We start from the raw sequence: 177,250 nt of genomic DNA on the forward strand, positions 1-177,250 counted from the left end.
TTGGGCTTGACCCACTTGGATGCTGGCACGTTCTTCAATACTGAGTTCGAGGTAAGACATGGGACAACACCTTAGCGAAATGCTCAGGTGTTGCACTCAGTTTCTGCGGCCAAGGTGGATAATGTGCAAGCACTTGCTGCTAGCCACCAAAGTGGAGGATTTAAAGAGGCATATAAAGATTTCATGCAAAATGTATCAGCGCATATCACAGTCTTTTCTCCATTTATTTCTGGTCTATCCGGCCTACTATAATGCTAACAAAGCCATGAAATTCGCTCCCTACGGTCGCCGGACGCTCGTTCCTCGCGCCGTTTATGGTGGGCGTTAAATCAGTAGTGATATCGCAGCTGGGCAATAAGCAAAGCGTCATCCGTGACTTTGTAAACCATTCGGTGTTCTTCGTTGATTCGCCGAGACCAGTAACCCGCGAGGCTATGTTTAAGGGGTTCTGGCTTGCCGACTCCTTCAAATGGCTCTCGCTTGATTTCTTTGATTAGCTTGTTGATTCGGTTAAGAACCTTCTTATCGGTTTTCTGCCAGTACAAATAGTCCTCCCAGGCGTTCTCGGAAAAGATGAGCTTCATTCAAGAAGCTCCTTTTCCTGACCACCTCCTTGCTCCAACTCGGCAACGGATTCCAGTAAACGGCGGGCGTTTTTGGGCGCGCGTAGGAGGTATGCTGTCTCTTGCAGTGCTTCATAGTCTTCGAGAGAGATCATGACCACGGATTGCGCCTTATTGCGGGTGATGATCATAGGAGCGTGGTCTTCACAGACCTGCTCCATGGTTTTTGCTAAATTGGTTCTAGCGGCGGTGTAGCTGATGGCATCCATGAAAGGCACTCCTGTACGCGATGTTGTTAATGTACAGAATAACGTACAGAGTTGGGTTTGCCAATTGGCTTCGCAGTGTTCGGTTTTCGCCGCTCAAAAATAGCGGTTGAGCAGGTGATGCCCACGAATCGTATCCCACGCTAAGCCGTTGATAGGCGCTTGCTCACACCATCTTCAAACTCTGCTTACGCGTTGGCGGCGCGTAGGCGGCATCAATCTCTGTCAAATCCTCGTCATCGAGCCTAACCTTATCCACATTAGCGTTCTGTTTCAGGTGGTCCAGGTTCACAGCTTTAGGAATCGCGATTACGCCGGGGTGACGTAGTGCCCAAGCAAGCGCGACTTGCGCGGGGGTGGCGCGGTGTTTGTCGGCGATGCGTTGCAGAGTAGCGTCACGAAGTAGCGCGCCGCCTTGTCCGATAGGGCAGTAGGCCATGAGCGGCATGTGGTGTTGTGCTTGCCAGGGCAGCAGGTCGTATTCAATGCCACGTGCTTCGGGGTTGTAGAGCACTTGGTTAGTGGCGCAAGCGGGCGCGTTTAGCTCTTCTAGGTCGTCAACATCGAAGTTCGACACGCCCCAGCGCAGGATCTTGCCCTGTTCGCGTAGCCGCTCAAACGCTTCCACGGTTTCGCTCAGCGGGTACTGGCCGCGCCAATGCAGCAGGTAGAGATCAATCGTATCGGTGCCCAATCGGCGCAGGCTGCGCTCGCAGGCAGCTTGAACGCCCTGGGTGCTGGCGTTGTGGGGGTAAACCTTGCTAACGAGATACACCTCATCGCGCCGCCCGCGAATGGCTTCGCCAACAATCTCTTCAGCGCCTCCCTCGGCATACATCTCGGCGGTATCGATCAGCGTCATGCCCAGGTCTATACCTTCACGCAGCGCCCTGATTTCAGCCTGCCGCTGCCCGGCATCCTCGCCCATGTGCCAGGTGCCCTGGCCGATACGGGGTACGCTAACGCCGCCTAGCTCAATCGTCTGCATATCTCACTCTCCTAGTGTCATTTCCTGCTGCGATGTGGTTCTGACTGCCCAAGGCCATCGCCGTTCATGCTCCCATCTTAGACGGTCCGTGCCTCGACATTTTTCTATTTTGTCTCTTCAAGGATACGCTGCTATAGTCTATTGAAATAACAGGCGTTAGAGATGCCATGCCGGAAATTGATGCGTTGCTAGGCCTTTCTTTTTGCTTATATTTTTTTGATAACAAGCAACATAAGCTACCCCACCTTCATGTGAAGTATGGTAGCTACGAGCTAATCATTGCGATTGAAACGGGAGAATGTCTAGAGGGCTATCTGCCTAGCAAGCAGCGTAAGAGAGCAGAGAGCCATATTTTCGAGCACCGTGAACAGTTGATGGTGATGTGGCACAAAGCAGTGAATGGCGAAAACCCAGGTAAGCTAGGTGACGTATGCTAAAAATCGTGGATGTTGATGTCATTTCAGATCATGCCCTGGCGCTAACGTTCAGCGATGGTTACCAGGGCCGCGCTGATCTGGCAGCTTACTTCAGTAAGCCTCCTTTTTCTGAGATCAAAGACTTCAAGCGTTTTTCCTTAACTCCGGAAGGCTCCCTCAATTGGAGCGGCAATGAGCTTTCTGCGGCAACACTGCGTGCCATTACCAAAGGTGAGCAAAAGCCTGCAGACGTTTTTTTTAACGTTCAAGAAATGGAAGCCGTGATTAAGCAGGCTTCCTGGGAGTCAATGAAAGAGGGTCGCCCTGATATTTTGCAAGCCGCTATTCGCTCTTATGTGGAGCAATTTGGTCATAGCCAAGTGATCGCGAAAGCAGGTATCAAAAGTCGCACCAGCGCTTACCGTTCATTAAAACCTGAAACCAAGCCTAATTTTGGCACGCTGGTGCAGCTGGGGCATGCCGTCATTGAGCTAGCGAAAGACCGTGCCGCAAGTATCAACGAGCCTTACATTTAAGCTGGGTTCTGCGCTTACGCATTGACGTTACTCTACCTAGCTATTTAACCAGAGGAACCCAAATGGCCGAGTATACCGCTTCCATTCAGTGGGCCAGTGGGCTGATGAAGCCTTTCTAGATCAGCGCTATAGCCGTGGGCACGAGTGGGTGTTTGATGGCGGCGTTCGCGTGCCTGCTTCGTCATCGCCTCATGTGGTGCCGTTGCCTTATTCGGTCGAGGCCAACGTCGACCCGGAAGAGGCGTTTGTGGCCTCGCTCTCCAGTTGCCATATGCTGTTCTTCCTCGCCATTGCCGCGCAGCAGGGTTTTGTCGTGGAAAGCTATGTGGATAACGCGGTGGGTGTAATGGAGAAGGGCAGCGATGGGAAGATCGCCATGACCCAAGTAACGCTGCGACCAAAGGCGGTGTTTGCAGGGGAGCCACCCTCAATGGAGGCGCTTGAGCAGATTCATCACGCCGCCCATGAAAAGTGCTTTATCGCTAGCTCTGTTAAGACCGATGTGGTAACCGAGATTCAGTTTTAATTTCGCACCTTATCTTACTGAGCTTGCCTGCTAAACTCAGCACGGACGCTTTCCCCTAACTGCTTAGGAATATCTACAATGATCTACCGCCACCCACGCTGGATGCGTGCTGCGCTGTCGGCTTGCCTGTTGTTTGCCTCGTCTTCTGTCATGGCGCAGGAGGATCGCATTACCGCCGAGCTTGAGCGCATCGAGCAAACCTTGGATGCGCGTATTGGCTTTGCCGCCCACAATTTAGCCACGAGCCAGCGCTGGGAAGTGAATGCGGATGAGCGCTTTGCCATGTCCAGCACCTTTAAAACTCTGGCCTGTGGCGCGCTGCTGGAGCAGGTGGATGAGGGGCAACTGGCGCTGGAAACCGAGGTCAGTTTTGAAGAGTCCGATTTGGTCACCTACTCGCCGGTCACCGAGCAGTACGCGGGCCATCGGCCGATGACGCTGTTCGAGCTGTGCGATGCCACCATGACCACTAGCGATAACACCGCCGCTAATCTCGTGCTGCAAGCGCTAGGCGGGCCAGAAGTCATCACGGCGTTCGCGCGTAGTATGGATGACCCCATGACCCGGCTGGACCGCTATGAGACCGAGCTAAACGAAGCCACGCCAGGAGATGAGCGAGACACCACCACGCCCAACGCCATGCTGGCTACGTTAGAAAAGCTGGTGCTTGGGGATGTGTTATCAGATGAGTCTCGCCAGCAGTTAGAAGCGTGGATGAAGGGCAATGCGGTGGCGGATGGCCTGTTCCGTGCCGCCATGCCGTTTGATTGGATAATTGCGGACAGAACCGGCGCAGGCGGTTACGGTTCACGCTCGATTACCGCGATTATTTGGCCACCGGAGCAAGCGCCGACGGTCGTGGTGTTTTATATCACCGAAACCGACGCATCGTTTAAGGAGCGTAATGCGGCCATTGCGTCTTTAGGCGAAGTAGTTCAAGACGTCTTAGCGGATAATTAATAAAAAACGGGTGGCGAATAGGCCACCCGTTTTTTATATCTGTTTTTCTTTAGAACAATCTAACGTGGTGGCGCTGTTAAACTCTATCTTAAACACAGCTGCTCACACTTATTGCTGCGTTATTACAATACGCCCGTATGCTCCACGACCACCATGACACCAATCCCAATCAGCACCACGCCGCCTATCAGTTCCGCCCAGTGGCCTACGTATTTACCAAACTTATGACCAAGCAGTGTACCCAGCGATGCCATCACGGTGGTGGCAAGGCCAATAGCAAGGCTGGTGGTGATGATGTTCACATCAATAAATGCCAAGCTGGCGCCCACGGCCATGGCGTCCAGGCTGGTGGCGGTGGCCGTCAGTACCAGCAGCCACAGGGTTTGTTTGCGGTGCTCTACCTTTTCTTCTTTCTTCAGCCCTTCATACATCATATGCAGGCCGATAATGGTCAGTAGAACAAATGCAACCCAATGATCCCAGGCTTCTACGTACTGCTGAGAAGCCTTGCCTGCTACCCAGCCGAGTACAGGCGTCATCGCTTCAATAATGCCGAATACCAAGCCAATACCGACCGCATGGCGGAAGCGGGGTTTGGTGAGTTCCGCGCCTTTACTGATGGAAGCTGCAAAGGCATCCGCCGACATGGAAACCGCTAAAAATAGTAGGGCAACAGGTGTCATGACACATGTACTCTTTGGTAATACATTTGCGCACAGCGACTGCGTCAGCATGCGTTACACCGCATACCTGAGCGCAAAAGTAGGGGATTCAATAGCGGTGAATCTTATCAGCTTTTAATCATTGAACAAGGCAAGGAGTGAAAAATAAAGTTTGTAATAGCGAACTAATATAGCCTTGGCTAACAATGTGTCTGTTAGCTGATTTTGTTGGCCTTTTCATCTTTTTTGTTTTTTTAAGGTAAGTGGGTGAGATATAGGGTTATTAAATATAAGAGGCGGAAATTAGCAGGTGTTTAACAGTTAAAAGAGTGCTTTTTAACGGTAGATTAAAAGTTATAAATATAGGGCAAAGCGCCTATTTATTTGTTTTTGGGAGGCTGTGCTTTTTGTAATAACGCGATCACTTCGTCATCGTTGGTTTGGGTGAAGTCCTGATAATACGCGCCAACGGCATTAAAATAGTCGGGGGTCATCAGGCAGAGGTAGTCATCTACTTCGGCGGCCAGCTCGGTTAATGCAGTTTCCGGGGCGACGGGCACCGCTAGGGTAATACTGGTGGCGCCCGCTTGGCGTAATGCTCTGGCGGCTGCCTTGGCCGTTCCACCAGTGGCAATACCGTCATCTATCAGTAACACTCGGCGGCCGCTAACGTTAACCGGTGGGCGCTGGCCGATATACGCGTGGCGGCGACGGGTGATCTCATCCAGCTGCCGCTGAATTTCCGCTTCAAGGTAGCGTTCGGTAGGTTGGAAGATGTCTACCATTTGCGGCGTTAGCACTACCTGCGGCGGGTCGCCATCAACAACCGCGCCAAGCCCAAACTCAGGCTGCCCAGGGGCACCAATTTTGCGCACAATAACCACATCAAGCGGGAGCTTTAGCCGGGTGGCTACCTCGTAGGCCACAGGCACTCCACCGCGGGGAAGTGCCAGTACGACATCGTAGTGCGTACTGGTGAGTGCCTGGGCAAGCCGACGACCCGCATCGCGTCGATCTTTAAACAGTGCTCTATAGGCGACCATGAGTTGCTCCTAAACGCCAAACGGATAGGTATCCGGTACGCCATGGGGCCTTTCACTGGGCAGCGGCGTGATGGGGGTGGTCTCGTCAAACCACACGTAGGCATCAAACTGCTCTGCTAGCGAGGCCTTGAAGTAGTGGCTGTAGTACTCGCTTTCAGGACGATAGATAACACCGATAGCGCGTTCTAAGCGCGTTGGGGTTAAGCGGTCGCGAGCATCTGTGTGGTGAGAATGCCGTAGATCAATTAAGGCGCGTGGCAGCCGCGTTTCATGGAAGATGCGTTCAAAGGAGTCGGTACGTGATGGCACCACCTGTTTGATCTGCATGGGTGAATCCCAGTTATCGGCGGCGGCGACGTACCCGGTATGCGTCCCAAAACCGATGAGCACTGCTTGATCCCCATAAGCGGTGCGACATAGCTCGCCGATATTGAATTGCCCCTGCCAACCCATCTCCGTAGCAGAGGCATTACCAATATGGGAGTTGTGCGCCCAAACTACTACCTTGGCATCAGGGCCTTTGGCCTGGATAAGCTGTTGCAGCGTATTGAACATATGCCGGTCACGCAGGTTCCAGGATTGGGTGGAGCCACGGTACATCAGCCGGTAGTACTGTTCCGCCGCTCTCACCACGCGGGCGTTCTGGGTCGCATTGAAATAGGCCTCGCCGTTCTCTTTGGCCATGTACTCAAGCCGGTGGTCCAGTAGCGTTTGAAGTTGCGCCACCACCGCCTCTTCGCAAGCGTCTTGTTCGCCACGTAAGACGGCATGACCGTACAGGGCGGGTTCACTATGCCAAGGCGTTAAGCAGCCATAACGTTGGCGGGCAAGATTGGCGGCATCGGGGTCGATTCGGTCCAGATAATCCAGCACGGCAACCATGGAGGCACGCAGCGAGTAAATATCCAGGCCGCGAAAGCTGGTGCGCTGTTGAAAGGGCAGGCTGGCATTATGTTGGCGCAGCCACTCGGTAAAGGTCTCGACTTCGGTGTTGTGCCACATCCAGGCGGGGAATCGAGTGAACGCCTGCCGCTCTTCGCCTACTACCGGGCGGTGCCTAACGTGGCGGTCAATATGCGCAGCATCGGGCCAGTCCGCTTCAACGGCCACCATACTAAAGCCGTGATGTTTGATAAGCCGTTGGGTAATTGCCGCCCGCGCTCGATAGAATTCGGAGGTTCCGTGGGACGCCTCGCCCAGCAATACCATCTTGGCCTCGCCGAAACGGTCAAATTGAGCGTCGAAGGCTTCTGCCTCTTCCAGCGTGGGAAGAGGCTCGCAAGCGTTGGCAATCGCCTGTGCGGTTTGCCGAGCAGAAGGGAGGGGAGCTACTGTCGAGTGATCCATGAGAATCTCCCGGAGCGCGGGGCGTGTGAAATTTACTATAGTAAGGAAAAATCACCTTATCCAAGCTTATCTGGGAGGGTTGGCTAGGCAGCATGGCACCCTAAACACATGCGCTGGATTAGCGCGGTACCTAGGGATGGTTTGCTTTACGGTGCAGCCACCACACGTCCACGCCGAATGAGTAGGCAAGGCTCACCAGGGCGCTCAACGCCAGCAAACCGGCGAAAAAAGGCGAGGTCAGTGGTGTTAATGCTAATAGTAGCGCGACTACCTGCCATACGCAGACGGCTTTGCGGCGAAAGCTCTCATTCAGCGGTTCATTCAGCCAGGGGAAGGGCAGGCTAGCGGCAACAAACAGGTAGCGCATACCGCCAATCAGCAGTACCCAGAGCCCGAGTGATTCTTCCACAATCAGCCCAATACAGAGTAGCGTGATCAGCAGGGCGTCCAGCTCCATATCAAACCGGGCGCCAAACGGGGAGTGGCTGCGGGTTCGCCGGGCTATCCAGCCATCGACCCCATCCAGCAGTAGCGCGATAACCGCCACGCCCAGCCATAGCCAGATCGCCTGAATAAACGCTTCGCCAACCAGCGCTCCTGCCACTAGCGAAATTAGCACTGAGCGGCCAAGGGTGACTCGGTTGGCCCAGCCCAGCGGCCCGTGGGGCCAAAACGCCAGTACCAGCAGGCTAATCAGCGCATAGAAAGCACCCGCCACCCACCAGTTCGCTGCGCTGGCCATGAGCGGGGTAAGCAGCGTACCAAGCCCAATCAGTAGCAGTGCGCCTAGCAGAAGCTCAACGCCACTGTAGAGGCGTTTAGGGAACGAATAGCTAGAGGAATTAGACGCATGGGGCATGGTGGCTCACGAAGCGGGGTAACCACCCGCAGTTGAAATTAATGATGCAATTATTTAGCTATGTACCATTCTTGTATAGGTGTGTAAGGTTGTCTATGCAACGAGCGTCTCTTTTTAATTCATGTTGAAGGCTGGCAAGTGTTAATAGACCAATGCCTTTTCTACGCTAAGCTATAGGTGTGCCATTGAAAAGTCGCCAAATCTTAGCAACGCTAAGATCTACGGATGGAAACAGCGCTTCAACGATAAGGAAATGTCATGTCGGCGCCTGATATGGCTATGGCTTTTTGGGTAACGCGCCCAGGCCATGGCGAATTGCGGCACGAAACGCTGCCTGCCTTGGGTGAAAGTGATGTTCGTGTTCGCGCCCTTTATAGCGGCGTTAGTCGTGGTACCGAGTCGCTGGTGTTTAATGCCCGCGTGCCGGAAAGCGAAACGCAGCGTATGCGTGCGCCTTTTCAGGCGGGCGATTTTCCTACCCCGGTGAAGTACGGCTACTGCAGTGTGGGACGTGTAACCCACGGCCCTCGCGAGCTTGTCGATAAAACTGTTTTTTGCCTTTACCCGCACCAAGATCACTACATCGTACCTGCCGCTATGGTGGTGCCGATCCCAGAGAGCGTGCCTGCCCATCGTGCGGTATTGGCGGCCAATATGGAAACCGCCCTGAACGGCGTATGGGATGCCAACCCCATGCTGGGCGAGCGGGTATGTGTGATGGGCGCTGGTGTTGTTGGCGCGCTGGTCGCTTATTTATGCGCGCGAATCCCTGGGGTAGAGGTGCAGCTGATTGATGTTAACCCCGAGCGCGAAGCGCTTGCCCGCGCCTTGGGCATTCCTTTTGCTCTGCCTGAGCAGGCACCTACGGATCAAGACTGTGTGATTCACGCCAGCGGCCACCCGGATGGCCTACGCCATGCCATGAGTTTAGTGGGCAACGAGGGCCGCGTGATTGAAATGAGCTGGTTTGGTCAGGGCGAAGTCTCTCTGCCGTTAGGCGGTGCGTTTCACTCCCAGCGCTTAACCCTGCGTGCCAGCCAGGTGGGTCAGCTACCCGCCAAACTGCAGCCCCGCTGGAACTACCGCCGCCGCCTGGAAGTAGCGCTGCGCCTACTCGCCGACCCAGCGTTAGAGGCACTCATTAGTAGCGAAAGCGACTTTGCTGATTTCCCCGCGCTGGCGCCAGCGCTGTTTGGTAAACATAGCACTGCACTTTGTCACCGAATTTGTTATCCCTAACGTAGTAAGTACTTACATTTCGATAGGAGTTGCCATGTACCGTTTATGCGTTCGCGACCACTTTATGATTGCCCATAGCTTTAAAGGCGAGATTTTCGGCCCGGCCCAGCGCACCCACGGCGCGACTTACGTGGTGGATGTGGTATTTCAGCGCCCAGAGTTGGACCAAGACGGGCTGGTAATTGATATCGGCCTGGCCAGCGAAACTGTCAAAGAGGTGCTGGCGGATTACAACTACCGCAACCTGGATGAGGTAAGCGAGTTTACCGGCCAGAACACCACCACCGAATTTATGGCGAAGGTGATCTTCGATCAGCTAGCCGCGGCCATCAAGGCGGGCAGAATGGGCGAGACCGCGAAAGGCCTTACCCAAATGGAAATCAAGCTGCATGAATCCCATGTGGCCTGGGCAAGCTATGAAGGAGCGTTATGAGCCAACGCTATACCTTATTGGTCGCCGGTGACCCGAACCAGCGCACCGGCGGCTATATCTACGATGCTCAGATCGTCACCGCGTTGCGCGAGCAGGGGCTTGAGGTAGACGTGAGAGGGTTAGATGGCCGCTTTCCCGATGCCGATGACACCGCCAGCCAAGCGCTGAATAAGGCGCTGGATGCGCTGGCCGATGGCGAGCGGGTGATTATCGATGGCCTTGCCATGGGCGCGTTACCGGAAGTCGTGGCCCGCCATGCGGACCGGCTGGATGTCACGTCCCTGCTGCACCACCCGCTGGGGGACGAGCAGGGGCTTTCCAGTGAAGAGCAGCAGCATTTGCACCGCTGCGAGCTAACCGGGTTAGCCTCAGTGGCTCGGGTTATCGTCACCAGCCGCTTCACCGCCCGCCGTTTAAGCGAACTGGCGAACGACTACTCGCTGCCGGTTACTGCGCCCATTACCGTCGTCGAGCCCGGTGTTGCCCAGGCACCGATGAGCCCGGCGCCTAACGAGGGCGAGCCTATCCGCCTGCTGTGCGTGGCAACGCTAACCCCGCGCAAAGGCCAGGATGTGCTGGTCAAGGCGTTAGCGCAGGTAGAGGGTGACCAGTGGCAGTGCGACTGCTATGGCGGTGCCCGTGATGCGGCGTTCAGCGCCAAGGTGCAGCAACTGATTGATGAGCATCAGCTCGCCGAGCGCGTCACCCTGCATGGCGAATGCGATGCCCCTACCCTTGAAGCTGCTTACCAGAACGCTCATGCGCTGGTGTTGCCCTCTTGGTATGAAGGGTACGGCATGGTGGTCACCGAAGCCTTGGCCCACGGCCTGCCGGTGATTACCACGACCGGTGGCGCGCTGCGCGATACCCTGCCGGAAGGGGCGGGTATTAGCGTTGCCCCAGGCGATGTTGAGGCGTTAAGTGCCGCGATTGCCAATTTCTGTACCAACGAGGCGCTGCGCACGGAGCTGCGTGCCGGTGTGGCGGTGGCCCGTGGTGAACTAAACGACTGGCAAGCGGCCGGCGTCGAGTTTGCCAAAGCATTGAACGACGAAAGCTCGACCGAACTCTCGGCGGGCAGCCAGTTTGCCGCCAGCTGGCTTTCACTACGTGAAGCGGTGGATAGCCACGCCCGTAGTGAAGGGCTGGTTAGCCGCCTAAACGATTGGCTAGCGGCCCGTTCTGCGCCTGCCGCATTGGCCGATCTAGGCTGCGGGCGGGGCAGCAATATGCAGTTTTTAGCGCCACGGCTCTCTAGCGCTCAACGCTGGGCGCTGTTTGATCACGATGCCGCCTTGTTGCAAGAGGCGCGAGCACGGGCGCGACCACTGCACGATGCCGCGGAGCAGCCGCTGAAAGTGAAAACCCACTGCGCCTCGTTGTCCAATCTCGACCATCCGGCGTTAAAAGACGTGGATGTCGTGAGCGCCTCGGCGCTGATGGATCTGGTATCCCAACAGTGGATAGAGGCGCTAGCCGCGCAGTGTGCAAAGCGTCAGCAGGCGCTGATGGTGAGCTTAAGCGTCACCGGCGAGTGGTACTTTGTAGACGCCGAGCAGCAGCCCATCGACGACCCGGAAGACCGCTTTGTGCTGGGCCTGTTTAACGCCCACCAGCAGCGGGATAAAGGCTTGGGCGAGGCGCTTGGTGGCGCTGCCCACGGGGTGTTGGTGAACGCGTTGCAGCAGCACGGTTACATGGTAGAGGAGGCGCCTTCACCTTGGCAGCTTGTGGCGGGCAGCCATGAGCAGCAGCCATTGGTTAGCTCGCTGATAAACGGTTGGGCAGAGGCGGCTACCGAGCAGGCCCCTGAAGCTGCCACCCGTATTGCAGAGTGGCGCACTGCACGCCTGGATGCCGTGGAGCGCGGGCAAGCGGGTGTTTGGGTAGGCCATTACGATCTGCTGGCGTTACCAGCGGCGAAGGGCTAGCCCATGCCTGCGTGGCGTTTTCTGCGGCAGCCGTGGGTGCAGCGCGGCTTAATCAGCCTTGCGCTGCTGGCGGCGGTGGCCTTATGGGTAAAACCAGCGGCCATTCTGGCGGAGGTGAAGCGACTAGCCCCGTTATGGGTGCTAGCAGCGCTTGCCATCAGCGTGCTGCAGGTAGCGCTCAGCGCTTGGCGCTGGAAGCTCACCGCTGGTTTGGTGGATGTCCCGCTACGCTTTAGCTATGCCCTGCGCGAATACTACCTAGCGCTGCTGGTCAACCAGCTACTGCCGGGGGGCGTATTGGGAGATGCAGGGCGCGCCCACCGTCACGCTCGTCAGGCAGCTTCCAAAGGCAGCGCTTGGCGTGCGGTGGTGATTGAGCGAGCGTCCGGGCAAATGGCGGTAGCGCTACTCACGCTAGCGGCGCTGTTTACGTCGCCCCTCTGGCACGTTGCGCTAGGCGTGCCCCTGCTACTCACGCTGGCTGCCAGCTTTGTGGCTGTGCTGTTGGCGCTGGTGGCGCTAGGTGAGTGGTTGCGTCGTGGGCATGGAGTCACGCTACCCGCCTGGTGCAATGCGCTGGGCCGAGATATTCGCCGGGGGCTGTTGCAGCGGGGCGTATGGCCGCTGCAGTTAGCCTCCTCGCTGACGATTGTGCTCAGCTATGGCCTAGTGATGGTGTGCGCCGCCCGGGCCATTGGCAGCGAGATGCCTGCCCTTGAGGTGCTGGCGCTAGCACCAGTGCTGCTGTTAGCCATGCTGGTGCCGCTCTCGATTGCGGGGTGGGGGCTGCGCGAAGGCGCCGCTGCCGGTATTTGGGTGCTAGTGGGGTTACCCGCCGCCCAGGGGGTCGCCATCTCGCTGGCGTATGGCGTGCTGGTACTGCTCTCTAGCTTACCGGGCATTTGGGTGGCGCTAGGTAAACGTGCCCGCGCCACGCCTGGGCGCGGCCCCGCTTTTTCTGGGCCACCATCGTCGGGTGGTTTAGAAAGCCCGCAGCTCCACATCGAACAGCGTGTCGTCGCCGCACCGGAACGAGCGCATCGTAGGGCGCAGCGCGCTCTCCAGAGTCTCGATGGGTGTCATTTGCAGGCCCGGCCTGCCGGAGCCAATCAACAGCGGTGCCACCATCAGGTGCAGGCGGTCTACGCTGTTAGCCTCAATAAATTGGGAAATAGTGATACCGCCGCCTTCCACCAGTACACGCTTCAGCCCGCGCGCTGCCAGCAGGGCAATCACATCGGCGGGGCTGAACTGCCCGCTAGCGTTCAGGGGCAGTACGCAGTGCTCAGCGCTGCTGGCCAAAGGCGCGACCTCTGGCCCGGTAAGGTGCAGCGTTTTCACGTCGCCGTTGGTGAACAGCGCGATATCGCTGGGCACGCGACCACGCGGGTCGAGCACCACGCGGGTCGGGTGGCAGCCGCTCACGTGGCGCACGGTGAGCTGGGGGTTATCGGCGGCGGCGGTGCCTGCACCCACTACCACCGCGTCGGCCAAGGCACGCAGCCGATGCAGGTGTACCAAGCTTTCCGCGCCGTTGATGTAGTGGGAATGGCCACTTTCCGTGGCGATTCGCCCATCAAGGCTCTGCCCCAGCTGGGCGACGACCCAGGTGGGGCGGGTCGCCAGCGGCGTCAGGCAATCCAACAGCGCCTGAGCTTGAGGCGTTACCGCCTGCGGCGAGTGCCACTGGCCATCGCTAGCAACGGATATGCCGGCAGCACTGGACGCGCCTGCACACTGGGCTGTCAGCCACGCCCACGCCGTATCACTATCGATGGGAGAGGATTGCTGGGGGCTACGGGAGTCGGGCATGACGCCTCCACACTGAAAATAACCACAGATCATGCGGGGCTGTGCGGCCCAACGCAAGCGACCTTTGCCCACATCACTAGGCAACCTGGAGGCCTACATGTATCACATTGAACGCGCTATTTTCGATATTCGCCGTGGTTTGCCGGTGGTTATTAACAGCGGTGAGCAGCGCCTTCTGGTGCAAGCGTTGGAAGGCAGCCGCTCGGTAGATGCCCTGGCACGCCTCTCCGGTGCGCGCCCCACGCTGGTACTCACGCGCCACCGCCTGGAGGCCATGGGCATGTCGCTCACCGCCGAGGCCGCCTGCCTGCCACTACCAGAGCATGTGAGTGAACACGAGCTAAACCAGCTAGCGGTAGCAAATGCAGCCACTAAGCCTAGCGCGCTACTCAGCGGCTTGAAGCCCGCCGGGGCGGCAGAGCGTAGTGCGGTAGCGCTAATGCGACGGGCGCTACTGATTCCGGCAGCGCTGACTGCGGTGGTCAGCGAACGGGCACAGGAGGAGGTGGCCGAGCAAATTGCCCAAGGGCGGCTGTTGGAAGTGAAGGCTGAAGAGGCGCTGGCGTGTTTGGCTGGCGCGCCGGGCATGCTGAAACGGGTGAGCGAGGCTAATATTCCGCTTGAGGATGCCCCCAATAGCCGCTTTGTGCTGTTCCGTGAACTGGATGGCCTACGCGAGCACGTTGCCGTGGTGATCGGTGAACTCGATAGCCTGGAAGGCCCCGTGCCGCTGCGTATGCACTCCGCCTGCTTAACCGGCGACCTGTTTGGCAGCCTGCGCTGCGACTGCGGCGAACAGCTGCGTAATGCCGTGGCCGATATCCAGGCGATGGGGGGCGGTGTGCTGCTCTACCTTGCCCAAGAGGGGCGGGGAATTGGCTTAGCCAATAAGCTGCGTGCCTATACGCTGCAGGATAGCGGCCTGGATACGGTGGATGCCGACCAGGTACTGGGCTTTGGCGACGACGAACGCCAGTACGCGGTGGCGGTGGACATGCTGAACGCTCTGAGTATTGATCAGGTACAGCTACTCACCAACAACCCGCTGAAAATGGCCGCGTTGCGCGAAGGCGGTATTGAGGTGGTATCCCGCCAGGCGCTGTATGGCAGCGTGACCGACCATAACCATCGCTACCTGAGCGCCAAAGCCAACCGGGCGGGCCACTTTTTGGATGAAGTGCTAGAAAGCCGCAGTCGCTAACGTTTACCTGCGGCCGCTGATGGCTCCAGCGGCGGCAGCTGGGCCGTTTCTGCTACCACCTGGGCAAGTTGTGCAGCATAGTGGTGAACAAGCCGTTTACCGAGGGCGGCGTTGGCTTGGCTAGCATCCCCCGCTACGCCGTGGTGGCTTAAATCTTCCCCTAGCCAAGCGAAAGCAGCGCTGCCTTCCGGGCTTACCAAAGCGCCCTCCGATGGTGTGGCGGGGGCGGCGGGGGTATAGCCTTCAAACGTCACCAGTTGCGGCGCTAAGTGCTGCATCATGGAAGTTTCCAGCAGCCCGCCGTGCAGCCCGTAGCGCAGCTCATCGGCGTTCATCGCGCCTTCCAAGGGGGGCAGCCGCGTGTAGGTCGCTTTGACCACGCGCATGTGGCAGCGCCGCCGAAGCGTGAGCGCAGCTAAATCCATCACCGCTTTATTCCCCCCGTGGCTATTAATCAGCACGAGCTTGTGAATCCCTGCACGGGCAATGCTCTCGCCGTAGGCTTCCAATGTAGCGATCGCCAGCGGCGCGGGCAGGCTCAGCGTGCCGGCAAAACTGGCATGCTCATCGCTGGCACCCACCGCGATGGCGGGTAGGCACACAACGTCCAGGCTAGCGTCCTGCTTCTCTAACTGTTTGAGCATCGCCGCCTGCAAGCCCTCGCCGATGATGAGGTCGGTGCCTAGCGGCAGATGAGTGCCGTGCTGCTCAATGGCCCCTAGGGTAATCACCGCCACCGGGTCGCGCTGGGCAAGGGTGCGTAGTTGGGGGGCGGTCAGGTGCTGCCAGTGATAAACCATGACAATCTCGCTAGCTGAGTGGGTTGTTCAGTAAGTGGCTAGTGGTTGGCGAGTGGCGCCGCCAGCAGCGGGTGGTCGCTGCGGCAGGCGTAGATATCGCCTGACGCGAGATTCCCTGCGCCTTCAGCAAGCCATGCTGCCATGGCATTCGGCGTTTGCCACGTAGCAAACCGGAACTGGCGCTGCTCTCCGGCAATGGCGTTAAAGCGGTAGTCGCCTAGCCGGTTTATCTGTGCTAGGCAGGCGTGGCTGACCTCCAGCATTCCGGCGACAAATTCCACCGAGAGCGCGGCCACCGGATGGCTAAGCCCCTGCAGCACCTCGGCTTCAAACCCTTCTACGTCGATTTTGATAAAGCGTGGTTCGCCAAAGCGCTCAATCAAGGCATCCAGGGTGGTCATCTCCACCCGCAGGGTTTGCTCCCAGCGCACCCGTTGAAAACCGGGGTTTCGCTCGCCCACTAGGCTACGCCACTCGGTTGCTAGGGTGGAGAGGGTCGGGTTGCCCACGCTAATGGCGATATCCGCATAGCCCGGCTCGGGGCCAACGGCCATCGGCAGCAGTGAGATATGTGGGCTTTTTAAAAGCCGCTGGAACCATTTGGCGAGCGCTGGTTGAGGCTCTAAGGCTATTACCTGGGCGCCCAGCGCTTGAAAGGCCGCGCTGCGGTCGCCTAGGTGAGCACCAATATCAAATGCAATATCGCCCTTTGCTAAAAAGGGCTGGTAGAGCCGCTGTAAACTTCGCTGACGCCCAGGCCGCCAGTAAATAAACAGCGAGCGGGCTAGCCCGCTGGCGCTGCGCAGCTGCTGTAGCGTCGAAGAGGGCATTAGTGAGGCTCCTTAGCGCGGGGGGCAGGCGGCTCATGGGGGGCTTTGGCGGGCTTAAGCAGTTGGCAAGGCATCTCTCCCAGCAGTTCCGCTGGTGGCATGACCAGCATAGCTGAGGGCGTCTGCGTTAATATTTGAGGGCTACGCGCCATTAGATTCGCAAAATCCTGTAAAAGCACCGGTTTCAAACTAATGCTGGGGGTATGTAACAGGCCAAAACGGTGGCTGATGACGCCGCCCCAGGTGCCACTGCTGGAGTATTTAACCAGCGGCGTGGCGGCCACTAGCCCGAGCCAGGCGGGCGTTAGCCAGCCAAACGCGGAGGGTGAAAAAAGCACCATGGTTCCTGCCCATAGCACACCGCATAGGGTCATCCACCCCGTATGCCGCCAGGTTTCTCGCCAGCTTAACGAGCGTTCGCCCCGGTGTTGGGTTTGCCAGTCGATGGCGCGGCCAATCAACACGTTAATAATAAATAGGCTATGCCACGCCATCATCAACGGGGCAATTAAGGCGGCAAACACCATTTCCAATAGTGTGCTGACCACCAGTTTAAAGCGTCCGCCAAAGGCGTGGGGATATTGGCAGAAGATTAACAGTAAGCCCAGCAGCTTAGGCGCAATCAGCATCCCCAAGGTGGTACTTAGTAGCCACAGGGAGAGCGCCTGGGGCAGCAGTGGTTCGGCTGCGTTGTCAATGGCGTGGTAGCCCACCATCAAGCTGGTACACAGTAAAAGTCCAAGCCATAACACTGATGAAAGATAGGCAAAGGCGCCAAAAAAGAAGTGCAGGCGGCTGATCGGGTGGAAGCCCACGCCAGTTAGCAGGCGTAAGTGCTGTAAGTTGCCTTGCAGCCAGCGGCGGTCGCGCTTGGCAAAGTCGAGCAGGTTGCTGGGCATGGCTTCAAAACTGTTACGCGAGGCGCTGGCATGAGGGTTGCGCCGCCACATGGCCGCCGTGGCGGAGGTGTCTAGCAGTACCTGCCAGCCGCCGCGTTTAAGTAGCGCGGCTTCCACAAAATCGTGGCTCAGCAGTTCACCTCCCAGCGGTGGTTTGCCCGACAGCGTCGGTAGCCCCGCGTGGGCCATAAAGGCTCGGGTGCGAATAATCGCATTGTGCCCCCAGTAGTTGGCGGCGTCGCCCTGCCAAAAGCTTTGGCCTGCTGCGAGCATAGGGCTATACAGCGCTGAAGCGAGCTGAGTAAAGCGGCCAAACAGCGTGCGCTGACCAACGGGAATCGGCACGGTTTGAATGAGCCCTACGGTGGGGTAGCGCTGCATTTGATGCACCATGTGCAGCAGCGTGTCGCCGCTCATCAGGCTGTCAGCATCCAGCACTACCATATAGTCGTAGCGGCGTCCCCAGCGCCGACAAAAATCGGCAATATTGCCCGCTTTACGCCCGTGGTTATTGGGGCGGCGGCGGTAGTGGATCGCTAGCTGGCCTGCCATGCGCTGCTGCAGCGCGGCCACGTGGGCAGCTTCTTCTTCAGCGTGGGCAGCATCCTGAGTATCGCTGAGGATAAAAACTTCAAAATGCTGACGAATAACGTTGGCGGTGTCGTCACCTTGAGGAGTGGGCTGCTGTAGTAGCGAGCGGCAAGTGGCCTCTAGGCCAGCAATGGTAGGAATGGGCGGCTCGGCGTAAATAGGCATGACCAGCGCCGTACGGCTGACCAAGCGGCTGGTAGTGGGGCGCTCGGCGGTTAAGCGTTTAAGGCTTAACGGATCTAGGCGCAGCGCGCAGATCACAAAGCCGCAAATGGCTCCCCAAAACGCCAGCGCAATCCAGCTAAACGTCAGCCCGAACAGCGTAAGCATGGTGATTTGCCAGCCTAGCGCTAAGTTGCTGACGACTTGAGCCATCGCTAGACAGCCGGCGATGCTGGAGCCAATGACCAGCGTGGCGAGCAGGGCCCGGCGGGCGTTGAGCCAGGGAATAGACGGCGTGAACGTGGGTGCATTACGCATCGGGATACCACACATAGTTCCAGGTTTCTGTGACCGGCTCACCGTCATGCATCAGACGCAGGCGGATATCGTTGGGCTGACTGCTGGGCGGTAGTCTGAACGTGGCCCGTCTTCCGTTATCGGGCAGCACTTTTACCTGGGGCAGCAGCGCTTCGCCATTGAGCACGCTGATATCTAGCGCTAATTCGGCCTCTGGGGCGAGGTTATCTAATTCGCCTCCGGCAAAATCGACCACAAACTGGCGCTGGTTCGCTGAGGAGGAATTCGTTTCACCCGGCACGGCGGCGGTGCCTTGACGGGTGCGAATCACCTGCCCAAGGGTGTGCTCTTCGGGCTGTTCGTTAAGGGTGTAGGTGTGGTAGTGCAGGCGCTGGGATTCACCGGCACTTAGCGTGTCGTCGGATACCCAGTAGGCCACGATGTTGTCGTGGGTTTCATCTGGCGTGGGAATTTCCACCAGCTCCACGTGGCCTTTGCCCCACGCCTCCAGCGGCTCAACCCATTGGCTGGGGCGGCGGTGGTAGTTGGCTTCCAGGTCAAGGTAGCGGTCAAAGTCACGCTCTCGCTGCATCAGGCCAAACCCCTGGGGCGCATCGTCGGCAAAGCTTGAGACCCTCACCGCTGTGGGGTTGCTCAGCGGCCGCCAAATCCATTCGCCGCTACCGGTATGCATTAACAGGCCGTCCGAGTCATGCACCTGGGGGCGGAAGTCGTCTGGCCGCTGGGCCGAGGCTTCGCCATAGGTGAACATGCTGGTGAGCGGCGCAATGCCTACTTTCTCCACATCGCTGCGGGCAAAAATTTCGGCTTCCACCTCGGCTTCGGTTTGTTCGCCGGGGGTGAGGGTAAAGCGGTAGGCACCGCTGAGCGACGGGCTATCCATCAGTGCCATCAGCGTGACACTCTCGGTGTCGTTGTCAGGTGTGACCAGCCAAAATTCACGAAAGGCAGGAAACTCTTCGCCTTGGGAGGAGGCCGTGTTGATCGCCAGCCCACGGGTGGATAACCCGTAGGCCTGATGCTGACCAACCAAACGAAAGTAGCTGGCGCCTAAAAACACCGCGAACTCATCGGCGTAGTCGGAGGTGTTAATTGGGTAGTGGAGCCTAAACCCGGCGTGGCCGCTGCCGCTTAAATCATGCTCAAGCAGAGTGCTTGCCTCGCCGTCGTAACGAAAGTCATCGGCGGTGAAGTCGAGCGGTGTTACCTCGCCTGCTTCTACCAAGTTCAGCGTCACCGGTGTTTGGAATAGAAACCCGCTATGAAATAGCTGCAGGCTAAAAGGGCTTTCATCGCGCCAGTAGGCGCGCTCTGGGTTAAAGCGTATTTGCCGGTAACCGTCGTAATTTAACGCCTGCAGGGCTTCAGGCAGATTTGCCTCGGGCGCTTGATAGGGGGAAGCAGCTAACTGTTTGGCACGTTCTAGTACCTGTTGAAATACAGCATCTTCGCTGGCTGAAGCAGGAAGGGCGAGTAACCAACCTAATGACAACATCCATTTTGCAGCAGTACGACAACCCATGGGCGAGTTCCTTTCGTTACCAATAAGAGAGTTAACAACACGTCATTGTGTGAAATATTTGAACAAAAACTATACGCTTAACAAGTTAGGTTAAAAAATGGCAATTTAAACGCAGCGAGGCGCGTGTGCCGCTTGCCGGTTATGCCGCTGATATTCTGTTCACCACTAGTGGTCCATGAGGTCTCAATGCTCCGTATTCTATTAACGGCCAGCGCGCTTAACCTGCTGCTTATCCTTCCCTTATGGTGGCGTTCTGGCACGCTGGGCTCGCCACTGATCGCTTGGGAAGCATGGGTTATAGCCCCAGCCATACTGCTGTTACCTCCGGGTTTTTGGCGGCGTGTGGTAGGGGTGGGCGTGGTAAGCATCATGGCACTGGCAACGGCAGCAAATCTCGGTGAAGCTGCGACTTACACTGCATTTGGAAGGCCGCTTAACCTCTACCTGGATGTACCGCTGGTGCGCTCTATTTACCACTTACTTGTAGGTAATGTAGGCCAACTCGCAGCGGTTTGCCTGATGCTGATTGGCGGCGTGCTGCTGCTTATGCTGCTTTGGGGACTGTTGCGATTGCTGCTGCCCGCCACTCACTTGAGGCTCGGCCGCTGGTCGGGGAAATTGGCGCTTGCAGTACTAGGGCTGGCGATGTGTTTATCCTTGTTAGAGTTCCACGGTAGCCGCTTGGTTCCCAATACAACGCTTCCGATGGTGAATACCGCACGTTCTCAGTGGGAGCAGGTGGTGGAAACCCATCGCGCTCGGCAAGCCTTTACTGAACAGCTGGAAGAAAATCCGCTGGCGGTTCAGGCGCTGCCTGGGTTGGCGGGGCGTAACGTGCTGCTGACGTTTATTGAATCTTATGGTGTCTCTGCGCTCAACGACCCGCGCTATAACCGAACGCTGCTGCTGACTTTGGAAGATATTAATCGCCGATTAGCAGAAAACGACCTGCACGTGGTGTCGGGGCTGGTGGAATCACCGATACAAGGCGGGCAGTCGTGGCTGGCCCATGCCACCACGCTTAGCGGCCGCTGGATCGACAATCAGCTGTGGTATCGGCTGATGCTGGAGAGTGATCATTCGACGATGATTGATGATTTTCGCGCCACCGGCCAGCGCACGCTGAGCGTGATGCCTGCGATTACTCTGGCATGGCCCGAAGGCCGCGCTTATGGCTTTGACGAGATCGCAGCTGCCAAGGATATTCCCTACGCGGGGCCGCCGCTTAACTGGGTGACCATGCCGGATCAATTTACGCTGGACTACACCCAGCGAGAGCTACTGGGTAATTCACCGCTGTTTGCGCAGCTAGCGCTGATCTCCAGCCATGCGCCCTGGACGCCGGTGTTACCAGTATTGGAGAACTGGTCGCTGGTAGGCGACGGCAGTATCTATGCGCCCTGGGAGAACGCAGGCGACCCACCCGAGGTGATCTGGCGAGATTTGGAGCGCATCCGTGACCATTACGCGTGGTCGGTGGACTACTCTGTTAGCGTGACAGGGCGCTGGGCTGAGCGCGTGGCCGATGAGCAGACGCTGTTGATTGTGCTGGGTGACCACCAGCCCGCACCGCTGATTACCGGCGAGGATGCCAGCGCCGCCGTGCCGGTGCACATTATCAGCGGCGACCCGGCGCTACTGGCAAAGTTTAAACAGCGCGGCTTTGTGGATGGCATGTTGCCCCCTCTGGCTCGCCCGCAGGATGCGCCGCATATGAGCCAGCTGCGCCACTGGCTGCAGCAGGACTTTGGCCCTTCAGCACCATCACCAAGGACGACACCATGATTCAACCGGTTATTCTGAGCGGCGGCAGCGGTACCCGGCTTTGGCCGCTCTCCCGCGAGCAGATGCCTAAACAGTTTTTGCGCTTAACCGGCGAGCAGAGCCTGCTTCAGCAAACGCTCACCCGCCTTGAGGGCTTAACGACGCTACCGCCGATGCTGATGGGCCACCACTCCCACCGTTTTTTGATGGCTGAACAGCTGCGTGAAGGCCAACAGGAGGGCCAGATCGTGCTAGAGCCAGCAGGGCGCAATACCGCCCCAGCGATTGCTTGCGCGGCACTGTTGGCGCGGCAATTGGGCGAAGACCCGCTGCTGCTGGTGTTACCTGCTGACCACGTTATCGGCGATGCAACTGCGTTTATCGATAGCGTGCAGCGTGCTGAACCGCTCGCGGAGCAGGGCTATTTGGTCACCTTTGGCGTGGTGCCGACGCACCCAGAAACCGGCTACGGCTACATTGCCTGTGGCAATGCGCTGGGGGCAGGGCACCATCTGGAGGCGTTCATCGAAAAACCCGCGCTAGAGCGCGCCAAAGCATTGCTGGCGCAGGGAGATACGCTCTGGAATAGCGGTATGTTCTTGCTGCGCGCCTCCCGCTATTTGGCGGAACTTGAACGGCTTCAGCCAGACATGCTGGCCGCCTGTCAAGAAGCCGTAGCCCGCGCCCACCGTGACCTGGATTTTCTGCGCTTGGACGAGCAGGCGTTCCAGCGCTGCCCCAGCGAATCGATCGATTACGCGGTCATGGAGCACTGCTCCCAAGCGGCCGTGGTGCCTTTGGATGCCCAATGGAGCGATATAGGCAGCTTCGATGCGCTGATGGCGACCCATACGCCTGATGCAGCGGGCAATGTGGTCACCGGGGATGGGGTGTTGAGCGATACTCAGCGCTCGTTAGTGGTAGCGAACCACCGATTGGTGGCCACACTTGGCGTGGAAGACCTTATCGTGGTGGAAACGTCGGACAGTGTACTGGTGGCCCATCGCGACAAGGTGCAGGGCGTTAAGCAGCTTGTCGCGGCGCTGACCCAGGCTGGGCGCAGCGAGCCGCATACCTCGCCGCAGGTCCATCGCCCTTGGGGCAGCTTTCAAGCCATGGACAGCGGCGAGCGCTACCAAGTGAAGCATATTACCGTGCGCCCTGGGGCGCGGCTGTCGCTACAGCGCCACCACCACCGCGCTGAGCACTGGGTGGTGGTCAGCGGCACGGCTAAGGTGACGGTGGATGAACGCACGTTTTTGGTCAGCGAGAACCAGTCCACTTACATCCCCATTGGCGCGCTGCACCGTTTGGAGAACCCGGGCAAAATCCCGCTGGAGCTGATCGAAGTGCAGTCTGGTAGCTACCTGGGCGAGGATGATATCGAGCGGTTGGATGACGTGTACGCTCGCCACAGCGACGAGTAATTGAGCGCACTTACCAGAGCCAGCTACCGGGCCGTGCCGGTGGCTGGCCTTTACGCACCGCCACCCAACCGATAATGCAGCGCACGCCTAGCCATACCACCAGCAGCGGCCAGAGCAGCGTACCGATAAAGATCAGGCTCAGGGTAAACGTGACGATAAAGTAGAGGCTGCCGATCCAGAACGTGCGGATGAGGTAGCGGTAGTGGGCCTGTAGCCAAGGCGCTGCTTCTTTGCGATAGACATAGGCGATAATCACACCGATCAATAGCGTGACATTAGCCGTGACTAGCCCTGCTAAATAGAGGGCATAAATAATTTGCGTGGGACGCGTATCCTGTTTGGGGAGGTATTGCTCAGTCATGCCCATCCTCACTTAATAGAGACGGAAATCGTTGGCGTTAGGCAGCCCTTGCTGCTCTTCCACCACTTTGCGGTAGCGTTTGTACTCCCACTGATACTGCGCTGGGTCCAGGGCAATGGAGGCTTCAACGCTGGCATTCACGCCGGTGGCGGACGTTGCATCCTCCTCGCTATACACCTGCTCGTCGGCATCGAGAAAGTGAATCTCGAAGCCTTTGCCAGGAATGCGCAGGGCCACACCGGTGACTACCCGGGCTTGGGTGCGCGCCACCAGCTTGGGTAACAGCGTGGCGGTATAGGCATCGCGGCCATAGAACGGCGCAAACACGCCGCTGCCCCAATCCGGCTCTTGGTCCGGCAAAATACCAATGGCCTCGCTACGTTTCAGCGCTTTGAGCAGCGCCGCCACGCCCCGTGGGTTAGTGGGCACGAGCTTTGCCCCCATGCGCTCGCGGCCATGGCGGATAATCGGCTCCAGCTCTGCGATTTTGGGCGGCTCGTACATAGCGGTAAACGGAAAGTGGCTGGAAAGCCAAAAGTTCAGCACTTCCCAGTTTCCAAAGTGAGGAGCAAGCACGATCACGCCGCGCCCCTCGGCCCGGGCGCTATCCAGCTTGTCGCGGCCATGTACCGCTAGAATGCTGGCTTCTACCTTCTCGGGCGGGGCCATCCAGGCGTGGCCGAGTTCCAGCATCGTCGCGGTGGAGTGCTGTAGGCTCTGTTTGGCCAGGGATTGCCGTTGACTGGCAGGCGCGTCGGGGTAGACCACCTTCAGATTGATCTCGGTTACCTTGCGCTCGCGTTTGCTAAAGCGATACACCTGCGGGCCGACCAGAGCCGCAATGCGCCAGAGCCAGCGCACCGGCCAGCGGGAGAGCGTGCGCCATAGCGTTGCAATGGCACGGGCTTGAAAGCGCGATGCTGGGGGAGTTGCCTGTTCGGTCATGGGTTACAGTAGCCAGCTATCGACATTGGAGGGCGCGCGCTTCTCCTGCAGCCCTTTAAAGCCCTTTATGCAGCGCACGATAAACCACACGACCAGCGCCAACAGCATGGGGAAGCCAACAAGAATCAGGGTAAGCAGCGTAGCGATACTGCCGTAGAGCAGACCAATCCAGAAGGTGCGGATCTGATAGCGGTAGTGCTCATCTAGCCATACTGGACCTTTGCCGCGGTAGACATAAGCAATAATCACGCCGATCAGTGACGTAAAGCCCAACACAAAGCTTGCTAGGTAGAGAGCGTAAATCACCATGGCCATGGTGGTGTCTGGGGCGGGGGAGGTCTCTTCCGACGAAGCGTGGTGGTTGACCACTTCGCCTTCCAATGGGGCGTCATCGCGCATGGGCGTACCTTCTCTATTCAGTTCAATTCGAGCATCCAGCGGACACCTTTTCTGCGCGCTATGATAGCGTGGGCGGTGTGACTTATCACCCGCAGGCCACCCACGCCTAGGGTTGAGCGCTTAACGCGCTGCCGGGCGGCAGATTTCCAGTAGGTTGCCATCGGGGTCGCGCAGGTAAAGCGACTCAATCGGGCCGCTGGCACCCTGGCGGGCCACGGGGCCAAGCTCTACCTCAATGGCTAAGGCATCCAGGTGCTGCTTGAATTCATCCAACGGCAGCTGGCAGCGCAAGCATAAGTCCAGGCTGCCCGGTGTCGGCGTGGCTGAGATCGGCGCGATATCGGTGTCGGTTTGGTGCAAGCGCAGGGCCGTGTCACCCAGCATCAAGTCAACGCGCTGTGCGTCCCGATAACGCACATCCAGGCCCAGTACGCGAGAGTAAAAATCCACTGCGCGACCCATATCGGTCACGGTAACCACAAGATGATCCAGACCTGAGAGCATGCCTCTTTCCTTAATACAAACGTAAAAACCAGAGAATACGATGATGCGACGCTGTCCGCTATGCCACGCGCAGGAGCCTGCGCTGTACCACCAAGACCGTCGCCGTGATTACTACCAGTGTGCCACGTGTGCGCTAGTGTTTGTGCCTAGCGAGCAGCATTTAACCGCTGCCGCTGAAAAAGCCGAGTACGACCAGCACCAAAACTCGCCGCAGGATACGGGATATCGGCGCTTTTTGGGGCGTTTATTTAATCCGTTAGCAGCAAAGCTAGCTCCTGGCGCAAGAGGGCTGGATTTTGGCTGCGGCCCTGGGCCAACGCTCTCGGTGATGTTTGAGGAAGCGGGCTTTGATATAGATGTGTATGACATCTTTTACGCGCCCCATGATGCGCACCTGAACCGCCAGTATGATTTCATTACCGCCACCGAAGTAGTGGAGCACTTGGCGGCACCGGGCGAGGTGCTGAACCAGCGGGTCGCGCAACTGCTACCCGGAGGCTATCTTGGGCTGATGACCAAGCGGGTCACTAGCCAAGAAGCCTTTGTCCGTTGGCACTACATTAACGACCCAACCCATGTCAGTTTTTTTAGCGAAGCGACCTTCCGTTGGTGGGCGGCTGAACAGGGTTTAACAGTCGAATTTACTGACAACGACGTAGTAATTTTTAGAAAACACTAATCTGCTTGCTATAAGGGCGAAAAAGCATTGACTTTGCGCCTATGGAAGCAATAATTGCGCGCCCGTTTTCTTGCCTGTTTGATGTGATGGCGTGTTAACGGCAACGATTCATCCATTGAGCAAGGTGAGGTACGCATGTCGCGGCAACTGCTGGCCATGGCGCTAGCGCCCCTACTAGGGCTGTTTATTCTTGGGATTGGCAATGGCTTTCTCGCCACGCTGATTACCGTGCGCTTAGACGCAGCAGGTGAGTCGGCGACGGTGATCGGGATTGTCTCGTCAGCCTATTTCATCGGCCTAGCCCTGGGTGCCATGGTCAATGACCGCTTGCTGCTGCGCATTGGTCATATTCGCGCTTACGGCAGCTTTGCCTCGCTGGTCGCGGTGACGGTGCTGCTGCAAGGCCTTTTCTTCGAACCCTGGGCGTGGTTTGCGCTGCGTTTGATTGGCGGCTGGGCCACGGTGGGTGTTTATCTGGTCATTGAAAGCTGGCTGCTCACGGCGGGCGACCAGAAAGTGCGCGGCCGTCTGCTGGCGCTTTATATGATCTCTCTTTATGCCGCCGGTGTGTTGGGGCAGCTCATGCTTGGCGTGACCAGTGCCATGGGCGACACCGCACCCTTTATGGTAATTGGCCTGTTGGCGTCGCTCTCGGTACTGCCCATGGCGATGATCCCGCGCGTGTCGCCGCTCATCGAACATGCTGAACCGCTACCCCCTCTTCGTTTGATTACCATGACGCCCACTGGCGTGATGGGCAGTCTAGGTTCTGGCATGGTGGTAGCCGCGGCCTATACGCTGCTGCCGCTCTACCTGCAGCGCATCGGCATGAGCGTTAATCAGGTCGGTCAGATGATGGCCGTGCTCGTCCTTGGCGCGATGTTGCTGCAGTACCCCATTGGCCGCTGGTCGGATCGCCATGATCGTCAAATGGTGCTGATTGGTATCAGCGCCTTCTGTGTAGTGATTTCTGCGGCCATGCTGTGGCTACCGCTCTCCACACCGCTGCTCGCTGTGCTGCTCTTTTTATTGGGAGGAGGCGTGTTCGCGCTTTACCCGGTGGCCGTGAGCCATGCTGCCGACCGCGCGCCTGCTGGTGCCTTGGTGCGCATGAGCCAAGGCCTTTTGTTGATTAACTCGATTGGTGCCACCATCAGCCCGCTGATGATCTCGCCGGTGATGACCGCCATGGGCGATGCTGGCTTGTTCTGGGCGTTTGGCTCACTGAGTCTATTCTTCGTGCTGTTCTTCGGCTGGCGTCGTAGCGTTCGCCCGGCACCGGTGCCGGTAGCACCGTTTACGGCCACTACGCCGATGACCGCCGCAGGTGCTGAGCTGGTGGTGACCGAGGAGCTGGTACAAGGGGCGCTTGAGCACGAGCACCTGGAAGACCTGTCTGACGTCGTGCCTGAGGTCGACGTGGCCGAACCCGTAGTAGGGCCGCCTCAGGAAGACGAGAGCCATATTACCTATTACGACGATGTAGAAACCGAGGTGCGTCGGTAGGTGAACTGCAATATCGGGTAAGGTGAGACCTTGGGCTAATGGTGTGGCGAAAGTAGGGAAACTACTATCGGCGATAGTGTTTTTACTATTTCACCGCATTTGCCTGGGGTTTTGCCATGAATTATTACGCCGCGCCGGTCCGCGATCTGCGCTTTGTGCTCGAAGAGATGTTAGCGCACCGCTCCTTGGCGTTGCCGGGGTTTGATGAGGCGACGCCTGACCTCGTCGAAGCTGTGCTGGAAGAGGCCGCTAAGCTGGCGGGCGACGTTTGGGGTCCGCTCAACAGCGTTGGCGACCGCCAGGGCGCAAAGCGTCATACGGATGGCAGTGTGACTACCCCAGAAGGCTTTGCCGCCGCCTATCACGCCTATGTTGAAGGCGGCTGGAACGGTATTGGCGTTTCTGAAGAGCTGGGCGGGCAGAACCTACCCGAAGTGGTTGCCAGCGCGGTACAGGAGATGCTTCACGGCGCGAACATGGCCCTGGGGCTATGCCCGATGCTTACCGCCGGTGCCATCGAGGCGCTGGCCCACCACGGCAGCGATGCCTTAAAAGCGACCTACCTGCCCAAGCTGGTCGAAGGCTCCTGGACTGGCACCATGAACCTCACCGAACCTCAAGCGGGGTCGGACCTCTCCAAAGTGCGTACCAAAGCCGCTCCTGAAGGCGAGCACTACCGCATTAGCGGCCAAAAGATCTACATCACCTGGGGCGAACACGACGCCGCCGAGAACATCATTCACCTCGTCCTCGCCCGCAAGCCCGATGCCCCGGAAGGCAATAAGGGTATTTCGCTGTTCCTGGTTCCCAAATTTCTGGTGAACGACGACGGCACGCTCGGCGAGCGAAATGACGTCACCTGTGCCTCCATCGAGCACAAACTTGGCATTCACGGCTCGCCCACCTGTACGCTGAGCTTTGGGGAAAACGGCGGTGCCGTAGGCTACCTCGTAGGCGAGGAAGGCCGCGGCCTGAACCACATGTTTACCATGATGAATGAGGCGCGCCATAAAGTCGGGATTCAAGGCATTGGCGTGGCCGAACGCGCCTGCCAGCACGCCTTTGCCTACGCCCACGACCGTACCCAGGGCCGCTCGCCCAAACAGCGGGGCGGCAGCGAATGCACGATCAGCGACCACTTTGACGTGCGCCGGATGCTGCTCTCCATGCGTGCCCGTACCGATGCGTTGCGTGCGTTAGCGCTCTATTGTGCCGGGCAGTTGGATATCGCCCGCCGTGCAGAGAGCGACGCCGAACGCCAAGCCGCTCAGGCCTGCGCCGATGTTCTGATCCCGATTGTGAAGAGCTTTTCAACCGATCAGGCGGTGGATATCGCCTCCATGGGCGTGCAGGTACACGGCGGCATGGGCTATGTGGAAGAGACCGGCGCGGCCCAGCTATTGCGGGATGCGCGCATTGCGCCTATCTATGAAGGCACTAACGGCATTCAAGCGCTGGACTTGGCTGGCCGCAAACTGCAGCGAGACGGCGGTGCGGCGCTCTCTGCGCTGATCGATGACGTGCATAAAACGGCCGAAGCGTTGCGGGGTGAAGCGTCGCTGGCCAGCATGGGCAGTGCACTCGCGGCGGGCGCTGACGACCTGCGCGCCGCCATGGCCTTGGTGCTGGAGCAGGGCAGCGACCCTGAACACGGCCCCGATGCCGTACAGGCATACGCCACGCCGCTGTTGAACCTGGCCGGGCACGTGCTGTGCGCTTGGCAAATGGGCATCGCGGCGCTGTATGCCCAACAGGCTATAGAAGGCGGTAGCGATGAGCCGTTTTACCGCACCAAGCTGTGCAGCGCCGAGTTTGCCATTCACCAATGGCTGCCGGTTGGCCGCGCCCAGCGTGCCGTGGTCGAGGCCGGCTGGCAGTGTTTTAGCCAGTTCGATAGCGCGGCTCACTAACGCCACCGCCGCCTTATGGGCGGCGGTATTCGTTATGAATGTCCAATAATAAAACGTCCTATAACAACAGCGAGAGTGCAGGAACCGATCATGACCTCCATCTTTGAACAAGACTTACCGCCGACCGCTGCCAACCATGTGGCGCTCTCACCGCTCACGTTTATTGAGCGCTCGGCGGCTATTTATCCGGATTACCCCGCGGTCGTGCATGGCGCAACGCGCCGCACCTGGGCCGAGACCTGGACGCGCTGCCGTCAGCTAGCCTCGGCGCTGGAAAAGCGCGGCATTCAACCTGGGCAAACAGTGGCCGCCATGCTGCCCAATATTCCGGCGATGTTCGAGGCTCACTGCGGCGTGCCGCTGGCGGGCTGCGTACTGAATACGCTCAATATTCGCCTCGATGCCGACGCCATTAGCTATATGCTGGCCCATGGCGAAGCCAAGGTGGTTCTAGTAGACCCTGAGTTTGCCGAGGTGATTCAAGCGGCGGTTGCCAAGTTGGAAAGCAAACCGCTGATCATTGATGTAGCCGACCCAGAGTTTTTGGGTGATACCCAAGGCATTGGCGAGCTGGAGTACGAGGCGCTGCTGGCCGAGGGCGACCCGGATTACGCCTATCGGCTGCCCAACGACGAATGGCAGGCGATTTCGCTGAACTACACCTCCGGCACTACCGGCAAGCCCAAGGGCGTGGTGTATCACCATCGCGGTGCTTACCTGAACGCGGTGAGTAATATCCTCGAGTGGGCCATGCCCCACCACCCGGTGTATCTGTGGACGCTGCCGATGTTCCACTGCAACGGCTGGTGTTTCCCGTGGACCATTGCCGCCAATGCGGGCGTTAGCGTGTGCCTGCGCAAAGTCGATCCCAAACGCATCACCGACCTGATCGCCGAAGAGGGCGTCACCCACTTCAGCGGCGCGCCGATTGTGCTCAATGGGTTGGTGAACCTACCGGCCGACCAAAAGCGGGTGTTTGATCATCCGGTTAAGGTGACCACCGCAGGAGCCGCGCCGCCCGCCTCGGTGATTGCCGGGGTAGAAAAGCTGGGTATCGAAGTCACTCACGTATACGGGCTTACCGAAGTGTACGGCCCGGTGACCGTATGCGCTTGGCGCGATGCGTGGAACGAGCTGCCCTTGGAGTCCCGTGCCAAAATCAAGGCCCGACAAGGCGTGCGCTACCACATGCTGGAAGCGCTCTGCGTGGCCGACCCGGTGACGTTAGAACCCGTCGCTAAAGATGGCCGAACCATGGGCGAGATCTTGATGCGTGGCAACAACGTGATGAAGGGGTATCTCAAAAACGCCGAGGCGACGGAAAAAGCGCTAGAGGGCGGCTGGTACCACACTGGTGATTTAGCGGTATGGCATGCCGATGGCTATATCGAGATTAAAGATCGCTCAAAAGATATCATCATCTCCGGCGGTGAAAATATCTCCACCATCGAAGTGGAAGATGCCATTTACAGCCATCCGGCGGTTGAAGAGGCGGCGGTCGTCGCGAAGCCGGACGAAAAGTGGGGCGAAACGCCCTGTGCGTTTGTTAAGTTAAAAATTGGCTACGGCGAGGTCACCGAGGCGGATATCATCGCCCACTGCCGTGAACATTTAGCGAGCTTTAAGGTGCCCAAAACGGTGATTTTTAGCGATCTGCCGAAAACATCGACGGGCAAAATTCAAAAATTCGTGCTGCGCGAAGAAGCCAAACAGCACCAGTCAGGGGAACAGCAATGAGCGAACAACGGATTGGCGTGGTAGGCGCAGGCACCATGGGGCAGGGCATTGCCCAGGTGGTCGCCGCCAGTGGCTTTAACGTTCGGCTGTACGATGTCGCCGACGAGCAGCTCACCCGCGCCAAAGGAGCCATCGATAAAGGGCTCGAGAAGCTTGTTGCCAAAGAGAAGATGACCGCAGAGGGCAAGCAAGAAGCACTCGCTCGACTCTCTACCACCACGGCGTTAGATGCGCTCAGCGACTGCAGCGTGATTATCGAAGCCGCCCCCGAGCAGCCTGCGCTGAAAGAGAAACTGTTTCGCGATCTCAGCCATCTGAGCAGCGATGCCATCCTGGCCTCTAACACGTCCTCGTTGTCTCTCACCCGCTTGGCCGCTGTATGCGAGCGTCCTGAGCGAGTAGTGGGTATGCACTTCTTCAACCCAGTGCCGGTACTCAAGTTGGTGGAAGTGATCCGTGCTGAGCAAACCTCGGATGCCACCGTCGAGCGCATTGAAGCGCTGGCCAAAGCGCTGGGCAAAACCGCCGTGCCGGTAGGCGACGCGCCGGGCTTTGCCGTGAATCGTTTGCTAGTGCCGATGATTAACGAAGCTGCGTTTATCGTGCAGGAAGGCACCGCGACGCCGGAAGCCATCGATGAGGCCATGAAGCTGGGTGCTGCCCACCCGATGGGGCCGCTGGCGCTGGCGGATTTGATCGGCCTGGATGTATGTCTCGCGATTATGGACGTGCTGCAGGAAGGCTTTGGCGACCCCAAATATCGCCCCTGCCCACTGCTCAAGCGTATGGTGGCCGCAGGCTACCTGGGCCGTAAGAGCGGCCGTGGGTTCTATATCTACGAGTAGCCAACTACCGGATTGAAGCGCGACAAAAGAAGTGATTGCCACCCAACCAAGCGTTCGCTAGGGTTGAGTGGTCATCACTTACAAGCGCAATAACAATCAAGGAGCCATCATGAGCGACGTAGTGATCGAGAAGGTTGATAACGACGGTGTAGTGCGCCTGACCATTAATCGCCCCAAAGCCCTGAACGCGCTGAATAGCGAAGTGCTCAGCGCTTTGGAAGCGCATTTAGTCGAGCTTGAAGCGCACCCCAACCTGCGGGCGGTATTGATTACCGGCGCTGGGGAAAAATCCTTTGTGGCCGGGGCAGACATCACTGAAATGCGTGCTAAAACCCCCGAAGAGGCCCGCGCATTTGCCAGCCAGGCACTGCGTACCATCAAGCGACTTGAAACACTGCCCGTGCCGGTGGTCGCGCTGGTGAACGGGTTTTGCCTTGGCGGCGGCTGCGAACTGGCGCTGGCCTGCGACTGGGCCGTCGCCAGCGACAACGCTGTCTTCGGCCAGCCGGAAGTCCTGTTAGGCGTTATTCCTGGCTTTGGCGGTACCCAGCGTTTGCCGCGCCGAGTCGGCCCTGCCATGGCGATTGATTTGGTCACTACCGGGCGCAAAATTGATGCCCACGAAGCGCTGCGCATTGGCCTGGTTAATCGCGTGATGCCCCAGGCAGAGCTTGAAAGCTATGTTGAAGAGCTTGCCAAACAGCTGAAGGGCAACGGGCCGCAGTCGGTCCGCGGAGCCAAACAAGCCGTCCACGACGGCATGGACCAAGACCTAGACAGCGCCCTGGCGCTGGAAACCAGCCTGTTTGCCTTCTGCTTTGCAGGCCAAGAGCAGAAAGAGGGCATGAGCGCTTTTGTCGAGAAGCGTAAACCCAACTTCTAAGCTCTCTTTTTTCTAAGCTCTCTTTTTTCGAGTTTTACTTATTTAAGGGGTGGCGCATGCGTCATCCCTTATTTTATTCTCAGGCTTACTATTTCTTAATATGCCGGAGTGACCGCGATGCAGTGGGCCGCCTTTCTTCTCGCCGCGCTGGGTTTTGCCTACCTACCCGGGCCTGCGATGTTATACACCGCCGCACAAACGCTGGGGCGTGGTCGGCGAGCAGGGTGGCTGGCGGTGGCTGGGGTGCATCTTGATTGCTACGTGCATGTTATCGCCGCAGCACTGGGGTTAGCACTACTGTTTGCGGCCATTCCACCTGCCTATCTGGCGATGAAAATCATCGGCGGACTCTATTTGCTTTGGATGGGCGTGCGCTTATGGCAACAAGGCATTCGTACGAGCAGCGACGAACTCCCTCTCACCTCTACCAAGCGGGTACTGCGCGATAGCTTTCTGGTGGAAGTGCTTAACCCTAAAACGGCGCTTTTCTTCGTGGCGTTTCTGCCGCAATTTGTGCAGCCCGATATTGCCATGCCGGTCGCGTGGCAACTGCTTTGGTTAGGCATTGCTACCAACGTGCTGTTCTCGTCAGCGGATGTGGTGGTGGTGCTATTGGCCAGCCCGCTACGCGCATGGCTGCAAACGTCTCATGGCTCTTCCAGGTCGATTCAACGAATTGGCGGAGGGGTATTAATGGGGCTCGGAAGTAATACGTTGGTCCAGGCAGCACGGTAGGGCCAGTCACTGTGATGTTCACCGTAAGGAGTGCGGCATGTTCGATCTGTATATCGCTAACAAGAATTACTCTTCCTGGTCGCTGCGCCCTTGGGTGCTGCTCAAAGCGCTGGAGATCCCCTTTAACGAGCATTTAATGCCTTTTGAGGGTGGCTTTGGGGAGAGCCACACCACGTTTAAGCGCTTTTCACCGTCGGGCTTAGTGCCGTGTTTGGTCGATAGCGAACACGACGTGGCCGTGTGGGATTCCTTGGCAATTGTCGAGTATGCGGCGGAAAAACACCCGAATGTGTGGCCTGAAGAGCGCGCGGCGCGGGCCTGGGCGCGTTCCGCCAGTGCCGAGATGCATAGCGGCTTTGGTGCGTTGCGGGATGAGTGTTCCATGAACTGTGGCGTGCGCGTGGCGATGGACGAGCTCTCCCCAGGGCTGAAAAGCAATCTGGCACGGTTAGATGCGCTGTGGCAGGAGGGGCTTGCGCGTTTTGGCGGCCCGTTTCTGGCAGGTGAGCGTTTTACTGCGGTGGACGCGTTTTACGCCCCCGTGGCGTTTCGGATACAAACCTTCAACCTGCCGCTAAGTGAAGCCTCCCTTGCTTATGTGCAACGCCTGTTAGCCCTGCCCGCCATGCAAGATTGGTATGCCGCTGCGCTGAAAGAGACATGGCGTGAGCCGATGCATGAAGCAGAAACAGTGAAGCATGCCACCCTGCTGAGCGACGAACGCGCGATAGGCTAGTGCGCAGCGTATGGATGGCTGCGCGGTGATCACGCAAATCCGCTACACTGGCGCGCATATCATTAGAGAATGTTGAGATTCATGTTATGGCGCTAAGTGCGACCCCTTATAAAGTCGACGTTAACCTGACCGACCTGGACCGCAACGTCTATGAGACGTTGCGTTTCACGGTGGCTCGCCACCCTTCTGAAACGGAAGAGCGTCTGTGCTCGCGGCTAATTGCTTATATCCTCTGGTACAGCGAATCGCTGGCATTTGGGCGTGGGCTATCAGACGTAGACGAGCCTGCGCTTTGGGAAAAAAGCCTGGATGGCCGAGTGCTGCACTGGATAGAAGTCGGCCTGCCCGATGCCGAGCGTTTAACCTGGTGTTCGCGCCGCGCTGAGCGGGTCTCGCTGCTGGCGTATGGCCGCGTGGATATCTGGGAAAGCAAGGTGCTGCCCGCCGTCGCTTCCTTGAAAAATGTTCACGTGGCAGGGCTGCCCCAAGAGGCACTGGCCACCGTGGCAGCAAACCTACCGCGGGCGATTAACTGGGCGGTCATGATTAGCGATGGTTCGCTGTTTATCACCGATGAAAACGGCCAGCACGAGATCACTCCGCAGTGGTTATTGCGGGAGCGATAGGCATTCATGTGCTAGTTTTTAAATGACGAACTGGCCGCCAGTTCGTCATCACAGGGAAGTGTTTCCAGGTTGGACAGTGCATTACATAAAGTAGCTTGCTATCTATTTGCATGATTACATACAATCAGCAATGTTTGTTGCCCCCCTGCTAATAAGCTGCCTACCTGCCCAGCTCTCAACTCAAGGAATGAGCCATGACGCCGTCTGCCTCTCATCGCAGAGATGAATCTCCTAAAGCCATCTTATGCAAAGCCGTGCTGCCGTTTGTATTACCGTTCAGCCTGCTGCCCGCTATTGCGTCCGCCGACGATAGTGCGCTTTCCATTAAGCATGAAAACGATGGACTCGCCAGCAGTGATGACGGCCACTTTACCAGTGGCTTCGAACTGAACTGGATGTTTACCCCCGAACCGCAAAGCTGGACACAGCGTTTAGCGGCTGCGTTGCCTGACAGCATTATCAGCCAGGCAGATCGCGCCTCTTACCGCTTAGTGCACCAAATTTATACCCCCAATGTGATTGAGCGCCGCGAGCTGATTGAAGATGATCGCCCCTACGCGGGTTTAGTATATGGCGGTGTGTCGCTTTATGAAGATAAGCCGATGGGCCGTTGGCAGCAGGCCACCGACCTGCATTTGGATGTTGGCTTGGTAGGTCCTTCCTCGCAGGCGGATAGCATTCAGCGAGAAGTGCACCGCGTGACGGAAAGCGACCGACCGCGTGGCTGGAGAAACCAGCTAGGCGATGAAGCTATCCTTAACCTGACCATGCGCCGCCAGTGGTGGCACGATACTCCCTTGGCAGGTAAACAGTTCTCCCACGGCCCCAGCGTAGGTGCCGCACTGGGTAATCTGCATACCTATGCCAGTGCGGGTTATAGCGTTCGCTGGGGGGATGATGCCCAAGGTATTCCCATGCTGACGCCGAACCCTGGCAGCCGCCATCACATTAACGGCACCAGTGGCTGGCAGTGGTACCTGTTCGCGAATGTGGAAGGGTACTACATGGCGCAAAACCTGACGCTAGATGGCAATACCTTCCGCGATAGTCACTCGGTGGATCGCAACGAATGGATTGCTGAAGCCTCTGCTGGGTTAGCGCTGGCCTGGGAAGATTGGCAGGTGACCTACGCGGTGGTTCAGCGTACCCGCGAATTTGAGGGTCAGGATGAGCAGGATAAATTTGGCGCATTAACGTTGACCAAACGCTTCTAAGTCATTAATCAACATTAAATATACACAGCGGCTAGCGGCTGAGTAAGGTGAAACGAGATGGCGAATAAGTATCCTCATACACCGGATGGCCGCTACTTTGTTGCTAAAGATCGGCTATGGCGCTGCACTGACCCGCGCCTGACGGACGAAGAAAAACGCTGCCATGTTAAAGCGCTGATGAAAGCCCGTCGGGCAGTGCGGACAGCCCAACAGCAGGATGATGAAGAGGCACTGCGCCAAGCGCGTGAGGCCGTGCAGGAAGCCAAAGAGGCGCTAGGTGAGCGTGGCCCGGTTTGGTGGCAAGACGGCGCGCCGGATGAGGGTGGCCTTGCCCCGGACAATAGCTCGTATGCCCAGTGGTGGGCGTCGCACTCCTAACCTATGGTTGCTACCCTGAGTGATGGAAGAGACGTCTCTTTCATCACTCAGGAGTGAGCACATATGGACATGATCTTTTTTAGCAGTTGGGATAGTTTGGCCCGCACCCTGGTGGTGGGGGTGCTTGCCTATGCAGTGCTGGTTTTGTTTTTGCGCATTTCCGGTAACCGCACGCTATCCAAAATGAACGCTTTTGATCTGATTGTCACCGTAGCCTTGGGCTCTACGCTTGCCACCGTACTGCTATCGAAAGACGTGGCGTTGGCAGAGGGAGCACTGGCACTAGGGCTGTTGATTTCCCTGCAGTTCATCATTACGTGGCTGAGCGTGCGTGTCAGCTGGGTAAAGCGGCTTGTTACGGGAGAACCGATACTGTTGCTGTATGACGGGGAGTTATTGCAAGCGTCGCTAAGGAAAGCGAGGGTGACTCAAAATGAAGTGCGTTCTGCCGTACGCAGCAGCGGGCTTTTACGTTTAGAGGCTGCCCAGGCGGTGGTGCTGGAAACCGACGGTTCGCTGAGCGTGGTGAAGCGCGGGGCAGGGAAAGGTGAATCCAGCTTGGCAGGGGTGGGCGGCCCTTAAAGCGCAGGCTTCACCTGCTGGCCGTTCACGGGCAGCGAGCACAGTGGTAATCTGCGCCCCTTTCTTAACGCGTAAGGGCGACCTGTGAACATTAAAGCTGACCTCTCGATTCTAGATATTATTGGCCACCTGCTTATCTGGGTGTTGCTCACCATTATTACCTTTGGCATTGCGCTATTTTTCTTTCCTTACTCCTTCGCTCGCTTCGTGATCAACCGCACCAGCGTGGTGGATAACGCTACCGGTGTGGAGCGGAAAATGGTTTGCGATATCAATATCTTTAGCAATGTGGGCCATATTATTCTGTGGATGGTGATCTCATTTCTTACCCTGGGGCTTGGCTATATTTTCTACTTTTACCGGGTGTGGAACTACGCCCTGAATAACTCCCGCCTGCAGTAATTTCCCCACTCGAATCATCAATAGCGCGACCTGGTGCCGTCTGTCTATCACCGACAGGCGGCACGCTAATGAATAAGCGTTTGCACTTAACGTACCTGCCTTTCGGGTTCAACTAGCCTTTCGCCTTCGTTGACATTCTCGATGTAGATCCTTATATTTCCGCGAATAAAAATTACTATCATTAATATTAATATTCGCTCTGGGATTTTACACGATGAAACCTGTACCTACCTTTCGACTGCGCACGCTGAGCGTCGCGGTTGCCTTAGCCTCCGTTGCTGCTGTGCCGGTAGTCTATGCACAAGAGAGCAGCGTCAATCTGGATACGGTTGAAGTCACCGCTGAATCGGCGGGTCTTTACGGATACAGCGATGCTGAGCGTGAGCCGTCTGTAGGCAAGCTGGATGTGCCGCTGGCTGAGCAGCCCTACTCCATGTCAGTGATTGACCAAGAATTTATTCAGGATAGCGGTGCCAAAAACATTCAAGATGCGCTGCTGTATACCCCCGGCGTGTATGCGGGCAACTTCGGATTCGACACCCGTGGCGACAGCGCTAAAGTGCGCGGGCTTGATGCAGGCCGCTATTTGGATGGTTTGCGCCAAGTGTACGGCTCCTACAACACTGTGCGCACCAACGTCTACGCGCTGGAAAGTGTGGAGGTGCTACGCGGGCCATCTTCCATGCTGTACGGCCAAGCGGATTTGGGCGGTATTGTCAACGGTGTCTCTAAACTACCCCAAGAGGAGCGCAGCGGTGAGGTGTGGGCGCAGTACGGCTCCTACGACCGCAAGCAGCTGGCGTTGGACGTGACCGGGGCGGCCGATGAAGAGGGCGATTTTCTTTATCGCCTCGTGGCGTTAACCCGCGACAGCGACACTCAGGTGGATCATGTGGAAGATGATGGCTACCTGTTTGCACCGTCGTTTACGTGGCGCCCCAGCGACGCCACCAACATTACGCTGCTGCTTAACCGCCAGGAAAACAAAGGCCAGGTATCGGCACAGTTTCTTCCCCAGGCGGGCACGTTAGAGTCGGGTTCACTGGGCTTTATTGGCTCGGAGCGCTTTGTTGGCGAGCCGGGCTGGGACCGCTACGACCGGGAAAAGACCGAAACGACGCTGTTTGTTGATCACCAGCTCAACGACAGCTGGGCGTTTGCTGCCACCGCCCGCTATACCGATTCCAGCACGGAAACCCGCGAGCACTGGGTAGATATCCCCAGCGTGCCCGATGCTGAAGGTAATGTTAATCGCACCATCTTTATGGCCGATGCCCAGACGCGCATTCTCAATATGGATGCGCGCCTGGAAGGCGAGTTTGCGCTTGGCAATACCCAACATACGCTGGTGGCGGGTTTCGATCGTCAGGACGCTCGCTGGTCTCAGGATAACTACAGTTCAGTGGCCAGTGGAGGCGGGCAGTTCAACGTCTATAACCCTCAGTATGGCAATCTTCAGCTGGGCTCGCTGAACCCCACTGACCGCCCGGATAATGAGATTGAACAAGTCGGCGTGTATCTGGCGGATCATATCGAAGTAGGGCCAGTGGTCGTCTCAGCGGGCCTGCGCCGTGATTGGGCAGAGAATCGCACGCTGGCGCTGTCTGGCCCAGATACGGTCAGTGATGAAGGTGAAACCACCGGCCGGCTGGGGCTGATGTACCGCTTCGATAACGGCTTTTCACCCTATGTCAGCTACTCCGAAGCGTTCGCCATGAACCTGGGCACCGACGGTACGGCCAACCCAAGCCCCTTGAAGCCCACCACCGGCGACCAGGAGGAGATTGGCTTTAAGTACGTATCTCCAGATCAATCCCTGGTCGTGAGCGCGGCGTACTTTGATATTACTCAGCAAAACCGCATTAGCGATGGCGTTACTCCGGGCGGCGTCGAGCAAGTGGGTGCCGTGGTCGATGGCTGGGAGCTACAGGTAAATAAGCGCTGGCAGCAGTTTGAAACCCAAGTCGCGTATACCAACTTGAACGCCACTAACGACGGTACAGGTATACGCCTACCGTATGTGGCTGAAGAGCAGGCTTCCTGGTGGAACCGCCTATATGTTGGTAGTAACTGGCGTATTGGGGCGGGCGTTCGTTATGTCGGCGACAACGTTGGCTCTGGCGGTGCGCCGGTGGTGCCTTCCAGCACGCTGTATGATGCGATGGTGGGTTATACCCTGGGTGAGTGGGACTTCTCCGTAGACTTGAAAAATGCCACTGATGAAGAGTACATCTCTTGGTGCCGCTATGACGGTGGCGACTGTGGCTACGGCGACCGTCGCAGCGTTACGGCCAACGTGCGCTATCAGTTTTAAGCGCTGACGGCGATGCCAAGAGTCATGCCATAACAACGGGGCCTGCTATGCAGGCCCCGATTGGGTTGTGATATGGCGACTATCTTGGGCTAGTGAGGCTTTTTGATCAGCAGCCTCACCAAGCGCCGCACGATGGGTGAGACCAAGTTAATTACCGGGAGAGCGACGGCAAAGGCAAAGAGCCAAGCCTTGAGCCAAATCATCACAATCCCATCGACGACACCCACGTTATAAAGCGTAATCACCAGCGACATAATGCATGACATAAACAGTGCCATCAGGCATGAAAATATCAGCTGGGCGTATTTCGGATCGAACATCGTACGTTTTCCTAATACGCGAATTAACGCTTATCTTCGGTTTTCTCGGTGAAGTCGCTGGCGTCGTGGCGCTCGTGAAGCTGCTCGCTGGGTTCGCCCCAGGTGCGGTTTACCATGCGGCCACGCTGTACCGCTGGGCGGGCATCAATCTCCTCTGTCCAGCGCAACACGTTGGTGTAGGTGTGCGCCTCCAGGAACTCAGCGGCCTCATACACGCGGTTTTTCACCAGCGCGCCGTACCAGGGGTGAATCGCCATATCGGCAATGGTGTACTCGTCGCCCGCCATAAAACGGTTGTCGGCCAAGTGGCGATCCAGCACGTCTAGCTGGCGTTTTACTTCCATGGTGTAGCGGTCAATCGGGTACTGATACTTCTCTGGCGCGTAGGCGTAGAAGTGGCCAAAACCGCCGCCCAGCATGGGAGCGCTGCCCATTTGCCAGAACAGCCAAGAGAGGCACTCGGTGCGCTTGGCTGGGTCTGTAGGCAGAAATTCACCGAACTTCTCGGCGAGATAGAGCAAGATAGCCCCTGACTCAAACACCCGCTGGGGCGGGTTCACGCTGTGATCCATCAGCGCCGGGATCTTAGAGTTAGGGTTAGCCTCAACGAAACCGCTGCCAAACTGATCGCCCTCGCCGATTTGAATCAGGTGCGCATCGTACTCGGCTGCTTCAATGCCTTTTTCCAGCAGCTCTTCCAGCATCACCGTCACTTTCACGCCGTTGGGCGTGGCTAAGGAGTAAAGCTGTAAGGGATGTTTGCCCACCGGCAGCGCTTTTTCATGGGTCGCACCTGCGACAGGGCGGTTGATATTGGCAAACTTGCCGCCGTTACCCGGCTCCCACTTCCATACGCGTGGTGGCGTGTAGGTCGTATCGCTCATTGTAACCTCGCTGATTGAGTTATCTAATCTTTATGGGGTCGTAAAACGTAGGTACAAGGGTAGTTCGTTAGCCCGTTAAATAAAAAGCAGAGATGGGCAACTAAGAGAAGGGGGCTGCTATGTGGCGATAAACTCACCACCACCTTGCAAGTTGGCAAAGCGGTGGCGGGGGCTGTGTGTATTAAACCAGTGTTAGTGTGACATCAATGTTGTCACGGGTAGCGTTGGAGTATGGGCAAACGATATGCGCTTTATCCACCAACGCTTGAGCCACGTTTTTCTCCAGGCCTGGCAGGCTGATTTTTAGCTCTACTTCAATGCCAAAACCGGTGGGAATAGCACCAATACCTACACTGCCATCGATTTGGGTATCAGCGGGAAGTTTGACTTTCTCTTGACTAGCCACGTGCTTCAGCGCGCCTAGGAAGCAGGCAGAGTAGCCCGCAGCAAACAGCTGCTCTGGGTTGGTGCCATCGCCGCCTGCGCCACCGAGTTCTTTTGGCGTGCTCAGTTTGACATCCAGTGCGCCATCTGAGGATTTAGCGTGGCCTTCACGGCCGCCAGTGGCGTGGGCGTGGGCACGGTAAGCAATCGTTTCAATAGACATTGATTATCTCCTGTAGCGGTTTGTTGTGTGCAGCAAGCAGTGCATGCGCCATCAATTTAGTGCGGCTTTATTTTGCGCGCAAGTAAAATAAGTGGGGAAAACACTCCCAAACAATTACTCATAGATTACTTAGCTTTTTGCAGACTATCACGCAGTTGTACAAGGTCTTCTTTTAATTGAGTTAACGCTTCTACAGATTTCTCACTGGCGTTGACCACGCAGCTTGGAATATGACGCGCCTGCTCTCTTAAAGAGCGCCCTTTGTCGGTAAGGAAGAGCTCAACCACGCGTTCATCCTGAAAGCTGCGCTGGCGACGCAGTAGCTGATCGGCTTCAAGGCGTTTTAAAAGCGGTGTGAGTGAGCCAGGATCAGTCAGTAATCGCTTACTCATAGTGCCAACCGTAATGCCATCTTCTTGCCAAAGCACTAGCATCGCCAGGTACTGCGGGTAGGTAAGCCCTAACTCTTTCAAAAGCGGTTTATAGATTTTTGTCATCATCAACGATGTTGAATAGAGGGCGAAGCAGAGCTGATGGTCTAGCTCCAATTCGCTACAAGGGTCTAACGCAGGCATGTGGACTCCAGGACGGGATGCATAGCAGTTAATGTAGCGCGCCACGCCTTGAGTGGCTATCCCTAGACGTTGGTCGTAAGTTGGTAGTTTTGTTTTGACACCACGCTAGGCGGTCGCTAGCCTTCGCTTAATGAATGTTACCGGTAACAAGGCGGTGAGTTAGAAAAGACAGCCACACTGTATCGATAACTTTCAACCGCAGGGAAAGCATTACTACCTGCAACCGGCAGCAGCTCAAGCAATTAACCACCTAGCAATCAACAACAACGAATGTTTGGAGATAACGTCATGACAGCGATTTGGCGCAACACGCTTACTCTGGTTGGTGCAACCACGCTCACTTTCGGCATGGCGCATGCCCAAAGCCCCGAGCTTTCCGACCCGCCCGCCATTGAAGGGGATATCGTGGCCGACCACGGTAGCCACACTCTGCGGATGGGCATTGGCCTTTCCGAAACTTCGCCACAGTTTCTCTCCAGCCAGTACTTTGGCGAGATTCTTGAACAGCGCACCGAAGGCCGCATTACGGTCAACGTGTTCCCCAACAGCCAGTTGGGTGACGACGTTCAGATGATGGAAATGCTGCAGACCGGCACACTGGATATGACCTATCCCTCCAGTTCTGCCACCACCGGCTATGTTGAGGCGCTGTCCGCGTTTGACCTGCCTTTCCTGCTGCCCAGCCGCGAAGCCGCGATGGCAGTGATGCAGAGCGACGTTGCTCAAGAAATGCTGGATGGTTTTGAAGGTACTGGGCTAAAAGCGTTGGCCTTCTCCGAAAACGGCTACCGTCAGCTGTCTAACAGCGCGCGCCCCGTTGCGTCGCCGGAAGACGTCGCGGGCCTGGATGTGCGCGGTCTGAGCGTACGTACTATGCAGAACCCGGTTCACCTGGCCATTTGGGAAGCACTGGGTGCTAACCCCACGCCGATGGCGTTTGGCGAGCTGTTCTCTGCCCTGGAGCAGGGCGTCGTGGATGGCCAGGAAAACCCCTGGAGCACCATCCTGACCTCTAACTTCAACGAAGTGCAGGACTACGGCACTGAAACCCGCCACGTCTACACGCCGTTCATCATGATGCTTTCCGAGCGCACCTGGGAGCGTATGGCGCCTGAGTACCAAGAGCTGGTACTGGAAGCCGCTCGTCAATCCGCTGAGTACGAAATCCAGCTCTCTGCTGAGTATGACGACTGGTCACGCGAGCAGTTGGAAGCCCGCGGTATGCAAATCACCCGCTTGAGCGATGAGCAGCTGGCCGCGTTCCAAGAAGCCGTGCAGCCTGTTTATGAAGAGTGGGCGCCGCGCATTGGCGAAGACCTGATCGCTGAAATTCAGCAGATTGTTGAAGAAAGCAGCAACTAATACGCACCGTTTAGCGCGCCATCGGGCAGGCCATTGTGCCTGCCCGACTTGTCAGTGCCCCCTGGAGTTCTTATGACACCCTCCTCAACACCTCCCAACGCTGAATCCTCTTTGAGAGCGCCTACGATTGAAGATCCGTCGGTCTATTTAGACGACCCCAATCGCAAGCTGCTGGAAATTGATACTGAAACGCGTCAAGGCCCCGCGCTGTTTCGCTGGTTAACGCTTGGCATGGAGTATTTGATCGGCGCCATTTTAGTGGCGCTGATTGTGGCGGTGTCCAGCAATGTGGTGGGCCGTTCGCTGTTTAACCACTCGCTGCCTTGGGTCGATGAGCTGGCGCGCATGCTGTTTATTTGGCTGGTGTTTATTGGCGCGGCCGCTGCGTTTGCCCGCTACGAGCACATTGCCGTGGATGCCTTGGTGCGGCGTTTGCCACTGCGCTTTGCGCATATGCTCTACTGCCTGCAGCATTTGATTATTGCTGGCCTAATGCTGGTCATGGTGTTTGGCGGCTATCAGGTATTGGCCCGCTCAAGCGGACGCTCCGCCATTATGGGCGTGCCCCTCAGTCTGGTCAGTCTTTCCCTCGTTCTGTGCGTTATCTTTATCGCTGCGGTATCGCTGTGGCGGGTATGGATGAGCGTGCGCGTTATTGTTCAACCACACGGCCAGTCGGCTGAATCGCAAGGGGAGTGATCACCATGCTGTGGATTTTCCTAGCTATTTTATTAGTATCGATTGTGATCGGCTTGCCCATCGCGTTTGGTTTGGGGGTGGCTGCGCTGGTCATGGCGGTACTCTCTGATATTCCGCTCTCTATTATGATCGAGCAGTCCATCCGTGGGGTGAACAGTTTTCCGCTGCTGGCCATTCCGTTCTTTATTCTGGTCGGTGAAGTAATGAGTAACGGCGGTATTGCACGCCGCTTGATGGAGCTTGCCGGTGCGCTGGTCGGCTTTATGCGTGGCGGCCTTGGCCAAGTAGCGATTACTGGCTCCATGTTCTTTGGCGGCATTAGTGGCTCGGCGGTGGCCGATACGGCGGCCACTGGCTCCATGATGATTCCCTCGATGAAGCAGCAGGGCTATACCGCGGCCAACGCCACGGCGATTAACACTGTCTCATCGGTGATCGGGATCATTATTCCGCCTTCTATTCCGCTAATTCTTTACGGCATCGTCACCGAAACCTCCATCAGCCGCCTGTTCATTTCCGGCATTGTGCCTGGGCTACTGATTGGAGCTGCCCTGATGGTCACCACCTATATTCTGGCCAATAAGCAGGGCGGCGGCGTGCGCCAGTTCCGCTGGGACGTGCTGTGGAAAGCCTTTAAAGACGCCTGGCTGGCCCTGGTGTTACCGGTGATTGTCATTGGCGGTATTATTGGCGGCGTGTTCACCGCCACAGAAGCGGCGGTCGCGGCACTGCTTTACTCGCTGGCGATTTCACTGCTGGTTTACCGCGAGTTCAAGCTCAGCGAACTCATGGGCATGCTGATTCGTACCGCCAGGCTGACCGGGATGGTAATGATGCTGTTGGCCTTTGCCACCGTCATTGCGTGGTTCTTGACCATCAATATGGTTCCGCAAACGTTGGTACGTCAGGTACAGGCGATTACCCAGGAGCCGTTCCTTCTGCTGCTGATTGTGGCGGCACTGTTGCTGCTGGTGGGCTTTGTAATGGACCTCACGCCGGCCATGGTCATCATGGCACCCATGCTGGCACCTATCGTCACATCGGTCGGCGTGGATGCCGCTTACTTTGGCGTGCTGATGGCCTTCATTCTGGGGATTGGGCTGCTAACACCGCCGGTGGGCACCTGCCTTTATGTAGGCTGTGGCGTGGGCAAAGTCTCCATGGAATCACTAGTAAAAGCCATGCTGCCCTACTACGCCGCGCTGCTGGTTGTGCTGGTGCTGCTCATTGCCTTCCCAAGCATTGTGACTTGGTTACCTGACCTCACCGCTGTACGCGGTAACTGATAGGAGTCGCGAGTGACTACTTACTCAGCTCATAACGGCTCACATCGTATTCTCGTCATGGGGGTGTCAGGTTCGGGGAAGTCGCACATTGGTCAGCAGCTAGCGGCCAGTATGGGAGCCACCTTTATTGATGGCGATGACCACCACTCGCCAGCCAACGTAGCCAAGATGGCCAGCGGTACACCGCTGAACGACGATGACCGTCGCGACTGGCTAGCAACCCTGGCCGGGCTATTTGCCGAGTATAAGGCGCGGGATGAGTCGGTGGTGATTGCCTGCTCTGGCCTGAAACGGCGCTACCGTGACCGCCTGAGAGAGGGGGATAGCGCGCTGCGTATTCTTTACCTAGAAGGCACGCATGGGCTGCTGCGCGAGCGCTTAGAAACTCGTGCCGGGCACTTCTTTAAGGGCGACAGTATGTTAGCCAGCCAGCTAGCCGACCTAGAACCACCGGCAGCAGATGAGGCGGTGACGTTCTCCATCAGCCTAACACCGGCGGTGATCGTCGAGCGTTTTAGCGCCACGCTGGTACCCGAACAGCGCCGCTCATTAGGCTAAAGTAAGGGATAGGCGACGGGCTCTACTATTCGTTATGGTAGGGCCCGAGTGCCACCCATCGTACAAGGCAGCAACGCCATTGAAGAAAAAACGCCCTACATTACAAGATATTGCTGATCGCGTTGGTGCTACCAAAATGACCGTCAGCCGCTGTTTGCGCGACCCGGAAACGGTGTCTGAAGGGCTTCGTGAGCGTATCTTTAGTATCGCCGAGCAGATTGGCTACATTCCTAACCGCGCCCCCGACTTGCTATCCCGTGCCACCAGCCACTCCATTGGTGTGTTGGTGCCCTCGCTGACCAACCAAGTATTTGCTGATGTCATAGTTGGTATCGAAGCCTATACCGAGCCAGCAGGCTACCACCTAATGCTTTCCCACTACGGCTACAGCCAGGAGCTGGAGGAGCGCAGCCTTGCCTCGCTGCTGTCGTATAACGTTGACGGCGTGATTTTGTCGGACCGTGACCATACCCCGCGCAGCCTGCGGATGTTGGAAACGGCGGGTATTCCCATTGTGGAAATTATGGATACTCACCGCCCACCGCTGCAGCAGGCGGTGGGCTACGATAACGTCCGTGCCGCTTACGATATGGTCAGCGAGATGATTCGCCGAGGACGTCGTCAGGTGATCTATCTTGCCGTGCGGCTCGATGAGCGTACCCGTCAGCGCGAACAGGGGTATCGTCAAGCCATGGAAGAGCAGGGGCTAACGCCGGTGACGCTGCAGAGCAGTCAGCGCTCCTCCTATACCGTAGGCGCCGCACTGATGCAGGAAATTCAGCGTAACTACCCCGAAGCAGACGGCATTTTCTGCACCAATGATGACGTTGCCGTGGGCGCTTACTTTGAGTGCCAGCGCCAGGGCATTAATGTGCCAGAACAGATGGCGATTGCCGGGTTCCACGGCCACGATGTTGGTCAGGCAATGACGCCCCGCCTTGCCAGCGTTGTCACGCCCCGTAAGGCAATTGGCGAAGCCGCCGCAAAGGCCCTGCTGGCGCGGATCCGTGGCGAAGCGCTGGAGCAGAAAGTGGTGGATTTGGGGTATCGTATCGAAGCGGGTAAAACGCTATAGCGGCCATCCTAAAAACTGTTTGGCTGCTTACGATAACCTCGTTAGGCTAGCGTTTTATCCTGCTATGCCCGAGAACGTGTGAGGCCGCTGTGAAAATTACTCAATTAACGGTTTATCCGGTGAAATCCCTCCAGGGGATTGATGTGACCCAAAGTGAAATTCATGCCCATGGCCTCGCCTGGGACCGCCGTTGGATGCTGGTGGATTCCCACCAGCGCTTTGTCACCCAGCGCCAATTGCCCGCCCTAGCCACCGTGTCGGTTACACTAACCCCTGATTCCCTCGTGCTTTCTCATCCCGCCGTTGAGCCTATTTCTATCTCGTTAGAAGAGCCCCAGGGCAACTTACGGCTGGTCTCGGTATGGGGCGATCACTGTAAAGCGCTGCCGGAGAGCGAAGTGGTGTCCGAGTGGCTGGAAGCCGCCTTGGGCGAGCAGGCCAAGGGCATCAGCCTAGTGCGCTTTGCCACCACGTTCACCCGTGCGGTGGAAGAGGACTTTCTGGCAGGTGGCGAAGCCCACACTTATTTTGCCGATGGCTACCCCTTTTTGATCACCACCACCGGTTCGCTAGATGCCTTAAATCAAGCGCTGGTAGAGACTGGGCATACGCCGGTACCCATGAACCGTTTTCGTCCTAACATCGTGGTGGAGTGTGATGACGCTTGGGAAGAGGATCGCTGGGCAACGCTGGCTGCAGAGGGATACCAGCTAACTCTGCGGAAACCTTGCCAGCGTTGCAAAATCACCACTGTGGATCAGCAAACCGGCACAATTCCTACTCAGGCTGAACCACTGAAAACGCTCTTGGCGTTGAATACTCAGCCCCATTTAAAAGGCGCGCATTTCGGCCAAAACGCCACGTTAACGGCAGGAGAGGGCAGTGTTATTCGTGTGGGGGATGCTGTGTTTGTAACGCCCCGCGAGGCTTAAAGCGCAGTAGCTTGGTGGCAATCGCGGTGCCCAATAGGGTAATCACCATGCCCGTGACGACCTGAAGGCTTAGGGTTTCATCCAGTAGTAGGTAGCCCCACAGCAGAGCACTAACGGGGACTAAAAAGGTTACCGTTGAAGTCGCAGTGGCACCTGCGCTTGCCAACAGCCCAAAGTAGAGCAGAAACGCCAGCGTGGTACTGAGCATGGCCAGTGCCAACGCGTTGCCCCAAGCCAGCGTGCTAACTGGCTCGCTTGGCCAAAGCAGTACACCGGGCACCAGTAATACCAATGCCGACATGGCGCTACTACCAGCTGCCAGCACCCGCGTTGGCAAATGACTTAGGCGCGTTTTAGAGTAGTTACCTGCAATGCCATAGCAAAAGGTTGCGCCTAGCACGGCGATAATAAACCAGCCGTCGCCGCCCAAACCAAAGTCCAGCCGGTTTGCCGAGAGCACATACACCCCCAGCAGTGCTAGCGCTAACCCTATGTATTGTTGACGCTGCACCGGCGTGGCAAAAAAGGCGGCCCCTAACAGTGCGGTGAAAATCGGCGTAGTGGCGTTAATCAGTGACGTAAAACCCGCCTCTAGGCGTGTGGTTGCCAGCGCTAGGAGCGAGAAGGGCAGCACATGGTTAACGATACCCAGCAGCAACAGTGGCCCCTTGTGCTGCCAGATCAGACGCAAGTAGTGCAGGCTCAGTAGCAGCGGCACCAGCAGCAAGGCACCAATGCCCATACGCACTAACACCAGTGGCACTGCGCCAAACTCAGGTGCTGCCACGCGCATGAATATAAACGACAGTCCCCATAAAGATGAAAGCAATAAAAGACGCAGCGCATCGGCTGATGACATGGTCTGTCCTTACGTAGATAACCGTAGTGTTAAGTGGTCGTCAGCTTAGCGATAAAGTGACAAAAAGCGAAGTGGGCACACGAAGTGGAGGCGAGTTTGTCAATATTTGTGATAGCACTAATTTAACATTGACGCCTATGGTAGGAGTCTCTACTGTCCCTGACATTCGTAAAATTGCATTTGATGACCCGTTAAGGAAATGCCGTGGATCTCGCAACGCTGATTGGCTTGGTAGGAGCTGCCGTACTGGTAGGTGCCTCTGTCATTATGGGAACCTCGCCCGAAGTATTTATGAATGCTACCGGGCTACTGCTGGTTGTTGGCGGAAGCCTTTTTGTCGTTTTGGCTAAGTTCAGCATCACGCAGTTTAAGTTTGCGTTTAAAGCGGCGGCGCGGGCGTTTAAATTTCAGTTACCCAGTATTCAAGAGAGTATTGAAGAGCTGGTGGAGCTCTCCAAGATTGCCCGCCGGGAAGGCATGATTGCCTTAGAGAGCCGGGAAGTGAACTCTCCGTTTTTGAAAAAAGGTCTGCAAATGTTGGCTGATGGATTTAGTGCTGACATGATTAAAGAGATGATGGAGAAGGAACGGCTATTAACGCTGGAACGTAACGAGGCGGGTGGCCAAGTCTTCTCTGCACTTGGCGAAGTTTCTCCTGCTATGGGCATGATTGGTACGCTGGTGGGGCTTGTACAGATGCTCTCCAATATGGGCGACCCTTCTCTCATTGGTCCTGCTATGGCGGTCGCGCTACTGACCACACTATATGGCGCGATGATTGCCACCATGATTGCCACTCCACTAGCAGACAAGCTTTGGGTGCGAATGAGGCAGGAAGCCAAGATGCAGGAGCTGTGGATTGATGCGCTCTTGGCCATCAAAGGCGATAAGAACCCTCGGGTGCTTGAGCAAATGCTAACGATTTATCTTCCCCCCGAACACCGTAGCGAAGAGGGCAGTGAAGAGCGCACCGCAGCAGGCAAACAGGGATAAACCATGGCGCAGAAACAGACCAATATTCCCGCCTGGATGGTGACCTACGCCGATCTAATGTCGCTTTTGTTATGCTTTTTTGTCCTGCTGCTCTCATTTGCTGAAATCGATGCCCAGAAGTTTCGCCGCGTGGCGGATGAGCTTTCAAAAGCCTTCGGGGTGCAGCGGGATATCGAAGCCATGCAGGTGCCGATGGGCACCAGCGCGACGCTGCAACACTTCTCTCCCGCAACGCCGGACCGCACCTTGATTGAAGAAGTACGCCAGCGCACGATGCAACAGCAGCCACAGCTTGAGTCGATGCGGAACATGCTGGAAACCCAGCAGCGACAGCGCAGCCTGCAGGTTGCCAGCAGCGTAGAGGCACTTTTGGAGTCTTCTCTGCCCGACGGCGTGGCAGAGATTGAGATTGATGAGTTTCGTGTGGTAGTACGGATTGCTGAAAACGGCACCTTTGGATCTGGGACCGCCACGGTCACCCCCGCTTTTTCTAGCCTGTTACATGAGCTTGCCGTACTGCTGGGTGATTTAACCGGCACAGTGTCTATTGATGGGCACACCGATAACGTACCTATTCGCACTGCTCAGTTTCGCAGCAATTGGGACTTATCTGCGATGCGTGCCGCTTCCGTGGCGAACGTGCTGGTAGAGTCGGGCGAAATGTCACCAGAACGGCTATTGATTCAAGGGTTTGCCGAAACCCGGCCGCTTGCTTCTAACGATACCCCTGAAGGACGCGCGGCGAACCGTCGAGTGGAACTCACGATTGACGCCAGCGCCCCCTTTGAAGAGCGCGGAGAGCGCTCCCTTGATGCGTTGCAGGTCTCATCTGCTGAGCCTTCCCTACCGGTTATTGCGACAACGTCGCCATGATTTAGTAGCGTCAATAGAATCAGTGCACAGAATCAGCTACGCTGAGTGGGCACGGAACGCATATCTGCGTTTCCCCTGTGATAAGCCAACTAGCCTAGGAAAGGAGAACAGAATGGATAGTAAAGCAAGCGCACACTGGGAAGGTGGTCTTAAAGATGGGCAAGGTAAGGTTGCTACAGAGAGTGGTGTTCTGGATGCAGACTACTCTTTCAAGCAGCGTTTTGAAGGCGCGCCGGGTACCAATCCCGAAGAGCTCATCGGTGCGGCTCACGCCAGCTGTTTCTCCATGGCCCTTTCGATGATTCTGGGTGAGAAAGGCTACACTGCCGATTCTATTGATACCCAGGCGCGAGTAACGCTGTCGCAAAGCGACGCAGGTTTTGATATTTCCAGCATCCATTTGGATGTGGAAGCAAGCGTCAGTGGTGCCGACGAAGCTGCTTTCCAAGAAGCCGCTGAAACCGCTAAGGACAACTGCCCGGTATCTAAAGTGCTCAACGCTGACATTACCATGTCAGCCAAGCTTAAAGGTTAATACGTCAGGCGCTGTTACATGGCAGCGCCTTGCAGTTTTAATAAGCTATATCAAAAGGGCCTTGCCGATTGGCAAGGCCCTTGTTCTGTGAGCAAAAACTACGTAGTTTTTACTGTGTGGATTTTTGCTGATTAGTGCAACTTACTCCGGCTTGTCGTTAACGTTCTCTTCGCTGTTATTAAGCTCAGTATCGCGCTCTGTAGTAAGGTCATCGCCGCGCTTGTACTCTTGAGCTTCCTGCAGGGCTTCTTCAGAGGCGTTAACGGAAATTACATAGTCTTCACCGTTTTCATCTTTAGTGAGTTCAAGTGACTCCCATTCGATGGCGACATTTTTTTCGCCCATCCCCAGGAAGCCACCAACACCCACGACCACGGCATTAATTTTGCCGTCTTCATCGATAATCAGGTCATTGATGGTGCCAATATCTTCATCGTTTTCAACGCTACTGCGAACCTGGTTGCCCGTCAGTGAATCAGAGTGAAAAGTGTTTTCCGGCGCATGGGTAAGGTAAGACGCTTCCATACCCGTGCTGTTCTCATTGGCCTGGGCGATACCTGCGGTGGCCATCATAGCCGGAATAATCAGCGTGCTGAGAAAAGTCGGTTTCATCGTTATTGCTCCTTGCGTGTTGATGAAGAGGGCTAGCCGTGCTCCTGTTAATCCCTAAATAACCTAATAGCGATAATGTAACGGCAGGCTGATGTTACGCACGACGACTCCTTTGTACTCCGAGTTGGCCCTGCACTTCGCTGTGCAAGGACACTTCTCAAGGTAGGGGTTGAAGCGTGTTTTGCAACGTACATAGCGAATTCTTAACTAAAATCAACGATGTGAGAAAGCTGCTTTTTAGCTTACTGCGACAGTCTGGCGAGTTGATCCGTAGCCTGCTGCTGGGCATATTCGTACCAACATGGCTCACCAATCGTAGCGTGAGCCGCATAAAAAGGAGAACGCATGACCCTGATTGCACACGTAATGCCGTTTCAGCAGTTTAAACAGCACTTAGCAAGCGGTGTGGTGGCGCTAAGCACTTGGCTAATGGCAACGGGCGCGCTAGCTAGCGAAGCCGAGCTGCCGAAAGGACACTTTTTACTGCCTGACGCGGGCAATATGGTGGGCGAGGTCTATACCGTCACCGCCAGCGAAGAGGATACGCTGCTGGACATTGCCCGGGAGCACAACGTGGGCTACGAAGAAATTCGCATGGCCAATCCTGATACCAGTATCTGGGTGCCGGGCGAAGGCACTGAAGTGACGATTCCCAGCCAATTTATTCTGCCCGATGAACCCCGCACCGGCATTGTGATTAACGTTGCCGAGCTGCGTATGTACTACTACCCCGAGGTAGAGGATGGCGAAGCACCCCGAGTAGAAACCTATCCTATCGGCATTGGGCGCGACGCTTACAATACGCCGCTGGGTATTACCGAAACCACCATGCGCCTTGAAAATCCGGCCTGGTATCCACCTGAGTCTATTCGCCGAGAGGCAGCCGAGCGCGGCGACGCGCCTCCAGCCGTGGTCCCGCCTGGCCCTGATAACCCGTTGGGGCAATACGCTATTTTGCTGGATATCCCCGGCTATTTGATTCACGGAACGAACCAACCAGACGGTATCGGCATGCGCGCCAGCCGTGGCTGTATTCGTATGCACCCTGAGGATATCGAGTCGGTGTTCTGGCGCGTGCCGGTGGGCACACAAGTGAACATCATTGATGCGCCGATCAAGCTGGGTTGGGGAGCCGACGACGACGCCTATATTCAGGCCTTCACAGCGACCGATGAGCAGGCGTTTGGTATGGAAACGCTGCTGAGTGTAGTGGACCTGATTGAAGAGCATAAAGGCGAGGGGCGCGCGAACTATGAGCAAGTCAGTCGCGTACTGGAGGAAGCCAACGGCCAGGTAGTGCCGTTAAGTTAGTCAGCGCTGACTAGCTTGGTCTTTAAGAGGAAATAGGCAGTAGCGTAGGCACCAATGACAGCGCTACTGCCTGACGCACCAGCTCAGCCACATTAGCTGCCCCCATCGCTTTCATCGCGCGCAGCCGATACACCTCAACCGTTTTGGCGCTAATACCCATATGCTCTGCAATTTCACGGTTTGTCATGCCCTCTGCCACATGAATCACAATGCATTGCTCTTTAGGACGCAGGGCAGCAAAGCACGCCTGCAACTGTACCAACCCCTGTTGTTGCTGGTGCTGCTGCTTGGAACTGCTTAGCGCTCGTTGCACGACTTCGATCAACTGCTGATGATTAAACGGCTTCTCGATAAACTCAAAAGCACCGTTTTTCAGCGCTGTCACCGCCATGGGCACGTCACCATGCCCCGTCATCATGATAATCGGCAGGTTGGCATGCCGATCGACTAGCTGTTGCTGTACCTGCAGCCCGCTCATCCCCGGCATGCGAACATCCAACAGTAGCGCGCCAAATACTTCAGGAGTGGCGGATAAAAAGGCATCACCGCTGGCAAAGGCGTGAGTGGTTAACCCCACCGATTCCAACAGCCACACCAGCGATTCCCGAAGGGCGTCATCGTCGTCGACCACCGCAATGACGCTGGGAGGTGGTGAAGTGTGAGTAGGCGAGAGCATTAGGCGTCGGTCTCCGTTCGCAGTGATACGTCAAAACAGGCGCCTTTAGCGCTGTCGGTGCGCAGGGAGAGGGCGCCTCCCATACTTTCCACCAGCGTACGGCTAATGGCTAGCCCCATGCCGAGCCCTTCATCGCGGGTGGTAAAGAAGGCGTCAAAAATTATTTGCTGGTGCGCTTGTTCCACCCCCGGCCCCTCGTCCTCAACGCTTAGCGTGATCTGGCGCTGGCCGCTTCGCCGGGCGCTAATGCAGACCACCTTGGCGTCGTTCACCCGGCGACTAGCGGTCAGCGCGTTCAGCAGTAAGTTCACGATGACCTGCTCCAGGGCAATTGGGTCGGCGTAGACGCGCGGCAGCGGATCGGGCAGGTGTACTACGAGCTCGATCGATGCTTGCTGATACTGCCACTCACAGAGGCGACAGGCAGCCGCGACCACCTCGGCCAGCGTCAGTGGGCGCACTTGGTGGCTGCGCTTACGTACAAAGCTGCGTAGGTGGCGCAGACGCTGGGCGAGGCGCTGTACCTGCTCGTCAATGCGCTCCAGAGGAAGCTGTAGCTCGCTGGCGAGCAGTGTGGGCTGCTGGCACTTTAACAGCGCGCCGCTGGTGTAGTTGGCAATAGCGCCTAAGGGTTGATTCAGCTCGTGGGCGATATTGGAGGCAAGCTCCCCCGCAGCGGCTAGCCGGTTAGCATGGGCAATCTGCTCTTGGTGGCGACGCGCCTGGGCCTCGGCGGCTTTACGGGCGCTAATATCGCGATTCACCAAGGCAAAGTGGCCAGGCTCTGCCCCCCGGCTGCGGTGGGCCAGTACCACGCTGAGCACCGGCACGCTTCCGCTTGCGGTGCGCATTTCCAGCTCGCCACTCCATGAGCCGTAACGCTCCACGGCGGGAAATACCACCTCATCTAATAAGCGCAGCGACTCGGCTTGGTATAGCTCACTGAGCGTAGTGGACGCTTCGTTTGGCAAGGCAAAGCAGCGGCGAGCGGCTTCGTTAGCACTGAATACCCGCTGGTTTGGCCCTAAAAACAGCACGTAGTCGGTGGTGGATTCGACCACCTGCGCCAAACGCTCGCGAGTGGCTTCGGCCTCAATGCGACGTCCAACGTCTCGGGAGACGCACAGGATATCGATCAATTCGCCGGTCTCTGTATCCCGCCGGGTGCGGCTGGTGGTTTCAAACCATACGTAATGGCCCGCTTTGGCGCGGAAACGGTAGGTTTGCTGATAGAAACCGTCGTGGTAGTAAACCCGCGGCGACTTGTTGAGCAGGTCGTTCAAATCCGCTGGGTGAAAAAGCTGATACGCGGAGACGCCGATGAGCTCGTCGGGCTCATAGCCCAGCAGCTCTCGCGCGGCCTGGGAGGCATACATAAACGTGCCGTCCCGGGCGTGGCGGGAGATCAGATCCGTGGTGCTCTCGGCCAGCCACTGATAGTGGCGCTTTTCCTCCTCGAGTGCGGCGTTGCGCGCTTCTAAGGTGGCCACTTTTGCTGCGAGGGCTGCCTCTCTCTTATTGCTCATAGATTAGCGAGCAGGATCTAATACACCGCCCATTGATGCATTGCGGCGGAACCAGCCCGCAATGCTAGCGCGAGGCTGGCGGGTGGGCAGCACTTCGTGGGGAATGGTTTCCGATAAAAAGCAGGCAAACGTACCGGCTTCGGGCACCACGCGGGCCACTTCCAGGGCTGGGTCATCTGGATGGTAAATCACCATTTCACCGCCGCCGTCGCTCGGCCAGTCGGGGTTTAAGTAGCCAACGGTGGAAATCACGCGGTTGGCCCGCCCGCGAAAGCTGTCCAAGTGGCGCTGGTAGAAGGCTCCGGCAGGGTAGTGAGCAAAGTGGGCTTCGTACTCAAACAGGCCAAGAAATAGCGCTTGGTTGAGAGACTGCTGTAGCTCTGCCATAGCATCCAGGTAGCGGCGCTGAGCGTCGCTCTCTCGGTCTAGCCAATGGATAGCATCACCCCGGATATCTTTACGTAAGTGGTGCTGCTGGCCTCGGCCGATGCCGGCCTCATCCAGCGCGTCGTGTTCGGCGAGGTGGTGGATCTCGCGGTGCAGCGCTTGACACAGAGCCGAGTCGATCACCCCTTTCCCCACATACCAACCTTGTTCCACCAGCGCGTCGACCAGCTCCAAATGGGCTTGCGGCTCAAGGGCGGGAGAGTCCAGTTCAGATAAAGCGATCATTTCGTGATTCTCGTAACGGGCGCGCGTTCGGCTGTGGCCGAGCGACTGCTTGTGGGGGTGCGTCGTTCGGGGTAGTGGCGTAAAGCACCGGGTGGGCGCTGATAAAGGTCAATGTTCATACCAAACCCTTCCGCCAACAGCTCGACTAGCATCATCGCAGACAGCCCCCAAATAATGTGGCCATCTACCTGATAGCTGGGCACATAGTGGGCAACGCCATCGACGGTAATCACGTCGGTATGGGTGCGCTGGTCATCTAAAAAGTGGCTGAGCGGGACTTCAAAAATAGCGTCCAGCTCCGCTGGGTCTGCCACCAGCGGTAGATCCGGTGGAATAATACCCACCCAGGGCGTCACACGGATGCCGTGCAGAGAAATCACGTCCGACAGCCGCCCTAGGGGCTTCACCAGCCCAGGGGCTAACGCAATCTCTTCTTCTGCTTCCCGCAACGCCGTGGCGTATAGATCAGCGTCACCCGGTTCACGTTTACCGCCAGGAAAAGCGACTTGGCCACGGTGGGTATTCAAGTGGCTGGCCCGGCGAGTAAACAGTAGGGTGGGGGCAGGGCGCTCAACAATCGGCATGAGCACGGCAGCTTCCGGCAGTGCTACATGGTCTAGCCGTTGAGGGGTATGCTGTTGCAGCCGTTTGCGCAGTTTCTCTAACATAGGAGTCTCTTTACTTTGCTCTCTTTTACCCAGCCACGGTGATCATCGTCAAGCACGTTGATGCCTCGACCCACCAGCCGTAGAGAAAACGCGATGAACTTTTGTAGTCAGTGTGGTGAGAAAGTCCGGTTTGCCGTTCCCGAGGGAGACGACCGCCCCCGCTACCTGTGCGACGGCTGCGGCACGATCCACTACCAAAACCCCCGTATCGTGGCGGGTACGCTGCCGGTGAGCGGCTCCAAAGTCCTGCTCTGCAAGCGCGCGATCTCCCCTCGAAAAGGGTACTGGACGCTACCGGCGGGGTACATGGAAAACGCTGAGACCACCCAGCAGGCCGCCACGCGGGAAACCTGGGAAGAGGCGTTTGCCGAGGTCACTTTAGGCGGTCTATACACGCTGATTGATCTACCGCATATCAACCAAGTGTATATGATTTTTCTTGCCGACTTGATAGGTGGCTTTGGCCCCGGGCCAGAGAGCTTGGAAGTGGCGCTGTTTGAGGAGCACGAGATCCCTTGGGATGCGCTGGCTTTTCCTACCATTGAGCGCACGCTGCGCCACTACTTTGCCGACCGTGAAAACGCTGCGTATCCGCTGCATATCAGCAAAATCACGCCTGAAGATCGCGAGCGCTATGTGGGTAGCGCCTAGCTTGTTCTATAGGTCGGCAAGCTGCCATACGTCGTAGGCGACTTCTTCATAAGGGTGCGCCAGCTTAAGGGCGGCAATGGCAGCTTGAATATGTTCGTCGGCGCAGACCAGCTCGACTTTGAACTCCTCAACGGTTTCCAGCTTACCGATCTGACCAATATGTGGCTCTGCACCATCGAGAGGACGAAACTGGCCGGTACCACGTGTTTGAAAGCAGGTGTGTTCGTAATCGCCAATCCGCCCCGCGCCGGTTTCAAATACGGCGTTTTTAACGCTTTCAGCACTTTCAATGGGAACAAAAAACGCGAGCTTATACATAATCAGGGGCCTCCCTTGGGTAATAACGTAACGCTGTACTGCCAATGTTAGCGGATAGCACACTACTGGTCTTGGCGCAGGCTTTGTATGATGACGTTTTTCAATATAAGCGGCGAACCAACCCATGGATAAGTTTGAAGTAAAGCTTGATCAAGCCGCGAGGGCTGCCTGGATGTCCTATGTGGGTGGGATGACACAAGATGAAATTGCCACCCAGCTTGGCGTTTCCAGGCCCGGCGTGCAGCGTTTGCTGGCGCTGGCGCGGCAAGAGGGGCTGGTAAAAGTGCATATCGACCACCCCATCTCAACCTGTATGGCGCTGGGCAGCGCGTTGCGCGAGCGCTTCCAACTGACTTACTGCGATGTGGTGCCTGCGGACACCCAGGCCCCCGAAAGCGGCGCGTACTATCTGGCCGTGGCAGGAGCTGAACGCATTGCGCGGCTGGTGGAGCGCAGCGAACCGCTGACACTCTCGCTGGGTACCGGGCGCTCGGTGCGCGCAGCGGTGGAAGCGCTAAGCCGTGTGGAGCGGCCGCAGCATCGCTTTGTCTCGCTGGTGGGCAACGTGGCAAGGGATGGCTCCGCTAACCGTTATGATGCGGTAATGGTGCTGGCGGATAAAACCGGTGGAGAACGCTTTTTGTTGCCTGCCCCCGTGGTGGCGGAGTCGCTGGCGGAAAAAGAGGCCATGCTCTCACAGCGCTTGTTCAAAGCGATTGCCGATGTGGCGAGAGAGTCAGAGGCGGCGTTTATCGGCATTGGTCGTATTGACCGCCAAGCCACGCTTTTTCAAGACCACTTCATTAGCGAAAGCGAGCTGGATGAACTGCTGGGCCGCGAAGCGGTGGGGGAACTGCTGGGTTGGCCGCTGAATCGGCGTGGGGAGGTGATTGATTGCTCGATTACCCGGCGTGTTACCAGCCTGCCGCTAGAGCGTTTTGGTAAGCACCTCATGGTGGGGATTGCCGGGGGACGGGATAAAGCGCCTGCCATTTTAGCCGCACTGCGCGGTGGCTGGCTGAAGGGCTTGATCACCGATGAAATTGCGGCCAGACATATCGTTGCAGCCATTGAATGAACGCTGGCTTCGCAGCTGCAATATGCAAGCAATTGAATGAATTAGCGTAAAGTCTAACGCTCCAGGCTTTGCTTTTTTTTGGCTTGCGTACGATCATTTGTTCGGTTGGTGATCAATAAGATCAAGGCTACAACAATGCCAATATTTGCCAAGAGGAGTGCTGTATGCGTCTCGTGCGTCATTTGCCCGTCACGACCCTAGCGGCCGCCATTGCGGTGGCTGGCCAAGCCCAGGCTCAAACCGAGATCACCGTCGCCACGGTGAACAATAACGATATGGTCATCATGCAGAGCCTGACCGATGCCTTTGAGCAAGCGCACCCGGATATCACGCTGGACTGGGTGGTACTTGAGGAGAACGTGCTGCGTCAGCGTATGACCACGGATATTGCCACCGGCGGTGGGCAGTTCGACGTGATGACCATCGGCACTTATGAAGTGCCCATTTGGGCGGAACGCGGCTGGCTTGAGCCGCTGGACAGCCTGCCCGATGACTATAACGAAGACGATCTGCTGGCATCGGTACGCGACGGCTTAAGCCTGGACGGCACGCTGCACGCCCTGCCGTTCTATGCGGAAAGCTCGATGATGTATTACCGCACCGATCTGTTTGAGCAGGCAGGCATTGAGATGCCCGAGCAGCCCACCTGGACGCAGGTGCGCGACTGGGCCGAACAGCTCCACGGTAGCGAAGAGGGCCTTGCGGGGATCTGTTTGCGCGGCAAGCCGGGCTGGGGCGAGAACATGGCCTTTGTCTCGACGCTGGTGAACACCTTCGGCGGCCGCTGGTTTGATGAGCAGTGGAATCCGGAGCTGAACTCTGAGGCGTGGAATAACGCGATTTCGTTCTACGTAGACCTGCTTAGCAACTACGGCCCGCCAGGCGCCAGCTCCAACGGCTTTAACGAGAACTTAGCGCTCTTCTCACGCGGTAACTGCGCCATGTGGGTCGATGCTACCTCGGCGGCAGGCAAGCTCTACGATGAGAGCGAATCCGACGTAGCCGGGACGCTTGGCTTTGCACCCGCGCCCATCGCGGAAACTCCCAAAGGTTCCCACTGGCTGTGGTCTTGGGCACTGGCTATCCCAGCCTCCTCTGAGCATAAAGAGGCAGCTCAAGAGTTCATTACCTGGGCCACTTCTGAAGAGTATATCGAGCTTGTCGGTGAGACTAACGGCTGGACCAGCGTACCGCCGGGCACTCGTGAATCCACCTACGCTAACGAGCAGTACACCTCAGCCGCGCCGTTTGCTGGCTTCGTACTTAACGCCATTAAAGAGGCCGACCCCACCGACTCTAGCCTAGAGCCGAACCCCTATGTGGGCGTGCAGTTTGTGGGTATTCCTGAGTTCCAATCGATTGGCACTCAGGTAGGCCAAACCATTGCGGCGGCGCTGACCGGCGATACGTCGGTTGAGCAGGCGCTAGATAGCGCCCAGCGTGCTACTGAGCGCACGATGCAGCGGGCGGGCTACATCGAACGTTAATGCACTCCTGCGCCTGCCCGGCCACGGGCAGGCGTTTTCGGTGGTTCTCGCAGGTCTGTTTTCTTGCAGGTATTTCCATGAATAGAACACGTGCTTCTGGCCGTACGGTCGGCGGGCTGAGAACGCTTTCGCTTCAAGCGCCCGCCGTAACGCTGCTCCTGCTCTGGATGATTGTGCCCCTAGGCATGACCATCTGGTTCTCTTTCCAGCGTTACAACTTACTGATGCCCGAGATGACCGGCTTCGCCGGGCTGGAAAACTATGAGTACCTGCTGACCGACCCCGCGCTATGGTCGGCCATGGGCACCACGCTGCTGCTGGTGGGTTGGGTGCTGGTGATTACCGTGGTGGGCGGTACGCTCTTAGCGGTTCTGTTTCAACAGGATTTTGCCGGGCGCGGCATTGCCCGCGTATTGGCGATCTCTCCCTTCTTTGTCATGCCAACGGTGAGCGCGCTGGTATGGAAAAACATGATGATGCACCCCTCTAACGGGGTGTTGGCGTGGTTAGCACAGTCGCTGGGGCTTCCTGCGCTGGACTGGTTCTCATCGCTACCGCTGACCTCCATCATCATCATCGTCTCGTGGCAGTGGCTGCCGTTTGCGCTACTGATCCTGCTGACGGCGATGCAATCGCTGGATGAAGACCAAGTGGAAGCCGCACGGATGGATGGCGCGGGGCCGCTGGCGATTTTCTTCTTTATCACGCTACCGCACATAAAGCGGGCGATTAGCGTGGTGATCATGATTGAAATGATCTTCCTGCTGACGATTTTTGCCGAGATCTTTGTCACTACCTCCGGAGGGCCTGGGCTCGCCACCACCAACTTGGCTTATTTGATCTACATCCAAGCGCTGTTGGATTTCGATGTGGGCATGGCCTCGGCGGGTGGGGTGATCGCCATCATTCTGGCCAATATCGTCGCGATTTTCCTTGTCCGTATGGTCGCTAAGAACTTAGAAGACTGACCCCGGCACCAGGGCGTCTTGGGAGCATTTCAATGACAACTCATCGTAATAGCGCACCAGCACACACTCGCTCGTTGCCCATCCGGCAACTGGTATTGACCCTGTTGGGCTGGTTGATCGCGCTGATTATCTTTTTCCCTATCCTGTGGATGGTGCTGACCGGTTTTAAAACCGAGACGGCGGCGATCGCCGACCCCAGCTTTATCTTTTCGCCCACACTGGAAAGCTATCAGGAGGTGCAGGCACGCTCGGGCTATGCCCGTTTCGCGCTGAACAGCATCGCGGTGGCGTTTGGCTCTACGTTTTTAGCGCTGCTCATCGCTATTCCTTCGGCCTATGCCATGGCTTTTTTGCCCACTAAGCGCACCAAGGGCACGCTACTGTGGATGCTCTCCACCAAAATGCTGCCGCCGGTGGGTGTTCTGGTGCCTATCTACCTGATTTTCCGCGATGTCGGGCTGCTGGACACCCGTACCGGGCTGATCATTATTTATACCTTGATGAACCTGCCCATCGTGGTGTGGATGCTCTACACCTTCTTTAAAGATATGCCCAAAGACATTCTCGAAGCGGGCCGGATGGATGGTGCCTCCACTCTGCAGGAAGTGTTCTTCCTGCTACTGCCGCTGACCCTGCCAGGGATTGCGTCGACTGGGCTGCTCTCGGTGATTTTGAGCTGGAACGAAGCGTTCTGGAGTCTCAACCTCACCTCGTCGAAAGCCGCGCCGTTGACCGCCTACATTGCCTCGTTCTCAAGCCCCGAAGGGCTGTTCTGGGCCAAGCTGTCGGCGGCTTCTACCATGGCCATCGCCCCCATCCTAATCCTCGGCTGGATGACCCAAAAACAAATGGTGCGCGGCCTGACCTTTGGCGCCGTCAAGTAAAGGAGTTCCCCATGGCAACCTTACAACTCAAGAACATTACTAAGCAGTTTGGCGACACCAAGGTCATCAAGGGCATTGATCTCGACGTTAACGATCGTGAGTTCGTGGTGTTCGTTGGCCCCTCGGGCTGCGGTAAATCCACGCTGATGCGCATGATCGCGGGCCTGGAGAGCGCCAGCGACGGCGATATTCTCATCGATGGCAAGCGCATGAACGAGGTGGGCCCCGCCGACCGCGGTTTGGCGATGGTGTTTCAAAGCTATGCGCTGTACCCGCACATGACCGTTGAGGGCAACATGGGCTTCAGCATGCGCTTGGCCGGGGTGCCCAAAGAGGAGCGCCGCGCCAAGGTGCTGGAAGCTGCCAAGATCCTTCAGCTTGAGCCGCTGCTGGATCGCAAGCCCAAAGCGCTGTCCGGCGGGCAGCGCCAGCGGGTGGCGATTGGCCGAGCGATTGTGCGCAACCCCAGCATCTTCCTGTTCGACGAGCCGCTCTCCAACCTAGATGCGGCGTTGCGGGTGCAGATGCGTATCGAGCTGGCTCGGCTGCATGAAGAGCTGGATGCCACGATGATTTACGTGACCCACGACCAGATAGAAGCCATGACCATGGCCGATAAAATCGTCGTACTACACGATGGTGTGGTGGAGCAGGTGGGTTCGCCCATGGCGCTCTACCACCACCCGCGTAACCGCTTTGTGGCAGGCTTTATCGGCTCGCCCAAGATGAATTTCTTCAGCGTCGAGCAGCAGTCCGTTGGCAATGATGGCGTCACCGTGCGCCTGCCCGGCGGGCGGCCCTGCACTATCCCTGTGGCGGGCGAGCAGCTCGCCAGCGATGAAGCGCTGGAGCTGGGTATTCGTCCTGAGCACCTACAGCTGGATGAAAACGGCCCGCTGAGTGGGCAGATTAAAGTGTTGGAGCGCTTAGGCGGGCAGACCTCGCTGTACGTGCAGATGGGCGAGCTACTGATCACCATTATGGCCGATGGCGACGTGGCCTATCGGGTGAACGATACCGTGCAGTTTGGCTTTGCCGCCGAGCGTGCCCACCTGTTCGACGCCCAAGGCTTGGCGCTAGAGAGCCTGTCACAGCACCCGCTGGCCAGCCTGACCCGCCAGGATAACCGTGCGGCTACCGAGCCTGCTGCGCCAGGGGCGCAGGTATGAAAGCGCTGATTTTTGATTGTGACGGCGTCCTGGTGGATAGCGAAGCCCTGGCTGAAGAGACCCTGGAAACTCACCTTGGGCAGTGGCTGCCGGATCTGGATATTCCAACGCTGCTCAGCCAAGCCCTGGGCATGACGACCGCCGACATCCTTAAGCACTTGGCGCAGTTAAGCCGCCATCAGCTGCCGCTCGATGCCTCCGAGCGGGTTGATAGCGCCATAGAAGCGCGTCTGGCACGAGAACTTACCGCGATTGCAGGGGTTCACGACGCCGTTAGTAGTCTCGATTTACCTAAGGCCGTGGTCTCCAACAGCCGCCGCTGCCGCGTATTAGCATCGCTTGCAACAACGCAGTTGAAAGAGGCGTTGGGCGATGTGCCGATTTTCACGGCCGAGCAGGTCGATAACCCTAAGCCGGACCCGGCGATTTACCGCTTGGCGGCGCATGAGCTTGGCTGCCCGCCCAGCCGCTGCCTAGTGGTTGAGGATAGCGTGGCAGGCGTTACCGCTGCCCATGCCGCCGGCATGCGGGTGATTGGTTTTGTGGGCGCCAGCCATATCGACGACGAGCAGCCTAACCGCCTGCTCGCGGCGGGTGCTTGGCGAATTTTGCCCCATATGCGCGGGCTTCGCGCCTTAGTGGACGAGTGGCAATTACATCTGCAAGGACAAGATAACAATGAAACTGCTCAATAAACGTGCCGTGATTACTGGCGGTGCCCGTGGCATCGGACTCGCCATTGCCCAGCGCTATTTGGCCGAAGGGGCCAGTGTCGTGGTGGCCGATATCGATGCCAAGGCCATCGAAGACGCACTCACCACGCTGCAGCAGGATGCCAGCGCCGAGCGGGTCATGGGCGTAGTGCTGAACGTGTGCGACCAAGGCTCTATCGATGCCATGGTGGAGAGCGTCACCGAGCGCTTTGGTGGCATTGATATTTTGGTCAATAACGCGGCGGTGTTCGATATGGCGCCGGTGCTGGAAGTGACCCAGGCCAGCTTCGACAAACAGTTTGCGGTGAACACCAAAGGCATGTTTTTCACCCTGCAGGCCGTGGCCCGCGCCATGGTGGCTCAAGGTCAGGTAGGCAAAATTATCAATATGGCCTCCCAGGCGGGCCGACGTGGCGAACCGCTAGTGAGTGTTTACTGCGCCAGCAAAGCCGCCGTGATTAGCCTGACCCAGTCCTGCGGGCTCGATTTGATCAAACACAGCATTAACGTCAATGGCATTGCCCCCGGCGTGGTGGATACCCCGATGTGGGAAGAGGTCGATGCACTGTTTGCCCGCTACGAGAACCGCCCATTGGGCGAGAAAAAGCGATTGGTGGGCGAGGCGGTGCCCTATGGCCGTATGGGGCTGCCGGAAGATCACACCGGCGCCGCCGTGTTTCTCGCCAGCCAGGATAGCGATTACGTCGTCGCCCAGACGCTCAACGTCGATGGCGGCAACTGGATGAGCTAAGACGCCCATGAGCCCTGATCTTGTTTCGTTAAGCCACCAACTGCTGGATGCCGCCGAAGGCAAGGCGCGCTTTATGGTTGCCCTGGCGGGGCCGCCGGGGGCCGGAAAATCCTACCGCAGCGCGCTGCTCTGCGAGGCGATCAACCAGCTGCGCCCAGGGCAGGCGGCAGTGGTGCCGATGGATGGCTACCACTTCGATAACGCCGTACTGGGCGATGAACAGCTGCCTGTGAAAGGTGCGCCCCACACCTTCGATGTGGAGGGCTTGCATCACGATTTAATGCGCATCCGTCGGGCGGATAAGCCGGTGGCCGTGCCGGTCTTTGATCGGCCGCTGGACCTTGCCCGTGCCGGTGGGCGGTTAATTACCCCCGCGCATCGCATTGTGATTGTGGAAGGCAATTATCTGCTATTGAACCAAGATCCGTGGCGTTCACTGCACGTGCTGTTCGACTGGACGCTAATGATCGACGTCGACGACGCAGTGCTCGTAGAGCGGTTGGTGAACCGCTGGCTCTGTATGGGCCAAGACCATAGCGGCGCGCTTGAGCGCACCCACCAAAAAGACATGCTGAACGCCGCGCTGGTAAAAACCAGCAGCGTGCCACCTGACCAGCGCTGGCGCTAGGACGCGCTTGCCCAGCCAATAACCCGGAGAGTGATGATGACCCAGCTTAATAACCACAATGTGGGTTCCCTCAGCGCGGCGGTTGAGACGCCGATCTATGATCGTCAGGCCGTGACGCCTGGCATCGTCCATATTGGCGTCGGTGGTTTTCATCGTGCCCATCAGGCGATGTACGTGGATGCGCTGATGAACCAGGGCGAAGCGCTGGATTGGGGCATTGTAGGCGTGGGGGTCATGCCTGACGACAAACGCATGCAGCAGGCCCTCGCCGCACAAGACTACCTTTACACCCTGGTGGTCAAGCACCCTGACGGTGAATATCAGCCTCGGGTGATTGGCAGCATGGTGAACTACCTGTTTGCTCCGGAAGACCCCGAGGCGGTCATCGAAACCATGGCCGACCCCGCCATCAAAATTGTCTCGCTCACCGTTACGGAGGGCGGCTACAACTTTCATCCGGTGTCCGGAGAATTCAACCTGGACGCCCCCCAGGTGCGCGACGATCTCGCCCACCCTGAGCGCCCCTCCACCAGCTTTGGCTTGGTGGTGGAAGCCCTGGTACGCCGCCGGGCACGGGGTATTGCGCCGTTTACGGTGATGTCCTGCGATAACATTCAAGGCAACGGCGATGTCGCCAAGCGCATGTTCAGCGCCTATGCCCGCGCCCGCAGTGCGGAGCTGGGCGACTGGCTAGCCGCTGAGGTAGCGTTCCCCAACGCCATGGTGGACCGCATCACGCCAGTGACCGCGCCCACGGATATCGAAGAGCTCTCCCAGCGCTTTGGCGTTGAAGATGCCTGGCCCGTGGTGTGTGAGCCCTTTACCCAGTGGGTGTTGGAAGATCACTTCCCCTTGGGCCGCCCGGCGTTCGAGAAGGTCGGCGTGCAGGTTGTCGAGGATGTCGAGCCGTACGAACTCATGAAGCTGCGCCTGCTCAATGCCAGCCATCAGGCGCTGACCTACTTTGGCTATCTGGCGGGCTACCGTTACGCCCATGAGGTGTGCCAAGACCCGCTGTTTGTCGAGTTCTTGCTCGGCTACATGCGCGAAGAGGGCACACCGACGCTGGCCCCCGTACCGGGGGTGGATTTAGAAACCTACCGGCTGACGCTGATCGAGCGCTTTGCGAACCCGCAAATCAGAGACACCTTGGCGCGGCTGTGCGCCGAAAGCTCGGATCGCATTCCTAAATGGTTAGTGCCGGTGATTCGCCAGCAGCTTGCCCAGGGTGGTGAGATTGAGCGCAGCGCCGCCGTGGTGGCCAGCTGGGCACGCTACGCCGAAGGCGTCGATGAGCAGGGTCAGTCCATTGAGATCGTGGACCGCTTGCGCGAGCCGTTAATGGCCATTGCCGCCAATAACCGCACCCATCCAGCGGCCTTCGTGGAAAACCGGGAGCTGTTTGGCGACTTGGCGGACCAGCCTCGCTTCCTTAACGCCTACCTGGAGGCGCTGAAGTCGCTGCATGAACGGGGCGCACGGGCTACTCTTGAGGCTCTGGTCGCGTCCAAAGGAACGTTGTGATGTATATCGGGGTGGATTGCGGTACGCAAAGTACCAAAGTCGTGGTGGTTGATGTGGAGCGGGGCGTCATTCTGGGCGAGGGCAGCCGCCCGCATCGCCTGGATGAAGGGGAGCATGGCCGCCGGGAGCAGGCACCGGCGGAGTGGCTGGCAGCGCTCAAAGGCGCATTCTTTCAAGCGATAGAGCGCGCTGGTATCGATGCTAAGCAGGTGCGCGGTATAGGCGTGTCTGGCCAACAGCACGGCATGGTAGCACTCGATGCCGATGGCGTGCCGGTGTATCCCGCCAAGCTGTGGTGCGATACCGAAACCAGCGCCCAAAACAGCGCGCTGGTGGAAACGCTAGGGGGCGAGGCGGGCTGCCTGGAGAAGCTGGGCCTGGTGCTGCAAACCGGCTATACCGCTTCCAAAGTGGCTTGGCTACGCGAGCATCAACCGGATGCCTACCAGCGTATTGCTACGCTCTTGCTGCCCCATGACTACCTGAATTTCTGGCTGACTGGCGAACGGGTTACCGAGGCAGGCGACGCCTCGGGCACCGGTTACTTTGATACCCGCGCCCAGTGCTGGCAGAAAGAGGTGTTTGCTGCCATTGCGCCGGAGCTCGACCCTGACCGGGTACTGCCTCGGATCATTGACGCCCATGAACCCGCTGGCCGCGTGCGCCCGTTAGTGGCTCAGGAGCTGGGGCTAGGCGATAACGTGGTGGTCTCCTCCGGCGGTGGCGACAACATGATGGGGGCGATTGGCACCGGCAATATTACCCAGGGGCTGGTCACGCTCAGTTTGGGCACTTCCGGCACGGTATGTGCTTACTCACCTAATTCGGTGGTGTGTGACAGCGCCATGGTGGCGAATTTTTGCGCCAGCCACGGGGGGTGGCTGCCGCTGATCTGCACCATGAACGTGACCTCGGCAACGACTCGCGTGCGTGAGCTGTTTGGGTTGGACTTGGATACCTTTGGCGAACAGGTCGCCAGCGCCCCGATTGGTGCCGAGGGCGTCACCGTGCTGCCGTTTTTTAACGGCGAACGGGTGCCCATGCTGCCCGATGCCACCGGCGATTTTCTCGGGTTGACCAGCCTGAATATGACCCAGGCCAACCTCTGCCGAGGCGTGATGGAAGGCGCGACCTTTGGCCTACGCTATGGGCTGGAGCTGCTAGGCGAGCTGGCGGCGGGCACTAGCCAGATTCGATTGATTGGCGGCGGGGCGAAAAGCCCGGTGTGGCGGCAAATGGTCGCTGATATTACCAACACCCAGGTGATTTGCCCCGAGATTACCGATGCCGCCGCGCTAGGGGCAGCCATTCAAGCGGCCTGGTGCGATTTACAGTCCGAAGGCGTTAGCCTGGCATCGCTCTGTGAGCGCCTGGTGCATCTGGATGCGGCCTCGCTGGCGGAGCCTGATGCCGAGCGTGTGGCCGCCTATGAAGGAGCCTATCAGCGCTATTTGGCCGTGCTAGGGCAGCGCCATACGCTGTAACCACCCATTGCCTCCATGGCCGATTGCCTTGTACCGTGATCCACTCAACCACGGTAACGCAGCGGAGAATGCCATGGAGGCCAGCTTACGCCATCTGCTCACTACTCACGATATAGCGCCCACCGGCGAGTTAGAGCCGCTAAGCGGGGGCGACAGTGCGGCGGTGTATACGTTAGCCACGCGCCAGGGGCGGGTGATCGTTAAGCATGACGATCCCGAGCGTCTCAGGGGCGAGGCAGAAGGGCTGGACGCTCTGGCCGGGACCAATACCTCGCTCATCATTCCCGAAGTGCTCGGCCAGGCGGAAGGCTGGCTAGTGATGGAAGCCCTGGAAACTCAGCCCGCCAACAAGCAGGATGCGACCGCGCTGGGAGAGGGCCTTCGCCAGCTGCACGGCGTGATAGGCACCTCCCACGGTTGGCATGAAGACAACGCCTGCGGATTGACCCCGCAGCCCAATGCGCCACTGGCTGACGGGCGGCAGTTTCAGCGCAAGCGCCGCCTGCTCCCCCTTTGCGAGGCCTGTTTTCAGCGTGGTTTGCTTGATAGCGCGCTACGTCGCCGTATCGAGCTGCAGGCCGAACAGCTGGAAAGCTGGTTGCCGGATGCTCCTGGAAGTTTGGTTCACGGCGACCTGTGGTCGGGCAATGTACTGACCACGCCCCGCGGGCCAGCGCTGATCGACCCGGCGATTTATCGCCACTACCCCGAGACCGACCTTGCCATGCTGACGCTGTTCGGCTCCCCCGGTGACGCATTTTTCGAGGCCTACTGGAACGGCAACGCCCCGGCCGACTGGCCGAGGCGTGAAGCGCTGTTTCAACTCTACCCACTGCTTAACCATCTGCTGCTGTTTGGTGCCAGTTACCGCAGTGGGGTCGAGCGCAGCGTAACGCTGCTGGAACGCGATTAAGCGTGCGTTATTAACGTTACCAGGACTTATAAGGCAGGAATTTGCCGTTCAGGGGCAGCAGTACTCGGTCGCCTTTCGGGTCTTCGATTTTGTCCACTTCCATGGTGAAGTCGATGGCGCTCATGATGCCGTCGCCGAACTTCTCTTGCACCACGTCTTTCAGCGTTTCGCCGTACACGCCGACCACTTCGTAGAGGCGGTAGACGAATGGGTCTTGGGGGATGGCTTCATCCCACGCTTTTGTAGGGAAGGCCGTGAGCACGGTGGCGACGTCGCCATCCACTTCGAGTACGTCGCAGAGCTTATGGGCGATATCGGCGTTGGCGCTGTTCATGCCGTAGCAGGCAGAGGCGACCCACACCGGCGACATGCCGACGGCGCTGGCAATGTCATCCCAACTCATTTTTTTACGGGCTTTGGCAGCCAGCAGGGTATGGCGCATTTCGAGCTTATCCATGACGGACCTCCTTGGGAGTGAACTTCACTAGGTTTTCTTGTGGTTCGGTGGCAGGGGATGCCGGGGTTGAATCTGTAGTGGTTTCTGAAGCCGCTAGCTGTACCGGGTTCACCGGCGTCGGGTAGCGCAGGCCTTGGCCGTCGAACTCCTGGGTGCGCAGCTCGCTGGAGCGGTTCACCAGAAAATCGACCAGGTAGTTACGAATCGTGTAGAAGTGCGGATGTTTGACGATCTCCGCCCGCTGGCGGGGCCTTGGCAGGTCAATCTCCACCGCTTCGGCGATACGCGCTTGGGGGCCGTTGGTCATTAAGAAGATGCGGTCGGCCAGTAAGATCGCTTCGTCCACATCGTGAGTGATCATGAACACGGTTTGCTGATCCTGGCTCCAGATTTTGATCAGCTCGTCTTGAATGACGCCCCGGGTCAGCGCATCCAGCGCGCCGAGCAGCAGCTGCGCGATGCGTTGGAGGAGGTGGAGTCGCTCAAACGCCGGTTGGAACTTGAGAACCAGTACCGGGGGATAACCGCACTCGCGAAGTGGATGTACGGGTGATTGCGGCGACCAACCGTGAGTTAAAGGAGATGATTGATGCCGGGCAGTTTCGCGAAGATCTCTACTTCCGTTTGAACGTCTTTCCCATCGACTCCGTCCCGTTGCGCAAGCGCATTGAGGATGTGCCGCTGCTGGCGCGCCACTTTTTGCACCGTGCCTGCCTGAAGTTCAATAAGCCGGGCGTACGAATACCACCTGCCCAGTTAGAAGTTCTGACCCGTTACCCGTGGCCGGGCAATATCCGTGAGCTTGAGAACGTGATTGAGCGGCAGGTAATTGTCACCCAAGATCAGCGTCTCTGCTTTGATGATCTTTTGTTGACAGAACCCTTGCAGCGTAACACTTCCTTAAACCTTGAAGCGCACGAAAGCGCCACAGTGCCCAACTACCCGATGACCGAGCAAGCGTTCTGCCAGCGCCAGCGAAGCAATGCCCTAAAGGCACTAGAGGCAGCGAATGGCAAGGTGTCTGGCGTGGGTGGTGCTGCCGAGCTATTGGGAATTAAACCCACCACGCTGGCGTCCAGGCTACACAAGTGGGGCATTGATCCACGGCAATGTCGTAAGCGTCGTAGCAAAAAAGTCCCAACCAACGATACCTTGAACTAAGGTAAGGAAGGTTAAGCTTGACATCAGTGTTGTACACACAAATCCGACAAGTTCAAGTCTAGCATACATACATGAATGTAACTATAATGCCACTCTTTCATAATGGCGCTCTGCCGCGCCGCCTTACGTTGACACCTAGAGGCCATCCCATGCGACTAGCACACTGGGCAGTCAATGCCCCCTTTCGCCCCCTGTTGTTAGCAGTGCTCACGTCTTCTTTTATCCTGCCAGCTCAAGCGGCGGATCTTGTGACCATCACCCGTGATGCGCTGAATAACAACGCGTCCCTAGCATCAGCTCGGTCTGAGTTTTCCAGCGTAGAGGCGGCGCGAGACGTAGCACGTGGCGGACTGTTGCCGCAGGTGAATGCCTCCGGTAGCGCCACGCATAACGAGCAGTTTGAGAGCCAGGGGTCTGCCCGTAATACAGGCACGGGTACTGGCGCAGGTGCCAACGCGGGCGTCGGTGGTGGTGATGACAGCTACAACACCGTTTCATTAACGCTGGAAGCCACGCAAGCGCTGTTCAATGCCGTGACGCGCCAGGAAGTAACTCAGGCAGAGCGCCAGATTGATCAACAGGTTTATTTGCTGGCTGCCACCGAACAGCAGCTGCTGATTGATGTGGCCAGCGCCTACTTCGATATCTTGCGTGCCTATGAAGTGTTGGAAGCACGGCTAGCCCAAGAGCGTGCCATTGGCCGCCAGCTGGAGCAGGCCCGTGAGCAGTTTGAAGTCGGTTTGATTGCGATTACCGAGGTGGAAGAAGCGCGGGCGAGCTTCGACCAATCCCGTGCGGATCGCATTGCCGCCGAGAGCAACCTGCAAGTGGCGTTTGAAGTGCTGGAGCAGCTTACCGGCCAACGCTATGCCAGCATTGAGGCACTCGGTGACAGCATGCCCATCGCGGTGCCTTCTCCCACCGATCGTAACTACTGGGTTGAGCAAGCCATTGAGCGTAACCCGCAGGTGCTCGCCCAGCAGGCGGGTATTGAAGTGTCCCGCGTAGGTGTGGAGCTTGCGCGCGCTGGCCGCCTGCCCACCGTGCAGGCGTTTGCCAACTATCAATATGCCGATAGCGACAGCGACGTGGTCAGCGGTTACGACACCTCCGCTCAGGTCGGTGTGTCTGCAAACGTGCCGATCTATACCGGCGGCAGCACCAGTGCCAGCATTCGCCAGGGCACTTTCCAACTAGAGAGCAGCCAGTACGATTTTGAGTCTCAGCGCCGCACCACCATCCAGCAGGTACGTTCGCTGTATACCCAGGTTAGCAACAACGTCGAAACGGTCGAAGCGCGCCAACAGGCCATCGTTTCCAACCGTAGTGCCCTGGAAGCGACCCGCGCTGGTTATGAGGTGGGAACCCGTAACATCGTGGACGTACTGAACGCTGAGCAAAACCTCTACAACGCCATCGCTAACTACGCTGAGGCGCGTTACGACTATGTCGTTAACTTGCTGTCGCTGCGCCAGCAGGCGGGGCTGCTCGACGTTGAAGCGATTGAAGAAGTGAACGCATGGCTGACCGGCGATGACGTCAACTTCACCCTACCGGAAAGCAACGAGCCCGACGCGTACCAGCGCGCAATGGACATTGGTGCACCGCCTACCCCGGGCGCCTAATCTCCGTTGTGCATGCCCCCGTGGCGATCGGTCAATGTTTAGAAAAATGAATGGGAAATCGACGCATGAAAAGAGTGATTCACTCAGGTAGAGCGAGTCTAGTGACGCTGATCGCCGCGTTAGCGCTCACGGCATGTGGTCAGGAGCAGCCACAGGAGCAGCAAAGCCAGCAGCAGGAGGCACCGCCCCACCCGGTGGAAGTCACTGAAATAGCGCGTCAGGATATACCGCTGGATAAATCCTACCCCTCGCTGTTGCGTAGCGACAGTGAAGTGACGCTGGTGGCGCGGGTGAACGGCTTTCTAGAGGAGCGTCACTTCGAGCCAGGCCAAATGGTGGAGCAGGGCGACCAGCTTTATACCATTGAGCCAGACCTCTATCAGGCGACCGTTAACCAGCGTGAAGCAGACCTGCAAAGTGCTCGTGCTGAGCTTGCCCGTGCCCAGCGCGATGCCCAACGCTTTGAGCAGCTGCTGAGCCAGAATTCGGTCAGTCGCCAACAGTACGACCAAGCGCTTGCCGACCAGCGCGTGGCTCAAGCCAATGTTGCCCAGGCGGAAGCGGCGCTGACCAGCGCTAATCTGGATTTAGGTTACTCCAACGTGACCGCGCCGGTATCGGGCATGATTAGCTTAAGCCAGATTAACGTTGGCAACTTGGTCAATTCCGGCACCGAGCTGGCCACAATTACGCCGTTGGATCCGCTGGAAGTGCGCTTCCAACTGCCCCAGCGCGATGCTTTTGAGCTGCGCCGCCAGCTTGGCAATGATGGCGATGCTTCCCAGATTACCGCCCGCTTGCGGGTGCCTGGCGTAGACGGTAGCGAAGGTAGCGAGCTTGAAGGCCGCCTGGACTTCCTTGGCTCGCGCGTGGACACCGGCACCAGCACCGTTCAAGCGTCTGCTACTTTTGCCAATCCCGATGGTGAGGTGCTGCCGGGGCAGTTTGTTCGTGTTCGTATTGAAGGGCTGAAGCGTTTTGATGTGCTAGCCGTTCCAGAAATTGCTGTCACCCAAGGCCTTATGGGGCCGCAGGTGTATGTGCTGGATGATGAGAACAAGGCCCGCGAGCGCACTGTTCAGCTGGGTGAAGTCGCAGGCCCGTGGCAAATCATCCGTGGTGGCTTGGAGCCAGGAGACCGCGTTGTGGTGGGCGATCCCGCTGGCCTAGAGGCGGGCGTGCTGATTGATCCCCAGCCGTTTGAAGGTAACGCCTCTGACGTGGTGGAAGAGGCTGAGCAGGAGCAAGCCCAGGAAGAAGCGCAGGCGGCAGAGGCGATGCAAGAAGCCGGTGGCGCACAACCCGCTGAAGGGGAAGAGGGCGCGCAATAATGAATTTCTCTAACTTCTTTATCGGCCGTCCGATTTTTGCCACGGTACTGGCAATTATCGTCACGCTGGTCGGTGTGATGGCCATGCGGGTGCTGCCGATTGAGCAGTACCCCAGCGTGGTGCCGCCGACGGTGTCGGTGCAAGCCCAGTTCCCCGGGGCGGATGCTGAAACCGTGGCACAAACGGTGGCCGCACCGCTAGCGGAGGCGATTAACGGCGTTGAGGACATGCTCTACATGACCTCCAACAGCGCCGATAATGGCACCATGAGCTTGAGTGTAGCGTTTAATATCGGCACCGATGGCGATATCAATACGATTAACGTCAATAACCGTGTTCAGGGGGCGCTTTCACAGCTGCCGGAGGCAGTGCAGTCTCAAGGTGTTACTGTCGAGCTGCGTTCAGACTCCATCCTGATGCTTGTTGCCTTGACCTCGCCCAGCGGGGATTACAGCAAGGTTTACATGCAGAACTACGCCACGCTCAACATTCTGGATGAGCTGCGCCAGGTGCCGGGGGTGGGTAACGCCGAGGTATTGGGTGGCGGCGAGTTTGCCATGCGGATATGGATGGACCCCGACAAGCTGGCTCAATACGATTTGACGCCTAGCGAAGTGGCCAGCGCTATTCGAACTCAGAACACCGAGATTCCCGCCGGTAACCTAGCGGCTACACCGCAAAGCGAACCGCGCGCCTATACCTATACGATTACCGCAGGCGGACGACTGTCGAGCACCGACGATTTCCGTGAAATTTTTCTACGTACCAACCCAGATGGCTCGTCGCTGCGCTTAGAAGATGTGGCACGTATTGAGCTGGGAGCTTCCTTTTACGGGGTTGATGCCCGGCTAAACGGCGCCACTATGACGCCGATTATCATCAACCAGCAGCCCGGTGCGAACGCGCTGGAAACTGCTGATGCGGTGCGGGCCACGATGGAAGAGCTGGCGGGGCGTTTTCCGCCAGGGCTTGAGTACGTAACCCCTTACGACACCACGCTGTTTATCGACGCGTCGGTGGAAACGGTCATCAAGACGTTTATTGAAGCGTTTCTGATCGTTATCGTCATTCTGTTTATCTTCCTGCAAAACTGGCGCTTTACCGTCATCGCGATGTCGGTGGTGCCGGTGTCGGTGATTGGTACCTTTGCGGGCTTCTATCTGTTCGATTTCTCGATCAACCTGCTGACGCTATTCGCCCTGGTGCTGTCGATAGGCATCGTGGTGGATGACGCGATACTGGTGGTAGAAAACGTTGAGCGGGTACTTAGCGAAGAGGACGATATTAGCGTTCGGGATGCGACTATTCGCGCTATGAAAGAGGTCGGTGGGCCGGTTATTGCTACCTCGCTGATTATGGCGGCAGTCTTTGTGCCGGTAGCCTTCCTGGGTGGCTTTACTGGGCAAATCTATCAGCAGTTCGCGATCACCGTGGCCATTTCGGTGGCGCTGTCGGCGCTGATGGCGTTGACCTTTACCCCGGCGCTATCGGCGATCTTTATCAAACACAATTTGCACCAGACCAAGCAGTCGGCGTTCAAGCGTGCCATCAGCACGCCGTTGCGCCTGTTTGACCGCTTCTTTGCTGGTTTCACTGCGGTTTATATGTGGTTTGTGAAGAAGCTGGTGCGCTTCTGGGTGTTGGCGCTGGCGTTAACCGTAGCCGTCGGTGCGGGTTCTTATTGGCTCTACGCGAATACGCCCTCAACGCTGGTGCCGGAAACCGACCAGGGGATCGTACTCGTTAGCGTCTCCTTGCCGGATGCCGCCTCGCTGAGTCGTACGCAGGCTTATATGGCTGAGTTAAGCGAGCAGGTAGAAGCCATTCCTGGGGTTGAATACTCCTCTGCGGTGGCGGGGTACGACATCCTGTCCAGCGCGGTCAATACGGCTCGCGGCATTATGTTTATCAATATGAAAACGTGGGCAGAGCGCGAGATAACCGCCAATGAGCTGGTGGGTCGTATCATGCAGTTGGGCGCCAGTATCGATGGCGGTTCAGCGATGGCCTTTAACGTACCGCCGATCATGGGGCTATCCACCACAGGTGGTTTCACCGGTTACCTGCAGTCGTTCGATGGTGCCTCCACCCGTGAGCTGTATGAAGCCTCGCTGAAAATCATGCAGGCCGCGAATCAGCACCCTGTACTTAACCGAGTGTTCAGTACGTTTAACGTGAACGTGCCCTCTTACCGGGCGGAAATCGACCAGCAAAAAGCGCTCAGCTACGGCGTAGCGCTGGAGAATATCAACTCTGCGTTGGCGAATACGTTCGGTAATGGGTTCGTGAACTACTTCAGTTACCAAAACCGTAACTTCCAGGTGTACTTACAGAACGAAGATGAGTTCCGTAAAACGCCGGAAGACGTCAACAACGTCTATGTGCGTGGTGGCAACGGTGAGCGTATCCCGCTCTCTGAGTTCGTGACTCTTGAGCGCCAAACGGGGCCTGCGGTGGTGTCACGGTTTGGGGTCTACGCGGGGGCCCAGTTCCAGGGTAACCCGGCAGCGGGCTACAGCTCGGCCCAAGCCATCGAGGCCATGGAAGAAGTGGTTCAAGAGACGCTGGGTGATAACTGGGGCATGGGCTGGACCGGTACGGCGTATCAGGAGTCCAACCTGGATAATACCGCAACACTTGCGATTGTGTTCGGTATTCTGATGGTGTTCTTGATTCTAGCGGCGCAGTACGAGAGCTGGTCGCTGCCGCTGGCGGTACTTACCGCAACGCCCTTTGCTTTCCTTGGCGGTATCGGTGGCATTGTGTTGCGCGGTTTGGATACCAGTGTCTACGTTCAGATCGGCATGCTGGTGGTCGTCGGTTTGGCGGCGAAGAATGCCATCCTGATCGTCGAGTTTGCCGAGCTGCAGCGTAAAGAGCTGGGTAAATCGATTCGCGAAGCGGCGATTACCGCCGCAGAGCTGCGCTTCCGGCCAATCGTCATGACCTCGCTGGCGTTTATCTTCGGCACCTTGCCGTTGGCCCTGGCGACCGGCGCAAGTGACGTGAGTAGCCACCATATCGGTACCACAGTGGCGATGGGTATGGCGTCAGTGGCGATTCTGGGCAGCCTGTTTATTCCCAGCTTCTACGCCATGATTGCCTCGGTATCGGATTGGCTCTACCGCAAGCGCCATCCGAATCAGGATCGCCAAGAGCAAGCGGAGCTTGGCCACGATAATGCTTAAGCGTTCTTGCTAGGCCTACGAAGGGCGCCCTTTAACAGGGCGCCCGTTTTTTTGTGTGGGGGCCTGACACGAGTCAAACGAAGGACTTCATAAGCCGATAAGATGAGCTACGCTAGTAGAGACCACCGTTTTCAGCTTGTGCTAATAAACGCTAATAAATAAAGCTTAGGTCAGGCGAAAACAACACTGGGCAACATGCCTGGAGGAGAACACGCCATGCAAACTCTCATATCGGCTGCTCTGCAGTTTCCTACCATCGTATTTACCTTCCTGTTGGCGCTGATCGCGCTCTATTGGCTGCTGGTGCTCATTCGGCTAGCCCCCTTGGAGCTGTTTGAGCGTGACAGCTTGCGCGATGACCATATGGCTAGCACGTTGGTATCGCTTGGGTTTGCCGGGGTTCCCGCCACGCTGGCGCTTAGCTTTTTGGTGCTCTTTGCCGGTGCGCTGTCGCTTGCTATCGAGCTTCTCGCGCTGCGTTGGATGGCGCTGGGGCTGCTCAGGGTACCGGTGGGGGTATTAGTGGTGTGGGCAGCGCTTGCTATTGCATCGCCCATTGCTGCTGCGGTATGTCATAGCATTCAGCGTGCATTGCACCGCTATCAGCCCTTTAAACGCCGCTGCTTGTTAGGGGCAACGGTGATCGTTGCTGAACGGCAAAACGATGAATACGCCACCGCTACACTGCTGAATGAGCCTAATAGCTCCGTGAGGCTGCACTGCAAAGCGGGAGATTGCCCCGAACAGGGAGAGCGTCGTGTACTGGTTAAGTACATAGCCGACGAGGGGGCTTACCGCAGCGTGGTGGAACAGCACTATATGGATACTCGGGTTCGCTTAAATAAACTGCGTCTGCAGCATAAGCAGCATCCTAATGGTTACCCAACCTAACTCAGCATGTTTTAACCAAACCAACGCCGCCACTGCTTCGCAAACCAGTGCAAGATAGAGGGCGAAGCAGTGGCGGTTGTTTCTGGTGCGCGGTAATGACTAAGTGGAACGTCGAGAAAGTGGCGAATCGGCGCTACCTGTACGGCTGTATTTAGCATGGGGGCGTGGCCACAACCATCTACAGTGAACGTTTTTAGTGATGGTTGAGCCTCGCTCATTCTAGGTAACGTTTCTGCATCCAGCAGGGTAGAGGTTTCGCCACGAATCACCATGACAGGGCAGCGGAGTTTGGCCCAATCGGCCCATATATCGCGAGGCGTATCGTGAATAAACTGCTCGCCAATGCGCGGGTCGAAGTGGTAGGTCCAGCTTCCGTCGGGTAGGCGGCGTGCGCTGCTCAGCGCTAGCTCCCGCCACTCCTCTTCTCTAGAAATGCCAAAACTGGCGTAGTGCTTGGTGAGCTCAGCTTTTAAGTCGGCAAAGTTGTTGAAGCGATGGGTAACGCCAAAGTAGCTAGAGAGCGCGATAAGGCCCTCTTTGTTTAGCTCTGGCCCGACATCGTTAAGAATTAACCGCGAGATGCGCGAGCGATGCTGATCATCTGCCGCGATGAGCAATCCCAGTAAGCCACCCATAGAGGTGCCCAGCCAATCCACGTGTTCGAGCTGGTAATGATCCAACAGCGCAATGGCGATGGTGATGTAATGGCTGTAGAGATAGTCGTGGGCGGGGAAAAGCGACCAGCTGGAAAGCCCGCGCCCCGGCGTGTCGGGTGCGATTACCCGCCATTCACTGCCCAGCTCCTGGGCTAGGGCAGCAAAATCACCGCCGTGACGGGCCAGCCCGTGCCAAGCAATCAGAGTCCTTTTAGCATCAGGGTTCCAAATGCGGACAGCGATATCAAGCTCACGCACACGGACAAACTCAAGTACATCCATTTAAGACTCCTATACAGGGACTTGCTCAGTATAGAAGTATTGCTGCAGTGCAGCGAGAAGGCTAGCGTTGCAGCATCTTAATTAAGGCATCAATGAGCTCAGCGCCTCGGGCTCGCAAGGAGAAGGCGTCGGGGTTACGTAGCCAATCGTGGAAAAGGCCACCTAACGTGGACTGCATCAACCGTGTGGCAACTTCTGGAGTGATATCGTCGCGTAGCAAGTGCTGCTGTTGGGCTAATTGAAAGACGAGAAGCATTTCGTCAAAGCACTCTTCGGAAATCTCGTCCTGCATCTCGATCGGGTTGATATCGCTAAAAAATTCACAGCGATGCAGCAAAATAGATAAGATGCGCTGGTGGGAGGGCTGTTCTAAACGGTTTAACCCCGCATGGCAGGCAAGCCGAATAGCTTCCAGCGGTGAGATAGTTGGGTCAGTATTATTGACCTCTTCCATCAGCGACTGGAACGGCATGCGTACCCGTTCCACCAGCGCCATGAAAAGGTCACCCTTATTTTTAAAGTGCCAATAAACGGCACCCCGGGTTAGGCCGGCATGGCGGGCGATTTGCTCAAGCGACGTGCGGGCTACGCCTTTTTCGAAAAACACCTCTTCAGCAGCATCCAACAGCGCTTCGCGAGTTGCAGCAGCCTCCGCTTTGGTTTTTCTTACCATGAAACCGTAACCTCGATATCGACACGTGATCGCTATATTTTATCTGAAGTACCGCCTCTTTTACATTCAAAACTGTATGGATAAGCTGTTTAAGTTGATAATGTAGGTTAGGAAGCTCGTCATTTAGTCTTAAAAAGCGTATAAGACGTATTTGAAAACGCTGTTTTAAAACGCTTTGGTCATCATGTGATGTGACCGGGGCAGCACTGCTTCAACGCACGTTTAAGGAATTGCAATGGCGCGAGCACCTTTCACTCTAGCTGGGCATACCGTCATGCCTGGGCAACGTTTACAGATCGACGTGCCGGTGGCGCGCTTGTATACCCATACGCCGCTACATATTCCGGTAGAAGTGGTGCATGGGCGTAAAGACGGCCCGGTGATGTTGGTATGCGGGGGGATTCACGGTGACGAGATTAACGGGGTCGAAATTGTCCGCCGTTTGCTGCGCTCTAAAGCGATTAACAGCCTGCGCGGTACGCTGATAGCGGTGCCCGTGGTGAACGTATTCGGCTTTCTGCAGCAAACACGCTACCTGCCTGATCGGCGAGATCTAAACCGTTGTTTTCCCGGCAGTGAAAAAGGCTCTTTGGGCGGCCGTATCGCTGCGCTGTTCCGCGAAGAGATTGTCGATCACGCCACGCATATTATCGACCTTCACACCGGCGCCATCCACCGCACCAATTTGCCGCAGATTCGCGCGCAGCTAAGCGCGGGTAGTGAAACTGAGCGCATGGCCGATGCTTTCGGTGCCCCGGTGGTGTTAAACGCTGAGCTACGTGAAGGCAGCCTGCGTCACTATGCTCAGAATCGTGGTATTCCGGTACTTACTTATGAAGCGGGCGAAGCGCTGCGCTTTGATGAGTGGGCGATTGCCCCCGGTGTAAAGGGTATTCTACGCGTGATGCGGCGCCTGGGGATGTTAGCAGGCGAACAGCGCCGCCGTGCGCCCGCACCGGCTGAGCTTGCTAATGGCTCTAGCTGGGCGCGAGCACCCATCGACGGCATTTTACGCCCCAAGGTGCGCTTGGGCGCGCGAGTGGCGAAAGGCGAGATACTTGGTCAAGTCGCTGACCCATTTGGTAATGACGAAGGCGAAGTGCTCGCCATGGCGGACGGTATTGTGATTGGCATGAGCCGTTTACCGCTGGCTAATGAAGGTGAAGCGCTTTATCACATTGCCCGTTTTGACGAAATTGAAGAAGCTGAAACGGCCATTGAGAGCTTCCAATCTAGCCTGACCCCGCCACCGGATGCGATGTACTAACATCCAACGCAGCTAATAAACAAAAGCTATTGCTCTAATAGCCAAGTATCTGGTGCCATGGATGGCGCAATACCTCCTTGTTGACTATACCTGTGTGGGGGCCGCTTTAGCTTACATTAAATAGTGTTGCAAAAGCGGTCATTTCCAGTGGTGCAGACCGTGCCATGTCGAGTGTGACAAGGAGGAAGAGCAATGAGCAGTGGTAGCCAGCATCCCACCACTAATGAGTCAGGTATTCCAGTTGCGAGCGACGAGCACGCGCTCTCGGTAGGCGCCGATGGCCCGATAGTGATGCACGATCACTATCTGATGGAGCAAATGGCAGCGTTTAACCGTGAAATGATTCCTAACCGCCAACCCCATGCTAAGGGCAGTGGAGCATTTGGCCACTTCGAAGTCACCCAGGATATCAGCCAATACACCAAGGCTAAATTTCTGCAGCCTGGCATGAAAACCGATGTGCTGATTCGCTTTTCGACCGTAGCGGGGGAGAGCGGTAGCCCGGACACATGGCGCGACCCGCGCGGTTTCTCGATTAAGTTTTATACCGAGGAAGGCAACTTTGACATGGTGGGTAACAACACCCCCGTGTTTTTCGTGCGCGACCCGATGAAGTTCCAGCACTTCATCCACTCCCAAAAGCGCCGTGCGGATAACGGCCTGCGCGATCATGATATGCAGTGGGATTTCTGGACGCTGTCGCCAGAATCTGCCCACCAAGTCGCGTGGCTAATGGGCGACCGCGGTGTACCGGCCACATGGCGGCATATGAACGGCTACTCCAGCCATACCTATATGTGGGTAAACGCAGAAGGCGAGCGGTTTTGGGTGAAGTATCACTTTAAAACCGATCAAGGCATTAAGTGCATGACCCAGGAACAGGCTGACCAGATGGCCGGCAGCGATGCGGATTACCACCGCCGCGACCTGTTTGAGGCGATCAAGCGCGGGGATTACCCCACCTGGACGCTGCAGATGCAGATCATGCCGTTTGAAGACGCCAAAACCTACCGAGTAAACCCCTTCGATCTGACCAAGGTGTGGTCTCATAAAGACTACCCGTTGATTGAGGTCGGTAAGCTGACCCTGGATCGTAACCCCACGGATTTCCACAGCGAGATTGAGCAGGCCGCGTTCGAGCCCAACAACATGGTGCCGGGCACCGGGCTTTCTCCAGATAAAATGCTCTTGGCTCGTTCTATTTCCTACGCCGATGCCCACCGTGCGCGGTTAGGGGTGAACTACAAGCATATTCCGGTTAATACGCCCAAAAGTCCAGTACATAGCTATACCCAGGGCGGCGCGATGCGCATTCGTCACTCCACCGACCCGGTGTACACGCCCAATAGCAAAGGCGGCCCCAAGGCAGACGGGCAGCGCTACCCGGAAGATGCGGTGTGGTCGACGGATGGGCAATTCGTGCGCGCCGCGTATACGCTGCGCAAAGATGATGACGACTGGAGCCAAGCACACATGCTGGTGCGTGAGGTGATGGACGATGCCCAGCGCGACCGTTTGGTTTCCAACGTGGTGGGGCATCTTTCCGGTGGCGTGACGGAACCGGTCTTGGAACGCGCCTTTGAGTACTGGCGCAATATCGATCAAGAAGTAGGCGAGCGTATTGAGCAAGGCATTCGCGCGCAGCAGTAGCCTCTCAAAAGAAAACGCCCAACGATAAAATCGCTGGGCGTTCGTTAAACCGCCAGCCTGTTGGCCGTTAGGTCACGGGCTGGCGGTTTGTTTGCTCGTCGATAGGCTCCGCTTCGAACTCAGGCTCACGAACCAAGCCGAGCGCGTCATCAAACAAGCGTAAGCCTGCACCCTCTTTATGTGCGTGCTCCGAGAGATGACGACGGAACCGACGCCCGCCAGGGCAGCCCTGAAAAAGCCCCAACAAATGCCGAGTAATGTGGTTCAGTTTGGCACCTTCATCCAACCGCTGCTGAATGTATGGGCGAAACGCCGTGGCCGCTTCCAAGCGTGTACGCGCCGGGCCCGGCTCGCCAAAGAGCTGCTCATCCACACCCGACAATAGCCACGGATTTTGGTACGCCTCACGACCCACCATCACGCTATCCACCTGCTCAAGTTGCGCTTGGCACTCCGCCAGGGTTTTAATCCCGCCGTTGATACCAATATGCAGTTCAGGATGGCTCTGCTTTAGTCGGTGCACGCGGGGGTAATTTAGCGGTGGAATATCGCGATTCTCTTTCGGCGATAGCCCCTGAAGCCACGCCTTGCGGGCGTGCACGGTAAATACTTCACAGCCTGCTGAGGCCACAATATCAATAAACCGTGCTAAATCGGCGTCTTCATCCTGGTCATCAATACCAATACGACACTTCACCGTGACCGGGATCGACACCGCCGCCTGCATGGCCTTCACCGCCGCCGCCACTTTTTCGGGATGGCCCATGAGGCACGCGCCAATCATATTGTTCTGCACCCGGTCGCTAGGGCAGCCAACGTTCAGATTGACCTCATCATAGCCCCACGCCTGCGCAATCGCCGCGCACTCCGCCAGCTCACCCGCATCGCTGCCTCCCAACTGCAAAGCAATCGGATGCTCCACCTCGCTATAGCCCAAAAAGCGCTCGCGAGGAGAACCATGCAGCACCGCCCCCGTGGTCACCATCTCGGTGTACAGCAGCGCCCGCTTGGTGAGCGTGCGCGCGAAGGCGCGGTAGTCGCGGGTAGTCCAGTCCATCATGGGTGCCACAGAAAACCGGCGTGCCGCGTCGGCAGGGCTTTGACTAATCATTTCAATCACTTGTACCTTTAAGATACTGTTTGAATATACATGTTAAGTACTCTCTGATACCGTCCATAACCATGCCGGGTGTACCAATAACGTACCCATGGCACTGGATTTGGTGAATCGGCGAGGGGGTGGTACATCGTGGCGACGTATCAGAAAAGGGGTGCTCGGTGGCGAGCTATTGTACGCAAGAAGGGGCATGCAGTTCAAAGTAAGACGTTCACGACAAAGGCCCGTGCTCAAGTGTGGGCTAACCAAGTCGAGCGCGACCTCGAGGCGGGTTTGATTGGCCAGGGGGTGGCTCCCACCCTGGGTGATCTTATGGAGGGGCATCTACGCCACCTCGACGTCATATCGAGTCGGGGCCGGAAAAACAAAACGGCGGCCAATAACCTGCTCAAGGGATTCGATTCCGAATGGCTGGTATCAGACCTGACGTACCAGCACCTGGCCGATTACTGTCGTGCTCGGATCGATATAGACGGCGTGAGCCCTGCAACGGTCCAACTGGACATACTATTTCTCTCGGGGGCGGTCACGACCGCAGTGGTAGAAGGGCGATTGCACAGTGAGTACAAGAGCAAGGTGTCTGCCTGGAGGAAGGGGCTACAGCGGGCGGGGTTGGTGGGGCATCCCGAGAGCCGTGATCGTCGGCCGCTGCCGGATGAGCTGGCAGAGCTGCTCACGCACACGAAGCACAATCGGGCGCTGCGACGTATCAACTACTACGATCTGGTGCGTTTTGCCGTCGATTCGTGCATGCGGCTTGATGAAATATGCTCGCTGCGCTGGGATGACTTCTCGCCAGAGGATGGCACGGTGGTCGTGCGCCTGCGCAAGCACCCGACCAAGAAGACCGACCAAGTGGTGCCGCTGATGGGCGAGGCCCAGGCAATTATCGAGGCCCAACCGCGCGAGGATGAGCTGATTTTTCCGTTCAACTCCGAATCGGTATCCAATGGCTTCCGGCGTATTTGCACTTATCTGGATATCAAGAACCTGCATTTTCACGACTTGCGTCATGAGGGGATTAGCCGCTTGTTCGAGCGCGGCTATCAGATCCAGGAGGTGGCGATGGTGTCCGGGCACCGAGACTGGAAAAGCCTGCAGCGTTACGTGAATTTGCGGCCGGCGGAACTCGCGGCGAGGGATCGAGCGCGTTAAGCCGCGCTCTCACGCTGGGCGTCGATGTACTTGGCAGCATCGGCAATATGCACCATCGGTTGGCGGGCGGTGCGGGTGAGGGGCACCGGGAAGGTGCCTTGCGCGATCCGGTTGCGGGCGGTTTGTAGCGACACGCCCATGATGTCAGCACAGAACACTTCCAGCGGTATCAGCGGCTTTTCGTAGCACGCCAGCAGCATGAACTCGGTTTTCATGATTGGCTCTCTCCCTTTTGTTTTGCCCGCCAGTGGTTGAAGCGGTTGCGGATCATGCGGAACGTTTGGCGCGCATGATAGTTGCTATCTAGCTCGGCGCGGCTTTCGATGTTGCAGGCGGCTATTAACCAATCACGTGCGTCTTTTGCGTTATGTGTGCCATCGGGTAGCTGGCTTTCTGTCAGGTTGTGCTTGAACCGTCGACGGCGATCCAGGTAAAGCTGGAAAGCAGGATCAGAGCACAGCATTGCCGCTTGCCTGGCCACTACACCTCCTTTGGGGAGAGGTGGCGTTTGAGATGGAGTTGACTGGGTCATATCACCCCCCAGAACGTCAGTAAGTGTTCAACCGCCAAGTACCAGGCATAGGGAAAAACGGTCACGGCGAAGAACGTTGACCAGAAACCTTTGGCCACTACCACTCCGAAGAGCCAGAGGCCGATCATCAGTAACCTATTAAGATTGACGAACATGCTTCCCCCTCATTTCACGAATGCTTTGGCACCCGATGCAGGTAGTGGCCCAAGGCGCGGCTTGGCGGCGGGCGCTTGGGATCTCGTCGCCACAATCGATGCAGTCATCGTTGGCGGCTTGGGTGGCGAGCTGGGCGCGGTTGGCCAGTGTGGCTTCCAGGCTTTGTTGAATGGTGACCGCGGCGCGGTCGGCGTTATCGGCCATCGTTTTTCCTTCGGTTAACACAATTCAGGCGGGAAGTATTCTTCCTGCGGGGTAGGGGTGGGCGGCGCGAACAGGTTTCGCGCGGCTTCTCGGGCGGCGATGGCGTCTTCGTACTCGGCATCGCGTTCCACTCGGTAAATTTCTGAGCTCTGCCACGCTTTAAGGCGTTCGAGCTGGGCGTCTCGCTCCGCTGGTGATGGCTCGCGGGGCTAAATATCAGGCCTCTGCGTACAGTTAGTGACACGAGTCCAAGGGGACGCGGCTTCGCCGCCTCCCGAACCCCCCTGGTGGCGCTGCGACTTGCTGCGCACTTCCCACTTGTAAAAGCGGGTCAGGTATTCGTGTTCATTGCCTCGGCCGTCGGAGACGACGATGCCGAAGGTGCCCAGCTTGTTTTCGCCGTGGCGGCCTTTGGCTTCGACGCCTTGGCGCACTTCGCCGGTGGCGTGGCTGAATTCGGCTTGCTGGAGATCCACGCGGGGCATCGTCCAGGGTTTGATGGGGCGCTGTTTGCGGGGCAGGTTGGGGCCGCCCATCAAGCGTAAGAATTGGTCCCACTGGCCCGCGTTGGCGGCCTTGCGGATCTGGTGCAGGCGATCCGCCACGCGGCGCTCGGGGCGGGTGGCGGCTTCCCAAGTGGCTAGCTCGTCGATGTGCTTTTCGTTGAGTCGGCGCACTTCACGCCACACGGTGACGCTGGGCAGCCCCACAAACTGAAACTGGCGAATGCCCCACACGGCCGCCCAGGATTCAATGCGCGGCGCCACGCTGGTGAGTTCGTGGCCGTAACGGTCTTTATCGTCGTTGGCCACGCCTTCGCGGGTGAACTGCTCGCCGTTGATGTTCTTCGAGATGTACTTGGCCACGTAGCCAGCGGCGGTGCCACGCCGGTAGTCGATCTGCTCGACCTTGAAGCGAGCGTTCGTCTTATCTCCCCGGCGGTTATAAAGCTCCTCCGGAGAATCCGCTTCTGCATGGCTTTGCAGAATCTCGGTGACCGTGTCGGCGTGTTCCGGCGCGGCCCATATCAGTAAGTGCCAGTGAGGCGTTCCATCGTGGTGGGGCTCCACCACGCGGATGCCGTAAACGCCGATGTTTTCTCTCGCCAGCTTGGCCCGTGTGCGCGCCCATACTTGCTGCAGGTAGGCTTGCGCCTCACGCGGGGTGCTGCCGTCATACTTCGGATTGCGGGCGCTATTGCTGGAAAGCACCGGGTGAAAGCGCGACGGCGCGGTGAGGGTGTAGAACATGCCCACATGGCCCATACGGCGAGATTCCGCCTCGGTGTCGCTGATGCGCAGCATCAATTCAGCGCGGCGGTGGTCGGGGTTGGATAAGCCCAGCTCGGCGAGTTCGGCCAGCGTGTAAACTTGGCCTTCCTGGTTGATGGCTTCCAGCGCTTCCAGCAACGCGCGGTTGCGGTTCTTCTGAGCGCGGCGCCGGTCGAGCGTGTCGTTGCTGCAGTAAATGCCTGCGCGTTTGTGCACACGGTGCGCCTCGCGCTGTACCTGTTCTAACCGGCGGCCGCCCAGGCGGCGCAACTGCCGACGCCACCAAATGGGGTCCGTGAGTTTGGCGAGCTGAACGCTGCTTTTCAGCTTGAGGCTAGGCGGGTTAATGCCATGCAGGCGCGCGCGGTGTCGGGCCTTTTCGAGCGCCATTTCATTGACGACGGCTAAACTCATCACCGGGGCGCGATGCCACCGGAAAACCGCCATCAATGGAATGATGCCCAAGGGAGGGCTTAGCGGGTTGCGTGAGGTGGCGATTTGCAGCGCCACTTCACGCGCTTGGCCGGAAAGGGTGCGTGCCTTAGGCGTTTTCAGGTTGAGCGGGGGTGGCAGCAAGCCCAAGCGCAGGCGGCGGTTATGCTCGGCAATGCCGCCGATCAGCTTGCTGCGCTCGCGTTCCAGCGCCGTGGCCTGCGCCTGGGCGTGATTGATGACCGCGTCATCATCGTGGGTGACGTTTAGGCCGTGCACCACTAAGCGATCCTGAACGCTGGCCAGCCACTCGCAGGCGGCTTTCAGGCCTTCGATGGTGGTGTAGGCTCGCTTCACCAGAGCGTTAAAGCCACGCTCTAAGTCTTCCGCGATGGCTGAAAAGCGGCGGTAGATGCTGGCCGGGTCGATGAGATCCTGCGCGTGGCGGCGAAGCCAGCGGTTAGCCGCGGCGTGGCCATGCCGCTTTGATACATGGACATAGCCATCGGCTAACTGACTGGCCAGCGAGGGCAAGCGCTCGAAGTGCGCCTGCAGAAAGGCGTAGCAATCCTTGGTGCCAGAGCTGTGCTGAAAGGCAAGGGCTAACGCGCTCACGCTTTGACCTCTTGAACCACCCCGATGACGCGCGGCGGCGTTTCGCAGAGAGCGGCCGCCAGCGTAGCGGCGATCGCAAGATCATTATCCCCTAAAACGCCTTCGATTTGGGTTAGCTGGCAGCCAAGTTTTTCAACTTCGCGCTTTAGCTCTTCACCGGCCATTTGGCTGTTCTGCGTCGGTTGTACTTGAAGTTCAGCGGCGAGGCTTTTCAGTTGCGCGTGCGCTTCATAGAGCCCAAGCATGATGCTGTTCACGTTCATGCGACCCCCTTTTCGATCAGGCTGAGCCAGTGCAGCGCCGCTTTGGTGTTGCCTTCCGCGATGGCTTGGCGGGCGTGGCTGGCCAATTCCGCGCTTGGGTGTTGGGTGCGTTGGTTGAGCTGGTCTTTCAGGCCGCTGGCGTAGCGACTCATACGGTGAATCGCCGACCGAACAGCTTCCCGTTCTGGCTTGGCAAGCTGGCGGATTTGCACGGTGGCATCTTCGTGCAGGCCTGCGCTTTTCAACACGAAACGGCGCTCGGCGTGGGGAAGATCCGCCCACACCTGAATGAGGTCCTGGTCGGCGGCGCGGCTGTGCAGTTCCGCGCGTAAGGCGCCAAAGCCTGCGCGGTCGGTTTGTGGCCGTGGGGGGCGGGGTAAATGGGCAACTTTTTGCATCGTCTTAACCCTCATAACGTTCGTCGTTGGCGGCTGGGCGGGTGATGTCCAATTGCATCTGCTGGATCAGACGAGGCGCGAACGGCAGATCCACCCGGGCGTTGGGAATGTCGCTCGGGGTTAGGGTGTGCAGCACCTGAAACCCCGCCTTGCCTCGAAAGCCGCACTCCACGTTGCGGCACTCCACTACCCCTTCGCGGTACACCGGTGTTAGCCCCTGGCTATTGCGGACCCGCATGTTGTGGCCGCAGTGGGGGCAGGGCATACGGTGCTTGGAAGCGGTCGACATCAATGGTTTCTCCCTACGGGGTAAAGGGCGCGGCCGCGGCCAGTGAGCCCTTGGGAACCTCGACGAATGCGGCGACGCAACAGCCACTCAGCCGCTTGATCGCGTGTCTCTAAGCCTTGCTGTTCGCGAACGGCGTCAAGCACGGCGCTGGTTTGCTGGTCGAGATCCATCGGTTGTTCCGGCATGGTTACCTCGGATGCACGGTGGATATGTTCCTGGCCTCACATAGCCCGCTGGGCGATGCTCTCGGTAAGGCCAGAGAGATCGATGCCTAATACGTCCCTGGCTTCTTTCATCAGCATTTGGCGCATGATTTCGGCCTTGGGCACGCCGTTGTAATCGGCATGGGCCTGGATGATGGCAAGCTCATAGTCATCTAAATAAACGGTGGCCTTATGGGAGCGAACGCGCTTTGGGTCCTGGTACATGGCAAGCTTCCTTATGCAGGCAGGGTCATTCGGCATTGAGGGTGTCTTGGTCGTACTGGGCGATGCCGCGCAGCATGAGCATCCGTGCCGTGGCGGAGAGGGTGCGCATTTCCAGCTCGGCGATGCGCTTGAGTTCCTCCCGTTCGTCTTCGGTCACGTGGGCCATGATTGGGCAGTTGCAGCCCTTGGGGGCATAAATTGGCTTTGGGGCAATAGCGTTGGGCGTGGTCATGGGTTAGGCTTCCCGAACGATGTGTTAGAGAGTGAAAGACTTAATCCGCAGCGCATTAGCGCTCGTACAAGCGCACCAGCTTGCGCTGCAGGAAATGCTCATCCATGTGGGTGCGCAGTTCGCACAGGGCGTCTTCCACCTGCTCAAACGGCGCGTTTTGGGCCAGCATCGTGGCAGCGAGCTGGCTCACCGCCTGGGCGGTGGTGCGCTCTTCCAGCGCTTCGAGATCGGCCAGCGGGTTGGGCTTCTCCGTGCCCTGGCGCAGCGCCGTTTCAATGGTGCGGCGGGTGCGTGGTGAACAGCGGTCCAGATTCACTTCCACCCCGCGAAATAGCACGGTGGGGGAAGGCGGCAAGATGATCGTGGCAATGATGGTGACCATGGCAGTGGTTTCCTTTGTGATTACAGATGCCCAAGGAGGGCTTTGGTTATGTCTGAGCAACGAGTAGTTAGTCCGACCTCTTATCCCGAAAAGGCAGCCCATGAAGCTGTAGTAGCTCTTTGCGAAACAGGTGCTTTTGGTATTGGCAATGAGCACAAAGCAATGGGCGCTGGAGACGGAGAAGCCCTTGCTGAAGCTGTTATTGCCTTTCACAAGAAGCTGACGGCTTACTACAAGGAGCTGTAGTGGCAACATGGTGGATACCTGCGCATAGGGCCGTGGCAAGATCGGTAGCTCGTTTGCGCAGTTCTTCCCCTGTTAAGCCTTGCTTAGCGAGTTCTCCCACGGTTTCGGCAAGAACCTTGTTGGCCATCACTTGTTGGTGGCCTTCCAGGGGGATATGGCAGTGAGATTCAGCGGGTGTGGCCATGGCAGTGGCTCCTTTGTAATCCAAATGGATTGTTTTGAGTGTCTTTCAGAGTGTTGGTGATTCAAATGATGGATTCGTTTGGATTACCTGTCAAGCGGAGTAAGGGATCTAAATGGATTCTATTGGTGGCAGGCTACGTGAAGAGCGGGAACGCTTAGGGCTAACTCAAACTGAGCTTGGCGATAAGGCGGGGATCACTAAAAACACGCAGCGCCTGTATGAAACCGATCAGCGCAGCCCTAAAGCCGACTACTTGCAGGCCTTACACCAAGCCGGTGTAGATACGCATTACGTGCTGACAGGGGATCGCCCTGGCACTCTTGATGCACAACCATTAGGGCTGCCAGCCATCGAGCCTGGGCCTGAGTTTTCACCTGTGAAGATGTACGACATCGAAGCCGCCGCTGGGGCAGGGCGCAGCTTTGAAGGCGAGCCAGTGAAAACCATCCTGCACTTTCCCAGCAGCGAGCTGGCCGAGCAGGGGCTAGACCCTGCCCAGGTGGTGGGCATCAAAGTGCGTGGGGATTCAATGGACGGCACCCTGGCCGATGGTGACTGGGTGCTGGTGGATCGGAGCAAGCGCGACCCGAAGCAGGAGGGGGTGTTTTTGCTGCTGGTGAGTGGTGAAAGGCGGATTAAGCGGGTACAGCGCTTGGCGGGCGGGGCGTTGTTCTTAATTAGTGATAACGAGCATTACCAGCCGGAGATGATCAAGCCGCAAGATATGCACGATGTGGAGATTCTGGGGCGGTGTGAGATTCGGATTGGCAGGATCGTGTAACTGTAAAACCATAAAGACATAAAGGCAGCTTTGAGACTGCTGAAAGATAAAACAGGGAGGTAGGGATGAGCGTTCTAGCCTTTGATTATGAAGATGCGAAAGGGAACGTTAGCACGCGTGAAGTCAGCCAATGGAGTGATGATGGTTGGCTGTTAACAGGCATCTGTTCTAGCGATAACCGCCGGAAAACGTTCAGGCGGGACCGTATTCAGGTGGTTCATGAAGGTGGCGATAGTCTCAAGCCCATCTCCATGCCTCAGCACCTTGTCGATCGTGCGATTGCGGCCAGCAAAACGCGGTCGGACTCACTGGAAATTCTCTTTACTGGGTTTGCAAAAGCGCGCCGGGCAGAGCTAGAAGCTGCTGCAGCGGAGTCAGGCATGCGTGTTTGTAAGACGGTCACCATGGGCCTTTCTTTTGTTTGTGGTGGACCTACAGCGGGGCCGACCAAGCTGCGGAATGCTCAGGCGAAAGGTGTTCCGGTGTTGGATGAAGCTGATTTTTTGAAGCTGCTGGAAACTGGTGAGATGCCTGAGTGATCAGTCTAACGCGCATTGCCGGAGGCTCGCAGTGTTTGATTAGCGTTAACAAGCGCTACCAGCCAGAAGTGATCAAACCGCACGATGTGAAGATTCTGGGGCAGTTTGAGATTCGAAATGGGAGAGTTGTTTGATGAGTTATTATCCGCCCACTTATGAAGGGCAAGCATTCACATGCCCTTATTGCGATGCCTATGCACAAATGGATTGGAAATGTTGGGCAGAAAGCCCTTATTTTACTATTGTCGAAATGGCAACTTGTAAACATTGCAATAAAGCCTCTTTTTGGTTTGGAAGTGCGATACCAGAAGTCGCCGGGAAGATAATGTTTCCCTTGGTAACATCTGCCCCTATGCCACACCCGGATATGCCTGATGACGTTAAAGCTGATTATTTAGAAGCACGGGATGTTCTTCCATACTCCACTAGAGCTGCTGCTGCACTTATAAGATTAGCTTTGCAACGTCTATGCATACACCTTGGGAAAAGTAGAAAGATTGATAAGGCCATTGGTGAGCTCGTCCAAGATGGCTTGCCGCAAGGTGTCCAAAGAGCGCTTGATGCTATTCGCATAATTGGCAATGAGTCTGTGCACCCAGGTGAGCTTCAAGACGATGATATTGATAAAAGCGTTGGCTCTATGTTTGAACTTTTGAATTTTATTGTTGAAGATAGGATTGCTCGTTTAAAAAAAATTGATTCGATATACGAGAGCTTGCCTGAAGGCAAGTTAAAGGGTGTTGAACAGCGTGATAGAAAATAAAGTCATTTAAAATATAAAAAAGGGAACAAGATGTTTGTTAATCAGCTGGATAGTTTTTTTTGCGAGTTAAAGCCGACTCTTGTAGGTCAGCAATATCCTGTTAAAAGTCAGTGCTCCTTTTTTTTTAAATTAAAAAGTGAAGGAGGTTTTCAGATAAATGGCTTTTCATCTACTGGTCTTGAGAAAAGTGGAGAGTTAGAGCAGGTTGATGAAAGCGTAGATGAAAGAACACTTCATCTATCAGGTTCTTTTGTTGAGTCTGGAAGAACTATTGAAGTATCTTTTAAAGCTAGCTTTTTGGATATCGATGTTGTTTTTGGCGCTGGCACATGGGAAGAGAGGGTTGGAAATAATATTCGACAAAAATACTCTGTGATTATTAGAGGTAGTGAGTTCTTAGCTGGAGATAAAGGTTTTGTCGATAATCTTTTTGAGTCATATAACAAGCTAGAGGAAAAGTATATAGATTTAAAAGATAAAGTAGATGATGTTGAAGGTGAGGTTGATGATTTAGAGAGTAAAGCTGAAGAATACTCAACATCAACTCAAGAGTTTCTGGACCAAGAGAAAGAGTTGGCGTTAGCTTTAGAAAAGTCAGAGGAGCTTTCAGAGCAGTTAAGTAACGGCCTAAAAGAAATGAATCAGTTGACGGCTAAAATCGAAGATCTTTCCAAAAGGCAAGATGTTGAGTTGAATAAATCTGCTTCTTTGACTGAGAAGGCAAGCTCGATTATACAGAAATCTGATGAAGTTAAGAGTCGAGCTGATAGAGCACTTAGCAGCTCCATAACTGTATCTCTGGCAAAAACCTTCAAGGATAGAAAAAAAGAAGCTGTTAATCAAAGATGGGTATATGACTTTGTTTTTGTTGTTTCAATAGGTATTGGTATTTTAATGACATATAACATGTTGGGGCAAATACTACCTAGTGAAGAAGAGGCCGCTTATAATTTTGAGGCGCTTATTATTAGGATGCCTTTTTTGATGTTTTTTGTATGGTTAGGGCTCTTTGCTTCAAAAAAATCTTCGCATGCAAGTCGTCTTGAAGAATTTTATGCTCAAAAACAAACTTTAGCTGAATCGTATGAAGGCTATAAAGGCGAAATCTCTAGGATGAATGATAATACTGCCGAGCTTGAAAAATTAATGGCTATAAACTTAATATCAATCAGCCAAGATTCTAGCGAGGTTTTCGACGGCGTTAGAAAAGAAAAGCACTTGCCGATGGAGGTGTTTACTGAAAAACTATTGAGTAAGCTTTCTTTAAATAGAAAGGGTGATGCAGATAGCGCGAGTAGCAGTAACAGTAAACCTGATGGTGAAGTGTGATTCGTTAGCCTAAGATGAATATGAAGTTATTGCCATAAAAGTCTCTTTTTTTAATTAGCCCTCCTCGCAGCCCCCTCATCCGTATACGCCCGCATCAACTCATCCCAATGCGTCGTATAGCGCGGGCTGCGGTTCGCGCAGCGTAGGTGCCAGGGGGCGTTCTTTTCCGGTAGGCCCAGGCGTACCGTGCCTTTTCCCATCTTCTCGTTCAGGGCGTCCATGGTGGCCATCATGGATACGCTGGATTGAGCTAATATCAGATTGCTAAGTCGAGGGGCAAGTCACTGATATCTTTTAACCGTTTACCATCCACCATCACGGCTAGCAGATCCGCCGCATCGTCCATGCCCAGCGTCGCTAATGTCTCTTGCAGCTCATATAGCGCAAAGTGATAAACGCAGTCGATATCTCCTGTACCCAGGGCGATGGAAGCGAGTCGGCTTGGGGTGGGTTCTGCGGTGACGACCACCACGTGTGGCAGTCTGCCTTTACGATTGCGTATCAGGTTAAGCGCTTCCGAACGGGCATTTTGGGCTCTATCGCTGCGGATCGTCCACTTACAGGAAATGCTCGCATGTAACAGTGGTAGCCCGCCGTTTTGCTTGCGAAGGCTGGATAACGTGGTGACCTCATCATCAACCAGGTGGCTATGGCGGTTAATGGTCTCGTCGGCTTCGGCTTCACGCACTACGACGATATCCGGCGTGATGGTGTAATCACTGCCTAGCGCCGCGGCAAGCTCGCTATCTGCCTTTGCGGCTTTATCCAACGCTACCAAGTGGGCGTATTGCTCGTAGCGTGCAATTTCAAGGCGGTTGCGGCCACCGACTTGATGAATATCCCACGTGCCTGGCCGAAGGTGTTGAAGCTTAAGGAAAGCTGCTTCGACAAAGTGAGCGCAGATAGTTTCAAACTGGTTACCCGATGTTTGTCCTGCAATGCGCTCGCCAATGGTTTCCGCTTTTAATAGGTCGGCGATGCCTTTAGCGATAGCTTTGCTGGTTCGGTTACTGCTATCGGCGTTGCTGACCACGCCTTTCTCGTTAGTGGTCAGCGTCGCTTTCAGCAATTCGGCATGAAAGGCTTTCCGTAGCTGTGCAAATTCTGCCACTGTTCCCATTACGCCACCTTATAAACACGTTTAGCCGATAGTGCGTGAAAGATTTGTGAGGCGACGGCTGCCGCCACGGGGGGAGGGAAAGCGTTACCAATTTGACGATACGCAGCCGTTTTCTTGCCGAAAATTTCCCAGTCATCGGGGAAACCTTGAATTCTGGCCGTCATCTTGGGGGTGAGCTTCGGCATACCCACAAAGCCTTTCTCTGGAGGCTCGTTCGCCAGGACGTGACCATTCACACCCAAAGCAGCCCATGCTTTTTTCGCCCGTGTGGGGCCCAAATCAGGACCGCCGTGCTTCTTAGAGCCGCCTACCAAAGTGGGGGCAATCGTATTTGCTTGTTTAGCCCACTCTTCGGCACCTTCCCATCCACCTTCTTTCATCAGGTCGAGCAATAGCTCGCCAACAGTGGGTGGCGCGACTTTCAATGGTTCGGGCCACGAGAAGTGCTCTGACAGCTCTTTGCGGATGCCCACACAGACGACCCTGGGGCGTAATTGAGAAACGCCAAAATCCGATGCATTCAGAAGCCGCCAACCGGTTTCGTAACCGAGTGCGTTGAGCTGATGTTCTACTTTTTGGCGGTAGTCATCAAAGCGTGCATCCATAAGCCCACGCACATTTTCAAGCATGACGGCTTTAGGACGGCACTCATCCACTAGGCGGATTGCTTCGGGGAAAAGATCTCTCTCGTCTGCTTCACCTAGCTGCTGGCCGGCCTTAGAGAAAGGGGGGCAGGGAACGCCGCCGGCGACCAAATCGACGCCGAAGTAGGGAAGCCCATTGAAAAGCCGCAAGTCTTCTTCCTTGACGTTCCATTGCGGGCGGTTCAGCCGCAGCGTGGCACAGGCGGGTGGCTCGATTTCCACGAGTGCTTCATGGCCAAATCCAGCCAGTTCTATGCCCAGCGCTTGCCCACCCGCGCCTGCACACATTTCAAGGGAAGTGAAACGACCCATAATATCCTCACTAATAAAACGATCGAGCAGCGCTGGCGACAGCCATGCGCTACTCGATTTTGATCAACAGTGTATCACGTTGGTGGCGACATTCAGGCCTACCGCTGATGAGCCTGAGTGGTTAGCCAGTCTTAAGAGCGTATTGCAAAAATATGGTTATATATACAGTATTAGATTCTTGGTAAGCGACCGTCAAATTTTAAGAACCGTCGCTAAATGTGGAGCAAGCACAGGGCAACAGCATGCGAGTGAGCTACTTGGGGCCTGCCGTGGTGGGTGTGGAGCACCCGGCGGTAGCGGAGATGGACCGGCGAAAATTTCCGCCGACCTGTTTTCTGGTGGAGATCAGCGAAGAGGCGTACCCCGGTGGGCCATGGATGGAAGGTGACGTGCTGGTGGTGGACGAAGCGCGCTCGTATGGCCACGCGGATCTGGTGGTGGCGGAGGTAGAGGGCGAGTACCGGCTATTCAAAACCCAGCGCGTCGGCAGCCGTTGCCGCCTGTTGCCGCCTACGGGTGGGGAAGGGTGCTTTATCACTGCTAAGCAGTTTCGAGGGGTGGTGGTGAGGCAGGCGCGGTGCTGGGCGTTGTAGGAGATGGCTTACACACGAATCAGCGATGTCTTACAGCGGCCCGCGTGTTTTTTTGAGACGATAAATTAGTCGCTTGGAAGCACGCGGGACGGACTCCGCCTCGCCAGAAGGATGCGGCACCAATACCCCCGGCCATGGAATGGCTGGGGGTTAATTGTTCACGGAGGCAATACAATTGAAAATTTCATCTCGATGCTGAATCAGGCTGATTCCCACGTCCATGATGGCCAAGCACAGTCCTATAAAGGGAATGGTTCGCTTCATCAGCCACTGCCTTATTGCACGCGCGATAGGGGAATGAGCGATCTCTACGGCCTGTTTGATGGCTTCGCTGATCGTGAAGTCGTTGATCAGTAGCTCTACGTAGTTTCTAAGCCGACTGTTATCGTTTTGCTCAATCGACTCGGCCAAGCCTTCTACGTATACCAATTGGTTTTGCTCATCTAAAAATCGTTTAAAGTCGTCGATATGCCTTGGCTCAATGTTGAACACATCGGCCAGTACTCGCAGCACTGCTTCCAGGCAAGGGTGAGGGGATGATAGGGGCAAGATCCAACTAATGTCGCCTGCGTCACGTAAAGGAATGCTCTCATCGAAGGGCGCGGGGGTGAAGTTGGTACGTGTCCAGTCTTCACCTTCAACGGCGTCTATCACCTCAATATCAGCGATCAGGCTGTCCATTCGATTTTGTAAACTGGTTAGTACTTCTTCACTGCGGCCAATTTGGTCATCAACGGATGAACTTAAGCACAGTAACGAGAATTCTTGCTTTGCTGAGGCCTTGATCGCGTTGATGGTATTGTAGTCTTCGATACTTAGGTAAACGCCCCTTTCCTGGCCTAGCGCATTGAGAGGATAATAAAGAAGGGCACCGGTACCAAGCCCTGCACCCGTTACAAAAGATCTTCTGCTTACTCGCTTATTGTTCAGCATTGTATTCATCCCTTTTATGGATACCGTCGAAAAAGTATGAGTCAAGCTAAGTATCGTTGAAGGGTTAAAAGCCAAAGCAATATGTCTATCAGAAAAAAGACTGGTGAAAATCTAAAAATTACTCATCAAAGTAAGATTGACTTTTCGCCTTAACTTCACACCGCACCACCGTCCCAAACCCCCCATCATTCAGCGAGTGTGTGACCTCGCTCACTAGCCAGGCAGTGACGTCGATCTGAGGCTTGAAGCCCGCGAGCGTGAGCGGGGTTTCGGGCAGCAGGTCGGCGCGGCCTAGTGCCAGCGTAAGCTCGAACTCTGCCAGGCCGCGTTGGATGCGCTGCCATTCGGCGCGGGCGGCGGCCAGGGCGTCGTCTTCCGTGGCGTAGGTGGGGCGTAGCTGTTTGGCGTTCTCTTCTGTGCCTGCCAGTACGGTTTGGCGCTCTGCGCCTCGTGTGTCGTTCCAGTAGGCTTTCACACCGCTGTAGGCGTCGCGGTCGGTGACGCTGTAGCGGTGCTGGTCGCCGTCGCGGCGGGTCAGGGTGATGGCGGGCATGGCGCGGCCGCTGGCGGTAAGCCCCTGGCCGGCCACGGTGAACAGCATGCGCCCGGCTTTGATGGCGGCAATGGCATCGTACCGTTCGCCTAGGCGGGTGAGAAAATTCAGGTCGGATTCGTCAGTTTGGTCGATATGGCCAATGCGGATGCCGTTGAGCGCGGCGGCCACCACTGGCTCCAGGCTATTGCGGCCTGCAATGGTGGTGACGATCTCGCCCAGCGTGACATCGTGCCAGCCTTGGGTGCGTTTGCCGGGCAGTTGGCCGCGCATATCCGCCGAGCGAGCGCGAATGGTGAGTTGGTCCGGCGTGCCGGTGTGCTGCACTTCATCCACCGTAAAGCGGCCCTTATCCACCAGCCCTTCCTCCTGCCAGCCAAATGCCACCTGCAGCTCGGCCCCGCGTGGGGGAATGGCGAGCTGGCCATCGTGATCCGCCAGGGTGATATCCAGCTGGTCGGCTTCCAGCCCGCGCTGCTCGCGTAGCGAGAGGCTGATTAGGCGGCCATTGATGCGTGGGGTGATATCGGTGCCATCCAGCGTGATGCGGTAGCTGGGTTTAGGGTAAGCGTTCATACGTAGCCTCCGGCCAAACGCGCCACGGCGGGCAGTGCCAGGCGGCCGATCAGATCGGTGCGCTCATCATCGACGTGTTCCAGCGTCAGGACGAACTCGATTTTCTCCGCCGCGCCGTCGCGGAAAAAGTGGGTGCTGGTCTCTTCTACCCGGGTGACCACCCATAAGCCGTACTGGCGGCCGGTACCTTCAACCAGCGGCCAGGCGTTGCCCTGGTCGGCCATCTCGCGGATCTCATCAAGACTGAAGCGGCCGCCTGTGAAGGTGGGCAGTAAAGTGCCAGAAAGATTAATGGTATCAGTGCCTTGGCCGATGTACTGATACGCGGGGCGTTCCCCTACGCGAGATTGGCTCGCGTGACGCCATTCAGTGATGCGCTTCAGTTGTTGATAAGGCACTGAGCGGGTTTCAAAGACGAACATACCTAAGGCCATTAGCATGAATATTTACCATTCCAGATGTTTTCAGATAATAACTTTCATTACTTATAATATTTTAGCGGTACTTGCCTACTGGGGCTGGTTAGCCCTTGGAAATGAGCGAGAGAAAATCGTTAGCTCTTTCAATTTTATAAAGGATGTGGATCCTTCGGGTTTTCTTATATTCGCCGGCATTGCTGCCGGAATCACTTATAAAGCGAAATCGCTAATTTATTATAGAAATTTTGCGTTTATGTTTGGGTTTGCTTTTGCCATTGCTCAAGCTATTACTGCTGCTATGACGGATATGGAAAATAATCCAGAGACATATAATTTAGAAATTTCCTTGTTAGCAATAATTATTGTGTGTGGAGCTGGGTTCATAATTTTTTCAGTACTTGCCATGCTCGCACACAGTAAAGAAATGGAAAGACCCTCTCTTGCTGTAAAAGGGGAGCCTAAAACTGACGATGTAGTTATTAATCTTAATATCAATCTAGATCTCTCAGCGAAGAACGACGCATCGCAGCCTTCTCCTGTTTCCTCCGATCCAGCTCCCGGCCCACGATATTTGCGATCTCTTGTGCGTCGCTTCCGTGTGCGGCGTTAATCGTGATGTGGTAGTGATTGCTTGAATTATCGACGTGCTGAACCGATGCCTGGTTGCTCAGCGGTGGCCTGTTATCAAACTGAATAGGCGATTGCTGCTCGATGCTTGGCATAGCGGCAGCGGGCAGGGTAGCGGCGCCTAGTGCCAGCCCTGCACCTGCACGGGTGACGCGGCGTGCGATTTCTTGAATGCGCCTGGCGGGTTCGTCCCGCTGGGCATCTAGCCCTTTATTCAGGCCATCCACCGTATAGCTCCCCAGCTGCGTAAATACCCGGGAGGGGCTGTTGATATCCAGCACATCGGCGAACCAGCCACGCACGTTGCCGGCCATGCCGGTCACGCGGTCGCGTAGCGCGCTGAGTTTGCCCGTAAGGCCACTGATCAGGCCTTCCACCATGGCGCTGCCCAGTGAGCTGAACCGTTCAGGGATCTCGACACCCAGCGCGGAAAGGGCGGTGGTAATGCCTCGGTACAACAGCCCCAACGGCGACCAGTTCATCAGCAGCTGCGCGACTGCCCCTAGCCCATCACCGAACGCGGTTTTCACCTGCTGCCATAGCCCTTGGAAGAAGGCTTTGATGGGTTCCCAAAAGCGGTAGATGAGATACGCGGCGGCGGCGATGGCGGCCACGGCTGCGCCAATGGGGTTGGCGATGGCCAGCATACCCACGGCGCGGATCACCCCGCCTAACCAGGTGAGCGCTTTACCCACCATCAGCGCCTGCGGGCCAAGCATCGCCATGCCAAAGCGCACCATGGCGAAGGGGCCGAGGATGGAGGCGAGCATTAGCGTAAGCGCGCCACCCGCTGCCACCAGTACCGCCACTAGGGCGGCGGCTTTGGCGAGGGTGCCTGCCAGCTTGGGGTTTTCATTGATCCAGCGGCCGATGCCGCGAGTGATGGCGGTAACGTTCTGAATCAGGCCGCGCAGCGCGCCGTTGTTGGTCTCGGTGATCGAGATACCCACTTCATCCCAGGCCGATTTGAGCGATTTCAGGTCGCCGCCGATGTTGTCGGCCATGGTTTTGGCCACCCGGGCGTTTTCGCCAGCGGCGTTGGAGAGGATCTCGACAAACGCTTCGATGCCTTCGCTGCCCTGCTGGGCGATTAGTTCTGCCATGCCTGCGCCGGGTTCTTCGCCGAAGATGTCTTTTAAGTAGGCGGCGCGGTCGGCGTTGCCCATCGCTTCGGTGGCTCTCGCTACGTCGGTGAGAATGCGGGGGATGTCGCGCAGGTTGCCTTCGGCGTCTTTGGCGTTCACGCCGAGGTCGGCCAGCGCCCCGGCGGCGGCTCCGGTGGGCGCGGCCAAGCGGGTGACCATGGCGCGCAGCGTGGTGCCTGCCTGGCTGCCTTGAATACCCACGTTGCCCAGCAGCCCGGCCATGGCGGCGGACTGTTCCAGCGACATATTCATCGCCCGCGCTTGCGGGGCAACGTACTTCATCGACTCGCCGAGCATCTCTAAATCGACGTTGGCCCGGGTGGTGGTGGCGGTGAGCACATCGCCCACGCGGCCCATCTCGGCGGGGTCTAACCCGAAGCCGGAGAGGATGTTGGAGGAGATATCCGCCGTGCGGGCGAGATCCGTTTGGTTGGCCAGTGCCAGGTTGAGCATATCCGGCATGGCCGCTTGAATGGCGGCGGGGTCGAAACCGGCCATGGCCAGGTAGCCTTGGGCATCGGCGGATTGCCCGGCGCTAAAGGCGGTAGTGGCCCCTAGCTCCCGCGCTTGCTGGCGAAGCGCTGCCAGCCGTTCGTCGTCTCCTTCCAGGCGGGTGAGCGCCTGCACCCGCGACATTGATTCCCCGTATTCAACACCGGGGGCCAGCAGCCGTGCCCCGGCGTACAGCGCGGCACCGCCGCTGGCCACCATGCCCGCGCCGGTACCGGCCATGCTGCTGCGCAGGCTCATGGCGCGGTCGTAACGGCTACGCGCTTGGGCGGCGTTGCGCTGCTGTTCGGCCAGCCGTTTGAGCCGCTGCCGCTGTTCTTCCACGGCGGTATTGGCCTGCTGGATCTCGCTGGCTAGCCGGCGTTGATCGCGGGAGAGGTGGGCGGTGCTGACGCCGTTTTCGTTCAGGGTACTGCGCAGCCGCTGGAGCTGCTGGCGTTCTTCATCTACCCGCTGGCTGAGCCTGCGCGCTTGGGTAATGGCCTTTTGACGTTCGGCGCGCAGGGCGGCGGTGTCGCCCTGGTGGGTGTGCATTTGCTGCGAGAGGCGGCGAATGCGCTCTTGCTGTTCCCGCAGGGCGGTGGCGGTTTCCGTGGATTGTCGGGTGAGGGTACGAAAGGAGCTGACGTTCTTCTGCGTGGCCTGCAGCTGCTTTAAGCGGTCGCGGTTTTCACGCATGGCCTGAGACGCGGCCTGGCTGGCACGGTCGATGGCCCGCAGCGGGCGGGTGGCCCTATCCACGGCGTTTAAAATGACCTGCAGCTTGAGGTTGTTACCGGCCACGCTGGCTCCTGGTGTCTGTGGTGGTGCTGCGTTTGCGCGCTCTTTCTCGCCAGGCCATGAGTTCGCGCAGGGTGAAGGCGGCGCAGTCTTGAGGGGTCCAGTGGAAGACGATGGCGAGATCCGCCATCGCGTCTTCTACCTGGTTGGGGAGATTTATTCGCTCTCGCCCTTGGCCCGCTTCGTCAGCAAAAAACCGGCGATTTCACCACCACACTGGACGAGATCCGCCGGGTCCATTTGGCGCACCTCAGTGGCGGTGAGCGAGGGGTTGGAGAGGCGCGGGATCAGGGTGATCAGAGCGTCGGTTTGCATCTGCAGCACATCGGCCAGCGAAACGCCGCGTAGCTCGCCGGAGGTGGGTTTGCGCAGGCGTAGCTCGGTGATTTCGGTCTCGCCCCGGGTGAGTGGGGTATCCAGGGTGATGGTGGCAGCGATGGCTTGGGTGACGGCAGCTTTGGTCATGAGAGTGTTCCTGGTGTTGGGTTAAGGGAAGTAGGAGGAGCGGGTTAAATACCCAGGCGCTGGCGGCGGCCTGCGAGGCGATCAACGCCGTTGACCTTGAACACGCCGTTCACCAGGTCGATCTCGATTTTCTCGGTGCCGTCGATGGTGAGCTTGTAGTAGCTGAGCGTGCTGGTGACCTGGTGCTCGGTGTTCTCGCCGGTTTGGGCATCGCCCATATCGATCTCGGTGTGGCGGCCGCGCATGACCACCTCGACCGAGGAGGCGTCGTCGATGTCGTCGCGCTCGTAGCTGCCGGTCATGCGGAGCATGTCGGCATCGATGCGGGCGGTGCCGAAGTTGTCGAACAGGCTTTCCACTAGCCCGCCTACTGTCCACTGCACGGTGAGCAGGCCGTCTTGGCCCATATCGATACCCACTGCGCCATCCATGCCGCCGCCGCGCCACTCTTCGATTTTGCGGGTGAGGGTGGGCAAGGTGATCGACTGGACGATGCCCTGCCAGCTTTCGCCGTTGCTGAACAGGTTGAGGTCTTTGAGCTTTTTCGGGAGTGCCATGGGGGTCTCTCGCTAATCCAATCAGGCGGTGGCCGCGACGCGCTCGGCGAAGTCGGCCAGGTAGGAGTCGGTGATGCGCTGCTGGAAACCGAGGTCTTCCAGCGGCGGTACCGGCGTGTAGTCGTAGTCGATGCGCAGCTTGCCGCCCTTGAGCGAGGTCTGGGTGTTGAGCTCCTCGTTCAGCCAGGCGCTGCCATCGACAATCAGCCCCAGGGTTTTCAGCTCGCGGAACTTGGCGTTTAGGCCTTCGATGATGTCTCGCGCTAATGAGGCGTGCAGGGGTAGATCCACCGCCCACAGGTGCGCTTCGGCCACGGTGTCGGCGAGGATCTGGGCGGTGCGGGTGTAGTTCTCAAACGGGAAGAGGCTTTCCGGCCCAGCGCAGGTGCGTGAGCCCCAGAAGCGGTAGCCGTTCTGGTTCACCAGCGTGGTGACATCGGCGGCGTTGAGCAGCCCGGCATCGGTGTTGGGGCTTTGCAGATCCCAGAACACGTCTTTGCTGATGCCGGTGACGCCGTTCACCGCCACGTTACTCAGGGTTTTGTGCCAGCCCACGGTTTGGTCGAGTTTGGCGCGCAGGCCCAGGGCGATGGCCACGGGGCTGATATCCAAAATTTGCGCGTCGTCGGTATCGAACGCTTGCCACTGGGGCCAGAGCACCATCAGCTCGCGGGCACCGAACTCATCGCGGTAAGCGATGACATCGCTGGTGGTCTCGCAGCCGTGGGCGTACACGTAGCCAAAGGCACGCAGCTGCTGCAGCACCGAGACCATCGCGGTGGCCACCGGTTGGGTATCCAGGTAAGGCACACCAATAATGCGCGGTGTGACACCCAGCTTTTGCTTGGCGGTGAGCAGCGCTTGTAACCCGGTGCGCTGGCCTAGCTCGGTAGTTGTGCCAATCACGTTGGCGGTGGTGGTTTCGTCGTCTATGCCTTCTTCTACCCGCACGACGACGATGATGGGCTTGGCCTGCTGACCAATGGCGGTGAGGGTGTCTTTTAGCGTGCCTTGGGTGCCCGCTTTGCCAATGGCGGTGTCCACATTGGTCACCAGCGCGGGCTGATTGAGGGGAAAGGTGGTGGCGTCCGCATCCGGCGCGGTGCAAACCACGCCAATCACGGCGGTGGAGACGGTGCGGATGGTGCGCGTGCCGTCGTTGACTTCCGCAACGCGCACGCCGTGGTGGTATTGATCGAGTGCCATGGTGGCTCCTGCGCAGGTTCACTGTTCGGGTAACGAAAAGGGTGAATTCACGCAGGTATCGTGCGGGGGCTGGGGGAAGGGTGGTAGCGGTGGTGGGTGTGAGTGGGGCGGTTTACATGGTGGGGCGGGAGCGGGCACAAAAAAGCCCGCCGAGGCGGGCTTGTGGTGTTACATGATCAAAGGCCAGTTCAGCCATATGGCATAGGCTAGTTCTAAAAACCTGATCGATATTTCTATGAAGTCAAAGATGAGGGTGATCGTTTTCATAGGCATTTGTCCCTCACACACATAGGTGTTTTGGATAAATGCCATCTGATAGAGCACGATAACTCCATCGATAAAAAACGATTGAACGTCGCCATTATGGCGTGTAGAATGCGCATACTTTACTCCTTTGGAGTTCATGGGCATGCTAGGCCCGTGATTTAAAAGTAACGTATTTATGCCCTGGTCTTTGCCAGGGCTTTTTCTTGCCTGTAGAAAAGTTGGTGGCAGATTTTTAGCTCATCCAAAATTTCATCACGCATACTATATATAGACCAAGAGAAAATCAATTCAGGCATATATGGTATTTTTTCATCCACAGGTTATGTACAGCACATGCCCAGCGCTTTATCCCGACTCAAAAAAACCGCCTCCCTGATTTGGTAGCGGTTTTAGGCGATGTAAAGGGCTTACACCGCGCTCAAATACGCATTCAAGAAACCGGTAAGTCCAGGTTTAATAAGAGTGAGTTCTGTTGCGTTGACTGGCTCTCTGAATGAGCATGGAGTTATTAGAGGGGGCCTTCAACGCAACTGATAACAGCTTGGCGTTTCTCTTCGGTGGGGCTAGATTCCTCAATTTTCGCTTGTGGTCTTACTCCACCCTTTTCAACCACCGTCACGGCATTTTTCACTTTTGAAACTGCGTTCGTGAGGTTAGAAATACAGAATGAAGCCCGCCAATTGGCGGGCTTCTTCGTTTAGGGGGGATTGGTCAGCCCTCCGGCGGCCGGTACCGATTCAACTGCTCAATCGCCCCCTTGGCCGCTGCCTCTGCCGCTTCGATCGTCTCCGCCTGTTGCACGGCTGATTTCGCGCAATGCTGTTTCACAGGCTATTGGGTTAAATTAGTCACGAAGCTTATGCGGATGGAATCGATGAAATGGAATTGATACCTAAGGGCGTAGCGTTAGCCTACCAGGGCTACATGGCTTGGAAATTCGAGCTGCTGCTCCAAAAAGCAGAAGACCACGGGATGACGCCCGAGGAACTCAGCAACAGCGATCAGCGTTTCGCGCTCTACATGCGTGTGGGAAGAGCGTTTGAAGCATGTTCAGAAAAAGAGGTGGTCGATTTTATCTCGAACGTAATGGTTGGTGGCATAAGCTCTGGAGACGCTGATCAGCAGCCTGATTTGGTACAGATGGCGCTTTCAGCAGTATCCAGCCTTACAAAAATTGAGCTGAACTTGCTGCTTCTGTTGCGTGAGCATCAACCCAATGACTTATCAAGCAGAGAGGGATTTCAGGGACTTCTTCAAGATGTAGAGGATAGGCTGTTTCTACAGCGTGCAGAGGCCACTGGCATTCTATATGGGCTGCTCAGAACAGGGTTGGTGCTGCCGCCAGATACTGGGCCGTGGGCAGAGTCTACGATTTATGGATTCAGGCTTACCAGCCTTGCTGATACGCTTTTTGGTTATGTGTCTCTTTGCAAACGGCATCATCAATAGCCCGCCAAGGTTGGCGGGCTTGAATCTATCAGTTCATGAACAAACTAGTGGATTACTCCAGCTGCCATTCGGCTAGCGATACTTCGTTTTTGCAGCTGGTGTCTACTTGCGCGAGTGGGTCGCCAAGAAATTCGTTAATCACGGTGGATCGACACTCATTGACAGGGCTATGCCCCAAGGCCTGCATCTCGATAGCCTGGAGGTTGGGCATGGTGTCGGCTAGCTCATCGCTCCAGCGAGTGCCGCAGCAAGGGTCCATCTGACCATGGATCGCCAGGGCAGGCGTCTCTCCCGATACAGTGTCGTTATGCTCGGGTGGCACGTCGCCGTCTCCGCCCCACCAGGCGCAGAGCCAGATAGGCTCAAAACCAATAATGGCGGGTTCACGCTGTACCGCAGCCATCGAGTCTTCTGGCGTTGGACGGTTTGTCCCCATATCGTTACAGGCCTGAGCCAGGAACGCGCCCATGGCATAGTTGGGTGATTCGGTAACTGGGCTGTAATCATCAATCATGAAGAAGTCATGAAGTGATGAGTAGTCCCCCTCAGGCACTTGGGAAACAATGCGAGGCAGTTCGTCATAATATGCCGGTAGCATCAGGTAGAGCGTGTCGAGAAAAGCGGCACCATCAAAGTAGAGCGTTTTCTGCTCGCCGTTTGATTCCACCTGGGCAATATAGGGCTTGTCGTCCAGTGCACGGCGCGCTCTATCCACGGCCAGGAACCATGAAGGGATCTGTTCTCGGCAAGCTTCGCTGTCTTCAACGCACATGGCCAAAACGTCGGTGAATCGACGTTTTAATGAATAGAACTCATCTAACGGTGCTCTATTGCGCAGGCTGGCGTACCAGGGCCAACCAAGTATGGCGGCTTTCACACTGTCGGGGTAATAGCGAACATAAGAGAGTGCTGTGCCGCTCCCAGTAGAGGAGCCGAAAATATTCACGCTATCGTAATCAAGCAGGTTACGAATCTCTTCGACATCGCGTGAGGTGGCGCTTTCCGTATATTGGGCAATCTCAACGCCCTCATCTTCAAGCTTTTGGTAGCAGTCGGATACTGCGTTCGTGATGTGTTTCATCCGCTCCATGGGATCAAGCGAAGACGTTAGCGCCGGTGTGTGAATGATATTGTGGTACGGGGAGACGGCTGCGTAGCCAGGGCACTCCAATGATGGGGTGGCATGCTTAAAGCCGCGAGGATCAAACACCACTAACGAGCGGTTGCCAATATCTTTTCGCAGTTGCTCGATGTAATCAGCATTACCGAGGATGGAGTAGCCTGGGCCGCCGGGGAAAAAGACCACGGGATCACTTTCCGCGTCGGCGTCCGTTTCAGTCTCTGGGTCGATGACACCTATGGGTAGCTCAACCGTATTGCCGTTTGGGTCATCCCAGTTTTCTTGCCCGTAGAACGTGTAGCAACTGGCATTGAGGTCTTTTAGCGCTTGCGTTGCACAGGCTGTGCTTTCTAGCCGGGGGAGTGTGCCTTCATCTTGGTCTTGGGCGTGAGCCATTCCAGCACCTAATGCAGCCATTAGGCATAGGCTACTCAGCGCTTTATGCTTGTTGGGTGGCATGACATCTCTCCATTGCTTTCATTGTGTTGGCGAGAAGGACGGCAAATGCTTTGCCGTAGCCCCACTATAGTTGAGTAAACGCTAAGTAACAGTGTTGGGGATTTTCAAGCAAGTAGCCCGCCGAGTGGCGGGCTGTTGGTTAAGGGGTTACAGCAACGTGCCCGAAAGGATCTGCTCTCGCCGCGTATCCGCTTCGCTTTCGGTGAGAATCTCCGCATTAATGAGCAGTGACAGGCAGTGATCCACACCGACGGCTGTGGAACCAAGTGATAGATCAATGTACTGCAGGCGCGGATCTTCAATGATTTCGAAGAAGTCAGCGAGAGCTGGGTCGCTGGCCCGCAGCTCCTTGAGTTTGAGCCGCTCGGGGCTGGTGAACAGCAGCTTGAATTCGACTGGGCCAACGCGGGGGCGCTCGGGTTCTGGTTCTGCTGGCTCTGTAGGCGTTGGCTCGGGTGAGGCCGACCAAGTGCCATCTTCGGCGCGTCGCCAGCCGCGTTGGACTTCGTCCGGCACCTCCTCAAACTCAGCTGCAATAGTAGGGTGAAACTGGCTGGCCGGGTCGGTGCTGACGTCCACCGCGACATTGTTTTTGATGCGTGCGTAATTACTCATTAGTTACCACTCCACGATTACTAAACCGTTGCCACCGCGCCCACCCGGTGTGCCGTTGACAGAGTTTCCACCGGCACCGCCACCACCAATGCCGCCAAAATTATTGTTTTGGTTAGTAGCAATACCAGACCCTCCTCCCCCAACTCCGCCAGGCATACCTCCAGCACCAGGACCACCAGGACCACCAATAAAGCAGTCGTATACAAAACGGCTTTTAAATTGCTCAGAAACTTCGGGCATAGACGCAGACGTTCCTAGAACATTAAGTCCTGAGATTTTTCCGCTCGCATGCCCGAACGCGGTACCCGATCCTGAGCCATCTCCAGCGGCTAGCTGATCTGCTCCATCGCCTACTAGACCTCCACCACCTCCTCCGGTCACAGCAGATGATCCTGTATTATCCAAGCCATTGCCGCCCCGACCGGCAATGGCAGACAATTCAGAACCAGCACCACCTCCACCTCCAGACCCACCATAGTCCCCAGTGCCTCCCCTTCCTCCAGAGCCGCCTGTAGATTGCCATTCTCCCCCTGAGCCTGACCCACCGGAACCGCCAGTGAATGTTCCTGACGCGCCACCGCCGACTCCACCTGTAGCAGTAATATAGTTGCCGAACGATGATGAGCCTCCATCAGCGCCCGCGGCTCCTGAGACGCCTCCGTCGCCCCCCTTGCCTACGGTAACGACAATTTCTTGACCCGGCGTTACAGCGACGATGCCACGTGCATAACCGCCGCCTCCGCCACCATTTCCACCTTCATCAGTATTGACGCCTCCGCTGCCACCAGCACCCGCCCCTAAAGCACGGGAGCGCACTGACCAAACGCCATCTGGGACGATGAATTTATATACTCCAGGCGTTGTGAATGTCTGGAATTGCCCTCGACCAAACGGCGCAAGACGACCAGGGGCACCCAGAAACAACGGGTCGTACGTGCCAGCACTTATTAAGCCGCCAGTCTGTGTATTTTCTGAAATAGTACGACCCATTATTCAGCCTCCTCAAACCCATGCACACGCGCACTGAGATTGCTCACGTCGCTATGAATGATGACCTTCTCCCCCGCACTGGCGACCAGCGCTGTGCGTTCCAATACGCCGCCCCTCGCTGGAATAGTGGCGTCGTACTCAATCCAGTCTGCGTCACTCGGCGCGACCGCATCGGTGATGGCCACGCGCACTTTGGCCGGGTCAGCGCCCCGGTTAACCAATGCGATATTGAGCGTTGCCACGGTGCTGGCTGGCACGGTGTAGACCGTGGTGGTGGTGTCGGCGACCAATGCCGCCGAGCCGAGTTTTCCTGACATGGGTGATGCTCCGTTCAGTTTTGGCCCATGAAGTAGTGGCGAAGACGAATAGCACCGGCTTGGGTGGCCAGTTTTTCGTTGACGGTGTTGCCATAGCCAGAGAGCTGTTGCTCCACCAGCGCTTTACCGCTGGCAGGGGTGAGGGCATGGCTAGTGCTTTCGCCTGCCGCGCCCGTTTGGTTATTGGCCAGGCGCACAAAGCCTTTAGCGGTGGTGGTGGCATCCGGGTGGTCGCGGCTTTGGGCGTGGCTGGTCAGTGCGCTTTGCACAAAGGTGCGGGTGGCAAAGACCACCGATTGATCCACTGATAGCGTGACCGAGGCGGTGTCACTGACCTGGATGGTCATGCGTACCGTGATTTCGCGGCCGCTGCCTGCGTCCAGCGTGGGCTTGTAGGTCTCGGGAAAGTTGCCCACGGCGAAGAGGTTGCCGTTGATGTCGAACAGGCCGATCTCGCGGATGGTCCAGCCGCCTACCTGGGTGGGAATAACCAGCTCGGCCACTAGCCAGTTGGGGTTTTGTTCATCCACGGCGAGGCTGGCCAGGCCAGCGCGATACACCTCATTCACCAGCGTGGTTTGGTTTTCCTTCGGCGGTGCGGGTTGGCCGTTGCCATCGCCCACAGCCATAGTGGTTAGCTCAATCTGTTGGCCAAAGCCCATCGCTTGGGTGAGCTGGTCTTGACCAGTGGCGGTGAGAAGCGTGAAAAATTGGCTCATAGCGGTAGTACCGTGGTGGTGTCGTAGGCGGCGGTGGTGGCACCCAGGAAGTAAGGCGATGGCGGCACGGCGGCTTCGTTTAAGGTGAGCGGCTGCACGGTGACGGTATCGAACGATTGTTCCCAGCCACTGAGATAAGCGCGGCCTTTGCTACTGCCGATCATGCGTAGTGCTGTGAGGTGGCTGCGGGCGTTCTTGGCCGCGTTGATCAGCCGCAAAATGCGAGCCTGGGTGGCGTCGTTTAACCCCTGGTTTTCCAGCGTGATATCTGCCCGGAAGGTGTACGGGGGGCCGATGGGCGTTTGCTGGTGCCACTCCACCAGTTGAATTTCCATACCCAGCGAGGCGAGTGCTCGCTTCATGGCGCCCACAGTGCCTTTGTGGCGATGGATATGGATAGAGGCTGCTATCGCCTCGCGCTTTTGCGCTTCCGTCCACTGCTCATCCCATTCATCCACCGATAGCGCCCAGGCCAGCCAGGGGAGTAGCCGTGCGGGGCAATCGTGGGGCCGCCACAAGGCGCGAATGGGCACATTAATGGTGTCGGTGCGGCTGAGCGCTTCGCTGACGGCGCGCTCTTGCGGGGTGGCGTTAGGTGGTAGCAGGTGGTTAGCCATTGACCACCTCGCTGGTTAGCTCGATGGAGTCGCAGTAGGGTGCTTGCTTGCGGGTGGTGCTGATGGTGGCCGTGGGGCTGAGTAGTTCTACCCGCTGCACACCGGGCTGGTGGAGCGCGGCGTACACGCCGGAGAGCGTGACTTGCGCGCCGATGCGGTGCTGTTCCTGGGTGTAGGCTTCCGCTGCCGCTAGGGCGTTTTCACGTACCACGGCAGCTTCCGGCCCCGGCAAAATGTGCAGTATCGCGCGGATGGTATAACCGACAATCTCGGCGCTCACGGCGGTGGGGTAATCGGTCAGCGGGCGGGTGTCTGCAGCGTTGACGGCGGCGCTGACAGTACTGAGTAGTTCGGCCGGTGCTTCGCCGTTACCCACCTGCGACAGCACCACCACGGTGACTTCGCCGGGGGCTTCGCTGAAGGCATCGGCGTCTTTGACATCGCCGCTGGCACTCAGCGCGTGATACACGTAGGCGCGCTCTGGCCCGGCGGTGCTAAGACCATCGAGCGATAGCAGCACGCGGCGGCGCAGGGCATCGTTACGCTCAAACGTAGGTGGTACCGGCGGGGTGGCGTCTGGGTCGCCGGGGTCTATTTCCAGCCGTTCAACATCGAACAGCGCAGCGAGGTGTTCAAGATCCTCATCTTGGGCGTAGGCGAGCATCACCGCTTTGGCGGCTTCGTTAATGCGTTGGCGTAGCAACAGCTCACGGTAGGCGGCCACCTCTAACAGCTTGGTGAGCGGCTCGCTCTCCAAGGTGAGGGTGTCGGCTAGTGCGGGGTCGCGGCTGATCAGGTCGGCGGTTAGCTCGGCGAGGATGGTCTCGAAGTCGAGCGGTTCAATCACCGCCGGTGCAGGGAGACGGGAGAGGTCGATGGGGTTGTTCATAGGTTCCCCCTTAGCGGCACGGCCAAGCTGACGCTTTCCCCGTTATCCACCCGGCGGGCGGTGATGATGAGATCGAACCGGCCAGGGCGCTGGGTAGAGACCTGCCGGGTGACTTGCTGCACGCGAATGCGTGGTTCCCACTTCATTAGGGCCACCACCGTAGCGGCGTAGGCGCGCAGGGCGGTGGGGCCGTTCAAGGGCTGATCAATCAGTTCCGGAAGTAGCGAGCCGTACTCCCGGCGCATGACGCGGGAGCCGATGGGCGTGGTGAGAATGTCCGCCACCGATTGCTGGATGTGGGCCAAAGGCTCCATGGTGCGGCCGTTGTTTGCGTTCATGCCTGGCATGTCATTGCACCTTGTATTGGCCCGCGCTGGAGCCGCCCGTAACGGGTACTTCAGCATTGGCCTGTACTTCATCCACCACCGCGTTGGCGATCGCTTCCGCCATACGGTTGACCCAGCTGTGTTCGCCGGTGGCGGTGGCCCCTTGAGACTGCATCTCGCTGATAATTCGGTTTTTAAGCTGGGCTTTGCTCAGGGCCATTACTTGCCTGCCTTAACGGTGGAGCTACCGTCGCCATGTGGGTTACCGGTGAAGTGGCAGATGTGCTGCTGGGTCACCACGCCAGTGCCCTGGTTGTGTTTGATCAGGGGGGCATCCACGGTCACGGTGCCTTTGGCCTTGACTTCGATGGGGCCTACGCAGTCGATGAAGAGCCGGTTTTTGCTGTGGTCGTACTCGATGCGGGTGCCATCGGGAAGCCATCGCCCAATCACGTTGGGATCGCTGGAGGGCGCTGGGCGGGCATCACTGACAATGCCGGTGAGCACCACACCGGCGGCGGGGTCGCCACCGGGGGAGAAGATCATCACTTGCTCGCCCTTCGTTGGCGGGTCCCAGTCCCGCGTGGTGCCTGCGCGACCTTCGATCCACGGCAGCCAGTTTGTTAACAGCTCGCCGGTTTTGACGCGCACGCGGGGCGGCCGAGGCGGATCGGCTTCAGCATCGCCGTGATCCACCTCGGCGATGGTGCCGAGGCGGATCAGGTTGTGCAGCAGGCGGAGGAGTTCGGGAATGTTCATAGCCGCTATCCTGCGGCGGCGTTTGGCGAAGGCGAAGCGGCGGCGGGTGTGAATGGGGCGGTTTACACTGAAAAGAAATGCGCCCAGCCAAGCTGGGCGCGAAAGCTACGGTGAAAGCTGGAATTCCAGTTTGGGTTGATAACGTTGAGCAATCGTTGCGCCATCTACCACATGACCATAGAGCCGCTTGCCAGCTGGCGAGCCAAGTTGGGTAAGGGCGTCGTATAAATGATAGTGGCGGTAAAGGTCACGGATTTGCAGCATGTGGCAGCATAGTGACTGCAGGTTGAGTTGGTCGGCCTTATCTAGCGTGGCGGGCAAGATATGAGGGGCATCCACCGTGGTACATGGGGAGGCCGGTAGCCACTCGCCTTCCAGGGCGTAGGCGGCAATGAATTGGCGAGCGGCATTCAGTTGGCTGGCGGGAATATCTTCGCCACGGCTCACGCCAAAGGCTTTGCGTACTTGCGACCACAGGTGTGGGCGAGCGCGTTGTTGAATGTCTTTGGGGTAGTGGCGCAACCGGCCATCGACAACCGCCGCTAAACAGTGGAACCCATCGGTGCCAATCGTCTGGCCGATCAGGGTGCCCATCTTGCCTTCGGTATCTTGGTAGTGGCCGTGCTTGCGAATGGCGGGTAAAACCTCGGCAGTGACCCACTTTTTAAAGCGTTTGGCTTCGGTTTTGCGTGAGCGAAGAATGGCTGAGTACAGTCCGGATTCGTTGATGATGGTCATTTCTTGGGCGCCGGAAGGGGTGGGCACAATCTGCCTACCCTTCTCTTCATCATCAAGATTTCGAGCCATGTCCTTGGCTGCTTGATACTCCAAGGCTTTGGCTACATCGCTAGCTACGAACCACGGCTGGTCATCAATCAGTAGAGTACGGACTTCGCGGGTGTCAAACCGGAAGGGCAGAATTTCGGCGGTTGCAGTGCTATTATTCATGGGCAGTTCCTTTTGTGAGAGATTGGTGCTGTGTTTCTGAAGCCCTTGGCGTGGCAGCGTCGAGGGCTTCTTCTTTTACGGATTTCAACTGCTGTTCATTGTGCATCGCTTGTTGGATCAGATCGTTGACGATCCATGTTCGACTCAGGCGTGTGCTTTGGGCTTTTTCGGCTAGCCAATCCCTCAGCTTTGGTTCCAAGCGCAAGTTGAATTGCGGCGACCTTTTGCTCATTACGTCTCCTATTTTTGAATAAAGCTAAATGCTTCAAAAATATTGAAGCAAAAAGCTTTATTGATGGCAAGGTGAAAATGCTTCATTTTTGCTTTATGGAAAAAGACATCGAAGTTCAAGCCAATCTCAAAATACCTAAGTCGCTGAAAGAGAAGCTCAAAGCGGCAGCGAAAGAAAATCACCGCTCAATGACAGCGGAGGTAGTAGCGCGCCTAGAGCAAAGCTTCAAAGACGAGCAGTCTGATGCTCTGGTCGATGATGTTCCACCCGAGCAGATGCTGAAAATCTTTGATATTTTCAGGCAAGAGCTAGAAGAGAAGATCAAGCGTGGAGAGGCAGGCAAGGGGATACCCAAGCTGTCGCGCACGTTGGTTAGTCGAGAGAAAAACGAAGAGTAAGCCTCTAAGCCCTGCCAACCAGCAGGGCTTTTTCATATTTGGTCGAGGTGATTCAGCACCGACTCCATGATCATCTCTCGGTCATGAGTGCTGAACCCCAGCAGCTCCCTTTGAGCATAATTGACCTGTGGACCATCTGGGCTGACGCGATCACGCAGCCCAAACTGATGTACGCGCGCGATATTGGCGATACCTCCATAAAACGCCACGGTGGCTGCACTGCTGGAGCCTTTGACCTTGAGGTATTTGGTAGTGCGCAGCTTGTTGAACATCGCCTTGTCTCGGATGCGCCCTTGTTGACTGCGTAACTTTCCTGCATCCGAGCCACCAGATGTGGGCTTAAGCCATGTCTCAATTCGATCCCTTCTGAAGGTTCTTATGGCATTGACCTCTCGATCATAGCCCGTCATCCGCAGACCTTCGTCTTGCCAACTCACCATGTTTGCTTCACGAAGCGCACCCCCGGGTTTCTTGTAGAGAAAGCGCACAGGGTCATTTTTAGGCTGATACTTTTTGCGTGGCTTGCGGGCCTTGAATTTACTGCCATCAGGATTTTTCTGTGACTTGATACGGGCGACTTGGCTGCGGCGTAGATCAGTCGCCACTCCCTTTGCCAGTTTGAGTCGCTCCTTGGCGCTAAGCTTGGCGAGCAGCGGGCCGACCCACTCCTCTAGTGCTTCCATGTTATCCGCCATTCGGGCCGTCCCATTCGGCTACCAGGGTGTACTCCGCTTGGGCTTCGCTGTCGCGGATCAGTAGCTGCCAATGGGTATCCGGGCAGCCATTGCTCTCAAACCGTGGCAAGGCGCGGTCGACCTTAATGTGCCCGGTCGCGCATTCCACCTTGGCGAGCACCCGTTCGCTGAGCGTTACCCGCAGGGCGACATCCACCGATTGATGACTGAGAATCTCGGCTTCGAAGCGGATGGCTTCCGCTGGGTCGGCGTCGGGCTGGTATTCGGCCAGCCACTGCAGCAGCGGCACGATGATGGTGTCTAGGTTCGCGCTGAAGTCGGTGAGCACGAGCTGGGCGGTGAACTGGTATTCGTGGGTGAGGTTGGGGCCACGGCGAAAGGCGATGCTGCCTTCTTCCACGAAGGTGAGCAGCCGTTCGGGGTCTTTCGCCAGGGCGGGTACCGCGTTAATCAGGTGAGCGCGTAGCAGGTGAAGTTTCTGCATGGTTGGCCTCTTGGCAGGCGATGACGGCATCGACCTCGGCGGCGCACTGTGCCCAGGCGGCTTCGGTGCGTTCTAGCTGCAGGTCGAGTTCGCCGTTGGTTTCGGGATTACTCTTTGGGAGCGTGCAGGGGCTGGGGGTCGCGCATTGATTGATGATAAGCGTCGGCACCGGTGACGGCGGGGCGGCGGCGCATCCGGATAACAGCATCAGGCAGGCGAGAGCCGGCCCAAGCGCGAAGTTCTGCATTTTCACGGTGTAGCTCCTCAATGGTGGCCAGGCGGTTGGCCGCTGTGCGGGTGAGTGTGGCCTGCTGCTGAGCGAGGGCGCGGCGCTGGCTCTCTAGGCGCATGGCGTTTTCCCAGAGCGCATCGATGACCACTTTGCTTTCTGCTTCCCGCTGCTGTGATTGGGCGAGCTGCTGTTCGGCCAGTTCGGCGCGGGCTTCGGCGGCGTGGGTGCGCTGCCACAGCGCCCAGGTGACCAGCAGCACGAGCACCAGAATGGCAAGGGCGGCGAGTAGGCGGGTCATGGCGTGGCCTCCTGTGCTAAGCCTGCCAAGCAGATCTCTTTCTCAGTGGCGCGGCGGCTGACTAGGCCGTTGAGCCGTTTTCCCCCGGCGTAAACCCAGCGGCTGAGCTCGTGGCAGGCACCGCGTAGGTCGCCTTGGTTGAGTTTGCGCAGCAGGGTGGAGCGGGCGAAGTTGCCAGCCCCGACGTTGTAAACGAACGAGGCCAGCGCGGCGCGGGTGGGTTCCGGTAGCTCGACCTGGGCGCGGCGATCCACCACCACGAAGGCCTCGCCGAGATCCTGCTGCAGCAGCGCAGTGCATTCGGCTTGGCTGAGGGTTTGCCCCAGGCGAGCGGTTTCTGTGTGGCCATAGCAAATGGTGGGGATGCCCACGGGGTCGCGGTAGGCGGTGGGCTCGTACCCTTCATAAAACGACACCACGGCGGTGGCGATACTAATGGCCCCGGCGGCCAGGCTGACGCCGAGCTTGGTTTTAAGACCCACGGCGGTTCTCCCAATATTCACGTAAGCGGGTGAGGTAGCGGGGAATCAGCAGCCCGATTTGTAGCGCCAGGTAGAGCAGCGTTAGCACCGTGACCCAATCGGCTGGCGTCATGCCGCCCACATGCAGCAGCGAGACGACGGCCGGTGGGGCGGCTTTGGCGCTTTCGGTGGTGATTTCAAAGTGGTGGCTCATTCGGGCCTCGGCGGTTTAGAACGTTAATCCCACAGGTTCACCGTGGGGGCGCGTTGGGTGGCCTGGGGAATGGCAGGCAGGTTGACCGGCGTGCCGTGGGGCAGCACCGGCCCCTGTTCTGCCAGCCCGGGGTTGGCGGCCAGCACCTGCTCGGTGACGCCTCGGGTGGTGCCGTAGACGCGGTAGCAAATGGCATCCAGGGTGTCGTGCTGCTGGGCGCGCACGGTGGTGGATGGAGCGTTGGTCATATCAGCTCGACCGTGCTGTGTGGTCGCCCCTCGATCTCGCTGATCGCCCAGGCGGCGTCGCGGCGGTAGCCATCGGCGGGGGCTTGGAGCTGTTCGCCGCGCTCCCGGGCGCTGTTGGTGGCGTCATAATCGGCGTAGTGCTCCAGCAGGCTGGCGTGAGCGGTGGAGTACACGGCGCGCAGGTAGAGTACGTTGAACACTTCCGGCGATTGCCACACGGGAATGGGTAGCGAGGCCATGGTGGGGTGGCCTGCCTCGACTTTGGCCTGCTGCCAGTGGCGCAGCACGCGGTTGACCGTGATCATGGCGGCCTTCAGGGCGCTTTCGATGCGCGGCTGGGTGATGGTGCTGTCTAGCCGGTGGGTGGCGCGAAAGTCGCTGGGCTGGATGTCCGGCCAGAAGCCGTTGTTTTCGAGCGGGCTGTCGAGCGGCTGCTCATTGGTTTCATTTGTCGGTGTACCTGCCGAGATAAAGCTGCTCATCGTGCCTCCTAGTAGCGGTTAAACGTTTTTCGCGCGGGGTCGGGCGCGATGAAAAAGAAGGGGGTGGGCGGCGTTCGAGCGTGGGCGTTAAAACGCCTGACTCTTACGTCGCGCCCCCTGACGTCGGCGGTCGACTCGGTTGGCCGCTAGCCCGTGGGCGTAGCGGCAGCGTTCTGTTTGCGTTCACGTTCCAGGCGTTCGAGGTCTTTCTTCACGCCAATGCGGTCGTTGAGCGCGAGGGCGCGTTCCAGGTGGTGCTGGGCATCGTCTAGCTGGCCGGTGGCCCGGCAGGCGTAGCCCAGTGCTTTGTGCAACTTGGCGCGGATCTGGTCGTGCATATCCGCATCGCGGGTGAGGGCTTCCACATCCACCAGGTGAACCAGCAGGGCGGTGGTGTCTGCGCCTTCTTCATCCAGCTGCTTCAGCGCCTGGTCGGCGACTTCCTCGGCGATGATGGCGGCGGTGCCGCGCTCGAATTGATCCGGCGGGGTGAGGCCGTGCTTGGTGGCGTACTTGGCGATGGCAATGGCCCCGGCGAGGTCACCGGCATCGATGCGCCAGAGCATCACGCGCATCAGCACGTCGTCTTGCGCGCCCTGGCCTGCTTCCAGCACGCCGGACACGTACTCGGCGTACTTGGGCAGGATCTCGCGCTTGATCTCTGCTTTGCGCTCCATGGATTGGGTGGATTTGAGCAGGCGATAGTCTTCAAACAGCGCGGCTTGCATTAGCTCATACGCTTCGCCCTGCATGGGGGCTTCTCCCGCGTCAGCGGCGGCGAGGGCGGCGCTGACGCGTTCAAAGTGGCGGCGGGCTGGGCTGGTCATCACTTCTCCTTGATACCGTTGATGGCGGCTTCAGAGAGTTCGATGTTTTCCACCAGACAGCCCGCGCCAAAGTCTTCCACCACGTAGGCGTCGTTGGAGGACTCGTAGTTCTCGATACGGTTGCGCTTGGGGTTCTCGGTGACGAAGCGGCGACGGGCACCGTTCTGCCAGTAGATCGAGAGGTTATCCAGGGTGGTGACCATCAGCGCGTTATCGGGGAAGAAGGGCACATCCATGCCTTGCAGCCCACCGATGCGTTTTTGGCTAATGACCAGATCGGCGGCGAGCTGCTCGCTAGGCGGTAGCTGGTTGAGCAGCGGGAAATATTTATCGGCCATGAGGTTGCGGCCAAGGATGACCACTAGACCTGGTAAGCGACGGAACCAAGGGGAGATCAAGTTATTGATCACGTCGTAAACCACAGCATCCAGAGAGGCGAAGTCACCGACGATGCCCTGCTCGGTTTCGTGAGGCGTTGGATCAATCAAAATCTTGCCGTTGGTTTTGCCGTCTTTCATCACTCGCTGTGGAGACTGGGTGCGGTAATGCTGCAGCCAGCCGATGTTGACGTCTTCAAGGTAGGGGTTGGCCACTGGGTCGGTTTGCGCGGCGGCGGAGGTGCCGTTGAAGCCGATCATCATGCGGTCCAGCGCCTGCTGGCGAACGATGACATCGCGCACCATGGCCTGGAAGTTGGGGAACTTGGCCCAGGCATCCAGCTTGGCGTAACCCAGGTGGGTGTCGAATTCGGTCATTCGGCATTCGTAGCCCTGGGCATCCAGCGTGGTGAGGTCGCGGGTTTTGCGATCCTGGTTGGCGACGTTGGTGCGGGCGGCGATGGGGCCGGTAACGCCGAGGGCGAGCTTTTCGCCTTTCAGCTCATCGACGCCGACCATGTTGATGCGCGAGAGGAAGTCGCTGGACTCCTGAATGCGCTTCTCCAGCCGCTGCTGAATGGTGGGGTCGACGGCGAATTTCTGGGTGGCGTCTGGGACGCCATTGAGCTTCGCCACCTGGGCGGCGAAGTTGTTGAAGTGCTTGCGGGTATCGTTGCGCATGGGCGTCTCTTAGCAGTCGGTTTCGATGTCGGTGTCGCCGCCGGTGGCGGGCGTGCGGGCCGGGCGGTTGGGGGTGCTGTCGAGCTGGGTATAGAGCGCGTCGAACTCTTTTTTCAGGGTCTCGTGGGCGCTTTTGAGCTCATTGAAGGCGGCTTGCGTGGGGCGCTTTTTCAGGGCGTCGCTCAGCGCCTGATGTTTCTCCACGAACAGGCCAAGGGTCTCTTCCAGCTCGCTGCGGAAGGCCTCAAACCCAGCAGCGCTTTTCGCATCCTGCTTTTTGAACAGCGCTTTGACCCGCTCGGCAAGCGAAGGGCCTTGCTCTTGCGGTTCATCACTAAACGAGAGGTCGGTTTCTAGCGCTTCGGAAAAGAGATTCTCCGGGCGCTGTTTGCGGGCGGCGAGCGGAGAGTTTTTGCCTTCGGACGCGCTGAACTTGAGCATGGAGGTGCCGAGCGAGGCGGGGGAATCGGTGACTGCCAGCCCGACCAGGTAGGCTTCGCCGGTGTCGGCAAAGTCGAGGTCGATCTCCATGGAGGTGTACACCTTTTGGCGTTTTTCGACCATGGCCTTGAGTTCGTCGGTGGGGTCGATCTCGGCATAAAGGCCAAGCTTGCCGTCGTCGTCTGCCTCGGTTTTGAGCGCGGTCACGTCGCCGTAGGCTTTGAAGGGGCCTTCCGGCAGCAGGCCTTTGATGTGTTCCATATTGACCCGGCAGCCGTACTTGGCGGGGTCGAAGTTGGCGGCCATTTGGGTGAGCCATTCGGCGCTGATGGTGCGGCCATCGGTGGTTGCGCCTTCTTTTGCGATACGGTGCCAGGGCATGGTCGGGCCTCGGTGAGTGGGTGGGCGTTTGGCTGCGGTCAGGTTCCCCGCAGTGGGGCCTTGGCTCAATGAGGGCTGGGTGTAAGTGGTGTTTCTTACATCGGGCGGGGCAATCGTGACCGTGCCTGCGCGGGTACGCTGGCGGCATGACAGCCCAAGCCCCGATTGACGACGACCAGCACCGACTTTCTGCCCGCCATCTCTATTGGATGGGGTGGCGGATTGCGCGCATTGCCGAGTTCCTGGATTTGCCCCGGGCAACGATTGATAGCTGGAAAAAGCGCGACGCCTGGGACGACGCGACGCCGACCCAGCGGGTAGAGGGGGCGCTGGAAGCGCGCCTGGTGCAGCTGATTTGGAAAGAGCAAAAAGAGGGCAAAGACTTTAAGGAGATCGACCTGCTGGGCCGCCAGATCGAGCGGCTAGCCCGGGTGCATAAGTACCAGGGCAGCGGGAAGGAAGCCGACCTGAACCCCAACATCGAGCGCCGCAACGAGGGGCCGAAGAAGAAGCCCGCCCGTAACGATGTGGGCGATGAGGGGGTGATTCAGATTGTCGAGGCGTTCGAGGCCTCGCTGTTCGATTACCAGCGCGGCTGGTATCGGGCGGGGCAGCATGAGCGCATCCGCAACCTGCTGAAATCGAGGCAGATCGGCGCGACCTGGTACTTCGCCCGGGAAGCGATAGCGGACGCCCTGGAGACCGGCAAGAACAAGATCTTCATGAGCGCGAGCAAGGCGCAGGCGCATATCTTCCGGCACTACATCGTGCAGTTCGTGAAGGAAGTCACCGGCGTTGAGCTGAAGGGCGACCCGATCATTCTCGCCAACGGTGCCGAGTTGCACTTTTTGGGTACCAATGCCAAGACGGCGCAGGGGTACCACGGCGATACCTACCTGGACGAATATTTCTGGATTCATGGCTTCGAGACGTTCCGCAAGGTGACGTCGGGCATGGCCATGCACAAGAAGTGGAAGCAGACCTACTTCAGCACACCGTCGTCTGTGGCCCATGAGGCGTACCCGTTCTGGACCGGCGACCGGTTCAATAAACGCAAGAAGAAAGCCGACCGGGTGAAGATCGACGTGAGCCACGCGGCGCTGAAGGATGGGGCGCGCGGGCCGGATGGCCAGTGGCGGCAGATCGTGACCATTGAGGATGCGATCGCCGGGGGCTGTGACCTGTTCGACATCGATCAGCTGCGCCTGGAATACAGCGACGATGAGTTTGCGAACCTGCTGATGTGCGAGTTCGTGGACGATACGCAAAGCGCCTTCCCGCTGGCGATGATGCAGCGCTGCATGGTGGATAGCTGGGATGCCTGGCGGGATCTGAAACCCTTCGCGCCACGGCCGTATGGCGAGCATCCGGTATGGATTGGCTACGACCCGGCGGGGGATGGTGAAGATGGCGATGGGGCAGGGTTGGTGGTGGTCGCGCCGCCGAAAACCGCTGACAGCAAGCACCGCATCCTGGAACGCCACCGCCTCAAAGGGCGCGACTATGAAGCCCAGGCGGAATTTATCCGCAGCGTGACCCGCCGCTATAACGTGACCTTTATCGGCATTGATACCTCGGGCCTCGGCGAAGCCGTGGCCCAGCTGGTGGCGAAGTTCTTCCCCACTGTGACCCGGTACCGCTATACCCCGGAAATGAAGTCGCGCCTGGTGATGCAGGCGCAGCAGATCATCAATAAGGGGCGACTTGAATTCGACGCTGGCTGGGTGGATCTCGCCCAGTCGTTTATGGCGATCCGCCGGGAGCTGACCGCCTCCGGCCGCCAGATGACCTACACCGCCGGGCGCAATAACCAGACCGGCCACGCTGACCTGGCGTGGGCGACCATGCACGCCTTACACAATGAGCCTCTTGATGGCCCCGCCGACCATGGCACGGGCCGTTCCCTAATGGAGATGTACGGATGAGCGACGCGGCAGCAAAGCCACGGGTGCGCGTGCCCGCTTACGTGACAGACACCGACACCACGGCCGCGCCTGCCAAAGCGGAGGCGTTTAGCTTCGGCGAGCCGACGCCGGTGATCGATGGGTACGATTTTTTCTATACCGGCTGTTGGATGCTGGGCAATGAGTGGTACGAGCCGCCGGTGGATTTTCCCGCGCTGGCCCAAACCTACCGGGCCACGGCGCACCACGGTTCGGCCATTCAGGTGAAGCGCAATATCCTGGTGCGTTCGTTCATTCCCCACCCGCTGTTAAGCCGCCAGGCGTTTAGCGCGCTGGCCACCGACTACCTGGTGTTTGGCAACTGCTACCTGGAGCGGATCTTCGGCCGCTTGGGGAGACTGCTGGCATTGAAGCCTGCGCGGGCGAAATACGTTCGCCGCGGGGCGGATCTCAAGCGTTATTTCTGGGTGCCCAACTGGTCGGAGCGCAGTGAGTTCGACGAGGGCAGCATCATTCACCTGCTGGAGCCGGATATTAACCAGGAGGTGTACGGCGTGCCGGATTACCTGGGCGCGCTGCAGTCGATCTTCCTGAATGAGAACGCCACGCTGTTTCGGCGCAAGTACTACCTGAATGGCTCCCACGCGGGGTTCGTGATGTACGTCTCGGACGCTTCCCAGAATCAGGAAGATATCGACGCCATGCGATCTGCGCTAAAGGAGTCGAAGGGCGTGGGCAACTTCCGCAACCTGTTCATGTACAGCCCGAATGGGAAGAAAGACGGTATCCAGATCATCCCGATCTCTGAGGTGGCCGCCAAGGACGACTTCGCCGCGATCAAGAACATCACCCGCGATGACCAGCTCGCCGGCCACCGCATCCCCCCGCAGCTGATGGGCATCATCCCCAACAATACCGGTGGATTTGGTGACGTGGAGAAAGCCGCCAAGGTTTTTGTGACCAATGAGCTGGAACCGGTGCAGGCGGTGTTTAGCGAGATCAATGATGTGCTGGGGGAGGAGGTGATTCGGTTTCGGGAGTATTCGCTAGACCCACAATAAAAAAGCGCCTGGCATGACCAGGCGCATATCGCTCGTTTCATCCCTGAAAGCAGTGGAGGCGTCCCGGCCCCGCAAGCGATACCCACTACTGTATATTAATACTGTATATTTGAACAGGTATCATGGATGATGAATCGACCGATTTTGCCCTGGATGGGCGGCAAGCGCCGCTTGGCTAAACAGATCCTACCGCTCTTCAAACCGCACACCGCTTACGTGGAGCCCTTCTGCGGCGGTGCTGCGCTCTTCTTTACGAAAGCCCCCAGCAAAGTGGAAGTCATCAACGACGCCCATGGAGAGCTGGTCAACCTCTACCGCGTAGTGAAGCACCACCCGGATGAGCTGGTGAAGCAGTTCCGCTGGGGGCTGATCAGCCGTGAAGAGTACCTCACGCAACGCGATATCGACCCGCGCCACCTAACCGATATCCAGCGGGCGGCACGGTTCTTCTACCTGCAAAAGCTCGCCTTCGGTGGCAAGGTGAGTGGCCAGACGTTTGGCACCTCTGCCGTTTCCCCACCACGAATGAACCTGCTGCGAATTGAGGAAGATCTCAGCGCCGCGCACTTACGCTTGGCTCGTACAGTGGTCGAGCACCTGGACTGGGCAGAGTGCATCAAGCGTTACGATCGAGAAGGCACGCTGTTCTACCTCGACCCACCATATTGGGGAACAGCCGGCTATGGCTGTGACTTCCCTCTAGAGGAGTACTACCGGATGGGAGAGCTGGCCCGAACAGGGCAGGGGCAGTTCGTGATCAGCGTCAATGACACGCCAGAGATGCGCGACGCCTTTCAGGGCTTAACGCACCACACTACGCAAATTCGATACACTGTAGGACAGAAGGCGACAGAGCCGCGGGGGGAGCTGATCATCAGTAACCGCTAGGCTGGTAGCCTTACTTATGAAGCCGCTCCATTGAAGGGCGGCTTTTTCTTTGCTGACGTCCACCAAAAAAATCAAGCCTGCTGCCCCAGGCCCGCCACCCCAAGGCGCGCCGTCGACTCCCCGCCCCGCCTGCGCGCTAAATGTGTTGGTTTTTATGCACCCTTGCAGCAGCGACTCAAACCTCGCCACTGCTGGGCTGAATGGCGGTTATAAAGGGATATTTTTTCATGCGTTTTCATGCGCATTTATGCACTTTTTTGCAGCGTTCAGCGAGGCGGTGGGGTGAAGTGCGAAGCGAGCAGCTTCACGATGACTGGGCGGTGAGCTTCCCAAGTGCGCTCATCCATTAAGTGGTCAATGACCTGTGGCATTTCGGCGTAGGTCAGCCAGAGTTCGATTGTGTCGGAGGGAGTGAGGCCGATCTTAGCACCCTGATACTGGTGGCGGATCTCAAAAACGATGGTCGGTTCGCCAGTGGGCGTTTGGCGAAGGGCATAGCGGAATTTCTTAATTAGGTGGGTGGTGCTCATGAAATGTACCACCAGTGTACCAAGTAGGCTGGAAAGCCCTATTTAACTGGGCTTGTTGTCCCATCCATCATGGGGGCAACAGAAAATCGGCGGGCCGCTTCTGCTGGGTTTTGTTTCGTCATATTAATCACTTGCATACTTGGTATGCGATGTAAGTACACACATCTATTGCCCTCTGATCGCGGCTATTCGCTAAATGAACAGCAGTACCATGACCTACCATGGTGGCTATCAGAAGTGGTGGGCGCGTTGGCGGGCAATTGTACGCAAGAAAGGGTAGGCAGCACAAAATAAGTCACTGCGCTTTGATGCGTGTGCGTAAGTGGGGGTAACGTGCGGGGGCTTGGGGAAGGTGGGTATAAGTGGGGTGGTTTACATGGTGGGAAAGGAGCGGACGTTAATAAGCCCGCCTCGGCGGGCTTATTAACGTCAAAAGAATATAGGCCAATGAGGTAACATAGCGTGTGTCAGCTCGGCTAGCCTAATTGTTAAGTCAAAGAGCTGCAGCACGATTTCTATCATTCTCATCGCGAAGTCCTCCGCCCATATGCTTTCGACTCCAGTTTATACTTAACCAAAACGCTTAAGCAGTACTTGCAAGTAACACGCAATGTGTTAAATTTTAGCATGTCGATTTACTCTATTAGTTGAAGGCGTTGGCGCGCCCGAGACTAAGCTTGAAGGCTTAGGTCTAACAGATCTAAGCCTTTTTGCGTTCCTAGGCAATTCAATTGCCTAGTGATCTGGATGCTATATGTAGACCACGAGAAAATCAATTCAAGCATATATGGTATTTTTTCATCCGCAGGTTATTGACAGTCAATGCCCAGCGCTATACCCAGCAACAAAAAAACCGCCCCCTGAGCGGCGGGCTTTTTGTACAAAAAGATCACTTAACAGCTTTCCTACGTCCCTTCAGCTTGGGGGATCTTACCCAAGTCAGGTCGTAGTGCATGGGGCCTGTTGTCTGAATCACTTCTTTTGATATGACGGGCCACCATTCAATCAAGCGCAGCGCGGTTTGCCAGACGTTTTTCTTTTTCCAGTCCTTACCCAGGTTAATTGTGGTAATCCCGCAATATTCGAAGGCAAGCATTTCCGGGTCACCTTTATTGAAGCGATCCTTCGACAGGATCACCCAGGTTTCCTCTGATTGTTGAAGGCGTTCAAGCCACACTTGGTCGGGCACGCCATGGCCTCCGTTAAAGGTTTTGGCATGCACGATGGTATGGCTTTCGCTGCAGAGTTTGGCTAGGTGGTTAAGAGCGCTGGCAATGTGATGGCTGATGTTTTCGTCAATGAAGAAGTGCACCCGATAAAACCCTTGTCTCGAATTTTACGGCGCGTTCCACTTCCTCTTGTGTCACCTCATACGCACGGGCTGCCGCTTCGGCGCTGCCTTCTACCTCTGCCGCTTGAGCCAGCGTGGCGGTGGGCATGTGGCTGGGTAGCACAATGGGCTTGCCGAAGGCAAAGCGAGGATCGACCACGATGTTCTCGTCCTCGGGATCAGGCTTCCAGCGAATCGGGTAGCCGGATGGGTCAAACTCAATATCCGCTTTCAGCGAAGGGGAGATCACAGCATGAAACACGTTTTGACGTTTCACGAGGTCGGTGATGGCCGTTTCGCCGCTGTTTTCCAGCACCTTCAAAAACACTTTTTTGCCATCTGTGCTGAGTTGAGGGTTGATCAGAGGATAGTCACGCTGCAAGTAGTCTCTGAGCACGTGTAGTGCTTCACGAATCACCGGCAAGCTCACGTTGTGGAGACGGAATTGCTCCACCGCACGCAGTTCTAGCAGGTCCTTAAAGCTCAGCGTGTCTTCTGCGCCTAACGCTTGGGGTTCGGGTTCCCAGAGAGGCCCTTTGGTTGACCGCTCAGGCATCAGCCAACGGCGGATCTTCTCCGCATCAACGCCAATGAGGCGCTCTGCTTGCCTGGGGCTGTAAAGCCCGATGTTAGTGAATGCGGTCATGATCTACCCCCCAGCTTGGCGCTAGGTGTGAAATACGGCGGTTTGAAAGTGGTGTCTTTTGGAGTGTTTTACTCTGTTATACATGGCTATAGTCTGACACTTTAAGTGGACAGCGCAAGGCATATTGGCCACAAAACGCGTCAATTTGCCACTTTCCGTGCTGCACTGCGCAAACCTGTTTAGAGTGTCTTTGCTGGCTAAAAAGCTGTTTTGGCTAACGGTTTTTATTGAGATCCAGCTACTCGCTGGGAGGCAACCACCTATAAAAAGCCTCGTATGTAATGGGCGTTGGCTAGGGCGTTTTCAAAGGTGTCGCCTGCTGAATGGCAGCCGGACACCACTACGCCATAGGCGTGGCACTTGTCGCCGCGCTCAATGGCAATAGGAAATAAAATTGCTCACCTTTATATCAGTGGGGGCAGCAGTGGCTAGCTTAATTCGAGGCCAGCGTAAGCTGATTTGATATTGCACAACCCCTGCATCACATTGCGTATTTTGCGGTCAAAAGCGGTATGGTGAGAGCCCGAGAGAGGCAGCATTACGCCTATTACAGAAGATGAGGAGTCATTATGGGGAAAACGCTAGGTTATGTTGGCGTGGCGCTAGTGGGTACCCTGCTGTTGTACGGCTGTAGTGGGCCTGAGGAAGAGGTCGCACAACACCAGCCACACTCAGTGGCAGAAGAGCGTGCTTCTGAACCTGAGCCGCCTGCACAACATGTTGAGCCGCTCAATGTAATGATTTCAACTGCTGCTTTTTTACGTCCAGACCGGCGTTTGATGGTGGAAGGCGAAACCAATCTGCCAAATGATGCCCAGCTACAAGTAGTGGTAGAGCGAGAAATTAGCCGCGTACGCTGGCAAGAGCGTACACGTGTGGTGAATGGTAAATTTGAAGCTGGCCCACTGGGCTCTGGCAGTGGCTTGCCGGATGGCAGTTATCTCGTCACCGTGCAGTTAGGCGAAGCCACCGTGCAGCCAGAAAGCGTGCAGGCACGCATTGGTACCCAGGGCGAATACTTGGCGGGAGAGCTCATCAGCCAGTCCCGCCATGGGTTAGGGCAGGTAGCCACCTACTCGCGCCGTTTCTTGGTAGGCAGTGAACCAAGACGGACGCGCGACCAGGTGGACGTTATTGAGGACAAGTAGGGATGGGGAGGTAGATGCTTTAGGCAGGACACCAGTGTGCTAACAACACCGCATGAATCGAGGTGTCAGTGGGCGCTTTGGAGAAGTGCTCAATGACAAATCGGCCATCACGCTGGATGAGATAGTGGCCTGCTTTATGAAACACATGCGTTGGGCCAAGCAACAGCAAATCACCAGAGACTACTGGTGAAAAATCCGTTTCTTTGCCAGGGGTGGCCATCACGCAAGGTGCTTTCCAGTCAATCTTCAACGGCAGATGATGCGGTACGGTAATGGTCGTTGCCTGAACCTGTTCCCAGGGGAGGGGACCAGTATGGGTCAGGGTCAACAGTTGAGGCGCACTGTCACCTTCCAAAAGGGTAGCCAGCGAGCAATCAAGGGCATCGGCGAGCGCTACTAAGCGTTCATGACCGATCTGCTTGATCGCCCCGGACTCCCAATAAGAAATGGTGACATCTGACACGCCAACTTTACGTGCAAGGGCAGCTTTGTTGAGCTTGGCCCGAAGTCGCAGTTGCTTGATACGTGAGCCTAGCGATTCCATTTCATTTTCCTGTCGATGAGCTAAATCAGCTCGTTGAATGTACTTCCACCTTGATAGGTGGCGCTCTGAACATGCTGAGAATAGTGAGATTCATTCTCATGCATGAACACGAATCATAGGTACTACACCATACTAAGCGATTGTGCTTTAACGCGCATCTTCCTATCTATGTTCTGAGAGCTTTCGATCAGACGCTTTTAAGTCAAACTCGTTCCCTTTCCAATGCTGTTGGTTGTTCTTAGGGTGCGTATAATGGCGCCACGCTTAACTGCTAAAGGGAACTGTTGATGACCGTACGTACTCGTATCGCGCCTTCTCCTACTGGAGACCCCCATGTAGGCACGGCCTATATTGCACTGTTTAATCTCTGCTTTGCTCGCCAGCACGGCGGTCAGTTCATTTTGCGTATTGAAGACACCGATCAAGTACGCTCCACTCCTGAGTCAGAACAGATGATTCTCGATTCACTGCGTTGGTTGGGGCTTGAGTGGGATGAAGGCCCGGATGTAGGCGGTCCCCACGGGCCGTATCGGCAAAGCGAGCGGGGCGATATTTATGCGAAGTATGCCCAGCAGTTGCTAGACGCCGGGCATGCCTTTAAGTGTTACCGCACCAGCGAAGAGCTTGATGAGCTGCGCGAATCACGCAAAGAGGCAGGCCTGCATTTGGCATTGAAGCCAACTGATTTAGCCCTGGACGCAGAAGAGCAATCACGTCGTGAGCAGGAAAGCTGGCCCTATGTGATTCGTATGAACGTGCCCAGCGAAGGCGTGTGCGTGGTTAGCGATATGCTGCGCGGTACGATTGAAGTGGATTGGGCGCAGGTTGATGCTCAGATTCTGATGAAATCAGACGGTATGCCTACGTACCACTTAGCTAACGTGGTGGACGATCATTTAATGGGCATTACCCACGTGCTGCGTGGTGAAGAGTGGATCAATTCTGCGCCGAAGCATCAACTGCTGTATGAGTACTTTGGTTGGGAAATGCCGCAGCTTTGCCATATGCCGCTGCTGCGTAACCCGGATAAGTCCAAGCTCTCCAAGCGTAAAAACCCAACGTCGATCAATTACTATCGCCGCATGGGCTTTTTACCCCAGGCCGTGACCAACTACCTGGGCCGTATGGGTTGGTCGATGCCCGATGAGCGTGAAAAATTCAGCTTGTCAGAGATGATGGCAGAATTTGATATTCAGCGTGTCTCGCTCGGCGGGCCCGTGTTCGACCTAGAGAAATTGACGTGGTTGAACGGTGTCTATATCCGTGAAGACCTGGATGACGACGCTCTGCTGCAGGCGCTGCGTGAGTGGGCGTTCAATGATGCCTACGTGAAGCAGATTTTGCCGCAAGTCCGCCCTCGGGTAGAAACGCTCTCCCAGGTTGTTCCGCTGGCGGGCCACTTTTTCTCTGGCTTGCCCGCAATCACTAAAGATGATTTTGACAGCGTGAAGCTGGACAACGAAGAGCTAGTGAAACTGCTGCAGTTCCTGGTATGGCGCTTTGAAGGCGTCTCTGCTTGGCATAAAGAAGCGTTGCTGGAGGAGGTCAAAAGTCTGGCAGAGCACTTTGAGCTAAAAATGAAGGCCTTCTTGGCACCAGTGTTTATTGCTATTACAGGCAGTACCTCAAGCAGCTCGGTGATGGATGCGATGGCTATTCTTGGCTCTGACGTGACGCGTGCACGGCTTCGCCATGCGATTGCCGTATTGGGCGGCGTGTCCAAAAAGCAGGCGAAGCGCTTTGAAAAAGAGTACCGCGACCTGTAAATAATCATCGTTACTGGTGATTGAGAAGAGCGCCGCGCGATCTTAGCGTGAGAGCGCGGCGTTTTCTTCGATAAATAGGCTTGACGAAGATCAGGGGAATCAGTAGTATACGTTCCGTCTTCAAGACATGTGGGGCCTTAGCTCAGCTGGGAGAGCGCAACACTGGCAGTGTTGAGGTCAGCGGTTCGATCCCGCTAGGCTCCACCAATATCAGTAGCACTGATATTGTCTTGTCAAAGATGTTTCCAGGTTAGATACGTCCCATTCGTCTAGTGGTCTAGGACACCGCCCTTTCACGGCGGTAACAGGGGTTCGAACCCCCTATGGGACGCCACCTCATATCTATATCCGCACGTCCAAAATATTATCATTAGCAAATAGCAATGAGTTTTCTCACTTGCTCTTTTTGCATTCCCGCCGTCTGGAACTTGCGTCTATTTCACGCTTTTTTTGTCAATATTGTGCTTGACTTGTCCACTTTTGCGTCTCCGCGGAACAGGTTGTGCACAACCACATAAATATGAAGCAAAAAATCAGCGATTTAGCTTAATTTCTTTAAAATCAGTAGTTTATGGTAGATCAAAAAATGACCAATTTAAGGCTGGGTCACTGTTCATGGCGATTGTGGGACGTTTTCTAATGGTTGTGAACAGGGTTATCCACAGATAGTGTGGAAAACCCTGTCCAGGCTGGCAGTGCTAAAAAGTCAAGCGTTATTCAGGCTTGCGCAGCCGTTTTAATAGCGATGAAGTATCCCAGCGGCCACCTTCCATGCGCTGTACATCCGCATAAAACTGGTCGACTAGGGCGGTAACGGGGAGGGTGGCATTTAGCCTACGTGCTTGCTCTAGGCAAATGCCCAAATCCTTGCGCATCCAGTCCACCGCGAAGCCGTGGTTATACTCATTGGCGATCATTGTTTTGTGGCGGTTCTCCATTTGCCAGGAGCCAGCCGCTCCTTTGGAGATGACGTCAATCACTTGATGCTGGTCTAGTCCTGCCTGTTCCGCAAAATGCAGTCCTTCTGCTAGCCCTTGTACTAAACCGGCAATACAGATTTGGTTCACCATCTTGGTGAGCTGACCGCTGCTGGCAGTTCCCATCAGTGTGACGGCGCGGGCGTAGTGGTTGAGAAAGGGCGCCACAGTGTCGAAGTGGTTTTGCTCACCGCCGCACATAATCGTTAGCGCGCCGTTCTCGGCCCCCTGTTGGCCGCCAGACACCGGTGCATCAATAAATGCCACGCCTTTCTCGCGGCAAGCTGCGTCCAGCTCCAAGGCCAGATCGGCCGACGCGGTGGTGTGGTCTACTAGGTAGCTGCCGCTCATCATGGTGCTGAGAGCGCCGTCTGGCCCGGTGGTTACTTGGCGAACATCGTCGTCATTTCCCACGCATACCAACACTAAATCAGCGCCCTCAGCCGCTTCGGCGGGTGTTGAGTGAGCCGTGCCGCCAAACGCCTTGGCCCATGCCTCTGCCTTGCTGGCAGTACGGTTGTAAACGCGAGTGGTAAGGCCTTGTTTGGCAAGGTGGCCAGCCATAGGGTAGCCCATTACGCCTAGGCCAATAAAAGCAACGGTGGTAATAGATCGCATAAAACACCTTTGTTGTTGGTAGGAAGCAAACAAAAGGCCACCCGTGGGTGGCCTTTGTCATCCTATGCGTGCATTAGCGCGTTAGTCGCCAATCACTTGGTAGGATAGTCACGTTTTTCGTGACCGATATACAGCTGGCGCGGGCGGCCGATTTTGTAGCTTTCGCTGAGCATTTCGTGCCAGTGAGAGATCCAGCCAATGGTGCGCGATACTGCAAAGATCACAGTGAACATATTGGTCGGAATACCCATGGCTTTCAGGATAATGCCTGAGTAGAAATCAACGTTCGGGTACAGTTTACGCTCGATGAAGTATTCATCTTCCAGGGCGATCTGTTCCAGGCGCTTGGCGATTTTGAGCTGCGGGTCGTCGGCCATGCCTAGCTCGGCCAACACTTCGTCGCAGGTCTCTTTCATCACTTTGGCGCGTGGGTCGAAGTTGCGGTAAACGCGGTGACCAAAGCCCATCAGCTTGAATGGGTCATTCTTATCTTTGGCTTTATCCACGAAGCGCTGAATGTTCTCTTCTGAGTCGTCACCAATCTCATCGAGCATGTTTAGTACGGCTTCGTTTGCGCCGCCGTGAGCCGGGCCCCACAGAGCCGCGATACCGGCGCTGATACAGGCAAACGGGTTAGCACCGGTAGAGCCAGCTAGGCGAACGGTCGAGGTAGAAGCGTTCTGCTCGTGGTCCGCATGCAGCATAAAGATGCGGTCCATGGCTTTCGCGTATACCGGATTGATTTTGTACTCTTCGCACGGGTTGCTGAACATCATGTAGAGGAAGTTCTCTGCATAGCTCAGGTCGTTGCGCGGATAGTTGAACGGTTGGCCAACGTTATATTTGTGCGACATTGCTGCCAGGGTCGGCATTTTAGCAATGAGGCGAATAGCGCTGATCACCCGATCTTCTTCCTGAGTAATGTCCATGTGATCGTGGTAGAAAGCGGCAAGGCCACCTACCACACCACACAGAATCGACATCGGGTGCGCATCGCGGCGGAACCCTTTGAAGAAGTTGTTGATCTGGTCATGCACCATCGTGTGATTGCGAATGCGAGATTCGAAATCAGCATACTGCTCATCATTGGGAAGCTCGCCAAACAGCAGGGTGTAACAAACTTCTACAAAGTTCGACTCTTTCGCCAGTTGATCAATGGGGTAGCCGCGGTGCAGCAGTACGCCCTTGCCGCCATCGATATAGGTGATTGCGGACTGGCAGGAAGAGGTGGCCATAAAGCCGGGGTCGTAGGTAAACAGGCCTTCAGCACCTAGGCCGCGCACGTCGATGACGTCGGGGCCAAGTGTGCCGGAATACATGGGTAGCTCGATCGTCTTATCGAGACCGTCTACCGTCAATGTCGCTTTCCTGTCAGCCATGCTGGCCTCCTTTCGAGTTCGGTTTGGGACGTAAAGTCGTTGTTTCGCATGCCGCGCCGGCGAAAAGGCTTGCCCACTATAGAAGCGTGCGACATTTTGTCAATTAGCCTATGCGCTAGCCGGTCTTGTACATATATTGTTTGAGTGAATAATTTTTGTATATGATTAATGGGAGGTTCATAGTAACGAAGTGCCAGAGAATTGACGATACGTTAACAGGCTTATCAAATCGTCAATCAAGTGTCACTATAACCATGCTGCATCGCAAAATCGACTCGGGTTGGCGGCAATTTTCTTGCACCATGGTCGAGTTAAGCCTGAGTTCGGTTTGTCAGCAGGGGCTAAGGTTCTTATAATCCACGGCGCGCGACCGGCAGGTAGGTGGTCGTGCCCGACTTGGCAACGGCCGAGCCCCTTCCAGCAACCACTGCCCGCTCGGGCTATGCCCGACCTGTCGCTGAGCGGGCCAAGAGAGTGTGTATAACGCCGTGAATAGCAAACGACCCGTAAACTTAGACCTGACTACGATACATTTCCCACTTCCGGCCCTAACGTCGATTACACACCGTATCACGGGTGTCATCCTGTTCGTTGGCCTGATCTTCGCTTTTTGGGCGTTGGGTAAATCCCTGTCATCTCCGGCTGGCTTTGATGCTGTCAGCAGTGCCTTAGCCAACAACTTTTTGGCCAAGTTCATTGCGTGGGGGCTGCTGTCTGCCTTGGCATTTCACTTTGTGGCCGGCATCAAGCACCTATTGATGGACGCCAACATTGGTGTGACGTTAGAAGGTGGCGTTAAAAAAGCACAGGCTACTGTGGTAGTGAGTGCAGTTCTGATTATTCTGGCAGGAGTTTGGGTATGGTAACCAATATCACAAGTTTTGGCCGTAGCGGGCTGTCCGACTGGCTGATGCAGCGCGTTTCTGCGGTCATCCTGGCCCTTTACACGGTTTTCGTTGTTGCCTACCTGCTGTTTAATCCGAACCTGGACTACTACGCCTGGAGCGGGCTGTTCGAGCAAACGTGGATGCGCATTTTCTCGCTGCTAGCGTTTGTCTCTATCGCTGCGCACGCCTGGATCGGTTTGTGGACAGTCACTACCGATTACCTCAAGTCCACTCGCCTGCGCGTAGGTGTCCAGACGCTGATTATTCTGGCCATCTTTGTGTACCTGGTGTGGGGCATTCAAATTCTGTGGGGAGCTTGATACATGTCTAACCTTCGTAGCCTGACATTTGACGCCATTATCATCGGTGGTGGTGGCTCTGGCCTGCGTGCTGCGCTTGAACTGGCAAAATCTGGTAAGAAGACAGCCGTACTGTCCAAAGTGTTCCCGACACGCTCTCACACGGTCTCTGCACAGGGTGGTATTACTTGCGCCATCGCGTCTGCCGACCCGAATGATGATTGGCGCTGGCACATGTACGACACGGTAAAAGGCGGCGACTATATCGCTGACCAGGATGCCGCTGAGTACATGTGTTCTGAAGGCCCTAAAGCAGTTTTTGAACTGGAGCACATGGGCCTGCCGTTCTCACGTTTTGATAACGGCCGTATTTACCAGCGTCCGTTCGGCGGTCAGTCAAAAAACTTCGGTGAAGGCGGCCAGGCAGCCCGTACCTGCGCGGCAGCCGACCGTACTGGTCACGCACTCCTGCACACCCTGTACCAGAACAACCTCAAGAACAACACCACGTTCTTGAACGAGTGGTACGCGGTCGATTTGGTCAAGAACGCTAGCGGTGACGTGGTGGGCTGTATTGCCATGTGCATCGAAACCGGTGAAGTGGTTCACGTTAAATCGAAAGCCACGGTTCTGGCCACTGGCGGTGCAGGCCGTATCTATGCCTCTACCACTAACGCCCTGATCAACACCGGTGACGGTATCGGCATGGCGCTGCGCGCTGGCTTCCCGATGCAGGACATGGAAATGTGGCAGTTCCACCCGACCGGTATTTACGGTGCGGGCACCCTGGTAACCGAAGGTTGCCGTGGTGAAGGCGGTTACCTCGTCAATAAAGACGGCGAGCGTTTCATGGAGCGCTACGCGCCCAACGCCAAAGACCTGGCAGGCCGCGACGTCGTTGCGCGCTCCATGGTTATGGAAATTCTCGAAGGCCGCGGCTGTGGTGATAAGGGCGACCACGTCTTCCTGAAGCTTGATCACTTGGGCGAAGAAGTCCTTGGCAAGCGTCTGCCGGGTATTGTGGAGCTCTCCAAAACCTTCGCCCATGTTGATCCGGCGAAAGACCCGATTCCGGTCGTTCCGACTTGCCACTATATGATGGGCGGTATTCCGACCAACATTCATGGCCAAGCAATTACCCAAGACGAAAATGGCAACGACCATATCGTTAACGGTCTGTTTGCCTGTGGTGAAGCGGCGTGTGTATCAGTACACGGTGCTAACCGCCTGGGCGGTAACTCGCTGCTGGACTTGGTCGTCTTTGGTCGCGCTGCCGGTATGTTCATCGAAGGCGCGCTGAACGAAGGTATCGAGTATCTGGACGCTTCCGAGTCAGACATCGAATTCGCCATGAAACGTATTACGCGCTGGAACGAGTCTGAAGAGGGCGGCGAAAGCATCCCTGAGCTGAAAGCCGAGCTTCAAGACATCATGCAGAACTCTTTCGGTGTATTCCGTGAAGAGAAAAACATGCAGGAAGGTGTCAAAAAGCTAGCGGAACTGCGTGGCCGTATTGCCAATGCGCACCTGCCGGACAAATCCAATGTATTCAACACTGCTCGTGTTGAGGCGCTGGAGCTGGACAACCTGATGGAAGTGGCAGAAGCAACGGCGATTGCTGCCCTTGAGCGTAAAGAGAGCCGTGGTGCACACTCGCGCTACGACTACCCAGACCGTGATGATGTCAGCTGGCTGAAACACTCGCTCTACTTCCCAGCAACTAAAGAGCTGAAGAAGCGCGACGTTAACTTCAAGCCGAAAACTGTTGATACGTTCGAGCCTAAGGTTCGCACCTACTAATCTCCGCACTGACGAGAGGGAGTCACCATGTCCAATCTTCAGGTATCCGTATACCGCTACAATCCGGAAACCGACTCCGCGCCTTATATGCAGGAGTTTCAGGTCGATACCAAAGGCCGCGATCTGATGGTGCTGGATGTTTTGCACCTGATGAAAGAGCAAGACAGCGGTTTAGCCTATCGCCGTAGCTGCCGTGAAGGTGTATGCGGTTCCGATGGCATGAACATGAACGGCAAAAACGGCTTGGCATGCATCACGCCGCTGTCCGATGTTGTGAAAAACAACAAACTGACGCTGCGCCCGCTGCCTGGCCTCCCGGTCATCCGTGATATGGTGGTTGACATGGGGCTGTTCTATAAGCAGTACGAGCGTATTCAGCCGTACCTGCAGAACGATACGCCAGCGCCAGCCATTGAGCGTCTGCAGTCGCCGGAAGAGCGCGACAAGCTGGATGGTCTGTACGAGTGTATTCTGTGTGCGTGCTGCTCAACTTCATGCCCGTCGTTCTGGTGGAACCCGGATAAGTTCGTAGGCCCTGCGGGTCTGCTGCAGTCTTACCGTTTCCTGGCCGACAGCCGCGACACTGCCACCCGTGAGCGCCTGACCAGCCTGGAAGATCCGTTCTCTGTCTTCCGCTGCCGCGGCATCATGAATTGCGTAGCAGTTTGCCCGAAAGGTCTTAATCCGACCCGTGCGATTGGCAAAATTCGTGAAATGCTGCTCGCAGATGCTACGTAACTAACTAATCCTATGAAAAAAAGCGAGTACCACGTAAGTTGCAGCATAAAGCTACTTAAATCGTGGCGCTTGGCTTGTTATCATAGGGGCTGTCATGGTGCGGCGACGCGTCGCACTATGACCAGCCAAGTTTAAAAGCCGGTGCTTTAAGTACCGGCTTTTGAGCATGAACTGAGTGTGAATCGCGTCGCAAGTACGTGTATGAATAAGGGCTTCCGGCCTCCGGTCGGCGCCGCCGGCAAACGTCCCGCCCCGCCGGCAGGGCAATAGCGATGTCGTTGCTAGCATGCAGCGATGCCGATACCACCCCATCAGTGCAGGGTGACCGAGAGATGCAACAAGGCATAATGGAGTTGATGTGGCGTTCCTCTCACGTTAGTGGTGGCAATGTCCACTACGTGGAAGCGCTTTACGAGCAGTACCTCGCCGATCCTGATTCTGTCTCAGACGAGTGGCGCAGCTATTTTGATCAGCTGCCGCGTTCTGAAGGCAGTGCCTCCCACGATGTTCCACTAAGCCCCATTCGTGATCAGTTCTACCAGCTGGGCCGTGAAAGCCGCCCAGGCCGGGTAGTCGCCGCCTCCGACAGCGGTGAGAACAAAAAGCAGGTCAAAGTCCTGCAGCTGATCAACGCTTATCGCTTCCGTGGCCATCAAAAGGCCAATATCGACCCGCTTGGGCTGCGTAATCCCACCCCCGTCCCCGATCTCGACCTGTCGTTCCATCAGCTCTCTAAAGCTGATCTCGACACCGAGTTCCAAACCGGTTCGTTTTTTCTAGGTATTGATAAAGCGCCGCTGCGTGACATCGTTGATGCGTTGGAGCAGACCTACTGTCGCTCCATCGGTTGCGAGATCATGCACATCGTTGATACCGAAGAGAAACGCTGGCTACAACGTCGGTTTGAGTCGGTACGTAGTGCGCCTAAGTTCAGCGATGACGTGCGTAAGCACGTGCTGGAGCGGTTGACTGCGGCGGAAGGTTTGGAAAACTACCTGGCATCTAAGTACCCGGGTACCAAGCGTTTCGGTCTGGAAGGCGGTGAGTCGTTCGTGCCGATGATGGACGAGCTGATTCAGCGCGCGGGCGGTTACGGTACCAAAGAAGTCGTGATCGGGATGGCTCACCGTGGCCGTTTAAACCTGCTGGTCAACATTCTGGGTAAAAACCCAGCGGACTTGATCGACGAGTTCGATGGCAAGAAAGTCATTGAACGCGGCTCCGGCGACGTGAAATATCACCAGGGCTTCAGCTCGAACGTAATGTCACCGGGTGGCGAAGTTCACCTGGCCATGTCGTTCAACCCGTCGCACCTGGAAATCGTCGCGCCGGTGGTAGAGGGCTCGGTACGCGCCCGCCAAGACCGCCGTAACGACGATGAAGGCAGCAAAGTCCTGCCCATCAACGTCCATGGTGATGCCGCTTTCGCCGGTCAGGGCGTGGTGATGGAGACATTCCAGATGTCTCAAACCCGTGCCTATAAAACAGGCGGCACGGTGCATATCGTCATCAACAACCAGGTGGGTTTCACTACCTCGAACCCCTTGGATGCACGCTCTACGGAATACTGTACTGACATTGCTAAAATGGTTCAGGCGCCGATTTTCCATGTTAACGGCGATGATCCAGATGCAGTGATCCACGCGACCCAAGTGGCGCTGGATTACCGCCAGCAGTTTAAGAAAGACGTTGTGATTGACCTGGTGTGCTATCGCCGCCGTGGCCACAACGAGGCTGACGAGCCGTCAGGCACCCAGCCGATGATGTACGCCAAAATTAAAGACCACGCTTCCTCGCGTACCCTGTACGCGCAGCGTTTGGTAGAGCAGGGCGTCATCTCTGAAGAAGACGCCAAGGCGATGATTGAAACCTACCGCGATGATCTTGTGGCAGGTAACCACGTTGCCAATGCGTTGGTACAAGAACCCAACACCTCTCTGTTTGTGGACTGGGCTCCTTATCTTGGCCACGAGTGGACCGGCGATGCCGATACCACCTTCGATATGAAGCGCCTTCAGCAGCTAGCCGCGAAGATGTGCGACATTCCCGACGGTGTGGATGTTCAGCGCCAAGTTGCCAAGATCTATGAAGACCGTCGCAAAATGCAGGCGGGCGGTATGGGCCTCAACTGGGGCTTTGCAGAAACGCTGGCCTACGCCACGCTGTTGGACCAAGGCCACCCGATCCGGATTACCGGTCAGGACGTTGGTCGCGGTACGTTCTCTCACCGCCATGCGGTCGTACACAACCAAAAAGATGGCTCCACCTACGTGCCGCTGCAGAACATGTCTGACGGCCAGCCGCGTTTCACCATTCACGACTCCTTCCTATCAGAAGAAGCCGTGCTGGCGTTTGAGTATGGTTACTCGACCACCGCCCCGAATGACTTGGTTATTTGGGAAGCGCAGTTTGGTGACTTCTTCAACGGCGCTCAGGTGGTGGTGGATCAGTTCATCTCCTCGGGTGAGACCAAGTGGGGCCGTCTGTGTGGTTTAACCATGCTGCTGCCTCATGGCTATGAAGGCCAGGGTCCTGAGCACTCCTCAGCCCGTTTAGAGCGCTTCTTGCAGCTGTGCGCCGAGCACAATATGCAGGTGTGCGTACCGACAACGCCCGCGCAGATTTATCATCTGCTGCGTCGTCAGGTCATCCGTCCGTTGCGTAAGCCGCTGGTGGTGATGTCGCCGAAGTCGTTGCTGCGCCACAAAGAAGCAGTATCGAGCCTGGAAGATCTCGCCCACGGCAAGTTCCATATGGTGCTGCCGGACCAAGCGAATCTCGCTGCCGACAAAGTCACCCGCGTCATCATGTGTGCTGGTAAGGTCTACTACGACCTAGCTAACTGGCGCGCTGAGAATGAGCGTGACGACACGGCGATTATTCGTCTAGAGCAGCTCTACCCCTTCCCGAAAGAAGAGCTTCTGGAAGTGCTCCAGGCGTATGCCAATGTGGAAGACATCGTGTGGTGTCAGGAAGAGCCGCTGAACCAAGGCGCCTGGTACTCCAGTCAGCACCACATGCGTACCGTGGCCGATATGTTGAAAGACGGCCTAGGACGTGAGTTGAAATTCGCAGGGCGTCCTGCCTCGGCTGCTCCGGCAGCGGGCTACATGTCCGTCCACACTGAACAGCAGCGCCAGCTGGTGGAAGACGCTTTTAATCTATAAGCACCCACCGGGTTTAGAGAACATATAAGGGAAACGACATGGCTACTGATATCAAAGCGCCAACCTTTCCGGAATCCGTTGCCGAAGGCACTGTGGCCGCGTGGCATAAAAAGCCGGGCGACAGCGTCGAGCGTGACGAACTGATTGTTGAAATCGAAACCGACAAAGTGGTGCTCGAAGTCGTCGCACCGGAAGCGGGTACCCTGACCGACGTGATGGCCGAAGAAGGCGATACCGTTGAGTCTGAGCAAATCTTGGGCAAAATTGGCGAAGGCAGCGCTGCTGGCAGCAAAGAAGAGAGTTCTTCTGAAAATAGTTCTTCTGAAAAGAGCTCTTCTAGCAACGATAGCGCTGAAAAAACCGAATCAAAAGCAGAGTCTAAGCCTGCTGGCGGCGGTAAAAAGCACGATGTAAAAGCGCCTAGCTTCCCTGAGTCTATCCAGGAAGGCACCGTTGCCACTTGGCACAAGAAAGTTGGCGAAGCGGTCAAGCGCGACGAAGTGCTGGCCGATATCGAAACCGACAAAGTGGTGCTGGAAGTCGTAGCGCCTGCCGACGGCGCATTGGAAGCGATCAAAGCGGAAGAGGGTAGCCAAGTAGAGTCGGAAGCGATTCTGGCCACCTTCGTTGAAGGCGGCGGCAGCGATGAAGCAAGCGCACCTGCCTCTAACAACGCCTCCTCCAGCAGCGATGATGAAGGTGCCGATGAGAAAGTCGGTGACAAGATTCTCGCACCGGCGGCACGTAAAATGGTGGCCGAGCACGATCTGGATGTTTCCAAGATCGAAGGCACCGGCAAAGGCGGTCGCATTCTGAAAGAAGATGTTCAGAAAGCAGTGAAAGACGGGTCTGCTAAGAAAGCGGCCAAGTCTGCTGCACCGGCCAAAGCCGCAGCAGCTCCGGCAGTTCAGGGTGAGCGTGAAGAGAAGCGCGTACCGATGACCCGTCTGCGTCAAACCATCGCTAAGCGCTTGGTTCAGGCACAGCAAACCGCTGCCATGCTGACCACGTACAATGAAGTGGACATGACTGAGATCATGGCCCTGCGTGCTCAGTACAAAGATACTTTCCAAAAGACCCACGACATCAAACTGGGCTTTATGGGCTTCTTTGTAAAAGCGGCTTCTGAAGCGCTCAAACGCTTCCCGGACGTGAATGCCTCTATCGACGGTACCGATATCGTCTACCACGGTTACCAAGATATCGGTGTTGCGGTATCCACCGACCGTGGCTTGGTAGTCCCGGTTCTGCGTGACACCGACAGCATGAAAATTGCTGACGTTGAGCGCACCATTGTCGATTTCGGCAAACGCGGCCGTGACGGTAAGCTGGGCATGGACGACATGATCGGCGGTACCTTCACGATCACCAACGGTGGTACGTTCGGCTCCCTGATGTCCACGCCGATTATCAACCCGCCGCAAACCGCTATCCTGGGCATGCACAAGATTCAAGATCGTCCTATGGCGGTGAATGGTAAGGTCGAGATTCGCCCGATGATGTATCTGGCGCTTTCCTACGACCACCGCATGATTGATGGTAAAGATGCGGTAAGATTCCTGGTGACTATTAAAGAGCTGCTGGAAGACCCGGCTCGCTTGCTGCTGGACGTATAACGAAGCGCGCTGATCCGCCTTCGCTGTTAATGTAACGTTCTATGCAATCGCACTTTGCCTCCTGCCTGGTTTAGATCCAAACGGGGGGAGGCAACCAAGCTAAAGGAGCCAACATGGCTGACAAGTTTGATGTGATCGTTATCGGTGCAGGACCTGGTGGCTACGTAGCGGCTATTCGCGCTGCGCAGCTGGGCCTGAAAGCCGCCTGTGTTGAAAAATGGATTGGTAAAGAAGGCAATGTCGTTCACGGCGGTACGTGTTTGAACGTTGGCTGTATCCCATCCAAAGCGTTGCTTGAAGCCTCGCATAAGTTCGTCGAAGCCAAGCACGATTTCGATGATATGGGTATCAATGCCGGCGACGTCACCATGGACGTCAAAAAGATGATGGCTCGCAAGGACAAGATCGTTAAGAACTTGACCGGCGGCATCTCTGGCCTGTTCAAGGCCAACGGCGTTACCGCCATCGAAGGTACCGGTAAAGTGGTGTCTGGCAAGCAGGTTGAGGTGACCGACCTCGACGGCAACACCACCACTTACGACGCCGACAACATCGTCATCGCGGCAGGCTCTGTACCGGTGGAAATTCCGCCGACCCCGCTGACCGAAGGCCTTATTGTTGATTCTACCGGCGCACTGGAATTCCAGGAAACGCCGAAGCGTCTTGGCGTTATCGGTGCTGGCGTTATCGGCCTTGAGCTGGGCAGCGTGTGGAACCGTTTAGGTTCTGAAGTGACCGTTCTGGAAGCGATGGACTCCTTCCTGCCGATGGTCGACACCGCGATTGCCAAAGAGACCCAGAAACTGCTCAAGAAGCAGGGGCTGGACATTAAACTGGGCGCCCGTGTGACCGGTTCGGAGTCAAAAGGCGAAGAAGTCGTCGTCAAGTACACCGATGCCAACGGCGAACAGGAAATGACCTTCGACAAGCTGATCGTTTGCGTTGGCCGTCGCCCCTACACCAAAGGCGTGATCGCTGACGGTGTGAGCGTTGAGCTGGACGAGCGTGGCTTTATCTTCGTTGACGACCAGTGCCGCACCAACGTGCCGGGCGTCTACGCCATCGGTGACTGTGTACGCGGTCCGATGCTGGCGCACAAAGCGTCTGAAGAAGGCATCATGGTGGCGGACATCATCGCTGGCCACAAAGCCGAGATGAACTACGACACCATTCCGAACGTGATTTACACCTTCCCAGAAGTGGCGTGGGTCGGTATGACCGAGCAAGATGCCAAAGCTAAGGGCATCGAAGTTAAAACCGGTAGCTTCCCGTTCGCGGCCAGCGGTCGTGCCATGGCGAACAACGCCACCGAAGGCAGCGCCAAGATCATTGCCGATGCGGAAACTGACCGTATCCTCGGCATGCACATCGTGGGTCAGCACGCGGGTGAAATGATCGCCCAGGGCGTGATCGCGATGGAATTCGGCTCTAGCGCTGAAGACCTCGCACTGACCTGCTATGCGCACCCGACCATGTCGGAAGCCGTGCACGAAGCGGCACTTGCGGTAGAAGGCCATGCGATTCATATGGCAAACCGTAAGAAGCGTAAGTAATTCGCTAAGCAACAACCAAGCGCCACCGTCAGGTGGCGCAACACTTTCAGCCCTGCGCGGTAGCTTGTAGGAAACTGAAAGTACGGGGATGGTCAGGGCGGTACAGATACGCTGTTAAGTCAACTGATCATCGTTCGAGTCACATGCAACCAATGGCATGAATCGATGAACCTTCACGAGTATCAAGGCAAACAGCTGTTTGCTGATTATGGTCTGCCAGTGTCCAAAGGCTTTGCCGTGGACACTCCCGAAGAAGCAGTAGAAGCGTGCAAAAAAATCGGCGGTGACATGTGGGTGGTTAAAGCCCAGGTTCACGCTGGTGGCCGCGGTAAAGCGGGCGGCGTTAAGCTGATTAAAGACCCGGCAGAAGCTAAAACCTTCGCCGAGCAGTGGCTGGGTAAAAACCTGGTGACTTACCAGACTGACGAAAAAGGTCAGCCGGTTGCTAAAATTCTGGTAGAGACCTGCACCAACATCGCTGACGAGCTCTACCTGGGTGCGGTTGTTGACCGTACTACCCGCCGTGTGGTCTTCATGGCCTCTACCGAAGGCGGTGTTGAGATTGAAACCGTCGCCGAAGAGACGCCGGAAAAGATCCTCAAAGCTGAAATCGATCCGCTGGTCGGCGCACAGCCCTACCAAGCTCGCGAGCTGGCCTTTGCGCTGGGTCTGGAAGGCGATCAGGTGAAGCAGTTCACCAAGATTTTCCTGGGTCTGTCTAAGCTGTTCCACGACAAAGATCTGGCACTTCTTGAGATCAACCCGCTGGTCATCACTGACGAAGGCAACCTGCACTGCTTGGATGCCAAACTGGGCCTGGATAGCAACGCCCTGTACCGTCACCCAGACCTGCAGGCCATGCGCGATCCTTCCCAGGAAGATCAGCGTGAAGCCGACGCGGCGAAGTGGGAACTTAACTACGTCGCCCTCGACGGTAACATTGGTTGCATGGTGAACGGCGCAGGCCTGGCCATGGGCACCATGGACATTGTCAACCTGAGTGGCGGCAAGCCCGCTAACTTCCTGGACGTTGGCGGCGGCGCGACCAAAGAGCGCGTCGCAGAAGCGTTCAAGATCATCCTGTCTGACGACAACGTGAAAGCTGTTCTGGTGAACATCTTCGGCGGCATCGTTCGTTGCGACATGATTGCTGAAGGCATCATCGGTGCCGTTGAGCAAGTGGGCGTTAACGTCCCGGTGGTCGTTCGCCTGGAAGGTAACAACGCTGAATTGGGCGCTGAAAAACTGGCGTCTAGCGGTCTGAACATCATCGCTGCTACCAGTCTGACCGACGCGGCTCAGCAGGTTGTAAAAGCAGCGGAGGGCAAGTAATGAGCATCCTGATCGATAAGAACACCAAGGTCATCTGCCAAGGTTTCACCGGTGGCCAGGGCACGTTCCACTCCGAGCAGGCGATTGCCTATGGCACGCAAATGGTCGGTGGTGTTACACCGGGCAAAGGCGGCCAGACGCACCTGGGCCTGCCTGTTTTCAACACCGTGAAAGAAGCGGTCGAGAAAACCGGCGCAGAAGCCAGCGTGATCTACGTACCGGCACCGTTCTGCAAAGACTCGATCCTTGAAGCTGCGAACGCTGGCATCAAGCTGATCGTGTGCATCACCGAAGGCATCGCGACCCTCGATATGCTCGACGCAAAAGTAAAATGCGACGAGCTGGGCGTACGCCTGATCGGCCCGAACTGCCCGGGCGTGATCACTCCCGGTGAGTGCAAAATCGGTATCATGCCGGGTCACATCCACCAGCCGGGCCGCGTTGGTATCGTTTCCCGCTCTGGTACCCTGACTTACGAAGCCGTTAAGCAGACCACTGACCACGGTTTCGGTCAGTCTACCTGTGTCGGTATCGGCGGCGACCCGATTCCGGGTTCTAACTTCATCGACATCTTGGAGATGTTCGAGAAGGACCCGAAAACCGAAGCGATCGTGATGATCGGCGAAATCGGCGGCACCGCCGAAGAAGAAGCCGCAGCTTACATCAAAGCCAACGTTTCCAAGCCGGTGGTTTCCTACATTGCCGGTGTCACTGCACCTCCTGGCAAGCGTATGGGCCATGCGGGCGCCATCATCTCTGGCGGTAAAGGTACTGCCGATGAGAAATTTGCGGCTCTTGAAGACGCCGGTGTGAAAACCGTTCGTTCTTTGGCGCAAATTGGCGACGCGCTGAAAGAAGTAACCGGCTGGTAAGCCGCGCACTTTCTTCGTGACGCTGAAAAGGGCACCTTGGGTGCCCTTTTTGCGTTTGAGGAGGTTAAGTAAAGCGGTGAGGCGGCTAGCGCTGACGCAGCATGCGCGCGCTGTAGAGCAGTAGCAGCGGCGCACCGGCGGCAAGATACAAGTGGTAGCTAATTAGCCGCCAGACCAGCACGGCGGCAGCGGCCTGCTCCCGGCCCATCAAGGGCAGCAACAGGCTTCCCACCCCCACTTCAGCCGCCCCTGCGCCGCCAGGGAGAAAGCTGAATTGGCTGGCGGCCATAGCTAGCATCTGAGTTAAAAACGTCCAGAGCCAGTCGGCATGCCCACCGATGCCAATCACCGCTAGGTAAAGCAAGCTGTAGCGCAGCAGCCAGTGTAGGGTTGTGAGTGCTAGCATCGCTGCCAACGTGGCTTTGGGTAGCGCCAGCGTCATACGCAGCGCATGACGACAGCGTAACAGTCGCCTAACCAGCCAGCGCCTGCGGCTAGGGCGTATCCAGGCTAGCCACTGGCGTCGAGTACGCAGCAGCTTGGGTAAGTACCCCATCATCAGCGAGACGCCCACCGCTAACAGCGCCAATCCCAGTAACGAGAGCTGTACTAGCCCCTGGTGTGGCCACTGGGCATCCCCGAAAACCGACATCGCCACCAAACCGCTCAGCATCAGCAGAAAGAACAGCAGGTCGCACCCCTGGTCGATGAGAAACACGGCGGTGCCTTTTGAGGGCGAAAATCCCCGCTGGGCAAGTAATAACAGCAGAGTGGCCGGGCCGCCGCTACCGCCTGGCGTTGCGCAGAGCGCGCACTTCGCCGCCAGCTCGATGCCCAGCGCGCCGCGCTGCCCAAGCTGGCCAGCGCGGCCGTTTAGCATCAGGCGCAGCCGGGCGGCGTTTAAATTCCAGCATAGCGCCGCCATGGCGATCATCAGGACCAGTAGGCCAATGGGAAACTGCGCCACATGCTCAAACGCTTGGCTGCCCCCTGCAAGCGATGTGAGCACCAGTGGCGCTACCAGGGCAGCCAGCAGTAGAACGCCGTGTAGCGGACGAAAGCGCAGCAGCCGTTGAGGTTTAGCGACGGACGACACGGGCATCGGGCTGTTCGAGTCCACAGAGGTCGACATAGTGCGTCAGCAGCGAGCCAATGACGCTATCCCAGCTAAACTGGCGCTCAACAAAATGGCGCGCGTAGCGTCCGCTGGCGGCAATATCGTTGCTAAACAGCGCGGAGCAGGCATCCGCCATCGCGTCCGGGTCAAGCGGCTGGCAGAGCACGCCCGCGCCCAGCGGTACGTTCTCAATCAGCGCGCCTGCCCGCGCGCCAATCACCGGCAGGCCGCTGGCCATCGCTTCCTGGGCCACCAGCCCAAAGGTTTCACGGGTGCCCGCATGCAGCAGCGCATCGCTACTGGCAAGCGCGCGGGCCACTTCATGGCTACCGCAGCAGCGGTTGACTACCGTGACATTGCTGGGCACTTGAGTCGGCATGCCCGGCCCCATCAGCAGCAGGTGGTAGTCGCTGCCAAGCGCCCGCATGGTGGCTAGCAGCACGTCGATATTCTTTTCTCGCGAGAAGCGGCCGACAAAAATCAGCAGCTTTTTATCTGCAGGAATACCCATGGCCGTACGGAAGCCGGGGTCGCGCCGTGAAGGGTGAAACTGCTCTAAATCAACCCCTAATGACTGCACGCGCACGTTGGGCACGCCCCATTCGGTGAGCCGGTTGGCCATCGCGTGGCAGGGAGCCAGCACGCTATCAAAGCGCTGGTACAGGTCTACCACGTAGCGAATCAGCCGTTGGCGAACATGGCGACCAAAACGGTCACCCATCAAGTGGGGTAAATCCGAGTGATAGAAACCCACCACCGGCACGCCCAAGCGCTGGCCAGCCTCCAGCGCGGCCCAAGCGGTGACGTAAGGGTCGCCTGCTTCGATTAACGTGGGGGAGAGGTCTACCAAGGCGTCACGCCAAGGGCGGCGGCGCAGCGGGAATCGATAGCCCTGCCCAAGGGGCAGGTGCAGCGCCGGTAGCGTGTGGTGGTCGCCTAAACTATCACGCTCAGGCCCCGGCACCAGCAGGCTGGTGCGAAGGTTAGGCGTGCGCGAGAGCACGCGGTGTTTAGCCTGTAAATAGGTGCGAACGCCGCCGCTTGCCGGGGCGTGAAACATAGTCACATCGGCGATGTGCAAGGTAACCTCCGAGCCACATGAGTGTCATCGAATTACCTTAGGATAGAAATAAGTCAATTCGGCGACAATTGAGCCGCCACTTTTTATTTCCTGCGAACCGCTTCCTGCTTTCTATTTCATCCCATTCCCCTCTTCACCCCCATTGCCAGCTATCGGCTTGGTTGCCGATGGACGTTCTCTTGTGCGTATTAGTTGACTGCTTGCCGAATCAGGCTAATATGCCATCTATATGGATGGTATATGGAATCCAAAGAGATGGTATTGAGGTTGGTGACGTGCTGATATTTGTAACGTGCTTACGTTGGGTGCTTACGTTGGCGGCACGGTTTCAGAAGCCTCACATCCAGCAACATCCACCCGCCGATTGATGATTGAGCACTACGAGGAAGGACACATGAGCGTGCATGAGCTACGCCGTAAGGGCGGTGATTCCAGTGAAAAGATCACCATTAACCTGGGGGTGGTTGACCTGGGGCAGATCGACCTGCTGGTTCAAGAAGGTTTTTACTCCAACCGGACCGATCTAATTCGCACCGCTATTCGTAATCAGCTAGCGACCCATGCCGAGGTCGTCAAAGACACCGTAAGCCGTAAGGCGTTTGTGTTGGGCCTTGAGCATTACAGCCGTGCAGATCTAGAGGCGCTGCAGTCAGCCGGGGAGACGTTGCAAATTCAAGTGTTGGGCATGGCCAGCATTGCCGACGACGTGACGCCTGAGCTGGCCCTTGCCACCATCGAGTCCGTGGTGGTTTTGGGCGCACTTCATGCCAGCAAAGCGGTGAAAGCCGCTCTGGCGGATCGCATCCACTGAACGACTCACTCAATAAGCGCTGACCACGCCATCATTGAATAAGGATATTGAAAATGATCGATGCCACGATGACGAAGCGAATGGAAGAAGCAACGCGGCTCACCCGCGCGGGAAAACTACAAGAGGCCATGGCGATTCTCCAGGGCGGCAGTCCCGACGCTAGAAGCGCAGAAACGACGGATAACTCTTATCAGCACAGCAGTTATCAGCAAGGCGATACTTTTGACGGGACCTGCGAGGTCATCGACGAAGAAGCCACCGTATCGAAGACAGTGCCTTCTGAGTCGCCAGCGGGAGCATTCTCTCCCGGTGATATTCAGATGCCGTCAGCATGGCGCGATAAGTGGATGAAGTATCGTGGTGGCATGGCGCAAGCCGAGCAAGCGCCGAGCCCCAGCGAGAAACCGCAGCCAGGCGCGTTTACTGCCGGTCGGTTTACCCACCCTGTGGGGTCGCGTGATTACAAACTGTATATCCCTAGCGGCTATCATGGGCAGGCGCTGCCGCTGGTAGTGATGCTGCATGGCTGCACGCAGAACCCTGATGATTTCGCTGCCGGAACCGAGATGAACCGGCTAGCCGAAGAGCAGCTGTGCTGTGTGCTCTATCCCGCTCAGCCGATGACCGCGAACAGCTCGAAATGCTGGAACTGGTTCAAGGCCGAAGACCAGCAGCGCGAAGGGGGAGAGCCCACCATCATTGCCGCCATGGCCCGCCAGATCATCGATACCCACGGGCTAGATGAAACGCGCGTCTATGTGGCTGGGCTTTCTGCAGGCGCGGCCATGGCAACTACCCTGGCGATGACCTACCCAGACCTGTTTGCGGCGGTCGGCGTGCACTCCGGGCTACCCCACGGCGTTGCCCAAAGTCTTCCCGATGCGTTAAGCGCTATGCAAGGAGGCTCCGGGCCTCTGGGTGGTGGTAAAGCGAAAGATACTCGTTGGGCATCGGATGTGCCCGTCATTATCTTTCATGGAGATCGTGATACCACCGTGCACCCCAGCAATGCGGAACGCGTGGCCGCTCAGTACCGTCAATCGCGCCAAGCAGGAGCCGCGGTGGAGCAGGGGAAAGTGGCGAATGGCCACTCCTATACGCGTACCACACACCACAACGCGAAGGGCAAACCCCACATGGAGCAGTGGCGCATTCACGGCGCGGGCCACGCTTGGTCAGGGGGTAGCGCTAAGGGCAGCTATACCGACCCTAAAGGCCCTGATGCCACTCAGGAAATGCTGCGTTTCTTCTTGCAGCACCAGCACGCTGGATAAATGCTCTCACCTATCACTGCCACAGACACAACAACGGCGCCTTAATGCGCCGTTGTTGTGTGGTGAGGCTTAGAAGAGAGTGCTAAGCGGCAGGCTTGGCGACCAGCGAGCGAGTCTCTTCACGGGCTTCCGTGAGTGATACGCGCAGGCTATCGCCCAGCTTAAAGCGCTCTTCGCCTTCGATCTGAATGCGGCCCTCTTTGTCATCAATGACCACTTTATCGCGGTCGCTGTGCATCAAGGGGGCGGGCACGAACGCCGTCGCGCCGTTCTCGATCAGGCGAACCCGCATGCCGCCACGGTTGATCGCCATGATCTCTGCGTCAAAGGTGTCCTGATTCTGCGCGGCCGGGGTCAGGTAGCGCACGTAGAGCCAATCTTTCACATCGCGCTCGGCCATGCGGTTCAGGCGGCGGCGCTCGGTGAGCTGCTCGGTGAGCTGTTGGCTGGCTTCTGCCGGAGCCTGCTCACCCTTCAGCACGCGCTTGATCAAGCGGTGGTTGACCATATCGCCGTACTTACGAATCGGCGAGGTCCAGGTAGCGTAGGCGGGCAGCCCCAGGCCGAAGTGCGGGCCAGGCTGGGCCGACATGCTGGTGAAGCCCTGGAAACGGCGCAGGCGCGCATCCAGCCAAGCGTCGTCGCGGCTCTCAAGCGCACGCTTCAGCTCTTTATAGTGGGCAAGCTCGGTAAGTGCTTCCTGAGCGACTTCGATTTCCTGAGTTGCCAGGAACTCTTGTGCCGCTTCGGCTTTTTCCGGCTCGAAAGCGCGGTGCACGTTGAAGATGCCGTGGCCGATATGGCTGGCCAGGAAGTCCGCACAGCAGGCGTTGGCGGCAATCATCGACTCTTCGATCATACGGTTGGCAATGCGGCGGTCTTCGGTATGAATCCCCAGCACGTTGCCCGCTTCATCCAGATCAAACACGTAATCAGGACGATCTTTAAATACCAGCGCGTGCTCGTTACGCCACGCGGTACGCGCTTCGGTCAGCTCACGCAGGGCGTGTAGCTGCTCGGCAATATTATCTGCCGGTGCCCAGTCGCCTTGGCCTTCAATCCAATCAGAGACGCGCTCGTACACCAGCTTAGCGTGGGACTTCACGTTGGCCGCGAAGAAGCGGTAGTCGCCCAGGCTGCCGTCGGCGTTAATGTTCAGTGTGCAGGCCAGGGCAGGGCGCTCTTGGCCTTCCCACAGCGAGCAAAGATCATCCGCCAACTGCTCGGGCAACATGGTCACGTTCTGGCCCGGCAGGTACACGGTAAATGCACGAACGCGGGCTTCCAGGTCAGCAGCGTGGCCCTCTTCCACATAAGCGGTGGGGTCGGCAATCGCCACGCTCAGCTGCCAGCCGCCTTCCGGGCGTGCCACTACGTGCAGCGCGTCATCCATATCGCGGGTTTTTTCACCGTCGATAGTGAAGTACGGCTGCTCGGTGAGGTCTTCACGCGTCAGGCCTTCATCGTGCAGCGGCCAGTCGCTGCCGGCATCCGGGCACTCTTGCTCCAGCGCGTGGCGAGCAAGCGTCACGCGCCACGGCACGGCCGGGTTATCGGCTTTGGCCACTAGCTCATCAATCTGAGTGAAGAAGCCGCGGTCGTTCTCTTTTAGCGGGTGACGCACCAAACGCGCCACGACCCAATCGCCGTCGGCAATGGAGTCTTCATCCAGGCTATTTTTGATGCGTGCTTTTAGAACGTTGCGAATCGAGGGGTGGTCCGGCACCACCGCGAGGCGGCCTTCGCGCTTTTGCACGCGAGCAACGAAGCGGTCTAAACCGGCTTCAATAAGCTTTTCAGGCTCAACCGACTTTTTATCGCCGTTCTCGTGAATCACGGCTTCCACACGGTCGCCGTGCAGCACCTGTTTCATGGCGGGGGGCGGCACGAAATAGGATTCGCCGCTATCAGTTTCAAGAAAACCAAAGCCTTTTTCTGTGGCTTTGATCACCCCTTCAGCGCGCGGGGTGGTTTCACGGATCTGTTGCTTGAGCTGGGCAAGCAGGGAGTTGTTTTGAAGCATGTGTTCAATCAGTTGGCGAGAGTAGGTTGCCACTATACGGATTCCCACTGGCCGCGCCAATCGTTGCTCCTGGGGAAGTGGCGACGGCGACGGCAGGTCAATGACTTACTTACGGTTGGCTGAATCGGTTAAGCTGAGCGAACTGCAACGTTACTCTGCTAACGCACAAGGAGCGCTTTGATGACCCCTCGCCTGATCGTTTCCGACCTTGACGGTACCCTGTTAGGCAGCGACCACCGGTTACATGACAGCACCATTGAGGTGCTCCAAGAGTTGGTTCGGCAGGGGCACCATTTGGCGCTGGCCTCTGGCCGCCACTACCACGATATGCGCGTCTTCCGCGACGAGCTGGGCGTGCCTGCTCACCTAATCAGCACCAACGGGGCCTACACCCACGACCCGGACGATGGCTTGGTTAGCGCGTCGCACCTCAACCCGGATCACGCCCACACGCTGATTCATTTACCCCGGCCGCCCCAAGTGCGCCTCAGCCTTTACCGGGAAGCGGGCTGGCATGTGGATGCCGAAGCGCCACACCTGCTTTCACTACATGCCTCGACAGGCTTTCGCTATGAGGTCGTGCCACCCGAGCAGATGGACGCCAACGGCGTAGGTAAAGTGCTCTATTTGGGCGACCCGGATGCGCTGGCAGAATTGGAGGCTCGGGCCCAAGCGGCGCATGGCGATGGGCTGCACATTACCTACTCCACGGTGGACTCGCTAGAGATCATGGCGGGCGGGGTGAATAAGGGCGTGGCGCTAGCGGCGTTGCTGGAGTCGCTTGGGCTCACCGCCGCCGACTGCCTGGCCTTTGGCGATAACCTCAACGACACCGAAATGCTCACCCTAGCCGGTGAAACCCATGTGATGGCCAATGCCCATCCGGCACTTTTTGACCGCGTACCCGCCGCCCAGCGTATCGGCCACCACGGTGAAGCGGCAGTGGCAACGTGCTTAAAACAGCGCTTTGGGCTGTAGCGTAGTGCGAGTTATGTTGTCCTGTGCTAGCGCTCTGCCACCTTAGTCGATAGCCGCTTGCGGTAGGCGATGTGCTCCACCATCATCTAGCCCCTAAAACGACAATCACCAGGGGCGCTTTCCACAATGACAACCACGCCTGCTACCTTAATGGTCGTCGACGATGACCCAGAAATCCGTGAGCTGCTGGCGGATTACCTGGGTCGGCACGGTTACCAGGTGCTGACCGCCGATGGGGCTGACGCTCTCTACCAACAGCTTGCCGAGCACACGCCGGATTTACTGATCGTCGATGTGATGATGCCGGGGGATGACGGTTTTACCATCTGCCGTGAGCTGCGCAAAACTAACGACACCCCCATCATTATGCTCACCGCCAGCGCTGACGATACCGACCGTATCTTGGGGCTGGAACTAGGGGCCGACGACTATATCGGCAAACCCTTCAACCCCCGCGAGCTGCTGGCGCGCATTAAAGCGGTACTACGCCGCACGCGCCCGGCGGCCGCAGCGGCCGCCCCTCATGAAGCGCGCTGGGTACGTTTTGGTGAGTGGCAGCTCGACCGAATGACGCGGGAATTAGTGGATCACACCGGGGAGCGCACCGCGCTTTCCGGGGCAGATTTTCAGCTGCTCCAGGTGTTTCTAGAGCGCCCCGCCCAGGTGATTACTCGCGATGATCTCTACACCCTGACCCGTGGCCGCGATGCGCCGCCGTTGGACCGCTCGATTGACGTGCACGTGTGTCGGCTACGTCAGCGCTTAGGTGAAGATGCCCAGCATTCACAGCTGATTCGTACCGTACGCGGGGCGGGCTACGTGCTCACGGCCAGGGTAGATGCGGCGTCGTGACGTCGTGGCGACGCTGGCTGAAACGTCACTCGCACTGGCTGCCCGGCAGCCTGCGCGGGCGCTTTGTCATTATTATGATTGCCGGGGTGCTGGCCGCCCAGGTGGCGAGCTATACCATTTGGACTTCCCAGGTGCGCGCCAGCCAGCTCGAACAGCTCGATGAGCTCTCCAGCAATATGGCGTTTAGCATCGCCTCCACCATGAAATTCTTCCGTTCGCTGCCGGTGGACTATCGGCATATCGTGCTGGATCAACTGCGCAGCATGGGCGGCACGCGTTTTTTTGTTAGCGTGAACGAGCGGCGTATTCCCGTGGCGGATATCGGCAGCGGCCCGGAAAAAGAGGTGGTGGTGAGCAACGTGCGCACCATTCTGACCCAGCAGCTCTCGATTGATGATGTGGTGGTGGAGTTCTCCCGCCCGGAAACCCTACGGGTCTTCAATAATGAAGTGCTGCTTTACGACCTGCCGCCCCGCTGGGGCCAGCACAGCCTGTTAATGGAACCCCTTTCGCCGCCCATTCTGGTGGTGCAGCTGGAGCTTGCTCCCGATACCTGGCTCTATGTCGCCACGTTGCTGGGCGTGCCGGATATTTTCAGCGGCTACCGCTGGCTCTCAGAAGAGCGGCTGCTGGCGGGCATCGTCGTGCTGCTCACCGTGCTGGCGCTGTCGCTATTGGGCATTACCAGCGTGACGCGGCCGCTGGCAAGGCTCTCCCGGGCGGCGCGTCAGTTAGGTGATGACCTGGACAGCCCGCCGCTGAAAGAGAGCGGGCCCAAGGAGGTAGCGGCCACCGCCGTAGCGTTTAACCGCATGCAGCGGCGTATTCGCGAGCAGGTGGAGGAGCGCGAGCGGCTCTTCTCTGCAATCTCCCACGACTTAAAAACGCCGATTACCCGCATGCGCTTACGGGCCGAAATGCTGGATGACCCGCTTCAGCGCGAGCGCTTCTGCGCCTCGCTGGATGAGCTATCCGAGTTGGTCAAAGGCGCGCTCGCCTCGGTCAAGGGGCTCGATTTACATGAAGAGCCGCAGCCAACGGATCTCAACGCGCTAACGACCGAGCTGGCCGAGGCGCTGCGCTTGCAGGGGGGCGAAGTGCAGGTGGCAGGGCAGGTGGCGCCACTAACGGTCAAACCGCTGGCGATGAAGCGCTGCCTGGCGAACCTATTAGAGAATGCGGTGTTTTACGGCCAGCGGGCGAGGGTAACGCTGGAAGAGCAGGCGGGCGTGGTGCGCCTACATATTCACGACAGTGGCCCTGGCATCCCTAAGGATCAGCTTGGCCGCGTGTTTTCACCCTTTGTACGCCTGGAGGTGTCCAGAAGCCGCCACACCGGTGGAAGCGGCCTGGGGCTAGGCATTGCCCGGCATATCGCCCGTGCCCATGGGGGCGATATTACCCTTGCTAATCACCCCGCAGGCGGCTTGTTGGCCACGCTAACGCTGCCTCGCCAATCAAGTGTTACAGACTTGTAATACTATGCAGGACTCGGTAACTCCCGTTATGCGGCTCGCTGTCGTACTCTGCTAAAAGCCGTTTTGCACCGCGTGTGTCACGGCATTACAACAGCGATAGCCGCCAAGCCTTTCAGGGCTGGTGTTCGCGATAACAACAATAGCAGGAGCTACCCATGCTGATTAAGCAGTTGCCCACGTTTAAAAAATCCGCCCTCGCACTGGCCTTAGCGGCAGGCACCGCCATGGCCGCAGGCACTACCCAAGCAAGCGATGTAGAAGTCCTCCACTGGTGGACATCCGGTGGTGAAGCCCGCGCGGCCAACGTCCTCAAAGAGCTACTCGAAGCCGAAGGTTACGGCTGGCAGGACTTTGCTGTAGCCGGTGGTGGCGGTGAAACTGCGATGACGGTGCTTAAATCCCGCGCCATGTCAGGTAATCCACCCTCCGCCGCGCAAATTAAAGGCCCGGAAATTCAGGAGTGGGGCGAGCTTGGCCTGCTGGGTGACTTAAATGAAGTGGCGGATGCCGAAGGCTGGAACGACCTGTTACCAGGGATCGTGGCCGATATTATGCGTTACGACGGCCAGTACGTAGCCGTGCCCGCGAACGTACATCGGGTTAACTGGCTGTGGGCCAACCCGGACGTGCTGGAAGCCGCTGGCGTAGAAATGCCCACCACCCTAGACGAGCTGTTTGCCGCCGGGGAAGCCATTCGTGAAGCGGGTTTTGTGCCGCTAGCCCACGGTGGCCAGTCCTGGCAGGACGCCACCGTGTTTGAAAGCGTGGTGTTAGGCAGCCAAGGCACCGAGTTTTACCAGCAGGCGCTGGTGGAGCTAGACCCAGAAGCACTGGGCGGTGAGCAAATGGTCGCCGCACTGGAAGACTTCAAACGCCTGCGCGAGCTTATGGATGAAGGCATGCCGGGCCGCGATTGGAACATTGCCACCGCGATGGTAATTGAAGGCGTGGCAGGCTTTCAGCTGATGGGCGATTGGGCGAAGGGTGAGTTCACCGCCGCAGGTCTGACCGCCGGTGAAGACTACCTGTGCGCCGCCGCTCCGGGCACCGAAGACGCCTTTACCTTCAACATTGACAGCCTGGCCATGTTCCGCGTGACCGATGATGCCGAGCGTGAAGCTCAGCACACGCTGGCGCGCTTGGTGTTAGAGCCCACCTTCCAGGAAGCCTTCAACCTAGCCAAAGGCTCCATTCCCGCGCGTCCTGACCTGGATATGAGCGAGTTCGACAGCTGCGCCCAGCAGTCGATGGCTGATTTCCAACGTACCGCTGAAGAGGAGGGGTTAGTGCCCAGCATGGCCCATGGTATGGCCGTTCGTGCCGACGTTCAGGGGGCTATCTTTGACGTCGTGACCAACTACTTCAACGACGCCGATATGCCCGCCGAAGAGGCTGCCCAGCGACTGGTCAGCGCCGCAGAAGCCGCTTCGTTTTAAGCGCGGCACCGTTGGCAATAGCGCAAGCACGCGCTGAACGTACGTAACCAGCGCCGCCGCAACGGCGGCGCTAGCGGTTGACTGGCGAGGAATTCCCCATGAGCGAAACCCCAACGCGCACCGCGTTGCGGCCAACGGCCTCTGGTCGGCTGCAGGCCTGGCTGCCAAGGCTAGTGCTGGCACCCTCGGTGGCGGTGTCTCTGTTTTTTGTTTACGGCTTTATGCTGTGGACCTTTGTTCTATCACTCACCAGCTCGCGCATGCTGCCCAGCTACGATTTTGTCGGGTTTGGCCAGTATGCGCGGCTGATGGCCAACGAGCGCTGGTGGGTGGCCTCTACCAACCTGATGATCTTTGGCACGCTGTTTATCGTGATCTGCTTAGTGCTGGGTGCGCTGCTGGCGATGCTGCTGGATCAAAAGATTCGTCAGGAGGGCGCGCTACGCACGGTGTATCTCTACCCCATGGCGCTGTCGTTCATCGTCACGGGGGTCGTGTGGAAGTGGCTGCTGAACCCGCAGCTTGGCATCCAGGCCATGGTGCGCAGCTGGGGCTTCGAGTCGTTCGAGTTCGACTGGATCGTTGATCCGGATATGGCGGTGTATACCCTGGTGATCGCCGCCGTTTGGCAGGCCTCTGGCTTCGTAATGGCGCTCTTTCTCGCCGGTCTGCGCGGTATCGACGATAGTATTATCAAAGCTGCCCAGCTTGATGGCGCGAGCCTGCCGCGCATTTACTGGCGGGTGGTCATGCCCTGCCTGCGCCCAGTGGTGTTCAGCGCAGTGATGATTCTGGCCCACATTGCGATCAAGAGTTTTGACTTGGTAGTGGCGCTCACTGGCGGCGGGCCGGGTTATGCAACAGACTTACCCGCCACCTTTATGTACACCCACGCCTTTAACCGTGCGCAAATCGGCCTGGGCTCTGCCAGTGCCATGCTGATGCTCGGCGGTGTGCTGGCCATCCTGATTCCTTACCTCTACTCCGAACTAAGGAGCCGCAAACATGGCTAATGTGATTCGTCGCCAAACGCCTGCGGCCAAGTTGTGGCGGGGCGTGCTGTACGCGGTGCTGGTCATCGCTGCGCTGTTCTACGTGCTGCCGCTGGTGGTCATGCTGATGACCTCCATTAAGCCGCTGAGCGAAATCAGCGCCGGTACGCTGCTGTCGTTACCGCAAAACCCAACGCTGGCCCCCTGGACAAAAGCCTGGGGCGAAGCCTGCACCGGCATGCGCTGCGAAGGCGTGGGCGGTTATTTCTGGAACTCCTTTGCCATCGTCATTCCTGCGGTGCTGATCTCCACCGCCGTGGGAGCGCTGAACGGCTATGCCCTGACCAAATGGCGCTTCAAAGGCTCCGAGCTGGTGTTTGCGCTGATGCTGTTTGGCTGCTTTATTCCGTTTCAGGTGGTGCTGCTGCCTATGGCACAAACCCTGGGCTGGCTGGGGCTTTCCAGCTCGCGGGCGGGACTGATCCTGGTGCACGTGGTGTTTGGTATCGCCTTTACCACGCTGTTCTTCCGCAACTTCTACGTGGGCATTCCCAACGAGCTGGTGTCGGCGGCCAAGCTGGACGGTGCCGGGTTTTTCCGTATTTTCTGGCGCATCCTGCTGCCGGTGTCCGCCCCTATCATCGTGGTGTCGGTGATTTGGCAGTTCACCCAAATCTGGAACGACTTCCTATTCGGCGTGGCATTCTCGGCACACGATACTCAGCCGGTTACCGTGGCGCTCAATAATCTGGTGAACACCTCCACCGGCGTGCGCGAATACAACGTCGATATGGCCGCCGCCATGATTGCCGCGCTGCCCACCCTGGTGGTGTACGTGCTGGCGGGTAAATATTTCGTACGTGGGCTGACGGCAGGCTCCGTAAAGGGCTAATAACAATAGGATTTTGATAATGGCAGCGTTAGAGATTCACAACGTACGCAAAGAGTTTGGCAGCGAGCGGGTGCTGAAAGATGTCAGCATTTCCATCGATTCCGGCGAGTTTTTGATTCTGGTGGGGCCATCCGGCTGTGGTAAATCCACGCTGATGAACGCCATCGCAGGCCTTGAACCGGTCACCAGCGGCAATATCTATATCGACGGCGAAGACGTCACTTGGCGCACCCCCGCCGAGCGCGATATTGCCATGGTGTTCCAGTCCTACGCCCTGTACCCCAGCATGACCGTACGCCAAAACATCAGCTTCGGCCTAGAGATGCGCAAAGTGCCCAAGGCCGAGCGGGAAGCCGCCGTGGAGCGGGTGGCCGATCTGCTGCAGATTTCCCACCTGTTAGAGCGCAAGCCCGCCCAGCTCTCCGGCGGCCAACGCCAGCGGGTGGCCATGGGCCGCGCCCTAGCGCGGGAGCCTAAGGTCTATCTGTTTGACGAGCCGCTCTCAAACCTGGACGCCAAACTGCGCGTAGATATGCGCACCGAGATCAAAAAGCTCCACCAGCGTTTAGGCACCACCATCGTCTACGTTACCCACGACCAAGTAGAAGCCATGACCCTGGCGGACTGCATCGCGGTGATGCGTGATGGTCATATTCTGCAGTTAGGCAGCCCTGATGAGGTCTATAACAACCCGGTGGATATGTTCGTAGCGGGTTTTATGGGTTCACCATCGATGAACTTCATCCGCGCTACGCTGGAAGCCGACGGCGATGGCTATGCACTGCGCATTGCCACCCCCGACGAAGCCGACCTGCTACTGCCGTGGCCAGCGGCCCGCCATACGGCAGGGCTAGTGGAGCAGCTCGACAAGCCGGTGATTCTCGGCCTGCGGCCTGAACACTTTAGTGAAGAGGATGTGCGGCTGAGCGAGCAGGCCGAAGGCACTCTGCTGGAAGCCAAGGTGAGCGTGGTGGAGCCGACCGGTGCCGATATTCTGCTGCGCCTGCCGCTGGGCGAGCAGGAGATTACCGCGCGGGTTGGGCCGAAGTGTGAGGTGTCGCCCGGTGAGCGCTTGGCGCTGAGGGTCGATATGTCCCGGGCGGTGCTGTTCGATGCTGAAACCGAGCAGCGGCTGGCTTGAGCCGCTGGGTGAGCAGTGTTAATCGTGGTTGCGCGCGGCGGGGGCGGGCTCTTTATCAAGCCGCTTGATCTGCCGCCAGAGGTCTTGGCGAAGGTCGGCTAGTTTGGGCTGCTCTTCTGGTGTAAACGCCACCGGGCGGCACAGCCGCTGAGCGCGCATACCGAGGCGGGCGCTCAGCAGCCCCGTCGCTAAGCCTTGGCCGGCTCTTGCTGAAAGGCGGCCTGCCAAATCTAGCGAGAGCATGTCCATGCTGGCATCGGTAGCCAGTTCGCTGGCGCCTGCAAACGCCATGTTATGCAGCACGTGGCGAAATAGCCGCAGGCGGCTGGCGTAGCCAAGTTCCAGGCCGTACAGGCGGCTCAACCGATCCACCATGGCAAGGCTGCGCCACGCCACCAGCGCCATATCCACCAGGGTTAGCGGGGAAACCGCCACCATGATGGCGGTTTCCCCCGACATGCGCGTAATCAACCGCTGAGCTTCCCGGTCACGGGGGGCTAGCAGGTGGTAGCGCAGCAGGGTTTGAATCTCTTCACCGCTATGGTGAGGCTGGCACGCCCGCTGAAAGGCCAGCCAGTGCGGGTCGTCGTTGCTCAGTGCAAGCTGCTGTTTTAACTGAACGGCCATCGCCTGGGCCTGCTGGCTGGAGCGCTGGGGAAGCTCGGCTAGGTTGGCCCGTAGCTGATCGTGCCGCTTTAAGCGCCGCAAACGGCCCAGCTCCTTGAGAAGCGATACGCCACCCAAGCCAATCAGGCTAATCCCAAACAGCTGCCACGCCATCGCCATCCAATGGGACTGGGACAGCGCGTCAGGAATGCCGGTTGCAAGCTCTACCGTGCCGAGTGTGGCTCCGCCTGCCAAGGCGAACATCAGCCCCCAGCGGCGCTTGCGGGGCGCGCCAAGGGTCTCTTCCGGCAGCGCTTTGAGTTCGGCTTGGGTCGCCAGCGGCTGGTGCGATTCAGTCGCTGCAAATCGTTCATGCTGGCGCAGGGTTTCCTGGGCAGGTTCGGGCGGCGCTTCGGTGTGGAAGTCGCGGCGGGGCTGAGGGTTGCTCATATCAGTTTGTCTCCAATCAGCCAGTCAATCGCGGCGTCCATACGGATGTGGGGCAGTGCCTCGCTATCGGCGGGCATCGGGCGGAAGCTGGGGAAATCAAACCCTTGCTGCTGCCAAAAATCGGCTTTGGGCAGGCGGCTGGGCACATCGCCGGGGTACACCAGCACGTCTTCGCCTTCTAACGTGGTGCCTTTCAGCGCTGGCGTTCGCTTGCCATCATGAAGCACTTCGCGGGCCTCGGTGGCGCGAATGGCCGCCAGCGACAGCGCTTTCACCGGGATATCGGCAAAGCGTAAGTCTTTCAATGGCTCCGCCAGCAGCGCTTCTAACAGCTGCACCACCTGGGTGTGCTGGTCGGGGGTGACATGGTCCGCTTTGGTAGCGGCAATGGCGAGGCGGTCGATTTTGGGAGCGAACAGGCGGGTCAGCAGGCTGCGCTTGCCGTAATCAAAGCTCTTCATCAGCTGTTGCAGCGCGCGGGAAAGATCCTCGAAGCGCTCCGGCCCGGCATTGAGCGCGCCCAGCACGTCCACCAGCACAATCTGGCGGTCAAAGCGGCGGAAGTGGTCGCGGTAGAAGGGGCGCACCACCTGCTGCTGATAGTAGCGAAAACGCGCCGCCAGGGTGGCGTAGAGGCTCGACTCGGGCAGGGCGTCGAGGGGTTCTTTGGGAGTATCTAATCCGGGCAGCGGGAAGAACTGCAGCACCGGTGCGCCATCCAGCTCGCCGGGCAGCAAAAAACGCCCTGGCTGCAGGTCAGAAAAGCCCGCCTGCTTGGCGCGACGCAGGCCCAATGCGTAGGCCTCGGCCAGCGTGGCGAGCTGTGCTTCATCGGCTTCTGCCGTAGGGTCTAGCTGCTCTGCCTCGGCCAGCCATTCGCTAAACAGTGCCCGGCGATGAGGGCCTTCGTGCTGGGCTTGGCTCTGGCTCCAGCTGTAGAAGTCGTGCTGCAGCAGCGGCAAATCCAGCAGCCATTCGCCGGGGTAGTCGAACAGATCCAGCGTCAGGTGAGCGATATCCGGAGTGAACCAGCCCTGCTGGGCAGGGCGGTAGCGCAGCTGTAAACGCAGCTCGCTAATGCCGCGGGTGGGCTCGGGCCAGCGCGGCGGTGTATCTCTCAGCGAGGCCATGCCGGGGTCATAGGGGAAACGTGGCACGCCTAAGTCCGGCTGATTTAAACGCTGCGCGCCTAGCAGTCGGCCTTCACGGGCAACCGGTAGCAGGTCTAACTGTGCTTCTACGCCTGCATGGCGTAGTTGGTTCACCAGCGAGGTTAAAAACGCCGTTTTACCCGCTTGCGAAAGGCCCGTTACCGCCAGCCGCAGCTGCCGGTCTCGGCTTCGCTCTAACATGTTGCTCAATTCGCGGCTTAACGGCTGGCGCATCCTGTCGCTTCCTTCATCGGGTGGGGCATCTTGGCAAGGTAGTCGAGCGTTAGCGCTGCCACATCAAGACAAGCTGGGAGAGCATGGGCAGGGTCGCAATGATAAAACCGACGACCGCGAGGCTATAGCCGGGCCAGCGGCGCTGCATTTTTTGCGCAAGCGTTAAGCCAACCAAGCACACCACCATGCCGATCAGGTTAAAGGCAAGCGTGGCTGCTTCCAGCCATTGCTGTGGATCCATCGTCGCTCCTTGGGGGTATCAATGGCCTGATCATAGCAAAGCCTTGATGAACCGATCATTAACCGCGGCTTATTGTCGTCCCTAGCAGGTGCTGTGCCCCTGGTACTAACCAGACGGGGTCAAGGCGAGTATTGGCGGCTTCAACGCATAAAAAGTGTTTGGCGGCGTCGGCGGGTGTGTCGCTAGGCAGGTCGCTATCCGGGTGCCAGACGACCGTGGAGTCGCTGGACTGCTTGCCGATGCGCAGCGTGCGCTGGCCGTCGTTGAGCAGCACCGCTTCATTGGTGTGATAAATACGGTCGACTGGGCCACGAATCGCCAGCGTGCCCTGTTGCTCAGATTCAGCAAAGTCACGCAGCTTATCCAAATAGCGCGCGCCTGCTAGGCCTTCTAAGTGGCATTGATGCGCCTCATTAACGGCCAGGTAGGTATGCAGTGCGCCGCTAGTTTTGATCGGAGCATCGCCAATGTTTTCGCTGATGATCTCAACGTTTAGCCGCTGGGCGTTGGCTTGAATGACCACGCGGGCGGTGAGCTGGCTATGTAGGCGCTCTTCCGGCGAGAGGTGCACTTCGATGCCTTCGGCGTGGTCATCAACGGCGTCCAGGCGCCACATGGCGTGGCGGGCAAGCCCGTGGAAGGGGCCGGTACGCTCAGGGCTCTCATCGGCGTAGCGCTCGTCGGCAAACCAGGGCCAGCAGAGCGGAATGCCGCCACGGATCGCGCCCGGCAGCGCCTGCGGCGTTGGCGTCACCCATAGCCAGTCGGTGTCATCGGCGGGCTGAAAGTGCAGCACCTGCGCGCCCTGCAGGCTGATCGCCATTTCCCCCCAGACCATGTTGAAGAGCGCGACGTCACGCCCCTCCCAGGTGACCCGTTGATGACCATCAACGCTGCTAAGTAGCTGTTTAAGGGAGTCGGGAATCATAAGAGGATCCTTGTGGGAAAAGGCAACAAATGGGCAGAACAGTAGCGCCGTGTGCTATGGTAGGACAAGGATAGGTTGAAGGTAAAACCCCAAGCTGAGTGAAACCAAGGAGGTTGTATGAGCTTTATAGCATGGTTAATTATTGGTGGTTTAGCTGGCTGGATTGCTGGCAACATCATGCGTGGCGGTGGTTTTGGTATTTTAGGCAACATCGGCGTGGGTGTGGTTGGTGCGCTCGTCGGGGGCTTCTTATTTAGTTTGCTGGGTTTACAGGCGGGTGGCTTTATCGGCTCGCTGGTCACGGCAACCGTGGGGGCGGTGGTCTTGCTATGGGTCATTAGTAAAGTCAAAAGCGCTTAGCGCACGCTGCTCTTTGCGGTAATCGCTGCCCGGCCTTTGTGCCGGGCAGCGCTGTTTTGTGCGGCTGCTATCGGTCTTAGCCGCAGATTCCGTTACACTATGCCGCTTTTGGCGGCCTCGTTGGTCTGCTCTGGTTGGTTATGGCTTTTATTGATCGCTTTCTGTTTCTTCGAGGTGTCTTTTGGTCGACGCACTAAATGCCTGGTGGGCTCAACAGCTGGTGCTGTGTGATTGGGCTTTTACACCGCACCCACTGGCGGTGGATGCGGTCGCGGCGGAGCAACGCCTGCTAGAACTGGGTATTACAGATCGTGGCGCGTTGGCAGACCAGCTGTTTTTTGCACTCGGCGCACCATCAGGCAGCGCCGATCAGCTGTTGGGCGCGCTGGAGTGGGCAGCACTCGCCGGGGCGGCGGGTTGGCTAAGCCAGGCTCAGGCGACGAACTGGGCACACCACTTAACACGGCGCATCACTTCTGACTACAGCGATCAGCGAGCGTGGCTGTCGGATCTACGTCGTGCGCTGGGGGCCAAAGGTTGGGAAACTGGCGCAGATGACCGTTTTATCGACGCCTGCCAAGCACTGGCAGATCTAGAGAGTGAAGGTGAAGGTATCACATGGCAAGCTCTGGATACTGAGCTAGCGCAACGCCCTGCACCGGCTTCGCTATGGCCGCAAGCCCCAGAAGCTCAGCCTTGGCGGTTGGGCGCGCTGTTTCGCCCAGTGGTGAGCTACCCGGCTAGCGCCGCCGACTGGCCCGATGCCAGCGAGTGGTTAGGGCACATCTGGCAAGTGTATGACCGCGAGCAACTATTAGAAGTGATGCTATGGCTAAGCGCCCAGGGTGAGCGCCAGCGCTGGGATATTGAAGCCCGCGAGCTGCTGACCATGGATCGCGCCCAGCGCCAAGAGTGGCAGCGGGGTGCGGTGAACGATGCTCCCTACGCGCCCGTGCTCACTGCGTTCGTCAATCAGGGCGAGCCGTTGGAGTGGGCCGCCTGGGACTGGCTGCGGCTAGTGGAGCTCGCCTGGGCTGGTGCTTGCTGCGGCTGGCTAAGCCAGGCGGAAGCGGACGACCTAGCGGCCCATGCGGCTGACCTCGTGGGTCGTCGTTACCACGACTGGCACGCAGTACTGAAAGCCTACATGCGCGGGCAAAGCCTGTTCGAGGGCGTTGATCGCCGGGGGATGACACCCAGCGCCCGCCACAAGCTGTTAATGCATGCTGCCCATAGCCCCTGGAAGCACTCGCTGGGTGCATTATTGGACGAGCCGACTCGCCAAGCCTCGCGTACGCGTATCAAAGCGTGGCGCAACACGCCGCACCATTGGCTGCTCGCCCTGGCTGGCGTACGCGAGCCGGATGTCATGCTGCGTCAGCTCAATCCCTCGGCCCCGATTGCCGAGCAGCGCCGCGCTGATGCCGCCGTCTACCTACAGGATTCACTTGGCCTGCATGCAGATGAAGGCCATCAAGTGCTGGCGCGCTATTGGCTACCCGCCCAGGCCCACCACCTCAACCAACTAGCGGCGGATGCCGTTCACGGCGTGCTGCCTCCGTCGCAAACGCGCTTTGGCCAACCGACCCCTGATGAGCTAAAACAGCGCAATGCGGTGAAAGGGGTGAGCCGCCACGCCGCCACGATTCACATGGCCGAGAAGTTTGCGTTCTACCTGCACATGGCCCTCGATAGCGGCCTATTCGAGCGTGAGCCACTGATGCAGCACGCCAGCGCCCTACGGAGCTGCCTATGCCGTTTTTATGCCACGCCCAAGCGCCTGCTAGAAGCCTGGTTTGCCTGGGAGAGCTGCCTGCCGGAGCCGGAACATGACTCGCTGATCAATGAAATTGCTTGGCACCTGGAAGACCCTGGCAGCTTGTTCCATTGGCTGGATTGGCGGCCAGATGCCTGGTGTGAGCCTGGCGAACGGCCCACGCTGAGCCATTTTACGGCGATGTCGTTGGTGGGGCCGCTGAACAGTGCGGTGTGGAGCGAGCCGCAGTTGGAAAGCCTTCGTGAGTGCGCCGATATTCGCGAATGGGTAGAGAGCCACTACCACCTCACCAGCGCCGACGATATGCAGGAGTTTTTAACCTTCATGCTAGAGTCGGGTGACCGCCAGGAGTACCAGATCAACTACGCGCCCTACACGCTGAATCCTGAGCGCCTAGCAGCAGAAATCGACATTTTGGAATCCGGCGGCTGCGGCGAAGAAGAGCGCCACCACCTGCTACGCCTGCGCCGTGTCAGTACCAACGAAGATGGCTGTAACGATGTCGACATGGCCGCCTGGGACATTGCTCAGCTCGTGGATCTCGCTATTGCGGCACGGCAGCTAGGCTGGCTCGACAAGCAGGCGTTTGCTGAGGTGCTCGACCGCGCCTACCAATTAGCGGCGGATCACTACTCCGGCTGGCAGGAGTATGCGGGTGGCATGTACGCAGGCTTCTCGTTTTTTATGGGCGAAACCCCCGAGCGGGAGAGCTTTTTAGCGGGCTTCCGGCAGGCGCTGGTGGCGTGGCTATGCGGCGCGCCGGTGCTGGCCGGCCCCTGGGCAAGCCTTGATTTTCCGGGCAATAAGCCGCGCCATTTTGCGCCGCTGCATATTGATACGCTGCCGGGTGATCAACGGATTCTACATTAGACTCGCCAAGCATAGGACAACTGGCTTATAGTCCAGGGTTTATAAAAATGAGTTTTCTCATGCTTGGGTCTTTTCCATTTTTCATTCTGTCACGAGGTTAATCGCATGGTTGCGTCGCCACACCCCGCTGTGACCGCTGTCCGTGTTGTAAGTGTTTGTGTTGTCGTTGCTTTGTTAGCTGGCTGTGCAGGCTCCGCCTCACGTCAGGGCATGGAAGCCCCTGAGGATTATTTCTCGATGTCGCTTCCGGGCATGGAGGGTGCTACTCCTCAAATGTCGCCCGTTGACCCCATTAATGCGCAGTTGCGTAACCTGCAGACGCCCCCGCCAACGGTCGTTCGCCAAGCGCTGTTAGAGCAGCATCAGCGGTGGGCCGGAACGCCTTATCGGATTGGAGGGACGACGGATCGAGGGATCGACTGCTCTGCCCTGGTAAGAAACGTTTTCCGCGATACCTTTGACGTTGAGTTACCCCGTACTACCTATGATCAAGTGCATGAGGGACGCCCGATCGACCGCCAAGAGCTGCAGGCGGGCGATCTGGTCTTCTTCCGCCCCCCTGGACGCTACAATCACGTGGGCATTTACGTCGGCAATGGCTATTTCCTCCATGCGTCCACATCCAAGGGCGTGATTATTTCACGTTTAGATAATAGCTATTGGCAGCGCTACTACTGGCAGTCGCGTCGTGCCCTAGAGCCGACCAATCTGGCCCAGCTCAGCAGTCGTTATACGCCGTAAGTGTCGGCCGTGCGCGTCGGTCAACATTGGAAAGGACATGATTGAAGCAAAAACGCGCGCCTGGTGGCGCGCGACGGCGGCCCTATGTTTAGGGTCGTTTTTGGTGTTTATTAACCTGTATGTGCCGCAACCGCTATTGCCGGGTCTGAAAGAGGCTTACGGGGTTTCCACCTTAGGCGTCAGTCTGCTGATGTCGGTATCTACGCTCTCTTTGGCCTTGGCGCTTCTGGTGTTTGGGCCGCTCTCCGATGCCATTGGCCGCGAAGGCATTATGCGCATCACGTTGCTCCTGGCGGGTGGTTTGTCGCTTGCCTTAGCTTTTGCGCCTACCTTCGAGAGTTTATTGTTTCTGCGTTTGCTGCAAGGCTTCGTGCTCGGCGGCTTACCCGCCGTGGCCATTGCCTGGATGGGCGACGAGTTCGATAAAACTGCCTTGCTGAGCGCCGTGGGACTCTATATCGGGGCCAATTCGTTAGGCGGTATTAGCGGGCGTATTGTCGGTGGCGGGGCGGCGGCAATAGGCGGGCCTAGCGCTGCGTTCCTCGCGGTGGGGGCCATGACCGTGGTGGGTTGCATCATCTTCTGGCGGCTATTGCCCAATAGCCAAGCCTTTGCGCCTAAGCGCTTTCAATTACGCCAAGCGGTGGGGGACCTGCTCGGTCATTTACGTTCCCCTGTGCTGCTTGCCGCCTACTGCTTGGGCGGCATTAACTTCCTGATTTTTATTAATCAATACAGCTATATTACTTTCCGTTTGGCGGATGCACCGTATCAACTGGCGGCCAGCGGCCTGGGACTGATCTTTCTCACTTACTTAGGCGGCACCTTTGGCTCGACAGTGTCGGGTAAGTTGGCGGGTCGCTTTTCCCCCGCCAGCTGCATAAGTGCGGGCATTGTGATTCTCATGTTAGGCACCGCCGTGACTCTGGCGGACTCGCTGGCGCTCATCATCCTAGGCTTAACCATTAACGCCTTCGGCTTCTTTATGGCGCACTCATTGGCCTCTAGCTGGGTGGGGCGATATGCCCAAGGGGCACGGGGCAGCGCCTCGGCGCTCTATCTGGTGTTTTACTACCTCGGTGCCAGCATTGGCGGATTTTGGCTAGAGCCTTTTTGGCGCTGGTCCCAGTGGCAGGGCGTGGCTATCGGCTCGTGGCTGCTGCTGTGCGTGACGTTGGCCATTGGTGTTGGCTTATGGCGCTTTGAGCGCCGTGCTGCTAACACGTAAGCTGCCACCTGCCAGATGCCACTGTTGATGGCACAGCCGGTTGAGTAGTGCTGTGTCGTGACTAATCACGATGACGCCAAGCTGGTGGCGTTCAGCGTGGGCTTTGAGCGTCTGCCATAGCGTCAGCTGAGTGATCGGATCCAGCATGGTGGAGATCTCATCGGCCACCACATAGCGGACACCGGGGGCGAGGGCGCGCAGCACGCACACTCGCTGTAGCTCGCCGCCGGAGAGTGCGCTGGGAAAACGCTTAAGCCATTGCGGCTCAATCCCAAAAGCCTCCATCAATGTATCTGATGGTGTCCACGCTTCCCTCAATATCTTTCCTACCCGCCAGCGCGGGTTCACCGCCAATTCAGGCGACTGCGGCAGCCGCTGCACGGGGCGTCGTCCACGTTTAGGCAGCGGAGAGCCATCTATCGTCACGCTGCCGTGGTGGGGCGTGAGCTGGCCTGCCAATAGCTTGCCAAGCGTTGATTTTCCCGCTCCAGAGTCACCGCTGAGCCCTAACCACTCGCCGGGCGCAAGGCGTAGGGAAATATTCGTTAGCAGGGGCGAGCCTGACGCAAAGTGAAACGATAGTTGATGGGCTTCAAGCAAATGCTGGCTCCTGGCGCGCGAATCTGGGCTGCGTGCTGAACGCGTTTTCCGGTAGCGCCTGCCACAAGGTTCGCGCATAGCAACTCATAAGCTGCTCGCCCTGGCCTTGGAAAGCCTGGGCAGGTGCGGTTTCCAGCGCTTGGCCCTGGCGAATCACGGAAACCCTGTCGGCAATGGTAAGGGCATGGCGCAGATCGTGGGTAATCAGCATCACCGCTTTGCCCTCTAGGGCGATAGCTTTTAGTGCTGCCAGCACACGGTCGCGTTGGTTGGGGTCAAGGCCTACGCTGGGCTCATCGGCAATCACCAGACGTGCGTTGCCCACCTGGGCCATAGCGATGAGCACCCGCCGCGCCATGCCGCCTGACAGCTCGTGGGGGTAGTGGGTAGACGCGTGGCTAAGCTGATAGCGGCTCAATAGCTCATCGGCGCGCTGCTGGGCGGCTGAGCGACCAAATCCTGCCCGTTGGGCCGCCCAGCGTACCTGATGCTGGCTGCGGGCGAGCGGGTCAAGAGCATTCAACGATTGAGGAATGAGCGCCAACTGATGCCCCCTCAGCTGCCGCTGGCGCGCTGGTGTTAAGTCCTCCCCCTGGAAGCGCAGCTCTCCTGCGACCCGTGCCGCTTGGGGCAGTAGCCCCATAATGGCGTAGGCCAGCAGGCTTTTACCTGCGCCTGACGCACCCACCACAGCATGCACTTCGCCCGGCTGAAGGTGCAGCGAGAGCGACTCGATACAGGTGGTCCACTCCCGTCGCCACCAGCGGGGGTAGTAGGGGAGTTGCAGGGTTAGCCGGTCAATGGTCAGCATGGCAAACTCCTTGTTAAAAATCGCGATCTTTACAGCGCTTTGCGCAGCATCGAGGCGAAGCGTTCAATCGCCAGTACCATCAGCAGTAAACCCAGCCCAGGAAACACCCCTAGCCACCAGTAGCCGCCGGTAAGGTAGCGCATGGCGTCGGCCAGTAATACGCCGATGGCGGGCTGGGTAGGGTCTAAGCCAACGCCTAAAAAGGTCAGGGCTGCTTCATGCAAAATGGCGTGGGGAAACAGCAGCAGTGCGCCGACCAAGCAGTGAGGCAGCACATGGGGCAGCAAGTGGTGCCAAACAATAAATCCTTGGCGTTTGCCAAACCCTTTCGAAATCGCCACATAAGGGGCGTTTCGCAAGCTGAGTAGCTCGGCTCTGAGCAAGCGGGCAAGGCTTGGCCAGTGGGTCAACGCAACAGCGATAATGACAGCCTGGGTGCCGCCGCCCAGGGCAAAGGCGATCAGCAATAGTAAAATCAGGTGTGGCACGCTCAGCAGCGTATCAATCAGTAAGCTCACCAGCGCATCCAGTATGGGCGAGAGCATGGCGAGACTCGCCAAGCTTAAAGCAACCAGCGTGCCCAACAGTGCCGCGCTCAGCCCTACCCCAAAACTCAAGGCAAGCCCCGCCAGCGTGCGGGCCCAAAGCTCTCGCCCTAGGGCATCGGTGCCCAGCCAGTGCTCGGCGCTGGGAGGCATGAGGCGGGCCCCGAACTGCATGTGCAGTGGGCTATCTCCCAGCCATAGAGAACTGCTGAGCAACAGTAATACCAGCAGGCCAAACACACCTGCATAGCCTGCTGCGACCAGGCGCGGCTGGCTATTCATTAGTGCGGTCCCGTGCGATACGTGGGTCGGCCCACTGGTAAAGGCCATCGGCGATGAGGTTGCCAATACTCACAAATAGCGCGGTAAATAGCGCTATGGCGAGCAGTAGCGGCACATCGCTTCGCAAGCCAGCGGCGACGGTCGCCTGCCCAAGTCCAGGGTAAGCAAAGACTTGTTCAACCAGAAGGGAGCCGCCAAATAGCTCGCCGAGAGAGGCAAACGCCAAAGTGATCGCTGGCAGGCTGGCGTGGCGCAAGCCGTGGCGCCAGGCGATATCGAAACGGCTGGCGCCTTGGGCAAAGGCGTGCAGCGCCGTATCCGAGCGCATAAACGCCGCCATCTTGGCCCGGGTATGTAGCGTGATGGTGGCAACGCCTAACAGGGCGAGGGTGAGAGTAGGTAAAAGGAGATGGTGCAGCTGCGTGAGCAGCGTTACCTCTTGGCTCAGCACGCCCGTGGGTCCTGCGCAGCAGGTGGGGGTCCAGCCCAAGGTGACGGAGAAAAGTAGCAGCGCCAGCATGGCGAGCCAAAACGTGGGCGTCGAAGCAGTGATATAAGCATAGCCGCTGATCAAGCGGTCCAGCAGGGAGCCCTCTTTGCTTCCTGCGGCGATGCCGAGTACTACGCCAAGTATCAGCGAGAGCAGCCAAGCGCTCAACAGCAGAAAAAACGAGCGCTGGAAGCGCTGGTTGATGACGTCACTCACCGGCTGGTTGTAGATATGGCTCCAGCCCAGCTCTCCGCTAAGCAACTGTTGCAGCCAGTGGTGAAACTGCACACTGGCCGGGGCGTTAAACCCCCAGCGTTCGGCAATCAGCGTGCGCTGCTCAGGGCTGACCTGGGCCATTTGCGGGCCAAGGTAGGCATCCACCGGGTCGATGGGAGATAGCATCATCAGCCCAAAAGAGACCGCTGCGACACTTAGCAGTACCAGCAACAGCCGAAGTAGGCGGCTCGCTAGCCAAACCGTTAATCGCACGTCCAGCGCCACTCAAGCAAGTTGGCGGTGACCGGCCAGCCGTGGCCGTGAGGGGCAACGCCCAGTTCGCCCAGGTCGAGGCAGCGGTTGGTGGCATACACGTGGGCAAGGTTGACCATCCAGGCCCAGCTGGTGTCTCCCTGTACCCCATAGCCGGTATCGCCGTCCCATTGGGCGGCTTGCCAATGCTGATTGGCTTCTTCGGTGTTAGCCGCCGCTTGGGCGGCATCCAGGTGTTGGTCGACCGCCTCGTTGGCGTAGTAACCACTGTTGTAAAAACCGAACCCGGCATGCTCGCTATGGAAGAGGTAGTACACTTCCTGCGGACTTTGGCTGCCAAAGCCAAACACGATGGCGTCTTGGTGAAGCGCCTCACGTTGGATCTCGTCCCAGTGGCGGCCGGTGGGCTGTATCTCGATGCCGAGCGGGCGCACCATCTCGGCACTCACCTGGGCGAGCTGTTGGCGGGTGGTGTCGCTGGTGGGGTATGTGAGACGAAAGCGTGCAGGTTGGCCGTTTTTATAGCGCAGTCCATCCTCTTCTTTGCGTACCCAGCCTGCTTCATCTAGCAGGGCGTTAGCGCGGGAAAGGTTGGGCGTCGGGAGCTTCTCATCCTTATGGCTCCAGGGAAGACCATCAGCAGGGCCAAAAGCGGGGCGACCAAAGCCGTTTAGCGCAACGTCCACCAGCGTCTCACGATCAAGGGCTAAATTGACCGCCTGGCGAATGGCGAGGTCGGCAGTGACGTTATTACCAATCGGCGCGCCGTTGTCAGCTTTTTCGCCCGTGGCGGGCTGCATAGGGAACAGAATGCCTCGGTTATCGACGCTCTTCATAATCACCCGATGCATCTGCTCAGGGATGTTCTCTGCCAGCGCTGGTGGCACCGCAGCGAGATCCACCTGGCCTGCGTGAGCTGCACTTAGGGTGGCGGCTTCATCGGTAAACAGAAACACCAGACGCTCGAAGACCGGCGCGGGGCCGTAAAAGTAGGGGTTCCGCTCAACAATCAGCTGCTCACCCTCTTGCCACTCCACTAACCGGTAAGGGCCTGAACCCAGCGGCTGCCTGCCATACTCGTCGCCATAGCCGTTTTCTCGCTCGGCGTTGGGCACGATACCCAGCGTCATCAACTGGTCGATAAAAGTGATGCGCGGTGCTTTGAGGGTGAATTCGACGGTGTTGCCGTCGACCGCACGGGCACTCTCTAATGCGCTGAGATCCGCTCTACCGCCTGCCTCGGCGGCGGCGGTGAACGTAAAGGCAACGTCTTCTGCGGTTAGCGGGGTGTTGTCTGAAAAGCGCACGTCCGTGCGTAAGGTGAGAGTCCAGGTAAGGCGATCTTCAGAAAGGGACCATTCTGTGGCTAGGCCTGATTGCGGGGTTAAGTCCTGACCACGGGTAAGCAGCGTAGACTGAAATAGAGGGCTGCCGTACTGACCCCAGCCCAACAGCGGATCAAACCCTTGCTCCGGTTCACCACCAATGGCAAGCACTAGCTGGTCTTTGGCCAACGCTGGCGCGCTTAGCGCTACGCATGTGGCTGCTAGAGCCAGTATGATAGTGCGACGCATGGGACACCTGTTCACGGCTGTTGGTATGATGTTTTTACAATAACATCATACTATCGGCGCTGGAAGTTGCGGCAGAGCACTACACCGGATAGGCGAAGGAGAGAGTATGCAGCGGGTAACGGTAACGCTGGATGAGGAGCTGTTAAGCGAGGTCGATGCGCTGATGGCGCTGCGCGGCTATCAAAATCGCTCAGAGGCCATTCGTGACTTGACCCGCAACGGGTTAAAGCAGGTGAAAGAGGAGGTTGCACCCAATGCGCCGTGTATGGGAGCGCTGGTGTATGTGTATGACCACGCGGCGCGAGATCTCTCTAAGCGCCTGACTCGTCACTCTCATGACCATCACGATTTAACGCTCTCAACGCTGCATGTGCATATCAATCACGATAGCTGCTTGGAAGTCGCACTCTTAAAGGGGCAGGGGAGTGCACTGAAGCAGTTTGCCGATGAGGTGACATCATCGCGTAGCGTGCGCTATGGTCAGCTTGTGTTGATTCCAGAAGAGTCAGCATCACATAGCGGCCATTAAAATAAAAAGGGCGGCCCATTGGCCGCCCTTTGTGGCATGCAAGAGCTTAGTGCTCTACGCCGCCTTCGCCGTGAACGTGGCCGTGCTCGGCTTCTTCCTGGCTTGCTTCGCGTACGGTCGCAATTTCAACGTCAAAGTTGAGGTGCTGACCCGCCAGCGGGTGGTTGCCATCAACCACAACGGTGTCGCCTTCAACTTTCTTGACGGTAACCATGAGCGGGCCGCCTTGGGTTTGCGCTTGGAACTGCATACCTGGCTCAATGCTTTCAACACCTTGGAAGGCATCACGCGGTACTTCTTGCATCAGCTGCTCTTGAACTTCGCCGTAACCCTCTTCAGGGGAAACTTTAACGTTCAGTTTGTCCCCAGCAGCACGACCTTCAAGCTCTTTTTCCAGGCCCGGAATGATGTTGCCAGCGCCGTGGAGATACGTCAGCGGCTCGCGGCCTTCAGAACTGTCTAGCACCTCACCTGCATCGTTGGTCAGGGTGTAGTGGAACGCGACAACCGAGTTTTGCGCAATTTGCATTGAATAACCTTTCGGTGAGTGCATGTCCCAACATGGTAACGCGTGTGGGCCAGCTTGTCAGGGGGTAAGCGGGCTTTTTCCACCTCCACGCCTTTAGCGCTATTGCGCCGGGGGGTGTGCAGGGATACCCTACAGCAATTAATTTTTCTCTTAAAATAACACTCACCGGAGCCTGTTATGACTATATTCTTAATTTGGGTTATCGCCTTTGTACTGATTGCTTATTTTGCTAATAAGCGTTGGGAAAGCGGCGTTAGCCAGGGGCTAGATAAAATGCTGCCAAGCGTGCTGAAAAGCCATGGCGACAACCGCTATTTGTGGGTGGTTGCGTTGGCCGTATTGGGTGCTACAACTTTGATTCGCCCTGTAGATGTGCTGCTGGTGGCGATTTTGCTCGCGGTGATTGCATTGGTAGTGATGAAACTTGCCAACTGGGCAAGCAGTAAAGTCGCTCACTAAACGCGATTTGTTGCTCCAAACACACAGCCGCCCGGCCAATTTGGCCGGGCGGCTGTGTGTTTGGCAACTGTCATAGCGTCAGCTGCATAGATAGTGCTTTTACTTAACGAGCTAGACCTTAGTAGGCCGCGATTTAGTACGGCGCTACGCTCAGATTAGCACCACTACCAATTAGGCGAACCCGCTGACCTGCCTGGAACTGACGATCAGCACTTTGCACCACCACTACATCGGTACCATCATCACGACGGATTTCCATTTCCAGTGCATTCACGCGGTTAGCGCGATCTTCAGTAGCGGTACCCGCCACCGCGCCACCTAGCGCCCCTGCTACGGTGGCGAGCTGACGCCCTGAGCCGCCGCCGATTTGGCTACCTAGCAGGCCGCCAATGATGGCACCACCGCCACCGCCTAGTAGGTTTCCGGTACGGCTGTCGGCCTGAATCTGTACCGGACGAATAGCCACGATAGTGCCATAGCTGACGCTCTGGCCCGTTTGCGCTTGATTGCCACGGTATACATCACCAGAGTAGGGGGCAGTGTTGGCGCAGCCAGCCAGTGTGAGAATGCTTAACGCGGCAACAGGTAGTAAACGTTTCATTAAAACCTCCAGTGGGTATCAGCATCTATGGCCGTGAATCGGTCGCAAGGCGTTGCGTACAATTTATTTTAGAACAGCGTTCGTTAAAAGATAACGGAATTGTACAGCTTTGACCAGCCATCCAGAAAAAAGGTCATAAAGTAGAGTGTAGGTAGGCATTAAGAAAGCAGTGTGCAAAAATTTTGCACGCGTTTGGGTTAATCGCAAAGTATTAAACGGAAGGCAAAAAAACAGGAGGCCGAAGCCTCCTGGAGGTATTGCGAGTAAGGTTGATTAACCGAACTGATTCATGGTGTTGTCTTTGCCGCCCGCTTTCAGCGCTGCGTCGCCATGGAAGAACTCTTTATGATCGTCACCGATGTTAGAACCTGCCATGTCCTGGTGCTTAACAGTGGCGATACCTTGGCGGATCTCTTGACGCTGCACACCTTCCACATAGGCCAGCATACCTTCGTCGCCAAAGTAGCCCTTAGCCAGGTTGTCGGTAGAGAGCGCTGCGGTGTGGTACGTGGGCAGTGTAATCAGGTGGTGGAAGATACCTGCTTCGCGAGAGCTGTCGCGCTGGAAGTTACGCGTCCACTCGTCGGCCAATTGACCAAGTTCGGTGTTGTCATATTCCACGCTCATCAGCTTGTCGCGCTGGTAAGCCGAGACATCCTTACCTTCTTTCTCCCAGGCATCAAATACCTGCTGGCGGAAGTTCAAAGTCCAGTTGAAGGAAGGCGAGTTGTTGTACACCAGCTTGGCATCCGGCACTACTTCGCGGATGCGGTTTACCATGCTGGCAATTTGGCCAACATGGGGCTTCTCGGTTTCGATCCATAGTAGGTCGGCACCGTTTTGCAGGCTGGTGATACAGTCCAGTATCACGCGGTCTTCGCCTGTCCCGGGTTTGAACTGATAGAGCCCAGAAGCAAGGCGCTTGGGCTTCACCAACTTGCCGTTTTGCTTGATCACCACGTCGCCGTTATTGATATCGTCGGCGTTCTCAATGACATCGCCATCCAGGAAGCTGTTGTACTGGTCGCCCAGGTCACCCGGCTCGTTGGTGACGGCGATCTTTTGGGTCAGGCCAGCGCCCAGAGAGTCGGTGCGGGCTACAATCACGCCATCTTCTACGCCTAGCTCTAGAAAGGCGTAACGCACGGCGTTGATTTTCGCGAGGAAGTCTTCATGGGGAACGGTGACTTTACCGTCCTGGTGGCCACACTGCTTCTCATCCGATACTTGGTTTTCAAGCTGGATACAGCAAGCACCTGCTTGAATGAATTTTTTGGCCAGCAGGTAGGTGGCTTCAGCGTTACCAAAGCCAGCGTCGATGTCGGCAATAATCGGCACGATGTGGGTTTCGTAGTTGTCGATTTTACTGGTCAGCTCTTGCTCTTTAGCGCTATCACCTGCGGCTTTAGCGTCATCCAAGGCGCGGAACAGGTGGTTAAGCTCCCAGGCATCCGCTTGCTTCAAGAAGGTATAGAGCTCTTCGATCAGGTGCGCGACCGAGGTTTTCTCATGCATGGACTGGTCGGGCAGCGGGCCGAACTCGGAGCGCAGTGCGGCCACCATCCAGCCGGAAAGGTAGAGGTAACGGCGCTTGGTGGTGCCGAAGTGCTTTTTAATAGAGATCAGCTTCTGTTGGCCGATAAAGCCGTGCCAGCAGCCCAGAGATTGCGTGTACTGTGAGGTGTCGGCATCGTAGGCGGCCATGTCGTCACGCATAATCTTGGCCGTGTAGCGGGCAATGTCCAAGCCGGTGTGGAAACGGTTCTGAGCACGCATGCGGGCGGCGTATTCAGGTTTGATCGCTGACCACTTGCCGCCTTGAGCTTCGCGCAGTTGGGCCATGGCTTTGATATCGTCGAGCAGTCCTGACATGAGCTGATTCCTCCGGGGTTATCGTCGTTCGCATGTTAGCTTATTCTTATGCTGCACTTGCGAGATAGATTCCAGCATTGTTCAATTTCGCGGCGCTGTCTCTACGCCAATCGTCTCTAAGTAAAACGTCGCGGCTTGGCGCTTCGCTTCACACAGCGTCAATGTCTCCGAAGAGGTGCTCACTAACGCTGCAGTGCAATAACTATCAACTAGGCGAGGATAATCAACAATTGTCACTTGGGGGCACACGGCGTTGTAGTCCGACGACAGCGACTACGCCAAACGCCCTGTTTGTGTAGTCGTTTTTCGTCATAGGAATAAACATTGGCATAAAAAAAGCGCCACACAGGGTGTAATGCCAGTCAGTTAAGAGTTTCACCAATGAGCTGACAATGCGATATTCCGGTATCAGTGATTCTCTGATACCGGATTTTTATGCATTTTAGTC

Annotated in this window: 192 protein-coding genes, 2 tRNA genes and 3 pseudogenes; 97 read left to right on the forward strand and 100 right to left on the reverse strand. The window is 57.3% G+C overall.

Translation table 11 applies throughout. From position 1 onward, the window contains the following. The first annotated feature begins 123 nt into the window (after window positions 1-123). Window positions 124-252 (forward strand): hypothetical protein, encoded by a 129-nt coding sequence (locus ACIGG6_RS02980; protein ID WP_399842097.1) that lies wholly within the window; start codon window positions 124-126, stop codon window positions 250-252. Between the two features lie 77 nt (window positions 253-329). On the opposite strand, the gene ACIGG6_RS02985 is transcribed toward ACIGG6_RS02980, so the two are convergent. The 3 genes from ACIGG6_RS02985 to ACIGG6_RS02995 all read right to left on the reverse strand — a co-directional run bounded on the left by ACIGG6_RS02985 (window position 330) and on the right by ACIGG6_RS02995 (window position 1,817). Then, window positions 330-584 carry a Txe/YoeB family addiction module toxin gene (locus tag ACIGG6_RS02985; protein WP_311063063.1) on the reverse strand — a complete coding sequence of 85 codons (255 nt, stop codon included), beginning with the start codon at window positions 582-584 and terminating at the stop codon, window positions 330-332. Beyond that, the gene (locus ACIGG6_RS02990) at window positions 581-832 is read right to left on the reverse strand and encodes a type II toxin-antitoxin system Phd/YefM family antitoxin (RefSeq protein WP_399842100.1); all 252 of its coding nucleotides are present in this window, start codon (window positions 830-832) and stop codon (window positions 581-583) included. Before ACIGG6_RS02990 ends, ACIGG6_RS02985 begins: the two co-directional genes overlap by 4 nt. Before the next feature lie 163 nt (window positions 833-995). Continuing rightward, window positions 996-1,817: an aldo/keto reductase gene (locus ACIGG6_RS02995; RefSeq protein WP_399842102.1), complete on the reverse strand. Its 822-nt coding sequence runs from the start codon at window positions 1,815-1,817 to the stop codon at window positions 996-998. A 167-nt stretch (window positions 1,818-1,984) separates the two neighbouring features. Here ACIGG6_RS02995 and dhiT point away from each other — a divergent pair, with 167 nt between their 5' ends. The 4 genes from dhiT to bla all read left to right on the forward strand — a co-directional run bounded on the left by dhiT (window position 1,985) and on the right by bla (window position 4,255). After that, the gene (gene dhiT, locus ACIGG6_RS03000; protein WP_399842105.1) at window positions 1,985-2,254 is read left to right on the forward strand and encodes a type II toxin-antitoxin system toxin DhiT; all 270 of its coding nucleotides are present in this window, start codon (window positions 1,985-1,987) and stop codon (window positions 2,252-2,254) included. Continuing rightward, complete coding sequence (dhiA, locus tag ACIGG6_RS03005; protein WP_399842106.1) at window positions 2,248-2,769, forward strand: type II toxin-antitoxin system antitoxin DhiA; 522 nt, start codon at window positions 2,248-2,250, stop codon at window positions 2,767-2,769. Before dhiT ends, dhiA begins: the two co-directional genes overlap by 7 nt. Window positions 2,770-2,857: 88 nt before the next feature. Further along, window positions 2,858-3,295 (forward strand): OsmC family protein, encoded by a 438-nt coding sequence (locus ACIGG6_RS03010; RefSeq protein WP_399842109.1) that lies wholly within the window; start codon window positions 2,858-2,860, stop codon window positions 3,293-3,295. Between the two features lie 78 nt (window positions 3,296-3,373). Further along, the gene (gene bla, locus ACIGG6_RS03015; RefSeq protein ID WP_399842112.1) at window positions 3,374-4,255 is read left to right on the forward strand and encodes a class A beta-lactamase; all 882 of its coding nucleotides are present in this window, start codon (window positions 3,374-3,376) and stop codon (window positions 4,253-4,255) included. A 122-nt stretch (window positions 4,256-4,377) separates the two neighbouring features. Here the strand turns inward: bla and ACIGG6_RS03020 are convergent, their stop codons facing one another. From ACIGG6_RS03020 to ACIGG6_RS03035, 4 genes are all read right to left on the reverse strand, one after another. Further along, window positions 4,378-4,938 (reverse strand): manganese efflux pump MntP, encoded by a 561-nt coding sequence (locus tag ACIGG6_RS03020; RefSeq protein ID WP_083023102.1) that lies wholly within the window; start codon window positions 4,936-4,938, stop codon window positions 4,378-4,380. Window positions 4,939-5,297: 359 nt separating this feature from the next. Further along, complete coding sequence (locus ACIGG6_RS03025) at window positions 5,298-5,960, reverse strand: phosphoribosyltransferase (protein WP_399842114.1); 663 nt, start codon at window positions 5,958-5,960, stop codon at window positions 5,298-5,300. Window positions 5,961-5,969: 9 nt separating this feature from the next. Then, window positions 5,970-7,307 (reverse strand): erythromycin esterase family protein, encoded by a 1,338-nt coding sequence (locus ACIGG6_RS03030; RefSeq protein ID WP_399842116.1) that lies wholly within the window; start codon window positions 7,305-7,307, stop codon window positions 5,970-5,972. Window positions 7,308-7,437: 130 nt separating this feature from the next. Further along, window positions 7,438-8,166: a CDP-alcohol phosphatidyltransferase family protein gene (locus ACIGG6_RS03035; RefSeq protein WP_399842118.1), complete on the reverse strand. Its 729-nt coding sequence runs from the start codon at window positions 8,164-8,166 to the stop codon at window positions 7,438-7,440. 258 nt (window positions 8,167-8,424) lie between these two features. Here ACIGG6_RS03035 and ACIGG6_RS03040 point away from each other — a divergent pair, with 258 nt between their 5' ends. From ACIGG6_RS03040 to ACIGG6_RS03055, 4 genes and pseudogenes are all read left to right on the forward strand, one after another. Next, window positions 8,425-9,405, forward strand: a complete 981-nt coding sequence (locus ACIGG6_RS03040; protein ID WP_399842119.1) for a zinc-binding alcohol dehydrogenase — start codon at window positions 8,425-8,427, stop codon at window positions 9,403-9,405. 34 nt (window positions 9,406-9,439) lie between these two features. Further along, window positions 9,440-9,838 carry a 6-pyruvoyl trahydropterin synthase family protein gene (locus ACIGG6_RS03045; RefSeq protein ID WP_253506639.1) on the forward strand — a complete coding sequence of 133 codons (399 nt, stop codon included), beginning with the start codon at window positions 9,440-9,442 and terminating at the stop codon, window positions 9,836-9,838. Beyond that, entirely contained in the window at window positions 9,835-11,769 is a 1,935-nt protein-coding gene (locus ACIGG6_RS03050; RefSeq protein ID WP_399842122.1) for a glycosyltransferase, read from the forward strand. The genes ACIGG6_RS03045 and ACIGG6_RS03050 overlap by 4 nt, the downstream gene beginning before the upstream one ends. A 3-nt stretch (window positions 11,770-11,772) precedes the next feature. Beyond that, window positions 11,773-12,645, forward strand: a pseudogene (locus tag ACIGG6_RS03055) (lysylphosphatidylglycerol synthase transmembrane domain-containing protein); the annotation flags it as partial. Between the two features lie 105 nt (window positions 12,646-12,750). On the opposite strand, the gene ACIGG6_RS03060 reads toward ACIGG6_RS03055, so the two are convergent. After that, window positions 12,751-13,614, reverse strand: coding sequence for a RibD family protein (locus ACIGG6_RS03060; protein ID WP_399842434.1), 864 nt, complete (start codon window positions 13,612-13,614; stop codon window positions 12,751-12,753). A 64-nt stretch (window positions 13,615-13,678) separates the two neighbouring features. Here ACIGG6_RS03060 and ribA point away from each other — a divergent pair, with 64 nt between their 5' ends. Next, window positions 13,679-14,782: a GTP cyclohydrolase II RibA gene (gene ribA, locus ACIGG6_RS03065; RefSeq protein WP_399842124.1), complete on the forward strand. Its 1,104-nt coding sequence runs from the start codon at window positions 13,679-13,681 to the stop codon at window positions 14,780-14,782. On the opposite strand, the gene ACIGG6_RS03070 is transcribed toward ribA, so the two are convergent. From ACIGG6_RS03070 to ACIGG6_RS03085, 4 genes are read right to left on the reverse strand one after another with little or no spacing between them, the layout of a single operon-like run. Next, complete coding sequence (locus ACIGG6_RS03070; RefSeq protein ID WP_399842126.1) at window positions 14,779-15,582, reverse strand: creatininase family protein; 804 nt, start codon at window positions 15,580-15,582, stop codon at window positions 14,779-14,781. The two genes, ribA and ACIGG6_RS03070, sit on opposite strands and share 4 nt — an antisense overlap. Before the next feature lie 38 nt (window positions 15,583-15,620). Continuing rightward, window positions 15,621-16,412 carry an FkbM family methyltransferase gene (locus tag ACIGG6_RS03075; protein WP_253506188.1) on the reverse strand — a complete coding sequence of 264 codons (792 nt, stop codon included), beginning with the start codon at window positions 16,410-16,412 and terminating at the stop codon, window positions 15,621-15,623. Beyond that, window positions 16,412-18,382: a glucans biosynthesis glucosyltransferase MdoH gene (mdoH, locus tag ACIGG6_RS03080; RefSeq protein WP_399842127.1), complete on the reverse strand. Its 1,971-nt coding sequence runs from the start codon at window positions 18,380-18,382 to the stop codon at window positions 16,412-16,414. The genes ACIGG6_RS03075 and mdoH overlap by 1 nt, the downstream gene beginning before the upstream one ends. Further along, window positions 18,375-19,904, reverse strand: coding sequence for a glucan biosynthesis protein (locus tag ACIGG6_RS03085; protein WP_399842129.1), 1,530 nt, complete (start codon window positions 19,902-19,904; stop codon window positions 18,375-18,377). Before ACIGG6_RS03085 ends, mdoH begins: the two co-directional genes overlap by 8 nt. Window positions 19,905-20,090: 186 nt before the next feature. Between ACIGG6_RS03085 and ACIGG6_RS03090 the strand changes: the two genes are divergently transcribed. Together ACIGG6_RS03090 and ACIGG6_RS03095 are read left to right on the forward strand one after the other, a co-directional pair. Continuing rightward, window positions 20,091-21,689 (forward strand): alkaline phosphatase, encoded by a 1,599-nt coding sequence (locus tag ACIGG6_RS03090; RefSeq protein WP_399842131.1) that lies wholly within the window; start codon window positions 20,091-20,093, stop codon window positions 21,687-21,689. Beyond that, window positions 21,686-23,095: a mannose-1-phosphate guanylyltransferase/mannose-6-phosphate isomerase gene (locus tag ACIGG6_RS03095; RefSeq protein ID WP_399842133.1), complete on the forward strand. Its 1,410-nt coding sequence runs from the start codon at window positions 21,686-21,688 to the stop codon at window positions 23,093-23,095. Before ACIGG6_RS03090 ends, ACIGG6_RS03095 begins: the two co-directional genes overlap by 4 nt. A gap of 10 nt (window positions 23,096-23,105) precedes the next feature. Here the strand turns inward: ACIGG6_RS03095 and ACIGG6_RS03100 are convergent, their stop codons facing one another. From ACIGG6_RS03100 to ACIGG6_RS03115, 4 genes are all read right to left on the reverse strand, one after another. Continuing rightward, window positions 23,106-23,456: a DUF4870 family protein gene (locus ACIGG6_RS03100; RefSeq protein ID WP_044627925.1), complete on the reverse strand. Its 351-nt coding sequence runs from the start codon at window positions 23,454-23,456 to the stop codon at window positions 23,106-23,108. A gap of 12 nt (window positions 23,457-23,468) precedes the next feature. Next, complete coding sequence (locus ACIGG6_RS03105) at window positions 23,469-24,401, reverse strand: lysophospholipid acyltransferase family protein (protein WP_399842135.1); 933 nt, start codon at window positions 24,399-24,401, stop codon at window positions 23,469-23,471. A 3-nt stretch (window positions 24,402-24,404) separates the two neighbouring features. Further along, on the reverse strand, window positions 24,405-24,800 hold the full coding sequence (locus ACIGG6_RS03110; RefSeq protein WP_399842137.1) for a DUF4870 family protein: 396 nt from the start codon (window positions 24,798-24,800) through the stop codon (window positions 24,405-24,407). A 120-nt stretch (window positions 24,801-24,920) separates the two neighbouring features. Beyond that, window positions 24,921-25,304, reverse strand: coding sequence for a glyoxalase/bleomycin resistance/extradiol dioxygenase family protein (locus ACIGG6_RS03115; RefSeq protein ID WP_062373496.1), 384 nt, complete (start codon window positions 25,302-25,304; stop codon window positions 24,921-24,923). Between the two features lie 40 nt (window positions 25,305-25,344). Between ACIGG6_RS03115 and ACIGG6_RS03120 the strand changes: the two genes are divergently transcribed. The 14 genes from ACIGG6_RS03120 to ACIGG6_RS03185 all read left to right on the forward strand — a co-directional run bounded on the left by ACIGG6_RS03120 (window position 25,345) and on the right by ACIGG6_RS03185 (window position 39,851). After that, on the forward strand, window positions 25,345-25,983 hold the full coding sequence (locus ACIGG6_RS03120) for a class I SAM-dependent methyltransferase (protein ID WP_399842140.1): 639 nt from the start codon (window positions 25,345-25,347) through the stop codon (window positions 25,981-25,983). Window positions 25,984-26,118: 135 nt separating this feature from the next. Then, window positions 26,119-27,489 carry an MFS transporter gene (locus ACIGG6_RS03125; protein ID WP_399842143.1) on the forward strand — a complete coding sequence of 457 codons (1,371 nt, stop codon included), beginning with the start codon at window positions 26,119-26,121 and terminating at the stop codon, window positions 27,487-27,489. Between the two features lie 116 nt (window positions 27,490-27,605). Next, on the forward strand, window positions 27,606-29,399 hold the full coding sequence (locus ACIGG6_RS03130) for an acyl-CoA dehydrogenase (RefSeq protein WP_399842146.1): 1,794 nt from the start codon (window positions 27,606-27,608) through the stop codon (window positions 29,397-29,399). 90 nt (window positions 29,400-29,489) lie between these two features. Then, window positions 29,490-31,136: an acyl-CoA synthetase gene (locus ACIGG6_RS03135; RefSeq protein ID WP_399842148.1), complete on the forward strand. Its 1,647-nt coding sequence runs from the start codon at window positions 29,490-29,492 to the stop codon at window positions 31,134-31,136. Further along, a complete protein-coding gene (locus tag ACIGG6_RS03140; RefSeq protein WP_399842436.1) occupies window positions 31,085-31,981 on the forward strand; it encodes a 3-hydroxybutyryl-CoA dehydrogenase in 897 nt (298 codons plus the stop codon). The genes ACIGG6_RS03135 and ACIGG6_RS03140 overlap by 52 nt, the downstream gene beginning before the upstream one ends. A 109-nt stretch (window positions 31,982-32,090) precedes the next feature. After that, window positions 32,091-32,864 carry an enoyl-CoA hydratase-related protein gene (locus tag ACIGG6_RS03145; protein WP_399842150.1) on the forward strand — a complete coding sequence of 258 codons (774 nt, stop codon included), beginning with the start codon at window positions 32,091-32,093 and terminating at the stop codon, window positions 32,862-32,864. A 117-nt stretch (window positions 32,865-32,981) separates the two neighbouring features. Then, window positions 32,982-33,599, forward strand: a complete 618-nt coding sequence (locus tag ACIGG6_RS03150) for a LysE family translocator (protein WP_399842152.1) — start codon at window positions 32,982-32,984, stop codon at window positions 33,597-33,599. Between the two features lie 37 nt (window positions 33,600-33,636). After that, window positions 33,637-34,335: a glutathione S-transferase family protein gene (locus ACIGG6_RS03155; RefSeq protein ID WP_399842153.1), complete on the forward strand. Its 699-nt coding sequence runs from the start codon at window positions 33,637-33,639 to the stop codon at window positions 34,333-34,335. Window positions 34,336-34,421: 86 nt separating this feature from the next. Continuing rightward, window positions 34,422-34,961, forward strand: coding sequence for a YaeQ family protein (locus tag ACIGG6_RS03160; protein ID WP_188637953.1), 540 nt, complete (start codon window positions 34,422-34,424; stop codon window positions 34,959-34,961). 194 nt (window positions 34,962-35,155) lie between these two features. Continuing rightward, complete coding sequence (locus ACIGG6_RS03165) at window positions 35,156-36,175, forward strand: lipid A deacylase LpxR family protein (RefSeq protein ID WP_399842156.1); 1,020 nt, start codon at window positions 35,156-35,158, stop codon at window positions 36,173-36,175. Between the two features lie 57 nt (window positions 36,176-36,232). After that, a complete protein-coding gene (locus ACIGG6_RS03170) occupies window positions 36,233-36,553 on the forward strand; it encodes a hypothetical protein (RefSeq protein ID WP_399842158.1) in 321 nt (106 codons plus the stop codon). Window positions 36,554-36,616: 63 nt separating this feature from the next. Further along, complete coding sequence (locus tag ACIGG6_RS03175; RefSeq protein ID WP_399842161.1) at window positions 36,617-37,135, forward strand: DUF421 domain-containing protein; 519 nt, start codon at window positions 36,617-36,619, stop codon at window positions 37,133-37,135. A gap of 84 nt (window positions 37,136-37,219) precedes the next feature. Continuing rightward, window positions 37,220-37,537, forward strand: a complete 318-nt coding sequence (locus ACIGG6_RS03180; protein ID WP_044627911.1) for a DUF6693 family protein — start codon at window positions 37,220-37,222, stop codon at window positions 37,535-37,537. Window positions 37,538-37,751: 214 nt separating this feature from the next. Further along, window positions 37,752-39,851 carry a TonB-dependent siderophore receptor gene (locus ACIGG6_RS03185; RefSeq protein WP_399842163.1) on the forward strand — a complete coding sequence of 700 codons (2,100 nt, stop codon included), beginning with the start codon at window positions 37,752-37,754 and terminating at the stop codon, window positions 39,849-39,851. A gap of 89 nt (window positions 39,852-39,940) precedes the next feature. On the opposite strand, the gene ACIGG6_RS03190 is transcribed toward ACIGG6_RS03185, so the two are convergent. The 4 genes from ACIGG6_RS03190 to ACIGG6_RS03205 form a co-directional block, all read right to left on the reverse strand. Next, complete coding sequence (locus tag ACIGG6_RS03190; protein ID WP_399842166.1) at window positions 39,941-40,171, reverse strand: DUF2798 domain-containing protein; 231 nt, start codon at window positions 40,169-40,171, stop codon at window positions 39,941-39,943. A 23-nt stretch (window positions 40,172-40,194) separates the two neighbouring features. Further along, entirely contained in the window at window positions 40,195-41,055 is an 861-nt protein-coding gene (gene yghU / locus ACIGG6_RS03195; RefSeq protein WP_399842168.1) for a glutathione-dependent disulfide-bond oxidoreductase, read from the reverse strand. 181 nt (window positions 41,056-41,236) lie between these two features. Then, window positions 41,237-41,662 (reverse strand): organic hydroperoxide resistance protein, encoded by a 426-nt coding sequence (locus ACIGG6_RS03200; RefSeq protein ID WP_301282005.1) that lies wholly within the window; start codon window positions 41,660-41,662, stop codon window positions 41,237-41,239. A gap of 125 nt (window positions 41,663-41,787) precedes the next feature. Beyond that, entirely contained in the window at window positions 41,788-42,237 is a 450-nt protein-coding gene (locus ACIGG6_RS03205; RefSeq protein WP_253504524.1) for a MarR family winged helix-turn-helix transcriptional regulator, read from the reverse strand. Between the two features lie 288 nt (window positions 42,238-42,525). On the opposite strand from ACIGG6_RS03205, the gene ACIGG6_RS03210 reads away from it, so the two are divergent. From ACIGG6_RS03210 to ACIGG6_RS03235, 6 genes are all read left to right on the forward strand, one after another. Beyond that, the gene (locus ACIGG6_RS03210) at window positions 42,526-43,599 is read left to right on the forward strand and encodes a TRAP transporter substrate-binding protein (RefSeq protein ID WP_399842170.1); all 1,074 of its coding nucleotides are present in this window, start codon (window positions 42,526-42,528) and stop codon (window positions 43,597-43,599) included. A 72-nt stretch (window positions 43,600-43,671) separates the two neighbouring features. Continuing rightward, complete coding sequence (locus ACIGG6_RS03215) at window positions 43,672-44,298, forward strand: TRAP transporter small permease (RefSeq protein WP_253504531.1); 627 nt, start codon at window positions 43,672-43,674, stop codon at window positions 44,296-44,298. Window positions 44,299-44,303: 5 nt separating this feature from the next. Beyond that, a complete protein-coding gene (locus ACIGG6_RS03220; protein WP_044627905.1) occupies window positions 44,304-45,584 on the forward strand; it encodes a TRAP transporter large permease in 1,281 nt (426 codons plus the stop codon). Window positions 45,585-45,641: 57 nt separating this feature from the next. After that, window positions 45,642-46,142, forward strand: coding sequence for a gluconokinase (locus tag ACIGG6_RS03225; RefSeq protein WP_399842439.1), 501 nt, complete (start codon window positions 45,642-45,644; stop codon window positions 46,140-46,142). A 79-nt stretch (window positions 46,143-46,221) separates the two neighbouring features. Continuing rightward, the gene (gntR, locus tag ACIGG6_RS03230; protein WP_399842173.1) at window positions 46,222-47,217 is read left to right on the forward strand and encodes a gluconate operon transcriptional repressor GntR; all 996 of its coding nucleotides are present in this window, start codon (window positions 46,222-46,224) and stop codon (window positions 47,215-47,217) included. An 89-nt stretch (window positions 47,218-47,306) separates the two neighbouring features. Continuing rightward, window positions 47,307-48,149, forward strand: coding sequence for an MOSC domain-containing protein (locus ACIGG6_RS03235; RefSeq protein WP_399842175.1), 843 nt, complete (start codon window positions 47,307-47,309; stop codon window positions 48,147-48,149). Here the strand turns inward: ACIGG6_RS03235 and ACIGG6_RS03240 are convergent. Then, complete coding sequence (locus tag ACIGG6_RS03240; protein WP_399842178.1) at window positions 48,103-49,008, reverse strand: DMT family transporter; 906 nt, start codon at window positions 49,006-49,008, stop codon at window positions 48,103-48,105. The two genes, ACIGG6_RS03235 and ACIGG6_RS03240, sit on opposite strands and share 47 nt — an antisense overlap. Before the next feature lie 204 nt (window positions 49,009-49,212). On the opposite strand from ACIGG6_RS03240, the gene ACIGG6_RS03245 reads away from it, so the two are divergent. From ACIGG6_RS03245 to ACIGG6_RS03255, 3 genes are all read left to right on the forward strand, one after another. Further along, window positions 49,213-50,001 (forward strand): MotA/TolQ/ExbB proton channel family protein, encoded by a 789-nt coding sequence (locus ACIGG6_RS03245; RefSeq protein ID WP_399842181.1) that lies wholly within the window; start codon window positions 49,213-49,215, stop codon window positions 49,999-50,001. 3 nt (window positions 50,002-50,004) lie between these two features. After that, window positions 50,005-50,874, forward strand: a complete 870-nt coding sequence (locus ACIGG6_RS03250; RefSeq protein WP_399842183.1) for a flagellar motor protein MotB — start codon at window positions 50,005-50,007, stop codon at window positions 50,872-50,874. A gap of 112 nt (window positions 50,875-50,986) precedes the next feature. Continuing rightward, entirely contained in the window at window positions 50,987-51,409 is a 423-nt protein-coding gene (locus ACIGG6_RS03255) for an OsmC family protein (protein WP_083023057.1), read from the forward strand. Window positions 51,410-51,550: 141 nt separating this feature from the next. On the opposite strand, the gene ACIGG6_RS03260 is transcribed toward ACIGG6_RS03255, so the two are convergent. Continuing rightward, window positions 51,551-52,021 carry a PRC-barrel domain-containing protein gene (locus ACIGG6_RS03260; RefSeq protein ID WP_083023055.1) on the reverse strand — a complete coding sequence of 157 codons (471 nt, stop codon included), beginning with the start codon at window positions 52,019-52,021 and terminating at the stop codon, window positions 51,551-51,553. A 345-nt stretch (window positions 52,022-52,366) separates the two neighbouring features. Between ACIGG6_RS03260 and ACIGG6_RS03265 the strand changes: the two genes are divergently transcribed. After that, window positions 52,367-53,332, forward strand: a complete 966-nt coding sequence (locus ACIGG6_RS03265) for a L,D-transpeptidase family protein (protein WP_399842185.1) — start codon at window positions 52,367-52,369, stop codon at window positions 53,330-53,332. 22 nt (window positions 53,333-53,354) lie between these two features. Here ACIGG6_RS03265 and ACIGG6_RS03270 read toward each other — a convergent pair whose 3' ends face one another. From ACIGG6_RS03270 to ACIGG6_RS03285, 4 genes are read right to left on the reverse strand one after another with little or no spacing between them, the layout of a single operon-like run. Further along, window positions 53,355-54,008 (reverse strand): response regulator transcription factor, encoded by a 654-nt coding sequence (locus tag ACIGG6_RS03270; RefSeq protein ID WP_399842187.1) that lies wholly within the window; start codon window positions 54,006-54,008, stop codon window positions 53,355-53,357. Next, window positions 54,008-55,534: a PAS domain S-box protein gene (locus ACIGG6_RS03275; protein ID WP_399842189.1), complete on the reverse strand. Its 1,527-nt coding sequence runs from the start codon at window positions 55,532-55,534 to the stop codon at window positions 54,008-54,010. Before ACIGG6_RS03275 ends, ACIGG6_RS03270 begins: the two co-directional genes overlap by 1 nt. Before the next feature lie 3 nt (window positions 55,535-55,537). Then, the gene (locus tag ACIGG6_RS03280) at window positions 55,538-56,206 is read right to left on the reverse strand and encodes a 2OG-Fe(II) oxygenase (RefSeq protein ID WP_399842192.1); all 669 of its coding nucleotides are present in this window, start codon (window positions 56,204-56,206) and stop codon (window positions 55,538-55,540) included. Then, on the reverse strand, window positions 56,203-56,874 hold the full coding sequence (locus tag ACIGG6_RS03285; protein ID WP_399842194.1) for a CoA pyrophosphatase: 672 nt from the start codon (window positions 56,872-56,874) through the stop codon (window positions 56,203-56,205). Before ACIGG6_RS03285 ends, ACIGG6_RS03280 begins: the two co-directional genes overlap by 4 nt. A 93-nt stretch (window positions 56,875-56,967) precedes the next feature. Between ACIGG6_RS03285 and ACIGG6_RS03290 the strand changes: the two genes are divergently transcribed. Beyond that, window positions 56,968-57,525 carry an NUDIX hydrolase gene (locus ACIGG6_RS03290; RefSeq protein ID WP_399842196.1) on the forward strand — a complete coding sequence of 186 codons (558 nt, stop codon included), beginning with the start codon at window positions 56,968-56,970 and terminating at the stop codon, window positions 57,523-57,525. 6 nt (window positions 57,526-57,531) lie between these two features. Here the strand turns inward: ACIGG6_RS03290 and ACIGG6_RS03295 are convergent, their stop codons facing one another. Further along, window positions 57,532-57,843, reverse strand: coding sequence for an NGG1p interacting factor 3 protein, NIF3 (locus tag ACIGG6_RS03295; protein WP_044627897.1), 312 nt, complete (start codon window positions 57,841-57,843; stop codon window positions 57,532-57,534). A 124-nt stretch (window positions 57,844-57,967) separates the two neighbouring features. Between ACIGG6_RS03295 and ACIGG6_RS03300 the strand changes: the two genes are divergently transcribed. From ACIGG6_RS03300 to ACIGG6_RS03350, 11 genes are all read left to right on the forward strand, one after another. After that, entirely contained in the window at window positions 57,968-58,921 is a 954-nt protein-coding gene (locus tag ACIGG6_RS03300; protein WP_253506794.1) for a sugar-binding transcriptional regulator, read from the forward strand. 164 nt (window positions 58,922-59,085) lie between these two features. Further along, the gene (locus ACIGG6_RS03305; RefSeq protein WP_172515584.1) at window positions 59,086-60,408 is read left to right on the forward strand and encodes an ABC transporter substrate-binding protein; all 1,323 of its coding nucleotides are present in this window, start codon (window positions 59,086-59,088) and stop codon (window positions 60,406-60,408) included. Window positions 60,409-60,485: 77 nt separating this feature from the next. Then, the gene (locus ACIGG6_RS03310) at window positions 60,486-61,376 is read left to right on the forward strand and encodes a carbohydrate ABC transporter permease (RefSeq protein ID WP_399842199.1); all 891 of its coding nucleotides are present in this window, start codon (window positions 60,486-60,488) and stop codon (window positions 61,374-61,376) included. Between the two features lie 32 nt (window positions 61,377-61,408). Next, on the forward strand, window positions 61,409-62,260 hold the full coding sequence (locus ACIGG6_RS03315; RefSeq protein WP_399842201.1) for a carbohydrate ABC transporter permease: 852 nt from the start codon (window positions 61,409-61,411) through the stop codon (window positions 62,258-62,260). An 11-nt stretch (window positions 62,261-62,271) separates the two neighbouring features. After that, a complete protein-coding gene (locus ACIGG6_RS03320; RefSeq protein WP_399842204.1) occupies window positions 62,272-63,429 on the forward strand; it encodes an ABC transporter ATP-binding protein in 1,158 nt (385 codons plus the stop codon). Then, window positions 63,426-64,124 (forward strand): HAD family hydrolase, encoded by a 699-nt coding sequence (locus ACIGG6_RS03325; RefSeq protein WP_399842207.1) that lies wholly within the window; start codon window positions 63,426-63,428, stop codon window positions 64,122-64,124. Before ACIGG6_RS03320 ends, ACIGG6_RS03325 begins: the two co-directional genes overlap by 4 nt. Next, window positions 64,108-64,893: an L-iditol 2-dehydrogenase gene (locus ACIGG6_RS03330; RefSeq protein WP_399842209.1), complete on the forward strand. Its 786-nt coding sequence runs from the start codon at window positions 64,108-64,110 to the stop codon at window positions 64,891-64,893. Before ACIGG6_RS03325 ends, ACIGG6_RS03330 begins: the two co-directional genes overlap by 17 nt. Before the next feature lie 7 nt (window positions 64,894-64,900). Further along, window positions 64,901-65,521 carry a nucleoside/nucleotide kinase family protein gene (locus ACIGG6_RS03335; protein WP_399842211.1) on the forward strand — a complete coding sequence of 207 codons (621 nt, stop codon included), beginning with the start codon at window positions 64,901-64,903 and terminating at the stop codon, window positions 65,519-65,521. A gap of 36 nt (window positions 65,522-65,557) precedes the next feature. Further along, complete coding sequence (locus tag ACIGG6_RS03340; protein WP_399842213.1) at window positions 65,558-67,045, forward strand: mannitol dehydrogenase family protein; 1,488 nt, start codon at window positions 65,558-65,560, stop codon at window positions 67,043-67,045. Beyond that, on the forward strand, window positions 67,045-68,529 hold the full coding sequence (gene xylB / locus ACIGG6_RS03345; protein WP_399842215.1) for a xylulokinase: 1,485 nt from the start codon (window positions 67,045-67,047) through the stop codon (window positions 68,527-68,529). The genes ACIGG6_RS03340 and xylB overlap by 1 nt, the downstream gene beginning before the upstream one ends. 73 nt (window positions 68,530-68,602) lie before the next feature. Then, the gene (locus ACIGG6_RS03350) at window positions 68,603-69,442 is read left to right on the forward strand and encodes a fructosamine kinase family protein (protein ID WP_399842218.1); all 840 of its coding nucleotides are present in this window, start codon (window positions 68,603-68,605) and stop codon (window positions 69,440-69,442) included. 16 nt (window positions 69,443-69,458) lie between these two features. On the opposite strand, the gene cynS is transcribed toward ACIGG6_RS03350, so the two are convergent. After that, complete coding sequence (gene cynS, locus ACIGG6_RS03355) at window positions 69,459-69,899, reverse strand: cyanase (protein ID WP_399842219.1); 441 nt, start codon at window positions 69,897-69,899, stop codon at window positions 69,459-69,461. After that, complete coding sequence (locus ACIGG6_RS03360) at window positions 69,892-70,266, reverse strand: hypothetical protein (RefSeq protein ID WP_399842220.1); 375 nt, start codon at window positions 70,264-70,266, stop codon at window positions 69,892-69,894. The genes cynS and ACIGG6_RS03360 overlap by 8 nt, the downstream gene beginning before the upstream one ends. On the opposite strand from ACIGG6_RS03360, the gene ACIGG6_RS03365 reads away from it, so the two are divergent. From ACIGG6_RS03365 to ACIGG6_RS03390, 6 genes and pseudogenes are all read left to right on the forward strand, one after another. Continuing rightward, window positions 70,249-70,452 (forward strand): hypothetical protein, encoded by a 204-nt coding sequence (locus tag ACIGG6_RS03365; RefSeq protein ID WP_399842223.1) that lies wholly within the window; start codon window positions 70,249-70,251, stop codon window positions 70,450-70,452. The genes ACIGG6_RS03360 and ACIGG6_RS03365 overlap by 18 nt on opposite strands. Then, a pseudogene (locus ACIGG6_RS03370) lies at window positions 70,416-71,060 on the forward strand (sigma 54-interacting transcriptional regulator); the annotation flags it as partial. The gene ACIGG6_RS03365 and the pseudogene ACIGG6_RS03370, both read left to right, overlap by 37 nt. Before the next feature lie 149 nt (window positions 71,061-71,209). Then, complete coding sequence (locus ACIGG6_RS03375) at window positions 71,210-72,685, forward strand: TolC family outer membrane protein (protein WP_399842227.1); 1,476 nt, start codon at window positions 71,210-71,212, stop codon at window positions 72,683-72,685. Between the two features lie 65 nt (window positions 72,686-72,750). After that, window positions 72,751-74,016: an efflux RND transporter periplasmic adaptor subunit gene (locus ACIGG6_RS03380; protein ID WP_399842228.1), complete on the forward strand. Its 1,266-nt coding sequence runs from the start codon at window positions 72,751-72,753 to the stop codon at window positions 74,014-74,016. After that, window positions 74,016-77,204, forward strand: coding sequence for an efflux RND transporter permease subunit (locus tag ACIGG6_RS03385; protein ID WP_399842230.1), 3,189 nt, complete (start codon window positions 74,016-74,018; stop codon window positions 77,202-77,204). Before ACIGG6_RS03380 ends, ACIGG6_RS03385 begins: the two co-directional genes overlap by 1 nt. Before the next feature lie 216 nt (window positions 77,205-77,420). Then, window positions 77,421-78,095, forward strand: coding sequence for a hypothetical protein (locus tag ACIGG6_RS03390; protein ID WP_399842232.1), 675 nt, complete (start codon window positions 77,421-77,423; stop codon window positions 78,093-78,095). A gap of 11 nt (window positions 78,096-78,106) precedes the next feature. Here the strand turns inward: ACIGG6_RS03390 and ACIGG6_RS03395 are convergent, their stop codons facing one another. Next, a complete protein-coding gene (locus tag ACIGG6_RS03395; RefSeq protein ID WP_253505356.1) occupies window positions 78,107-79,033 on the reverse strand; it encodes an alpha/beta fold hydrolase in 927 nt (308 codons plus the stop codon). 61 nt (window positions 79,034-79,094) lie between these two features. Next, window positions 79,095-79,706 (reverse strand): TetR family transcriptional regulator, encoded by a 612-nt coding sequence (locus tag ACIGG6_RS03400; protein ID WP_253505353.1) that lies wholly within the window; start codon window positions 79,704-79,706, stop codon window positions 79,095-79,097. Window positions 79,707-79,941: 235 nt separating this feature from the next. Here ACIGG6_RS03400 and ACIGG6_RS03405 point away from each other — a divergent pair, with 235 nt between their 5' ends. Together ACIGG6_RS03405 and ACIGG6_RS03410 are read left to right on the forward strand one after the other, a co-directional pair. Then, on the forward strand, window positions 79,942-80,973 hold the full coding sequence (locus ACIGG6_RS03405) for a succinylglutamate desuccinylase/aspartoacylase family protein (protein WP_399842234.1): 1,032 nt from the start codon (window positions 79,942-79,944) through the stop codon (window positions 80,971-80,973). A gap of 192 nt (window positions 80,974-81,165) precedes the next feature. Further along, complete coding sequence (locus ACIGG6_RS03410) at window positions 81,166-82,623, forward strand: catalase (RefSeq protein WP_399842236.1); 1,458 nt, start codon at window positions 81,166-81,168, stop codon at window positions 82,621-82,623. A gap of 67 nt (window positions 82,624-82,690) precedes the next feature. On the opposite strand, the gene dusA is transcribed toward ACIGG6_RS03410, so the two are convergent. Next, the gene (gene dusA / locus ACIGG6_RS03415; protein ID WP_399842237.1) at window positions 82,691-83,734 is read right to left on the reverse strand and encodes a tRNA dihydrouridine(20/20a) synthase DusA; all 1,044 of its coding nucleotides are present in this window, start codon (window positions 83,732-83,734) and stop codon (window positions 82,691-82,693) included. A gap of 138 nt (window positions 83,735-83,872) precedes the next feature. Between dusA and ACIGG6_RS03420 the strand changes: the two genes are divergently transcribed. Continuing rightward, on the forward strand, window positions 83,873-84,895 hold the full coding sequence (locus ACIGG6_RS03420; protein ID WP_399842240.1) for a site-specific integrase: 1,023 nt from the start codon (window positions 83,873-83,875) through the stop codon (window positions 84,893-84,895). On the opposite strand, the gene ACIGG6_RS03425 is transcribed toward ACIGG6_RS03420, so the two are convergent. From ACIGG6_RS03425 to ACIGG6_RS03475, 11 genes are all read right to left on the reverse strand, one after another. Then, window positions 84,892-85,110, reverse strand: coding sequence for a pyocin activator PrtN family protein (locus tag ACIGG6_RS03425; protein WP_399842242.1), 219 nt, complete (start codon window positions 85,108-85,110; stop codon window positions 84,892-84,894). The two genes, ACIGG6_RS03420 and ACIGG6_RS03425, sit on opposite strands and share 4 nt — an antisense overlap. Then, window positions 85,107-85,427, reverse strand: coding sequence for a hypothetical protein (locus ACIGG6_RS03430; protein ID WP_399842245.1), 321 nt, complete (start codon window positions 85,425-85,427; stop codon window positions 85,107-85,109). The genes ACIGG6_RS03425 and ACIGG6_RS03430 overlap by 4 nt, the downstream gene beginning before the upstream one ends. Window positions 85,428-85,565: 138 nt before the next feature. After that, window positions 85,566-85,787, reverse strand: coding sequence for a TraR/DksA family transcriptional regulator (locus ACIGG6_RS03435; RefSeq protein ID WP_399842248.1), 222 nt, complete (start codon window positions 85,785-85,787; stop codon window positions 85,566-85,568). A gap of 209 nt (window positions 85,788-85,996) precedes the next feature. Then, complete coding sequence (locus ACIGG6_RS03440) at window positions 85,997-88,105, reverse strand: replication endonuclease (protein ID WP_399842251.1); 2,109 nt, start codon at window positions 88,103-88,105, stop codon at window positions 85,997-85,999. Next, window positions 88,102-88,368, reverse strand: coding sequence for a hypothetical protein (locus ACIGG6_RS03445; protein ID WP_399842253.1), 267 nt, complete (start codon window positions 88,366-88,368; stop codon window positions 88,102-88,104). Before ACIGG6_RS03445 ends, ACIGG6_RS03440 begins: the two co-directional genes overlap by 4 nt. After that, a complete protein-coding gene (locus ACIGG6_RS03450; protein ID WP_399842254.1) occupies window positions 88,365-88,766 on the reverse strand; it encodes a hypothetical protein in 402 nt (133 codons plus the stop codon). The genes ACIGG6_RS03445 and ACIGG6_RS03450 overlap by 4 nt, the downstream gene beginning before the upstream one ends. A gap of 4 nt (window positions 88,767-88,770) precedes the next feature. Then, window positions 88,771-89,055: an ogr/Delta-like zinc finger family protein gene (locus ACIGG6_RS03455; RefSeq protein WP_219863131.1), complete on the reverse strand. Its 285-nt coding sequence runs from the start codon at window positions 89,053-89,055 to the stop codon at window positions 88,771-88,773. Next, window positions 89,055-89,240, reverse strand: coding sequence for a hypothetical protein (locus tag ACIGG6_RS03460; protein WP_399842257.1), 186 nt, complete (start codon window positions 89,238-89,240; stop codon window positions 89,055-89,057). The genes ACIGG6_RS03455 and ACIGG6_RS03460 overlap by 1 nt, the downstream gene beginning before the upstream one ends. Before the next feature lie 36 nt (window positions 89,241-89,276). Continuing rightward, on the reverse strand, window positions 89,277-89,483 hold the full coding sequence (locus ACIGG6_RS03465) for a ribbon-helix-helix protein, CopG family (RefSeq protein WP_399842260.1): 207 nt from the start codon (window positions 89,481-89,483) through the stop codon (window positions 89,277-89,279). A gap of 25 nt (window positions 89,484-89,508) precedes the next feature. Further along, window positions 89,509-89,715, reverse strand: coding sequence for a hypothetical protein (locus ACIGG6_RS03470; RefSeq protein WP_399842261.1), 207 nt, complete (start codon window positions 89,713-89,715; stop codon window positions 89,509-89,511). A gap of 55 nt (window positions 89,716-89,770) precedes the next feature. Next, window positions 89,771-90,097 (reverse strand): hypothetical protein, encoded by a 327-nt coding sequence (locus ACIGG6_RS03475; RefSeq protein ID WP_044627873.1) that lies wholly within the window; start codon window positions 90,095-90,097, stop codon window positions 89,771-89,773. Window positions 90,098-90,145: 48 nt separating this feature from the next. Between ACIGG6_RS03475 and ACIGG6_RS03480 the strand changes: the two genes are divergently transcribed. From ACIGG6_RS03480 to ACIGG6_RS03500, 5 genes are all read left to right on the forward strand, one after another. Beyond that, the gene (locus ACIGG6_RS03480) at window positions 90,146-90,343 is read left to right on the forward strand and encodes a hypothetical protein (protein WP_399842263.1); all 198 of its coding nucleotides are present in this window, start codon (window positions 90,146-90,148) and stop codon (window positions 90,341-90,343) included. A gap of 296 nt (window positions 90,344-90,639) precedes the next feature. After that, a complete protein-coding gene (locus ACIGG6_RS03485; RefSeq protein WP_399842266.1) occupies window positions 90,640-91,308 on the forward strand; it encodes an XRE family transcriptional regulator in 669 nt (222 codons plus the stop codon). Between the two features lie 65 nt (window positions 91,309-91,373). Next, a complete protein-coding gene (locus ACIGG6_RS03490; protein ID WP_399842269.1) occupies window positions 91,374-91,847 on the forward strand; it encodes a hypothetical protein in 474 nt (157 codons plus the stop codon). A gap of 133 nt (window positions 91,848-91,980) precedes the next feature. Next, on the forward strand, window positions 91,981-92,610 hold the full coding sequence (locus tag ACIGG6_RS03495) for a DUF4145 domain-containing protein (protein ID WP_399842272.1): 630 nt from the start codon (window positions 91,981-91,983) through the stop codon (window positions 92,608-92,610). Window positions 92,611-92,640: 30 nt separating this feature from the next. After that, the gene (locus ACIGG6_RS03500) at window positions 92,641-93,939 is read left to right on the forward strand and encodes a hypothetical protein (RefSeq protein WP_399842274.1); all 1,299 of its coding nucleotides are present in this window, start codon (window positions 92,641-92,643) and stop codon (window positions 93,937-93,939) included. 50 nt (window positions 93,940-93,989) lie between these two features. Here ACIGG6_RS03500 and ACIGG6_RS03505 read toward each other — a convergent pair whose 3' ends face one another. The 3 genes from ACIGG6_RS03505 to ACIGG6_RS03515 are packed head-to-tail and all read right to left on the reverse strand — an operon-like array spanning window position 93,990 to window position 96,015. Continuing rightward, window positions 93,990-94,172: a DUF4113 domain-containing protein gene (locus ACIGG6_RS03505; protein ID WP_399842276.1), complete on the reverse strand. Its 183-nt coding sequence runs from the start codon at window positions 94,170-94,172 to the stop codon at window positions 93,990-93,992. 23 nt (window positions 94,173-94,195) lie between these two features. Continuing rightward, on the reverse strand, window positions 94,196-95,059 hold the full coding sequence (locus ACIGG6_RS03510; protein ID WP_399842279.1) for an NgoMIV family type II restriction endonuclease: 864 nt from the start codon (window positions 95,057-95,059) through the stop codon (window positions 94,196-94,198). Further along, window positions 95,059-96,015: a DNA cytosine methyltransferase gene (locus ACIGG6_RS03515; RefSeq protein ID WP_399842281.1), complete on the reverse strand. Its 957-nt coding sequence runs from the start codon at window positions 96,013-96,015 to the stop codon at window positions 95,059-95,061. Before ACIGG6_RS03515 ends, ACIGG6_RS03510 begins: the two co-directional genes overlap by 1 nt. 242 nt (window positions 96,016-96,257) lie before the next feature. Between ACIGG6_RS03515 and ACIGG6_RS03520 the strand changes: the two genes are divergently transcribed. Next, complete coding sequence (locus tag ACIGG6_RS03520; RefSeq protein ID WP_399842283.1) at window positions 96,258-96,608, forward strand: hypothetical protein; 351 nt, start codon at window positions 96,258-96,260, stop codon at window positions 96,606-96,608. A 150-nt stretch (window positions 96,609-96,758) separates the two neighbouring features. Here ACIGG6_RS03520 and ACIGG6_RS03525 read toward each other — a convergent pair whose 3' ends face one another. The 3 genes from ACIGG6_RS03525 to ACIGG6_RS03535 all read right to left on the reverse strand — a co-directional run bounded on the left by ACIGG6_RS03525 (window position 96,759) and on the right by ACIGG6_RS03535 (window position 99,110). Further along, window positions 96,759-97,541 carry a hypothetical protein gene (locus ACIGG6_RS03525; protein ID WP_399842286.1) on the reverse strand — a complete coding sequence of 261 codons (783 nt, stop codon included), beginning with the start codon at window positions 97,539-97,541 and terminating at the stop codon, window positions 96,759-96,761. A 118-nt stretch (window positions 97,542-97,659) separates the two neighbouring features. Then, window positions 97,660-98,670 (reverse strand): phage late control D family protein, encoded by a 1,011-nt coding sequence (locus ACIGG6_RS03530; RefSeq protein WP_399842289.1) that lies wholly within the window; start codon window positions 98,668-98,670, stop codon window positions 97,660-97,662. Next, on the reverse strand, window positions 98,667-99,110 hold the full coding sequence (locus ACIGG6_RS03535) for a phage tail protein (protein ID WP_399842292.1): 444 nt from the start codon (window positions 99,108-99,110) through the stop codon (window positions 98,667-98,669). Before ACIGG6_RS03535 ends, ACIGG6_RS03530 begins: the two co-directional genes overlap by 4 nt. Here ACIGG6_RS03535 and ACIGG6_RS03540 point away from each other — a divergent pair. Beyond that, a complete protein-coding gene (locus ACIGG6_RS03540; protein WP_399842293.1) occupies window positions 99,109-99,699 on the forward strand; it encodes a hypothetical protein in 591 nt (196 codons plus the stop codon). The genes ACIGG6_RS03535 and ACIGG6_RS03540 overlap by 2 nt on opposite strands. On the opposite strand, the gene ACIGG6_RS03545 is transcribed toward ACIGG6_RS03540, so the two are convergent. From ACIGG6_RS03545 to ACIGG6_RS03565, 5 genes are read right to left on the reverse strand one after another with little or no spacing between them, the layout of a single operon-like run. Continuing rightward, a complete protein-coding gene (locus ACIGG6_RS03545; RefSeq protein ID WP_399842295.1) occupies window positions 99,581-102,154 on the reverse strand; it encodes a phage tail tape measure protein in 2,574 nt (857 codons plus the stop codon). The genes ACIGG6_RS03540 and ACIGG6_RS03545 overlap by 119 nt on opposite strands. Beyond that, entirely contained in the window at window positions 102,144-102,281 is a 138-nt protein-coding gene (locus tag ACIGG6_RS03550; protein WP_082051383.1) for a GpE family phage tail protein, read from the reverse strand. Before ACIGG6_RS03550 ends, ACIGG6_RS03545 begins: the two co-directional genes overlap by 11 nt. Window positions 102,282-102,307: 26 nt before the next feature. After that, the gene (locus ACIGG6_RS03555) at window positions 102,308-102,616 is read right to left on the reverse strand and encodes a phage tail assembly protein (RefSeq protein ID WP_139525405.1); all 309 of its coding nucleotides are present in this window, start codon (window positions 102,614-102,616) and stop codon (window positions 102,308-102,310) included. 44 nt (window positions 102,617-102,660) lie between these two features. Beyond that, on the reverse strand, window positions 102,661-103,173 hold the full coding sequence (locus ACIGG6_RS03560; protein WP_044627860.1) for a phage major tail tube protein: 513 nt from the start codon (window positions 103,171-103,173) through the stop codon (window positions 102,661-102,663). Between the two features lie 21 nt (window positions 103,174-103,194). After that, entirely contained in the window at window positions 103,195-104,379 is a 1,185-nt protein-coding gene (locus ACIGG6_RS03565) for a phage tail sheath protein (RefSeq protein WP_399842299.1), read from the reverse strand. A gap of 1,146 nt (window positions 104,380-105,525) precedes the next feature. On the opposite strand from ACIGG6_RS03565, the gene ACIGG6_RS03570 reads away from it, so the two are divergent. After that, the gene (locus ACIGG6_RS03570; RefSeq protein ID WP_399842300.1) at window positions 105,526-106,095 is read left to right on the forward strand and encodes a hypothetical protein; all 570 of its coding nucleotides are present in this window, start codon (window positions 105,526-105,528) and stop codon (window positions 106,093-106,095) included. 52 nt (window positions 106,096-106,147) lie between these two features. On the opposite strand, the gene ACIGG6_RS03575 is transcribed toward ACIGG6_RS03570, so the two are convergent. The 13 genes and pseudogenes from ACIGG6_RS03575 to ACIGG6_RS03635 all read right to left on the reverse strand — a co-directional run bounded on the left by ACIGG6_RS03575 (window position 106,148) and on the right by ACIGG6_RS03635 (window position 114,086). Further along, the gene (locus tag ACIGG6_RS03575; RefSeq protein WP_399842303.1) at window positions 106,148-107,674 is read right to left on the reverse strand and encodes an alpha/beta fold hydrolase; all 1,527 of its coding nucleotides are present in this window, start codon (window positions 107,672-107,674) and stop codon (window positions 106,148-106,150) included. A gap of 147 nt (window positions 107,675-107,821) precedes the next feature. Further along, window positions 107,822-108,289 (reverse strand): hypothetical protein, encoded by a 468-nt coding sequence (locus ACIGG6_RS03580; protein WP_399842305.1) that lies wholly within the window; start codon window positions 108,287-108,289, stop codon window positions 107,822-107,824. 3 nt (window positions 108,290-108,292) lie between these two features. After that, the gene (locus tag ACIGG6_RS03585) at window positions 108,293-108,529 is read right to left on the reverse strand and encodes a hypothetical protein (RefSeq protein WP_399842308.1); all 237 of its coding nucleotides are present in this window, start codon (window positions 108,527-108,529) and stop codon (window positions 108,293-108,295) included. A 123-nt stretch (window positions 108,530-108,652) separates the two neighbouring features. After that, window positions 108,653-109,105 (reverse strand): annotated as a pseudogene (locus ACIGG6_RS18275) (glycine-rich domain-containing protein); the annotation flags it as partial. A 173-nt stretch (window positions 109,106-109,278) separates the two neighbouring features. After that, window positions 109,279-109,596: a hypothetical protein gene (locus ACIGG6_RS03595; protein WP_399842312.1), complete on the reverse strand. Its 318-nt coding sequence runs from the start codon at window positions 109,594-109,596 to the stop codon at window positions 109,279-109,281. 14 nt (window positions 109,597-109,610) lie between these two features. After that, entirely contained in the window at window positions 109,611-110,315 is a 705-nt protein-coding gene (locus ACIGG6_RS03600; RefSeq protein WP_399842315.1) for a phage tail protein, read from the reverse strand. Continuing rightward, the gene (locus ACIGG6_RS03605) at window positions 110,312-110,932 is read right to left on the reverse strand and encodes a phage tail protein I (protein ID WP_399842318.1); all 621 of its coding nucleotides are present in this window, start codon (window positions 110,930-110,932) and stop codon (window positions 110,312-110,314) included. Before ACIGG6_RS03605 ends, ACIGG6_RS03600 begins: the two co-directional genes overlap by 4 nt. Then, window positions 110,925-111,821, reverse strand: coding sequence for a baseplate assembly protein (locus ACIGG6_RS03610; RefSeq protein ID WP_399842319.1), 897 nt, complete (start codon window positions 111,819-111,821; stop codon window positions 110,925-110,927). The genes ACIGG6_RS03605 and ACIGG6_RS03610 overlap by 8 nt, the downstream gene beginning before the upstream one ends. After that, complete coding sequence (locus ACIGG6_RS03615) at window positions 111,818-112,168, reverse strand: GPW/gp25 family protein (RefSeq protein ID WP_399842322.1); 351 nt, start codon at window positions 112,166-112,168, stop codon at window positions 111,818-111,820. Before ACIGG6_RS03615 ends, ACIGG6_RS03610 begins: the two co-directional genes overlap by 4 nt. Window position 112,169: 1 nt before the next feature. Then, window positions 112,170-112,367: a hypothetical protein gene (locus ACIGG6_RS03620; RefSeq protein ID WP_399842324.1), complete on the reverse strand. Its 198-nt coding sequence runs from the start codon at window positions 112,365-112,367 to the stop codon at window positions 112,170-112,172. Next, the gene (locus ACIGG6_RS03625; RefSeq protein WP_399842327.1) at window positions 112,367-112,906 is read right to left on the reverse strand and encodes a phage baseplate assembly protein V; all 540 of its coding nucleotides are present in this window, start codon (window positions 112,904-112,906) and stop codon (window positions 112,367-112,369) included. Before ACIGG6_RS03625 ends, ACIGG6_RS03620 begins: the two co-directional genes overlap by 1 nt. Before the next feature lie 105 nt (window positions 112,907-113,011). Further along, entirely contained in the window at window positions 113,012-113,854 is an 843-nt protein-coding gene (locus ACIGG6_RS03630) for a Bro-N domain-containing protein (RefSeq protein ID WP_399842330.1), read from the reverse strand. Then, on the reverse strand, window positions 113,847-114,086 hold the full coding sequence (locus tag ACIGG6_RS03635; protein ID WP_399842331.1) for a hypothetical protein: 240 nt from the start codon (window positions 114,084-114,086) through the stop codon (window positions 113,847-113,849). The genes ACIGG6_RS03630 and ACIGG6_RS03635 overlap by 8 nt, the downstream gene beginning before the upstream one ends. A gap of 14 nt (window positions 114,087-114,100) precedes the next feature. Between ACIGG6_RS03635 and ACIGG6_RS03640 the strand changes: the two genes are divergently transcribed. Then, entirely contained in the window at window positions 114,101-114,484 is a 384-nt protein-coding gene (locus ACIGG6_RS03640; RefSeq protein WP_399842332.1) for an Arc family DNA-binding protein, read from the forward strand. Between the two features lie 32 nt (window positions 114,485-114,516). Here the strand turns inward: ACIGG6_RS03640 and ACIGG6_RS03645 are convergent, their stop codons facing one another. From ACIGG6_RS03645 to ACIGG6_RS03695, 11 genes are all read right to left on the reverse strand, one after another. After that, window positions 114,517-115,167, reverse strand: coding sequence for a phage virion morphogenesis protein (locus ACIGG6_RS03645; RefSeq protein WP_399842334.1), 651 nt, complete (start codon window positions 115,165-115,167; stop codon window positions 114,517-114,519). 1 nt (window position 115,168) lies between these two features. After that, window positions 115,169-115,663 (reverse strand): phage tail protein, encoded by a 495-nt coding sequence (locus ACIGG6_RS03650; RefSeq protein ID WP_399842336.1) that lies wholly within the window; start codon window positions 115,661-115,663, stop codon window positions 115,169-115,171. Continuing rightward, on the reverse strand, window positions 115,626-115,871 hold the full coding sequence (gene lysC / locus ACIGG6_RS03655; RefSeq protein WP_399842338.1) for an Rz1-like lysis system protein LysC: 246 nt from the start codon (window positions 115,869-115,871) through the stop codon (window positions 115,626-115,628). The genes ACIGG6_RS03650 and lysC overlap by 38 nt, the downstream gene beginning before the upstream one ends. Next, window positions 115,771-116,193: an Rz-like lysis system protein LysB gene (lysB, locus tag ACIGG6_RS03660; protein WP_399842340.1), complete on the reverse strand. Its 423-nt coding sequence runs from the start codon at window positions 116,191-116,193 to the stop codon at window positions 115,771-115,773. The genes lysC and lysB overlap by 101 nt, the downstream gene beginning before the upstream one ends. Beyond that, the gene (locus ACIGG6_RS03665; protein WP_399842343.1) at window positions 116,190-116,675 is read right to left on the reverse strand and encodes a lysozyme; all 486 of its coding nucleotides are present in this window, start codon (window positions 116,673-116,675) and stop codon (window positions 116,190-116,192) included. The genes lysB and ACIGG6_RS03665 overlap by 4 nt, the downstream gene beginning before the upstream one ends. Continuing rightward, entirely contained in the window at window positions 116,665-116,868 is a 204-nt protein-coding gene (locus ACIGG6_RS03670) for a hypothetical protein (protein WP_399842345.1), read from the reverse strand. Before ACIGG6_RS03670 ends, ACIGG6_RS03665 begins: the two co-directional genes overlap by 11 nt. Window positions 116,869-116,891: 23 nt before the next feature. Beyond that, window positions 116,892-117,116, reverse strand: coding sequence for a tail protein X (locus ACIGG6_RS03675; RefSeq protein ID WP_399842348.1), 225 nt, complete (start codon window positions 117,114-117,116; stop codon window positions 116,892-116,894). Continuing rightward, window positions 117,113-117,598, reverse strand: a complete 486-nt coding sequence (locus ACIGG6_RS03680) for a head completion/stabilization protein (RefSeq protein WP_399842349.1) — start codon at window positions 117,596-117,598, stop codon at window positions 117,113-117,115. Before ACIGG6_RS03680 ends, ACIGG6_RS03675 begins: the two co-directional genes overlap by 4 nt. A 146-nt stretch (window positions 117,599-117,744) precedes the next feature. Beyond that, window positions 117,745-118,425 carry a phage terminase small subunit gene (gene gpM / locus ACIGG6_RS03685; protein WP_399842352.1) on the reverse strand — a complete coding sequence of 227 codons (681 nt, stop codon included), beginning with the start codon at window positions 118,423-118,425 and terminating at the stop codon, window positions 117,745-117,747. Then, window positions 118,425-119,483 (reverse strand): phage major capsid protein, P2 family, encoded by a 1,059-nt coding sequence (locus ACIGG6_RS03690; RefSeq protein ID WP_399842355.1) that lies wholly within the window; start codon window positions 119,481-119,483, stop codon window positions 118,425-118,427. Before ACIGG6_RS03690 ends, gpM begins: the two co-directional genes overlap by 1 nt. Window positions 119,484-119,492: 9 nt before the next feature. After that, complete coding sequence (locus ACIGG6_RS03695; RefSeq protein WP_399842358.1) at window positions 119,493-120,305, reverse strand: GPO family capsid scaffolding protein; 813 nt, start codon at window positions 120,303-120,305, stop codon at window positions 119,493-119,495. Window positions 120,306-120,451: 146 nt separating this feature from the next. Between ACIGG6_RS03695 and ACIGG6_RS03700 the strand changes: the two genes are divergently transcribed. From ACIGG6_RS03700 to ACIGG6_RS03710, 3 genes are all read left to right on the forward strand, one after another. After that, the gene (locus tag ACIGG6_RS03700; protein WP_399842360.1) at window positions 120,452-122,230 is read left to right on the forward strand and encodes a terminase large subunit domain-containing protein; all 1,779 of its coding nucleotides are present in this window, start codon (window positions 120,452-120,454) and stop codon (window positions 122,228-122,230) included. A 29-nt stretch (window positions 122,231-122,259) separates the two neighbouring features. After that, on the forward strand, window positions 122,260-123,270 hold the full coding sequence (locus ACIGG6_RS03705; RefSeq protein WP_399842362.1) for a phage portal protein: 1,011 nt from the start codon (window positions 122,260-122,262) through the stop codon (window positions 123,268-123,270). A gap of 126 nt (window positions 123,271-123,396) precedes the next feature. Beyond that, window positions 123,397-124,158, forward strand: a complete 762-nt coding sequence (locus tag ACIGG6_RS03710) for a DNA adenine methylase (RefSeq protein WP_399842365.1) — start codon at window positions 123,397-123,399, stop codon at window positions 124,156-124,158. Between the two features lie 266 nt (window positions 124,159-124,424). Here ACIGG6_RS03710 and ACIGG6_RS03715 read toward each other — a convergent pair whose 3' ends face one another. The 4 genes from ACIGG6_RS03715 to ACIGG6_RS03730 form a co-directional block, all read right to left on the reverse strand. Continuing rightward, window positions 124,425-124,688, reverse strand: coding sequence for a hypothetical protein (locus ACIGG6_RS03715; RefSeq protein ID WP_399842368.1), 264 nt, complete (start codon window positions 124,686-124,688; stop codon window positions 124,425-124,427). Between the two features lie 889 nt (window positions 124,689-125,577). Beyond that, window positions 125,578-126,000: a PIN-like domain-containing protein gene (locus ACIGG6_RS03720; protein ID WP_253505679.1), complete on the reverse strand. Its 423-nt coding sequence runs from the start codon at window positions 125,998-126,000 to the stop codon at window positions 125,578-125,580. Beyond that, window positions 125,984-126,664: a hypothetical protein gene (locus ACIGG6_RS03725; RefSeq protein ID WP_399842370.1), complete on the reverse strand. Its 681-nt coding sequence runs from the start codon at window positions 126,662-126,664 to the stop codon at window positions 125,984-125,986. Before ACIGG6_RS03725 ends, ACIGG6_RS03720 begins: the two co-directional genes overlap by 17 nt. Before the next feature lie 260 nt (window positions 126,665-126,924). Continuing rightward, entirely contained in the window at window positions 126,925-127,059 is a 135-nt protein-coding gene (locus ACIGG6_RS03730) for a type II toxin-antitoxin system HicB family antitoxin (RefSeq protein WP_399842442.1), read from the reverse strand. Window positions 127,060-127,233: 174 nt separating this feature from the next. On the opposite strand from ACIGG6_RS03730, the gene ACIGG6_RS03735 reads away from it, so the two are divergent. Beyond that, a complete protein-coding gene (locus ACIGG6_RS03735; protein WP_399842371.1) occupies window positions 127,234-127,812 on the forward strand; it encodes a hypothetical protein in 579 nt (192 codons plus the stop codon). A gap of 19 nt (window positions 127,813-127,831) precedes the next feature. On the opposite strand, the gene ACIGG6_RS03740 is transcribed toward ACIGG6_RS03735, so the two are convergent. Beyond that, window positions 127,832-128,356 (reverse strand): helix-turn-helix domain-containing protein, encoded by a 525-nt coding sequence (locus ACIGG6_RS03740; protein ID WP_399842374.1) that lies wholly within the window; start codon window positions 128,354-128,356, stop codon window positions 127,832-127,834. Window positions 128,357-128,643: 287 nt separating this feature from the next. Between ACIGG6_RS03740 and gltX the strand changes: the two genes are divergently transcribed. The 3 genes from gltX to ACIGG6_RS03755 all read left to right on the forward strand — a co-directional run bounded on the left by gltX (window position 128,644) and on the right by ACIGG6_RS03755 (window position 130,456). Further along, a complete protein-coding gene (gene gltX, locus ACIGG6_RS03745) occupies window positions 128,644-130,122 on the forward strand; it encodes a glutamate--tRNA ligase (protein WP_399842375.1) in 1,479 nt (492 codons plus the stop codon). A 131-nt stretch (window positions 130,123-130,253) separates the two neighbouring features. Further along, window positions 130,254-130,329, forward strand: a tRNA-Ala gene (locus tag ACIGG6_RS03750). Between the two features lie 51 nt (window positions 130,330-130,380). Continuing rightward, window positions 130,381-130,456 (forward strand) — tRNA-Glu (locus ACIGG6_RS03755). 379 nt (window positions 130,457-130,835) lie between these two features. On the opposite strand, the gene ACIGG6_RS03760 is transcribed toward ACIGG6_RS03755, so the two are convergent. Continuing rightward, window positions 130,836-131,717 (reverse strand): NAD(P)-dependent oxidoreductase, encoded by an 882-nt coding sequence (locus ACIGG6_RS03760; protein WP_062359305.1) that lies wholly within the window; start codon window positions 131,715-131,717, stop codon window positions 130,836-130,838. A 92-nt stretch (window positions 131,718-131,809) separates the two neighbouring features. Beyond that, entirely contained in the window at window positions 131,810-133,096 is a 1,287-nt protein-coding gene (gene gltA / locus ACIGG6_RS03765) for a citrate synthase (RefSeq protein ID WP_083026630.1), read from the reverse strand. A 488-nt stretch (window positions 133,097-133,584) separates the two neighbouring features. Here gltA and sdhC point away from each other — a divergent pair, with 488 nt between their 5' ends. The 9 genes from sdhC (at window position 133,585) to sucD (ending at window position 145,360) form a co-directional block, all read left to right on the forward strand. Beyond that, on the forward strand, window positions 133,585-133,962 hold the full coding sequence (sdhC, locus tag ACIGG6_RS03770; RefSeq protein ID WP_207953651.1) for a succinate dehydrogenase, cytochrome b556 subunit: 378 nt from the start codon (window positions 133,585-133,587) through the stop codon (window positions 133,960-133,962). Further along, entirely contained in the window at window positions 133,956-134,303 is a 348-nt protein-coding gene (gene sdhD, locus ACIGG6_RS03775) for a succinate dehydrogenase, hydrophobic membrane anchor protein (protein WP_083026627.1), read from the forward strand. The genes sdhC and sdhD overlap by 7 nt, the downstream gene beginning before the upstream one ends. 3 nt (window positions 134,304-134,306) lie before the next feature. Further along, complete coding sequence (sdhA, locus tag ACIGG6_RS03780; RefSeq protein ID WP_399842379.1) at window positions 134,307-136,082, forward strand: succinate dehydrogenase flavoprotein subunit; 1,776 nt, start codon at window positions 134,307-134,309, stop codon at window positions 136,080-136,082. Between the two features lie 27 nt (window positions 136,083-136,109). Continuing rightward, entirely contained in the window at window positions 136,110-136,820 is a 711-nt protein-coding gene (locus ACIGG6_RS03785; protein WP_016914530.1) for a succinate dehydrogenase iron-sulfur subunit, read from the forward strand. 332 nt (window positions 136,821-137,152) lie between these two features. Beyond that, window positions 137,153-139,987 (forward strand): 2-oxoglutarate dehydrogenase E1 component, encoded by a 2,835-nt coding sequence (locus ACIGG6_RS03790; RefSeq protein ID WP_399842444.1) that lies wholly within the window; start codon window positions 137,153-137,155, stop codon window positions 139,985-139,987. Between the two features lie 38 nt (window positions 139,988-140,025). Further along, window positions 140,026-141,603, forward strand: a complete 1,578-nt coding sequence (odhB, locus tag ACIGG6_RS03795) for a 2-oxoglutarate dehydrogenase complex dihydrolipoyllysine-residue succinyltransferase (protein WP_399842382.1) — start codon at window positions 140,026-140,028, stop codon at window positions 141,601-141,603. 113 nt (window positions 141,604-141,716) lie between these two features. Continuing rightward, a complete protein-coding gene (gene lpdA, locus ACIGG6_RS03800) occupies window positions 141,717-143,156 on the forward strand; it encodes a dihydrolipoyl dehydrogenase (RefSeq protein WP_253505724.1) in 1,440 nt (479 codons plus the stop codon). A gap of 165 nt (window positions 143,157-143,321) precedes the next feature. Then, window positions 143,322-144,488: an ADP-forming succinate--CoA ligase subunit beta gene (gene sucC, locus ACIGG6_RS03805; protein WP_016914526.1), complete on the forward strand. Its 1,167-nt coding sequence runs from the start codon at window positions 143,322-143,324 to the stop codon at window positions 144,486-144,488. Beyond that, entirely contained in the window at window positions 144,488-145,360 is an 873-nt protein-coding gene (sucD, locus tag ACIGG6_RS03810) for a succinate--CoA ligase subunit alpha (RefSeq protein ID WP_044627828.1), read from the forward strand. The genes sucC and sucD overlap by 1 nt, the downstream gene beginning before the upstream one ends. An 85-nt stretch (window positions 145,361-145,445) precedes the next feature. On the opposite strand, the gene ACIGG6_RS03815 is transcribed toward sucD, so the two are convergent. Further along, window positions 145,446-146,462 carry a YbhN family protein gene (locus tag ACIGG6_RS03815; protein ID WP_399842387.1) on the reverse strand — a complete coding sequence of 339 codons (1,017 nt, stop codon included), beginning with the start codon at window positions 146,460-146,462 and terminating at the stop codon, window positions 145,446-145,448. After that, complete coding sequence (locus tag ACIGG6_RS03820) at window positions 146,440-147,558, reverse strand: glycosyltransferase family 4 protein (protein ID WP_399842390.1); 1,119 nt, start codon at window positions 147,556-147,558, stop codon at window positions 146,440-146,442. Before ACIGG6_RS03820 ends, ACIGG6_RS03815 begins: the two co-directional genes overlap by 23 nt. A gap of 394 nt (window positions 147,559-147,952) precedes the next feature. Here ACIGG6_RS03820 and ACIGG6_RS03825 point away from each other — a divergent pair, with 394 nt between their 5' ends. Further along, window positions 147,953-148,369 carry a CopG family transcriptional regulator gene (locus ACIGG6_RS03825; RefSeq protein ID WP_399842392.1) on the forward strand — a complete coding sequence of 139 codons (417 nt, stop codon included), beginning with the start codon at window positions 147,953-147,955 and terminating at the stop codon, window positions 148,367-148,369. Window positions 148,370-148,422: 53 nt separating this feature from the next. Beyond that, window positions 148,423-149,643, forward strand: a complete 1,221-nt coding sequence (locus tag ACIGG6_RS03830) for an extracellular catalytic domain type 1 short-chain-length polyhydroxyalkanoate depolymerase (protein ID WP_399842395.1) — start codon at window positions 148,423-148,425, stop codon at window positions 149,641-149,643. A gap of 82 nt (window positions 149,644-149,725) precedes the next feature. On the opposite strand, the gene ACIGG6_RS03835 is transcribed toward ACIGG6_RS03830, so the two are convergent. Next, the gene (locus tag ACIGG6_RS03835; RefSeq protein ID WP_399842447.1) at window positions 149,726-151,666 is read right to left on the reverse strand and encodes an exoribonuclease II; all 1,941 of its coding nucleotides are present in this window, start codon (window positions 151,664-151,666) and stop codon (window positions 149,726-149,728) included. A 180-nt stretch (window positions 151,667-151,846) separates the two neighbouring features. On the opposite strand from ACIGG6_RS03835, the gene ACIGG6_RS03840 reads away from it, so the two are divergent. From ACIGG6_RS03840 to ACIGG6_RS03870, 7 genes are all read left to right on the forward strand, one after another. After that, window positions 151,847-152,644 (forward strand): Cof-type HAD-IIB family hydrolase, encoded by a 798-nt coding sequence (locus ACIGG6_RS03840; RefSeq protein WP_399842398.1) that lies wholly within the window; start codon window positions 151,847-151,849, stop codon window positions 152,642-152,644. Between the two features lie 126 nt (window positions 152,645-152,770). Beyond that, on the forward strand, window positions 152,771-153,496 hold the full coding sequence (locus ACIGG6_RS03845) for a response regulator (RefSeq protein ID WP_399842400.1): 726 nt from the start codon (window positions 152,771-152,773) through the stop codon (window positions 153,494-153,496). Window positions 153,497-153,570: 74 nt separating this feature from the next. Next, on the forward strand, window positions 153,571-154,974 hold the full coding sequence (locus ACIGG6_RS03850) for an ATP-binding protein (protein ID WP_285262831.1): 1,404 nt from the start codon (window positions 153,571-153,573) through the stop codon (window positions 154,972-154,974). Between the two features lie 155 nt (window positions 154,975-155,129). Continuing rightward, window positions 155,130-156,410 carry an ABC transporter substrate-binding protein gene (locus ACIGG6_RS03855; protein ID WP_399842402.1) on the forward strand — a complete coding sequence of 427 codons (1,281 nt, stop codon included), beginning with the start codon at window positions 155,130-155,132 and terminating at the stop codon, window positions 156,408-156,410. Between the two features lie 98 nt (window positions 156,411-156,508). Further along, window positions 156,509-157,423 (forward strand): carbohydrate ABC transporter permease, encoded by a 915-nt coding sequence (locus tag ACIGG6_RS03860; protein ID WP_253505931.1) that lies wholly within the window; start codon window positions 156,509-156,511, stop codon window positions 157,421-157,423. After that, window positions 157,416-158,294: a carbohydrate ABC transporter permease gene (locus tag ACIGG6_RS03865; RefSeq protein ID WP_253017051.1), complete on the forward strand. Its 879-nt coding sequence runs from the start codon at window positions 157,416-157,418 to the stop codon at window positions 158,292-158,294. The genes ACIGG6_RS03860 and ACIGG6_RS03865 overlap by 8 nt, the downstream gene beginning before the upstream one ends. Before the next feature lie 19 nt (window positions 158,295-158,313). Further along, window positions 158,314-159,435, forward strand: a complete 1,122-nt coding sequence (locus ACIGG6_RS03870; protein WP_159341552.1) for an ABC transporter ATP-binding protein — start codon at window positions 158,314-158,316, stop codon at window positions 159,433-159,435. A gap of 18 nt (window positions 159,436-159,453) precedes the next feature. On the opposite strand, the gene ACIGG6_RS03875 is transcribed toward ACIGG6_RS03870, so the two are convergent. The 4 genes from ACIGG6_RS03875 to ACIGG6_RS03890 are packed head-to-tail and all read right to left on the reverse strand — an operon-like array spanning window position 159,454 to window position 163,045. Further along, complete coding sequence (locus ACIGG6_RS03875) at window positions 159,454-160,491, reverse strand: YcjF family protein (RefSeq protein WP_399842406.1); 1,038 nt, start codon at window positions 160,489-160,491, stop codon at window positions 159,454-159,456. Further along, window positions 160,488-161,876 (reverse strand): YcjX family protein, encoded by a 1,389-nt coding sequence (locus ACIGG6_RS03880; RefSeq protein WP_399842408.1) that lies wholly within the window; start codon window positions 161,874-161,876, stop codon window positions 160,488-160,490. The genes ACIGG6_RS03875 and ACIGG6_RS03880 overlap by 4 nt, the downstream gene beginning before the upstream one ends. A gap of 49 nt (window positions 161,877-161,925) precedes the next feature. Continuing rightward, entirely contained in the window at window positions 161,926-162,117 is a 192-nt protein-coding gene (locus ACIGG6_RS03885; protein WP_058576924.1) for a hypothetical protein, read from the reverse strand. A 58-nt stretch (window positions 162,118-162,175) separates the two neighbouring features. Next, a complete protein-coding gene (locus ACIGG6_RS03890; RefSeq protein WP_399842412.1) occupies window positions 162,176-163,045 on the reverse strand; it encodes a D-hexose-6-phosphate mutarotase in 870 nt (289 codons plus the stop codon). Between the two features lie 117 nt (window positions 163,046-163,162). Here ACIGG6_RS03890 and ACIGG6_RS03895 point away from each other — a divergent pair, with 117 nt between their 5' ends. From ACIGG6_RS03895 to ACIGG6_RS03910, 4 genes are all read left to right on the forward strand, one after another. After that, window positions 163,163-163,405 (forward strand): GlsB/YeaQ/YmgE family stress response membrane protein, encoded by a 243-nt coding sequence (locus ACIGG6_RS03895; RefSeq protein ID WP_253505936.1) that lies wholly within the window; start codon window positions 163,163-163,165, stop codon window positions 163,403-163,405. 181 nt (window positions 163,406-163,586) lie between these two features. Further along, window positions 163,587-166,052 (forward strand): YbeU/YbeR family protein, encoded by a 2,466-nt coding sequence (locus ACIGG6_RS03900; RefSeq protein WP_399842415.1) that lies wholly within the window; start codon window positions 163,587-163,589, stop codon window positions 166,050-166,052. A gap of 105 nt (window positions 166,053-166,157) precedes the next feature. Then, a complete protein-coding gene (locus ACIGG6_RS03905; protein ID WP_399842418.1) occupies window positions 166,158-166,793 on the forward strand; it encodes a C40 family peptidase in 636 nt (211 codons plus the stop codon). 37 nt (window positions 166,794-166,830) lie between these two features. Further along, on the forward strand, window positions 166,831-168,021 hold the full coding sequence (locus tag ACIGG6_RS03910; protein ID WP_399842420.1) for an MFS transporter: 1,191 nt from the start codon (window positions 166,831-166,833) through the stop codon (window positions 168,019-168,021). Here ACIGG6_RS03910 and ACIGG6_RS03915 read toward each other — a convergent pair. From ACIGG6_RS03915 to ACIGG6_RS03935, 5 genes are read right to left on the reverse strand one after another with little or no spacing between them, the layout of a single operon-like run. Next, entirely contained in the window at window positions 167,986-168,621 is a 636-nt protein-coding gene (locus ACIGG6_RS03915; RefSeq protein ID WP_399842423.1) for an ABC transporter ATP-binding protein, read from the reverse strand. The two genes, ACIGG6_RS03910 and ACIGG6_RS03915, sit on opposite strands and share 36 nt — an antisense overlap. Continuing rightward, the gene (locus tag ACIGG6_RS03920; protein WP_253502411.1) at window positions 168,614-169,432 is read right to left on the reverse strand and encodes an ATP-binding cassette domain-containing protein; all 819 of its coding nucleotides are present in this window, start codon (window positions 169,430-169,432) and stop codon (window positions 168,614-168,616) included. The genes ACIGG6_RS03915 and ACIGG6_RS03920 overlap by 8 nt, the downstream gene beginning before the upstream one ends. 29 nt (window positions 169,433-169,461) lie before the next feature. After that, entirely contained in the window at window positions 169,462-170,259 is a 798-nt protein-coding gene (locus ACIGG6_RS03925) for an ABC transporter permease (protein WP_273424340.1), read from the reverse strand. Continuing rightward, entirely contained in the window at window positions 170,252-171,238 is a 987-nt protein-coding gene (locus tag ACIGG6_RS03930; RefSeq protein WP_399842427.1) for an ABC transporter permease, read from the reverse strand. The genes ACIGG6_RS03925 and ACIGG6_RS03930 overlap by 8 nt, the downstream gene beginning before the upstream one ends. After that, the gene (locus tag ACIGG6_RS03935; RefSeq protein ID WP_399842430.1) at window positions 171,229-172,812 is read right to left on the reverse strand and encodes an ABC transporter substrate-binding protein; all 1,584 of its coding nucleotides are present in this window, start codon (window positions 172,810-172,812) and stop codon (window positions 171,229-171,231) included. Before ACIGG6_RS03935 ends, ACIGG6_RS03930 begins: the two co-directional genes overlap by 10 nt. A 106-nt stretch (window positions 172,813-172,918) precedes the next feature. Here ACIGG6_RS03935 and nikR point away from each other — a divergent pair, with 106 nt between their 5' ends. Next, window positions 172,919-173,341 (forward strand): nickel-responsive transcriptional regulator NikR, encoded by a 423-nt coding sequence (gene nikR, locus ACIGG6_RS03940; RefSeq protein ID WP_044627811.1) that lies wholly within the window; start codon window positions 172,919-172,921, stop codon window positions 173,339-173,341. 46 nt (window positions 173,342-173,387) lie between these two features. Here nikR and ACIGG6_RS03945 read toward each other — a convergent pair whose 3' ends face one another. Further along, window positions 173,388-173,870, reverse strand: a complete 483-nt coding sequence (locus tag ACIGG6_RS03945) for an FKBP-type peptidyl-prolyl cis-trans isomerase (RefSeq protein ID WP_253502419.1) — start codon at window positions 173,868-173,870, stop codon at window positions 173,388-173,390. Window positions 173,871-174,047: 177 nt separating this feature from the next. Between ACIGG6_RS03945 and ACIGG6_RS03950 the strand changes: the two genes are divergently transcribed. Further along, the gene (locus ACIGG6_RS03950; protein ID WP_062373619.1) at window positions 174,048-174,329 is read left to right on the forward strand and encodes a hypothetical protein; all 282 of its coding nucleotides are present in this window, start codon (window positions 174,048-174,050) and stop codon (window positions 174,327-174,329) included. A gap of 133 nt (window positions 174,330-174,462) precedes the next feature. Here ACIGG6_RS03950 and ACIGG6_RS03955 read toward each other — a convergent pair whose 3' ends face one another. After that, window positions 174,463-174,930 (reverse strand): outer membrane lipoprotein, encoded by a 468-nt coding sequence (locus ACIGG6_RS03955; RefSeq protein WP_083026594.1) that lies wholly within the window; start codon window positions 174,928-174,930, stop codon window positions 174,463-174,465. A gap of 273 nt (window positions 174,931-175,203) precedes the next feature. Beyond that, window positions 175,204-176,802 carry an isocitrate lyase gene (locus ACIGG6_RS03960; RefSeq protein ID WP_083026592.1) on the reverse strand — a complete coding sequence of 533 codons (1,599 nt, stop codon included), beginning with the start codon at window positions 176,800-176,802 and terminating at the stop codon, window positions 175,204-175,206. Between the last annotated feature and the right edge of the window lie 448 nt (window positions 176,803-177,250).

The organism is Vreelandella lionensis, from assembly GCF_044543515.1.
GTDB classification, from domain to species: domain Bacteria; phylum Pseudomonadota; class Gammaproteobacteria; order Pseudomonadales; family Halomonadaceae; genus Vreelandella; species Vreelandella lionensis.

Bases quoted from the DNA above. Each gene is read 5' to 3' on its own strand.
- ACIGG6_RS03320 (WP_399842204.1), top strand. From the start codon at position 62,272: ATGGCAACCTTACAACTCAAGAACATTACTAAGCAGTTTGGCGACACC.
- ACIGG6_RS03785 (WP_016914530.1), top strand. From the start codon at position 136,110: ATGTCCAATCTTCAGGTATCCGTATACCGCTACAATCCGGAAACCGAC.
- ACIGG6_RS03630 (WP_399842330.1), bottom strand. From the start codon at position 113,854: ATGAATAATAGCACTGCAACCGCCGAAATTCTGCCCTTCCGGTTTGAC.
- bla (WP_399842112.1), top strand. From the start codon at position 3,374: ATGATCTACCGCCACCCACGCTGGATGCGTGCTGCGCTGTCGGCTTGC.
- ACIGG6_RS03840 (WP_399842398.1), top strand. From the start codon at position 151,847: ATGACCCCTCGCCTGATCGTTTCCGACCTTGACGGTACCCTGTTAGGC.
- ACIGG6_RS03740 (WP_399842374.1), bottom strand. From the start codon at position 128,356: ATGGAATCGCTAGGCTCACGTATCAAGCAACTGCGACTTCGGGCCAAG.
- ACIGG6_RS03540 (WP_399842293.1), top strand. From the start codon at position 99,109: ATGAATATTTACCATTCCAGATGTTTTCAGATAATAACTTTCATTACT.
- ACIGG6_RS03220 (WP_044627905.1), top strand. From the start codon at position 44,304: ATGCTGTGGATTTTCCTAGCTATTTTATTAGTATCGATTGTGATCGGC.
- ACIGG6_RS03170 (WP_399842158.1), top strand. From the start codon at position 36,233: ATGGCGAATAAGTATCCTCATACACCGGATGGCCGCTACTTTGTTGCT.
- ACIGG6_RS03895 (WP_253505936.1), top strand. From the start codon at position 163,163: ATGAGCTTTATAGCATGGTTAATTATTGGTGGTTTAGCTGGCTGGATT.
- ACIGG6_RS03530 (WP_399842289.1), bottom strand. From the start codon at position 98,670: ATGAACGCTTACCCTAAACCCAGCTACCGCATCACGCTGGATGGCACC.
- ACIGG6_RS03490 (WP_399842269.1), top strand. From the start codon at position 91,374: ATGAGCGTTCTAGCCTTTGATTATGAAGATGCGAAAGGGAACGTTAGC.
- ACIGG6_RS03615 (WP_399842322.1), bottom strand. From the start codon at position 112,168: ATGCCAGGCATGAACGCAAACAACGGCCGCACCATGGAGCCTTTGGCC.
- ACIGG6_RS03135 (WP_399842148.1), top strand. From the start codon at position 29,490: ATGACCTCCATCTTTGAACAAGACTTACCGCCGACCGCTGCCAACCAT.
- ACIGG6_RS03190 (WP_399842166.1), bottom strand. From the start codon at position 40,171: ATGTTCGATCCGAAATACGCCCAGCTGATATTTTCATGCCTGATGGCA.
- ACIGG6_RS03260 (WP_083023055.1), bottom strand. From the start codon at position 52,021: ATGAAACCGACTTTTCTCAGCACGCTGATTATTCCGGCTATGATGGCC.
- ACIGG6_RS03255 (WP_083023057.1), top strand. From the start codon at position 50,987: ATGGATAGTAAAGCAAGCGCACACTGGGAAGGTGGTCTTAAAGATGGG.
- ACIGG6_RS03870 (WP_159341552.1), top strand. From the start codon at position 158,314: ATGGCAGCGTTAGAGATTCACAACGTACGCAAAGAGTTTGGCAGCGAG.
- ACIGG6_RS03605 (WP_399842318.1), bottom strand. From the start codon at position 110,932: ATGGCTAACCACCTGCTACCACCTAACGCCACCCCGCAAGAGCGCGCC.
- ACIGG6_RS03485 (WP_399842266.1), top strand. From the start codon at position 90,640: ATGGATTCTATTGGTGGCAGGCTACGTGAAGAGCGGGAACGCTTAGGG.
- ACIGG6_RS03920 (WP_253502411.1), bottom strand. From the start codon at position 169,432: ATGCTGACCATTGACCGGCTAACCCTGCAACTCCCCTACTACCCCCGC.
- ACIGG6_RS03030 (WP_399842116.1), bottom strand. From the start codon at position 7,307: ATGGATCACTCGACAGTAGCTCCCCTCCCTTCTGCTCGGCAAACCGCA.
- ACIGG6_RS03480 (WP_399842263.1), top strand. From the start codon at position 90,146: ATGTCTGAGCAACGAGTAGTTAGTCCGACCTCTTATCCCGAAAAGGCA.
- ACIGG6_RS03710 (WP_399842365.1), top strand. From the start codon at position 123,397: ATGATGAATCGACCGATTTTGCCCTGGATGGGCGGCAAGCGCCGCTTG.
- ACIGG6_RS03645 (WP_399842334.1), bottom strand. From the start codon at position 115,167: ATGGAAGCACTAGAGGAGTGGGTCGGCCCGCTGCTCGCCAAGCTTAGC.
- lpdA (WP_253505724.1), top strand. From the start codon at position 141,717: ATGGCTGACAAGTTTGATGTGATCGTTATCGGTGCAGGACCTGGTGGC.
- ACIGG6_RS03095 (WP_399842133.1), top strand. From the start codon at position 21,686: ATGATTCAACCGGTTATTCTGAGCGGCGGCAGCGGTACCCGGCTTTGG.
- ACIGG6_RS03700 (WP_399842360.1), top strand. From the start codon at position 120,452: ATGACAGCCCAAGCCCCGATTGACGACGACCAGCACCGACTTTCTGCC.
- ACIGG6_RS03845 (WP_399842400.1), top strand. From the start codon at position 152,771: ATGACAACCACGCCTGCTACCTTAATGGTCGTCGACGATGACCCAGAA.
- ACIGG6_RS03040 (WP_399842119.1), top strand. From the start codon at position 8,425: ATGTCGGCGCCTGATATGGCTATGGCTTTTTGGGTAACGCGCCCAGGC.
- ACIGG6_RS03495 (WP_399842272.1), top strand. From the start codon at position 91,981: ATGAGTTATTATCCGCCCACTTATGAAGGGCAAGCATTCACATGCCCT.
- ACIGG6_RS03905 (WP_399842418.1), top strand. From the start codon at position 166,158: ATGGTTGCGTCGCCACACCCCGCTGTGACCGCTGTCCGTGTTGTAAGT.
- ACIGG6_RS03925 (WP_273424340.1), bottom strand. From the start codon at position 170,259: ATGAATAGCCAGCCGCGCCTGGTCGCAGCAGGCTATGCAGGTGTGTTT.
- ACIGG6_RS03595 (WP_399842312.1), bottom strand. From the start codon at position 109,596: ATGTCAGGAAAACTCGGCTCGGCGGCATTGGTCGCCGACACCACCACC.
- ACIGG6_RS03210 (WP_399842170.1), top strand. From the start codon at position 42,526: ATGACAGCGATTTGGCGCAACACGCTTACTCTGGTTGGTGCAACCACG.
- gltX (WP_399842375.1), top strand. From the start codon at position 128,644: ATGACCGTACGTACTCGTATCGCGCCTTCTCCTACTGGAGACCCCCAT.
- ACIGG6_RS03555 (WP_139525405.1), bottom strand. From the start codon at position 102,616: ATGACCAAAGCTGCCGTCACCCAAGCCATCGCTGCCACCATCACCCTG.
- ACIGG6_RS03830 (WP_399842395.1), top strand. From the start codon at position 148,423: ATGATCGATGCCACGATGACGAAGCGAATGGAAGAAGCAACGCGGCTC.
- ACIGG6_RS03145 (WP_399842150.1), top strand. From the start codon at position 32,091: ATGAGCGACGTAGTGATCGAGAAGGTTGATAACGACGGTGTAGTGCGC.
- nikR (WP_044627811.1), top strand. From the start codon at position 172,919: ATGCAGCGGGTAACGGTAACGCTGGATGAGGAGCTGTTAAGCGAGGTC.
- ACIGG6_RS03390 (WP_399842232.1), top strand. From the start codon at position 77,421: ATGCAAACTCTCATATCGGCTGCTCTGCAGTTTCCTACCATCGTATTT.
- ACIGG6_RS03455 (WP_219863131.1), bottom strand. From the start codon at position 89,055: ATGTCGACCGCTTCCAAGCACCGTATGCCCTGCCCCCACTGCGGCCAC.
- ACIGG6_RS03560 (WP_044627860.1), bottom strand. From the start codon at position 103,173: ATGGCACTCCCGAAAAAGCTCAAAGACCTCAACCTGTTCAGCAACGGC.
- ACIGG6_RS03425 (WP_399842242.1), bottom strand. From the start codon at position 85,110: ATGAAAACCGAGTTCATGCTGCTGGCGTGCTACGAAAAGCCGCTGATA.
- ACIGG6_RS03955 (WP_083026594.1), bottom strand. From the start codon at position 174,930: ATGAAACGTTTACTACCTGTTGCCGCGTTAAGCATTCTCACACTGGCT.
- gpM (WP_399842352.1), bottom strand. From the start codon at position 118,425: ATGACCAGCCCAGCCCGCCGCCACTTTGAACGCGTCAGCGCCGCCCTC.
- gltA (WP_083026630.1), bottom strand. From the start codon at position 133,096: ATGGCTGACAGGAAAGCGACATTGACGGTAGACGGTCTCGATAAGACG.
- ACIGG6_RS03550 (WP_082051383.1), bottom strand. From the start codon at position 102,281: ATGGCGGATCTCGCCATCGTCTTCCACTGGACCCCTCAAGACTGCGCC.
- odhB (WP_399842382.1), top strand. From the start codon at position 140,026: ATGGCTACTGATATCAAAGCGCCAACCTTTCCGGAATCCGTTGCCGAA.
- ACIGG6_RS03815 (WP_399842387.1), bottom strand. From the start codon at position 146,462: ATGCCCGTGTCGTCCGTCGCTAAACCTCAACGGCTGCTGCGCTTTCGT.
- ACIGG6_RS03325 (WP_399842207.1), top strand. From the start codon at position 63,426: ATGAAAGCGCTGATTTTTGATTGTGACGGCGTCCTGGTGGATAGCGAA.
- ACIGG6_RS03275 (WP_399842189.1), bottom strand. From the start codon at position 55,534: ATGAGCAATAAGAGAGAGGCAGCCCTCGCAGCAAAAGTGGCCACCTTA.
- ACIGG6_RS03510 (WP_399842279.1), bottom strand. From the start codon at position 95,059: ATGGGAACAGTGGCAGAATTTGCACAGCTACGGAAAGCCTTTCATGCC.
- ACIGG6_RS03025 (WP_399842114.1), bottom strand. From the start codon at position 5,960: ATGGTCGCCTATAGAGCACTGTTTAAAGATCGACGCGATGCGGGTCGT.
- ACIGG6_RS03505 (WP_399842276.1), bottom strand. From the start codon at position 94,172: ATGATGGCCACCATGGACGCCCTGAACGAGAAGATGGGAAAAGGCACG.
- ACIGG6_RS03340 (WP_399842213.1), top strand. From the start codon at position 65,558: ATGACCCAGCTTAATAACCACAATGTGGGTTCCCTCAGCGCGGCGGTT.
- ACIGG6_RS03860 (WP_253505931.1), top strand. From the start codon at position 156,509: ATGAGCGAAACCCCAACGCGCACCGCGTTGCGGCCAACGGCCTCTGGT.
- sucD (WP_044627828.1), top strand. From the start codon at position 144,488: ATGAGCATCCTGATCGATAAGAACACCAAGGTCATCTGCCAAGGTTTC.
- ACIGG6_RS03690 (WP_399842355.1), bottom strand. From the start codon at position 119,483: ATGCGCAACGATACCCGCAAGCACTTCAACAACTTCGCCGCCCAGGTG.
- sdhA (WP_399842379.1), top strand. From the start codon at position 134,307: ATGTCTAACCTTCGTAGCCTGACATTTGACGCCATTATCATCGGTGGT.
- ACIGG6_RS03270 (WP_399842187.1), bottom strand. From the start codon at position 54,008: ATGCTCTCGCCTACTCACACTTCACCACCTCCCAGCGTCATTGCGGTG.
- ACIGG6_RS03310 (WP_399842199.1), top strand. From the start codon at position 60,486: ATGAATAGAACACGTGCTTCTGGCCGTACGGTCGGCGGGCTGAGAACG.
- ribA (WP_399842124.1), top strand. From the start codon at position 13,679: ATGTATCACATTGAACGCGCTATTTTCGATATTCGCCGTGGTTTGCCG.
- ACIGG6_RS03215 (WP_253504531.1), top strand. From the start codon at position 43,672: ATGACACCCTCCTCAACACCTCCCAACGCTGAATCCTCTTTGAGAGCG.
- ACIGG6_RS03680 (WP_399842349.1), bottom strand. From the start codon at position 117,598: ATGAGCAGCTTTATCTCGGCAGGTACACCGACAAATGAAACCAATGAG.
- ACIGG6_RS03105 (WP_399842135.1), bottom strand. From the start codon at position 24,401: ATGACCGAACAGGCAACTCCCCCAGCATCGCGCTTTCAAGCCCGTGCC.
- ACIGG6_RS03460 (WP_399842257.1), bottom strand. From the start codon at position 89,240: ATGCCGGAACAACCGATGGATCTCGACCAGCAAACCAGCGCCGTGCTT.
- xylB (WP_399842215.1), top strand. From the start codon at position 67,045: ATGTATATCGGGGTGGATTGCGGTACGCAAAGTACCAAAGTCGTGGTG.
- dhiT (WP_399842105.1), top strand. From the start codon at position 1,985: ATGCCGGAAATTGATGCGTTGCTAGGCCTTTCTTTTTGCTTATATTTT.
- dusA (WP_399842237.1), bottom strand. From the start codon at position 83,734: ATGATTAGTCAAAGCCCTGCCGACGCGGCACGCCGGTTTTCTGTGGCA.
- ACIGG6_RS03035 (WP_399842118.1), bottom strand. From the start codon at position 8,166: ATGCCCCATGCGTCTAATTCCTCTAGCTATTCGTTCCCTAAACGCCTC.
- ACIGG6_RS03070 (WP_399842126.1), bottom strand. From the start codon at position 15,582: ATGGTTTATCACTGGCAGCACCTGACCGCCCCCCAACTACGCACCCTT.
- ACIGG6_RS03475 (WP_044627873.1), bottom strand. From the start codon at position 90,097: ATGGTCACCATCATTGCCACGATCATCTTGCCGCCTTCCCCCACCGTG.
- ACIGG6_RS03285 (WP_399842194.1), bottom strand. From the start codon at position 56,874: ATGTTAGAGAAACTGCGCAAACGGCTGCAACAGCATACCCCTCAACGG.
- ACIGG6_RS03045 (WP_253506639.1), top strand. From the start codon at position 9,440: ATGTACCGTTTATGCGTTCGCGACCACTTTATGATTGCCCATAGCTTT.
- ACIGG6_RS03265 (WP_399842185.1), top strand. From the start codon at position 52,367: ATGACCCTGATTGCACACGTAATGCCGTTTCAGCAGTTTAAACAGCAC.
- ACIGG6_RS03120 (WP_399842140.1), top strand. From the start codon at position 25,345: ATGATGCGACGCTGTCCGCTATGCCACGCGCAGGAGCCTGCGCTGTAC.
- ACIGG6_RS03635 (WP_399842331.1), bottom strand. From the start codon at position 114,086: ATGAGCAAAAGGTCGCCGCAATTCAACTTGCGCTTGGAACCAAAGCTG.
- lysC (WP_399842338.1), bottom strand. From the start codon at position 115,871: ATGCTGTTATCCGGATGCGCCGCCGCCCCGCCGTCACCGGTGCCGACG.
- ACIGG6_RS03020 (WP_083023102.1), bottom strand. From the start codon at position 4,938: ATGACACCTGTTGCCCTACTATTTTTAGCGGTTTCCATGTCGGCGGAT.
- ACIGG6_RS03565 (WP_399842299.1), bottom strand. From the start codon at position 104,379: ATGGCACTCGATCAATACCACCACGGCGTGCGCGTTGCGGAAGTCAAC.
- ACIGG6_RS03960 (WP_083026592.1), bottom strand. From the start codon at position 176,802: ATGTCAGGACTGCTCGACGATATCAAAGCCATGGCCCAACTGCGCGAA.
- ACIGG6_RS03910 (WP_399842420.1), top strand. From the start codon at position 166,831: ATGATTGAAGCAAAAACGCGCGCCTGGTGGCGCGCGACGGCGGCCCTA.
- ACIGG6_RS03060 (WP_399842434.1), bottom strand. From the start codon at position 13,614: ATGATCTGTGGTTATTTTCAGTGTGGAGGCGTCATGCCCGACTCCCGT.
- ACIGG6_RS03670 (WP_399842345.1), bottom strand. From the start codon at position 116,868: ATGAGCCACCACTTTGAAATCACCACCGAAAGCGCCAAAGCCGCCCCA.
- ACIGG6_RS03735 (WP_399842371.1), top strand. From the start codon at position 127,234: ATGGGGAAAACGCTAGGTTATGTTGGCGTGGCGCTAGTGGGTACCCTG.
- ACIGG6_RS03525 (WP_399842286.1), bottom strand. From the start codon at position 97,541: ATGCTGAACAATAAGCGAGTAAGCAGAAGATCTTTTGTAACGGGTGCA.
- dhiA (WP_399842106.1), top strand. From the start codon at position 2,248: ATGCTAAAAATCGTGGATGTTGATGTCATTTCAGATCATGCCCTGGCG.
- ACIGG6_RS03175 (WP_399842161.1), top strand. From the start codon at position 36,617: ATGGACATGATCTTTTTTAGCAGTTGGGATAGTTTGGCCCGCACCCTG.
- sdhD (WP_083026627.1), top strand. From the start codon at position 133,956: ATGGTAACCAATATCACAAGTTTTGGCCGTAGCGGGCTGTCCGACTGG.
- ACIGG6_RS03835 (WP_399842447.1), bottom strand. From the start codon at position 151,666: ATGCTTCAAAACAACTCCCTGCTTGCCCAGCTCAAGCAACAGATCCGT.
- ACIGG6_RS03200 (WP_301282005.1), bottom strand. From the start codon at position 41,662: ATGTCTATTGAAACGATTGCTTACCGTGCCCACGCCCACGCCACTGGC.
- ACIGG6_RS03535 (WP_399842292.1), bottom strand. From the start codon at position 99,110: ATGCTAATGGCCTTAGGTATGTTCGTCTTTGAAACCCGCTCAGTGCCT.
- ACIGG6_RS03625 (WP_399842327.1), bottom strand. From the start codon at position 112,906: ATGAACATTCCCGAACTCCTCCGCCTGCTGCACAACCTGATCCGCCTC.
- ACIGG6_RS03875 (WP_399842406.1), bottom strand. From the start codon at position 160,491: ATGAGCAACCCTCAGCCCCGCCGCGACTTCCACACCGAAGCGCCGCCC.
- ACIGG6_RS03385 (WP_399842230.1), top strand. From the start codon at position 74,016: ATGAATTTCTCTAACTTCTTTATCGGCCGTCCGATTTTTGCCACGGTA.
- ACIGG6_RS03695 (WP_399842358.1), bottom strand. From the start codon at position 120,305: ATGCCCTGGCACCGTATCGCAAAAGAAGGCGCAACCACCGATGGCCGC.
- ACIGG6_RS03575 (WP_399842303.1), bottom strand. From the start codon at position 107,674: ATGCCACCCAACAAGCATAAAGCGCTGAGTAGCCTATGCCTAATGGCT.
- ACIGG6_RS03465 (WP_399842260.1), bottom strand. From the start codon at position 89,483: ATGTACCAGGACCCAAAGCGCGTTCGCTCCCATAAGGCCACCGTTTAT.
- ACIGG6_RS03470 (WP_399842261.1), bottom strand. From the start codon at position 89,715: ATGACCACGCCCAACGCTATTGCCCCAAAGCCAATTTATGCCCCCAAG.
- sucC (WP_016914526.1), top strand. From the start codon at position 143,322: ATGAACCTTCACGAGTATCAAGGCAAACAGCTGTTTGCTGATTATGGT.
- ACIGG6_RS03075 (WP_253506188.1), bottom strand. From the start codon at position 16,412: ATGCCCTCTTCGACGCTACAGCAGCTGCGCAGCGCCAGCGGGCTAGCC.
- ACIGG6_RS03650 (WP_399842336.1), bottom strand. From the start codon at position 115,663: ATGCAGAAACTTCACCTGCTACGCGCTCACCTGATTAACGCGGTACCC.
- ACIGG6_RS03580 (WP_399842305.1), bottom strand. From the start codon at position 108,289: ATGAGTAATTACGCACGCATCAAAAACAATGTCGCGGTGGACGTCAGC.
- ACIGG6_RS03825 (WP_399842392.1), top strand. From the start codon at position 147,953: ATGAGCGTGCATGAGCTACGCCGTAAGGGCGGTGATTCCAGTGAAAAG.
- cynS (WP_399842219.1), bottom strand. From the start codon at position 69,899: ATGGATAAGCTCGAAATGCGCCATACCCTGCTGGCTGCCAAAGCCCGT.
- ACIGG6_RS03885 (WP_058576924.1), bottom strand. From the start codon at position 162,117: ATGGATCCACAGCAATGGCTGGAAGCAGCCACGCTTGCCTTTAACCTG.
- ACIGG6_RS02985 (WP_311063063.1), bottom strand. From the start codon at position 584: ATGAAGCTCATCTTTTCCGAGAACGCCTGGGAGGACTATTTGTACTGG.
- ACIGG6_RS03410 (WP_399842236.1), top strand. From the start codon at position 81,166: ATGAGCAGTGGTAGCCAGCATCCCACCACTAATGAGTCAGGTATTCCA.
- ACIGG6_RS03240 (WP_399842178.1), bottom strand. From the start codon at position 49,008: ATGTCATCAGCCGATGCGCTGCGTCTTTTATTGCTTTCATCTTTATGG.
- ACIGG6_RS03610 (WP_399842319.1), bottom strand. From the start codon at position 111,821: ATGAACAACCCCATCGACCTCTCCCGTCTCCCTGCACCGGCGGTGATT.
- ACIGG6_RS03790 (WP_399842444.1), top strand. From the start codon at position 137,153: ATGCAACAAGGCATAATGGAGTTGATGTGGCGTTCCTCTCACGTTAGT.
- ACIGG6_RS03405 (WP_399842234.1), top strand. From the start codon at position 79,942: ATGGCGCGAGCACCTTTCACTCTAGCTGGGCATACCGTCATGCCTGGG.
- ACIGG6_RS03865 (WP_253017051.1), top strand. From the start codon at position 157,416: ATGGCTAATGTGATTCGTCGCCAAACGCCTGCGGCCAAGTTGTGGCGG.
- ACIGG6_RS03130 (WP_399842146.1), top strand. From the start codon at position 27,606: ATGAATTATTACGCCGCGCCGGTCCGCGATCTGCGCTTTGTGCTCGAA.
- ACIGG6_RS03520 (WP_399842283.1), top strand. From the start codon at position 96,258: ATGCGAGTGAGCTACTTGGGGCCTGCCGTGGTGGGTGTGGAGCACCCG.
- ACIGG6_RS03430 (WP_399842245.1), bottom strand. From the start codon at position 85,427: ATGACCCAGTCAACTCCATCTCAAACGCCACCTCTCCCCAAAGGAGGT.
- mdoH (WP_399842127.1), bottom strand. From the start codon at position 18,382: ATGCGTAATGCACCCACGTTCACGCCGTCTATTCCCTGGCTCAACGCC.
- ACIGG6_RS03100 (WP_044627925.1), bottom strand. From the start codon at position 23,456: ATGACTGAGCAATACCTCCCCAAACAGGATACGCGTCCCACGCAAATT.
- ACIGG6_RS02995 (WP_399842102.1), bottom strand. From the start codon at position 1,817: ATGCAGACGATTGAGCTAGGCGGCGTTAGCGTACCCCGTATCGGCCAG.
- ACIGG6_RS03250 (WP_399842183.1), top strand. From the start codon at position 50,005: ATGGCGCAGAAACAGACCAATATTCCCGCCTGGATGGTGACCTACGCC.
- ACIGG6_RS03600 (WP_399842315.1), bottom strand. From the start codon at position 110,315: ATGAGCCAATTTTTCACGCTTCTCACCGCCACTGGTCAAGACCAGCTC.
- ACIGG6_RS03300 (WP_253506794.1), top strand. From the start codon at position 57,968: ATGGATAAGTTTGAAGTAAAGCTTGATCAAGCCGCGAGGGCTGCCTGG.
- ACIGG6_RS03185 (WP_399842163.1), top strand. From the start codon at position 37,752: ATGAAACCTGTACCTACCTTTCGACTGCGCACGCTGAGCGTCGCGGTT.
- ACIGG6_RS03850 (WP_285262831.1), top strand. From the start codon at position 153,571: ATGATTGCCGGGGTGCTGGCCGCCCAGGTGGCGAGCTATACCATTTGG.
- ACIGG6_RS03085 (WP_399842129.1), bottom strand. From the start codon at position 19,904: ATGGGTTGTCGTACTGCTGCAAAATGGATGTTGTCATTAGGTTGGTTA.
- ACIGG6_RS03950 (WP_062373619.1), top strand. From the start codon at position 174,048: ATGACTATATTCTTAATTTGGGTTATCGCCTTTGTACTGATTGCTTAT.
- ACIGG6_RS03725 (WP_399842370.1), bottom strand. From the start codon at position 126,664: ATGACCGCATTCACTAACATCGGGCTTTACAGCCCCAGGCAAGCAGAG.
- ACIGG6_RS03945 (WP_253502419.1), bottom strand. From the start codon at position 173,870: ATGCAAATTGCGCAAAACTCGGTTGTCGCGTTCCACTACACCCTGACC.
- ACIGG6_RS03050 (WP_399842122.1), top strand. From the start codon at position 9,835: ATGAGCCAACGCTATACCTTATTGGTCGCCGGTGACCCGAACCAGCGC.
- ACIGG6_RS03375 (WP_399842227.1), top strand. From the start codon at position 71,210: ATGCGACTAGCACACTGGGCAGTCAATGCCCCCTTTCGCCCCCTGTTG.
- ACIGG6_RS03315 (WP_399842201.1), top strand. From the start codon at position 61,409: ATGACAACTCATCGTAATAGCGCACCAGCACACACTCGCTCGTTGCCC.
- ACIGG6_RS03620 (WP_399842324.1), bottom strand. From the start codon at position 112,367: ATGGCCCTGAGCAAAGCCCAGCTTAAAAACCGAATTATCAGCGAGATG.
- ACIGG6_RS03715 (WP_399842368.1), bottom strand. From the start codon at position 124,688: ATGAGCACCACCCACCTAATTAAGAAATTCCGCTATGCCCTTCGCCAA.
- ACIGG6_RS03380 (WP_399842228.1), top strand. From the start codon at position 72,751: ATGAAAAGAGTGATTCACTCAGGTAGAGCGAGTCTAGTGACGCTGATC.
- ACIGG6_RS03165 (WP_399842156.1), top strand. From the start codon at position 35,156: ATGACGCCGTCTGCCTCTCATCGCAGAGATGAATCTCCTAAAGCCATC.
- ACIGG6_RS03150 (WP_399842152.1), top strand. From the start codon at position 32,982: ATGCAGTGGGCCGCCTTTCTTCTCGCCGCGCTGGGTTTTGCCTACCTA.
- ACIGG6_RS03395 (WP_253505356.1), bottom strand. From the start codon at position 79,033: ATGGATGTACTTGAGTTTGTCCGTGTGCGTGAGCTTGATATCGCTGTC.
- ACIGG6_RS03890 (WP_399842412.1), bottom strand. From the start codon at position 163,045: ATGATTCCCGACTCCCTTAAACAGCTACTTAGCAGCGTTGATGGTCAT.
- ACIGG6_RS02990 (WP_399842100.1), bottom strand. From the start codon at position 832: ATGGATGCCATCAGCTACACCGCCGCTAGAACCAATTTAGCAAAAACC.
- ACIGG6_RS03500 (WP_399842274.1), top strand. From the start codon at position 92,641: ATGTTTGTTAATCAGCTGGATAGTTTTTTTTGCGAGTTAAAGCCGACT.
- ACIGG6_RS03335 (WP_399842211.1), top strand. From the start codon at position 64,901: ATGAGCCCTGATCTTGTTTCGTTAAGCCACCAACTGCTGGATGCCGCC.
- ACIGG6_RS03330 (WP_399842209.1), top strand. From the start codon at position 64,108: ATGAAACTGCTCAATAAACGTGCCGTGATTACTGGCGGTGCCCGTGGC.
- ACIGG6_RS03205 (WP_253504524.1), bottom strand. From the start codon at position 42,237: ATGCCTGCGTTAGACCCTTGTAGCGAATTGGAGCTAGACCATCAGCTC.
- ACIGG6_RS03445 (WP_399842253.1), bottom strand. From the start codon at position 88,368: ATGAACGTGAACAGCATCATGCTTGGGCTCTATGAAGCGCACGCGCAA.
- ACIGG6_RS03350 (WP_399842218.1), top strand. From the start codon at position 68,603: ATGGAGGCCAGCTTACGCCATCTGCTCACTACTCACGATATAGCGCCC.
- ACIGG6_RS03450 (WP_399842254.1), bottom strand. From the start codon at position 88,766: ATGCAAAAAGTTGCCCATTTACCCCGCCCCCCACGGCCACAAACCGAC.
- ACIGG6_RS03935 (WP_399842430.1), bottom strand. From the start codon at position 172,812: ATGCGTCGCACTATCATACTGGCTCTAGCAGCCACATGCGTAGCGCTA.
- ACIGG6_RS03855 (WP_399842402.1), top strand. From the start codon at position 155,130: ATGCTGATTAAGCAGTTGCCCACGTTTAAAAAATCCGCCCTCGCACTG.
- ACIGG6_RS03225 (WP_399842439.1), top strand. From the start codon at position 45,642: ATGGGGGTGTCAGGTTCGGGGAAGTCGCACATTGGTCAGCAGCTAGCG.
- ACIGG6_RS03115 (WP_062373496.1), bottom strand. From the start codon at position 25,304: ATGCTCTCAGGTCTGGATCATCTTGTGGTTACCGTGACCGATATGGGT.
- ACIGG6_RS03305 (WP_172515584.1), top strand. From the start codon at position 59,086: ATGCGTCTCGTGCGTCATTTGCCCGTCACGACCCTAGCGGCCGCCATT.
- ACIGG6_RS03155 (WP_399842153.1), top strand. From the start codon at position 33,637: ATGTTCGATCTGTATATCGCTAACAAGAATTACTCTTCCTGGTCGCTG.
- ACIGG6_RS03280 (WP_399842192.1), bottom strand. From the start codon at position 56,206: ATGATCGCTTTATCTGAACTGGACTCTCCCGCCCTTGAGCCGCAAGCC.
- ACIGG6_RS03435 (WP_399842248.1), bottom strand. From the start codon at position 85,787: ATGGCCGATAACGCCGACCGCGCCGCGGTCACCATTCAACAAAGCCTG.
- lysB (WP_399842340.1), bottom strand. From the start codon at position 116,193: ATGACCCGCCTACTCGCCGCCCTTGCCATTCTGGTGCTCGTGCTGCTG.
- ACIGG6_RS03110 (WP_399842137.1), bottom strand. From the start codon at position 24,800: ATGCGCGATGACGCCCCATTGGAAGGCGAAGTGGTCAACCACCACGCT.
- ACIGG6_RS03290 (WP_399842196.1), top strand. From the start codon at position 56,968: ATGAACTTTTGTAGTCAGTGTGGTGAGAAAGTCCGGTTTGCCGTTCCC.
- ACIGG6_RS03515 (WP_399842281.1), bottom strand. From the start codon at position 96,015: ATGGGTCGTTTCACTTCCCTTGAAATGTGTGCAGGCGCGGGTGGGCAA.
- ACIGG6_RS03125 (WP_399842143.1), top strand. From the start codon at position 26,119: ATGTCGCGGCAACTGCTGGCCATGGCGCTAGCGCCCCTACTAGGGCTG.
- ACIGG6_RS03400 (WP_253505353.1), bottom strand. From the start codon at position 79,706: ATGGTAAGAAAAACCAAAGCGGAGGCTGCTGCAACTCGCGAAGCGCTG.
- ACIGG6_RS03675 (WP_399842348.1), bottom strand. From the start codon at position 117,116: ATGACCAACGCTCCATCCACCACCGTGCGCGCCCAGCAGCACGACACC.
- ACIGG6_RS03090 (WP_399842131.1), top strand. From the start codon at position 20,091: ATGCTCCGTATTCTATTAACGGCCAGCGCGCTTAACCTGCTGCTTATC.
- ACIGG6_RS03570 (WP_399842300.1), top strand. From the start codon at position 105,526: ATGGAATTGATACCTAAGGGCGTAGCGTTAGCCTACCAGGGCTACATG.
- yghU (WP_399842168.1), bottom strand. From the start codon at position 41,055: ATGAGCGATACGACCTACACGCCACCACGCGTATGGAAGTGGGAGCCG.
- ACIGG6_RS03585 (WP_399842308.1), bottom strand. From the start codon at position 108,529: ATGCCCGAAGTTTCTGAGCAATTTAAAAGCCGTTTTGTATACGACTGC.
- ACIGG6_RS03295 (WP_044627897.1), bottom strand. From the start codon at position 57,843: ATGTATAAGCTCGCGTTTTTTGTTCCCATTGAAAGTGCTGAAAGCGTT.
- ACIGG6_RS03160 (WP_188637953.1), top strand. From the start codon at position 34,422: ATGGCGCTAAGTGCGACCCCTTATAAAGTCGACGTTAACCTGACCGAC.
- ACIGG6_RS03880 (WP_399842408.1), bottom strand. From the start codon at position 161,876: ATGCGCCAGCCGTTAAGCCGCGAATTGAGCAACATGTTAGAGCGAAGC.
- ACIGG6_RS03760 (WP_062359305.1), bottom strand. From the start codon at position 131,717: ATGCGATCTATTACCACCGTTGCTTTTATTGGCCTAGGCGTAATGGGC.